This is a genomic window from Streptomyces sp. NBC_00984 (genome assembly GCF_045162475.1).
Lineage (GTDB): Bacteria > Actinomycetota > Actinomycetes > Streptomycetales > Streptomycetaceae > Streptomyces.
Genome location: NZ_CP108734.1, coordinates 8,075,589 through 8,302,662 on the forward strand (window position 1 = coordinate 8,075,589; position 227,074 = coordinate 8,302,662).

A 227,074-nucleotide genomic window follows, 5' to 3' on the forward strand; every position below is an offset into this window, starting at 1 on the left:
CCCGGTGGCGATCGGCGTCGAGCCGGACCACGACGAGGCGCAGCAGCGGCGGGTCGGCGATGTCGAACCGCACTCGCTCCAGCTCCGACTCCAGGTCGGCGAGGGCCGCCGCACGGCCGGTCTCGCCGTGGCCGGCGAGGTCGACGAACCGCCAGCCCGGCACGGCCGAGGCACAGACGATCTGGAGCGGCTCGGCGCCGTCCAGGCAGTCGAACGCGACCCGCAGCGCCGGGTGCCGCTCGACCAGCCGCCCGGCCGCCCGGCGAAGCCGCGGGGCGTCGAGCGGGCCGTCGAGGTCGAGCGTCAGCCGGGCGACGTACGCGTCCTCGGCGTCCTCGTCCAGCAGGGTCTGGGTGAGCAGCCCCTGTTGGAGGGGCGTCAGGGGCCAGATGTCGGTGAGGTCGGGGCGCTCGCGCTCCAGCCGCTCCAGGCGGTCGGTGTCCAGGGCCACCAGCGGGAAGTCCGACGGGGTACGCCCGCCGAAGCCCGGGGCGTCGGCAGCGGCCGCGAGCCGGCCGAGCGAGGCGAGCCAGGAGTCGGCCAGGCCGCGGATGTCGTCCTCGCCGAACAGCCCCTCCGGCCAGGAGAACACCGTCACCAGCCGCAGTCCGTCCGCGTCCTCGTGGGCGATCGAGTCGACCTCGATCTCGTGGCTGAACGGCATCGCGGGATCGGCGCCCGAGCCCGGCGTCCGCCGGTCCGGCTCGACGCCCCACGGCCGGCCCGCTTCCATGGCGAACCTGCCGAGGTAGTTGAAGCCGATGCGGGGGGTCGGCGCGTCGGGGAGGGCGGCCGTCAGGTACTTGGCCGGGCCGAAGCCGGTGCCCCGGCCCGGAACCGCACGCAGTTGCTCCTTCACCTGCTTGAGCGCGTGCCCGAGGTCCGCACCCGGGCCGGGGTCCACCCGGACCGGGTAGATCGCGGTGAACCAGCCGACGGTGCGTGAGAGGTCGGCCGAGGCCAGCGACTGCTCCCGGCCGTGGCCCTCCAGGTCGATCAGGACCTCGCTGCGGGACGGCCCGCCGCGCTGCTCCCGCCAGCGCGCGAGGGCGAGCGAGAACCCGGTCAGCAGGACGTCCTCGGGCCCGGCGCGGAAGGCCGCCGGTATGCCCACCAACAGGCGGCGGGTGACTTCGGCGGGCAGCTCGACACGCAGGTGCCGGGCGCGTCCGGCCAGGTCGACCGCCGGGTCCAGGGCCCGGCCGGCGATCCGCGGGTCGGGGGTCCGCAACACCTCCCGCCAGAAGTCAGCCTCGTCCGTCGTGTCGGCGATGGCCGCGTGGAGCCGGTGCGACCAGTTCCGCAGCGAGGTGGGGACCGGCGGCAGTCCGGGCCGCCGACCTGCGCGCACCGCGTCCCACGCGGACGCGAGGTCGGCGAGCAGGATGCGCCAGGACACCCCGTCGACCACCAGATGGTGAGCCATGAGCAGCAGCCTGCCGTCCTGCTCGCGGCCGTTGTCGAACCAGACCGCCCGAAGCATGTGGCCGTGCCAGGGGTCGAGCAGGTCGCGCGCGAGGACGGTCTGCTCGTCGAGGGCCCCCGGCGTCGCCGGCCCGGGGACGGTGGTCAACCAGTCGGTGACGTCGTGCCGGCCGGTCTCGTGGACCAGCAGCCGGGGCGTGTCGCGGTCGCCCGCGACCAGGACCGCCCGTAAGGCGTCGTGCCGGTCCACCACGGCCTGGAGCGCCGCCCGCAGCGAGGGCAGGTCGGCCTCCCGGGGCACCCGCACCACCACGGACTGGTTGAACCCGCGCACCCCGTGATTCCACCCGGTCACCTCGCCGAACCAGGCGAAGGCCGGGGTCGGCGGGACGTGCCCGGAGGGCTCGGCGACCGGCTCGGCCAGAGCTTCCTCGGTGTGGGCGACGGCCGCGAGCTCGCGCGGGGTCCGGTGGCGGAACACATCGGTGGGGGACAGGCCGACCCCCGCCTCCCGCGCCAGCGAGACGACCTGGAGGGCCATGATGGAGTCGCCACCGTGGTCGAAGAAGGACTCGTTCACGCCGAACCGCGCTACGCCCAGCACCTTGGCGAAGACCGCACAGAGCGCCGTCTCGGCCTCGGTGACCGGCTCTGCGCCCTCCGTCCCGGGGAGCGCGAAGTCGGGCTCGGGCAGCGCGGCGCGGTCCACCTTGCCGTTCGGGGTGAGCGGGAAGGCGTCCAGGACCACGATCGCGGCTGGGACCATGAAGTCCGGCAGCGAGCCGGCCGCCCGGCGCCGCAGGGCCGCCCGGTCCACGGTGGCGCCGGGCTCGGGCACCACGTAGGCGTGCAGCCGCGTCCCGCCGGCGGCGGCGACCACCAGTGCGTTGGCGACGGCTTTGTCGCGGGCGAGGACGGACTCGATCTCGCCCGGCTCGATGCGGAAACCGCGGAGCTTGATCTGGGCATCGACGCGGCCGAGGTACTCCAGGGTGCCGTCAGCGCGGCGGCGGGCCAGGTCGCCGGTCCGGTACATCCGGGTGCCGGCCGGGCCGATCGGGCAGGGCAGGAACTTCTCCGCCGTTGCCGCCGGGCGGTCTTGGTAGCCACGGGCCAGGCCGACACCCGCCACGTACAGCTCGCCCGGTACCCACGCGGGCAACGGCTGGAGCTCGTCGTCGAGCACAAACATCCGGGCGTTCTGGATCGGCCTGCCGATCGTCGGCTTCACCCGGCCGTCCAGCGGCACGCTGCACGAGGCCGTCACCGTCGCCTCTGTCGGGCCGTAGGCGTTGAACATTCGGCGCCCGGCCGACCAGCGCTCGGCCACCTCGGGCGCGCAGTCCGCGCCGCCCACCACCAGCACCCGCAGCTCGGGCAGCGGGACGTCGGGCAACGTCGCGACGACGACCGGCGGCAGCGCGGCGTGCGTGATCCGCTGCTCGCGCAGGAAGTCGTGCAGGTAGCCACCGGAGAGCGTGCGGCCCACCGGGGCCAGCACCAGGCAGGCGCCGGAGGCGAGCGCGGGCCAGATGTCGGCCACCGCGGCATCGAAGCTGGGGGAGACGAACTGCAGGGCCCGGCTGCCGCGTTCGAAGCCGAACCGGGTGATGTGGTCGTCGACGAGGTTCGACAGCCCGGCGTGCGAGACGACGACGCCCTTCGGCCTGCCCGTCGAACCAGAGGTGTAGATGACGTACGCCGGGTGCTCGGCCAGCACCTCGCGTTTGTCCGCCGCGCTGCCGCCGTGCCCGGACACCGCGCCGGTGCGGTCGATGACACAGGCCGGCCTGGAGTCGGCGACCAGCAGCTCCCGGCGCTGTTCCGGGTACTCCGGGTCCACCGGGACGTACGCGGCCCCGGCCTTCAGGACGGCCAGCATCGCCACCACGAGCTCTGGTGAGCGCGGCAGCATGATCGCGACACGGTCCTCCGGCCCGACCCCACGCTCTGCCAGCTCACGGGCCAGTACCCCGGCCCGCTCGTCGAGCTGTGCGTACGTCAGGGTCTCCGGGCCCGCGACAAGCGCGAGATCGTATGGGTGCGCGGCGGCCCGCTCCGCGACGGTCCGCGCGACGAACCGGATGCCCGGCTCCCGCGCGGTGTCCTTCCCCTCGCCGAGGACCACCCGTCGCTCCTCGTCGGACAGGAGCGGCAGTCGGCCGACCGCCAGGATGGGCCGGGCCGCGGCGGCCTCGGCGAACCGGAGGAAGCGGTCACGGTGCGCCCGCACCTCCTCCTCGGTGAAATAGTCCGGGCTGGCGTCGCAGGCGATCCCGACGCCGCCCTCGGCCGGGCTCCCGATCCCGAAGGTCAGGTCGGGCGCGGGACCGGCCGACAGGCTGTGCACGGTCACCGGGTGCCCGGCCCACGCGGTGGTGGGCAGCGGGGGCAGGAAGTTGACCATCGCGCCGAGCAGGCCGAACTCGTCCCCGGCGAGGCCGAGCGCTCGGGTGAGGTCCTCGTGCCGGAACCGCTGGTGGCGCAGCGCGGCCGTGAACTCCTCGCCCACCTGGACGAGCAGGTCGGCCAGGCTCGCCCCGGCCGGCACGGTGATCCGCAGCGGCACCGTGTTGCTGGCCATGCCCGGGGAGCGCCGTTCGCCCGGGGACGTCCGGGCCGCCACCGGCAGGCCCAGCACGACCTCTTCACGGGCGGTCATCCGGGCGAGGTAGGCCGCGGTGATCGCCGTGACCACCACGGGCCAGCCGGTGCGCCGCTCGCGGGCCAGGTCGCGCAGCGCGCGGACCGACTCGACGGCGAACACACCGGTGCAGCTGATCCGCTGGGGGTGGGCGTCGGCACCGGCCGGCTGACTGGTGCGCACGGTGAGCCGGCTCGGCAGCGGCCGGTCGGCGAAGTGCTCGGTCCAGTACGCGGAGTCCAGCGCGTACTGCTCGGACCCGCGGTACACCGCGTCCGCCGCGGCGAGCGCAGGGAACGGCTCGAAGCGCCCTGCGCCGGGAGCCTCCCCGGTGGCGAGCGCCGAATACAGTTCGCCGAGCCGGCCGAGGACCATCGCGTACGTGGTCGCGTCGGCCGCGCAGTGGTGGTATCGCTGGTAGAAGAAGTGCAGGTCGGGCGCCAGGCGCAGCAGCGCGGCGCGGGACAGCGGGCCCCGGTCGAGGTCGGTGGGCCGGCGCAGATCCGCCCGCATCCAGTCCGCCGCGGCCGCCCGGGGGTCGGCGGCCGCGGTGAGGTCCACCAGCGCGAAGCCGTCCGCTTCATCGGCCGGGGTGGTCACCCAGGTGCCGTCCTGCGCTACGGCGCGCAGCCGCAGCACACCGCACTCCTCGGCCAGCCGTCGCCACGCCCGCCGGAGCACCGCCTCATCGACCGGGCCGCCGACCTCGGCGTAGCCCGCGATCACGAAGCGGCGCCCGGTGGCGTCGAGGCGCTGCGCGGCCCAGGCACCGAGCTGTGCGGCCGACAGGCTCATCGCTGCTCCCCGGCCTCGATCGCGAACCCCTCCGAGGAGCCCTCCGCCGACTGCGCCGGGAAGACCTTGCGGAAGGTGAAGGAGTGCGGGGTCGGCCCGTGCTCGCGCAGGTGCAGGAGCCGAGCATGCGCCTCCTCGACGGTGGGCGCGGTCCAGGCCGGGACCCACCAGAGCACCTGGAAGGCCTCCGGCATGGAGACGAAGAACTCCTTGCGGCGCCGCATGAAGGCCGCGTGGTCCCCCTGGTAGACGAAGTCGCGCAGGTCGTCCAGCGTCTCCCAGACGGAGAGGTTGACGATGACCCGCGGGTCGTCGGGCCACACCGCGTCCACCACCCGGCGCCCGTCCGAGGACCCGCCGAAGAGCCGCCACACATAGCCCTTGCTGAACTGGGCCTGACGGTTGATCGGGTCGAAGTTCTCGATGAAGTCACGGAACCCGGGTGAGTCGACAGGTACCGCGGGCAGGCCGATGTTGACCTGGGCGATATGGAATTCGGCAGGCATGGGGACTCCACTTTCGGACGGGGCCGGCGGCTGCCACGCTGCCGACGTTCCGGTATTCGGCCTGTGCGGCTCAGGGCACTGTGCGGCTCAGGACACGCGGTGCTCGGCGGACGGACCTGAGGCCGCGCCGACGGGATCCATGTGGGCCGGCGCCGGCGGCGCCGCGGCGCCTTGGCCCGGCTGCCCGGACTTGCCGCCGAGCAGGGTGAGAGGCGGCCCGGTGGCGACGGTGGTCAGGAGCGCCATCACGACGGGCGGAGCCGGACAGCCGGGACGAGACCGTGGCCGGTCGGTTCCGGGGGCCGGCCGAGGCGCCAGGTCGTTGTTCATTCCTCTCCCATGGGCCAGGACGCGAACTGCCGCCTGCCGTAGAGCAGCGGCGCCCCGTCGAACAAGGTGATCGCCTCTACCTGGCCGAAGACCACGGCGTGGGTGCCGACCACCTGGACATCGCTCAGCTGGCACTCGGCCACCGCCAGCACGTCGTCGACGAGCCACGGCATACCGCAGTGCTGGGTGTGCTGCCAGCGCACCTGGGCGAAGCGGTCCACGTTCCGGGTTGAGAAGAGCCGGGCCGTGCCTGCCGCGCGGGCGTGCAGCAGGTTCACCGCGAACGCACCGCAGCGGGCCGCAACGGCCAGGGTCACGCTGGAGGCCTCCAGACAGACCAGCAGGGTCGGCGGGGAGAGGGTCACGCTCGTGAGGGACGAGCAGGTCAGCCCCTGCGGCGCGCCGTTCTCCAGCGAGGACGTGATCACGGCGACACCGGTCGGGAAACTGCTCATCAGCGACCGGTACTCGTCCACGAACGGCTCGGTGCCGGTCGCGCCGGGGTTGCCGACGTGATCGGGCCCGGTCACGGCGTCGGAGCGGAGCCGGGTGCCCGGTCCTGGCGCTCGCGCATGCCGGTCAGGTACTCACGAGTGCCGGGCAGCGCCTTGACCGGCTCGGCCGCCTCGGCCGGCAGGGAGCATTCCTTGTCGAAGCTCTTGGACTTGTCGCCGAACTGCAGCCACCAGTCGGCGAGGTGGAAGCCGTCGGAGACGCGCGGCCGCTCGAACGGGTGGTGAAGGCGCGTGCCGTCGCCGCGCCTGTTCTCGAAGCGGATGCCGTGCTTGGAGGCGTCGGAGGCCGCCGGTATCCACTCCGCCTCGTCCAGGCCCAGGAAGTCGAGGAAGTGCCGGATCGTACCGAAGGTCGCCTCGCCGACACCGATCGTCCCGACCCGGTTCGACTTGACCGGGGTGCCGTCCACCTTGTCGCCGAACGTGGCCTTGGGATACGACGCGCTCATCCATCCGGATGTGCCGCCCCCCACGATCAGGACTGGATGAACCATCCCGTGCCTCCTTGAGAACGCAGAGCGGTTCGAGTGCCGAACCGACCCGACCACCCTGGAGGCCGCGGCTATAGCCGACCCATCGATGACCATGCGCTCCGCACGCCGCCGGAGCCGCTGGCCGTTCCCCCAGTACTGCAACGGTGCTTGCCGTGGCAAGGCTCCCGGCTGGCCGCCTCGGTGCTGGAAACCTGCCCGCCGGTCCGCGGGCGAGGTTGCCCAGGTCTGCCCGGCCGGCGCTTTCCGCGCTCCCGACAGCCTGGCGATCACCCTCTCCCCGTCCGGCCCCGAAGCAGTCCGAGCCCGCAACAACCGCGGCACAACCCACTTCCAGCGGCATCCCCAACGAAGGCTTCATACGCACAACTTGAGGAATCCAGCACCAGGGGACTTCGCACAGGGGGGAAGTGGGTGAACAACTTCCGATCCGAGGCACTGCGGGCCTCAACGCGCACGAGTGCCGGGAGTGCGGCAAGCAGGGCGGTCAGCGCGCCAGTGAGGCGTACGTCGGCGGCGATGAGACCGTCGGCTTCCTCGACCGCGACGTAGAGCCGCCTGCTGTCCTGCCCGGTGAAGAGGAAGCCGCACAGCGCCGGGCGCGGGGGTGCCTCGACGGCCGGCCAGGCCGGTGTCCGCAGGACGCGCAGTACCTGGTCCGTACGTGCCGGTGGTGCTGGATCGACGACTGAGGTGTCCACCCGTACCAGTGCCATGCCCATCACGGACGCGTCCGGGGACGGTGGGCCGCCGGATGCGAGCGTGCGTGCCAGCCCAGTGCCAGCGGAGCGGTGACCGGCTCGTCTTCGTCGTCCACCAGCGGTACCTCGTAGGCGACCTGCGCGTTCGGCGTCACGGCGTCGGCGGCGCCGGTCACGATCCGGACAGCGTCCCGCGTCGGTAGAACACCGCTCAGAAAGGTCCGAGATTCGCACGCCACTGGCCCTGGACCGACGTGATCACCAACGTCCTGGCACGACTCGAAGCTCTCCCCAACCCAGGCTGACCAGCACGATCCCTTCCCTACGATCAGCACCACCCCGACCGGAGCCGTGGAACCCGGCGCCCACCCGACGCGACAGCCGGGCCATCAGCATGGCCACCACCAGCCCGAACAACCGAAACGGCCCGCGGAATTCGCCGAAACCGGCGGACCGTCACGAAAGATCGAGGTAGAAGCTGTATCCATACCGATCATCGAGCATGAGGATCGAACGGATTTCAGATCGGTGATCGGTGCGGTATGGATACGGCTTCCGGGAAATCATCACGCATGTGCGGGCATCGCCAGCCACAGCAAAGGCGCCCGGCCTTTCGCGTCCGGTTGCTCGGGGGGCCACAGGGCCCCTGGGGCGCGGCCCAGGGCCTGTGCCGCGTCCACGAAGTTGACCTGTGGCGAGGTCAGCCTGTCAGCTGCCTGTACCCAGATCCGGTTCTTGCCGGCCAGTGGCATCGCTGACCAATCCAGGTCACTGTCCGAGGACGTAGCAAGGACCGTGTCCGACGGGACAGCGCGCACAGTCTTGCGGGCCGCCTCGAGGATTGTGTCGCCCACCAGGTGGAGCGGCTGGGTATCCAGCCGCTCCAGGCCGGCAACCGGCTTCGTGTCGGGTGCGATGCGCAACGCGGCCCGCTGCTCCCGCTCGTCCCACTCCAGGTGCAAAAAGCCTCCCTCGGCCAGGACGGCCGGGTTCGGGGACAGAAAGACCACGTACAGGCCGAAGAGCGGCCATCGACCGGGCAGGTCGACAGGCAGTTCGTCGCCCCCTTCGCACTCTGCCTCGTGCGGCCAGGGGATGAGGTCGTCGTCCGGGTGGACCATGTGCCGCCCTGCGGCCCGCCATGCACCGATCGACGCCAGCCGCGCGGCATCGACGGACCTCTGTGCTGTCGGGAGGCGCCTTCGATGCCCGTCCTGTTACTGGTGTAGTGGTGCGCCAGTACCTCTTGGACCCGGGCCACCGGCAGCCAGCACCACGAGGGGACAGTGGCCCCGGCTGCCACGCGTTCCGTGTCCAGGCGCTCGAAGATCCCCGGATACCTCTGCTCTGCCTCCCGCTCCAGTTTCTCCAGCCGCGCCGCGGCGGCCCTGTACATCACAGGAAGCCACCGCAGCGTCTTCGGCGTCTCACCGTCACGGTGCTCGACGAAGCTCTCGGCATACATGGTCCGGTCCATCAGTGCTCTCCACAACACAACATCGGCAACGCAGCGGCTCCGGGCGGTAGGAGCTGCCACTCCGCCACTGTGCCCTTGTGCCCTATGTAACCGCCAGTGCAGGCACCCAGAGGCCGTATCGGGCCCGAGCCGAGGAAACCGCCCGCGCCCCTTCGATCTCGTCACCGTGTACGAGGAACGGGCCATCAGGCGTGCGGACAGGGCCTCCTGGCCCGGTGTGGGAGCTGCAAGACTTTGGAGTCTTTGTCGCCGTCACCAAGGGCGACCATGACAACACCTCGGACGAGGACCGCTTGTGCATACGCACAGCCGACCACGCCGAGGATGAGCGCATCACCATCCGCGACCGTACACAGGGCGGAATCCAGGAGAAAGCCGAGGACGGCGGTCATTTCGGCGGCCGACCACCATTCTGCTGGCGCATCGTGAACAAGGGAGTCAAGGGCGAGAGCCATCTCGCGCTCGACACCGACGGCGACGTCGACAGCGAGAAGCTGAGCCATGCCGCCCTTCGCGCGGGCTGGCGTTTCATCGTCAAGGAGCACAACAGCCGTAACAGGGCCGCGAGTCGGCTCGAAGCCCTCGGGTACGACTCGCCTACCGACGTGGGACGGTGCGGTGAGACGCTGTACCGCATCCTCACCAGCCCGCCCGTGCAGAGGGGCGTCCGGATCTTCCGGAACCCCACGGCGGTCGGGCGGGAACGGGGCACCCAGATCGTGTAAGGGGCAAGTTCACAGGAGGTTACCGGGGGATCGCGGGACCGGGACCGGACGTCCCCGACCCCTGTGACGGTCCGGGGGATTAGGTTGGCGGAGAAAAGTTTTCGGGCAGCCGGACTCGCGATGGGGGCGAGCATGACCATGCTAAAAGGAGCCAATGTTCCGGTGACGGCTCAGGCCGTGCGGGTCGAATTGGGGTGGCGCGCCTCCCCGGGGACACCGGATGTCGATGGCTCGGCGCTCCTTCTCGTGTCGGGAAAGGTGCGCAGCGACGCCGACTTCGTCTTTTACAACCAGCCCTCCCACGCATCCGGTGCGGTGCGCCACGAGGGCAAGCGGACCGCCGGTGGCGGGATGACGGACAACCTCGCGGTCGACCTGGCCCGCGTCGAGCCGGCCATCGACCGCGTGGTCCTGGCGGCCTCCGCGGACGGCGGCACCTTCGGCCGGGTGGCCGGGCTGTACGTACGGATCACGGACGCGGCGAGCGGCCGGGAGATCGCGCGCTTCGACAGCGCGGACGCGACGGTCGAGACCGCGTTCATTCTCGGGGAGCTCTACCGGCGCCAGGGCGCCTGGAAATTCCGCGCCGTCGGCCAGGGATACGACACCGGCCTCGAAGGCCTCGCGACCGACTTCGGTATTTCCGTCGATGAACCACAGCAGGCCCAGCGGACTCAGCCGTATCACCAGCCCCAGACGCCTCAACAGCCTGTGAGCGCAACGCGGGTCGACCGCCTGCCACCGGTTCCGCCCGCGCCGCCGACGGCACCGCCGGCACCTTCCGCACCCCCTGCCACCGCGCCCGTCCGCCTGTCCAAGGTGACACTCACCAAGGACGCGCCGTCGGTCTCCCTCGCCAAACAGGGCGGCACTTCGGGAGCGCTTCGGGTCAATCTCAACTGGGAAGTGCGCAAACAGTTCAAGGGCTGGGGAAGCAAACTTGGCAGAGCGGTAGCCAACCACTCGGACCTCGATCTCGATCTCTGTGCTCTCTACGAACTGACCGACGGCCGCAAGGGAGTCGTGCAGGCGCTGGGAAACGCGTTCGGCGCACTCCAGCACCCTCCTTATATCCATCTCGACGGGGACGACCGCACCGGCGCCGTCGCCACCGGCGAGAACCTCACCGTCAACCTCGACCACAAGAACAAGCTCCGACGCGTCCTGATCTTCGTCACCATCTATGAAGGCGCCCGGAGTTTCGCCGATCTCCACGCGACCGTCACTCTCCAGCCCCAGCACGGCGCGCCGATCGACTTCTCGCTCGACGAATGCACCGTCCCGTCCACCGTCTGCGCACTGGCGCTCCTGACCAACAACGGGGGAGACCTCATGGTGCAGCGCGAGGCCCGCTATCTCGTCCCCGAGCGCGGAGTGAGCCCGCAGCGCACCATCGACTACGCCTACGGGTGGGGCATGAACTGGACGCCCGGCCGTAAATGACCCCCCGGTGGTCCGGCCGGCCCTGCGGCCGCCGGCCCACCGCCGGCTCCGCTCACCGGTCCGGCGCGGCCTCGGGACGGGTGTAGGTACGCCCCTTCCAGGCCGCGCCGCGGCCCCGGTGGTGCTGCACCGCCGAATCGACCGTCATCAGCAGATAGAGCACCGCGGTGAACGGCAGCAGCGGCGCCTGCCACAGCGACTGCCGGTAGTAGCCCAGCATCGGCAGATACGTCCCGGTCATCACCGCCCACGCCGCGCCACCCGCCCAGCCGGCCACTGGATCACCGGTCAGCAGCCCGGTGACGAGCGCGACCGGCGGCACGAGATAGACGAGCGCGAGCCCCAGCACCATCCCCAGCAGTAGCGGCGGACTGTGCCGCAACTGGGCGTACGCGCTCCGCGACACCATCCGCCACAGATCCGCCAGCCGCGGATACGGCCGCACGCTGTCCACCCGCTCGGCGAGCCCCAGCCAGATCCGCCCGCCGCTGCGCTGCACCGCCCGCGCCAGCGACACGTCGTCGATCACCGCCTGCCGGATCGACTCCGGCACCCGCGCCCGCTCCGCCGCCCCGGTCCGCAGCAGCACGCAGCCACCGGCCGCCGCGGCCGTCCGCGCACCCGCCCGGTTCACCCACCGGAACGGATAGAGCTGCGAGAAGAAGTACACGAAGGCCGGGACGACCAGCCGCTCCCAGATACTCGACACCCGCAGCCGCGCCATCTGCGAGACCAGGTCGAAGCCGCCCGACACGGCGGCGGTGACCAGCTCCCGCAGACTGTCCGGCTCATGCGCGATGTCGGCGTCCGTCAGCAGCAGATAGTCCGGCTCCCGGGTCCGGGCCAGCGCGATCCCGTGCCGCACGGCCCAGAGCTTGCCCGTCCAGCCGGGCTCGGGCTCACCCGGCGACACCACCGTCACCGGCAGTCCTCCATGCCGTACGGACAGTGCACGGGCGACGTCCCCGGTCCCGTCCTTGCTGCAGTCGTCGACGAGGAAGATCTCCGCCCTCCCCGGATAGTCCTGCGCCAGCAGCGACGGCAGACTCACCGGCAGCATGTCGGCCTCGTCACGTGCGGGCACCACGATCGCGACGGACGGCCATCGGTCCGGGGCATCCCGGCTCGGCAGCCGCTGGCCGGTCCGCCAGAAGAACCCTTGTCCCAGCAGCAGCCACACCCATGCGGCCAGCGAACCCACGGCGATCCAGGCAACGGCACTCATTCGCCGCAGTCTGCCCCACCCGGACGGAACCGCAAGGGCGGTCGACTAAGGTGACCGGGTGAAGATCGCGCTCATGGACTCAGGAATCGGCCTGCTCGCGGCAGCCGCCGCAGTACGCCGGCTGAGGCCCGACGCCGATCTGGTGCTCTCCTCCGACCCCGACGGCATGCCCTGGGGACCGCGTACGCCCGAGTACGTGACCGCCCACGCGCTCGATGTGGCCCGCGCGGCCGCCGCCCACCGGCCGGACGCACTGATCGTCGCCTGCAACACGGCCTCCGTGCACGCCCTGCCGGCGCTCCGCGCCGAGCTCGAACCCACGCTGCCGGTCATCGGCACCGTCCCGGCCATCAAGCCGTCCGTCGCCGGTGGCGGACCCGTCGCGATCTGGGCCACGCCCGCCACCACGGGCAGCCCGTACCAGCGCGGACTCATCGGCGAATTCGCCCGCTCCGTCGACGTCACCGAGGTCCCCTGCCCCGGCCTCGCCGACGCCGTGCAGAACGCCGACGAGAGCGCGATCGACCTGGCCATCGCCGCAGCCGCCGCCCTGACCCCGCGCGATGTCCGGGCCGTGGTCCTGGGCTGCACTCATTACGAACTGGTCGGCGAGCGCATTCGTGCCGCCGTGCGGCAGCCCGGTCTGCCGCCCGTCGCGCTGCACGGATCCGCCGGTGCCGTCGCGGCCCAGGCGCTACGCCGGATCGGTGCCGAACCCGCTCCGTCGGCCGAACCGTCCGAGGGTCTCGCCGTGCTCCTCGGCGGACGCCCCGCCGACCTGCCGAAAGCCGCTCTGGCCTACGCCGAGGGGCAGCTGCTGGGGGCTGTCAGCCCGGTCCGCTGACCCGTCGGGGGCCGTTGGACCCATCCCCGGCGTGCGGAAATTTAAGTACGCTGCTGGCATGAGGGACCATCCCCGAGAACCCCGACACACCGGAGCCGAACCCCACTCCGCCGTCTGGATCGGCCGGGCCACCAACCGGGCCCAGTGGGTACTCGCGGCCGCGGGCGCGGCCTGTCTGGCGCTCGGTGTCCAGCTGGCCGTCAGCTCCAACTGGACCTCCGGGATCATCCCGCTGCTGATGTCCGTGATCGGCTGTGTCGCCGCCGGACTGCTCATGCTGTTCGGCACTCTCGCCTTCGTGAACGTGGCCGTCAGGATCGACGGGGACGCCCTGGAGGTGCGCTGCGGCCACATGGGCCTGCCGCGCCGCCGGATTCTGCTCACCCATGTGGTGGGCGCGGAGTTCGCACCCGAGGTCACCCCGCGCCAGTGGGGCGGCTGGGGCTACCGCTGGCGCCCCGAGCAGGGCACGGCCGTGGTGGTCCGCAGGGGCGAGGGCCTGGTGCTGCGGCTCGGCGACGGCAGGACGTTCACCATCACGGTCGACGACGCGGAGGCGGGCGTACGGTTCATCCGCGAGCGCCTGCACCTGCCCGCGACCGGCGCGACGGCCGGAGCCTGACGCCGGGACGACGGCGGGCCGGATCTGTGCGGGAAAGCGACGGAACGATCCGGTACGAAGGGTTCCACCACACGGGCGGGGCTGCCGGACCCACAGCCGGCCACCGTAGACTCCGCCGGGTGAGCGCCACCATCACCCCAGTCGAAGCCGCGCAGCCGGCCTCATCCCCCGTGTCCCGGAAGCGACGCCTGGTACGGCCCGTCGCCGCCGTGATCGCGGGTGCACTGTTGTATTTGAGCTTCCCGCCGCGCCCCCTGTGGTGGCTGGTCCTGCCCGGTTTCGCCCTGCTCGGCTGGGTGCTGCACCGGCAACGGCTCCGCGCCGGGTTCGGACTAGGCCTCCTCGCCGGACTGGGCTTCATGCTGCCGCTGCTGCACTGGACCGGCGAGGAGGTCGGCCCGGTGCCGTGGCTGGCCCTCGCCGCCGCCGAGGCCGTGTTCATCGCGGTTGGCTGCATCGGGATCGCCGCCGTCAGCCGCCTCGCCTGGTGGCCGGTGTGGGCCGCCGCGGTCTGGATACTCGACGAGGCGGTCCGGGCCAGGGTCCCGTTCGGCGGCTTCCCCTGGGGGAAGATCGCATTCGGACAGGCGGACAGCGTGTTCCTGCCGCTCGCAGCCGTGGGAGGCACACCGCTGCTCTCCTTCGCGGTGGTGCTGTGCGGCTTCGGTCTCTGCGAAGCGGTACGTCAGTTCCGTGCCTACCGCCGTACCGGCAGGCTGCCGCGGGCGGCCGTCGCCGCCGCGGCGGCGACCGTCCTGGTACCCGTCGCAGGCGCCCTCGCCGCGCTGCCCCTCGTCGACGACTCGGCCGAGGACGGCACCGCGACCGTCGCCGCGATCCAGGGCAACGTGCCGCGGCTCGGACTCGACTTCAACTCCCAGCGCCGTGCCGTCCTGGACAACCACGTGCGTCGCACGGAGCAGCTCGCCCGGGAGGTGAAGGAGGGCAAGGTCCCGCAGCCCGACTTCGTTCTGTGGCCCGAGAACTCCTCCGACCTCGACCCGTACCGGAACGCCGACGCCCGGATCGTGATCGACGACGCGGTGAAGGCGATCGGCGTGCCCACCGTGATCGGGGCGGTGGTCGAGCCCGACACCGGGAATCTGCGCAACACCCTCATCCAGTGGGACCCGAAGAAGGGCCCGGTCGACACGTACGACAAGCGCCACATCCAGCCGTTCGGCGAGTACATGCCGATGCGTTCCATCGCGCGGATCTTCAGCTCGGACGTGGACCGGGTGCAGCGTGACTTCGGCCCCGGGAAGAAGGTCGGCGTCTTCGACCTGGCGGGGACGAACGTGGGGCTCGTGACCTGTTACGAGGCCGCGTTCGACGACGCCGTACGGGACACCGTCATGCACGGCGGTCAGCTGATCGCCGTGCCCAGCAACAACGCCACCTTCGGGCGCAGCGAGATGACCTATCAGCAGCTGGCCATGTCCAGGGTGCGGGCGGTCGAGCACAGCAGGTCCGTCGTCGTCCCCGTCACCAGCGGGGTCAGCGCGGTCATCCGCCCGGACGGGACGGTCGTCCGGAAGTCGAAGCTGTTCACCCCGGACGCGCTCGTGGACGAGGTGCCGCTGAGGTCCTCGCTGACGCCCGCGACCCGGATGGGCACGCTCCCTGAAGGAGTGCTCGCGCTGATCGCCGTGGCAGGGCTCGGCCTGGTCACCGTCCGTTCGGTACGCAGCCGGCGCGGCCGGTGACCCGCCGGCCGCGCAACGTAGGGTCGCTCCATGGCTACTCCTGATTTCATCCGAGAGATCCGCGCAACCGCAGGCCAACAACTGCTCCTGCTGCCCGGGGTCACCGCCGTCGTCTTCGACGACGAGGGCAGAGTGCTGCTCGGCCGCCGTTCCGACACCGGCAAATGGTCGGTCATCGGCGGCATCTGCGAGCCGGGCGAGCAGCCGGCGGCGACGGCGGAGCGCGAGGTGTACGAAGAGACCGCCGTGCGCTGCGTGGCGGAGCGGGTGGTGCTCACACAGGCCCTGGAGCCCGTGCAGTACGCGAACGGCGACCGCTGCCAGTACCTCGACGTCACCTTCCGCTGCCGGGCGACCGGCGGCGCGGCACGCGTCAACGACGACGAGTCGCTGGACGTGGGCTGGTTCCCGGTGGACGCGCTGCCGCCGCTGAACGAGTTCGCGCTCTTCAGGATCAAGCAGTCCATGACCGATGAACCCACCTGGTTCGAACCCACCGCCCAGCAGTAAGGACCGTGGTCCGCCGGGCGGGCCCGGTTTCCCGGGCCGCCCGGCGGACGACGCTCAGACGGTACGGGCGTTTGCCGGCAGCGCCTCGGACGCGTCCGGGGCGGCCGAGCTTCCGTCGATGTCCGTGAGGTCCCGGTGCCTGGTCTCCTTGGCGCAGCCGACCGCCAGCAGGGTGATGAGCGCCGCTGCGATGACGTACAGCGAGATGGGCGTCGAGCTGTGGAAGTCCGCGAGCAGCGCGGTGGCGATGAGCGGCGCCGGAGCACCGGCCGCGACCGAGGAGAACTGCGCCCCGATCGACGCGCCCGAGTACCGCATCCGGGTCGCGAACATCTCCGAGAAGAAGGCCGCCTGCGGTGCGTACATCGCCCCGTGGAAGACGAGCCCGACGGTGACGGCGAGCAGCACGCTTCCGAAGTTCCGCGTGTCGATCAGCGCGAAGAACGGGAACGTCCACAGCCCGACACCGATCGCGCCCACCAGATAGACCGGCTTGCGACCGACCCGGTCCGACAGCGCGCCCCACATCGGGATGACCGCGAAGTGGACGGCCGAGGCGATGAGCACCGCGTTGAGCGCCGTCTGCTTGCTCAGGTCCGCCGCCGTGGTCGCGTAGACGAGCACGAACGCGGTGATGACGTAGTAGCTGATGTTCTCCGCCATCCTGGCGCCCATGGCGATCAGCACATCGCGCCAGTGATGCCGCAGCACGGCGACGAGCGGCATCTTCTCCGTCGTCCCGGCCGCGGACCTGCGCTCCTCGGCCTGCGCCAGCGCGGCCTTGAAGACCGGTGACTCGTCGACGGAGAGACGAATCCACAGACCGATGACCACCAGGACACCGGAGAGCAGGAAGGGGATGCGCCAGCCCCACGCCCCGAAGGCGGATTCCGACATCAGCGCGGTGAGCGCGGACAGCACCCCGGTGGCGAGCAACTGCCCGGCCGGCGCACCCGTCTGTGGCCAGGAGGCCCAGAAACCGCGCCGCTCGGCGTCCCCGTGCTCCGACACCAGCAGCACGGCCCCGCCCCACTCACCCCCGAGCGCGAAGCCCTGCACCAGCCGCAGGACGGTGAGCAGCACGGGGGCGGCGGCCCCGACCGTGGCATGCGTCGGCAGCAGTCCGATGGCGAACGTCGCTCCGCCCATCATCAGCAGACTGAGCACCAGCAGCTTCTTGCGGCCGAGCCGGTCGCCGTAGTGCCCGAACACCAGGGCACCGAGCGGCCGGGCGGCGAAGCCGACCGCGTACGTGAGGAAGGACAGCAGCGTGCCGACGAGCGGGTCGGACTCGGGGAAGAACAGCTTGTTGAAGACCAGCGCGGCGGCTGACCCGTACAGGAAGAAGTCGTACCACTCGATAGTGGTCCCGATGAGACTTGCGGCGACGATGCGCTTGAGCGAGCGGGTGGTCGGCGGGGCGGATGCCGAGGCAGCCATGAACACCACTTCCGGGCGGTTGGCGGGGACGGTTTCGTGTCGCCACACCGTAGGAATGGGCAGGTCAGAGGCACATGTGGCGGGACACCATAGTTCTCGGGCCGGGTGTGCGCGGGGCCACTATGACAGGCACGTCGAGACTGCTTCGAGGACCGTATTGAAGGCCGGCAGGCGCCTGTCAGGATTGCGCTATTAGGCATGGTTTATTGCCCTGGTGCTGACTCCCGTGCTGGTTTGGTGCTGACCTGAAACCGCATGTCAGCACCCCTGATCACCTGTCCCGTGCTGACTTGGTGCTGACTACGCAGCGTTGAACTTCGGCATTCGGGGCGGATCGGGCGGGTAGTGTTCTCCCCTTCCGCGCGCCTGCGGTCAGGCCTGGCGGGTTTCTGCGGAGCCGGCCATGGTTGGTGGCACGTGGTCCCGCACCGGCAGGCCCCCCGCACCGTGAAACCCATGCATAGGCGGCCGGATGAACCCACGCGACTACACCTATGCCCCGCCAACCGCCGCTTCACCACCATCGACCCGGAACCCTCCACGGCCGGAACGCCCAACTCCTCGCCGTACGCCTATGTCAACAAGCCCCCCAACCAGTCCGCCCCCCTCCAGCCGCTGCCTCCTGTGCTTCTCCGCAGTAATCGGCGAACCGTCGCCACGTGGTGTGAGACCAACGCGGCTGGTTACCGGAGCCACCAAGCAGCCGGGCAGCGGCAGCGCATCGGACAGGCCATCGACTACGCCGACGTCCCCCGCGACGACATCGCCCCCGTCCTCGCGGAACTCGTGCGACAACCCGGCATCCGCCGCCGCATCCTCGAACTCACCGCAGGACCCACCCCCATCGCGGACGCCGTTGCCTGCGCAGTTGCAGCTCCAGGTCGCAGGTTCCGTGGTGGCCGATGCCCGTCATGTCCCCCGTGAAGCCGGGGATGAGGCCGACCTCTTTCGGGGCGGCTTTGAGGTAGACGAGTGTGCGAAGCCGCGGCAGTGGCAGGCGGAGCGCAGGGATGGCTTCCATGTGCTGCGGCACACGTACACCTCGATCGTCCTTGAGGGTGGGGAGTCCGTGGTGACACTGGCCAGGTGGCTGGGGCACTCGTCTGCAACCATCACGCTGGACCACTATGCCCACTTCGTGCCGGAGGCGCGTTGCCCGATCGACAGTCTGCTCGATGGTCAGGCCAATGGAGACATGGTTCCAAACTCCGCAGATTTTCCCCCGGCTCGTCCGTGAGCGCGCTAGGCCCCTAGCGCAGGGCGCTGACCTGCTGATTCGTCGCCAAGGGTGGTGCTGACCTGCGGCGATTCATCTTTCGTCGCCTTTCAGTGTCGTATGCGTTTGTGCAGCTCAAACTCCTCACGAGCTCCCCGCCTCGCCCGGGGACTCCCCAGCCGCTCCCCAGGGGGAGCGGCTGGGGGCGACCGGCAGAGAGGCGCTCATCTGCGGCTTTTCCTGGCGGGGAGGGCTCTGGAGACCATGAGTTCGGGCTGCCTGGCGCGGCAGGCTGTCTGCTGCGGTTGGGCGGTTCCTGCCGGATGGGCGTCGTGGGCTGTGCCAATCGGTGGTGCTCCACTTGGTGTGGGTGTTCAGGAGCGTCGACATAGGCGCCGCCTGCAGATGACGCACGCCGATTGCAGTTGGGGCATCAAAGCGATGAAAGGTCCGTGGGCATACCGAAGCTCCGATACCGCGAGCACCTGCGCACCCGGCGCGCGGCCGAGCCCGCGGTGACCGTCACGCAACTGTTCCGCGAGATCAAAACCCAGGGCTGTACCGGCAGCCACAACCTCCTGGTCCGCTACCTCGCCCAGGACGAGCCGAGGGCAACCGGCTGGTGACCACTCCACGCCACGCGACCCGGCTCCTGCTCACTCACCCCGTACACCTGTTGACCAAGGACACCGCGCTCCTGTCGACCCTCACCACCGCATGCCCCGAGATGACCGAACTCTCCAGACTGGTCGCCGAGTTCGCCCAGTTGCTGACCCCGGCGAAGGGCAACGGCACCCGGCTCACCGAGTGGATCACCGCCGCCTGTGCGGCTGGCCTACCCCACCTGCACAGTTTCTGCAACGGCCTGGAACTCGACCGCGCAACCGTCAACGCCGGCCTGACCCTGCGCTTCCACAACGGCCGCACCGAAGGCGTCAACACCCGCACCAAGAGGATCACGCGCCAGATACACGGCCGAGCAGGATTCGACCTCCTCCGCCACCGCATCCTTCTGCCGTGACAACGGAACGTCACCACCGACTACGGAACAGAGTCGAACGTTTTGCAGTCCCTCGTCGGGCAGGGGCGCTCCTGCCGTCTGCGACTGCTCACGGACGCCCTGGCCGTCAGCAAGAGCCAGGGCCTCGCCCTTGTGGTTCAGGACCTGGTCGCCGTCGTAGTCGCCCTCGCAGTCGGCGAGTCCCTCTCGACGTGCCGCTCCCCGTCTCGACGTGCCGCTCCCCATCGTCGTACAGCAGCTCGATCAGCTGGTCCCGGTCCGCGCCCCGCGACGCCTCCAGAAGCACCTGCGCCTGCGGTCCCGACCAGCCTCTCCGACGCCTTCCCGTGGGCGACCGACGCCGACGGGAAGGTACGTGAGGTCGCCCACGTACCTGATGTTCGGCGGCCGTGCGGGGAAGCGCCGCTGGAGGAGGTCCGGCACCTGGGGCGTCATTTGACGACCTTACCGGGGCACCGAGCCCCGGCTCCGGCCCCCGATCAGACTGTCGGATTCCTGAACTCCCGATCGATGAAGTCAAGGATCTCGCCGGCGTCCGCGTCCGCGAGTGAAACAGCGGCCACACCTTCCGGCTGTGAAATCTGCTGCCATTTGTTGAGCGCGGAGGCCAGCCGATCCGCGACCGTAGATGCCTGCTTCTCATCGAAGGTGACAGAGTCGAACATCTGCTCTATTCGGTCGAGTTCGGCAAGCAGGGTCGTTGACGGAATCCGTGGATCGAGGAGGTCGTCGAGCCGGGCGGCCAGCGCGGCCGGGTTCGGGTAGTCGAACACCATCGTGGCCGGCAACTGTAGCCCTGTGCTTTTGCCCAGGCTGTTGCGCAGCTCTACGGCGGTCAGTGAATCCAGGCCCAGGTCCTTGAACGCGGCAGTCCCGGGAATCGAGTCAGTACCGGCGTGACCGAGCACCGCTGCCGCGCTGTCACGTACCACCTTGAGCAAGGCTTGCTTGCGCTCTTCGGGTGCCAGGCCGGCGAGCCACTGCACCGACGACGCGTCACCGGCGGCAGTGCGCCGTGTGGCCTTGGGGTACAGCGTGCGCAGCAGGGCGGGTACGTCGCCGTCGCCGTCCCGGACCGGGTTTATCGGGGCAGCGAGCACAAGCGACTCGCCAGAGCGTGTCGCGGTGTCGAAGAGCTGCATGCCGTGGTCGGCGGTAATGGTGCGCAGGCCACTGCGCCGAATCCGGTCCCGGTCGGTGTCGGTCAGCTTTGCGGTCAGGCCGCTGGTGTCTTCCCATAGGCCCCAGGCCAGGGAGAGTGCGGGCAGGCCTTCGGTGCGGCGTTGTTCGGCGAGGGCGTCGAGGAAGGCGTTGGCCGCCGCGTAGTTTCCCTGTCCGGCGGTGCCCGTGATGCCGGCGGCGGAGGAGTAGAGGATGAACGCGGCCAGATCCATGTTGCGGGTGAGTTCGTGCAGGTGCCAGGCGCCGTCGGTTTTGGGGCGCAGTACGGTGTCGAGTCGGTGTGGAGTCAGGGACTCCACCACGCCGTCGTCCAGTGCACCTGCGGTGTGGATCACTGCGGTGAGGGGCACATCGGCCAGTGCCTGGGCCAGTGCGGTCCGGTCTGAGACGTCGCAGGCCACGGTGTCGACCTGGGCGCCCAGCTCGGTCAGCTCCTTGGTCAGCTTCTCGTCCGGGGTACTGCGCGACAGCAGCAGCAGGCGCTGGGCTCGCTGGCTCGTTACCAGGTGGCGGGCGATGATGCCGGCCAGGACTCCCGAGCCGCCGGTGATGAGGACCGTGCCGTCGGGGTCCCAGACCGTCTCTTCCGCCGGAGCGGGTGCCGGGGGTGGTGGTGCGGGTCAGTCGTGGTGCTTCGTAGCGGTTGCCGTTGATGCGCAGGCGGGGTTCGTCGAGTCCGGCGGTCGCGGCGAGTTGCTCCGGGCTGAGGTCGGCGTCGTCGCTTTCCACGAGGATGAACCGGCCGGGGTGTTCGGACTGGGTGGAGCGCATCAGGCCCGACACCGCGGCCCCGGCCAGATCCGTACCCGTCCGCACGACCAGGGTGCTGTCGCTGAAGCGCTGCACGGCCAGCCACTGCTGGACGATCCGCAAGGTATGGGCGGTCAGCGTGCGGGTCTGGGCCAGCGGGTCAGCGTCCTCACCGGACAGGGCGCTGAACACGACCACGTCCGGCACTGGCATGTCGTCGTCTTCTGTGAGGTCTTCGAACCGGCCGATCGTCACATCGGTGTGCTCGGGTACCGGGATCTCGCTCCAGGTCAGAGCGAGCAGATCACTGGCGCCGGTGCCGAGTGTGTCGGCGGTTACGGGCCGGGTGGTCAGGGCGCCGATGGTGGCGACCGGTCGGCCGGTGGTGTCGGTGGCGCGTACGTTCCAGCCGTCAGCCGTCGGTGTCACCGCGACGCGCAGCATGGCAGCGCCGGTGGCGTGGAACTGAACTTGGCTCCAGGAGAAGGGCAGCTGTACTTCCTGTCCGGTGTCGCCCGCGTTCAGGACGCAGGTGTGCAGGGCGGCGTCCAGTAGTGCGGGGTGCAGGGTGAATCGTGCCGCGTCCTGGGCCTGGTCCTCGGCGAGAACAACCTCGGCGTAGACGGTGTCCTGGTCACGCCAGGCGGCTTGCAGGCCTTGGAATGAGGTTCCCCCGCTGTGCGGGAGTGGCTGACTAGCTGGTCAGGGCGGGTTGACGTGGTTTCAGGTTCACTTGTTCGGCTGCTGCCTGGTTGGCGTAGTGCTTCTCCTCGTACTCGATCGGGCTGAGGTAGCCCAGCCGTTTCTGGATGCGGCGGGGGTTGTAGAAGCCGTCGATGTACTCGAAGAGCGCGAGGTTCGCTTCGGCCCTGGTGGCGAAGACGCGGCCGCGGATGCACTCGGTCTTGATGACCATCCACAGGTTCTCCGCCAGGGCATTGTCGAACGAGTCGCCGACCGAGCCCATGGACGCCTGGATACCGGCCCTGACCAGGCGTGTCGTGAGCTTCACGGACGTGTATTGACAGCCGTGGTCGGCGTGGTGGATGAGCTCGCCGGGGGCGACTTCGCGGTTGGCCAGGGCGTATTCCAGCGAGGTGAGGACCAGGTCGGCGTCCGCGCGGGCGGAGGTCTCCCAGGCGACCACCCGGCGGGAGAACGCGTCGCGGATCGCGGACAGCCACAGCGGCCCCTCCCCGGTGGGGATCATGGTCAGGTCGGTGACCCACAGCCGGTTCGGCCCGTTCGCGGTGAAGTCGCGCCCGACCAGGTCAGGGGCGAGATCGGCGTCCGGGTCGCGCCGGGTGAAGCCCTTGCCCCGGCGGGGGCTAATCCCGGCCAGGCCGGCCTGGCGCATGAGCCGCTCGACGCGCTTTCTGCCGACGTGGACGCCCTCACGCCTGAGGACGGCGTGCACGCGGGGTGAGCCGTAGATCCCGCCGGACTCGGCGTGGACCTGGCGGATCCTGCTGGTCAGCTCGGCGTCCCGGCGGCTTCGTTCGCACGGCTCGGTCTCGGCCTGGCGCCACCGGTAGTAGGTGGAGGAGGGGATGGAAAGTTCCCGGAGTACGGGCTCGACCCCCAGATGCGGGTGCGCGTCGAGGAGCGCGGTCACCTGGGCCGGGTCGGGTCGAGCTGGGCCGCGAAAAAAGCCGAGGCCGTCCGCAGGACCTCGTTCGCCCGCTTGAGCTGGGCGTTCTCCTTGCGCAGGGCGGCAAGTTCCTCACGCTCGGCGGTGGTGAGCAGGTCGCCCCGCTCGCCGGCGTCGGCCTCGGCCTGGCGGATCCAGTTACGCAGGGCCTCGTGGTGCACGCCGAGCTCCTCGGCCATACGACGGATCACAGGCTTCGGCTCGGCAGTCCGGTACATCTGCACCGCACGCTCACGCAACTCCAGCGGGTATTTTCTCGGGGCAGGCATCGTCTGGGCTCCTCTCATGAGACCCATCTGACCCTCTGTCACCCATCCCCGCATCTCGGGGGAACCTCAGAAGGCGGGTCCGTATTCGTAGCCGGTGGCTGCCAGGTCGTCGTAGAAGGTGGTGACGTCGACCGGTTCCGTGTCTACCGGCGGCCACACGGGGAACCCGGGCTTCGGGAGGGTGTCGGCGGCGGGGCTGATGGTGGCGGTGACGTGCCGGGTCCAGGCGTCGCTGTGGTCTGTCTGGGAGTACACGGTTACCGGTCGATGTCCGTCGCTGTCGGCCTCACCGACGGTCACGGACAGTTGTACGCCGCCGGCCGGGTCCAGCAGCAGCGGGGTCTCGATCACCAGCTCGTCGACAACCTCGCAATCGGCCTCGGCGGCGGCTCGGGCCACAAGTTCCACGAAACCGGTACCGGGCAGGAGGACGGTGCCGCGCACGGCATGGTCGGCCAGCCAAGCATGGGTGCCCAGCGACACCCGGCCGGTCAGCACCACACCGTCGGAGCCCGGCAGGGCCACGACCGTACCCAGCAGCGGGTGGCCGTCGCGGGCAAGTTGGCTCGTGTTCCCTATGGTCCAGTAGCGCTGGTGTTGGAAGGCGTAGGTGGGCAGGTCCAGCACCCGCACTTCGGTAGCACCCACAACTGCTGGCCAGTGGATGTTCACGCCGTGGATGTGCAGTGTGGCGAGGGCGGTGGTGGCGGCTTGTGCTTCGTCGTCGCCGTGGAGCATGGCGATGCCGTCGATCAGGCGTGACAACGTGCGGTCCGGCCCGATTTCGACGAATACCGCGTTCTCGTGTGCGGCAACCTGGTCGCCGAATCGGACGGTGTCCCGGACCTGTCGCACCCAGTACTCCGGTGTGACAACCGCGTCTCCGGCAGCCATCGTGATCTGCGGTACTCGGTAGTCGAGTCCCTCGGCCACGGTTCGGAATTCGTCGAGGATGGGTTCCATTCGAGCTGAATGAAATGCGTGACTGGTCGTCAGGCGTGTCGACTTGCCCAGGGCCGCTGCTGCTTCCAGCACTGCGGTTTCGTCGCCGGTCAGTACCACGGAGGAGGGTCCGTTGACCGCGGCGATTTCCACGCCGTCCGTCAGTGCTGCCTGTGCTTGTTTCTCCGAGACCGGTACGGCGACCATTGCTCCGCCTGTGGGCAGGGTCTGCATCAGGCGGGCGCGTGCGGAGACCAGGGTGCATGCGTCTTGCAGCGACCACAGGCCGGCCACGTATCCGGCGGCGATCTCGCCCACCGAGTGGCCGATCACCGCTTGTGGCCGTACGCCCCATGATTCCAGCAGTCCGAAGAGGGCGACCTGCAAGGCGAACAGGGAGGGCTGTGCGTAACCGGTTTCGTCCGTATCCAAGCTTGAGTCCGGTACGTCGAGGAGATCCCACACCTGCTGGTGGATTTCCGCGAATACCGGGAACACCGCGGCCAGCCGCTCACCCATTCCCGCCCGCTGTGAACCCTGGCCCGGGAACACGAACACCACCCGAGGATCAGACAGCGCAGCGCCGGCGCCGGTGATCGTCTCCCCACCCAGCAGGACGGCACGGTGTTCGAACACCGACCGCGTCCCGGCGAGTGTCGATGCCACTGCCCGCATGTCCACCTCAGGCGTGGCGGTGAGGTAAGCGCGCAGCCGGCCCTCGAACTCGACCAACGCCGAAGGAGACTTCGCCGAGATCACCAGCGGCACCAGATCCGAGGCCACGGCCGGTGCCGGGGCCTCCTCGGTCTCCACCACCGGCAGGTCCGGTGCGCTTTCGAGGATGACGTGCGCGTTCGTGCCACTGATCCCGAACGACGACACACCCACCCGACGCACTCGGTCCATCACCGGCCACGGCTGGTTCTCCGTGACCAGCTCCACCGCGCCGGCGGTCCAGTCCACATGCCGCGACGGTGAATCCACGTGCAGTGTGCGCGGAACGACGCCGTGTTGCAGGGCCAGTACCATTTTGATGACGCCCGATACACCCGCAGCCGCCTGCGTATGACCGATGTTCGACTTCAATGAGCCGAGCAGCAGCGGCTGTTCACGGTCCTGACCGTAGGTGGCGATGAGGGCTTGGGCTTCGATCGGGTCACCGAGCGTCGTACCCGTGCCGTGCGCCTCGACCACATCCACATCAGCACTCGACAGACCGGCGTTGGCAAGCGCCTGCCGGATCACCCGCTGCTGCGACGGCCCGTTCGGCGCCGACAGACCGTTCGACGCGCCGTCCTGGTTGACCGCCGAACCCCGCACCACCGCCAATACCTGGTGGCCCTTGGCCCGAGCGTCCGACAGGCGCTCGACCACAAGCACGCCGACGCCTTCGGAGAACCCCGCACCGTCTGCGGTGTTGGAGAATGCCTTGCTGCGGCCGTCGGCCGCGAGGCCGCGCTGTCGTGCGAACTCGACGAACGTCTGCGGGGTAGGCATCACGGTCACGCTGCCGACCAGGGCGAGTGAGCACTCGCCCTGCCGCAGTGCGGAACTCGCCTGGTGCAGGGCGACGAGCGACGACGAACACGCCGTGTCCACCGTCATCGCCGGACCCTCAAGCCCGAACAGATACGACACTCGGCCCGACAGCACACTCACCGCACCGGCGGTAGCACCAAACCCACCAAGATCGGCACCGGCGCCGTACCCGCTGCCGAAGGCGCCCATGAACACACCGGTGTCACTGCCCCGGACGGATTCCGGGTCGATACCGGCTCGTTCGAACGCTTCCCACGATGTTTCCAGCACCAGACGCTGCTGGGGGTCCATGGCCTGCGCTTCGCGTGGGCTGATGCCGAAGAACGAGGCGTCGAACCCTGCGGCGTCCAGGAAGCCACCCTGCACGTTGTGTGCCTTGCCGGGTGCGTCGGGGTCCGGGTCGTACAGGTTGTCCAGGTCCCAGCCGCGGTCGGTGGGGAAGCCGGAGATCGCGTCCGTGCCTGACTCGACCAGCCGCCACAGGTCCTCCGGTGAGGACACTCCGCCGGGCAGGCGGCAGGCCATGCCGACGATCGCCAGGGGTTCGTCCGTGACTGCCCGCATTGGGGTTTTCACGTGACGTGATGTTGAGGAACTCGCTCCGACGAGGAGGTCGTCGAGGTGGGTGGCCAGTGCGGTCGGGTTGGGGTAGTCGAACACTGTTGTGGTCGGCAGGCGTAGTCCGGTGGCTTTTGCCAGGCTGTTGCGTACCTGCACGGCGGTCAGTGAGTCCAGGCCGAGATCCCGGAATGCGGTATTCACCGCGATGTCACGGGCATCGGAGTGGCCGAGGACCTTGGCCGCGCTGTCACGTACTACCTTGAGCAGGGCTTGCTTGCGCTCTTCGGGTGCCAGGCCGGCGAGCCACTGTGCCGACGACGTGCCACCGGCGGCAGTGCGTCGTGTGGCCTTGGGGTACATCGTGCGCTGCAGGGCGGGTACGTCGCCGTCCCGGACCGGGTTTATCGGGGCAGCGAGCACAAGCGACTCGCCAGAGCGTGTCGCGGTGTCGAAGAGCTGCATGCCGTGGTCGGCGGTAATGGTGCGCAGGCCACCACGGCGCATTCGGTCCCGGTCGGTGTCGGTCAGCTTCGCGGTCAGGCCGCTGACGTCGTCCCACAGGCCCCAGGCCAGGGAGAGTGCGGGCAGGTCCTCGGCACGGCGCTGAATGGCCAGGGCGTCGAGGAAGGCGTTGGCCGCCACGTAGTTGCCCTGTCCGGCGTTGCCGGTTATGCCGGCGGCGGAGGAGTAGAGGATGAACGCGGCCAGATCCATGTCACGGGTGAGTTCGTGCAGGTGCCAGGCAGCGTCGGCCTTGGGCCGCAGCACGGTGTCGAACCGTTGTGGAGTCAGGGACTCCACCACACCGTCATCAATCACACCTGCGGTGTGGATCACCGCTGTCAGCGGATGCTCCGGCGCCACACCCGCAAGGGCCTGCGCCACTGCGGCACGATCGGAGACATCACACGCCGCCACCGCGACCTGGGCACCCAGCCCGGTCAACTCACTGACCAGCGCTTCGCTCGGGGTACTGCGCGACACCAACAGCAGATGGCGGGCTCGCTGGCTCGTTACCAGGTGGCGGGCGATGATGCCGGCCAGGACTCCCGAGCCGCCGGTGATGAGGACCGTGCCGTCGGGGTCCCAGACCGTCTCTTCCGCCGGGGCGGGTGCCGGGGTGGTGGTGCGGGTCAGTCGCGGGACCTCGTAATGGCCCCCATCGATGCGCAGGCGGGGTTCGTCGAGCCCGGCGGTCGCGGCGAGTTGTTCCAAGGTGAGGTCGGCGTCGTCGCTTTCCACGAGGATGAACCGGCCGGGGTGTTCGGACTGGGTGGAGCGCATCAGGCCCGACACCGCGGCCCCGGCCAGATCCGTACCCGTGCGCACGACCAACGTGCTGTCGTTGAAGCGTTCCTCGGTGAGCCATTGCTGGACGGTCTGCAACACCTGGGCGGTCAGCGTGCGGGTGTGCGTCAGCGGGTCGTTGCTGGTGTCGGTGAGGGCGGTGCATACGACCACGTCCGGCACCGGCACGTCATCGGTGTCTGTGAGGTCTTCGAAGCGGGCTGTGGTGAGGCTGTTGTTCTGCTCTGGAGTGGGGAGTGGGGTCCAGGTGACGGAGAGCAGGCCGCTGGTGGCGGTGGCGGTGGGTTCGTGGACGGGGACGGGGCGCAGGGTCAGGGCGCGGGCGGACAGGACGGGAAGCCCCGTGGTGTCCGTAGCCCTGAGGGACAAGGTGCCGTCACCGTTCGGGGTGAGTTGTATGCGGAGTTGGGTGGCGTTGCCGGCGTGCAGGGCCACGTCGTTCCAGACGGCGGCGCTCTCACCGGCGAGGCTGAGAGCGGTACTCATCAGGGTGGGGTGCAGGGTGTATTTGTCGGTGTCCTGGAGGTCCTCCAGAACGGCTTCGGCGAACAGTTCACCGCCTCGGCGCCATGCCGGTATCGCCGCTTCCACGGGTACGGCACCGGCCGAGGCTGCTGAGGGGGCGCCCCGCGGTGGCGAGGCCGAGATGCTGCGCGATGTCGCGGGTGTGCATGGCCTGATTGGAGTTCGCAGCCAGGATCTGGCAGACCTGGCCCCAGCGGCCGGAGGGGGCCCGGCCTGGATCGTGCGCGCTGGGGAGGGCCGGTGGATGCACGGTGATCTCGATGGTGGTGATCGGCGTGCTGTCGCGAGGTCGTCCGTCGCGGTTCCAACTGTTGTAGTGGGAGGTGCCGCACTTGACGATGCGGGTGGACAGTCGCATCCGGCGCCCGGGAAGCAGCGCGTGCAGGACGCGGGCACCGATGTGTCCCACCAGGCCGGAGTTGGTTCTCGGCCCGGTGGCCGCAGTCGTGTCGACGAGGCTGACGACCGTGTCACGGGCGGCCTCCAGAGCGATGGTGAAGCCGGCCCGGTCGGGATCCCGGCACCGGCAACAACGGCCGGACCTCCGCCCAATCCGCGTCCGTCATGTCCGACGGATACCGGCGAACCCGATCGGGATGATCGGCCGCTTTGCCGTACACGTGCGCGAGGCAATCGCACGACACGGCGGGCGAGTTGAAGGCAGCGGGCTCGGGCGCGTACAACAACGACAACAGGGCCCGGGACAACTCAGCCTCCTGCGACAGCATGCCCGTGAGGGTCCCCCGGCCTCGAGTCTCGCCGCGACCTCGGCCAACTCCGCCCGCAGCCGCTCAACTCGCTCGCGGCAGGCCAGCTCCGTGGCCTCCAGACGCTCCACCCGTCCACCCCCCCGGGCAACACCGCGACCGTAGAGGCCAGCCACCCCCACCGCTGGCAGATCCCTCTACGCAACTACGCAGAGTGCTACCTCAAGACGGACCGCACCGAACAGGGTTCGCCTATCCAGCCAGGGCGAGGACGAGCGGGAGTACCTGGTCGGTCAGCGAGGTGCCGTCGCGACAGCGGTGACGATCAGTCCGTTTCCGACCAGCCAACGGCCGTTCATCAGGTCCGGGGCCGACTGCCGACCGTGACTCCGGACCGGGGGCTTCGTCAGTAGCCGAGCGGTGAAGGTACCGGCCATTGGGTCGAAGCGCAGTTCTGCGTCAGAGAACCCCAGCCGTTGCCCGGTGTATGGGTACCACGCCTTGTATACGGACTCCTTCGCGCTGAACAGCATCCTGTCCCAGTGCCTGCCGGGTGGTGCGGATCGTATCCAAGCCTGCTCGGCAGGGCGGGCGATGGCCTCCAGGACTCCGTCTGGAAGTGGCGCATGCGGTTCGGCATCGATGCCAAGCATCGTCAGCTCCGTTCGGTATGCGATTGCCGCAGCCCGGTATCCGTCGCAATGGGTGAGGCTACCGACAACTGCGGCGGGCCAGCGCGGGGCACCGTGCAGGTCGGGCAGCACCGGCCCCGGCGGCAGCCCCAACCGGCTGAGGGCCCGTCGGGCGCAGTACCGGACCGTCGTGAACTCCTGGCGTCGCTTCTCCACCGAGTTACGAACAAGAGCCGCCTCCTCCGGATAGAGCTTCGCCTCCGGCGGATCACAGAAGGACTCAACGACTTCAACGCCGTCGGGCAGCAGTCGCCTCAGCATCCGGACCTCCCTCACGCCAACGGGGCAGTCGGTAGGATACGGCAGGGTGGCGCGGTGCGCGGGTGGCCTAGAAGATTGCTGAAAATCTCGGGTTCTGGCCCCGGCTCGGTGGAGTCGGGGCCAATCTTGTAGGCATGCAGGGGGAATGGGCCGGGGAGATGGTCGGGCCGGATGTGTGGGAAACGTGCCGGGAGTTGATCCCGGCCGGCAGTGCGTTCGCGTTCCTGGCGGAACATCGCGAGGTGCTGTTCCCGCTGGGGATGTTCGCGGACATGTATCCGTCGTCCAACGGCCGTCCGAGTCTGCCGCCGCAGGTGCTGGCCGCGACGGTGGTGCTGCAGAGCCTTCAGGGGCTGTCGGACTTCGAGACGGTCCAGGAACTGCGGTGTGACCTGCGGTGGAAGGCCGCGTGCGGGCTCGGGCTGTACGACACCGCGTTTGATCCGTCGCTGCTGACGTACTTCCGGCGCCGCCTGCGTCATTCGGCCGACCCGATGCGGATCTTCACCAAGGTCAAGGAAGTCGTGGCCGCGACCGGCGTGCTCAAGGGCAAGCAGCGGCGCGCGCTGGACTCCACGGTGCTCGATGATGCGGTGGCCACCCAGGACACCGTCACCCAGATCATCTCCGCGGTCCGCCGGGTGATCCGCGAGGTCCCCGGCGCCGGGGAAGTGGCCGCGGAGCACTGCCAGGCGCATGACTACAGCGACCCGGGCAAACCGAGGATCGCCTGGGACGACGAGACGGCCCGCGCCGCGCTGGTCGACGCGCTGGTCACCGACGCCCTCAACCTGCTCGGACACCTGCCTGAGCAGAACCTGGGCGAGAAGGCGGCGAACGCGGTCGGCCTGCTGGCCCTGGTCGCCGGGCAGGACGTGGAACCCGCCGAGGACTCCGACGGGCGCGACGGACGCTGGCGCATCGCCAAGCGCACAGTGGCCGACCGGACGGTGTCCACCGTTGACCCCGACGCACGGCACATCCACAAGAACCGCAGCCGTCACCAGGACGGCTTCAAAGGGCATGCGTCTTTCGAGCCGGAGGCAGGCCTGTTCACCGCCGTCGCCCTGACCAGCGGCTATGGCCCCGACAACCACGAGGCCGCCGTCGCCTGCGGTCTGCTGGCCGACGAGGAAGAGGGCACGGCGTTAACCGTGCTCGGCGATTCTGCCTACGGAACCGGCGATCTGCGCGCACAACTGCAGGCCGACGGCCACACCCTGGTGATCAAGCCGCCGCCGCTGCGGCAGGCAGTCCCCGGCGGCTTCACCATCGACGACTTCCGGATCGAACTGGCCGCCGGCACCGCGACCTGCCCTGCGGGACACACCGCCGGCCTTGGCCAGATCAAGGCGGACGGCGCCCGCACCGCCCAGTTCAAGCGTGTCTGCACGGGCTGCCCTCTTCGGACGCGTTGCACCACCTCCAAAACCGGACGCACCCTCAACGTCCACCCCCAGTACGAACTGCTGGCCGCCGCCCGGGCCCAGGCCGCCACCGACACCGTCTGGCAGGACGAGTACCGCCGATGGCGGCCACCCGTCGAACGCGCCATCGCCTGGCTCGTCGCCAAGGGCAACCGCCGGGTCCCTTACCGGGGCGTCATCGCCAACAACATCTGGCTCCACCACCGCGCCGCCGCTCTCAACCTCCGCCGACTGATCACCCTCGGACTCACCCACACCAACAACATCTGGCATCTCGCCCCGGCCACCGCATAGCGAAAGGGGCCGTCCGGCCTGCGGCCGCACAACCCCTCGACAAGATTTTCAGCGGTCTCCTAGGGCCTGTCCGGCGGATCATGGCCGGGGTCGCGGCGGCTGACACGGCACCTCGCAGCGTTGCCGAAACGCCCGGACAGCTCCGCTATCAGGACGCTCCGGCGCCTTGCGATGCACCGCACCAGCCGCCGCGCCCTGTCCGACCCTGATCCGCCGGACAGGCCCTAGCCTGCGCCACTCACGCGGATAGCCGACCGACACCTCCTCGAAGCGGACCCCGTCGTGCACAGTAGTTTGGGGGATGTGCAGATGTCCGTAGACCATCGCCGCGACCGTGAACCGCCGATGCCAGTCAGCCGTCCTTTCCGTGCCGCACCAGAGAGCGCACTCGGGATGGTGCAACACACGCGTCGGATCACGCACCAACGGATAGTGGTTGACCATCATGATGGGGGTCGCCGGATCCAGTGCAGCCAGCCGCACCTCGGTTTCCTTCACCCTGGCCTCGCACCACGCCTGCCGGCTCTCGTACGGATCGGGGTGCAGCAGGAACTCATCGCTGCACACCACCTCCCTCTCGTAGGTGGCCGCGAGCGCCCCCTCCCGGCTGAGCCCGGGTGCAGTGCGGAACGTGTAGTCGTACAGCAGGAAGAGCGGGGCCACAGTCACCGGCCCCTGCGGGCCCTGCCAGGCCGGATACGGGCCCTCGGGCGTCACGCCCCCCAGACTGCGGCAGAGCTCCGCGATCCCGCTCACCGCGTCGAGGGCTGTATCGATGACCAGCCGCGCTTCCTCGGCATCGGTCAAGGTCCTCCCGTATCCAGCCAGTAGGCGGGGCCACGTCCAGGAGGGGCTGTTCGAGCTCCGGCGAGACCGGCGCTCGGTGGTCGAGTTGGCGCGGCAGGATCTGCCGACGCTCACGGACTCGGCCGAGCGGCTGCTACTGAAGTTGAATGTGTGATGTCGGTCAGCCATGTGTGATCAGGGGCGTCCTGGTCCCAGCTGCGATTCGGTCCATGACTACGCCGTCTACGTCGCGCCCAACGTCTGGGTCCGCACTACCTCTGACGGGTCAGCATCCTCGGTTGTAGATCGCCCGCAGCCACGGTTCCCTGACGGCGGGCATCCGCGCGAGCGTGTACCGGAACGCCTCCCTGGACGGCTGGAACGGGTACCACGGGTGCGGCGGCAGCGGGTCGTCCCGCTCCACGCCTGCTGGCAACCCGCCGAGCACCGGCAGCCGGGTCCGGTGTGGCGGGAAGGCGAGCTCGGCCCAGAGCGCGGCATCCATAGGTACCGGCACCGCCCCGGCGCGCGGCTGCCACATGTCTCCGGTCTGCGGATGGACCGGCACCAGCACCAAGTCAGTGGCCGGCTCGCCAAACCCCGGTCCCGCCAGGTCCAGCCTCTTCGCACCTTCCCCGGCGGGCAGCAGCGCGCCAAGTGCCCGGCCGAGGAGCTCCGCGACCGGCCCGCGCGCCACCTCGACCGGCGCGCCCCCGGCGGCCACCACCACCTGGGCGAGGGCCACGCCCGCCGGGATGTCCCGGTACTCGCTCAGCCGGTGCCACAGCGCGCCGGTGGCCAGCAGCTCCGCCCAATCCATGATCGGCCGCTCCGGCGGGCCGGGCAGCCGCACTACCGCCTGCGGGACGAGCCGGACGACCTGCCAGCACCCGCAGTCGTCCATCCTCGTTCCAACCGGCAGATCGCAGCCCAGGCAGGCAAGGTTCGGCCCGTCCCTCCCGTCGATCCCCATGCAGTAGCCCCCGGCCCGTTCGAGGATCAGCCCGGTGCCGCGCATGTCGCCGGGCGCGAGGAGGACGGTGTCCGACGGTCCGTCGGACAGCGCGCCGAACGGCGCGAAGCGCCCCCGCTCCGCCGCCTCGCGCGCCCTGACCTCGTCCCACTGCCGCCACGGCGGTCCGTACGGCGCGGGGTCGACGGCGTAGGACCCGGCCTCCAGCAGTGGCGGGTGCAGCGTCTCCCAGTGGGCGTCGGCCAGGTGGATCGGCAACGCCACCTCCGACACCGCCGCCGTCAGGACCGCACCGCAGCCCGCACACCCGAACACCGCCAAGCTGTCCCCTCCCGCCCTCGAAGCCCCTGCATCCCAGCAAGCAGGCGGACCGGGGAGCAAGGGGTTTTCAGACGACGCTGAACGCCCCACCGATAGGCAGAGCGGGCCTCGACGTCCCGGTCGCAGCCTCAGGAAGCCGGAAGCCGGAAGCCGGAAGCCGGAAGCCGGAAGCCGGAAGCCGGAAGCCGGAAGCCGGAAGCCGGAAGCCGCGCCGGACTGAGCCGCTGAACGTGATTCGTACCGTCGGTCAGCCGTCCATGATTAGGCCTGTGCCAGCGAGACAGCCGTCGACCAGGTCCGGGCGGTACTGGATCTGCTTGAATCCACGCTTCACGACCTGCGTGATCTGGTCCAGGTCGACTGCGGCGAGGTTGCCCACCGAGCCGAGAGGACTGAACGTCGAGCCGAGAGCACTCGACGTCGAGCTCAGCTTCTTCTCAGCCGGTGTCGCCCAGGCTTGAGACGACCGAGCACCTTTCGCACCGGATGAGGGGGAGTTCATGGTCTCCCGCACCGCCGCGCTGCCCGATGTCCTGATCGGTGACTGGACCGAATCGGGGAGAACGGGCGACGCGGACAGACTGAACCAATTCTTCGAGGCCGCCTGCGACCGCACACCGGCAGCCATCGCGCTCGAATGCGGTGCACACCGGTTGACCTACGCCGACCTCGACGTCCGGGCCAATCGAGTCGCCCACTACCTGCGTCGGATCGGAATCGGTCCGGGCAGGCTCGCGGCCCTGCTGCTGCCGCAGTCCGTGGAGACGTACGTGTGCCTGCTGGGTGTCTGCAAGGCGGGGGCGGCGTTCGTTCCGATCGACCCCGCGGCGCCGCCCGACCGGGTTGCCTTCATCCTGCGTGATGTGGGCGCCGACGTGGTGCTGACCACGTCCGCTCTCGCCTCCGGAGCCGTCTGGGCGGGGCCGCGCAAGGCGTGCCCGGTGGTCGAGGTCGACGCGCGCGCCGGGGATTTCGATCTGCTGCCGTCCTCGCGCCTGCCCGAGGACCGGCGCGCGGAGGACCCGCTGGCGTACGTCATCTACACGTCCGGGTCCAGCGGCAGGCCCAAGGGCGTGGAGATCGCCCAGTCGAGCATCTGCAACTTCCTGCGGGTCGTTTCCCCGATCTACGCTGTCCGGCCGCGGGACCGGGTGTACCAGGGCATGGCGATCTCGTTCGACTTCTCCATCGAGGAGATCTGGCCGACCTGGGCGGCCGGCGCGACGCTTGTCGCCGGACCGGCCGGCCCGGGACGCCTCGGTGCCGAGCTCGCCGATTTCCTCCAGGAACACGAGGTGACCGTCCTGTACTGCGTACCGACGCTGCTGGCGACGATCCCGCGCGACCTCCCGCGGATCCGCAGCGTCGTCGTGGGCGGTGAGGCGTGTCCCGCCGCACTCGTCGAGCGGTGGAGCAGGCCGGGACGGCGCATGCTCAACACGTACGGACCGACCGAAGCCACCGTGACGGCTACGTGGCAGGAGCTCCTTCCGGGCCGGCCGGTCACCATCGGCCGGCCCCTGCCCACGTACACGGTCGTGCTCCTCGACGAGCGGCGCCGCCCGGTCCCGCAGGGCGCCGTCGGCGAGATCTGCCTGGGTGGCCCCGGCCTCGCCCGTGGCTACGTGGGACGACCGGACCTGACCGCCGACCGCTTCGTCGAACACCCCCTGGCACCAGGGAACGGCCCTCTCTACCGCACCGGCGACCTCGGCAGGATGACCGCAGACGGGGAGATCGACTACCTCGGCCGGGCCGACGCGGAGGTGAAGATCCGCGGGTACCGCGTGTCACTGGAGGAGATCGACAGCGTACTGATGGAAGACACCGGTGTCGCCCAGGCAGGCACCGCCCTCATGGCTGCTGGCGACGGCGACAGTTTCCTCGCCGCCTACGTCGTGCGCACCGAGGACCGCGAAGGCTCCGATGACGATCTCACCGCTCGGTTGCATGAGCGCCTGCGCCGGTCACTGCCCGCCTACATGGTGCCCTCGACCCTGGACTTCCTCGGCCGGCTGCCGGTCATGCCCAGCGGCAAGACCGACCGCAGACGACTGCCGCCACCGGTCGGCCACCGGCTCGCCGGTACCGGACACGTGGTGCCGGTCCGCGGGGACCTGGAGACGAGAGTGCGTGACGCCTGGGCGCAGGTGCTCGGTATCGCCCCCGGGGAGTTGTCGGCGGAGGCCGACTTCTTCACGGGCCTCGGCGGACATTCCCTGCTCGCTGCCCGTGCCGTGTCATTGCTGCGTGACCAGGACGGCGCGGCAGGACCGACCCTGCGGGACCTGTACGAGCACCCCACCGTGCGGGCGCTCGCGGCACGCCTGAGTTCTTCGGCGGCCCGCCCCGCCCCGACGGCGCGGCCCCGTCCCGCCCCGCTCAGGCACGGCCGTGGGCGGATCGCGCGTGCCGGGCTGGCCCAGCTGGTGGCGATGTACGGGTTGCTCCTGCTGCTCACCGGGCCGGTGGCTCTCTCCTACTCGGTCCATCACGGCCAGGAGTCGGGCTGGGGTGCGGCGTGGTCCACCCTCACCGTGCTGGCCGGCTATGTCGCCGTGCGCTGGCTCGTTCCGGTCGCTCTCGCCCGGCCGTTGGCGGCGGGCATCAGGCCCGGCCGTTACCCGCTGTGGGGAGCGACCTATCTGCGGCTGTGGGTGCTGGACGTGCTCGTGCACGGCATCAGCCCCCTGCGGGTCCTCAGCGGATCCCCCCTGATGGGCCCCTACCTGCGGCTTCTGGGCGCACGCATCGGCCCTGACACCACCATCGCCACCGGTCTGATCGGCCTGCCCGCGCTGCTGCGCATCGACCGCGACGCCGCGATCGGCTACGGCGCCGTGCTGCGTCCCTGGCAGGTCGCCGACGGGTGGGTCACGATCGCCCCGATCACCATCGGCGAGCGGGCCTTCGTAGGTGCCAACGCGGTCTGTGAACCCGGCGCGTGCCTGGGACCCGGGTCCGCGCTCGGCGAGCAGTCCGTGGCGGGCCCGGACGATCCGGTACCCGCCGGGGCGCGCCGCGCCGGATCGCCCGCACGTCCTGTCACCTCGCTGTCGCCCTCTGTCGAGGCGATGCTGGGAACCCGCGGCGAGACGGACCGCTGGCAGCCGAGGCAGCTGCTCGCCGTCCTGCTCGGTCTGGTCCTGCTGGAGGCAGCCGCGGTCGCCGCGGTCCTGCCGAGTGTCTCCCTGCTCTGGTGGGCCTGGCTGCACGGCGGCCCGGCCGCCGGACTGGCCGCCGCCGTGCTCTCCGGCCCGGTCTTCGTGATCACGGTGTGCCTGACCGTCGCGGTCGGCAAGCGCATGGTCCTGCCGAGGACACCCCCGGGAACCCACCCGGCGCGTTCGGCACTCGGCGTACGCAAGTGGATCGCGGACAAGCTGCTGGAACACAGCCTCATATTCACCAACTCGCTGTACGCCACGCTCTACACGGCCCCGTGGCTGCGGCTGCTCGGCGCCCGCATCGGCCGCCGCGCCGAAGTGTCCACCGTGTCGCACATCGACCCGGACCTGCTCACCCTCGGCGACGGCAGCTTCGTCGCCGACCTGGCGGGCATCGGCGTCGCCTCCTTCGCGGCCGACCGCATGACCTTCGAACCGACCGAGGTCGGCGAACGTTCCTTCATCGGTAACGCGGCGCTCGTTCCGGCCGGAACACGGCTCGGCTCGGGCTGCCTGATCGGCGTGGGCACGGTCCCGCCCACGGACCGTGTGCCTGCCGACAGCACCTGGCTGGGCTCGCCCGCCCTGCGGCTTCCCGTACGCCAGGCCAGCGGGACGTATCCCGAGAGGCTGACGTTCTCGCCTTCCCGCAAGGCCGTGCTCGGCCGTCTGGCCATCGAGTTCTTCCGGACCACCATGCCCGCCTCGGTACTGGCCATCAGCGCCTGCCTGTACCTGCTGGCCCTGGCCGACGCCGCACACCGGACAGGGCCGCTCGTGCCCCTGCTGGTGTCCCCGCTGCTCGCCATGGGCGCCGCGCTGGCCGTCATCGCGTACTGCGTGCTGGCCAAGTGGGTGGTCGCCGGAAGGTACCGGCCGCGCATCGAGCCCCTGTGGAGCCTGTTCGTGCGCCGCACGGAGTTCGTCACCGGACTGTTCGAGGCGGCCGCGATCCCGATCGGTGTGGGCCTCCTGGTGGGGACACCGTTCCTGCCGCCGGTGCTGCGCCGGTTCGGAGCCCGCATCGGACGGCGCACCTGGATCGGTACCACGTTCCTCACCGAGTTCGACCTGGTGGAGGTGGGCGACGACGCCGAGATCGGCATGCACGTCTCGCTGCAGAGCCATCTCTTCGAGGACCGCGTGATGAAGATGTCGACGGTGACCGTCGGCCCCGGGGCGAGCATCGGCCCGCGGACGGTCGTGCTCTACGACACGGTGGTGGGCGCCGACGTCCGGCTCGGAGCGCTGTCGCTGGTCATGAAGGGCGAGCGGCTGACCTCGGGAACGAACTGGCAGGGGCTCCCGGCCGAAGGAACCGCCGTGGCATCCGTCGGTCCTGCATCCGTCGGTCCTGCGTCTGCCGGTCCTGCGTCCGTCTGTCCGGCCCGGTCCAGGCACTGGGGGAGACCGCCATGACACACACCGAGGCGTTCGCCGGGCACCGTCGCCTGGCCCTCGTCTACCGGGGGCCGGCCTCACAGCCCGGCTGCCCCGAGGCAGTCGCGGGGCTCCTCGCCTCGGCTCGATGGAATCTGGACGTCCGATTCACCGGGCCCGACGAGGCGCTTCCGCTGACGGCCCGGACCCTGTCCCACGCCGCGCTGTACGCCCAGCCCGGTGGCGGCACGCTCTCGTCCGCCTACCGGAGACTACGAAGGCAGCGCCGGGCAGTACGTGACTTCGTCCACCGAGGAGGGAGCTATCTGGGCTTCTGCCTCGGCGGCTACCTCGCCGGAGCCACCCCGGGCTTCGGCCTGCTGCCCGGCGACACCGACCAGTACATCTCCTCCCCGGGCGCCACGGTCCACGACGAGCGCGACACGGTGATCCAGGTGACATGGCGCGGCCGTCCGCGCACCGTGTTCTTCCAGGACGGCCCCCTCTTCGTCCTCGACGAGAACGCCGACGCGAGGATCCTCGCCACCTACGACAACGGTGCCGCCGCCGCCCTTGTGACCCGGTACGGCCATGGCCGCGTGGCGGTCACCGGACCGCACCCCGAGGCCACCGCGGACTGGTACACCGACCACGACCTGCCGATTCAGCACACCCTGGACCTGGCCGAGGAACTGGTGGAAGCCGTGATGCGGGAGTGACCCGGGAGCCCTCGTCCCCCGCGTGCTCGATGCCGCGCCGAAGAGCTTCGGCAGGGGACACGTACGGGAATCCGATGTCGCCGAGAAGTCCGATGTCGCCGAGAAGCGCACTCGGCCGACCCGAGGCACGGGCCGGCCAAGTGCGCTTCTCGATATCGGTAGTTGCTGTCTCCGTCATTCAGCCGAGTGGCTGATCGGTGACACGCGAGGCACGAGCCAGACGCTCGCGTTCCCCGGTGCCGGGCTCACGTCGTCCTTCGGGCCGCCTGTCGTCCCGCCGCTCGTCGGATTCCCGCCGGTCGCCGCTGTCGTCGTACCGCCTGCGCTCCGGGGCGTCCTCGTCCCTGCCTCGGCGTCCTTCCCTGAGGTCGCTCATCGTTCCTCTCCTCGACTGACCATTTCCGATTGACGACTCCAGCCTGTGGCCGCGGCACTGAGAAGAGACTGAGAACCGGCTCGCCCCTCAGCGTCCTTTCAGGAAACAGCGACTTCGGCCCGGGGCTATGGTGGACGGAGAGGCCACCATGCGGATGCTGATCACCGAGGACGAGCCCGCGCTCGCCGATGCCATCGCCGACGGACTGGCTGCAGAAGGGTTCGTCGCCGACATCGCGTACGACGGAGCGGACGGACTGTGGCGGGCCCTGCACGAGCCCTACGACGTCATCGTGCTGGACATCATGTTGCCCGAACTGTCCGGATACGAAGTCCTGAAACGGCTGCGGGCAGCCAGGATCTGGACGCCGGTGCTGATGCTCACGGCGAAGGACGGCGAGTACGACGAGGCGGACGCCCTCGACCTCGGCGCCGACGACTATCTGAGCAAGCCGTTCTCCTACGTGGTGCTCGTCGCCCACCTGAGAGCCCTGTTGCGCCGCGGCGCACCCGCCCGGCCCGCCGTGCTCACCGCCGACGACCTCACCGTGGACCCCGCCTGCCACCGCTGCTGCCGTGGGGAACGGGACATCAACCTGACAGCAAGGGAATTCGCTCTTCTGGAATACCTGCTCAGGCACGCCGACGAGGTGATCAGCAAGACCGACATCCTCACCCACGTCTGGGACGAGAACTTCGACGGCGACACCAACATCGTCGAGGTGTACGTCGGCTATCTCAGGCGTAAGATCGACGCCCCGTTCGGCCGCCGGACCATCGAAACCGTCCGCGGTGCCGGCTACCGACTCCACAGCACTGCGAGATGACCGATGGCCGCCGACGTCCGCTCCTGGTGGGCCCGCCGGTCGCTGCGACTGAGGCTGACCGCCGCCGCGGCCCTGGTCATAGCAGCCGGACTGGCCGGAGCGGCCCTGCTGCTCGTCGTCTGGTTGCACGCCAGTCTGATCAACGGCCTCGATCAGACCGTACTGCAACGCGCCCAAGTAGTGGCCGCTGACGTGGACAGCAATCAGATCGGCGCAGAAGTACCAGCCACCTCCCACGCGGAAGCCGCCGTGCAGATCGTCGACGGGAAGGGAGACGTACTCTCCAGCTCGGCCAACCTGCGCGGTCTGCCACGGCTGTTCACCTTCCCGGCAAGCCGGTCCGGGACCCCGCACGCCCACACCGTCCACGACATCCCCGAGCACGGGAACGGAACCTGGCGCGCCGTCGGCGTACCCGCAGGCACGCCCCACAACCCCGTGACCGTGTACGTGGCCGCGCCCACCGAGAGCGTCGACCACGGATTGGCACAGCTCTCCGCAGGCCTGGCCACCGGCGTACCGGCAGTCGTCGCCCTGCTCACCGGAATTGTCTGGCTGCTCACCGGACGCGCGCTGCGACCCGTGGACGCCATGCGCGCCCAGACGGCCGAGATCACCGGGTCCGACCTGAGCCGCCGTCTCGACGTGCCACCCGCCAACGACGCGCTCGGCCGACTGGCCACGACCTTCAACGACCTGCTCGGCCGCCTGGACGCCGCGACCCGGCGACAGCGGAGGTTCATCGCGGACGCCGCCCATGAACTGCGCAGCCCCCTCAGCACCCTGCACACCCGCCTCGAAGTCGCCGACCACCACCCGGAATCCGCCCACTGGCAGACCCTCGCGCCCGACCTGCTCCGGGAGACCGAACGGCTCAACCGTCTCGTCGACGACCTCCTCCGGATCGCACGACTCGACGCCCGGCCCCGGCTGCGGACCCGGCCCGTGGACCTGGACGAGATCGTCTTCGCCGAGGTACGCGAGGCCCGCAGCCGCACCCGCCTCGTCATCGACCAGCACGCCGTCGGCGCCGCACGCCTGACAGGCGACGAGGACGCCCTCGCCCGCGTCGTACGCAACCTCCTCGACAACGCGCTGCGCTACGCCGCGACCCGCATCGACATCAGCCTCCATACGCTGCACAACACCGCACACCTGGTCGTCGCCGACGACGGCCCCGGCATTCCTGAGGCCGACCGTGAGCGCGTCTTCGGCCGATTCACCCGCCTGGACGACGCCCGTGCACGGGGCACCGGCGGCAGCGGGCTCGGCCTCGCCATCGTCCGCGACATCGTCACGGCCCACCACGGCAGTACCCACATCGAGGACAACCATCCCGGTACACGGCTGGTCGTCCAACTGCCGACAGGAGAACCGTAGTCGCCACGCCGGGACGGACCCGGCAGAAGTCCGCGGGGCATGCGGGTCATCAGGCTGCTCATCGCGGGACGGACGACCGATGACGGCCGTGCCGCTGTACCCCGCGCGTCCTCAGACGGGGTACGCGTGGGTCTGCGTCGCCTTCACCGTCGCCCAGACCTCCGCCCCCGGGTGCAGGTCGAGTTCGGCGGCGGCGACCGTGGTGAGATCGGCGGCGAGGGGGAGGTCGCCGGTGAGGGCGGCGCGGATCTGGTCGCCGTGTGTCTCCAGACCGGCGACCTCACAGCGCCAGACGTTGCGGGCGCTGGAGCCGGCGGGGCGGCTGCCGTGGAGGGTGATGGCGCTCGGGGGGAACGCCACGAAGACCGGTCCGGACAGGACCTCCGCGACGGTGATGGCGGGGCCGGTGCCGAGGCGGACCGTATGGCCGTCCGCGTGACCCCGGTGGAGGTTGAGGCCGACGAGCTGCGCGATGTAGTCCGTACGCGGATGGCGGGCGATGTCGGACGGGCTGCCCTCCTGGACGACTTCGCCGTGCTCGACGACGACCAGGCGGTCGGCGAGGACCATGGCGTCGAGCGGGTCGTGCGTGACGAGTACGGCGACCGCTTCGAACTCGGCCAGATGGCGCCGGAGTTGGGTGCGGACCTCCAGGCGGGTACGGGCGTCGAGGGCGGCGAGGGGCTCGTCGAGGAGGAGCAGGCGCGGGCGGGTGGCGAGGGCGCGGGCGAGGGCGACGCGCTGCGCCTGGCCGCCGGAGAGCCGCCGGGGCCTGGCGCCGGTGTGCTCCGCGAGACCCAGGCGGTCGAGCCACTCGGCGGCCTGCGCACGTGCCTCCGCCTTGGTCGCCCCCTGACAGCGCGGCCCGAACGCCACGTTGTCCAGGGCGGTCAGGTGGGGAAAGAGCAGGTAGTCCTGGAAGACGACGCCGACGGGGCGGGCCTCCGGCGGCGTACGCTCCAGCGTCGCGCCGTCCAGCCGCAGATGACCTCCGGTGAGCGGTGTCAGGCCGGCGAGCGCGCGCAGGGCCGTGGTCTTGCCGGCGCCGTTCGGGCCGAGCAGGGCGACCACCTCGCCGGGCTCGACGGTCAGCGCCACGTCGAGGCGGAAGGTGCCGCGTTCCACCACGAGGCGGGCGTCGAGCCCGTCCGGGGCGGGGTTGGTGCGGTCGTCGTGGGTCTCGGTCATCCGGCGGTCATCCAACGGTCACGCAGCCCGGCCAGCACCGCGATGGACACGGCCAGCAACACCAGGCTGAGGGCGATCGCCGCCTCCGGATCGCTCTGCAGGGCGAGGTAGACAGCGAGGGGCATGGTCTGGGTACGGCCGGGGAAGTTGCCGGCGAAGGTGATGGTCGCGCCGAACTCGCCGAGCGCGCGGGCCCACGCCAGGACCGCGCCGGCCGCGATGCCCGGCGCGATCAGCGGGAGCGTGACCCGGCGGAACGCGGTGAAGCGGGACGCGCCCAGGGTGGTGGCCGCCTCCTCGTAGCGCGGGTCGGCGGCCCGCAGGGTGCCCTCGACGCTGATGACGAGGAACGGCATCGCCACGAAAGCCTCCGCGACCACGACCCCCGCCGTGGTGAACGGCAAGGTGACGCCGAACCAGGAGTCCAGCCACTTTCCGACGATGCCGTTGCGGCCGAGCGCCGTCAGCAGCGCCACACCGCCCACGACCGGCGGCAGGACGAGCGGGAGCGTGACGAGAGCGCGGACGAGGCCGCGCCCGGGGAACTCGACCCGGGCCAGCAGCCAGGCCAGCGGCACCCCGATGACCAGGCTCACCGCGGTGGCGGCGGTGGCGCAGATCAGGGACAGCTGGAGCGCCTGCCATACCTCGGCGCTGGTCAGCTGCTCGGGCATGCTGCGCCACGGGGCCCGTACCAGCAGGGCGACCAGGGGCACGACCAGGAATGCCAGGCCGATCAGCGCGGGCACGAGCAGCGGCAGCGGTACGCCGCGGACGCCACCCGCCCGGACACGCCGACGCCGCGGCCCGCCCCGGGGGGCTCCGGTCGCGGCGCCGGACTTCGCGGTCGAGGTCACGGCTTCAGGAACCCGGCCCCGGTCAGGACCTTCTGGCCCTCGGCGGACTGCACCAGTGCGATGAACGCCTTGGAGGCATCGGCGTTGGGGGCGTCCTTGAGCAGTGCGATCGGGTAGTCGTTGACGGCCTTGGCCGACTCGGGGAACTCCACGCCCTCCACCTTGTCACCGGCCGCCTTCACATCGGTCTTGTACACGACCGCCGCGTCGGCCTCCTTCAGCTCGACCTTGGTCAGGGCGCTCTTGACGTCCTGCTCGTACGACACCGGGGTGAGCTTGAGTCCGCTGGCGTCGAGGGCCTTCTGGGCGGCGGCGCCGCACGGTACCTCCTTGTCGCAGAGCACGACCTTCAGGCTCGACCCGGTGAGGTCATTGAGGGAGGAGATCTTGTCGGGGTTGCCCGGCAGAGTGGCGATCTCCAACTGGTTGCGAACGAAGGTGGCGGGCGTGCCGGAGGCGTCGCCCGCGTCGGTGACGATCTTCATCGTCTTGGGACTGGCCGCGGCGAAGACATCGGCCGGCGCACCGCCGGTGATGCTCGCGGCGAGAGAGTCGCTGCCGCCGAAGCTGAAGGTCACCTTCGTACCCGGATGCTGCTTCTCGAACTCCTTGCCCAGGGTGGTGAAGCTCTCCTTCAGCGAGGCCGCGGCGAACACGGTCACCGTGCCGGACAGCTTGTCCGACGAGGAGGCCGGGGTGGAGGAGTCCGACTTCACCGACGAGGAGTCGTCGGACGAGGAGCAGGCGCTCAGGGCCAGCAGCGCGGCGGCGCCGGCACCTGCCGCCTGCAGGGTCCGGCGGGTCCTGCGCGCAGTACGGGTTATCACGGGTCCACTCCCTCTGGTCCTGACGGACACATCTACGGTCTGTCGACGACCACGTTGGTCGACTTGATCACGGCAATCGCCGGAACACCGGGCTCCAGCCTCAGTTCCTCAGCCGACTCGCGGCTGACCATCGCCACCACCCGGAACGGCCCGGCCTGGATCTCCACCTGCGCCGAAACGTCCCCGAGGATCACGTCGGTGACGATGCCGGAGAGGCGGTTGCGGGCCGAGGATCCGGTGGAATCCCGCTCCGTTCGCCGCGACTGCCTGGCGTAGGCCGCGAGGGCCGGCCCGGGGATGATCCGGCGGCCGGTCCCGTCGCGTTCGGCGGTGATCTTCCCGCCGTCGACCAGACGCCTCACGGTGTCGGCGCTGACGCCGAGCAAGGCGGCAGCGTCCCCGATCCGGTAGGTGTGCATGCGCTGATGATACTGCCGCAGATGCGAGGGAAAAGTCTTCTGTGGCTTTGCATGAGCCGGATCATGGATCTGCCCGGATCGCATGTGCGTTTGTACAGGATGGCTGTCCGGGTAGGGGTATCCGGGAGGTGGTAGCCCGTGAGTCAGTCCCCCGCAGCGGCGGACCCGGTGGCGGAATTCGCCCTCGCCGGCGATCTGACCCGTCCGGTCCGCCTGACGGTGCCCGACCTGCTCGTCTGGCCGCAGCACGAGGCCGACGTCAGTTTCGAGTGCGCCACCAGCGGCATCCAGCACCACCGCTTCACCGGGCCGCTCCTGCACGACGTCCTGTCGGCGGCCGGTCCCGTCTTCGACCCCGCACGCCGCAAGGACCGCCTGCGTTTCCTGATCGCGGTGTCCGGCGCGGACGGCCACCACGCCCTGCTGTCCTGGGCGGAGATCGACCCCGACTTCGGCCGCGCGCCCGTACTGCTCGCCGCCACGATCGACGGCACCGCGCTCGACCGCGCCGGTGCCCAGCTCGTCCTGCCCCAGGATCGCTGCGGGGCCCGGCACATCAGCGGCATCAACGCGATTCGGGTGGACGGCGGCTACGTCTCCTGGGCGTGACACCGGGCCGTACCCGTACGGCATGGACGGAGGGCGAGCTGTGAGCCGGGCGGAACCGAGGGCGTCCTGACCGTCCGGCATGTGCCGCGCGGCCGACACCGGCGGCGGTGGACGGCGTGGCCCGCCCCGGCGATGCCCGGCAGATCGGCGGATCGCCGCTCCCGGCGGAGGGCCGGTGGAAGCCACCCGCACAGGAATCGCGTTGCCGGAGGTGAGCGGCATGGCTACGGTCGGTTCCATGGCGGATGACGAACCCACGCGCTCGGCACGACTGCTGGACGCCCAGGCGAAGGCGGAGCGGCTCTTCGCGGAGATCGAGGAACGCGGGCTGGTCGCGCCCGGCGAAGGGGAACGGGCGGTCAGCGACCGGATCCGGGACCTCGCGAACGAGCTGTTCGGCACGACCCGGCACTGGCACAAGCGCATCGTGCGCTCCGGGCCGAACACGCTGATGCCGTACCGGGAGAATCCGCCGGACCGGCTGATCGGCGCGGACGACATCGTGTTCGCCGATTTCGGGCCGATCTTCGAGGAGTACGAGGCCGACTTCGGGCGGACCTTCGTCCTCGGCGACGACCCCGTCAAGCACCGGCTCCACGACGACCTGCCGAAGGTCTTCGCGGCGGGCCGGCGCTTCTTCGAGGCCGACCCGGAGATCACGGGCGCGCGGCTGTACGCCGAAGTCGAACGGCTGGCGGCGCAGGCCGGTTGGGAGCTGGGCTGCTGGCACGCCGGGCACCTGGTCGGGGAGTTTCCGCACGAGCGGATCGACGGCGCGGACATGGAGTCGTACATCACCCCCGCCAACGACACCCCGATGCGGCGCACCGACAAGGCCGGGCGCCGCTGCCACTGGATCCTGGAGATCCATCTCGTCGACCGGGAGCGGGAGTTCGGCGGCTTCTACGAGGAGCTGCTCACGCTCTGATCCGACAACGCCGTCCACACCCGGTCGCGGGTGAGGGGGAGCCGGGTGAACCGGATGCCCGTCGCGTCCCGGAGAGCGTTGGCGAAGGCGGGGGCGACCGGGTTGAAGGGGCTCTCGCTCATCGACTTGGCGCCGAGGGGCCCGATGGCGTCGGCCGTCTCCACGAAGTGGACCTCGGTGCGCGGGACGTCGGCGTACTGGGGGAGCCGGTAGCGGCGGAAGGCAGCCGTCTCGACCTCGCCCCGCTCGTCGATGCGGACGTTCTCGAAGAGGGTCGCGCCCAGCGCCTGGGCGACACCGCCCTCGACTGCAGGCACGCGAGGAGCACGCTCGTCGACTTCACGCGTGCGGTGACCCCGACGACGACCACGGGACCGGGTGTTCGGAGCGGTGACGATGCCGGTGAATGCGGTACGCACGGGGAGGCCGGCGCTTCTCGGTCAGACGCGGTCGATATGTACGTTCGTCGACTTCACCCGGGCCGTGGCCTCCATCCCGACCTCCAGCCCCAACTCCTCCACGGCCTCCCGTGTCAGCAGCGACACCAGCCGGTGCGGGCCGGCCTGGATCTCCACCTGGGCGGCGACGTCACCGAGCTTCACCGCGGTGACGATCCCGGGGAAGGCATTGCGGACCGAGGTGTACGAAGCGTCCTCCTCACCGCCACCGCCCTTGGCCAGCTCCACGGAGAAGGCGGCAAGATCCTTCCCCTCGATGAGCCGCCGTCCGCCCTCGTCCCGATGGGTGGCCACCCGGCCTGCGTCGGCCCAGCGCCGCGCGGTGTCGGGGCTCACACCAAGGAGCCGGGCGGCCTGGCCGATTGTGTAGAACTGCATATGCGCCAAGATAGGCCCATCCGCGGATGCCCTGCCCACCGCACTGGTCCGGTCAGGTCGGAAGCGGTCCGGGCGGGCGGCGGTATCCGGCATCGGGTGCGGTCACCGGCGCTGGCTCGTCGCCGTTGGCCGGCCGGATATCATCCGTTGATGATCAAACTTCGCGCCCGCACACTGGTTTTCGACATCGACGGCACGCTCTGCTTCGACGGACGAACGATCGATGATCGGATTCTCACGGCGATCGGCGAGTGCGAGCGCGTCGGCCATCATGTGGTGTTCGCTTCCGCCCGGCCTGTCCGGGACCTGCTGCCCGTCCTCGACGGAGCCTTCGCGTCCGCCGAACTCATCGGCGGGAACGGGAGCCTCGTCTCGGTCGACAGCGAGGTTCGGGCTCGGGCCGCCTTCGATCCCGCCGGACTCGGCGCGCTGCTGGAAGCGGTCGGGCAGTACGAGGCGACGTACCTCGCCGACGGCCCCTGGGACTACGCCTACACCGGACCTGCGGACCATCCGATCCGGGGCCGTGTCGATCAGGGCAACCTCGCGAGAATGGTGGACATCGCCGAGCTTCCCGAGGTCGTGAAGTTCCTCGTCGTCGGTGCGTCGGACATGGCGGCACTCGCCGAGGTCGGCCGTGGGCTGGGGATGACGGTCAATCACCACCTCGACGAGGCGATCATCGACTTTGCGCCGGGTTCGACGACGAAGTGGGAAGCCCTCCGGTGGATGGGGATCGGCGAGTACGTCGCATTCGGCAACGACATCAATGACGTCGATCTGCTGCGGAACGCGGAGCGGGCAGTGCGCGTCGGCTCGTACCCGGGTCTGGACGAGGTCGCCCACGTCACCGTCGCGGCCGACCCGGAGGCGGTCGCGGCCGAGATCTCACTGCTGGCCGAGGCGGCCCAGGACATTGTCCGGGCGGTGTGATCGCGGGCGTCACGCGTGCCTGACGGCCTCGGCCCGTCTCGCGATGAGTCCATCCCGTGCCGGCAGGTACGGAGCCCGTGGTCAGGCGCCCGAAGGTCCGTCGCGCGGGCCGTCGCCCTCGGATCCGCCCCGGCATCGCCCCCCCCGCGACCCGGTGCGGCCGACGCACCGATGAGGCGGGGCGACCCTGCGCAAGGGCCACGCCTACGAGCTGACGGGCGTGCAGAGCGGCAAGGACCTGACCGTCGCCGCCGACGGCAGCGGGCTCGTCATCAAGGCTGGCGCCTCCGCCGCGGACCGGCAGTGGCAGTTCCGGCAGATCAGCGGAGACGGGGCGGACAACCGCAAGCAGTACGTGTTCAACAGCGCGGCGAGCGGCAAGCGTCTTGCCGTACGCGACGGTGTACGGCCGGCGGATCTGCGCACGCTTCTGCTGCCGCACGCCGTGTGTCGCGCCGGGGCCGGGGCGCTCGTGGGCGCCCCGGCCCCGGCGGGCGCCGTCAGGACGGGGGCAGCTCCCCGCGTACCGTGCCGGCCGCGGCGACCAGGTTCTCCAGGGATGCCTTGGTCTCGGGCCAGCCGCGTGTCTTCAGACCGCAGTCGGGGTTGACCCACAGCCGTTCGGCGGGAATGGCCTTCAGCCCCTTGCGGAGCAGGGCGGCGGCCTCGTCCGCATCGGGCACGCGCGGGGAGTGGATGTCGTAGACACCGGGTCCGGCCTCGCGCAGGTAGCCGTGTGCGGCGAGTTCGCGGGCGACCTGCATGTGGGAGCGGGCGGCCTCCAGGCTGATGACGTCGGCGTCGAGGTCGTCGATGGCCTGGACGATGTCGCCGAACTCGGCGTAGCACATGTGGGTGTGGATCTGGGTGTCCGGACGCACGCCGCTGGTGGTGAGACGGAACGACTCGGTGGCCCACTCCAGGTATGCGGCGTGGTCCGCCGCTCGCAGGGGGAGGGTCTCGCGCAGGGCGGGTTCGTCGACCTGGATGACCGATGTGCCACTGGCTTCCAGGTCGTCGACCTCGTCGCGCAGGGCGAGGGCGACCTGCCGGGCGGTGTCGCCGAGCGGTTGGTCGTCGCGGACGAAGGACCAGGCCAGCATGGTGACGGGCCCGGTCAGCATGCCCTTGACCGGACGGTCGGTGAGCGACTGGGCGTACGAGGTCCAGCGCACCGTCATGGGTTCGGGGCGGGAGATGTCGCCCGCGAGCACCGGTGGCCGGACGTAGCGGGTGCCGTAGGACTGGACCCAGCCGTGCTGCGTGGCGAGGTAGCCGGTGAGCTGTTCGGCGAAGTACTGGACCATGTCGTTGCGTTCGGGTTCGCCGTGCACCAGGACGTCGATGCCGGCCTTTTCCTGGAAGGCGACGACCTCGCCGATCTCGGCCCTGATCCGCTCCTCGTAACCGGCCGTGTCGATCCGGCCCGCGCGCAGGTCGGCGCGGGCCGTGCGCAGTTCGGCGGTCTGGGGGAAGGAACCGATGGTGGTCGTGGGCAGCAACGGCAGCCCGAGGTGGGCCCGTTGGGCGGCGGCGCGCTCGGTGTACGGCTGGGAGCGGCGGCCGTCGAGGTCGGTGACGGCCGCGGTCCTGGCGCGTACGGCGGGGTCGCGGGTGAGGGGGGAGTGCGCGCGTGAGGCGAGGTCGGCCCGGTTGGCGGCGATCTCCGTGGCGATGGCGCCGGTGCCCTGGGCCAGCCCCTTGGCCAGAGTGACGATCTCGGCGGTCTTCTGCCGGGCGAAGGCGAGCCAGCGAAGGACCTGGGGGTCGATGTCCCGTTCGGGTGCCGTGTCGAGGGGGACGTGCAGCAGGGAGCAGGAGCCGGCCACGTCGACCCGGCCGGCGAGGCCGAGGAGTGTGGCGAGGGTGGCCAGCGACTTCTCGTAGTCGTTGATCCAGATGTTGCGGCCGTCGACCACGCCCGCGACGAGCCGTTTGCCGGGCAGCCCGCCGGCGGCGGCGAGGTCCGCGAGGTTGGCGGCGGCGTCGTCGGTGAAGTCCAGTGCCAGTCCGTCCACCGGGGCCTTCGCCAGTACGGGGAGCGCCTCGCCGAGCCGGTCGAAGTACGAGGCGACGAGCAGCTTGGGCCGGTCGGTCAGGCCGCCGAGTTCACGGTACGTACGGGCAGCGGCGTTCAGCTCGGCCGGCGTCCGGTCCTGGACCAGTGCGGGCTCGTCGAGCTGGACCCATTCCGCGCCGGTGGCGCGCAGATCGGCGAGTACCTCCGCGTAGACCGGCAGCAGACGGTCCAGCAGGGTGAGCGGTTCGAAGCCGGCCGCCACCCCGGGGGCGGGCTTGGCGAGCAGCAGGTACGTGACGGGGCCGACGAGCACCGGCCGGGCGGTGTGTCCGAGCGCGAGGGCTTCCCTCAGTTCGGCGACCTGCTTGGTGGAGTCGGAGGTGAAGACGGTGTCCGGGCCGAGTTCGGGGACGAGGTAGTGGTAGTTGGTGTCGAACCACTTGGTCATCTCCAGCGGCGCCACGTCCTGGGTGCCGCGGGCCATCGCGAAGTAGCCGTCGAGCGCGTCGGATTCGACGGCCTCACGGTGCCGGCGGGGGACCGCGCCGACCATGACGCTGGTGTCCAGGACGTGGTCGTAGTAGGAGAAGTCGCCGGTGGGTACCTCGTGGACACCGGCGTCCGCCAGTTGCCGCCAGTTGGACCGGCGCAGGCCGGCCGCCGTTTCCCGGAGGGCGTCGGCGGTGACCCGGCCCTTCCAGTAACCCTCGATGGCCTTTTTCAGTTCCCGGTCCGGTCCCTGGCGGGGGTAGCCGTACACGGTGGCGTGTGCTGCCGCGGCTGCGGGCTGTGCTGTCACGGAAATCTCCTTCGCGAGATGACTCCTTGAGATCCCGGGGACGGGACATGGACGCGAAGGGATGACGAACCGGACGGATCCTGCGCACGCCATGGGTGCGGTCTTCCGTCTGGTGTGTACGCCGACCCGCCCACGAGGTCACCGGGATATCCGCACACGAGGGGTCGCGTGCGGGCAACGGGCAGGTCTTCGGACTCGCGGGCACATCTGCCGAGGGCAGACACCTACTGGCCGTCGCTTCCCGGATCCGACCGGATCCAGTGCGTATGACGGCGGTCGTTCCCGCTCACCGCTGCGGGGCAGTCCCGGATTCCCACCGGGTTCCCTCTTACGACGCGCCTGCCTGGCGGACAGGGCGAACCAGCTGCACCGGCCAGACTAGAGGGCGGATCGCTCTCGGGGCACCGCTGTTCACATTCCGGAACGTGACATGAGACACGGGATCGGTCCGGCCGGGCAGGCTGAAGGGCGCGCGACGGGCCACCGTCCGCCACACGCCCCTCCGGCGTCGCACCTTCCCCGACGTGGCGCGACACCGCCGCCTCGGTGATCTTCGACCCGATGGCTGGTTCTCAGCCGCGCCGCGCCCTTGGGCGCGCTTTCGAAGTGCTCGTCCGCTCTCTACCGTGGGAGGAGCAACTTCACACACGCGCAGCGCGACGGCGACACAACGGGGGAATCGTGGAAGCGGAGTTGGCGGCGCTGGCGGAGACCGGGGCGACGACCTTGGTGGGGCTCATGGTCTCGGACGCCTGGACGCAGACACGGGCACGAGTGGCACGTTTCCTCGCACGGGGCGGGGAAACCGGTGGCGTGGACGAAGAGCTCGAAGCGTCCCGGGAGGAACTCATCTCGGCCCGCGACGGTGAGGCGCCGGATGTCGCGGAGGACATCGAGGACGAGTGGCGGCTCAGGCTGCGTCGAGCGCTGCGGGCGGACCCGGCGGCAGCACAGGAGCTGCGACTGCTGCTGGATGAACTCGCCCCCGCAGCGGCGGGTGTGCCGGCCGTGACAGTTCACAACAGCGTCAGAGAGGGCGCCCGGACCGGCCCGGTCATCCAGGGGCAGCAGCAGAATTTCTCCGACACGACTTTCAACTGACGGGCGCACGCACGCCCGTGAGGGACCGGAGACGGCGTGAACGGCGCGGGATGCGGTACCGGCGCCGAGCGCACGTACGTCGGCAACGATGTCGGTCCAGGACGCGCGTCGTCCGGGAGTCGCCGTGGCAGGTCCCGGTCCGTCCGGCTCGGGCCGTGGGGCACGGCCGATGTCTCCGGGGGCACGGTGGTCCGGTTCGAACCGGACCTGCCCCGGGGCGCGGGCGCCCGCGGGACCGCCCCGGCCGATGGGGACGTCCCGGGCCGACCCACGCCCCGGAGCGCGCTTCAGGACTTGGGGGAGAAGCGCAGCCGCGTGGCCGCCAGTGCGCCGAGGGCCAGCAGGACGATGGACACCCACAGGCCGGACAGGTGGTTGCCGGTGGCGTCCTCGGCGTAGCCCATGATGTACGGGCCGACGAAGCCGCCGGTGATGCCGATGGTGTTGAGCAGTGCCAGGCCGCCGGCGAGGGTCTTGCCCGAGAGCCGGGTGGCGGGGAAGTTGAACAGCAGGGGCTGGACGACGAAGAACGCCAGGCCGGTGAAGCAGAAGCCGAGCAGGGCGATCACGGGACCGGCGACGGCGGCGACGATGAGGCCGGTGAACATCATCAGCAGACCGACCACCACGAAGTTGCGGGAGCGCCGGGGTGTCGTCGCGCGCGGCGGCACCAGTACGGCACCGACGGCCGCGGTGAGCCAGGGCAGTCCGGTCAGCAGGCCGATGGTGAACGGCGAGAGGTCGCCCCAGCCGCCGATGATGCCGGGCAGGAAGTAGACGACGGAGTACAGGGCGACCTGGTGGGTCCAGTTGGCGAAGATGGCCAGCAGCATCTGCTTGTCGCGCAGCACCGTCAGCAGGAAGCCGGATCCGGAGCCGTTTCCGGCCGCCTCGGCGCCCTCGGTCTGTTCGCGGGTGACCGCGTCCTGGACCAGCCGGGCCTCCTCCGCCGTCAGCCAGGGTGCCTTGGCCGGGCCGTCGGGCAGGAACCGGAAGATGGCGAACGCCAGGAAGAGGCAGGGGACCCCCTCGATGACGAACATCCACTGCCAGCCGTGCCAGCCGCCGAGCCCGTCCATCTCCATGAGCAGTCCGCCGAGCGGGTTCCCGACGACGCTGGCGATGGAGGCGCCGAGCAGGAGCAGTCCGATGGCCCTGCCGCGGATCTCGGAGCGGAACCAGTAGGTGAAGTAGAGCAGGATGCCCGGCAGCAGCCCGGCCTCGGCGGCGCCGAGCAGCAGCCGCATGGCGTAGAAGGACTTCTCACCCTGTACGAAGGCCATGCAGGCGGAGACGACGCCCCAGGTCAGCATGATCCGGGTGATCCACCAGCGGGCGCCCACGCGGTACATGATCAGGTTGCTGGGCACCTCGGAGATCGCGTAGGTGAGGAAGAACAGCCCCGCGCCCAGCCCGTAGGCCGCGGCGGAGATGCCCAGGTCGACCTCCAGGCGTTCCTTGGCCAGGCCGATGTTGGTCCGGTCCAGGAACGACATGATGTAGGCGGCCAGCAGCAGCGGCATCAGCCGCCGCAGATTGCGCTGGTCCAGTTCGCCGAGCGCATCGCGCGGGGTTTCGTTCGGTATGGCCGCACCGGGCGTGCGGGAACCGCGGATCAAAGACATCGGTGTCCTCTTGGAGTGCTCTGGCAGCCGTCGGGCGCGGACTGCGGCCTAGGGGGGCGGGCGGCCTGCGACGTTGACGCCGCGGGCCGCCCGGCCGCCGGGGTGGGTTCAGACGACGAGCCGGACCGGGTTCTCCACGGCCTCGGTGAAGGCCGCGAGCCAGCGCGCCGCCACGGCGCCGTCCACCGGACGGTGGTCCACGGACAGGACCACGCCGAGCACCTTGGCCGCGATGACCGCACCGTCGCGGACCACCGCCTCGTCGCGTGCGGCGCCGATGGCCAGGATCGCGGCCTGCGGCGGGTTGATGATGGCGGTGAACTCCTCGACCCCGTACATGCCGAGGTTCGAAACGGTGATCGATCCGCCTTCGAGGTCGGCGGGCCGAAGCCCCCCGGAGCGCGCCTGCTCCGCGTACGCGCGGGTCCGCGTGGCGATCGCCGACACCGACAGGTTCTCGATCCCGCGCAGCACCGGGGTCACCAGGCCCGTCCCGGTGGCGATGGCGACCGAGACGTCGACGGTACGGAATCGGCGGACGGCATCCGGCTGCCACACCGCGTTCATCTCCGGCACCTGTGTGTGTGCCGTGGCGACGGCCTTGATCAACAGGTCGTTGACCGAGACCTTGACCGGGCTGACGGCGTTGATCCGCTGCCGCAGGGCGAGCAGCTCGTCCACGGCGCAGGTCGCCCGCAGATAGAAGTGCGGGGTGTGCTGCTTGCTCTCCGTCAGGCGCCTGGCGATGGCCCGGCGCATCCGGCTGTGCGGGATGTCCTCGTGGTCGCCGGTGTCGGCGGAGGCGGTGGCCTGCGGCACGGTGGTGGCTGCCGGGGGGACCGGGACCGGGGCCGGGGCCACGGCCGACTCCGGCGCCGGTGCCGGCCGGGCCGCGACCGCGGCATCGACGTCCCGCCTGACGATGCGGCCGCCGGGCCCGGTGCCGGTGAGGGCCTCGATGTCGAGGCCCGCCTCCCGGGCCAGCCTGCGGGCCAGCGGACTGCTGAAGACGCGCCCGCCGCGCTCCGGCTCACCGGCGGAGGGGGACGCCGAGGGCGCCGGAGCGGCCGGGCTCGCTGCGGCCGGTTCCTCCGGGACGTCCCGGCGCACCGCCTTCGGGGCCGCGACGGGTGCGCCGACGCCGAGCTCCGCCAGTAGCGTGTCGAGGTCGCCGGCCTGCTCGCCGACGGCGCCGAGCACGGCGATCGGGTCGCCGACCTCGATCTCGACACCGGCCTCGTACAACGTCTTGAGCAGTACGCCGTCCTGCTCGGCGGCGACATCCACCTCGGCCTTGTCGGTCTCGATGGAGACCAGCGCGTCGTCCTTCGTGAACGACGCCCCCTCCGCCACCTGCCAGGCGGACAGCACGGCCGTTGCCGCGTCGGCGGCCACGGCGGGCATTCGGAACAGTTCTGCCATGATCAACCCTCCTGGGTGTTCTCTCGTACGGGGAGGGTCAGTTCCCGGTGACCCGCTGGAGCGCGGCCACGACCTCTTCGGTCCGTGCGATGGCCGCCCGCTCCAGCACCTTGCTGATGCTGGGCGAGGACTCGCCGGCCTGGACGCGCTCCACCGGCTGGTCGAGCCAGTCGAAGTAGCGGCGCTGGATCTCGTCGGACAGCCAGCCGCCGTAGGAGGTGCCGATGGGGCCCTGCTCGGCGATGAGCACGTTGTTGGTCTTGCGGATGCTCGCGCCGAGGGTGTCCCAGTCGAGACTGGCGCGGTCCAGCCAGCGCAGGTCGATGACCTCGGCGTCCAGGCCCAGCTGCTCGACGGCCTCCAGGACGTAGTTGGTCATCGCGAGGTACGACACGACGGTGATCCGCGATCCGGTGCGGCGCACGGCCGCCCTGCCCACGGGCAGGCAGTAGTCGAAGTCGTCCACCGGGCCCGGACCGACCGAGTTGTACAGGTCGGTGTGCTCCAGTACGACGACCGGGTCCTTGCAGGTCAGCGCGGAGTTCATCAGGCCCACGTAGTCGAAGGGCGTGGACGGGGCGACGATCCGCCAGCCGGGGGCCGTGGCGAGGATTCCCGCCGGGTCCATGGAGTGCTGGGAGCCGTAGCCGGTGCCCATGGCGACCTTGCTGCGCAGGACGAGCGGGACGCCGGACCCCTGTCCGTCGCCGCCGAACATGTGCCGGGCCTTGCCGATCTGGTTGAAGATCTGGTCCGCCGCGACCCACATGAAGTCGGCGTACATGAACTCCACCACCGGCTTGTACCGGCCGTCGAGCGCGATGCCGCCGGCGAGCCCGGCGAAGGCGTTCTCGCTGATCGGCGTGCCCAGGACACGGTCCGGGTGGGCCTCGGCCAGGCCCTTGGTCGCACCGTTGGTGCCGCCCTTGAGCCGGTGCACGTCCTCGCCCATGACGACGACCGACGCGTCCTCGGCCATGCGCCGGCTCATCACCTCGGCCACGACGTCGATGAACTTCCGCTGTTCCAGGCGTCCTTGGAAGGCATCCGGTCCGGTGCCGGTGCCGGTGCCGGTGTCGGCGAGGCGTACGTCGTCGAACTCGCTGAGGTCGCCCCGCACACCGACATCGCGGAAGGACGGGTCGGGCCATTCGGAGGGCCTGATGCGGCGGGTGCCCGGCTTGCCGCCGGGGTCGGGCTCCAGCAGTTCGTCGCCGATGGCGGCCATGACCGCCTTGGCCCGCGCGGTGCACTCCTCGATCTCGTCGGCGCTCAGGACGCCGTTCTCGACGAGCTGCCGCGAGACGAGGGCCAGCGGGTCGCGGGCCCGCCACTCCTTCTCCTCGTCCTTGGTGCGGTAGCCGAAGGCGCTGCCCGGGAACGGGCCGTTCTGGTGGAAGAAGCGGTAGACCTCGGCCTCGACGACGGTCGGTCCCTGACCGGCCCGCATGTGGTCCACGGCCTCGCTCATGGCGAGGTACACGGCGAGCGGATCCATGCCGTCCACGCGCCAGCTGGGGATGTTGAAGCCCAGGCCGCGCGCCGAGAGCCGGGGCTCGGCCGTCGCCTCGTCCACGTGGGTGGAGACGGCGTACTTGTTGTTCTCGATGAAGAAGCAGACCGGAAGTTTCCAGGCGGCGGCGAGGTTCATCGTCTCCAGCACGGAGCCGATGTTGACCGCGCCGTCCCCGAAGTAGGTCACCGAGACGGCATCGGTGCCGGCCTGCCGCGCCGACCAGGCGAACCCGGCCGCCTGCGGCACGCCGCCGCCGACGATCGCATTGGTGCCCATGGCGCCGGCCTCGCGCCACTGCAGGTGCATGGATCCGCCCCGCCCCCGGCAGAAGCCCCTCGCCAGGCCGCAGATCTCGGCCAGGCTGCGCTGCAGGACGGTGCGCACCTCCGCGTCGACGGGGCGTCGCAGGTCGATGCCGCCGGGCGCGACGTATCCCAACGCCTTGGCCAGGAACTGGTGATGTCCCCGGTGCGAGCCGCCGACGAAGTCCGCGCCGGTCAGCGGGAGCACGGAGCCGACGGCGCCGCCCTCCTGGCCGATGCTGGAGTGCGCCGGCCCATGGACCAGCCCCTGGCCCGCGAGGTCGAGGACGTACTCCTCGAAGGTCCTGATCAGCAGGGTCTGGGTGAACATCGAGGTCAGCAGCCGCGGGTCCGCGCCGTGCCAGTCCTTCTTCGTCGCCGTCACCTCGGTCCACGGTGAGGCGGGGGCCAGTTTCCGGTGTGTGGGCATGAGCACTCTCCTGTGTGATTCGGTGAGCACTGTCGCAGTGAATGGATCCATAGCCAATACCTCGTTACCGGAACGTTACGTTCAGATTTCGGGAATTTCCATTGACTACGGCACCTATGGCGGCGCAATGTGAGATGCATGGCGGATAGATGGATCCATTCCACGGGTGGGCCGGAGCAGGGACTTCCCGGACTGGCCGGTGTCGAACACATCGGCTTCACCGTTCCCGACCTCGAAGAGGCGACCCGGTTCTTCGTCGAGGTGATCGGCTGCGAGCACGTCTACTCGCTTGGCCCGTTCGGCTCCGACGGCACCTGGATGAGCGACCACCTCGGCGTCCACCCGCGCGCAGTGATGCGCGAGCTGCGCTTCTTCCGGTGCGCCGGCGGTCCGAACTTCGAGATCTTCGAGTACGAGGCCCCCGGACAGGAGACGCGACCGCCGCGCAACAGTGACGTCGGCGGCCACCACCTCGCCTTCTACGTCACCGACCTCGACGCCGCCGTGGCGCACCTGCGGCGGCACGGCGTACGGATCCTCGGCGAACCCACGGCCAGCTCCGGCCCGAGCGAGGGACAGCGCTGGGTCTACTTCCTCGCTCCCTGGGGGATGCAGCTGGAGCTGGTCTCCTACCCGGACGGCAAGCGGTACGAAGCCGACTCACCGGTACGGCTGTGGCAGCCTTCCGTCTGAACACGCTGCCGCCGCGACACCGCACCAGGGAGAGCCATGTCACGCAAGCCGACCACCGGATCCGACCCGTCCGGGTCCAGCACGTCCGGATCCAGTGCCGCCGTCGCCAGCCAGCGCGTCGCGGACCATCTGCGTGCCGCCATCCTGAGCGGTGAACTGCGCCCCGGCGCACGGATCATGCAGGAGCAGGTCGCCGCGCAGCTCGGCGCCAGCCGGCTGCCCGTACGCGAGGCCCTGCGGATACTGGCGGCCGAGGGCCTGACCGTCGTGAAGTCCAACAGCGGCGCCTGGGTCTCCAGAATGGACATGGCGGAGTGCGAGGGCGTCTACAAGATCCGCGAACGCCTGGAACCGCTCGCCCTCGGCGAGAGCATTCCGCACCTGTCCGCCGAGCAGGTCGCCGAACTGGAGACGATCGCGCGGCAGATCGAGCTCACCACCGACGTGGACCGTTTCCTGGCCCTCGACGGCCGTCTGCACCTGCTCACCTACGCCGGATGCCGCGTCGCCCAGATCACCGCCATGGTCGACCGGTTCTGGAACACCACACAGCACTACCGCCGCGCCTTCGCCCGGCTCGCGGGCGACAGCGGCTGGGAACTGATCCACGCCGAGCACCGCCTGATCATCGACGCGATCAAGCGGGCCGACACCGTCGACGCCGAACGTTTTCTCACCGGCCACATCCGCCGCACGCGGCTGGAACTGGCCCGACATCCCGAACTGTTCACAGAGGACGACCATGACAGCGACCACACAGCAGACGCAGCAGACACCGCGGACTGACGCCCGCCCCTTCGAGGGCCGCACCCTCCTCCTGTCCGGCGCGGGCGGTGGCATCGCCCGCGAGGTGGCCCGCCAGTTCCACGCGGCCGGCGCCAACCTGGTGCTCGGCGACCTGAACGCCGCGGCACTGGAGGAGTTCGCCGCGACGCTCGACCCCACGGGTGCGACCGTGATCACCCGCACCCTGGACGCGGCCTCGCCGGAGAGCAACAACGCGTTCGTCGCCGCCGCGGTCGAGACGTTCGGCTCGGTCGACTTCCTCGTACCCGCGGCCGGGATCTATCCGGAGCAGGCCGTCGCCGACATGACCGACGAGCAGTGGCACACCGTCATCTCGGTCAACCTCGACGGCGTCTTCTACCTCACCCGCGCCGTCCTGCCCCACCTCAACGAGGGCGGCAGCATCGTCAATCTGACCTCCATGGCCGGTCACCGCGGCAGCGTCCGGCACGCCCACTACGCGGCGACCAAGGGCGCGCTGCTCGCCTTCTCCCGCAGCCTCGCCTGGGAACTCGGCTCCAGGGCACGGATCAACATGGTCTCGCCCGGAATCATCGAGACCTCCATGACCCGCGACTACGTCACCGCCCGCGGCGACACCGCACTCGCCACCACCCCCCTCGGCCGCCTGGGCAGGCCGGAGGAAGTGGCCTCCGTCGTCACCTTCCTGTGCTCACCCGCGGCGAGCTTCGTGCAGGGCGAGGTGATCCATGTGAACGGCGGAATGCACATGATCTGAGCAGGCCCGAACACACCGGTGGAGAACGCGGCGGAGCGAGTGGGAACGGAACGGAACATGACGACGGAAGCGGCGATCTACCCCGACCTGAGGGGCAGGTCCGTATGCGTCACCGGTGCCGCGCGCGGCCTGGGCCTGGCGATGGCCGACGCGTTCGCGCGCGCCGGCTGCCATGTGCTGCTGCTCGACATCGACGGCGACGAACTGGACCGGGTGCGGCCCGCACTGGCGGCGGGCCGCCCCGACCAGGTGATCGGGACGGCCACCGCCCCGGTGAGCGACCAGGACGCCGTGACGGCGGCGCTCACCGCGTTCACCGCCCGGACGGGAAAGCTGTCCGTCATGGTCGCCAATGCCGGTGTGTCCGCCAACGCGCCCTCCCTCGACCTCGAACTGGACCGCTGGAACACCGCGTTGGACGTCAACCTCACCGGGGTCTTCGTCTGCGCACGCGCCGCCGCCCGCATCATGCGCGAGGCCGACGGAGGTGTCGTCCTCACCACCTCGTCGATGTACGGGGTGACCGCCGGGCCCGAGCGCGCCGCGTACTGCGCGACCAAGGCCGCCGTCGCGGCCCTCACCAAGGTCCTGGCCGTCGAGTGGGCCCCGTTCGGCATCCGGGTCAACGCGCTCGCACCCGGGTACGTCGAGACCGACCTGCTGACCCGGCTCTCCGACACCGGGCGGCTCGACACACGGGCGCTGCGCCGCCGCACCCCGCGCGGCCGCCTCGGCAGCCCGGAGGACATCGCGCATCTCGCCCTCTTCCTGTCCTCCGGGGTCTCCGCGAACATCACCGGCCAGGTCATGGTCAGCGACGGCGGCTGGACCGCAGACGGCTACGCGGTGGCGCCGGGCTGACCGGTCCCCGGGCCGGACGCCCTCGACCACTGCCTCACCGGTCCTCCCGGAGCAGCACCCGGAACCTGTCGTCGTAGCTGTTGTCCTTCAGCCGCAATGTCAGCGTGGTTCGTTCACCGGTGAAACGGACATCGACGGAGGCCTCCTTCTCCCCCGGAAGGAAGTCCGCGGTGACCGGGTGCTGAGCGGCGCCGCCCCAACGGGTCACCCAGCGCCGCGCGTCCTCCTCTGTGCCGCCGTCTTTCGCGGCGAGCCCGGCCAGACCCTCGGCATCACGGGCCTTCAGACGGGCCAGGACGTGTTCGGCGGTGGCGAGGGTGCCGGGGGTGGGGCGTCCGGTGACGGTCAGGTCGAGCTCGGCGGTGCCGTCCTTGATGCGCTCGGGCGTCTTGTCCGTGTTGAGGACGTCGCACCCGCCGACCAGCAGCACGGCGGCTCCCGCCAGGCCGACCGCGCCGTGCGCCCGCCTCCGCCTCGCGTCCCCGGGCACCGGACTTGTCGTTCCGTGGCCTCCACCGCTTCGCCTCATCCGCCCATTCTGAGCCACTCGGTCCCGGGGTGATGACCAGTTGATCTAAAGTGCTCAGGCCAGATCCCAGCCCGCGGACCTGAGAAGGAATCACGGATTATGCCCACTGAGACGTTCGAGTTTCAGGTGGAAGCGCGACAGCTTCTGCAGATGATGATCCACTCGATCTACTCGAACAAGGACGTGTTCTTGCGTGAACTCGTCTCCAACGCATCCGACGCGCTCGACAAGTTGCGACTCGAAGCACTGCGCGACGACTCGCTCGACGCGGACGTGTCCGATCTCCACATCGCCATCGAGACCGACCGGCAGGCCCGCACGCTGACCGTGCGGGACAACGGCATCGGGATGTCTCACGACGAAGTGGTCCAGCTCATCGGGACCATTGCGAACTCGGGCACCGCGAAGTTCCTGCGGGAACTCAAGGAGGCCGAGGAGACCGCCGCGGCCGAAGGACTGATCGGCCAGTTCGGTGTCGGGTTCTACTCCAGCTTCATGGTGGCCGACGAGGTCGCGCTGCTGACCCGGCGCGCGGGCGAGAGCCGGGGCACCCGGTGGACGTCGGCCGGCGAGGGCACGTACACGATCGAGACCGTCGACGACGCTCCCCAGGGGACCGCGGTCACGCTCCGGCTCAAGCCGGAGGACACCGATGACCAGCTCCACGACTACATCTCCCCGTGGAAGATCAGGGAGATCGTCAAGCGGTACTCGGACTTCATCACCTGGCCCGTCCGGATGGCCCCCGAGGCGGCGGACGGCGCGGACGACGCGGAGGGGACCGACGACGCCCCGCGCGAGCCCGAGACGCTCAACTCGATGAAGGCCCTGTGGGCGCGTTCGCGCGACGAGGTCGGCGACGACGAGTACCACGAGCTGTACAAGCACATCAGCCACGACTGGAGTGCCCCTCTGGAGACCATCCGCCTGCAGGCGGAAGGCACGTTCGAGTACCAGGCGCTGCTCTTCATCCCGTCGCACGCACCCCAGGACCTGTTCATGCAGGGGTACCAGCGCGGCATCCAGCTCTATGTGAAGCGCGTCTTCATCATGGACGACTGCGAAGCGCTGATGCCGCCGTACCTGCGCTTCGTCAAGGGCGTCGTCGACGCGCAGGACCTGTCGCTCAACGTGTCGCGCGAGATTCTCCAGCAGGACCGCCAGATCCAGTTGATGCACCGGCGTCTGGCGAAGAAGGTGCTGTCGACGGTCAAGGACATGATGTCCGCCGAACCGGAGCGGTACGCCACGTTCTGGCGGGAGTTCGGCCGCGTCCTCAAGGAAGGCCTGCTCAGCGACTTCGAGAACCGCGAGGCGATCCTCGGTGTCTCGTCCTTCGCCACGACCCACGACAAGGACGAGCCGACCACTCTGCGGCAGTACGTGGAGCGGATGAAGGACGGCCAGGAGCACATCTTCTACCTGACGGGCGAGTCCCGGCAGGCCATCGAGAACTCCCCGCACATGGAGGCGTTCCGTGCCAAGGGCGTCGAGGTTCTGCTGCTGACCGACCCCGTCGACGAGGTGTGGGTCGAGGCGGAGCCCGAGTTCGACGGCAAGAAGCTGCGGTCCGTGGCCAAGGGTGAGGTCGACCTCGGCACCGAGGAGGAGAAGAAGGAGGCCGCGACCGAGCGCGAGGGCAGGCAGCAGGAGTACGCGGATCTGCTCGGCTGGATGACGGACCGGCTGAGCGGGACCGTCAAGGAGGTGCGGCTCTCCTCGCGCCTCACCGTCTCGCCCGCCTGCATCGTCTCGGACATGCACGACGCGACGCCCGCCCTGGAGAACATGTACCGCGCCATGGGCCAGGCCGTACCCCAGGTCAAGCGCATCCTGGAACTCAACCCGGAGCACCCGCTGGTCAGCGGCCTCAACCGGGCACACGCCGAACGCGGCGAGGACGTCGGCACCGGTCTCCAGGAGACGGCCGAACTGCTCCACGATCTGGCGCTGCTGGCCGAGGGTGGCGAACTGGGCGATCCCTCGCGCTTCGTCAGGCTGATGGCCGACCGGCTCGAACGCACCCTGTGAACACGAACGCTCCCGCACGATCGGGGCGGCGCCTCGCCGTCCCCGGGGCAGTGACCGGCCTTGGCGCAGGAGTCGGCGGCTTCGGCCGCTGTCGGTGAATCGGCACCGGCAGCGGCAGGACGGCGACCCCTCGCGGTGGGCCACGCCTCGCGCAGGCGAGGCGTGGCCCACCGGCCGGACCGGTCACGCCGGACCGGTCACGCCGGGGCGGCGGGAGGGGCCGCCGGTGGGGGTGGGCCGATCCGGATGCGAACCACGCGGTCCGGAGCGAGGATCGAGGTACGGGCAGTGGCCCGGTTGCGCCCCGGCTCCCTGAGGGCCGGCCCCTTCCCCGGTGCTCCGGTCCGCTTCCCGGCCGCCGTCCCACCTGACCACGCGCCGTCCCGCCTGACCACGCGTGCCTTTCCGGCTCACACGCGGTGGGCGCTCACGGCGCGGTCCGCGGGGCGATCTCGGCGATCAGGCCCTCGACCAGGGTCCTGATCCCGTCGCGGATGGGGCGGACGGCCGCCACGCCCTGTCCGGCCGGGTCGTCGAGCTTCCAGTCGAGGTAGCGCTTGCCGGGGAAGACCGGGCAGGTGTCGCCGCAGCCCATGGTGACGCACACGTCGGACTCGCGGACCGCGTCCACGGTGAGGATCTTCGGGCTCTCGGCGGAGATGTCGATGCCGACCTCGGCCATCGCCTCGACGGCGGCGGGATTGACGGCCCCGCCGGGGTCGGAGCCCGCGGAACGGACCTCGACGCGGTCCCCGGCCAGATGGGTCAGCCAGGCGGCGGCCATCTGGGAACGGCCGGCGTTGTGGACGCAGACGAACAGGACGGACGGCTTGCGCGCGGTCTCGGGCATGGACAACTCTCTCGTCGCACGGCGGCACCAGCCGCCAGTGGCATCAGCCCCCGCTGATATCAGCGAGTGGTGATGTGAAAGTATCAGTCCATGCTGACTTCAGTCGATCCTGATCTGATCCGGGCGCTGGGCGATCCGCTCCGCCTCCGGATCGTGACCCTGCTGGCGCGCGAGACGCTCTGCACGACGCACCTGGTCGAGGAGACCGGAGCGAAGCAGACCAATCTGTCCAACCACTTGAAGGTGCTGCGCGAGGCCGGAGTGGTGGACACCGAGCCGTGCGGCCGGTTCACCTACTACAGGCTGCGTCCCGAGGCCCTGGCCGGCCTCTCCGAGCAGTTCGCCGCGCTCGCCGAGTCCGCCCGCACCGCCGCCGGGAACAAGCGGGCCTGCCCGTGAACACCACCGGACCCGCCACCGTCGCCCCGGTGGGCGACGACGATTCGATCGTCGGGAAGCTCTCCGCTCTCGACCGCTGCATCGCGGTGTGGATCCTGCTCGCCATGACCGTCGGTCTGGGACTGGGGAGGCTGGTCCCGGGGATGGGCGACGTGCTGGCGAAGATCGAGGTCGGCGGGATCTCCCTGCCGATCGCGCTCGGTCTGCTCGTCATGATGTACCCGGTGCTGGCCAAGGTCCGTTACGACAAGCTCGACACCGTGACCGGCGACCGCAAGCTGATGGTGTCCTCGCTGGTCATCAACTGGATCGTCGGCCCGGCCGTCATGTTCGCGCTGGCGTGGCTCTTCCTGCCGGACCTGCCCGAGTACCGCACCGGCCTGATCATCGTCGGCCTGGCCCGCTGCATCGCCATGGTCATCATCTGGAACGACCTCGCCTGCGGCGACCGCGAAGCAGCCGCCGTGCTCGTCGCGCTCAACTCCGTGTTCCAGGTAATCGCGTTCGGCCTGCTCGGCTGGTTCTACCTCGACCTGCTGCCCCGGTGGCTGGGTCTGGGCGACGGCCAGGGACTGGACGTACCGGTGTGGCGCATCGCCCTCAACGTCATCGTGTTCCTCGGCATCCCCCTGCTGGCCGGCTTCCTCACCCGCCGCATCGGTGAGCGGAGGGCGGGCCGTGAGTCCTACGAGGCGACGTTCCTGCCGAGGATCGGCCCGTGGGCGTTGTACGGGCTGCTCTTCACGATCGTCGTCCTCTTCGCCCTGCAAGGGAGGACGATCACCTCGCGGCCACTGGACGTCGTACGGATCGCCGCTCCGCTGCTCGTCTATTTCGCGGTCATGTTCTTCGGCACCTTCCTGCTCGGCAAGGCTCTCGGACTGGCCTACGACCGCACGGCCACACTGGCGTTCACCGCCGCGGGCAACAACTTCGAACTCGCCATCGCCGTCGCCATCGCGACCTTCGGCGTCACCTCCGGCCAGGCGCTCTCCGGCGTCGTCGGCCCGCTCATCGAAGTTCCGGTCCTGATCGGTCTCGTGTACATGTCACTGGCCTGGCGCAGAAGCTTCCCGGCCACGGCCCCGGCGGCCCAGGCCCCGTGACGTGGTGACCCGGCGGGGCAGGGAGGTGAACCGGCCGGTCAGGAGGCTGCCGGCTGCCTCGTCCGGGCCCGACGGCCGGCGGCCCGCGTCCGGGGCGGGGCCGGCCGCGCGGAAAACCTGTGGCACGGGGGCGTGCGGCCCGCATAGCTTGTGCGTCCGTGACTGATGCCCCCAAGAGCACATCGCCCGACGCATCCGTGACGTCCACGGAACCGGCCACGACGAAACGCGGTGAGTGGGCGACCGCGGCCGGGCCTCCGCCCGTAGGGTCCGAGGCCGCGGACGGACTGTTCTCCCGAACGTACGCGGCGGCCACCTCCAGCTTCGCCGCGGTGATGTTCCTGACCGGGCTCGCCGCGCTGGCCGTGGTACCCACACTGCCGACGGCCGCACAGGATCTGGACGGCGTGTCGCTCTTCCCGCTGGTGGCGGGCTGCTTCGTGGCCGCGAGTCTGCTGGGCGGGGTGCTGGGCGGTCACTGGGCGGACCGTGCGGGGGCGCACCGCCCGCTGGCGGCGGGCATGGTGCTGGCGGTGGTCACCCTGCTGGTCTCGGCCGCCAGCACCTCGATCTGGCAACTGGCCGCCGGGCGCTTCGTGGACGGAGTGGCGGGCGGGATGGTCGCGGTGTCGATCAACGCCGCGATCGGCCAGGCGTATCCCGACCGTCTCCAGCCGCGTGCCCTGGCGTTGATGAGTGCCTGCTGGATCATTCCGTCACTCGTCGGTCCTCCGCTGGCCGGGCTGGTGGCCGACTGGTGGTCCTGGCGTGTGGTGTTCTACGGCCTGGCGGCTCTGACCGCCCTTCCGGCACTGGCGGTCGTGGCCGTGCTGCGCGGCCGTTCCTGGCAGTCCGTGCCCGCGCCCTCGGAGGACAGCACACCGCGCCCCGCACTGATGGTCGCGGTGGCGGTGAGCGTGGGCGCGGCGCTGGGCCAGTACGGCGCATCGGGCTGGGACACGCGTCATCTGCTGTTCGCGGCGGGCGGACTCGCCCTGCTGGTGCTGTTCGCCTCACGGCTGTTGCCGGCGGGCACCTGGCGTGCCGCGCGCGGCCTGCCGGCCACGGTGCTGCTGCGCGGGCTGAGTTCGGGTGTGTTCTTCACGCTGGAGGCCCTGGTGCCGCTGATGCTCGTCACCGACCGGGACGTGGCCCCCGTCGTGACGGGGCTGGCCTTCACGGGCGCCGCCGTGGCCTGGGCAGCCTCGTCCTGGGTGCAGGGCCGGCTTCCGGAACGGACCCCGCGCCACCGCCTGGTGGTGATCGGTGCGCTGGTGCAGGCGGGGGCGGTCGTGATCGCGGCCGTCGGGTCGCTGCCCGGGGCGCCGGCGATCACTGCCGCGTCGTCGATGGTCGTCGCCGCGATCGGCATGGGCCTGCTCGCCCCGTCCCTCACCGTGCTGTCGCTCTCCCACGCCCCGGCCGGCCGGCAGGGCTATGCCAGCAGCGCGATGCAGACCAATCAGAATCTGGGCCAGATCCTGATCCTGGGAGTCGCCTCCGCCGTTTTCAACGCCTTCCTGGGTGCCGGTTCGAACGACCACGTCGGCTACGCCGCCGCCTTCGGGCTGCTGCTCGTGCCGGGCGTCCTGGCCGCCCTGCTCGCCACCCGGGCCCGCAGCGCGTGAGCCCGAGCGCGGCTCAGGCTCCGAGCAGCCGGGCGACGATGCCCGCGCGGCCGGCGAGGTGTGTGTCCGGTTCGCCGGCACGGCCCCGACGGCCGTCGGGGAACAAACACCGGGAACGCGCCGAAATCAGGCGGAAAGTGGTCCTGTGGGCGGAGGGCGAAGATCCCTAGGCTCGGCCCCATGCGTGTACTTTTCGCCTCGACCCGAGGCTCGGGCCACTTCCAACCACTCGTCCCCTTCATCGACGCGTGCACGGCAAGAGGTGACGACGTCCTCGTCGTCGCCCCGCCGGCACTCGAAGCGTTACTGGCGGCCCGGAAACAGCCGTACCGCATCGGCGGGGAACCGCCCCAGGAGGAACTCGCGCGGGTCATGGCGCGCGGGCTGGCACTGTCCCCGGAGGACGGCGTCGCCATGATGGTCGGGGAGGTGTTCGGCCGGCTCGGGACCGCGGCGATGCTTCCCGCCCTGGAGGAGGCCTGCCGCGACTGGCGCCCCGACCTCGTCCTGCACGAGGCGTTCGAGTTCGCCTCGGTGGTGGCCGCCGAGCGTCATGGAATCCCGCATGCCCGGGTCGCGGTCTCCGCCGCGCGGTTCACCGGGGCCACCGACCCTCTCCTCGGCCCGGTGCTCGACCCGTACGGACCCGGCATCGCGCAGCGGCTCCTCGCGTCCCCGTATCTGACCCGGCTGCCGGCCTCCCTGGACCCCTCGCCGTACGCCGTGACCCACCGCTACCACGAAGCCCTTCGGCCGCAGGCACTGCCGGACTGGTGGGGCGGAGCGGAGGAACCGCTCGTCAACGTCACCCTCGGCACCGAGGCGGGCGCCCTGCCGACCGCGATCGGCCTGTACCGGGCGGTTCTGGAGGCGGTCAGCGTACTGCCGGTACGCGTACTGCTCACGACCGGGCACCACATCGATGTGCGGGACCTCGGACCGCTGCCGCCCCACGTCCATGCGGAGCCGTGGGTGCCGCAGGCGGACGTCCTGCGCAGTGCCTCCCTCGTGGTCTGCCACGGCGGCTCGGGAACGGTCTACGGCGCCCTGGCGGCCGGCGTCCCGCTGGTCTGCGTCCCCCTCTTCGCCGACCAGCCGGAGAACGCCCGACTGGTGGCCGCGGCGGGGGCGGGGACGGCCGTCACCCCGATCGGCGGCCCGGTGGACGAGCCGCCGAAGCTGGGCCCCGACGACGTACGGAGCATCCGCGCGGCTGCCGAACGGGTCCTGGAGGAACCGTCGTACCGTGCGCGGGCCCAGTCCCTGGCCGACGAGATGCGGACCACCGCCCAGGCCGCGGAGCTGCTCGGCACCCTCGAACCGTGATCCCGGACCACGACGGGGCCGGCGGTCCGCACGTCCGTACGGAGGGAGTCGCCGGGCCGGGGCACTGCCGTGGCACACGGGCGGGCATGGGAAGGAGATGGCACGAGTATCCGCACCCGTGATCGAGCTCGTCCGGCGTACGACGGAGCCGGTCGGGGCGCAGACCCTGCGTTCCACGGCGGCTGCCGTCATCGCCTACGTCGTGGCGGTGTGGGCCCTGCCCCATCCCGCACCGCTCACGGCCCCGCTCACCGCGCTCCTCGTCGTGCAGGTCACCCTCTACGCGACCCTCACCACGGGAATCCGCCGGGTGAACTCGGTCGTGGTCGGGGTGCTCATCGCCACTGCGCTCAGCGCACTGGTGGGCCTCAACTGGTGGAGCCTCGGGCTGACGATCTTCGCCTCGCTGATCATCGGGCGGCTGGTGCGCGTCGGCGAGTTCGTACCCGAGGTGGCGATCAGCGCGATGCTCGTGCTGGGCGTCTCGCAGGTCGCGTCGACCGCCTGGGACCGGGTGCTGGAGACCCTCATCGGCGCCGGTGTGGGGCTGCTGTTCAACCTGCTCCTCGCGCCGCCCGTGTGGGTGCAGCCCGCGGGCGCCTCCATCGACGGCCTGGCCCGCGAGATGGGACAGATGCTCCGTGCCATGGGAGAGGACGTGCGCGGTCACATCTCCGTCGAGCGGGCGGCCGACCGGCTCCACGCGGCCCGCCGTCTCGACCACGACATCGTGGAGGTCGATGCCTCGCTGCGGCAGGCGGAGGACAGCCTCACCCTCAATCCGCGCGTCCGGCAGGGACTGCTGTACCGGGTCGTGCTGCGCACCGGTCTGGACACCCTGGAGATCTGCGCCGTGGTGCTTCGGGTACTGTCGCGCACCCTGACCGACCTGGCCAAGGTCCGTACCGACGAGACGCTGTTCCCCGCCGATGTGGCCGAGTCCCTGACCGAGCTGTTCGGGCAGATGGCCGGTGCCGTCGAGAGCTTCTCGGAGCTGATCACCACTCCGCTCGCGCAGAACGCCGAGGAGGCGGAGACCCGGCTGGCACACGCACTCGCCGTCAGCCGTACGACCAGGGACCGGGTGGCCGATCTGCTCCTCGAAGACGTCCAGGAACACCCCAGGCAGTGGCAGTTGCACGGCGCGCTGCTCGCCGAGGTCGACCGGATCCTGGACGAGCTCGACATCGACAAGCGCACGGAACGCCTGGGCAAGGAGCTCGACCGGCGCTCCGCGCAGCTCCACGAACGCCACCCCTGGCTTCGCGCCGTGTCACGCCGGCTGGGCGCCGGGCAGAGCTGAGGGCGGGGCACGCGGCAGCGCCGAGGACGGTGCCGGTGCGGCGTCATCCGGAGGCCGGCAGGCGCTCGATGGCGACGAGTGCGGCGTCGTCCCCGAGATGGCCGCCCGCGTGGCGCAACAGGTCGGCGCACAGGGACTCCAGCAGGGCGTCGGGACCCGCTCCGTACCGCGAAGCGGCGCGTTCCCGCAGCGGATAGAAATTCCCCGACCGGTCCCGGGACTCGATGACTCCGTCGGTGTAGAGGAGCAGGGTGTCACCGGCCTCGAAGCCGAACGTCTCCGCCGTGTGCTCCGTGATCACCAGGCGCGCCAGTCCGAGCGGCGGGGCCGGCGTCCGCACACCGAGCGGGATCACCTCACCCGCGCGCAGGAGGAGCGGCGGCGGATGACCGCAGCTGACCAGGTGGATCTCCGCAGCGTCGTCGGGGATGTCGAGAACGGCCGCGGTGACGAAGGACTCCGTGAGGTCCGGGTCGTTCTCCCCGTGCTCGTCCTCCCCGTCGCATGCGGTGCTGTCCGGGTCCGGGGCGATGCTCGTCTCCAGCTGGGCCACCAGTTCGGGCAGCCGCCACCGCTGGCGGGAAAGGGCGTGGAAGGCACCCAGGACGCTGGCCGCCTCACCGATCGCGGCGAGCCCCTTGCCGCGCACGTCGCCGATGATCAGACGGGTGCCTCCCACGGTGCGGGCGGCGGCGTACAGGTCGCCGCCGATCTGCGCCTCCGCCTCCGCGGCCAGATAGACCGAGGCGATGCGCAGGGGGCCGCTCCGTGCGGGGAGCGGCCGCAGCACCACGTGCTGTGCCGCCTCGGCCACCGAGCGCAGCTGGGCCACGGCCTGCTCGTTGCGGACCCTCAGGTGGGCGAAGAAGGTGACGAAGACGGAGATGAGAACGAGCGCGATGATCTGGTAGGTGTGGTTGAGGTCGTTGAGACTGGTGCGCGCGACGGCCACCAGGGACTGCGCCAGCACGGCGACCGCACCGACGAAGGCGGTCATGCGCGGCCCGGTGAACGAGGCGGCCACCGCGGGCGCCGCCACCAGGAACGGACCGAGATGGACATCCGGCGGCGCGGAGACATCGACCGCCGTGACGACGCCGATCAGCGCGAACGGCATCGCCACGAGCGCGTTCCTGCGCCGCCGGGACTCACGGATCGACTGCAGGAACCGCCGGGAAGCCATGCTTCCGGGATACCTCACCCGGTCCGTCTCCGCTTCTCGTACGGCCGAGCGCCCGGCCGGCCTCCCGCATGGCGTCCTCGGGCTCGGCCGAGCCGACCAGCACCGCCCGCACCTGCCCGGCGACCGCCTCATCGATCCGGGCGTTCTGCGCGAACCGCGGGAAGGCGCTGCCGGTCGCCGTCCCGGTGATCTTCTCGGTCCATCCGGTGGTGCAGGCATCGCCTCGGACCTTCGGGTCGGCCGGCCCGGCGGCGGTGGTCGGCGGTAGCGCGAGCTTCTCGAAGTGCTCGGTGACCTTCTCCTTGTCCGACGAGGTGTGCGGCGCGAACTCGGTGGCCGCGTCTCGCCAACTGGCCGCGCGCGACGGCGATGCCCTGCCCCCACGGCAGGGCCCGCGGGATGTCGCCCGCCTTCGGCAACGGCCGGACCACCGGCTGCATCACGCCGACGCGCGTCCTGTCCTTCGTGCCTACACGGGCGCAGCCGGCCGCGGGTTGCTTGTGCGGCCGGCTGCGGTCGTCCCGGGGCGGGGGCCGGGACGCCTACGGAACCAGCAGGGAGTCCGACAGGCGGGGCGACGGCGGCGCGGCGCCGTCCAGCGTCGCGGAGTGCAGTGCGGTGTGCTCCTCGCGGGAGACGACCGCCCGGCCGCCGCGCACCGTGAGCCGGTTCCCCCGCGGGGTCGTCCAGTGGACCTCGGCGTGGTCACCGGCCACGGCCACCTCCGGATCCGGCGTGGGCCGTGCCCCCCGCTCCGTCCCGGACGGCACGAGGGACAGGGTTCCCGCGGCGAAGGTGTCGCCGAGCTCCGCCCAGTCCAGCTCGACCGGGGCCGCGCTCTCGAAGAGCACCACCTCGATCCGCACCCCGTCGGCGCGCGGGACCAGCCGGGCCGTCGGCGTACGGCCGCCGAAGGCGCCTCCGGCCAGCCGGAAGTCCAGCCGCGCCGTCCCCAGGTCGAGTTCGACGCCACCGTCGATCGCGGTTGTCCCCGCCACGGGGGGCGCACCGATCAGGTCCACCACCAGACGCAGCGACCGGGCCCGGAACCGGTCTCCCGGCTCGATCATGTCGAGGTGGTGGTGCCGGTCGCCCGCCGGGCAGGCGAAGCCCGTCAGCCAGGCCACATGGGGACCGCTCTGCACGGTGGAGAGCACACCCGAGGCGAAGTCGAAGTCCTCCGCCCCGTCGTCCTTCATCAGATGGACGTGCAGATGCCCGGAGGTCCCGTCCGGGCGCACCCAGTGGCCGAACAGCGGCCGTCGCTGCAACCAGGTGTCCTGGTGGTTCACGCTGCCCAGGGTGGTGACCGGGTCCAGCCAGGTGGTGCCCGTCTCCGGGGCCGGGCTCTCGGCGAACAGCTCCCGGTGCTCGTGCTCGTTCTCCAGCTCCAGCAGCCGGGGCAGGACCCAGTCGGGCATCCGGTAGTCCACGCAGGAGTCCAGACCGGTCGACATCTCGCCCCGGACCGGTCGGGGCTCCGGCGCGCCGAGCACCCCCCGGACCGCCTTCGCCAGGAACGGCGGCACGCCCAGGTCGTTGCTGTAGCAGCGGGCCATCGGGCCGGAGAGCTGGCGGGTCGGCGGGTGCCAGCGGGCCAGGAAGTGCAGCCAGAGGCGGTCGTGCAGCCGGTCGTTGAGCTCCAGCACCTCCGCGTCGTCGACGTGCTCCCTGATCAGGGTCAGGGTCTGGAGCACGACGCCCCAGTAGGAGGGGCTGTTGAACTCGGTGAAGCTGCCGGTGCCGTCGATGGCCCGCGAGAGCCGCACCATGCGGTCCTTGCCGTAGGCGAACAGCTCCTCGTCGTCGAGGAGTTTCCCGGCGGCGAGCGTCACGAACGTACCCATGACGGCGACGTTCGTGTACGTCAAGTGCACGTTCCTGCGGACGATCGAGGCGGCCGCGTGCCGTACCGACTCCCTCAGCTCGTGCCGCACCCCGGCCGGCAGGTCGTCGCCGTGGCGGGCGTGCACCAGCAGCAGGGCGATGCCGAGGAAGTCCGCCCAGTTCCAGTCGGCCGGGTCCATCTCCGCGGCCGGTTCCTCGGCGTAGTAGCCCCAGATGCCGTAGGTGGCGTTCTCCGGCGAGCGGTCCTGGAGCCCGGCGATCCGCAGGATCACGGCATGGGCGCGCTCGGCGTCGCCCTCGCCGCCGCGTTCCAGCAGCAGGAGGGCGTAGTGCAGGGAGTTGCGGGTGGGGTGCGCGGGGCCGCCCTTGATGTTGGTGTGGATGGGGTTGTACGGGGCTTCGACCTGCAGCAGGTTCGCCTCGGCGTCCCAGCAGCGGTCGCCCTCGTCGAGGGCCGCTCGCAGCAGGGTGCGGTCGTACGAGGCGGCCGACCAGGCAGGGTGCACGGGATGTCCTCCAGCTCGCGATCGTCGGTCCGACGATCTTCGACAACGCTTGGGAAGCGTTTTCCAGAGGCTAAGCCGACGTCAACGTTCCGGCAAGGGGCATACGTTGGACTCCGGGGCAGAAGCCCGCACCTAACCCATTGACGCGGCGATATCGGGCGGTGCAAGGTGACCCCGGCTGGAAAACGCTTTCCGGCCGGTTTTCGGCCCGTCCTTGAATGGAGTCCCCGATGAGACCCTCCCTGCGCATCGCCCTGACGGGCGTCACCGCGGGTGCGCTCGTCTGCGTGCTTGCCTCGTGTTCCGGTTCCGGCAGCGACGAGGCTGCCGACGGCACGGTGACGATCACCGTCTCCGGGCGCCCGCCCGCCACCAACGCGGCCGCGCTCAAGACATTCGACGCGCGGGTGGCGGAGTTCGAGAAGGCGAACCCCAAGATCAAGATCAAGACGAACGAGTACCAGTACGACCAGCAGAGCTTCCAGACCAAGGTGGGCGGCGGCAGCCTGGAGACGATCGTACGGGTACCGCTCACCGAGATGTCGGGCCTGATCAAGCGCAGGCAGATCGCCGACCTCACCGCGGACTTCAAGGGACTGAAGCACAGCGAGGACTTCAACGACGTCGCGCTCGGGGCCGCGAAGGGCCTGGACGGCAAGCTCTACGGCATTCCCACCGAGGAGTACGCCCTCGGCCTGGTCTACAACCGGGACCTCTTCGAGAAGGCCGGACTCGACCCGGACAAGCCGCCGACCACCTGGTCCGAGGTCCGCACGGCGGCCAAGGCGATCTCCGGGAAGACCGACGCCACCGGATACGCGCAGATGACCAAGGAGAACACGGGCGGCTGGATGCTGACCGCGATGGCGTACTCCTTCGGCGACAGCATGCAGGAGCAGTCCGGCGGCAAGTGGGCCAACACCTTCGACCGTCCCGGCAGCGGCGCGGAGAAGTCGCTCAAGGCGCTGAAGGACATGCGCTGGACGGACGATTCGATGGGCAAGAACCAGCTGCGCAACATCACCGACACGGAGAAGGACTTCTCCGCCGGGAAGATCGGCATGACGATCGCCGGACCGAGCATGGTCGGCCACTACATCCAGCAGTACAAGGGCGACCCGAAGACCATCGGCCTCGGCGCCATGCCCGTCGACGGCGGCAACAAGCGGACCCTGGCCGGCGGCACCATCGCGGTGATCAGCCCCAGGGCCACCGCGCAGCAGCGCGAGGCCGCGACGAAGTTCATCGACTTCTACTACCTCTCCACCAAGTACGACGTCGCACTCGCCGAGAAGGACGCGGCGGCCAAGAAGAAGGACGGAGCCGTCATCGGCGTGCCGTCCGTCCCGTTCTACAAGCCGGCCATCGCCGACCCGGTCGACGCCGCCGTCAACAAGCAGGCCAATGTGCCGGTCGAGCACTTCGCCCCGTACAGCAAGACGCTCGGCGACTACGAACTGCGCATCGAGCCGTCCGTCGAGGCACAGAACGTCTACAAGGCCCTCGACAGCGCCGTGCAGGCCGTACTGACCCGCCAGGACGCCGACCCGGCGGAGCAGCTGAAGAAGGCCGCGGCACAGGTCAAGTCCCAGGTGGAGCGGGCGCAGAACTAGGGCGTGTTTGAGAGTCCCGTCTGTCTCGTGGGGTCTGACACGCACGCTCGCCGCGTTGCCGAAATGCCCTGGTAGCTCCGCTACGAGGGCACCCCGGCGCCTTGCGATCGCACGCGCCGGACCCGGCGAGACCCGCCCTCCGGGCGGACGACGCTACTTCTCAAACACGCCCTGGAACCACCTCCCGGCAGCCGGAGCATGTCCGGTACATCAGGCAGTGAGCACAGCACGAGGAGAGGCGAGGAGACGTCAATGAGCAGGTCGCAAGCGCCTGCGGCGCCCGCCGGGAACCGCACCCAGAAGGACCGGACGAAGAAACAACGTTCCGCCGACCCGTCCGCGGCACGTCCGCGGACCCCCGACGGGCCGCCGCGCACCGCCTCCCCGCACCGCGGCGGCCCGGTGGAACGCTTCGTCCGCTGGGTCAGGCAAGGAGGTGTCACCACCATCCTGTTCGGCCTGCCGATGGTGCTGTGCTTCGCCTACTTCTCTTGGTGGCCGATCGTCCAGAGCGTGCAGCTCAGCTTCCAGCAGACCAATCTGGTCGACCCAGCCACCTGGGTGGGGCTGGACAACTTCCGCCATGTGCTGGAAGACCCGCTGCTGTGGAAGGCCGTCAAGAACACCGCGCTGTTCGCCGCGCTCGCCCTGGTGATCGGCTTCCCGGTGCCGCTCTTCCTCGCGGTGCTCATCGCCGAACTGCGCCGCGGCGGCACGCTGTTCCGCATCCTCGCCTACCTGCCGGTGGCGATTCCCCCGGTGGTGTCGGTCCTGTTGTGGAAGGTGTTCTACGACCCGGACGCCGGCCTGTTCAATCAGCTGCTGGCCCATGTGGGCCTCGGCCCGTACCCCTGGCTGCAGTCCACCGACACCGCGATGCTGTCGATCGTCCTGGAAGCCACCTGGGCGGGCTTCGGCTCCACGGTGATCATCTACCTGGCGGCGCTCGGCTCCGTACCGGGCGAACTGTACGAGGCCGCCGAGATCGACGCCGCGGGCATCTGGCGCCGGGTCTGGCACATCACCCTGCCGTCGCTGCGCGGGGTCATCCTGATCATGCTGCTGCTCCAGATCATCGGCACCCTGCAGATCTTCACCGAACCCTTCGTGATGACGGACGGCGGCCCGGAGGACTCCACTCTCACCATCCTGATGCTGATCTACAACTACGCCTTCCAGAACGGCGACTTCGGAGCCGCGACCGCACTCAGCGTCATGCTGGCCCTCGTGCTCGGTGTGCTCTCGGCGATCTATCTGCGGGCGACGAGGAGCTGGAGCAACTGATGGCCGTACAGATCCCCCTTCGCACCCGCCGCAGGAACCGCTCCGAGGAGAGCGGACGCGGACTGATATCCAACGCCGACCGGCGGCGGACCTCCGTACGCTTCTCGCTCCGCTCCGTTCAGACGCTCTCGCTCCTGCTGCTGCTCGCCTTCGGGGCGGCGCCCCTCTACTGGACGTTCAAGGGCGCCGTCTCACCGACCCAGGAGCTGCTGCGCGACCCGCTGGCGCTCTGGCCCGGCCACGCGCAATGGGACAACCTCTCCCGCGCCTGGAACGAACTCCAGGTCGGCCAGTACCTCTGGAACACCGTGGTCCTGGTCACCGGCTCGGTCGTCGCCCACCTCGTCGTCGCCACCACCGGCGGCTACGTCCTGTCCGTGCTGCGCCCCAAGTGGGCGACGCCCGTGCGGTGGATGGTGCTCGCCACCCTCTTCATCCCCGGCTCCATCTCCCTGGTGGCGCTCTACCTCACCGTGCTCGATCTGCCGGGCCTCGGCATCTCGCTCGCCAACAGCCCGTGGGGCGTCTGGCTGCCGCACGCGGCCAGCGCCTTCACCGTACTGATCGTGATGAAGTTCTTCGACGGCATCCCGCGCGAACTCTTCGAGGCCGCCAAGGTCGACGGTGCGGGGCCGTTCGTCATCTTCCGCCGGATTGTGCTCCCCATGTCGCGGCCGATCCTCGCGGTGGTGACCCTGCTGACGGTCATGAACTCCTGGAAGGACTTCCTCTGGCCACTGATCGTCATCCCGGACACCGAGAAGCAGCCCATCTCCGCCGCACTGCCGCGCCTCGCGGAAACGGCGGAACAGTCGCTGCTCATCGCCGGGATGCTGCTCGCCATCCTGCCCCCGGTCGTGCTGTTCCTGATCTTCCAGCGGCAGATCGTACGCGGCGGGGGAGGCTTCACCGGCCTCAAGGGATGAGGACCACCCGGGAACCGGTGCGGACCCGTCCGCGCCGGCCGGCGGCGGCAGCGGTGCGCGCCGACGGAACACGGGCCGGTGTGCTCCGCCGGGGTACAGCCGACGGAGCACACCCCCACCCGGGAACCACCGATACGCACCGCGCCGATCCGATCGAGAGGAAGCCTCGATGGAACAGAACGGCACGATCCGGCCAGGTCCTCTGGCTCCGGCCAGAGTAATGGGTCGCTCCGGACGGCCCGCCGCATGGGGCGGCGCGGCCGCGCTGCTCGGCTGCCTGCTGGTGGCGGCGCCGTTGCCCGGCACGGCACCGGCCGCCCACGCGGCCGGTGCCCTCACCGTCACCTCGCCCGACCTGATCTTCATCAAGGGACAGGCGAAGATCACCCTGGCCTCCGACGAGGCCTCGGTGGCCTGGAAGGCCATCGACGACCAGGGCCTGACCGTCGCGTCGGGCACCGCACCGGTCTCGGGCGGAACGGCCACCGCCGACGTCACCAAGCTCGGCAGCGGCTACTACACGCTCACGGCCACCGCCGGCGCCACCACCCGTACCGCCAACTTCGGTGTGCTGACCGCGCTGACCGGCAAGGAACAGCAGGACACCCGCTTCGGCACCGGCATCCACTACGGGTGGAACGACGGCGACGACCAGAAGCTGCTGCGCTCGGTCAAGCTGATGGGCATGCACGGGATCCGCTCCGACATCAACTGGGGCGCCATCGAGAAGACGCCCGGCGCGTACTCCTGGAGCAGCTACTCCACCGACCAGCACATCCCGTACGCCAAGTCGCAGGGGCTGACCGCCCTGCCCATCTCCGGCTACCGGAACCCCAACTACGACGCCAACCGGACACCGGCCTCCGACGCGGCGCTGGAGGCCTACGGAAAGTTCACGGCCGCCACCGTGGAGAAGTACCAGCAGTCCTCGAAGGAAATCGAGATCTACAACGAGTACAACTCGACCGGCTTCAACAACGGCACCTGCGGCATCACCGCGGACTGCTATGTCAAGCTGCTCCAGGCGAGCTACGGCAAGGTGCACGCCAAGGTCCCGGACGCCACCGTCGTCGGCGGCGGCCTGGCCGGGCTCCAGACCGACTGGCTCAAGCGGCTGTACGCGATCGGCGGCCTGAACTACATGGACGCGCTCAGCGTTCACCAATACGGCTACCCGAGCCCGCCCGAGACCGCGCTGGAGAAGCTGCCGCAGGTACGCGCCGACCTGGACGCGGCAGGCGGCAAGGACCTCCCGCTCTGGATGACCGAGAACGGCTACCCGACCCACAGCGACGGCGTCACCCCCGCTCAGCAGGCCGCGTACGTGCCGCGCGCCCAGATCTTCTCGTTCGCCTCGGGCGTCGACCGCTACTACTGGTACGACCTCACCAACGACGGCACCGACGCCACCAACAAGGAACACAACTTCGGCGCCTTCAAGCGACCCACCGCCGAGGTCAAGGCCTGGCAGCCCAAGCCGTCCGTGGTCACCGAGGGCGTGCTGATCCGGCAGCTCGCGGGCCGCGCCTACGCAGGCCGTGACGACGCCGGTTCCGCCGACGTCCGCTCGTACCGCTTCGGCACCGGGACCGACACGGTCCGGGCCCTCTACACCACCGCCGCGACGCCGGGAACGGCGGAGCTCTCGGCCACCGGCCCGGTCACCGTCACCGACCAGCTGGGCCACGAGAAGACGTACATCCCGGTCGGCGGCAAGGTGCAGCTCGGCATCGACGGCAAGGTGCTGTACGTCAAGGGCGCGGTGACCGCGGTCAAGACCGTGAGCGGCCCCGTGTTCTCCCTCCGGCTGCCGCAGCACTCCAACACGGAGGAGACCGTCGACGCGGTGCTCCAGGTGGACGGCACCAAGGACCGGAAGCCGTTGCCGGTGCGCTACGACTTCCGGATCGCCGGGGAGAAGTACCGGGTGACCGCGCGGCCCGGCAAGGTCGTCCGCCAGACCGTGCAGCTGCCCACCTCGGCCCTCACCGGCCCGCGTACCGTCAGCGGGACGGTCGGGCTCGGGCCGCTGAGCCTGGCCCGCCTCACCTCCGACACCGAAGTGGTGCCGCCGACCCAGGTCACCTTCGATCCGGTGGTGAAGAAGGCGGCCCCGTTCGCCGCCGCGCTGAAGGTCACCGTCACCAACAACCGCGTCCACAGCCCGCTCGAACTCACCAAGCTGGACTGGCAGGTGAACGCGGGCACCACCTACCTGGACCGGGGCACCATCGACGGTCCGATCAAGGTCGGCACCGATTCCAGCGCCTCGTACACCGTGGACGCGCGCAACATCAAGCAGTGGCAGCGCTACTGGACCGCCGCCTACATCAACACCCCCGACGGCGCCAGGACCGCCGTGGGTGCCTGGAACGGCTGGGGCTCCGTCCAGCCGGCCGGCACCGACACCACCACGCCCATCGACGTCATCGGCGACGGCTCCGTGAGCTACAAGGGCGGCTACAACGGCGCGGCCGACCTGTCAGGCGCCGTCCGGCCCCAGTACACCGACGCCGGACTCGTGCTCAAGGGCGCGATCATGGACAACGTCCTGGCACAGCCCGCCACCACCGCCGAGAACATGTGGCAGGGCGACAGCGTCCAGTTCGCCGTCACCCCCCAGGTGCCGGGCCGCAGCAAGCAGTACGTCGAGTTCGGCGCCTCGCTCGTGGGCGGCAAGCCGCAGGTCTACACCTGGCGGGCGCCGTCCGGCCAGTCCGCCGGGCCGACCCCGGGCGCCACCGCGCAGATCACCCGTGACGGCACCACCACCCGCTACACGGTGACGGTTCCGTGGGCCTCGCTCGGTCTGTCCGGCAAGCCCACCGAATCCATCGGACTCGGCTTCGTCGTCAACGACAGCGACAACGACGGCCGGGCGCGCGGCTGGTCGGAGTGGGGCGCCTCCATCGCCAACAACTCCAAGAGCGCCACCGGCCTGCGGGCCGTCCAGCTGACCGACTGAACCACCCCACGACGGGCGGGGCCGGGTGCACCTGACAGCACCCGGCCCCGCCGCTCCATGCCGTACCACCGCACGGCACACTGTTCGCCATCCCACCGTGAGGAGACCAGCCCCATGGCCCTGTTCGACATGCCGCTGCCCGAACTCCGCGCCTACCGGCCGCAGATCGACGAACCGGACGACTTCGACGCCTTCTGGGCGAAGACCCTCGCCGAGACCCGTGCCCACGACCCCGCGGTCTCCTTCGAACCCGTCGAGACCGGACTGACCGGCATGCGCACCTGGGACGTCACGTTCGCCGGCTTCGGCGGCCACCCCATCAAGGGCTGGTTCAGCGCCCCCGCGAACGCCGAGGGCCCGCTCCCGCTCGTCGTCCAGTTCCACGGCTACAACGGCGGCCGCAGCCTGCCGCACTGCTGGGGCATGTGGCCGCTGGCCGGATTCGCCCACTTCATCATGGACGTGCGCGGCCAGGGCAGCGGCGGCAACGTCGGCGACACCCCCGACCCGGTCGGCTCCGGCCCCTCCCACGCGGGCTTCATGACCCGGGGCATCGAGGACCCGGAGAGCTACTACTACCGCCGGGTCTACGCCGATGCCGTACGCGCCGTGGAAGCGGCCCGGTCCCATCCGCTCGCCGACCCCGCCCGCACCGTCGCGCTCGGCGGCAGCCAGGGCGGCGGCATCACCCTCGCGGTCGGCGGACTCGTCCCCGACCTGGCCGCCATCGCCGTCGACGTCCCGTTCCTCTGCCACTTCGGACGGGCCGTCACACTCACCGACTCCAATCCGTACGCGGAGATAGCCCGCTACCTCAAGATCCACCGCGGCAAGGAGGAAACCGTCCTGCGCACCCTGTCGTACGTCGACGGGGTGTCCTTCGCCGCACGGGGCAGCGCCCCCGCGCTCTTCTCCGTCGCCCTGATGGACCAGGTCTGCCCGCCGTCCACGGTCTTCGCCGCCCACAACGCGTACCCGGGCGAGAAGGAGATCGAGGTCTACCCGTTCAACGGGCACGAAGGCGGTGCCATGTTCCAGGAGACCGCCCAGCTCCGCTGGGTGCCGAAGGCGCTGAACCGGACGGCCTGAGCCCTGCCGCGCTCCGGCCGGCGTGGTGTGGATCACGGACAGAGTGTGGACAGCACCTATATCGTCCGCCGGGGCACGTCAATGCCCGTGATGTGGCGAGGACAAGGGCGGACAGTGCGGCAGAAAGCCTATGCGCAGGCGATGCGTGTCATCGCCTGCGCGCTGATGGTGTGGCAGGTCTGGATGATGTGGTACATCGCCAGCCACGAGGCGGCGGGCGTGCAATGGGCCTGCGACGGAACCGGGGGCTGCGCCAGCGACCAGCTCGCATCCATGTCCCCGATGCTCGGCGTAGCCTTCGCGGTCGCCCTCGGTGTGCTCTGCGCCCGGTACCTGCACCGAGCCGCGCCCGGCGCGATGATCGCACTCTCCGCCGTCGCAGCCGCGGCCGGTTGGTACGACGCGCTGGCGGAGGGTCAGGTCGAGCGGAGCACCGTCACCAGTTTCCACATCTTCCTTCCGCTGGGCGATTTCTCCGTCTCCCAATGGCTCACCTTCCTGTGGTCGGTCGCGGGCGTGGGCTGCCTCGCCGCCTGGTGGGGCGCGGCCGTCAGCCTGCGGCGCACCGCGGGACTGCGCAGGCTGTCCCGCCGCTACACCACGGCCGACGCGGTGCTGGAGGGCTGGCGGCCGGTGGGCCGCAGGTACGGCGAGGTCACCGTGGTGTTCGACGACGGGGCCGGGGTGCGCCATGAGGTCCCGGCCGTCGTGGAACGCATCGCCCTCAGACGGGACGTCCTCGCCGTGTACGACGCCGACCGCCCCGGCGACCCCGCTCTCACCCGGGTCGCGGTTCCCCACCGAAAGCTGCTGCGCATCTCATGAACGCATCGACATCGTCCCTGCGCAGGCTCTTCAACGCGTTCAGACTGCTGGCCGCGCTCCTCATCGGACTCGCCTTCGCCGCGCTGGTCCAGGGCGCCGTCGACGGCCCCCGCTGGCTGCTGATCACCGGCATCCCCGCAACGGCCCTGGTCCTGACGATCCTCGGTGATGTCGCCGAGCCGATGCGGGCGGGCATGGCGATGACGGGGCTGCGCTCCGGCGGGCCGCGGGCCTTCGCGCCCGCCGTGGTCAACGGGGTGCGGACCGTCGACAAGAAGACCGGCCGGCCGGTCCTCGACGGACGGTCGGTGAACTCCGTGTTCGCCTTCGACCTGACCGTGATGCCCGATGAACTCCCCGCGTACCGGATCCAGGTCTGTCACCCGCTCGATGTGCAGGGGCTGACGCACCGCTCCAGGGCCGTCGTCGAGTACGACCCCGAGCAGCCCTGGCGGGTCGTCATCCCCAACAACCCGCCCCGCGAATGGCTGGCCCGAGCGAACAGCGCCTCCCCGCCGGCCGAGGTCAAGGACCGGACCGGCGGGCTCCCGGCCGGTTTCTGGACGCTGGTGATGGGCGTGGCCTGCGCGGCCGTGCTGCTGGTACTGGTGCGGCTGCTCGGCTGACCCCCGCCGGGCTCAGCCGTTGCGCGGATACTTCTTGAGCACCTTGCCGTTGATGTCGGCCCGCAGATAGGCGCCGCCGTACTCGTCCGAGACGTAGACGCTCAGCGTCGGCTGGAAGCCGTCGAACGGGGAGGCCGGGTCGATGTTCACGTAGTGGCTGGTGGGCTCGGCGACACCGAGCTCCTTGTCCGCCCGGCGGATCAGCCCCGGCAGGGCGTTCCAGTCGAACTTCTCCAGGTCCACGGACTTGGCGTCCGGCTGGAGGGTGCCGCCCGCGCGTTCGCGGACGGCCTTGCCGTCCCGGTAGGTGTAGACGTCGTACAGGCCCTTGTTCTTCGCGACCGGGGCCTCGACGCTCGCGTGCTCGTCGAACAGCGAGAACGACGTGACCCTGGTGCCGCCCATCACCGGCTTGAGCGCCGCGATGACGGCCCGTGCGGCGGTGGGCGTCAGGAGATTCTTGGTCGGTGCCGCGGCCTTCGGCGCGCTTTCCTTCTTCTCGGCGGCTGAGGACGCGCCCGAGGCGGACGGGGGGCTGCCGGCCGCCTCCGGGGGCGAGTCGGGCACCAGCGACCACACCAGGACGCCGGTGAGGGCGGTTCCGGCGAGCGCGGTGCCGACCGCGACGGCACGGCCCCGCCGGACCCGGCGGCGGATCTCCTGGGTGCCCAGCGTCGCGGGCTGGGGGCGCGGGGGAGCGACGACGGGTGGACGTCGCACGGGGGCGGTGGGCAGGACGGTGGTCGGGCCGGCCTGGCCGAAGCCGGGCGGCACCGCGTCCCGCCGGGTGGGCGGGTCCTGGCGAGGAGGTACGGCATCCCGCGGTTCCGCACGGCTCGGTCCGGCCGCCGCGGCCGGTTCGCCCGTCGAGGCGACCACCGACGCCAGCATTCGGTCGAGCTCCTCGGGACCGGGCCTCGCGGCCGTGTCCCGGGTCAGCAGCGCGTCCAGCACCGGAGTCAGCGGACCGGCCTGCCGGGGCGGCGGGATCTCCTCGTCCAGCACGGCCGCCAGCGTCGCCAGTGTGGTGGCCTTGCGCAGCGGATGCCGGCCCTCCACGGCGACGTACAGCATCATGCCGAGCGACCACAGGTCCGACGTCGGGTCGCCCTCCTCGCCGCGGATGCGCTCGGGCGCCATGTAGTCGGGGGAGCCGATGATGGAGCCGGTCGCCGTCAGGCTGGTGGACTCGCGGATCGCCGCGATGCCGAAGTCGGTGAGCACCGGACTCCCGTCGGCCCGCAGCAGTACGTTGGCGGGCTTGACGTCGCGGTGCAGGATTCCGGCGGCATGGGCGGCGCGCAGCGCGGACAGCACCCCGCGACCCAGCCCGGCGGCCTCGACCGGGGAGAGCGTGCCCTCGGCCAGGCGCTCCGCGAGCGAGGCGCCGGGCACCAGCTCCATCACGATCCACGGGTACGTGCCGTCGCCGCCGTCCACGATGTGGTGGACCGTGACGACACCCGGGTGGTCGAGCCGGGCCAGCGCACGGGCCTCACGCAGCACCCGCTCGCGCAGCAGCCTGGCCGACTCGGGGTCGCTCTCGGCGAGCGCCGGGTCCGGGGGCCGCACCTCCTTGAGCGCCACATCGCGGTGCAGGGCCAGGTCGTGGGCCCGCCACACCATGCCCATACCGCCACTGCCGAGCCTGTCCACCAGCTCGAAACGGTCGTCGATCACACGGCGCACAGGCCCCCCAGCGTTCATGGAAAAAAAGAGTACGGGGCGGGTGCGCGGCCGTAGGCACCCACCCCGAACGCCTCACACGTCGTTGTTCGGTGTGAGCCTGAGCGTCACGATCTGGAAGGGCCGCAGCGCCAGTCGTACCGCATCGCCGTCCACCTCGGCGGTCTCGTCGGCGAGCGGACGCTCCAGCAGATCGGTGACGCTCGCCCCGGCCAGTGCGAAGCCCGCCGTCAGACGGGCCGAGGCCCGTCCGCCGTGGGCTTCGTGGAGCCGGACCACCACATCGCCACTGCCGTCGTCGGCGAGCTTCACGGCGGTCACGACCACCGCGTCGTCGTCGACCGAGACCAGCGGGGCGACCTCGCCACTGCCCGGCACCCGGCGCTCGGGAAGGCTGAAGCACCAGCCCTCACGGACCGCGTCACCGATCGTCGCCCCCGGCAGCAGCGCGTACCGCAGCCGGTGCACGCCCTGGTCGGTCGCCGGGTCGGGATAGCGGGGCGCCCGCAGCAGCGACAGCCGCACCGTGGTCGTGGTCGAGCCGTCCTCGCGGACCGTACGCGTCACATCGTGCCCGTACGTCGAATCGTTGATCAGCGCCGCACCCCAGCCCGACTCGCCGACGTGCAGGAAGCGGTGGGCGCAGATCTCGAACTTGGCCGCCTCCCAACTGGTGTTGGTGTGCGTCGGCCGCTGGACGTGCCCGAACTGGGTCTCCGCCGTGGAGTGATCGGCGCGCACATCGATCGGGAACGCCACCTTGAGGAACTTCTCCTGCTCGTGCCAGTCGACCTCGGTGTCGATGTCCAGACGCCGGGCACCCGGCCGCAGCGTCAGCAGCTGGGTGACCCGGGACGAGCCGAAGGTACGCACCACCTCGACCCCGTCGCCGCTGCGGCGCACCACGTCCGCCTCGGTCAGATCGGTCACCGTGTTGCGGTAGAAGGCATCGACGTCCCACGCGTCCCAGCGGTTGGGCAGGTCCGGGTGGACCTGGAGCAGATTCGCCGCGCAGCCCGGGGCGACCGTCTCGCGCCCGGCCACCAGGTCGACGACCGAGACCACCAGCCCCCGCTCGTCCACGGCCACCCGCAGCAGTCCGTTGTCCAGCCGGAAGCCGGAGTCGAGCTCCTCGACCTCCACCGCCGGCTCCGGGTCCTGCGGAGCGAGTGCCGCGCCCCCCGCCGCGATGCCGGCCCGGCCGTGCGGAGCGGCGTTGAACACGACCGTGCCGCCCTCCTCCGGAGCGCCGGCCAGCGCCCGCTGCGCCGCCCCGATCACCGCTTCGAGCTCACCGGCGATCCGGGCGTACGTCGCCTCGGCCTCATGGTGCACCCAGGCAATGGACGAACCCGGCAGGATGTCGTGGAACTGGTGCAGCAGCACGCTCTTCCAGATCCGGTCCAACTCCTCGTGCGGATACGGGAATCCGGTCCGGACGGCGGCGGTGGCCGCCCACAGCTCCGCCTCCCGCAGCAGATGCTCGCTGCGCCGGTTGCCCTGCTTGGTCCGCGCCTGCGAGGTGTACGTACCGCGGTGCAGCTCCAGATACAGCTCGCCCAGCCACACCGGCGGCCGGTCGTACTCCGCCTCGGCGGCGGCGAAGAAGTCCGCGGGCCTCTCGATCGCCACCCGGGGCGAACCCTCCAGATCCGCGAGCCGCTCGGCGCGCGCCAGCATCTCGCGGGTGGGGCCGCCACCGCCGTCGCCCCAGCCGAACGGCACGAGCGAGCGCGTGGCGTGGCCCTTGTCCCGGAAGTTCTCCTCGGCGTGCGCGAGCTCCTCGCCGGACAGCTCGGCCACATAGGTGTCCACCGGCGGGAAGTGCGTGAAGACCCGGGTGCCGTCCAGCCCCTCCCACAGGAAGGAATGGTGCGGGAACGGGTTCGTCGTGTTCCACGAGATCTTCTGGGTGAGGAACCAGCGCGAACCGGAGAGCTTCACCAGCTGCGGCAGCGCCGCCGAGTAGCCGAACGAGTCGGGCAGCCACACCTCCTCGGTCTCGACCCCGAACTCCTCCAGGAAGAACCGCTTGCCGTACACGAACTGCCGGGCCAGTGCCTCCGACCCGGGCATGTTGGTGTCGGACTCCACCCACATCCCGCCCACCGGCACGAACTGACCGGCGGCGACCTTCTCCTTCACCCGGGCGTACAGCGCGGGCTGATGCTCCCGCAGCCAGTCCAGCTGCTGCGCCTGCGACATCGCGAAGACGAACTCCGGACGGTCGTCCATCAGCGCCAGCACATTGGAGGTGGTGCGGGCGACCTTGCGCACCGTCTCCCGCAGCGGCCACAGCCACGCCGAGTCGATGTGCGCGTGACCCACCGCCGACAGCCGGTGGGCGGAGGCGTGCGCGGGGGAGGAGAGCACGTCGCGCAGCCGCTCCCGGGCGGCGGGCGCGCTCGCGCCCACGGCGTCCAGGTCCAGGGCGTCCAGGCAGCGCTCCACCGCGCGCAGGATCTCCCAGCGGCGCGCCGAGCCGAGCGGCAGCTGCCGCATCAGCTGATCGAGCACCTCCAGGTCCTGGACCAGCTCCCACACCTGCCGGTCGAAGACCGCGAGGTCCATCCGCTCGACGCGGTACAGCGGCTCGCTGCCCGCGGTCTCCCGGTCGCCCAGCGCACTGACGCCGTCCAGGATCTCCGGATTGGCGGCGGCTTCGAGGACGTAGGTGACCTCCTCGCCGCCCGCCACCGGTTCGCCGACCCGCAGCCAGGTGTTGCGCGGGTTGAGGGCCTTGACGACACTGCCGTCCGGCCGGTGGGCCAGCGCCTCCGCGGAGAACCCGGGCCGGTCCTTGGCGAAACCGAGGTCGATCACCGCTTCCACGGTCTCACCGGCCCAGTCCGCCGGGACGCGGCCGGTCACCTTGAACCAGCTGGTGCCCCAGGCCGGCCCCCAGCCGTCGCCGATGGCGCCGGGCTTGAAGGGGGCGGCCATCGCCTCGCTGAAGGGCACCGGTTCGCCGGGGGCGTGCCAGACCTCGAACTCCAGGGGCGCGGTACGGGGGTGGACGGCGGGGCGGATGCGCTCGCGCAGCGCGCGGTCGAGCCGTTCCTCGGTCAGTGTGCGGTCGTCATGCATGAGTGAAGGGCCCCTCTGAATGAAATGTGTGCGACGCGGTAGTGGTTCACGGGAGCTCGTCGAAGCCCACGCAGGGCAGTGACATCCCGTCGGCCACGGCCAGGAGCTTCTCCAGCCGGGCCGGGGTCACATGGTTGGCCTCGTGGGCGTCGGCGACGCAGTGGGCGTAGAGCGTGGTCACGCCGCCCTGGTCGGCGGTCCGGCGCAGCGCCGCCTCGACGCCGCTCAGATCGTCCCCGTACGCGAGGCTCCCGCGCCCGGAGTCCACCGAACAGCCCGGCAGGACCCGCCGGGCGGGGAGATCGCCGGCCGGGACGTGCAGGTCGTCCGCGAGTGACGGATCGGCGCGGCGGCCGACGGGCACTCCGCCGCGCAGCCGCTCGAAGAGCGTGAGCAGCAGCCGGTCGGTGTCCTCGTCGCGGGCGCTGCACGGGTAGGCGAAGCTGCGGGACGGAAAGCCGAGGCGACGCAGCCCGTCCAGGGCGGGCACCACCTCCCGGTCGAGATAGGCGGCCGGACCGTGCGCGGCGACGAACTCGGGTGCGCGCTCGTGCCGCAGGCCGTGGCAGCCGATGGTGTGGCCGTCGTCCGCGAGCCGGCGCAGCAACCGCACCTCGTCCCGGTCGAGCCGGTCCGGCTCACAGACGAAGAAGGTGACACGCGCGCCGTAGGACGTGAACAGCGGTGCGGCGGCGGCCCATTCGCGTACGTGCCGGTCGTCGAAGGTGAGCAGGAGGGCGCGGTCGGCGCGGGGCTGCGGACGGTCGGTCATCGCCCGGACCCCTGCGGTGCCCAGCCGGGTACCGAGCCGTGCAGCGCCGAGTAGAAGGGGTCGCCCGGGACGATCTCGCCGGCCAGCACCGGTCGGCCGGTGAGCGCCGCCTTGTACATCGAGGTGATCAGCTCCAGGGAGCGGCGGCCGTCCCCGGCGCTCGCCCTGGGCCGCCGGCCCGCCCGCATGTCGGCCAGCAGGGAACGGAGCTGGGCGCTGTGCGAGCTCGGGACGTCCTCGGCCGGGGAGCTCCAGCCGTCGGCCCGGCCGGGGGCGACACCGGGCGCCGGGGTGTAGGTCCAGTCGCCGTTCCCGTATCCGTAGAGATGGTTCAGCTCGATCGTGGCGTCGCGCAGATCGATCCGTAGATGACTCAGCTGGCGCGGCGAGAGGGCGCTGTTGACCACGGTGGCCAGCGCGCCCGAGGCGAAGCGCACGGTGGCGGTGGTGACGTCGTCGGTCTCCACGTCACGGGCCAGCCGGCCCGCCATGGCCCGGATCTCCGCCCAGTCGCCGAGCAGTTCGAGCAGCAGATCGATCTGGTGGATGCCGAGCCCCATGGCGGGGCCCGCGCCCTCGGTCGCCCACTTCCCGCGCCAGGGGACCGCGTAATAGGCGTCGTCGCGGTACCAGGTGGTCTGGCAGTGGGCGACCAGCGGCGCCCCCAGCTCCCCGGAGGCGATGAGCGCCTTTGCGTGCTCGGCCCCCGAGCCGAACCGGTGCTGGAAGACGATCGGCGCGTACGGACCGTGCTCGCCCTCGGCTGCGGCCATGGCGTCGTACTCCGCCAGGCTGAGCGCGGGCGGCTTCTCGCACCAGACCCAGGCCCCGGCCGCCAGGGCCGCGACGACCTGTTCCCGGTGGGCGACGGGTGGCGAGGCGATGACGACGAGATCGGGACGGAGCTCGCTCAGCGACGCGGCGAGATCGGTGGAGTGGTGGGGGAGCGCGAAATCGGTGGCGAAGGAGCGGGCGGCCACGGGATCGGCATCGACGGCGCCCACCACCGCGAAGTCCGAGGGGAGTTCGAGGAACGCCGGCATATGGACGGCACGGGCGATGTTGCCCGCGCCGACGAGCAGTACACGATAAGGAGTCACAGTCACAGAGGGCCGTCCAGGCTGAGGGCGTGAGCCGCCGGGATTGGTAAGCGTTTTCCAGCAGGTCGGGAAGGTGCCCTTCCCGAAGGAAGGGCAGTGGGTTTCAGAGGGTGGCGTAGAACGCCCCGGCACTGGTCACGGGTCCGGTGCGGAGCCGGTCCGGCCAGTCGAGGGCGAGACCGAGAGAAGTGCTCAACCGGTCCTGGAAGGAGGTGAGCCGGTACTCGCTCCCGCGGACCGCACGCGGCGGCAGCCGGTGCTCCAGGCAGTACGAGACCAGCGCGCCGACGGCCTCACCGATGCTCCACTGGCCCGCGTGCCCGCCGAGCGCGGGTGCGCTGAGATGGGTGGCGCCGATGTTCCGCCCGGCCGGAAGCAGATTCTCCACCCGTACCGGCAGCAGGGCGCCCAGCGGCAGCTGGAACGGCAGGCACTCCAGATCCAGCCCCGCAACGCCACCGGTCCCGGGGTGCAGTGTGATCCGGGAGCGCAGGGTGCCCACACTGTCCGTGAAGGTCTCGGCGCCCGGCGCCCCGGCCCGTGCCGCGGCGGTCAGATGCTGTTCCAGCAGGGTGAACTCGGCCCGGATGCGCCGGGATTCGCGTACGTGCGGGGCCTTGGCGAACCCGTCGACCGTGCCCGTGACATCGGGCCTCAGCCGCAGCTCGGGATGGCCGTGACCGCCGTCGTGCCGGGGCGCGCTCGTCTGCATCCAGTACAGGAACGACAGGGCCTGCTCGCGTGCCTCCTGCTCCGCCCCGGCCCGCACCTCGTCCCCGGACCCGGTGAGCGGGAGCCGGGTGTAGGCGGTCTGCTCCCAGTCGACCAGGGTGATGTCGCTGTCGAACGTACCGGGCAGATACCGGCTCCGGGCGAGCGCCCGCAGCTGGTGCCAGCGGTCGTTGGGCGGTGCGGCCCAGTGCGGGACGTCGTCCGGCTCGTGCAGGAAGAGCGGTACGGAGCGGGCCGGGCCGCCACCCGGTTCCGCGGTGTCCCAGGAGAAGGCCTCGGACCACCGGGCGTAGCCGGCCGGCCGGTCGATGGTGTGGTCCTCGCCGGGGCGGTGGTCCAGGGCGAAGACCCAGGAGACCGGCTGCTGGTCCAGCGGATCGGCGAGCGCGGGCGCGTGCGGCTCGCCGGTCTCCTCGCGGGACTCGGCGCCGGTGACGTGCTCGACACCCGCGAGGCCGAGCAGTTCGCCCAGGTCCGTCGCGTCGACGACGTAGGAGGCGCTGACCGTCAGCGGCTCGCCGCCCGCCGCCTCCAGGGTGACCGCGGCCACCCGGTCCCCGTCGGCCTGGGCCGCGACCGGGCGGTGGCCGAGCAGCAGGGTGAGCCTGCCGGAGGCGAGGTGCGGGGTGAGGAGCTCCTGGACGACCGCGAGTGCGGCGCGCGGTTCGTGGCTGAGATGGCCGGTGGTACTGAGGCCGGGGTCGAGCAGAGGATCGGCGAACGGCTCGGGGCACAGCGGGTAGTTGCGCCGGTAGAATTCGCGTATCCGCTCGCGCAGATCGCGGTAGCCGGGGGAGACGGGGTCCAGTTCGATGCGGTGGCCGTCCGCGAGCGGCACGGCCTGCGCGGTGAACAGGCCACCGGGCCAGTCGGTCGCCTCGGTGAGCACGACGCGGTGTCCGAACCTGACGGCGGTCAGCGCGGCGGCGAGACCACCGAGACCGGCACCGACCACCAGGACATCGGTCCCGAGTTCGCGGGTACGGGGGGTGGGGGCGGCGAACACAGGAGTCTCCTCCCTCAGGGCCGGCGGGCGGCGACGGTACGGAGCCGGACCGGCACGGACTCGCGCGTCCTGATCCGGACGGGAAGCACGATCTGCTCGGCGCTGCGGTACGGGTCCTCGCCCGCCGTGCGCTCCGCGATCCGGGTGACCAGCTGCTCGACCGCCCGGCCGCCGATCTCCCTGGCGGGCAGCCGGGCGGCGAAGCTGGTGAGCGGCAGCAGATCGTAGGGGCCGGCGTCGTCCATGCCGGCCAGTACGATCTCGTCGGGTACGGCGATGCCGAGCGAGGCCAGATCGGCGGCGGCGGTGGCGACCGCGAAACCATGGGCGCACAGCAGTGCGGTCGGCGGCTCGGGCGAGCCGAGCAGGTCGGTCAGCAACTGCTTGCGGTCGTCCTCGGGCAGGGCCGTGTACGAGCGCAGGGCGGTCAACTGGGGGAGCAGGGGCTGGCCATGGGCGCGCAGCGCCTGTTTGTGCCCGGTCATCCGGTCGTGGACGCTGGTGCAGTGCGTCTCGCCCCAGAGCGTCGCGATCCGCTCGTGGCCGTCGGCCAGCAGATGTTCGGTGAGCCGGTAGCCGACGTGGTAGTTGTCGGCGGTCACCGCGTCGATGGCGTGGCCCGGAAAGTACCGGTCGACCAGGACCATCGGGATGCGCAGGCGTCTGATCTCGTCGAGGACGTCGGCGTCGGGCGCGTCCTGGACGGGGTACAGGATGATGCCGTCGACCCGGTCCTCGACGGCCTGGAGCAGCGCCTGGTTCTGGCGGGCCAGCGACGCGCCGTGGTCGGCGTGCCCGGTGTCGGTCATATGGACGGCTGAGTCCGAGAAGAACAGCCGCATCCCGCGTTCCGAACAGCCGGACTCGATGCCGCGCAGCACCTCCGACTGGTACGGCCCCTGGCCGCTGATGATGCAGGCGATCACACCGGACCTGTGGGACGGAACCGGCTCCGCGGCCCGGTCCCCGGGGTCGGCGACAAAGGTCCCCCGGCCACGGCGGCGCACCAACAGGCCCTCCGCGACAAGGTCGTTGAGCGCACGGACCGCAGTGGTGGAGCTGACGCCGAAGCGCTCGCGCAGCTGGTTCTGCGTGATGAACGGAGCACCGGCCTCGTACTCGTCACGCGCCACCTCGGCCCGCAACTCATCCTTGATGCGCTGGTACTTGGGCCCGGACGTACCCATCCAGCCACCACCCTCCCGGATTTGACGCGTCAATCGACGCTGAACTCAGTGTGGTGGTGGTTAACGCATTATTTCAAGAGGGTTGCAGCGAAAGGATCGGCAATTTAGCGCGTCAAGCCGAGGCCGTTTCGCTTTAATGCGTTATTTCGGTGCCCCGGGCCGGCTCCGGGGCCGGTCGGCTCTCAGCCGGTCACGCGGGGCGGCGGTGCCGTGCTGGCCCGCACCACCAGACGCGAGGGCACGGCGAGGGTGCGCGGCGAAGCCGTCGCGTCGCCGAGGGCCAGCAGCAGCGCCCGGCGGCCGATCTCCTCGAGCGGCAGCCGTACGGTGGTCAGCGCGGGCGTGACGTCACAGGCCACCGGGAGATCGTCGAAGCCGACGACGGAGACATCGGTGGGTACGCTCCGGCCGAGGTCGTCCCGGAGCGCCGCGAGCGCACCCAGCGCCATGGCGTCGTTGAGCGCGAACAGCGCGGTGATCCCCGGCGACCTGCGGAACAGCCGCACCGCCGCGGCCCGCCCGCCGTCCCGGGTGAAGTCGGCCTCGACGCGGTGGTGTTCCTGTACGACGACGCCCAGTTCGGCGGCCCGCTCCAGGAAGCCGTGCAGCCGGTCCTGCACGGAGACCAGTGCCAGGGGGCCGCAGATGACGCCGATCTCGGTGTGGCCCAGCCCGGCGAGGTGCTCGGCGACGGCCCGGCCGCCCTCGCGGTTCCCCGGCATGATCGTGTCCACCGGGAGATCCTGATGCGCGACCGCGGTCACCCGGCCGCCCTGTGCCGCGAAGGCCTCCAGCTCCTGGGCGAGCGCGGGGCTCCCGTCGGTGAAGCCCGATCCGGCGAGGACCACGGCGCGGGCCCGCTGCGCACGCAGCCGGGCCACGTACTCCGCCTGGAGCGCCGGTTCGTGGAACGTCCCGGCCAGCATCACCAGGAGCTTGTGGTCGCGGGCGACCTCCATGACACCGGCTGCGATGGCGGAGTAGTAGGCGTCGTTCACATCGTGCACGACCAGGCCGACGATGGAGGTCGTGGACTGCACGAGCGCGCGGGCCGGCGCGTTGGACACGTAACGGAGCCGGGCCGCCGCCTCCAGCACGCGCTCCTGCAGCTCCTGGGTGACGTTGCGGTCGCTGTCGCTGAGGACGCGTGAAGCCGTGGCGAGAGAGACCCCGGCGTCCTGCGCGACCTGCTGGAGCGTCACGGCGGACGACGGGCGGGGACGGGCGGAACGTCGATTGACCTGGCTCTGCATAGGGCCACGATAGCCGCACTGAAAGCGTTTTCCCATTGCGCACGCCATAGGAAACCCGTCACCGGGACCGTCCTCCCGTCCGCAGGGTCAGCCCGTGCGCCACCGGCCCGGTTCGGCCGGCGGCATCGCGGTCGCACAGCGGTAGACGGCATCGTCCCGGAATGCGTACCGCCGTTCCGTCTCCGGCGTGAGCCGTACTCCGAGCCCCGGGGCCCGCGGAGCGAGCAGACATCCGTCCTCCAGACGGAACGGCTCGACCAGCAGTTCCGACCGCAGCGGATACCGGGGCATCGGCCATTCGGCCAGCCGCCCGCCGCCGGCGAAGGCGGCGTGGTAGTTGGCCGCCTGGCACACGGCGCTGCCCCAGCAATGCACGACCGCTTCCACGCCGTGCTCCGCCGCGCCCGCGAAGACAGCCAGCGTCTGGCGCATACCGCCGACGACCGTGGCGTCCGGCTGCACCAGGTCGTAGTACCCCGATGCCATGCGCGCCAGCAGTTCCTGCGCGGTGGTGACGGTCTCGCCGCCTGCCACCGGACAGCCGGCCGCCCGCCGCAGAGCGGGGTACGCGGTGGTCCGGGCAGGCCCGAGCGGCTCCTCCAGAAAGCGCACCGGCCACCGGGTGCCGGTCCTGACCGTGTCGAGGAACGCCAGGGTGTCCGTCACCGACTGGCCGGGGTCCTCGAGATTCTGCGCCATGTCGATGGCGATGCCGATGCCGTGCGCGGCCGCGTGCTCCAGCGTCCACACCGCCTTGTCCGCTTCGTGGCCCCGCGCCCTGATCTTGAAGGTGTCGATGCCGAGTGCCGCCACGGCGGCGATCTCGGCGCCCATCGCCGACGGGGAGGCCGAGTCGCCCCCGCTGGCATAGAGCCGGATCCGGTCCGTGCGACGGCCGCCCAGCAGCTCGTACGCCGGTACGCCCGCCCGCTTTCCGAGGGCGTCGACCAGGGCCGCCTCCACGGCGGAGACGACATGGCGGGCCGCCCCCTGAAGACTCCAGTAGCCCGTCACGAGCACCATGTCCCGGTACCGCCCTGCCAGGTCCCCGGCCGGACGGCCTACCAGGTAGGGGGCGATCAGCTCGACCGTCGAGACGAATACCTGCGGCGCGAAGACGGCGAGATAGCCCTCGCCGAGCCCGGTCGTGCCGTCGTCCAGGGTGACCTCCACCAGACCGGTCGTGCGCCACCCCGTCGGCAGTGCCAGGCGCACCTCCAGATTCTCCGGATCCGCGTAGGGAGCGCTGAGCAGCACCGGTCGGATCGCCGCGATGCGCACCCCGTCGCGGGTCTGTGCGCCGATGTGTGCGGGAGGGGGTTCGGACATGATGTCGCGTCCTCAGAATCCTCTGGACCACTGCACGGGATTGCGCAGCGGTGAACCGGTGTGGAAACGGCGCCAGTTGTCGGTGAACAGGTCGACGACCCGGGTGCTCTCGTCCGTCGAACCACCCGCGGTGTGCTGGGTGAGGACGACCCCGGGGCAGCTCCACAGGGGGTGACCGGCGGGCAGCGGCTCCTCAGCGGTGACATCCAGCACCGCTCCGCCGAGTCGCCCGGAGGCCAGCTCGGACACCAGGGCCTCCTCGTCCACCAGCGATCCCCGGCCGGCGTTCACCAGAACGGCCCCCGGCCGCAGCAGGGCCAGCCGCCGCGCATCGAGCAGTCCGCTCGTTTCGGGCGTCCCGGGCAACAGCCCCACCACCACGTCGAAGCACGGCAGTTGCTCATCGAGCTCGGCCAGGGTGCGGATGTCGCCGGAGCCGCGTGCGAAGTGCGATACGGGGCAGCCGAACGGGCCGAGCAGCTCGGCGAACCGCCGGGCGATGGACCCCCGGCCCAGCACGAGGACCCGGGCCCCGGTCAGCAGACGCAGCCGGGGCCGCACGGCGGACTTCGCCCAACTGGCCTCGGCGCGCAGCCCGGAGAGTCGGTCGATACCGCGATGGAGCGCGAGGATGCCCGCCAGGCACGACTGCGCGACCGGATCGGCGAAGACATCACCCAGGTTGGTGACGGTCAGCCGGCGGCCGAGGGCGGGCCAGTCGAGACCGAGATAGCCGTCGATCCCGACCGAGGCGAGCTGCAGCCACCTCAGCCGGGGTGCGTTCGCCACCCAGGCCGCCCTGGGGTTGCCGAGTGCTGTGCCGGCATCGGCGAGGGCACGGGCGTCCGCCTCCGACGCGGTCCCCGGCTCGGCGAACCACACGGGCCCGGGGCCGAGTTCACGCAGGCGGGCGCGATCGGCCTCGGTGAGCGACAGTTCCACGTACAGGCCGGTGCCGTCCGTGTCCGGGTTCACCACGGGTGATCCGCGAGGTACTCGGTGATCCGCTCCCGGTCCCACTCCCCGTCCGCCACGGTGACCCGGTAGCGGCAGGCCAGGGTGTCGCCCGGGGCGAGCTCCAGCTCCTCGTGGAACGCGAAGGAGGGGGCGACCGCGGCGAAGGGCTCGTCGCGGACGAACCAGTGGGCCGGGTGGGTGCCGCCCGCTCCCGTGTGATCGTTCTCCGGGGCGTGCTGGAAGATCAGTGTGGCGTGACCGTCGGTGCCGTCGTGTTCGCCGCTGTAGGCCAGCCAGGGTGCCTGCGTCCCCATCAGCTCCGGACCTTTCCCGTCCGGGCCGAGGATCCGGCCGCCCCGGAAGGCGCGCGGCCCGCGCCAGAAGAGGCCGGTGTAGCCGGCCGCCTTCCGGCCGTGGGTCGTCGGGCTGCCGAACCGCAGTGGCTCGGTACGCCGGTTGGTGATCGCACTGGACCAGGTCAGCGTCCAACTGCCGCCGGTGTCCGCGCCGGTGGCGCCGGAGCCGGCTCCGGCGTGCTCGACGTCGTGCAGTTCGACGCGGCGCAGTTCGTCCGCCCAGTGCGTGCCGTCGTTGTGGCGCCAGCTCAGCCGCTCCGCGATGACCGCGCGGCCGGCGTCCGCCGTGATCTCGTCGAATCCGATGTGCGCCATCGACCCGACCCGTTCGGGCAGCGGCTGGTAGTCCTGGCCGTGCACATAGGTGTTGCCTCCCCAGAGGTTCTGCCCGGAGAGGTGGGAGGCCGTCATCTGGAGGCCCTTGTGCCAGCGGTGATCGTTGGGCCGATAGTCGGTGACAACGTTATCGGCCAGTGTGCGCATGGGGTGGATGTACGGCTTGGGGGCCTCCCACGCCGCTTCCGGACAGTAGACGTAGCTGATCAGGTCGATGCCGCCGCGCTCCTCCGTGACCGTGATCCGGTCCCCGTGGGCGTGCGTGATGCGCAGTGGACTGCTCATGTCCCGAGTCTCCTGGGTGCGGCTGGAAAGCGCTTACCGCAACCTAGGGCCTTCGCCTGAGGCACGTCAACAACAACCACCGGGCCGGGGGATGGCCGGGGCCGGGGGCGGGTCGCTGAGCCGTCCCGGCACAGCGGCCGACGGCTTGCCGCACACTCATGGAAGAGCGGCAAGACGTCGGCCGTTGGCGTGAGGCGGGTGCTACTTGGGCGGACGGGCGCTTCCGCCGCCCATGTTGCCCTGCTGGTCGCACTGCTCCTGGAGCTTCCGGGCCTTCTCCTGGAGCCGCTGGCGCTGCTCAGGGTCGGTGGTGCGCTCGGCGGCCTCGGTCATGTGCCGGGCCTTCTCGCGCAGCTGCTGCGCACGGTCACCGGATTCACGTGCAACGCTCATCATCGCTCCTTGTGCGGTTGGGAAGAGCGGGCTCCATCAGAGAACCAGCGCCGTCGGGCCACCGCACCTCGAATCGTCACGCAGAGTCACGGCCTGCAGAGGGGGTGCCGCGACGCTGGCATGATCAAGGGCATGAACGAAAGCATCATCGCCGCGTGTGACGGGGCATCCAAGGGCAATCCGGGACCTGCGGCCTGGGCATGGGTCGTGGCCGACGCGCAGGGGCGGCCCGAGCGCTGGGAAGCGGGTCCGCTGGGGACCGCCACCAACAATGTCGCCGAACTCACCGCGCTGCGGGAGCTGTTGGAGTCGACGGACCCCTCCGTGGCGATCGAGGTGCGGATGGACTCGCAGTACGCGATGAACGCCGTGACGAAGTGGCTGCCGGGATGGAAGCGCAACGGCTGGAAGACCTCGGCCGGCAAGCCGGTGGCCAACCGTGACCTCGTGGCCGGGATCGACGCCCAGCTGACCGGCCGGACCGTGCGCTTCACCTATGTTCCCGCCCACCAGGTGGACGGCGACCCGCTCAACGCACTCGCCGACCAGGCAGCCAGCGAGGCCGCCGTGGCGCAGCGTCCGGCCGGAACCGCGCACGGCGCCTCGCAGTTGCCGACACCCGCTCCCGCCCGCGCGACCGAGGGCCGGCGCGGCGGCACGGCGACGAAGAAGGCGGGGAGCGCGTCACGCCCCGCCCGTTCCGGCGGAACCATCCGGGCCAGGTTCGCCGGCCGCTGCCACTGCGGAAAGCCTTACGCGGCACAGGACATGATCGCCAAGAACCCCAACGGCTGGGGCCACCCGGAGTGCCGCACCGCGCCCGCCTGAGACGCGCCGCCGGCCGGAGCGGGCGATGGGCCGCGCGGGACCGGGTCCGCGTGCCATGATGCGGCTCCGGCGGCGGCGTCCTCGCATCCTGTGCCGATGCCGACGCCGCTCACGACGGCGGCACGCTGGGGGGCGGATGGGAAACACGGGCACGGTTCTGCGCGAACTGCGCGGTGCGCAGAAGACGGCCAAGGGGGTGTCGCTGTACTCACGGTACGTGAACCGGCCGGCCGGCCGGGTGTTCGCGGCCGGTGCGTACCGGATCGGATTGACGCCCAACCAGGTCACCTCGGCCAGTGCGGCCTTCACCTTCGCCGCCATCGCCTCGGTGGCGCTCGTCCGGCCGTCCGTCGGGCTCGCGGTCGCGGTGTACGCCGGTCTCGCCATCGGCTTCGCCCTCGACTCGGCCGACGGGCAACTGGCCAGACTCACCGGCCGGGGCGGCCCGGACGGCGAATGGCTGGACCATGTCGTGGACTGCGCCAAGATGATCCTCGTCCACACCGCGGTGCTGATCTCGTTCCAGCGGTTCTCCGGGGTGCCCGGCGAGGGCTGGCTGCTCCTGCCGCTCGGCTTCCTGTTCACGGCCGTGCTGACCTTCTGCGCGGGGCTGCTGCGCGAACAGCTGGGAAAGGCGGCGACCGCCCGGTCCGGTGCGGGACCCGGTGCCGCAGCCCCGGTCTCACGGCTGCGGGCCGTCGCACTGCTGCCCGCCGACTACGGAGTGTTCTGCCTGGTGTTCCTGCTCCTCGGCGACCGCACCGCGTTCCGCATCGGCTACGCGGTGCTCGCCGTCGTGCACGCGCTGTTCCTGGTGGCCTTCCTCACCAAGTGGTTCAAGGAGCTCAGAGCGCTCCGGACCGCGGACTGACGAGCATGTCCAGCGCCCGGCGCAGCTGGGTGCTGGACGTGTGCACGGTGTACGGGAAGTAGACGACCTCCACACCGACCTCGGCGAAGTCGCGTTCCAGCCGTTTTCCCCTCTCCGTGTCCCGCCAGTCGTCCCCCTTGAAGATCACGTCGAACCTCACCTGCTGCCAGGTCTCGACCTTGTCGGGCACCGTCTCGACGAACGCCGCGTCCACGTGGCGCACGCTGCGCACGATCTCCAGGCGCTCCGGCAGCGGAATCACCGGCCGGTGGCCCTTGGCGAGCGCGGCCATCTCGTCCGAGACAACCCCGGCGACGAGGTAGTCGCATTGACTGCGGGCATGCCGCAGGATGTTGAGGTGCCCCACATGGAACAGGTCGTAGACCCCCGGCGCGTAGCCGACCCTGTGCGCCATCCGCTCTCTCCCCCCACGGTGAACGCGATGTCCGTGTCCCGCGGCAGTTGTCCGGACATGGCATCCGGTGCGGTGGGATATCGGTATCGGTGTTGATGGTGCAACGACCTTACTGTGAAGGCCACTTGCGCATCACGTGAACGGATAAGCTCGCTTTTGGGGCTGTTCCTTGGGGGAACACGGATTGTTCCGGGGGGAAGGCGAGCGTCCATGTCCGATGCCGAGCAGCACAAGCCGTTCGAGGGCCGCACCCTGCTGGTCGTCTCGACGAACTACGCACCGGAGCTGACGGGCATCGGCCCGTACGCCGCACAGCTCGCCGAGCACTGGGCCGCGGCCGGGGCCGACACGCACGTACTGACCGGGATGCCGCACTACCCGTCCTGGCGGACCGACCCGGAGTACCGGGGTGTGTGGCGGGTCGCCGAGAAGCGGGCCGGGGTTGCCGTGCACCGGCGAAGACACTATGTGCCGACCCGTCAGACCGCCCTGCGCAGAGCCGCGTTCGAGGCGACGGTGCTCGGTCACGGGCTGCTGTCGCCGCCCGCCTCGCGCCCGCCGGACGCGGTGGTCTCCCAGATGCCCAGTCTCGCCGGCGGTGTCATCGGTGCCCGGCTGGCCGCCCGCCACCGCGTTCCGTACATACCGGTCGTGCAGGACCTGATGGGCGCCGCCGCCGCGCAGAGCGGCATCCGCGGCGGGGACAGGGCGGCAGCCGTCGCCTCGGCAGCCGAACGGTACGCGCTGCGCTCCGCGGCCCTCGTCGGCGTGATCCACGAGAGCTTCGTGCCCCGCGTCACCGCGTACGGAGTGGACCCGGGGCGCATCCGTACCGTGCCCAACTGGTCGCATGTGCGGGCGCCCTCCGCCGACCGGGCCGGCACCCGGGCGCGACTGGGCTGGAGCGAGGGCACCCCGGTGGTCCTGCACTCCGGGAACATGGGGCTCAAGCAGGGTCTGGAGGTCCTCGTCGACGCGGCCCGGCTCGCCCCGGAGATACGCGTGGTGCTCATGGGGGACGGGAATCAGCGCCAGGCGCTGCTGGGGCGCGCCGCGGGCCTGCGCAACCTCGACATCCTGCCCCCGGCCGACGCGGCCGAGTTCACGGACGTCCTCGCCGCCGCCGACGTGCTCGCGGTGACGCAGCGGGCATCCGTCCTCGACATGAGCGTCCCGTCCAAACTCACCTCCTACTTCGTCTCGGGCCGGCCCGTCGTGGCCTCGGTCGCCGACGGGGGAGGCACCGCACAGGAGGTCCAGCGGTCCGGCGCCGGGCTCCTCGTCGCCCCGGAGGACCCCGCGGCCCTGCTGTCGGCCGTGCGGAAGCTCGTCGAGGCGCCGGCCGGGGCGGACGCGCTCGGGGCCAACGGACCGCAGTACGTCGCACGTCACCTGAGCCGCGAGGCGGGCCTGGCCCGCTTCGACGCCCTGCTCACCGAGGTCCTCGCGGACGCACAAGGGAGACCACGTCGATGAACCAGCCGATCCGCGCCCTGGAGGACCAGGACGAACCCGCGCTGCTGAGGGACCAGTTCCGCCAGCTCCTGCGCTACCGGGCCCTGCTCGCCTCCGGCGTGGTCGTCGGGCTCCTCGGCGGCGGCTGGCTCGCCCTGAGCGGCGAGGAGAGCTACACGTCGACGGGCGAGGTCGTCGTGCGCTCCGCCACCTCGGACCCCTTCGCCGCCGGTGCCTCCGCCGACAAGGGCATCAACATCGGCTCGGAGAGGCAGACCGCCGTCAGCGACACCGTGGGCACCCTGGCCGTCGCCACCCTGGCCAGACAGGGGGACCGGGTGGAGCTCCGGCCGCTGCTGTCCGGCCTCCAGGTCACCAACCCGCCGAACACCCTCGTACTCCGCTTCTCCTACACCGGCCGCACCCCCGCGCTGGCGAAGGACCGGGCCCAGGCACTCGCCGACGCCTATCTGGAGATCCGCAGACAGCGCACCGAGAACAGCATCGCCAACATGGTCGAGGGCTACCGCGCCCAGCTGAATCCGCTCACCACGCAGCGCGACCAGCTGGCGCAGCAGGCCACCGGGAGCGACGACGTGACCAGCGCACGGGCCAACCTCGTGGTCGCGATCTCCGAACTCAGCCGGAAGATCTCCGAGTTGCACGCGCTGGACACCACGCCCGGATACCTGACGAAGAAACCCGTCACCCCCAGCGGGCCCACCGGCGCCGGACTGCCCCTGCTGCTGGGGCTCGGCGGTGCCGTCGGCCTCGCACTGGGACTGCTTCTGTCCTGGGTGCGCCTGGTCTTCGACCCGGCCGTGCGCTCGACCCGGGAACTGGTCCGTTCACTCGGCGCGCCCCTGCTCGGCACCCTGCCCAGGGAGCGCGCGTCCGCCGGGACGCTGCTGGCCATCGGGCGGAGCGGCAGCCGGCTCGCCGAGGAGTACCGCGCGGTGGCCTTCCGGCTCGCCTACGATCCGTCGTTCGCCCAGCGCCGCAGACTCCTGGTCACGGCCCCGCGCGGGGACGGCGCCGGGGCGGCCGCCGCCGCGGCCAACCTGGCCGCGGCCTTCGCCGAGATGGGACGTGACGTCATCCTGGTCGAGGCCGATCTGCGTACCCCCGCACTGGCCAGGGACCTGGGCCCGGCGGTGCAGGGTTACCGGCCCCGCTGGGCGACCCGGGGCGAACGGGCCTGGCCGTCCGAGAGCCGGATGAACGTGGACGTACCCGGGTCGGGTGCCTTCACCCTGATAGCGGGCCGGCGCACGGACAATGTGCCGCGTGCCCTGACGTCGGCGCCCGTCGGCGTGATCGTCGCCGAGGGCGACCGGCCCGGCGCCGTCGTCATCGTGCTGGCCCCGCCCGTGCTGTCGTACGCCGACGCCGTCGCACTGATCGACCGGGTGGAGGGCGTCGTGGTGGTCTGCGACCCGCGCGAGGTGCACCGCAGCGACCTGGAGCGGATCCGGGAGATCATCGGTGCGGCGGGCGGCACCGTACTCGGCGCCCTGCTGCACCCCGGCCGGAGCCGCCACGAGCGCCGGGCCCTCAGGAAGGCCGCCAAGCGCCACACGGGCAGTGGACGTCCGGGCCGGGGGAGCGGAGCGGTCAGCGGACCGGAGCACACCGGTGACCCCGCCGAGACGCTGGGACTGCGCCCCTACGACTCCATCGCCGGACACAGATGAGGGCACGGACCGCGATCGGCTGCTCGGTCGCGGACCAGGGGGTGGCCGCGCTCACCAACATCCTGGTGCTGGTGACGGCCGCCCGGCTCTCCACCGTCGCCGACTTCGCCCGCTTCTCGGCGGTCTACCTCGTCTTCACGGTGCTTCTGGGTGTGTCCGGCGCCTACACCGGGCAGCCGCTCGTGCTGCGGCGCGGCGGGAGCGACGAGGTGCGCGGCGCCTGCCGGTCGGCGGTCGTCTTCACCTTGCTCGCGGCGGCGGTGCTCGGCGCCCTGCTGGCCGGAACCTGTCTGCCGCTGCCGGGAGCCACCGCGCATGCCCTGATGGCGCTGGGACTCGTTCTGCCCGTCGTCCTGGGCCAGGACACCATGCGGTACGTCTTCTCCACCCTGCACCTGCCGCATCTGGCGCTGGCGGGTGACGTGCTCAGACTGGTCTGTGTGCTGGGCGCGCTGGCCGTCCAGCCGCACGGCGCCCCGGCCGCCCGGCTCGTCCTCGTCTGGGGTCTCTCCACACTGCCGGCCCTGCTGCTGTCGGCCGCCCTGCTGCACCGCAGGGCGGCCGGAACGCCCCTGCGGCTGAGGGTCCTGTTGCGGCGAGGCCATCTGGGGCGACGCTTCGTGGTGGAGTTCGCGGTGGGCAATGCCACCGGACAGCTCTCCGTGCTCGGTCTCGGCGCGGTCGGCAACCCCTTGGTGGTCGGTGCCCTGCGCGGCGCGACCACCCTCTTCGGACCGCTGAACGTGCTGTTCACCTCGGCCACCGGCTTCGGACCGCCCCTGCTGGGAAGGCTCGCCGACGAACGGCGCAGGGTACGGGCCGCGGCGACGCTCGCGGGCGTCCTGGCGGCCACCGCCGCCGCCTGGGCCACCGCACTGGCCCTGCTGCCCGGCGGAGTCGGCCGTCACCTGCTCGGCGACACCTGGCCCACGGCGGCCGCCCTCCTCCCGGCGACCGGCAGCCAGTACGCGGCGATGGCCGTCGGCACCTGCGGACTGCTGGCCCTGCGCATGCTCGACCCGCGTACCACCCTCTCCATCCAGGTGGTCTTCTCGCTCGCCGCCGTCGCCTTCCTCACCGGCGGCTATCTGCTCGGCGGGGTGCCGGGCGCTGCCTGGGGCCTGTGCCTGGGCTCCGTGTGCAAGGCGGTGGCCACCTGGACCAGAGTGGCCGGGCTGACGCGCCGCACCGCCTTCGAACGGGCACCGCTCAGCGCGGACGCCGCCCGTCCTGGCTCCGGAAGCTTGTGACCAGCAGCAGACAGAGCGCCGCGACGGCCGGCTTCCCCGCCGCCTGCAACAGCGGCCCGCGCAACAGAATGAAGGTGTACCCGGCGATCAGCGGCGCGGTGACGGCCAGCACACTGCCGGGTCCCGGACCGTCGCGGGAGACCGCCCGCGCATACCGCCGGTCGGTACGGGCGGCGACGTACCCGATCAGCGCGAAGGCACCGGCCATGCCCGGCGCACCGAAGTCGACCCAGAGTTCGGTCCACAGCGGTGCCGACAGGTTGGTCATGCTCATCCCCATCCACTGACCGACGCGCACCCCCGTGTCCTCCGGCTTGCCGCTCCACACCGAACGGGGCACGAAGAAGAGGGCGGAGCCCGCCAGTTGACGCCCGTAGGTGTGGCCGCGGGTGTCGACCCAGGTGATGGTGTTGGCGAACATCACCGTCTGGTCGTAGTCCTTGGTGGCCAGCGGCTCGAACACCGACGAAGAATCCACCGGCCGGTACCCGGCGCCGTCGTAGCGGAAGCGGTCCGCGTACGGGAACAGCACCAGGGCCCCGACCACCCCCATGGCCAGCACCGAGCGGTACATCGCCGCGCTGCTCGGGAACGCGGTGAACAGCAGCGAGACCAGTACCGTCAGGAACCAGTAACGGGCGTTGGAGACCGGGTTGTTGACAATCGCGTTGAGCCCGATCAGCCCGGCCCAGAGCAGCACCGTCGACGGGGAGCGCCGGGCCCTGCGCGAGGTCACGAGGCGACGGGTGAAGAAGAGCAGCGCGAGCAGCGCCGGCACCGTACCGAAGCCCTTGAGGAAGGCCGATCCTACATTGGACCGACCCGACACCACCCCGCTCGCCGCGACCGACGCACTGATCTCCTGGCGGCTGGTGAAGAAGACGGCGGGCCCGCCGAGCTTCAGGACGTAGTAGCCGCTCGCCGCGAACGCCAGCAGCACCAGCAGCCCGAGCCGCCCCCGGTGGGCGACGGCCGGACCGCTCCCGGAGCGCGCGGCGACCCGTCGGCGCAGCGGTCGCCGGGACGCCAGCAGAGCCCCCAGGTCGAACGCGGCGCAGCCCACCAGGATCAGCGCGACGGCCGTCACCAGATCCGACCGCGGCCCGACCAGCGGCGTCGGTGTCTGCCCGGTGACGGCCTGGGCGAACGGCGCCACCCCCATCGCGATGTAGACGAACATCCAGAAGATGCCCTGGAGCAGCCGCCGCCGGGTGGAGAGGATCATGGTCGCGAGCCGGGCCCCCGCATAACAGGTCAGCACGAGCTGGAGCCAGTACGCGGTGTCCCGGACGCCCGTGCCCGGCTGCGCGGCGATCACCGCGGGCAGGAAGCAGACCAGGGCGAGGACGAGGGGTACGGCCAGGGCGCGCGAGAGCATCGCCCACGACATGGGCTTCGCCGGCGAATGGACCGGCTCTCGCGGGCCGTGCTCCGGTACGGGCGCGGACGACACCGCCTCGTGCACGGACGTCATGTGCTCCCCGTTTCCGTGGACCTGTGAACACTCTAACGAATCAACCCACTTGGGGTGATTGGATGACTAGTCTGTGGGGGTCGGCCGAGGTCGAGGGGAACCCTGGTGAAGATCCTGCACGTGGTCACGCTGCACACCCCGGACCATGCGTTCGGTGGCCCGACAAGGGTGGCGCTCAACCTGTCGAAGGTCCAGCGGGCCGCCGGTGACGACGCCAGGATCATGGCGCTGGGCGACGGCTTCGAGGGGCCCCTCCCGCGCGAGGTCGAGGGAGTGCCGGCGCATCTCTTCCGGGCCCGCCATCTGCTCCCCGCGTTCGAGGTCAGCGGAATCACCTCCGGTGCGCTCCTGCACACCGCGCGCCGCATGATGCGCGGCGCCGACCTCGTCCACGTCCATCTGATGCGCGACCTGGTGACACTGCCCGCCGCGCTGCTCGCACTGGCCTCCGGCACACCCCTGGTCGTCCAGACGCACGGCATGGTGGACCCCACCGAGAACCGGATCGCCCGGCTGACCGATCTGCTGGGGGTGCGCAAGGTACTGCGCGGGGCCGATGCCGTACTGCACCTCACCGAGACGGAACGCCTCGATGTGAACGCCGTCGCCGCGCCGGTACCGCTGACCCGCACGGTTCGGCTGGTCAACGGCGTACGTCCGCAGGAGATCAAGCCCACCCGGGAGCCGGGGCGGCCGCCGACGGTCCTCTTCTTGGCCCGGATCCAGGAGCGCAAGCGCCCGGAGGACTTCGTCGCCGCGATGCCGGCGGTCCTGGCCGAGCACCCGGACGCCCGCTTCGTGCTGGCCGGTCCCGACACCGGCGCGCTGCCCGCGACCCTCGAACTCGCCCGCAGGCTCGGGGTGATGGGATCGCTCGACCATGTGGGGCCGCTCGGGCACGAAGAGGTCCTGGCAGTGGGACGGCGCGCCGACGTGTACGTACTGCCGTCGATCGAGGAGCCCCTGGGCGTGTCCGTCCTCGAAGCGATGTCGGTCGGCACCCCCGTGGTCATCACCCGCACCTGCGGACTCGGCCCCGATGTGGCGCGCGCGGGCGCGGGCCGGGTGATCGACAGCCGGGTCGGCGAGGACGGGAAGAACGCACTCAAGGTCGCCGCCGCCGTCCTGGAACTCCTCGAACCGGAGGCCAACACCCGGGCGGGCAGGGCGGCTTGGCGCCTGGTCCATGAGGACTTCACCATCGGGGCCGTGACCGCGACCCTCCGGCGGACCTACGAGGACGTGGTCCGCCGGAGCGGCCGGCAGGTCAAACGGTTCTTCCCTCACGGGACTTGAGCGCGATCTGCCAGCGGTAGAAGCTCATCGCCAGCGCGAAGTCGAACCCCGCCCGCCCGTCGAGGAAACCCCGCCGGTACACATACATGTAGGCGAACGACACCAGGGGCTTGAACGGTGCCTTGTGGAACAGCTGCCCCTGGCGCGATTTCACCCTGCGCACCTGCTCCTTGACCTCGGGGTGGTGCTCCAGCCACGCCTCCCAGTCCGAGTAGCGGTTGTGCCGCTCGAACCAGGCGGTGACCGGGTCGAGATCCTGGTGCTCGATCGGATTGCGGAGCGATCCGGCCGATGCGGCGACCGGCTGGTAGTGGCCCTCGACCTCGCCGATTCCCGGCGCGTCGAGATCCCCCACCTCCGGGTACCGGCAGCGGGTGCGGTCGGTCAGCGACCGCTTGCGGATGGTGTAGCCGTGCCGCAGCCGCTTTCCGCAGAACCAGTAGCCGAGCGGAATGTCGTACGCGGCGGGCTTCGGCGCGCCGGGGTCGGCGAAGATCCGGCGCAGTTCGGCCAGCAGACCGGGACCGATCCGCTCGTCCCCGTCGAGCAGCAGAATCCAGTCCAGGTCCGTGCGGACATGGTCCAGACACCACTGTTTCTTGCGCGGATGACCGCCGTCCCAGGTGTACGTGATCACCTCGGCCCCGCAGTCCTCGGCGATCTTCGCCGTGTCGTCGGTGCTGTGCGAGTCGACGACGACCACCGCCTCGAAATGGCCGAGCACCGACTTCACCGCCTCGGCGATGTTGAGCCCCTCGTTCTTCGTGGGGATCACCACGGCTATCGGCAGCTTGCTCATCCGAGGTCTCCTTCGGGCAGCCAGGCGTAGCAGCCTGTGGAGGTGAAGGCGCGGGCCTCCCGGGGGACGGTGATCGCGGCCCGCTTCCCGGCGGGGGCGGAGCCGGAGACCAGGGCCCTGCCGTCCGCCCCGGTGATCTGCCAGGTGCAGCTCCCGGTGGGGGAGACGTCGTGGTAGCGGCCCGGCCGGAGCCGACCGTCCGTGTGCGTGCCGTCCGCGTAACCCCGGGCGGCCTCCCGCAGCAGGTCCCTGTGCTGGGTGCAGAGGTGCTCGACGGCGGGCTCCGCATCGGCGATCTCGCCGGTCACGATCGCGCCGACCGCCACGTCCCGGTCGGCCTTCACCAGGAATCCCAGCCTGTCGCAGGTCTCCTGACCGGTCTGGAGCACGGCCGCGGGGTCCATGCCCCTGGGCACCCGGTCGACCAGATAGTCCTTCTGCTTCTTGGTGAACGAGCCAGTGGCCGGAGTGAGTTCATCGGAGGGAAGCTTCGGCGGCTCGCTCGTGCGCGGAGCCGAGGGACCACCGGACGCGGTGGTGCCGGGCCCGGCCGACGGGGCGGTGAGCGGGGCCCGTACCGCCGGCGGCCCGGCGCCGCTCGCCCCCTTGTCCCCTTCGGAGGACGAGCCGCAGGCGGCCAGCGCCGCCGTCAGTGCGACGACGGCGGCGCCGGCCCGGAACGAATGCCTCATCCAGTTGTCCTCAGCGCGTAGTGGGCACTGACCTGCGAGCTGCTCAGCGCGGTCGGGTAGACGGCGGTCTCGTCGATCTGCCCGGCGAAGAAGTCGCTCGTCGGCCTGCTGGGCCAGCCGTTCAGGTTGTCCCCGCCCACTCGCCAGTAGCCGTCGTACTTCTCGTTGCCGCTGTACAGGGCGGTCGAGGCGCGGAGCTTCCCGTCGACGTACAGCGCCATGCCGCCGGAGCCCTGCGTGGCGACGACGTGGTGCCAGGCGCCGTTGTTGTAGGCGGCGGGTGTGGTGATGGTCCGGGCGCTGCCGCTCTTCACGCCGAAGACCAGCCGGCCGTCGTCGCGCATGTACACGTGCTTGTCGTACTGCGTGCTGTTCTGCATGGTCAGACTGCCGAAGCCGATGATCTTCCCGCCCTTGGCGGTCGTCGTCCTGATCCAGGTCTCCACCGAGAATTTGGCCGGCTGCGGATGGCGCTTGTTGCTGTGGACGTACTGGTTCGAACCGTTCAGGCCGACCGCGGTCGAGGCTCCGGTGACAGCGGCCGGGGTCACCCGCCGGGCGGGGGAGTTGCGCGCGAAGCCGTTGTCCCGCCCGGCGCCGGTGTCTCCCGTGAAGGTCGAGGCGTCGTCGTACCGCCAGTAGAGCGAAGCACCGTCCGCGAGGACCTTGGCGGGATACTTCTCGGCCGCGGATGCCACCGTCGCGGAGACGGCGGTCGACTTGGCGCTGGTGTTGGTGCCGTCGCTCGCACTGATCCGGTACGAGTGGGTCTCGCCCGCGGCCACGTCCGTGTCGGTCCACCTCAGCTGCGGCCGGTCCCAGAACATTGAGCGACCCGTAGTGGTGTGCACCGGGGTGCTCGCACCGTCCCGGTAGATCCGGTAGGTGAGTTCACCGTCGTCGGTGTCGAAGCTCGCCTGCCAGTTGACCTCCACCTTGCCCGGGGCGACCGTGGACAGGCTGACATTCGGCACCCACGGAGCCCCGGTGTCGGGACCGTCGGCGAACCGGGTCAGGCCTTGCTGGGCGGCGCCGTTGACGGTGGTGAACTCGCCGCCGACCCACAGATAGTGGTGACCGCCCTTGTCGGCCTGGGTCATCACCCGCGGCCCGACCGGCTCTCCGATCCCGTCGTTGGTGTCCGGGAACCAGGGGAGCAGTTTCGGATCGTCGACGGACTGGGCCAGCAGATGCTTGCGCGGCTGGTTCGGGAATTCGCCCATGGTGGCGCAGTCATGGGCGTGGCTGCCGCTGTACAGCACGCCGTTGTGCACGAGCACGGCCTGGGTGGCGCCGAGGCAGGTGTCCCGCCAGCGCTGCTCGAAGTTGCTCAGGTTCAGTGCGATCCGGCCGTCGAAGACACCCCCTCCGGTGCCCTCGTTGGCGGTGTAGAAGCCGGTGGCGTCCGTGGTCAGGTCCTTCACCGTGGAGGTGTTGGGAATGAACCCGGCCGGATAGCTCTTGGCCACAGCCCCCGTGGTGGCGTCCACGACCGCCAGGGCGTGCGACGTGGTGCCGTTGACCTTGAAGAAGTCACCGCCGATCAGTACGTGCTTGCGGTCGGGCGTCAGCTCGACGGCCCGGCCCACCTCGTCCGTGTTGGCCTTCCACGGCTTCAGCGCGGCGCCCGTGGTGACGGCGGCGAACTTGTTCCTGGTCTGTCCGGCCACCGAGTTGAAGTCACCGCCCAGGTACACGGTGTCGGCGGTGACGGCGAGCGCCCGTACCGTCGCGGAGACGGCGACCTTGAAGTTCTGGCGAGGGGTGCAGGTGGCGGTGTCGATCGCGGCGAAATTGCTCACCCCGACGCCGCTCACCGAACCGAAATTCCCTCCGACGTACAGGGTCTTCTGGTCGGGAGAGAGTGCCAGGGCCCGCACGGTCGCCGTGCCGGACGAGAGTGTGAACGACAGGCTGCAGCCGGTCGGCGCACCGGTCGCGGCGTCGAAGGCGGCGAAGTTCACCGCCGGCCGTTCCGAGGTGCCGGCTGCCGCGTCCGGCGGCCGGACGGTGGAGAAGGTGCCACCGGTGTAGACGACGCCGGCGTCCGAACCGGCCATCGACCAGACGATGCCGTTGGTCTGCCAGGTGGTGAGGTCGTCCGCGGTCAGGGAGACCGGCGGGGTGAGGGCCGTGGCCGGGGAGCCCCCGGACGCGGCGGCGGTCAGCGCTCCGGCGAGCAGGCAGAGCGCGGCGGCAGTGGCACGTAGCCGGCCGCGGCCGGAGCGCCTGCGCCCCGTGGTTCCGTTCATCATTCAGCTCCGAAGGTGAGAACGAGCTGCGGCCGGCAGGCCGCGGCGCCCGGCTCCACCGGGGTTGCGGTGGAGCCGGTTGTCGTATTCGGTCCCGGGCGATCTCATCGGTCCACCCGCACGGCCGCTCCGGCGAGTTGGTCGGACAGCTGGCGGATGTCCGCCTCGACCATGATCCTGGCGAGCTCCCGCGACCGCACGACCGGTTTCCAGCCGAGCAGTTCCTCGGCCTTGGTGGCGTCCCCGATCAAGGCGTCGACCTCGCTGGGGCGTTCGTACTTGGCGTCGTGGCGGACATGTTCGCGCCAGTCCAGGCCCGCGTGGGCGAAGGCGTACTCCAGGAACTGCCGGACGCTGACGCCCTCGCCGGTGGCCACCACGTAGTCGTCCGGGTCATCGCACTGGAGCATCCGCCACATCGCGTCGACGTACTCGGGGGCGTACCCCCAGTCGCGTACGGCATCGAGGTTGCCCAGGTGGAGATGGGTCTGCAGGCCCGCCTTGATCCTGGCCACCCCGCGAGTGATCTTCCGGGTCACGAAGGTCTCGCCGCGGCGCGGGGACTCGTGGTTGAAGAGGATCCCGTTGACCGCGAACATGCCGTAGGCCTCGCGGTAGTTGACGGTGGACCAGTACGAGTAGACCTTGGCGACGCTGTACGGGCTCCGCGGATGGAACGGGGTCCGCTCGTTCTGCGGCGGCGGGGTGGCGCCGAACATCTCGGACGACGACGCCTGGTAGACACGGGTGTCGATGCCGCTCGCGCGGACCGCCTCCAGCAGCCGGATGGTGCCGAGACCGGTGATGTCACCCGTGTACAGCGGGGCGTCGAACGAGACGCGGACGTGCGACTGCGCGCCCAGGTTGTAGACCTCGTCCGGCCGGATGTCGCGCAGCAGATTCACCAGCGCGACACCGTCGGCGAGGTCGGCATGGTGCAGCAGAAACGAACGGTTCTCCTCCTCCGGCCCCTGGTATATGTGGTCTATGCGCTCGGTGTTGAAGCTCGACGAGCGGCGTATCAGTCCATGGACCGTGTACCCCTTGTCGAGCAGCAGCTCGGACAGGTACGAACCGTCCTGTCCGGTCACGCCGGTGATGAGCGCGGTCTTCGCCACGACTCCCCCTTCCCTGGTCACCTGAGTGGCCGTTGTTCCGCACCGAATACTTCCCGCCGGAATATCTGAATTGAGCTGTCTGCGGCAAGACATCACCGCGGGCTGCGGGTGCTGGCAGAATCCGGCCCATGACGACTGATCTCCCCGGCCCTTCCCAGGAATCCGTCCGCCCCCTCCTGCGATCCGGTGCGCGCATCTTCGTCGCGGGCCACCGCGGCCTGGTCGGATCGGCGGTGGTGCGCCTCCTCGCCGCCGAGGGGCACGAGGTGATCACCCGTGATCGAGGCCATCTCGATCTGCGCGACGCCGCGCGGACCGAGGCGTTTCTCCGTGAGGTCCGTCCGGACGCCGTGGTGCTGGCCGCCGCCAAGGTCGGCGGGATCATGGCCAACCACACGTATCCGGTGCAGTTCCTCGAAGACAATCTGCGCATCCAGCTGAGCGTCGTCGCCGGGGCGCACGCGGCCGGGGTCGAGCGGTTGCTCTTCCTCGGCTCGTCCTGCATCTACCCCAGGCTCGCCCCGCAGCCGATCCCCGAAAGCGCCCTGCTCACCGGCCCGTTGGAGCCGACCAACGAGGCGTACGCGCTGGCCAAGATCGCCGGAATCGTGCAGATCCGGTCCTACCGCCGGCAGTACGGCGCCTCGTACATCAGCGCCATGCCCACCAACCTCTACGGCCCGGGGGACAACTTCGACCCGGAGACCTCGCACGTACTGCCCGCGCTGATCCGCCGCTTCCACGAGGCGCGCCGGGACGGCTCGTCCACGGTCACGCTCTGGGGTTCCGGGAGCCCCCGCCGGGAATTCCTGCACGTCGACGATCTCGCCGCCGCGTGCCTTTTGCTGCTGGAGCGATACGACGGTGACGAGCCGGTCAACATCGGCTGCGGGAGTGATCTGACGATCCGTGAACTGGCCGCCAAGGTCCAGCATGTGACGGAGTTTCAGGGAACCGTCGAATGGGACACGACGAAGCCCGACGGCACCCCGCGCAAACTGCTCGACGTCTCCCGGCTCACCGCTCTCGGCTTCGTGCCGCGGATCGCGCTGCGTGACGGGATCGCCCGGACCTACGCGTGGTGGCTGGAGCGGCAGACCGCGCAGGTCTGAGCGGGCCCGGCGGGCCGACCGGTACGGGCCGGCCGCGCACAGCCGGAGCGTTCGCGCTCCTCCCATCGACGGCCGCCGCTCTCAGTACGCCCCGCGGCCGTCGGTGACGGCGCGCAGCGTACGGGCCATGAGTCCCACGTCCGTGGCGACCGACCAGTTGTCGACGTACCACAGGTCGAGCGAGACCGTCTCCTGCCAGGACAGGTCCGAGCGGCCGCTGACCTGCCACAGGCCGGTCAGTCCCGGTTTCACCGTGAGCCGCCGTAGCTCGCGCTCGTCGTAGCGGGACACCTCCTCCGGCAGCGGAGGGCGTGGACCGACCAGTGACATGTCGCCGCGGAGCACATTGAGCAGTTGCGGGAGCTCGTCGAGCGAGGACCGGCGCAGCAGACGGCCGATTCCGGTCACCCGGGGATCGCGGCGCATCTTGAACATCGGGCCGTCGATCTCGTTCGCGGCGACGAGCCGCTGCTTGTGGCTCTCCGCGTCGGCCACCATGGTGCGGAACTTCCACATCGTGAATGGCCGGTTGTGCTGCCCGTGGCGGATCTGGCGGTGGAACACCGGCCCGGCGGAGCCGAGCCGTACCGCCGCGCCGATCAGGATCAGCAGGGGTGCCAGGACCAGCAGGCCGAGGGCGGCGCCGACGCGGTCCACGACCGCCTTCAGGGCGGGCTGCGGCCCCCGGCGCAGGGGTGGTGCGATGTGCAGCAGGGTGAGCCCGGCCGCCGCGGTGGGCCGCACCCGGTCGGCCGCTATGCCCGAGAGCCCCGGCAGCACGGACAGCGAGAGCCCGCCGTCGTGCAGCCCCCGGGTGAGCCGGCACAGCCGCTCCTCGGAGAGCCGGGGCCCGGGAACCACCAGCGCCAGGTCCGCCTCCTGGGCGAAGGCCCCGCCCAGCACGGTCGACACGTCGTCGTCGGCCGGAGCCGGTGCGAGCCGGCCCGGCACCGGAACCCCGCACTCCAGCGGTGCGGTCCCCACCGGGACCGCGGCCACGACCGCGTACGGATGGTCCGCACGGGACGCGAGCGTCCGGACGGCGCGGTCCACCCCCGGCGCCTCGCCGACCACCAGCACCCGCCGGACGGCCCGCAGTCGGCGCCCCGGCCACGGCAGCCGCCGCAGTGCCTGCGCCGCGATGCCCGCCGGCAGGCCGGGCAGCAGTGCCACGACCGCCTCCGCGGGATCGGCCGATCCGCCGGTGATGGTGCTCAGCACGGCGAGCACACCTATGAGGAGCAGCCAGTCCCCGGTCGTGCCCAGTACCCCCGGCGATCCGCCCGGGGGCCGGTCCGCGTACCGGCCGCGCATGGCCCGCAGGCCGGACCACGCCAGTGCGGCCACGGCCACGGACGCGGCCACCGCGGGCCGCGACTGCTCGCCGACGCGCAGGACGAGCCATGCCGGAACCCCGAGACCGAGGAGCTCGGCGCCGACGACGACCGGTATGCACCGGGCCGTCCTTCTCCTCGCGACGGCCGGCCCGGAACGTTCGCGCTGTGTGCTCGGCGCCCTCCACAATGCGTCGAGTTCGTTGCTGCGAGGCCGATCCGCAACAGACCGCGGACGCGGCGCTCCCGCCAGTCCCACCGGTGCTGATCTGTCCGAATCGGGTAGCTCGACATGCCCCATGAACCCCCCAGTCACAGTTGCATCGTCACAAACGGGGCGCATCCGCCGATCTCATGGACTGACGGATGCGCCCTCGCTCGGTGCACGATATCCACACACGTGCCATTTCGCTGGAGTTCTCGTGAAGTTCAGACATGCACACTGACTTGGATCTCGTCCCGTTCCGCGCCGGATCTCTGGGTCTGCGGCCAATTGTTGGCATTTGAAATGCACCTGAATCGGGTTGTGTGCGGACATGTGCGCCGGCAACTGCTCGGCCTGTCCACCAGGTTCGTCCGCGATGACATGCTGTCGGGAGACCTTCCCCGGCCAACAAACGAGCAAGTGGGCAGTTGGTGACGGCCGTTGGCCGAATCGTTTCGGTGTGTTGTGCCGACGCGGGAGTGCGCCCGCGGCGGTGACAGAGGGGCGCGTGGTGCTCAGCCGCCGTCGAGTTCATCCTCGGGCCGGGGCGGCCATGCGGCCGCCCTTCCCGGCGCCAGATGATCCACCACTTCGGCCAGTTCCTCGCAGGCGCGTTCGATCCTGTGCCGGATATTGCTCTGCTCGGTCACGAGCGCCGCGAGCAGCAGCGCGATCAGGGCCACGCAGCCGTTGAGCACGGTGAGGTTGACCATCACATGAAGGATGGTGTGGCCCTCGAACGGACCCACCCCCTGCGTTCCCGCGATGGCTGCCAGGACCGACACCAGGAGGGCGCAGGGCGCGCTCCCCGCCAGCCGGAATCGCAGGGCGGCCCAGACGACCAGGGGGAACACCAGGTAGAGCATCGCCAATGAGCTGCGGGTCGCCACCAGCGAGACCGCGACGGAGACGATCAGCAGCGCGCTCGCCTCGATCCACCGGTCGGTGGTCCGCGGCATCCGCAGCCTGCGCAGCACGAGCAGCAGCGGGGTGACCACGAGCACCCCCATCGCGTCCCCCGACCACCATGCCGCCCAGACCGGCCAGAACCCGCTCAGGGGCAGTTTGCCGTCCAACAGCAGCATGCCCGTGCCCACGGTCGCGCTGATGACCATCCCGGCCAGCGCGCCGAGGAAGACCAGCATGACCCCGTCGCGCAGCCGGTCCAGCTCCCTGCGGAAACCGGCTCTGCGGAGTATGAGATACGAGCAGACGGGCGCCACGGTGTTGCCCGCCACGACGGCGAAGGTGGAGGGCGTGACCGAGCCGCTGAGCGTGGCGACGACGAGCAGGGAGCCCAGCGCGATACCGGGCCAGGCGCCCAGGCCCAGGTAGAGCAGGGCGCCCAGCGCGATGCCCGTCGGCGGCCAGAGCGGTGTGACGACCGCGCCGTGGACGGACACCTCCCGGACGAGGCCGAGCCCTCCGGCCGCGTAGTAGGCAGCGGCGACGGCCAGGACACGCAGTACGGCCACGGCCGTACGTATGGTTCTCTCGCTGCGGATCACGCATCTCATCAGACACCGCCCGGACGGGTGGCGGCTGTTTGACACGCCTACGGCCTGTCCGGCGGATCAGGGTCGGCCGGGGGCGGCCCCGTGGCGTACCACGAGGACGGCGGCGTCGTCCTGGTGCCCGGTCTGCTCCGCCGCCCGCAGCACCGCGTCGGCCAGCTCGCCGGCGTCGGCGCCGACCTGTGCGAGCACCAGCCGCGTCACCGCGTCCAGACCCCGGTCGATCGGGAACGAAGGACCCTCGACCACTCCGTCCGTGACCAGGACGAACGCGCCCGGAGCCGTCAGCTGCCGCCGGGTGACCGGATACCGCTCGCCCGCCTGGATCCCCAGGGGCAGCCCGCCCTCGTCACTGGTCACGCCGGAACGGCCGTCGGCCGTGGCCCACACCGCGGCAACATGCCCGGCGCGGGCACTGTGCAGTTCCCGGGTGTGCGGGTCGAGGCGGACGAACGTACAGGTCGCGAAGAGGCCGGAGCCCACCGAGACCAGCAGGTCGTTGGTCCGGCCCACGACCTCGCCGGGGTCCGTGGCGGTGGCGGCGATCGCCCGCATGGCGATGCGGATCTGGCCCATGAACGCGGCGGCCTCGACGTCGTGGCCCTGTACGTCCCCGATGGCGAAGGCCAGCGCACCGTCCGGCAGTACGAATCCGTCGTACCAGTCGCCGCCGATGTCCAGCCCGCTGCGGGCCGGTGTGTACCGGGCGGCGGTCTGGAGGCCGGGACGGGCGGGCAGCGCCGCGGGGAGCATCTCGCGCTGGAGCACCTCGGCCAGTTCCACCCGCGCCTGATGGAGCTCCACCTCGCGGCGGGCCCGGGAAGTGAGCTGTTGCAGCGTGGTGAGCAACTCCTCGGCGCTCGCCGAACGGGGAGGACGACGCCGGTTCATGGGCCGCTCCGCACTGCGTTCGTCCGGGCGGCGCAACACAGGGACTGCCGCGGCGGCGCCGACGGACCGGATCCCGGTGCGACGGCCGGCCGTCGCCCGCCTTCGGTGGAATTCGACATCCCGCATCCTATTTCGGCGGTGTGATCTCCGCAGGACGAGCCGGAACGCGCGAACCCGCCGAAGCGGGGGGATCCTGGTGGCAGGACCGCGTCGAGGCGGCGCATCGCGACCGGACGCGGTCGCAGGAGGTGCGCGATGGCCCGCACGCTGGAGTGGAGGCTCCGTCTCGGTCTGACCGAGGACGACGGGACGACCAGGGCGGAGGCGGTGCTGGACACCGGTTCCGCACAGCTCACCGGACACGGGGTCGCCCGTTGCAACCCGCAGGACGTGGACGTACCCGTCATCGGCGACGAACTCGCGGCGAGCCGGGCCATGAAGGACGTCGCCGCACAGCTGATGAAGGCCGCCGACGAGGAACTGGAGACCGTGGGCGCCGGACCCGCGAGCGGCCCCGTGGCCCCGCCCTACGCATGGTCCGACACCACGGCCTGATCCCCGGGAGCGCAGATGACCCGCATATCGACGACGGTGGACGGCACACGGTACGAGGACGAGGTCGAGCCCCGACTGCTGCTGGTCCACTACCTCAGGGACCACCTGGGCCTCACCGGCACCCCGGTCGGCTGCGACACCAGCAACTGCGGGGCAGGCACCGTCGAACTCGACGGCGACAGCGTCAAGAGCTGCTCCGTGCTGGCCGTACAGGCCGACGGCGGGGAGGCGACGACCGTCCAGGGACTCGCTTCCGGCGGCGAGTGGACACCGCTGCAGACCGCGTTCCACGCACAGCACGCGTTGCAGTGCGGCTACTGCACGCCCGGCATGTTCATGGCGGCCCGCGACCTGCTCAAGGAGAACCCCGATCCCACGCCCGAGGAGATCCGCCACGGGCTGGAGGGCAACCTCTGCCGCTGCACCGGCTACCAGAACATCGTGCGCGCCGTCCTGGCCGCCGCCGCCGAGGGGCGTCGCCGCCGGGCCCCCACGCCCCGGCCCACGGAAGCCGCCCGGCCGGACGGGCAACGACCCGCGGCCCCGGTCGCCGTCCGGCAGGAGGCACGGACATGACCGGTCCGGTCACCACCGGGAAGCCACGCCCCGAGGTCGGCCGCTCCCGGACCCGCAAGGAGGACGCCCGGCTCGTCACCGGCCGCACCACCTGGACCGACAACATCACCGTGCCGGGCCTGCTGCACCTGGCGATCCTGCGCAGCCCCATGGCCCACGCCAGGATCGACCGCGTCGACGTGTCGCGCGCGCTGGAACGGCCGGGCGTGATCGCCGCCCTCACCGGCCGTGACCTGGCCGGCGAACTCGGCCCCGTGCCGTGCGTATGGCCGGTGACCGAGGACATCGTCATGCCCGACCACCCCGCCGTCGCCGTCGACGAGGTGCGGTACGCCGGAGAACCCGTCGCCCTGGTCGTCGCCCGCGGCCGGTACGCCGCCGCGGACGCGCTGGAGGCCGTGGAGGTCGACTACGCGCCCCTGCCGCCCGTGCTCGGCCTGGAGGACGCGCTGGCCGACGACGCCCCGCTCGTCCACGCGGACAAGGGCACCAACCGCTGCTACACCTGGCCGCTGGCCACGGGGGGACTACGCGGCGCAGAAGGCCCCGGAGAGTCGCCGCGCACCTGCTGGAGGCGAACGAGGCGGACCTGGACTTCTCCGCCGGAACCTTCTCGGTGAAGGGATCACCGGAGGCGACGAAGACCATCCAGGACGTGGCCTTCGCGACGTTCTCGTCCCACGACCTGCCCGACGGAATGGAACCGATCAACGCCGGGCATCTGGTCGACTGGACGCGGCCGGGACGGAGTGACAGGTGACCGGACCGGCGGCCGGGGCGAACGGAACGGGCGGGCCGCAGGGCGGACCGGCGGAGCTGCGCGCCCGCCTGGAGCGAACGGGCTGCCTCGTCGACGAAGGGCTCGCCATCGCCTGCTTCCTGGCGCTCCGGCTGCACCGGCCGCTCCTCTGCGAGGGCGACGCGGGCGTGGGCAGGACGGCCCTCGCCCCGGCCCTCGCGGACGTTCTCGGCGCACCTCTGATCCGCCTCCAGTGCTACGAGGGCATCGACGCCTCCCAGGCCCTGTACGACTGGGACTTCCCGCGCCGGCTGCTCCATCTCCTGGCCGCCGAAGCCACCGGGATCACCGAGGCCGACCGGCTGGAGAGCGAGCTGTACAGCAGACGCTTCCTCATCGCGCGCCCCTTGCGCCAGGCGGTGGGGACCCAGCCATCCGTCCTGCTCGTCGACGAAGTCGACCGGGCGGACGACGAGTTCGAGGCGTTCCTCGACCGCTGGGGGCAGCGCTCCTGCGCTCGGGGAGCGGTGGTGGTCGTCCTCTCCGACGGCTGGGAGCGCGCGGACCCCGCTCTGCTCGCCGCCCAGATGTGCCGGCTGCACCGGCTGGCGCATCGCGTGGTCTGGCCCAACCCCCGCAAGGCGCAAACCGGTTACGCACCGCTCGCGGTGGGCACGGCGGCGGCGCTGCCGCACGTGGACGCGTTCGTCGAAGGGCACAGTCCGGCGGCCATGGAACATCTGGCCTCGGCGGTGCGGGGGGTGGCTTCGGATGCGTGAGATCCTGCCGGTGCTCGGCCGCTGGTACGCCGCCGGGGAGCCGTTCGGGCTCGCCACCGTCGTCGCGGTCAGCCGCAGCGCGCCGCGCGGCCCCGGCGCGGCGATGGCCGTGGGCCCCGACGACGAGGTCGTGGGCAGCGTCTCCGGCGGCTGCGTCGAGGGCGCGGTCTTCGAACTGGCCAAGGAAGCCGTGGAGACCGGCCGGGCCCGGCTGGAGACCTTCGGATACAGCGACGAGGACGCCTTCGCCGTCGGACTCACCTGCGGTGGCGAGATCACCCTCCTGGTACGCGCGGTGACGCCGGCGAGCGACCCCGCCTTCGGCGAGGTCGCCGCATCGGTCGCCGGGCACCGCCCGGTGGTGGTCGCCACCGTGACCGACGGACCCGCCCCGCGCGGCGCCGCCCTCGTGGTCCGGCCGGACACCGTCTCGGGGTCCCTGGGCGCGAGCGGCCTCGACGCCGCGGTGACCGCCGACGCACGCGGGGAACTCGCCCGAGGGGCAACGGGACTGCGGCACTACGGCCCGAACGGCGAACGGCGCGAGGACGACGTCGCCGTGTTCCTCCAGTCGTTCGCCCCGCCGCCCCGGATGCTGGTCTTCGGCGCGATCGACTTCGCGGCGGCGGTGGCCGGGATCGGCGCGTTCCTCGGATACCGGGTCACCGTCTGCGACGCCCGCCCCGCCTTCGCCGACCCCCGCCGCTTCCCCGACGGCACGGAGGTCGTCGTCGACTGGCCGCACCGGTATCTGCGCGACACGGAGACCGACGGGCGGACCGTGATGTGCGTACTCACCCACGACCCCAAGTTCGACGTCCCGCTGCTGGAGGTGGCGTTGCGCACCCCGGCCGCGTACATCGGTGTGATGGGCAGCCGCCGGACCCACGAGGACCGCATGGCCCAGCTGCGCGAGACGGGGCTCGGCGAAGCGGAACTGGCGCGGCTGCGATCCCCCATCGGCCTTGACCTCGGGGCACGCACCCCCGAGGAGGTGGCCGTCTCCATCGCCGCGGAGATCGTGGCCCTGCGCTGGGGCGGCACGGGCAGCCCGCTCACGGAGACGGCCGGGGCGATCCACCGCCCGCGGCTCGGATCCGGGTGACCGCGCCGGCCCCATGACCCCGCGGTCTTCGTGACCGCTGTGATTCGTGAGAGGAGCGGACCATGCAGCTGCAGAACTCATTCACCGTGCCGGTTCCGGTCGACGAGGCCTGGCGGGCACTGCTCGACATCGAACACGTCTCGCAGTGCATGCCGGGCGCGACCGTGGAGGAGTTCGACGGTGACACCGTCAAGGGCTCCGTGAAGGTGCGGGTGGGACCGATCACCGTGACGTACCGGGGCACGGCGACCTTCCTGGAGAAGGACGACGCGGCCCATCGCATGGTCCTGTCCGCCCGGGGCGGCGAAGTACGCGGCCAGGGCACGGCGAGCGCGACGGTGACCGCCGCACTGACCGGCCACGACGGCGGGACGGCCGTCTCGGTGACCACCGACCTCACCGTCACCGGACGGCCGGCCCAGTTCGGCCGCGGGGTCATGAGCGATGTGAGCGACGGACTCGTCGGCCGGTTCGCCGACTGCCTCGCGCAACGGCTCTCGGCCGCGCAACCGTCCGCATCGGCACAGTCCGCCGACGACGCGGCGGACACCTCACCGACGGGCGGGGCCGAACCGATCGATCTGCTGCGCACGGTGGACGGACCGGTGGCCGGGCGCGCCGCGGGGGCGGTGGCCGTGGCCGCACTCGCCGTGCTGGCCGTGCTGCTCGCCCGGCGCTGCTGCTGCCGCTGCGGCGGTGCGTGCCGCATGTGTCACACCGGGTGACCGCCGCCGGAGCCGTAGCGTTGCGTGCGGAAGTTACCGATTCCGTGCTGCCGGGCCCGCGGGGGACACCATGCCCTGGTGCGCCTTCGCGGCGGTGTGCTCGGTGATCCTGTTGTGCCGGTCCCGCCCGGACCCTGCGACCGGCTTCTAGGCCATTTCGGCAACGCCGCGTGCGTGCGTGCCGGACGCCGCACGACAGACGGCAGATTGACGACAGGGCCTAGACCGGCCGGGGCAGGCCGATCGGGTTGGGGAACGGCAGCAGCTTCGCCCCCAGCACCTGCCGGGTCGGCAGCTCCAGGGCGGCGAGCAGTTCGTCCGCCGCGCTCTCGGCGAGGGGGCACAGCAGCCGGGCGGCCAGCCGGTCGGTGGTGTCCTCGACGAGCTCCCGTTCCCGGTGGCCGCGTGGCGTGGCATCCGACTCCGCGTCGATCAGGCCGCGGGAGCGAAGCCGTTCCTCGGCGTCCGCCCACTCCGCCTCGCTCCAGCCGCGGTCGAGCCGGATGCCCTCGCGCGGGACACGGTCCGTGGCGGCGGCGAGAACGAGCGCCTCGGGCGCGTCGAGACCGTGGTCGGCGAGCGCGGCGATGTGCGCATCGCCCCGGAACTCCCGCAGCGTGGTGGTGAGTTGCCACAGGCTCTCCACCGGATCGGTGCGGTCGCACAGCGGGCGGTTCGCGGCGAACAGCGGTCGGGCGAGCGGCGAGGCGGCCGCCACCATCGCGGCGAGCGGCGGAACGAGCCGGCCGGCGAGGGAGTCGACTCCGGGGACCAGGCGCCGCAGCGCACGGGCGGCGAGCCGGGCGCGCAGATCGATGAGCTTCTCGGGGGTGACGACCCGCCACGCGTCGGGCAGCGCACGGGCCACCATGCCGGGTGCGAAGACGCCCAGCGCGGCGGTGGCGGCCTCGGGGCGGATCCGCCCCATGGGGGCCGTACGGGTGGCGAAGTACCCCATCCAGAAGCCCTTGAGGCCGACGGACTTCCCGATGCCCCGGCACTCCTCGTCGAAGTAGATCACTGCGTGGAGGGGCTCGGTGCGCAGCCACAGGGTGCGGGGTCTCGACTCCATGGAGCCAACCTAACGCGCGACGGGCCGGCCACGCCCGGCGACGACGGGCGGGCGGGAGCCGCCGCACGGCCCGAGCCCGCCCGGCACAGGCAACGGGGGAGCGGAGGTGGTGACGGCTCAGCCGCCGGTGCCGAAGTGCCGCTCCACGATCGCCGCGGCATCGGTGCCGCGCGGCAGGATGCCGTACTGGTGGCCACGGGCCTCGCCGAGCCGGGCGGCCACGAACGCCTCGGCCGACGCCGAGGGAGCGTGACGGAGCATCAGCGAGGCCTGCAGGGCCAGTGCCATGCCCTCGACCGACGCTCGGGCGCGGGTCTGCGCCGCCAGCGGGTCGCGCAGGTCCTCGGCGAGCTCCTGGCGGACCCGGCGGACGTGTGCGTCCAGTACGGAACTGGCACCGGCCGTGGTCTCCAGCTCGACCCAGAAGGCGTCCAGCGACTGCGGTGTTCTTCCGATGCCCCGCAGCACATCGAGGGCGATGACGTTGCCGGACCCCTCCCACACCGCCATCACCGGCTGCTCGCGGTAGCGCCGGGCCAGCGGCCAGTCCTCGGTGTAGCCGTTGCCGCCCAGGCACTCCAGCGCCTCGTAGGCGTGGTGCGGGCCGCGCTTGCAGATCCAGTACTTGGACACCGCGGTGGCCAGCCGGCGGAACATCTCCTCGGACTCGCCGCTGCCGCTCTCGTACGCGTGGGCCAGGCGCAGCGAGGTCCAGGTCGCGGCCTCCGTCTCCAGCGCCAGGTCGGCGAGGACCGCCGTCATCGCAGGCTGGTCGGCCAGCCGGGCACCGAAGGCGCTGCGGTGCCGGGCGTGCCAGATCGCCTCCGACACCGACTGGCGCATGCCCGCGGTGGTACCGAGCACACAGTCGAGCCGGGTGTGGTTGACCATCTCGATGATGGTCGGGACACCGCGGCCGGGCTCGCCGACCCGTACCGCCCAGGTGCCGTCGAACTCCACCTCGGAGGAGGCGTTCGACTTGTTGCCGAGCTTGTTCTTCAGTCGCTGGATACGGACGGTGTTGCGGGTGCCGTCGGCCAGTACCCGCGGCACGAGGAAGCAGGTGAGTCCGGCCTCGGCCTGAGCCAGCACCAGGAAGGCGTCCGACTGCGGGGCGGAGAAGAACCACTTGTGGCCGGTCAGCAGATGGGCCCGGCCGTCGGGGTCGGAACCCAGCGGGACGGCCCGCGTGGTGTTGGCGCGCACGTCGGAGCCGCCCTGCTTCTCCGTCATCCCCATGCCGAAGGTGAGCCCGGACTTCTCGCCCGGGGCGATCAACCGGGGGTCGTACGCGCGGCTGAGCAGGCCCGGCAGCCAGTCCCGGCCCACCTCCGGATCGTGCTGCAGGACCGGGACCACGGCATGCGACATGGACATCGGGCAGGCGTGGCCGGGCTCGATCTGGGCGAACAGCATGAACGACGCCGCCCGTGCCACCGCCGCTCCGGGCTTCGGGTCGGCCCAGCCCGCGGTGTGCGTGCCGTGGTACACGGCCCCGCCGATGATCTCGTGGTACGCGGGGTGGAAGTCGATCTCGTCGACGCGGTTGCCGTACCGGTCGTGGGTGCGCAGGACGGGCGGCGAGTTGTGGGCGAGCTCCGCGGAGGTCTGGAAGCGCTCGGCGCCGACCAGGGTGCCGATCTCGTGCAGCTCCGGTTCGTGCCAGGCCGCGTCGAAGGTACGGACGGCCTCGGCGAGCGGCAGGTTGGTGCCGTACTCGTCGAGGTCCTTCCGGGGCGGTGCCTGGTTGGTGACCTCGTGGGTGGGGTGCGGCGCGGGGGCTGCGGGCGGCAGGCCGGTCCGGTGCTGGGTGACGGTCATGGCGGGTGGTCCTGTCCTGGGTCGGCGGTCGGCGGTCGGGGCGGCGGGGAAGCGGCGGGGCGGGCGGTTCGTGTTCAGGCGCCTTCGGCGCCGACCGCTCTGAGGCACAGCGCGGTGATGCTCTCCACGACCGGTTCCGGGTCGGTCCGCGCGCCGACCGGGGAGAGCGGTCCGAGCAGTGCCTCGCCGACCGCCCCGATCACGGCGGCGGCCGACAACTGGGCGTTCTGCGGGGGCAGTTCACCTGCGGAGATACCGGCGACGATGACCGTCTCGGCGAGGACGTGGTAGCCGCGCCGGTAGGTGAGCCGCTCCTCCTCGACGAGCGGATCGACCGGTTCGGCCAGCAGCGCCCAGGCCGTACGGGGACTGCGCAGCGCGCGGTACGAGAAGACCTCGACCAGCGCGCGCAGCTGCTCGGTGACGCCGCTGTGCGCCTGCACCGCCTCCCGCACCGCGCTGAGCTCATGGCCCGCGACATGCCGGAAGACCGCGGCGAGCAGCTCCTGCTTGGAGGCGAAGTGGTTGTACACGCTGCCGGTGGCGACGCCGGCCCGCCGGGCGAGCGCGGAGATGCTGGCCGCCGGGTACCCGCCCTCGGCGAGCAGCTGCCGTGCCGCGTCGAGCAGCCGTTCACGGTGGGCGATCCGGGTCGCTTCCGTACGGGCGGTGGCTCGGTAGGCCATGATCTGAACCCCGATTCATATCTTCTGTTGTCCAGCCAACCACTGTTGTTCTCCGGGTGCAATGGCCCGTCACGGAAGCGTCCGGCCCCGGTCAGGAATCGTCCGTGGCGGGACCGAGCTCCTGCTCGGTCCACAGGGTCTTGCCGTCGGCGCTGTAGCGGGTGCCCCAGTGGGTGGCGAGCTGGGAGACGATGAACAGTCCGCGTCCGCCCTCGTCGACCGTGCGGGCATGGCGCAGATGGGGTGAGACCGGGCTGCTGTCGTGCACTTCGCAAGTGAGCGTGCGGTCCAGGATCAGCCGCAGCCGCAGGGGAGGGGTGCCGTAGCGGACCGCGTTGGTGACGAGCTCGCTCACGATGAGTTCGGTCGCCTCGATCGTCTCCTCGTCGACGTGCCAGCCGTCGAGCCGGTCGCGCACGAGCGTGCGGGCCATGCCCGGCGTGGTCCGGTCCTGGAGCAGCTCCCAGGCCGCGACCCGGTCCGGCGGGACCACGCCGGTCCGGGCGAGGAGCAGGGCGGCGCCCCCGGGGTGTGCGTCGGCCGGAAGGTTGTAGACCACGTCGTCGCACAGGTCCTGCAGGCTGCGGCCGGGGTCCGCGAAGGCCTCGCGCAGGCCCGCCGACTGCCGGCCCTCGGGCATGGGGGTGCCGGAGAAGAACGCCAGAACGCTGCCTTCGTCGGGTGCGAAGGTGGCCGTGGCGAAGGGGGCGCTGTCGCCGGAGAAGAGCCGGGGACCCTCGGGCACGTCCAGGGGCTTCGTGGTGCCGTCGGGGGCGACGAGGCCCGCTGTCGCGTCCCCCGCCCGCGCGATGGTGCAGGTGCCGGCGAACGGGTCGTGGACGGCGTACATGCAGGTCGCCGACAGGGACTGCCCGAGCAGCCGGTCCCCCGGCGGCAGCGCCGCCCGTTCCCCGGCGAGGCGGTCGGCGGTGTCGGCCAGCCGGGCGAGCACCTCGTCGGGTTCCAGGTCGAGTCCGGCCAGCGCGTGGATGGCGGTCCGCAACTGGCCCATGGTGATGGCCGTCTGGAGCCCCGGCCCCTCGACGGCACCGACGATCAGGGCGGTGCGGGCGCCGGAGAGGCCGATGGTGTCGAACCAGGAGCCGCTGTTGCGTCCGGGCAGCAGGACATGGGCGGTCTCCACGGCGACGTGGTCGCTGTCGTGCTGCGGAAGGAGCCGGCGCTGGACCGTCGAAGCGATCACGTGGTCGCGCTCGTACTGCCGCGCGTTGTCGATGCTGAGGGCGACATGGGCGGCGGCCGTCAGCGTCAGCGGGAGGTCGTTCTCCTCGAAGGGCTCCGACTCCCGGCACCGGTAGAGACTCACCAGTCCGAGGACCGCGCCGTGCAGTTTCAGCGGGACCACGATCATGGAGTGGGCCCCGATCGCCTCGATCAGCCGCGTGCTGGCGGGGGCCGAGGCCAGCCAGGGCGTCCGCGCGGTGATCCGGACCAGCCGGGGCCGCAGGTCCGAAACGGCCAACGCGTAGGGCGTACGGGCGGGCAGCCGGCGCATCTCGCCGACCAGGCCGTCCCGGTGACCGTCGGCACCGAGACCCCGGAGGGCCGCGCGGCGCAGCGGGACATCGTGTCCCAGCGGCCCCATCGGCGGATCCGATCCCCGCAGGACCTCGTCCACCACCTCGACGACGGCGAAGTCGGCGAGCACCGGCACCACGGATTCGACGAGCCCCTCGCAGGTGGCCGCCACATCGAGCGACCTGCCCACCCGGGTGCGCACCGCGGTCAGACACGCCGCCCGGGTGCGCGCCTTCTCCTCCTCGTCCACATCGACGACCGTGGCCAGCAGCCCGAGCGTCCGCCCCCGGGCGTCGTCCAGCCGGTGGACGGACACCTTGAGGCTGCGATCGGGGCCGGGCATGTCCATGAGCCGGCCGCGGACCACGAGATCGCGCACGGCCACACCGCTCTCCAGCACTCCGCGCAGCACCCGCTCCGCCTCGTGCGGCCTCTCCAGCCGGTACGCGTCGGTGAAGTACTGCCCCGCGAGGCGCTCGGCGGGAACGGTGTCGGACAGGACGTTCGCCCGTATCACCCGCAACCGCGTGTCCAGTACATGCAGTCCCACGGCGGACTGGGCGAACAGGGTGTGCAGAATCGCCGCCGCCATAGCGTCGGCCCCTGCCGGCTCGGGGACCGGTGCACCGGCGTCCGACACGGATTCACCCCCATCAGGCTCCGCCCGCCCGCCCGGATCGGCAGGTTAGGGACAAGCGTCGGCGCACCGCGCGTACTCCGCCACCCGGGGAGCGGCGGACGGGGGAGCGCCGTCCGGCCGGTGCGCGCGACCGCACCGACGTGCCACGGGCGCGACTCCCGCATTTCGTCCCGGGTTCACCGGCCGGTTCCGGAATGAAGAAATCCTCCTGGTGGCGGCCCTGCGGTCCGGCCCCGGACCGCCGCCGCCCCGCACGAAGGAGAACGACGCGTCATGTCCCACCCCGTGCCCGAATGGGCCGACCCCCAGGTTCCCGCGGAGTCGCTCGACCCCCAGGGCCTCAGTCGCCGAGGGCTGATGCGCCGCGCCGGTCTGTTCGGCGCGGCCTTCGCCGCCGCCTCGCTGCCGCTGCCCGCCCTGGCCGACAGCCGGGGAGGCCGGTCCCACGGGCACGGTCACGGACACGCCCCGGACCTGGTCTATCTGGTCGGCGACCATCACAACCACTCCGTGTACAGCCACGACGCCAAGTACACCTTCTCCCAACTTGCCTCGGCAGGACAGAAGTTCGGCCTCGACTGGATGGTCTTCACGGAGCACAGCAACATCGGCCACGCCGAGTTCGGCGCCGCGCAGGAGCACCGGGAGATCCTGAAGGCCCGCGCCGACAACAAGCGCATGCTGATCTTCCAGGGGCTGGAGTGGTACATCCCCGGAGCCGAGCACTGCACCGTCTTCTCGCCCCCCGGACGGCACGAGGTCGACCTCCTCACCCGCTTCGAGGAGGCCTTCGACGGCAAGCTGCTCGGCTACACGGCCGGCGCCCCGACGCACCCCGACACCCCGCGCAACGAGGCGCACGCGCTCAAGGCCCTCAAGTGGCTGGCCGAACAGCGCCGCACCCGGTACGTCGACGACGTGCTCGTCCTCGCCAACCACCCCATGCGCCTCGGCATCGACTCCCCGCACGAGATGCGCGGCTGGCGCGACGCCGCCCCCGAGATCATGATCGGCATGGAGGGCGCCCCCGGCGCCCAGGCCGGTGCGATCCCGGGCTGGCACCCGGACAGCAACATCCGCGGCGAGTACACCAACTCACCGTCCGCCGACTCCTGGCCGGGCTACCCGCGCGAGGCCTACGTCACCTACGGCGGATTCGACTGGGCCACCGCGACCGTCGGCGGCCTGTGGGACGCCATGCTGGCGGAGGGCAAGCTCTTCACGATCACCTCCAACTCCGACGTCCACCGCGTGGCCCAGGACACCTGGGTCAACGGCGACTGGCCGCCCGGCCGGGACTTCGACAACACCGGCCACCTCCCCGACCCGTACAACACCACTGAACCGCAGCCCGGCGGCGACTTCTGGCCCGGCCAGTTCAGCCGTACGCACGTCGGCGTCACCCGGTACGGCTACCGGAACGTGATGGAGGGGCTGCGGGCCGGCCGGGTCTGGGTCGACCACGGCCATCTCGTCGACGGCATCGACGTCAAGGTGCGCGGCGAGCACGGCAACAGCGCCACGCTCGGCGGCCGGCTGCGCGCCCGGCGCGGCGAGCGGCTCACCCTCACCGTCACGGTGACCGCCGCGTCCCGCCGCAACCCCTACGGTGTGCTGCCGCGTCTGGAACATGTCGACGTCATCCGCGGCGCGGTCCGCGGACCGGCCGCCGACCGCGACGACTGGCGTGCCCCCGACACCCGGCTCGCCCACACCGCCGATGTCTCGGGCCGCCGCGGCACGTACACCCTGCGCATCCCGGTCGGCCGCGCGGACGAGCCGTTCTACCTGCGGCTGCGCGGCAGCGACGGCAAGCGCCACGGCAAGGGGTTCCTCGGCGCGGCGATCGACCCGCACGGCCCGCTGCCGCACGAGCCGGGCCGGGGCAACCCGTGGCTGGACACCTGGTTCTACACCAACCCGGTCTTCGTGGACGTCGTCCGCTGAGCCCGCCGCACGGCCGGGGCCGCCCGAGGGCGGCCCCGGCCGGACTCAGGCCTCCAGGGCCGCGGAGACCACGGCCCTGGCCTCCTCCTGCACCCGGCCGAGATGGTCGGCGCCCAGGAAGGACTCCGCGTAGATCTTGTACACGTCCTCGGTGCCCGAGGGGCGGGCGGCGAACCAGGCGTTCTCGGTGGTCACCTTGATGCCGCCGATCGGCGCGCCGTTGCCGGGCGCCCGGGTCAGTACGGCCGTGACCGGTTCACCGGCCAGGGTGTCGGCCGTGACCTGCTCGGGTGAGAGCCGCGCGAGCACCGCCTTCTGCTCGCGGTCGGCGGGGGCGTCGATCCGGGCGTACGCCGGCTCGCCGAACCGGGCGGTGAGCGCGGCGTAGTGCTCGGACGGGGACTTGCCCGTCACCGCGAGGATCTCCGAGGCGAGCAGCGCCAGGAGGATGCCGTCCTTGTCGGTCGTCCACACCGATCCGTCGCGGCGCAGGAACGAGGCTCCGGCGGACTCCTCGCCGCCGAACCCGAGCGAGCCGTCGGCCAGGCCGTCCACGAACCACTTGAAGCCGACCGGCACTTCGACCAGCTCACGGCCCAGACCGGCGGCGACCCGGTCGATCATCCCCGACGAGACCAGCGTCTTGCCGACCCCCGCGGAGGCCGGCCACTGCTCGCGGTGCGCGTACAGGTAGTCGATGGCGACGGCGAGGTAGTGGTTCGGGTTCATCAGCCCGGCGTCCGGTGTCACGATGCCGTGCCGGTCGGCGTCGGCGTCGTTCCCGGTCGCGATCTGATAGCGGTCGCGCTGCCCGATCAGCGAGGCCATCGCGTACGGCGACGAGCAGTCCATCCGGATCTTTCCGTCCCAGTCCAGCGTCATGAACCGCCAGGTGGGGTCGGTCAGCGGATTGACCACCGTCAGATCGAGCCGGTGCTGTTCGGCGATCCGGCCCCAGTACGCGACCGACGCGCCGCCCAACGGGTCGGCGCCGATACGCACTCCGGCCGTGCGGACCGCGTCCAGGTCGAGCACGGACGGCAGGTCGGCCACATAGGTGCCGAGGAAGTCGTACGTCCCGGTGGTCGACGCCGCCCGTGCGCGGGCGTACGGCAGCCGGCGTACGTCCTTCATCCCGGCGGCGATGATCTCGTTGGCCCGCTCCTGGATCCAGCCGGTGGCATCGGACCCGGCGGGGCCGCCGTTCGGCGGGTTGTACTTGAACCCGCCGTCGCCGGGCGGGTTGTGGGAGGGCGTGACCACCACACCGTCGGCGAGCCGCGCCATCCGGCCCCGGTTGTGGCCGAGGACGGCGTGCGAGACCGCCGGCGTCGGGGTGTAGCCGTCGGCCGGATCGATGAGCACGGTCACGTCGTTGGCGGCGAACACCTCGACGGCGGTGATCCGGGCCGGCTCCGACAACGCATGGGTGTCGGCACCGAGGAAGAGCGGCCCGTCCGTGCCCTGGCGCGCCCGGTACTCGCTGATCGCCTGGCTGGTGGCGGCGATGTGGTCCTCGTTGAACGCGGTGGCCGTGGACGACCCGCGGTGACCGGAGGTACCGAACGCCACCCGCTGGTCCGGCTCGGCCGGGTCCGGGTGCAGCGCGTAATACGCCGTCACCAGCCGGGCCACATCGATGAGATCCTCCGGCCGGGCCGGCTGTCCAGCTCGTTCGTGCGGCATCTGCCCACTCCTCCGTATCGGTCGGTCGCTTCGGTCTTCCCGCCACATTTTCGCGGGTGGCCCGCACCGCCCCGCGACTGCCCCGCCCGGACGGACGGGCCGAAACCCGCTGGCGGCCGCGACGGGACCGGGCATAGGTTCGTCCACGATCATGAGCAGTCCACCGCGGACTGCGCGAAGCGGCGGGTTTCCGGCCGGACCAGGAGGGACGAGATGGCACCGAACGATCTTGCGCCGGACAGCCGGGTGGAGCTGCGCGGGGCCACCGCCGAGGACGCCGGGCCGCTGACCCGGCTCTTCCTCGACTCGCGCGCCGCGTCCATGCCGTACCTGCCCAAGGTGCACAGCGACGAGGACACGCTCGCCTGGATGACCCATGTCGTCCTGCCCGGAACGACGGTGCGGATCGCCGAGACCGGTGCCGGGGAACCGCTGGGCTTCGCCTCCCTCGACGGAACCGAGCTGGAACACCTCTACCTGCGCCCCGACGCACGGCGCCGGGGCATCGGCTCACTGCTCCTGGCCGAGGTGCGCGAGCTCTCGCCCGAGGAGCTCACGCTGTACGTCTTCCAGCGCAACACGGACGCCCGTGCCTTCTACGAGCGGCACGGGTTCACCGCGGTCGGGTTCGACGACGGCAGTCGCAACGAGGAGCGGGAACCGGACGTCAGATACCGGTGGACGGCGCACGGCTGACACGGTCCGCCGTCCGGGACGAGGATCCGGCCGGAGGCCGAGGTGTTGATCTCCTCCGTGTGCGGTGGTTGAGTGTGCCGCGTCCCGGCGGAGCCCCTGCCGAGGGCGCTGTGTCAGCTCCCCGCGAGAGGAACATGTACGTGGCAGTCGGCCCCGCGCCCCGGGACACCGCGGACTGGTGGCGAGACGCCGCCATCTATCAGATCTACGTACGCAGCTTCGCCGACGGCGACGGGGACGGAACCGGCGATCTCGCCGGCGTGCGCGCCAAGCTGCCGCACCTCGTCGAACTGGGCGTGGACGCGATCTGGTTCACGCCCTGGTATCTGTCGCCGCTCGCCGACGGCGGGTACGACGTGGCCGACTACCGCACCATCGACCCCGCGTTCGGCAGTCTCACCGAGGCCGAGGGACTGATCGCGGACGCCCGTGGACTGGGCATCCGCACGATCGTCGACATCGTCCCCAACCACGTCTCCGACCAGCACGCGTGGTTCCGCGCCGCCCTGGCCGCCGGGCCGGGCAGCCCCGAGCGGGAACTCTTCCACTTCCGGCCCGGTCGCGGCCCGGACGGCGAACTCCCGCCCAACGACTGGGTCTCCGAATTCGGCGGCGTCCCCTGGACCCGGCTCGCGGACGGCGAGTGGTACCTGCACCTGTTCGCCGCCCAGCAGCCCGACCTCAACTGGGCACATCCGGCGGTCCGCCAGGAGCACGAGGACGTGCTCCGCTTCTGGTTCGACCGGGGTGTGTCGGGCATCCGGATCGACTCGGCGGCCCTGCTCGCGAAGGATCCCGCACTGCCCGACTTCGTCGCGGGCCGCGACCCCCACCCGTTCAGCGACCGCGACGAACTCCATGACATCTACCGCTCATGGCGGGCCATCGCGGACGAGTACGGGGGCGTCTTCGTCGGTGAGGTCTGGCTCCCGGACAGCGAGCGCTTCGCCCGCTATCTGCGCCCCGACGAACTGCACACCGCCTTCAACCTCAACTTCCTGGCCTGCCCCTGGGACGCCGGGCGGCTGCGCGCCACGATCGACGACACGCTCGCCGAGCACGCCGCGGTCGGCGCCCCCGCCACCTGGGTCCTGTGCAACCACGACGTGACCCGGACCGCCACCAGGTACGGCCGCGAGGACACCGGATTCGCCTTCGGCGCCAAGACCTTCGGCACGCCGACGGACCTGGCACTGGGCAGCCGACGGGCCCGCGCCGCGGCCCTGCTGTCGCTCGCCCTGCCCGGCGCGGTCTACCTCTACCAGGGCGAGGAACTGGGACTTCCGGAAGCCGATGTCCCGCGCGACCGGATCCAGGACCCGATGCACCTGCGCTCGGGCGGCACCGACCCGGGACGCGACGGCTGCCGGGTACCGCTTCCGTGGTCGGCGCAGGCACCGTACGCCGGATTCGGCTCCACCACGGAGCCATGGCTTCCGCAGCCGGCCGGCTGGTCCTCGTACGCCGCCGACCGGCAGAGCACCGACCCGGAGTCGATGCTCAGCCTCTACCGCGAGGCGCTGCGGCTGCGCCGGACCGAGCCCGGCTTCCGCGCGGCGGGGGCCGGTGGCCGGCAGCTGACCTGGCTGCCCTCCGCACCCGGCGTCCTCGCCTTCACCCGCACCGGCGGACCGGCCTGTGTGGTCAATCTGGGGGAGGATCCCGTGGAACTGCCCGAGGACACGGACACCCTCCTCCTCAGCGGCCCGCTGGACGAGCAGGGGTGGCTCCCGCGAGACACCGCGGCCTGGCTGCGGCCGTACGACCGCCCCTCCGGGCAGGCGGACGGATGATCCGCGCGGCCGGGCGGGCGGCAGGATCGCGGGGGGACGGGCACTGCGGCAGAGTGGGCACATGGACGATCTCAATGCCCTCGCCGACGAGCATCTGACCGCGGCCCGAGCCTCCGCGCACGGCCGCAGCGCCCACCGCCTGCTGCATGAGGAACCCCTGAGACAGACCGTCATCGCCCTCACCTCGGGTTCCGCCCTCGACGAGCACAACGCCCCCGCCGCGGCCTCCCTCCAGGTGCTCCGCGGCAGGGTCCGTCTCACGGCGGCCTCCGGCGATGTGGAGCTGAGCGCCGGATGGCTCCAGCCGATCCCGCAGGAACGGCACGGGCTGCTGGCACTGGAGGACGCCGTGGTGCTGCTGACCGCTGTCAACGACTGACGGTGACGGCGCCGGGACGTGCGGCGGAGGCCGCCCGTACGCGCTCCAGGATCCACAGCACCAGGCTGCCCGCGGCGAGCGCACCGCCCAGGAGGCAGATGCCGCTCCAGCCCGCCCTGGACCAGACCACCGAGGCGAGTGCCGCTCCGGCCGCCCCGCCCATGAAGAAGAGCGTCATGAACGCGGAGTTGATCCGGTTGCGGGCCTCCGGGCGGAGCGCGTAGATCACGTTCTGGCTGCTGTTGAGTCCTGCCTGCTGGGCGATGTTCAGCAGGATCACGCCGACCGTCAGCCACAGCAGGGACGACTCACCGGCCAGCAGCGGCAGCCAGGCGAGCGTGAGGAGCGCGGCCGCCGTTCCCGATACGGCCTGCACCCGGCCGCGGTCGCTCAACCGGGCCGCGATGTTCATGCCCACCACACCGATGACGCCCACCAGACCGAAGAGCCCGATGGCGGCCGCGTTCCAGTGGAAGGGCGGCCGGGTCAGCAGGAACGTCAGCGCGGTCAGCTGCACGCTGTACGAGGCCATGGAGAACGCGCCGATGGCCGCCCGTCGGCGCAGCAGGGGCTCCTCCCGCAGCAGGGCCAGGGTGGAGCGCAGAAGCCCGGTGTACGACATCGTGGACGTGGAGCGTGGCCGGGGCAGGCGGGGGAGCCGGTTGTGCAGAAGTATCGCCATGGCGGCCATCAGCAGCGCGTTCACCCAGTACACGGTCCGCCAGCCGCCGAGCTCGGACAGCGCGCCGGCGGCCAGCCGTCCGAACAGCCCGCCGAGCAGCACGCCGGACATGACGACGCCGACGATCCTGCCGCGCTCGGCCGGAGCCGCGAGGGCCGCCGCGAACGGCACCACGACCTGGGCACCGACGGAGGCCAGCGCGGTCAGCAGCGTGCCCGCGATCAGCCACGGGCCGGTGGGAGCGGCGGCCGTGACCAGGAGGAAGAATGCGGTGAGCCCGAACAGGCCCACGGCGAGCCGTCGTCGGTCCATGACGTCGCCGAGCGGGACGAGCAGAATCAGCCCCAGCGCGTATCCGGCCTGGGCAGCGGTGACGATCAGCCCCGCCGCGGTGACACCGATGTGCAGATTCACCTCGATGATGTCGAGGAGCGGCTGCGCGAAGTAGTTCCCGGCGCAGGAGAGGGCGGCGGCGAGAGCCATCAGCAGAACCAGACCGCGCCCGAGCGACGGCGGTTCGGAAAGTGCGGCGCGGGGCACGGCCCGGCTGCGGGTTTCGTGAGTGGAGTGAGCCATGTGCCCCAGCGTCCGGGATCGACCATCCATGAGTCCAACACATGTTTTTCATTCCATCGATCGTGGTTCACGATGGATGGATGGAACTTCAGCAGATGCGGTACGTCGTCGCGGTGGCGGAACTGGGCAGCTTCACGCGCGCCGCGAAGCGGTGCCTGGTCGTCCAGTCGGCCCTGAGTCATCAGATCGCCCGGCTGGAGAAGGACCTGGGGGCCAGGCTCTTCGACCGCACCAGCCGTCAGGTACGGCTCACCGCGGCGGGCGAGGCCTTCCTGCCGGAGGCCCGGCAGGCGCTGGACGCGGCGGAGCGGGCCCGCGCCGAGGTCGCCGCGACGGCGGGGGAGGTCCGCGGGCGCCTCGCGGTGGGCGCCATTCCGACCGTGGCCTCGGTCGACATCCCGGCGGCGCTGCGGGTGTTCCACCTCCGCTATCCGAAGGTGCACATCGTCCTGCGGGACGGGGCGAGCAAGGACCTCGTCCAGGAGGTGCGGGACGGGACGCTCGACGTGGCGTTCCTGGGCGTGCTGCCCAGCTACCGGCCGAAGGGCGTGAGCGATCACGAGCTCGCCACGGGCGAACTGGTCGCCGTCGTGGCGCCCACCCACTCCCTGGCCGGGCAGGCGGAGGTGGGTCTCGACCGGCTGGCGCAGGAGATGTTCGTCGACTACCCCGACGGCACCGCGGCACGGGCGCAGTCGGAGGAGGCGTTCGCGGCGGTGGGCCTCACCCGCGAGGTGGCGTTCGAGGTCAGCGGCACCGACTTCATCGTCCGGCTGGTACGCAGCGGGCTCGGCATCGCCATGCTGCCGGCCGCCTTCGCGGCGGAACTGACCGGCGTGCACGTGCTGCCCGTCCGCGACGCCCCCGCACGCACGGAGCGCCTGGTCTGGAGCCGCTTCCGCCCCACCCCGGCCGCCGCGGCGTTCCTGACCGGACTCGGTGTCGGCCCCGATGCCGGGACCGGCTGACGGGCCCTGTCCCGGTGCCCGGAGCACGGCTCAGTGGCAGGGAGCCGCCGGATGCGGGAGCAGGCGCAGGAGGGCCGATACGGCGACGGCCGCTGCGAGGTCGAGGGCCAGCGCAGCGGTCAGGGCGTGCCCGTAGGCCGCGACACCCGTGTGGACGCCCTCGCCCAGCGTGCCGTAGAAGACCACGCCGAGGACGGCCACCCCGACCGAACCGCCGATCTGCTGTCCGGTCGACAGCACGCCCGAGGCCATGCCGAAGCAGTACCGCGCCGGTGCGGACCGGCACACCGGCGACCCTGCATTCGAGCGCCTGAGCGCCGACCTGTACCGGAAGAGCGAGGCGTTCCGCATGTGGTGGGACACGCACGATGTCGCCGACTTCCGTCCCGCGCGCAGGACGTTCGACCATCCCCGGCTGGGAAGGCTGACGTTCGACTACGTGAAGCTGGCGGCGGTGGACGCACCGGGAGTCACCCTGGTCTCCTGTTTGCCGTCCGACGACGAAACGGCCGCGAAACTACCGGAGTTGAGCGGATGCGCGGAGTACCTGCCCACCTCGTCCCCCGGTCCCGGCGACCGCTGAGCGCGTCACCCTCCACGCTCCAGCCCGCCACCTCAACTCTGAACTGGGCACCGACTTCTGGGCCGGAATGCATCTCGGGCCCGGTGCGTGCGCTCACAAGGCGATCTTCCGTCGCGCGGCTGAGCCACCGGTGCTCAGCCGCGGAGTCGTACGGGACCGGACTATCCCCGGAGCGCCGCGCGCAAGCGCTCGCCCATTGCCGCGGCTTCCTCGTCCGTGGGGGACAGCACGCCGTTCTCGGCCATCAGAGCGTGAAACTGCTGTCGCCGGTACGGAGTTCCCGCAGGGAGGCCGGCGATGTGCCAATGGAGATGCGAGTTTCCCTGCTGGCTTCCGAGGGACAGCAGGTATGTGCGCTCGGGCTTCACCACCGCTTCCACCGCCAGGGCCACCTTCCGGACCACGGACATCAGCCGCAGGTATGCGGACTCGTCCAGATCGCGGACGGCGTGCTCGATGTGGGCCTTCGGGGCCACGAGCACCTTGCCCGGCACCGTCGGATACCGGTCGAGGAACGCGATGTGCTCGTCGTCCTCGTACACCGTGACGTGCGCGGCACCAGGGGCACCCGCCACGAACTCGCAGACGAAGCAAGGGCCGTTGCGCACCCGGGCCTCATAGGCTTCGAGGTCATGGGATCGCTGTTCCGGTGACACGCTCTTCCTCTTTGTCGGTCCGCCGGCACCGCAAGGTGCAGTTGGCCAAGCATAGGTTCCACGGGCGACGTCACCGTGCCCGACGCGATCGGGCCCGGCATGCGCCGGGGTGCCTGCCGGGCCAACAGGTGGGGTGTGGCCGGAGTTTGGTGGGCAGGTACTGGTGTACGACCCCGGAGCGCGGGGCGCAGTGACCGGTGGCGAGAGGCGTGTGACGTGAGCGAGCGGACCGTGTGGCAGTTCTCCGACGATCGTGGACAGTTGTCGACCGCCGGGCGGCGCCCGGAGCGGGTGCTCGCCTATGTCCAGGCCGGAGCGACCCTGTGGGACCACGGGATTCGCCCGAGCGCGATATTCGGCTCCGATCACGACGACCGGGCCGTACCGGACGCGGCGAAGACCGGTTCGCTTCCGTTGGCCGAGGTCGGCTACCTCGGTGCGGGCAGCACCCTGGACGTGGAAACCCTGCTGAGCGGTGAGCCGGATCTCGTCGTGGCGGTCAGCTACGGCGGCGGCCATGTCTACGGGATCGCCGCGGAGACCGCCAAGCATCTGGAGGAGCACGTCCCGGTCGTCGTCATCGACGTGGGGCAGGCGCGCACCCTCGCCGAGATCGGTGACCGGTTCGCCCTGCTCGCCCGCTCGCTCGGTGCCGAGGAGCCCGAGACGGCGACACAGGACCTGGACGCCGCTCGGCACCGGCTGCGCACGCTCGTGGCCGGTGGGGACGGGCCCCGGGTCGTCGCCCTCTCCCCGGCCGGGCAGGAACAGACACATCTCGCCCGCCCCCGGATGTGGCCCGAGCTGCGCGTGCTGGCCGAGCTGGGTGTCGGCATCGTCGAGCCGGCCGAGGGGCCCGGCCTGAACTGGTCCACGGTCGGCTGGGCGGAAGCGGTGGCCCTGCGCCCCGCGGTGGTCCTCGCCGACGTCCGGGCCAACGCCACGCCGCTCGGCGAGCTGCGGACGAACGCGGACTGGTCGGCGATCGAGGAGGCCGCCCGGGTGGTGCCGTGGAACCCGGAGCCGGTGTGCAGTTCGCGGGCCCACGCACGGTTCCTGACGCTCGTGGCCGAGGCGCTGGAGGCGGCCGGGCGCTGAGCCGGAAGGTCGGCGTACGCCCGTACGCGTGCCCGGCGACGCCCCCCGTACGGACGTGTCCGATCGCGCGGGCCGTACGGGTTCGCGAGGCTGGACACGACCGCCCCGCGCCGACCCCCGTACGTCCCCAGGAGCAGGCATGCAGCAGGACAAGCACCCTTCCTACCGTCCCGTCGTCTTCCGTGACCGTTCGGCGGGCTACGCCTTTCTGACCCGGTCCACCGCGTCGAGCGAGCAGACGATCGACTGGGACGACGGCAACAGCTACCCCGTCATCGACGTGGAGATCTCCGCCGAGAGCCACCCCTTCTTCACCGGGAAGGCGCGCGTCGTCGACTCGGAGGGGCAGGTCGCCAAGTTCGAGCGCCGGTACGGGGGCAAGGACGCCTCCTGACCTGCTTGCGGACCCGTGTCCCCCGCCCCCGTCGAGGGGGCGGGGGACACGGGTCTGTCACAGCTCCTACTGCGTGTTCAGCGCCCCGACCGGCGAATGGAACGGCCGGAGCGTGGCCTTCTGCGCCGCCGGAGGCGCGGCCCGCATCGTCACGCTGACCGTCCACCGGCTCCGCGATGTCTTCCGGGTGACGGACACCGACCCCGAACCGCCCCCGGGCCCGCGGGGCGGCGCGTTCCGCGGCGGCGGACTCGGCGACCTCACCGTCGTGCCGGCCGGGCGCTGGACGACCACCGGCGCCGGCCGCCGAGGCACCCCTGCTGGGCCGCGCGGGGGTGAGCCTCCCGCTGCTGATCAGGGCCCGCGGCGCGCGGACCGAGGCGTTCGTCGACGGCCGGCAGGTCATCGATGCGACCGACACCCACCACACACGCGGCAGGATCGGGCTCAATGTGTTCGGGGGCCGCGCCGCCCACCAGGACACGTTCGTCACCGCACTGTAGGAGACTCCGTTCCCATGCCCGAAAGACTCGACCTGCTGGTCATCGGTGAATGCGTCGCCGACATCGTCCGGCTGCCGGATGCGGCCGATCAGGTCCACCCGGGCGGCAGCCCGGCCAACGTGGCGTACGGTCTGGCCCGGCTCGGGCACGGCGCCACCCTGCTCACCCAACTCGGCCCCGACGACAACGGCCGGCTGATCAGGGACCATCTCGCCGGCGCCGGCGTCGAGGTCCGCACGGACGAGGCCACGGCCCCCACCCCGTCCGCCGCTGTCACCCTGGACGGCGCCGGCCGGGCCGCGTACACCTTCGAGATCGGCTGGACGCTCGGCCCGGTCGCCCTGGACCGGCCACCGCACCACGTCCACACCGGCTCGATCGCGGCGGTGATGGAGCCGGGGGCGGCCACCGTCCTCGGCGCCGTCGAATCGCTGCGGACGGCCGCAACCGTCAGCTACGACCCCAATGTGCGGCCGGAGCTGATGGGGGACCACGCGTCCGCCGTCCGCCGGGTCGAGCGGTGCGTCGCGCTCAGCGATGTGGTGAAGGCCAGCGACGAGGACCTGGAATGGCTGTATCCGGGCCAGGAGCCGGAACAGGTCGCCGAGCGCTGGCTGGCCACCGGTCCGGCGGTCGTCCTCGTCACCCGGGGCGGCGACGGCGCGCTGGCCGTGCTGCCCGGCGGGCGGGTGACGGTCGACGCGCTGCCCACCGAGGTGGTCGACACGGTGGGGGCGGGCGACGCCTTCATGTCGGGCACCCTGCATGCCCTCGCCGCGCACGGGCTGCTCGGCGCGGACGGCCGGGAGCGGCTGCGCTCGCTGGACCGGGTCCGGACGGCCGACGTCCTGCGTCACGCGGCGGCCTCCGCCGCGGTCACCGTCGCACGGGCAGGCGCCAACCCGCCGGACGAGGCGGAGTTGGAGGCGGCACTCGCCCGGAGCTGAACACGTCCTGGTCGGGGGAGGGGCGCCCGGGAGCCCTTGCTCACCCGGGCACCACCAGGTGCGGGCGGCTGTCGTCGTCGAGGAACTCGACGACGGCGAGAACGAACAGCGCGCACAGCGCGATCCACACGGTGACCAGACCGGTCGGCCGGTCCCACACCACCAGGACCGCGGCGGCCACCACGACCACCGTCCAGTTCAGCGGGCGCCTGGCGCGGTGCACCCACCGGCCGACCGGGCCGCCGGTGAAACCGGCCGCGTCCCGTACCGCACCGATGCCGCCGCTCCACATCGCCGTCACCCGGGTGGCGGCGCGGCCGTCACCGGTGAGCCACGCGGCGAGGGCCACCACGATGCCGAGCGTGACGACCATACGGACCAGGGCACGCATCCGGCCGACCAGAGCGTCGAAGACCGAACCGGCCGCCGGCTGCGACACCCCGGACGGCAGGCTGTCCAGATAGAACCCGCGGCCCACCCACAGGGCCAGGCCGAGCACCGCGGCACCGGCCGCGACCGCGAGCGCCGTCGTGATCAGGGCGCGGCGGCGGCGCACCGCGAGGAGGACCCCGCCCGCGGCCAGCACCAGAGTGACCAACGGCAGCCAGAACCCGATGATCTGGAGGGCCCGGAACCACTTCTTGGCCTTGCCCACCGAGTCGGAGGTCAGCACCGTGAAATCGGTGTGGATCTCGGGGAGTTTCGCCGCGACGCCCAGCCCTCGGTCGACGAGGCGTTGCTTCACCCGGTCGATGACCGGTGCGAGGTCGATGGTGACGGTGTCGTCGGTGAGCTTCACCGCCCCGCCGCCGCTTCCGGACAGCGCCTTCACCGCGGCGGACTGGGCGGTCCGGTTGAGGTCGGTCCAGATCCTCGCGAAGGCGTCGCCGGCGAGGAACTTCTCCACGGTCCCGTGCACGAAGTTCGAAATGCCCGTGGTGAGGGGACCGTTCAGCTTCGACAGCGCCTTGTCGAGAACCGGCCGGTCGGCGGGGGAGACATCGGCCAGCAGGGTCTTCACATCCAGGTGCTGCATGACGGCACCGGTGACGCGATCGGTCACCGCGGTCTGCACATCGTGGTCGGAGGCGAGCGGCGCCATCATCGCCACATAGTTGTCGGTGTCGCCGATCTGGTTCTTCGCCCAGGTGGAGACGATGCTCAGTGGCGTGAGGACGGCCGCGACGAGGACGAGCAGCACGGCGAGGAAGGAACGGGCCCGCGGCCGGTGCCGCGTCGGGGCACGGGCCTCCAGCACGGCCACCCTGGCGCGCAGCGCCTCCAGCTCGGCACTTTCCTCCGGGGGCTTCGGCTGATCACGGTCCGCTTCCATCCCTCCAGGGGATGGCCTGCTGCCGCGCACGGCACGGCGGACTGCTGTGGACGGGTGAACCCGGTCACCGTGACGTGCGGCACCGTTCGGTCCGCCGGAGGTATCGATGACCCTTTCGGCTCATTGGCCGCATCCTCGCCGGGGCTACTGCCGTTCGACAACCGGTAGGCGTGATCGATTACGGAGGAGGGGGCGGACATGACGCGGGTCGACAAGGACGTCGCGGTGACGGGACTGGGCATGGTGACTGCCGCGGGCGCGGACGAGCACTCCTTCTGGGAGGGGCTGTGCGCCGGTGTGTCCATGGCCCGCAGCTGCGAGGAACTGGCCGGACTGCCGGTCGACTTCGGCTGTCCGGTGGACGGGATCGACCTGGACGAGGCGGTCGGCGGGCGTGCGGTGTGGCGGATGGCGCGGTTCGTGAAGATGGCGCTGGTCGCCGCCCGCCGGGCGGTGGCGGACGCCGGTCTGTCGCCGGAGCGGTGGGACGGCGACCGGGTCGCGGTGGTGCTCGGCGTCGGGGTGGGCGGGGTGTCCGTGCTCGTCGACAACGTACGCAGGCTCGACGACGGCGGAGCGGACGCGGTGTCGCCGCTCCTGGTCCCGATGATGATGCCCAACGCGGCGGCCGGGGAGGTGGCCATCGCCCTGCGGGCCCACGGCCCCAGCCTGGCCCCGGCGACCGCCTGCGCGTCCGGGGCGACGGCCCTCGCCGTCGCCCGCGACCTGCTGCTGAGCGGCCGGTGCGATGTGGTGGTGGCGGGCGGTGCGGAGGCCGTACTGACCCCGCTGGTGGTGAGCGCCTTCGCCGGAATGGGCGCGCTCTCGCCGCGCACCGGAGATCCGTCGGGGGCGTCGCGGCCGTTCGCCGCGGACCGGGACGGGTTCGTGATCGGCGAGGGCGCCGCCGTGCTCGTACTGGAACGGACGGCCGATGCGCTCGCCCGGGGCGGACGGCCGCGCGCCCTGCTGACCGGTGCGGGTTCCGCCACCGATGCCCATCACCCCACGGCCCCGGACCCGGACGGCGGCGGCGCGCGCAAGGCCGTCGAGGCCGCGCTGCGCGAGGCGGGCTGGGCGGCCCACGAGGTCGACCACATCAACGCGCACGGCACGTCGACCCCGCTGAACGACGCGATGGAGACCGCGCTGATCTCCGGGCTCTTCCCCCACCGGCCGTCGGTGACCGCCCCGAAGGGCGTGCTCGGGCACACCCTCGCGGCGTCCGGGGCGATCGAGGCGGTCGCCACCGTTCTGACCCTGGAGCACGGCCTCGTCCCGCCGATCGCCAACCTGGACTCGCTGGCGGACGGGTTCGATCTCGACTGCGTGGTCAAGGAGCCCCGGATCCAGCAGGTCGAGCGGGCGCTGAGCCACTCCTTCGGCTTCGGCGGACACAATGTCGTACTCGCTTTCCAACGCGTCGACGCGGACGGCCCGCCACCCGCGGAGCCGGGTGTCCTAGCCGTTGCTTGATCGTTATATTTTTATGACCGCAACGATCGACGGCCCTTCCACGGAACGGTCCACGGACCTCCTCACCGGTGTGCTCCTCGGCGACAACTTCCGCCGGGAGCACGGTTTCTGGCAGCGGCTGATCAGCACCGAACCCTTCCGCCGCCCGGACCGCAGCACGACCGAGGAACGCCTGGCTCTCACGTACGAGCGGCTGCGCGTCCTCAACGACTGCCTGGACAGCGGCGCCCGGCTGGCCGCCGACCACCGCGCCCTCGCGGCCCTGCACGAATGGCTGGGCCCGGTGGACCCGGCGCTGACCACGGTGGCGGGCATCCACTACAACCTCTTTCTCGGCAGCCTCCTCGACCACGGCGGCGACCGCGATCTGTCGGACTTCCTGAGGCTGCGGCGCATCGGCACCTTTCTCTGTACGGAGGTGGCACACGGCAACGACGCCGCGGCCGTCGAGACCACGGCCGAGTACGACCGCGAGCGCGACGGATTCGTGCTCCGCACACCGCACGCCGGAGCCCAGAAATTCATGCCCAACACCAGTCCGGCGGGCGGCCCCAAGACCGGGCTCGTGGCCGCGCGGCTGCTCGTCGACGGCGCCGATCAGGGGGTCTTCCTCTTTCTCGTACCGCTCACCGACGGTGTACAGGCTCTGCCCGGCGTACGGATCCGCAGGCTCCCCACCCGCACCGGCAGCCCGGTGGACCACTGCCTGACCTCCTTCGGCCAGGTCTTCGTGGAACGCGCCGCGCTGCTCGGCGGGGACCACGGACGGATCGGTGCGGACGGCGAGTTCAGCAGCACCCTCGACAACCGAAGGCGTCGTTTCCTCGCATCGATCGGGCGGGTCACCTCCGGCAAGATCTCGATGACGGCCTGCGCGGTCGGCTGCGCGCGGGCCACACTCGCCGTCGCCGTCCGCTACGGCGGCCACCGGTACGTCTCGGGCCCCCGGGGCTCGCGGCAGGTGCCGGTGATCGCCCACCGCAGCCACCACGGACCGCTCGCGTCCGCCACGGCCACCGTCTTCGCGATGAGCCTGCTGCACCGCAGGGCCCTGGACCGCTGGGAAGGGGGCGGGCAGCGGGAGGAGGCGGAGCGCCTGGTCGCCGTCGCCAAGGGGTGGGTCACCTGGCAGGCCAGGTCCGTGATCGTCGAATGCCGTGAACGCTGCGGCGCCCAGGCGCTCCTGGAGAACAACGGCATGAGCGAACTCCTCACCGGAGTGGAGGGCGCCATCACCGCCGAGGGCGACAATATGGCCATCCACGCCAAGGCGGCCGCGGAGATGCTCTTCGCCACCGCACCGGGCGGGCCCGAGGCTTCCTCCGGCGGCGGACCCGGCGAACTCGACGACCCCCGGTTCCTCGGGAGACTGCTCGCGGAACTGGAGCGGATCTGGTTCGGCCGGGCCCGGGAGCGGATGCGCCTCGCACCGCACGGTGACCCGCTCGCGCGGTGGAACGTGGCGTCCGGGCCCGCCCTGCGCGGCGTCGAGGCCCACGCCCAATGGCAGGCGGCCGAGGCGTACGAGGAAGCGGTGGCCGCGCTGCCCGAGGGGCCCGCCCGCGAACGGCTCGGCGAGCTGCAACGGCTCTTCGCGCTCGACCGGATCGCCCGCAACAGCGGTGATCTGCTGGCAGCGGGCCTGTTGACCGCCGACCAGGTCAATGAACTGCCGGACCGGGTGGAAGAGCTCATCACCATGGTCGCCGCCCAACTGCCCGACCTCGTCGAGTCCTTCGCGCTGCCGCCGGAGCTGCTCGCCGACTGGCCCATCGCCGGAGCCGACTACATGGCTGCCTACGACGATCCGGGAGCCGCCTGGCGGACGGGCGGGGACCGGGCGACGGTTGAGGACGAGCGGTGAGGGCCATGACGAGGAGGGGAACAGCTGTACGGGGTCACCGGATCAGGGAGGCGGCCGGGGCTCTCGGAGTCCGGGTTGTCCTGCTGGCCTACTGGGGTACGACGTCCGTCCTGGCCCGGTGGTGCGGGGAGCGCGGGGAGGACGGTGCCGAATCGGTTCGGCACAAGGCGTAACTGGAGGCACTCCACCCAGTTGATTCGGCGTCGGGACGGTGTCACCGGCGGCCCGACAGCCGGACCGAATGATGGAGAGAAAGCTCATGAGTACGATTCATCCCAAGATCACCGAGGTTCTGACACACACCTTCAAAGTGCCCGTTGCCGAGATCCACCCGGGCTCCACGATGGACAGCCTGGAGATGGACTCCCTCGCCGTCGCCGAGTTCGCCGTCCTCATCAGGGAGACGGCCGGCGGCAACCGGGACTTCGACCAGCTCCCCAAGGACGCGACGCTGGCCGACATCACACGGTTCATCGACCCGGCAGCCGGCCGCGGCGCGCGGGTGGGCGGCGGGACCGCGATGAGTAACGCCCGATGAACAGGCCGGCCGTCGCCGTCACCGGCCTGGGCATGATCACCCCGGTCGGCAACGACACCGAATCCACCTGGCGGGGCGTGTGCGCGGGCGTGTCACCGGCCCGTACCGTCGCCGAGCTCGAAGGGTGCGCGATCGACTTCGCGTGCATGGTCGACGGCATCGACCTGGACGCCGCGATCGGCGGCCGTGCGTCCTTCCGCATGGGGAAGTACGTGAAACTCGCCGTGCTCGCCGCCCGGGAGGCGGTCGCCGACGCGGGGCTGGACCCGGCCCGGTGGGAGGGCGCCCGGGTCGCGGTGGTCGTCGGCACCAGCAGCGGGGGTTCCGCCTCGCTGACCGAGCAGGCCGTCGTGCTCGACCGGTTCGGAGCAGGGGCCACCTCGCCCTCGGGCATCCTGCTCACCATTCCCAACATGCCCGCCGCCGAGATCGCGATCCAGCTGCGGGCCACCGGACCCAGCATGGCCCCGTGCACCGCCTGTTCGTCCGGCGTCACCGCGCTGTCCGTCGCCCGCGACCTCCTGGTCACCGATCAGTGCGACATCGCTGTCGCCGGAGCCACCGAGTCGATCGTCTACCCGGCCGCCATGGCCGGGTTCGCCAGGTCCGGAGCCGGGGCCCGGACGGACGGCGACCCGGCCACGCTGTGCCGTCCCTTCGCGGCCGACCGGGCCGGTCTGGTCATGGGCGAGGGCGCGGCCGTCATGGTGCTGGAACGGGTGGAAGACGCCGATGCCCGGGGCGCGGCCCCACGGGCGCTGCTCGCCGGTACCGGCGCCACCACCGACGCCTACCACCCCATCAGTCCGCATCCGTCCGGCACGGTCGCCCAGGCGGCGGTGGAGGCCGCGCTGCGCGATGCGGGCTGGGCGGCCGAGGACGTCGAGCACGTCAACGCACACGGCACGGCGACCCCGGTCAACGATGCCACCGAGGCCGCCCTCATCGCCCGGGTCTACCCGCACCGGCCGCCCGTCACCGCCCCCAAGGGTGTACTGGGGCACTGCATGGGGGCGGCCGGAGCGATCGAGGCCGGACTCACGGTCCTCACGCTCCAACGCGGAGTCGTACCACCGATCGCCAACCTGGACGCCCCGGCGCCCGAGTTCGACATCGACTGCGTCACCGAACAACCGCTGCGGCAGCCCATCCGGCGCGCCGTCAGCCATTCCTTCGGCTTCGGCGGACACAACGCCGTCATCGCCCTTCAGCGTCCGTAGGCATCCGGCAGGTGGTGCGACGGGACACACAGCCCGGCGTACCACCGGCCACACCCCCCATGAGCTGCGCAGAGCCTCGTGATAGCTTGCCGGAGCCAGTCGAACTCCACGTCATGGGGTCAGGGAATCCGGTGAGAATCCGGAACTGACGCGCAGCGGTGAGGGGGACGGGCGGGGCCACGGCCACTGGGACCACCCTCGGGTGTCCTGGGAAGGCGTCCCGTCCGAAGGAACCCGAGTCCGAAGACCTGCTGGCGCCCGCGACCCGGCACCGGGCCGCGGAACTCCGTACAGCGGGCTCCGCGCATGAGCCCAGAGACGCAGAGGGACTCCGTGCCGTCCATAGCCAGCCCCGTCCGCATCATGGCCCTGCTCTCGGCGGGACTCGTCCTGCTGACCGCCTGCGGAGGCGGAACCGACGACTCCGCCGCGAAGCCGGACTCCGCGGACGGATACCCGGTGACGCTGAAGAACTGTGGACGCACCGTCACCGTCGAAGCCGCGCCACGGCACGCCGTCTCGGTGGACCAGGGATCGACGGAGATCCTGCTCTCCCTCGGCCTCGCCGACCGGATGGCCGCCACCGCGACCTGGACCGACCCGGTGATGAAGGGCCTGGAGAAGGCCAACGCCGAAGTGCCCAGGATCGCGGACAACCGGCCGTCGTCGGAGAAGGTCCTCGACCGCGAGCCCGACTTCGTCAGCGCGTCGTTCGAATCGACGCTCGCCAAGGGCGGCGTCGCACCGCGCGAACAGTTCGAATCGCTCGGCGTCCCCACCTATGTCTCGCCCGCCGACTGCACCGGCAAGGACAACAGTGGCGGCGGCGACGGCGCCCGTACCGCCCCGCTGACCATGGACAGCGTCTACGGCGAAGTGCACGAACTGGCCGAGGTGTTCGGCGTACCGAAGCGCGGTGACGCGCTCGTGGCGCAGCTGCGGGCCCAGGTGACGAAGGCGACCGAGGGCATCGACGCCTCCGACGCGACCCTCCTGTACTGGTTCTCCGACTCCAAGGCCCCGTACCTGGCCGGCTGCTGCGGAGCACCCGGGATCATCACCGAAGAGCTCGGCGCGAAGAACGTCTTCGACGACACCCATGAGGAATGGCCCCAGATCAGCTGGGAGACCGTCGCCGACCGCAACCCCGACGTCCTGGTCGTCGGCGACCTGACCCGCAAGGCCCAGACCGCCGAGAGCGCCGCGAAGAAGATCGAATTCCTGGAGTCCAACCCCGTCACGAAGAACATGGACGCCGTCAGGCACAAGCGGTACGTGCTGCTGAGCGGCCAGTCCATGAACCCGTCCATCCGGACGGTCGAGGGCATCGAACGCGTGGCAGCCGGACTGCGCAGGTTCGGGCTCGCCGGGTGACGGGGACCGTACGGGGCACGGCGGTGGCCGCGCCGCCCGCCCCCGCCACCCCCCTCCGCGCCACGACGGGCGTACGGAGACTGCGCGGCGGGGCCCTGTGGGTCTGCGGCGCCGCGTTGCTCGTCATCTCCGTCGCGGTCGCCGTCACCATCGGCCCCGCCCGGATCTCCGTGGCCGACGTCTGGTCCGCGGTGGCCTCCCACCTCGGCTGGGGCCGTTCACGGCTCTCCCCGATCCGGGACGGCATCATCTGGAACCTGCGGATGCCGCGCACCCTGCTCGCCGCGGTGTGCGGTGCCGGGCTCGCGGTGTGCGGCACCGTCATGCAGTCGCTGCTCCGCAATCCGCTCGCCGACCCGTTCGTCCTCGGTGTCTCCTCCGGAGCGTCCACCGGCGCGGTCGTGGTCGTCGTCCTCGGCGTCGGCGGGGGAGCGGTGTCGATCTCGACCGGCGCGTTCGTCGGAGCGCTGTGCTCGTTCGCCCTCGTGCTGCTGCTCAGCCACATTCTGGGCGGCACGACCGACCGGGTCGTGCTCTCCGGTGTCGCGGCCATGCAGCTGTTCTCCGCGCTCACCTCCTTCGTCGTGATGACCGCCGCCGACGCCGAGCAGACCCGCGGGGTGCTGTTCTGGCTGCTCGGCTCGCTCAGCGGGGTCGGCTGGACCGATGTGTGGATCTGCTCCGCCGTCCTCGTCGTGACCCTGCTGATCTGCCTGGCTCACGCCCGTACGCTCGACGCCTTCGCGTTCGGGCAGGACGCCGCAGCCACGCTCGGCGTCCATGTCGCGCGCACCCGGATCGTGCTGCTGTGCACGACCGCACTGCTGACCGCCGCACTCGTCAGCTCGGCCGGTGCCATCGGCTTCGTCGGTCTGGTGCTGCCGCACGCCGCCCGCGCCCTCGCGGGTTCCGGGCACCGGCGGCTGCTGCCGGTCACGGCCCTGGCCGGGGCGGTGTTCCTGGTCTGGGTCGACACCCTCGCCAGGACGGTCCTCGACCCGCAGGAGGTGCCCGTGGGCGTGGTCACCGCGCTGATCGGCGTACCCGCGTTCGTCCTGGTCCTGTACCGCACCCGGAGGACCGCATGACGGGGGCGGCCACCTCGGGACTGCGTGCCGAACGGGTCGGCCGGGCGGCGGGCGGCCGCCTCATCCTCGACGGGGTCGACCTCGCCCCGCCGCCCGACGCCACCGTGGGGCTGATCGGACCGAACGGATCCGGTAAAACGACTCTGCTGCGGGTGCTGGCGGGCATCCTCGCCCCGGAGACCGGCGTGGTCACCCTCGACGGACAGCGGCTCGCCGGGATCGGCCGCCGCACCGTGGCCCAGCGGATCGCCGTGGTCGACCAGCACGCCGTCACCCAGGTCGAGCTGAGCGTGCTGGACGTCGTACGGCTCGGGCGCATCCCGCACCGCAGGGCCTGGTCGGCACCGACTGCGGAGGACGACGAAGCGGTGTGCGAAGCACTCGCGCGGACCGGCCTCGCCGACCGCGGCGACCAGTCCTGGCACACCCTTTCCGGCGGCGAGCGCCAACGCGTCCAGATCGCGCGGGCGCTGGCCCAGCAGCCGCGCGAGCTGCTGCTCGACGAACCGACGAACCACCTCGACATCCAGCACCAGCTGGAACTCCTCGCGCTGATCGCCTCCCTGCCGCTGACCGGTGTGATCGCCCTGCACGACCTCAATCTGGCCGCGATGTTCTGCGACCGGATCGTCGTGCTGAAGGAGGGGCGGGTGGTGGCCGCCGGCACCCCCTCGGAGGTGATCACCGAGGAGCTGATCGCCGACGTCTACCGGGTCACGGCACGCGTCACGCCGGACGGGCCGGACGGGAGGCCCTCGGTGCGTTTCCTGCCGGAGCGTCCTGCGGGGACGTAGGGCCTTTCGTTCTGGATCATGGATCATGCCGGGCGCGTGGGCCGTGCCGGGCTGGTGGAGCATGCCGGGACCGCCGCCGTGGCGGGGCCCCGACAGCGAGAGGGCGGACCCCGGCACGACACGGGTCCGCCCTCATTCTCCGGGCGCGGCTGTCCGCCGCGGTGCGCGGGACGGGGTCAGCGGCGGCGTCCCTGGCCGAATTCGCCGCCGATGTCCTTGCCGCCGATGTCCGCGCCGTCCGTGTAGTCGATCTGCTCCTTGCGGAGTTCGGCGGAGACCTCCTTCTGCTCGGTCACCTTCTTGGTCTCCATCCGCACCCGCTCGACGGGCACGGTCTCCTTGCGCGTGGTCGCACGTTCCGCGTGCAGGGTGACCTCGACGTCCTGCTCGCGGATGGCGGCACGTTCCGCGGCCTGGTCGCCGGGCTTCAGCGGCTCGCGGATCAGGCGCACCTCTTCGTGCGTCACGGGTACGGTCCTGGTGACGTTCTCGGTGACGACGTACTTGTGCAGCCGTGCCGTCCCGCTCTCGTACTCCTCGGTGCCGACGAGCAGCTGTTCCTCGGAACGGATCATCTCCTCCTTGCCGCCCAGGTCGGCGGCGGACCGCTCGGAGCCCGCCCCGGCGCCGACGAGGGGACGCGAGGCGCCGGCCGCCCCGGTGTCTCGGTGCTTGCCCTGGCCCGTGCCGGTCCCGCCTGCTGCCATCCCGGACGAGGTGGTGCGGGCCGTGCCCGTACCGGAGGCGGTGGTGCCGGTCATGGCCGTCTTGTCGGACCCGGTGGTGCGTCCGGCGCCGGCCGCCCCCATGGCCCCGGCTCCGGCGGCTCCCGCCGCCCCCATGGCCGTGGTGCCCTTCCCGGACGCTGTCGTGGTTCCCGTGTCCGTACGGCCGCCGAGCTTGGCGGTGGTGTTCCTGGCGAGGCCGTAGTGCTTGTAGAGCTCTTCCTCCTCCGCCACGGACAGATGCGCGTCCGCGTCCACCCGAGGGGCTTCCTTGACCCGGTCCTTCGGATGCGAGATGTGCAGATCGGATCCCACGCGGCGGGCTCCGGCAAGCGGAACGAAACTCTCCTTCATGCCGAACAGGCCGGTCTTCACCGTGATCCAGTCCGGTCGGCCGGTGTTGTCGTCGACATACACCCGGCCCACACTGCCGACCTTCTCGCCGTCGGTGTCGTACACCGTCAGACCGTCGAGCTCTCCGGAATCCGTGAAACCGTCAGCGGCTCCCATGACCGATTCCTCCTCGTCCGGGCGCGTCCTGTGGCTGGGGCCATCAGAGGAGGCGCGTCCGCATTCCATCGCGCCTCACCCGGATGGACGCTGCAACCTCCCGGGCCGCGGCGGCCGGCTGCCGCATGCTCGACGGTTGGGCGGTGACCGCCTGCCACGGCGCTGTGCGCCCCGTTCCCGTGTTACGCCATTCGGGTGAGGTGCGGAGGCTGCGCGCCGGGCCTTCGGGCCTGGGGCGGGACCGGGGCCGGGCGGGCGGGGTGGCGCGGGGCCGGTCCTTCCCGGAGGTGCCGGAACGGCAGGGTGCCGGAACGGCAGGGTGCCGCCGGGCAGGCCGCCGCGCCACGAAACCGGGGGATCCGCCCGGCGTTGTACCCGGCGTGAACACGCTGCGCCTGGATCGGCGGCGAACCGTGGGTGGCCGCGGCGCACACCGACGGCAGCGTCCTCGGCCCGTCCATCTGCCTGGACGGCGTGGCCATCGAGGAGAACGGGCGCTACGTGCACCCGGAGCTCGTCGAGATCTGCCGAGAGCTCGGCGTCGCCGGCTACTGGCCCGGTACGAGCGGGCGGACCCGGCCCGCCCGCGGCCTGTCCGGAGCACCATCCGGGCTCCGGGCCCCGATCCTTCCGGACGGTCCCGGGCCCGGGACCGTCCGGAACCCGGACCAGTGGCGGGCGGGCCCGCACCACCCCCGGTGCGGGCCCGCCCGCCACCCGTGAAACCGTTCTGCGACCAGGCCCTGATCCGCCGGACAGGCCCCTGCCCCGCGCAACGTGAAAGGAGCGCCCATGTCCACCCCCGCCCCCGTCTCCTACCGCCACGGCGGCCTGGTCTGCACCGACCACACCCTCGACGTGCCGCTCGACCACCACACCCCCGACGGTCCCACCATCGGCCTGTTCGCCCGCGAAGTGGTCGCCGCGGGCCGGGAACACGAGAACCTGCCCCGCCTGCTCTGGCTCCAGGGCGGACCCGGCGGCCGCGCCGAGCGTCCCAACGCGGCGGGCGCCTGGCTGCGCCGCGCCCTCGCCGACCACCGCGTCGTCCTGCTGGACCAGCGCGGCACCGGCCGCTCCACCCCCGCGGACGCCCACGACGGGGTGCGTGCCGACGCCGCCGTGCTGGACCGGCTGATCGCCATGGCCCGCGGTCAGGGCCTCTCGTCCGGACCGGGCCGGGGCACGCGAGCCCGGCATGATCCGGACGAGAGACCCGATGTCCGACCTTCCGTGCCGGGGCGGAGCACCTGCGGGAGCGCCCCGCCCCGCCACATATGATCGACGGGCCACGTGCCGACCGTCGTCCTGCCGCGCCACCGGGGGTGCCCATCCGTTCCGTACGCAGCCGGCTGCCCGAACAGCGCGGTGAACTGCTGGCCCGTCACGAGGACGGTGCGGACCTGCACCATCTGGTGTGGCGGCTCGGGCCGGGGTGGCGGGTCTGCGGCAGCGCCGTGCTCGGCGGCGGCATCGGTCCGCGCGACTGGATCCTCAACGCCCAGGTGCCCGGTGGCTATCCGCGCCTGGACCCCGACCGCCACCTCGCCGAGATCGCCGCCGCCGAACACCTCACCGGACCCGGTGCCGGGCTGATGACGGCCGCCGACGTGACCGCGTACACGGTCGCGGCCGACGAGGGCGTGACGGCGACCGCCACCTGCGGACTCGGCGTACGCGGCTGGGCCGCCGCCCCGGCGGAGGGCACCGGGGGGCCGCCGCGTCCGGGCACGATCAACATCGTCGTCACCCTCCCCGTGCCGCTCTCCGACGCCGCGCTCGTCAATGCCGTCGCCACGGCCACCGAGGCCAAGGTCCAGGCGCTCCTGGACGCGGGTCTCGACTGCTCGGGCACCCCCACGGACGCCGTCTGCATCGCCGCGCCCTCCCCGGGACCCGCCTCCGCCGAGCCCTTCGCGGGACCGCGCTCCCGCTGGGGCGCGCGACTCGCCAGGGCCGTGCACGCTGCCGTCCTCGAAGGCGCGCTCCGGCAATCCTGAGAACTCACAGCGCCGCGGGCCGGCCCGGGGCGCGGCCGACGCAAGGGAGTCCCCTCATGACATCGAGTGCTGCCGACACCACCCCGAAGCGGCCGGTCGTCGCCGTTCTCGGCACCGGAATCATGGGATCGGGAATGGCCCGGAGCCTCCTCCGGGCCGGACTCGTGGTCCGTGCCTGGAACCGTACGCGGTCCAAGGCGGACCCGCTCGCCGCCGACGGCGCCACCGTCACGGAGACGGCGGAGGAGGCGGTACGCGGTGCGGATGTCGTCCTCACCATGCTCAACGACGGCCCCTCCGTCGCCGCCGCGCTCGCCGCCGCGTCCGGGGGACTGCACGCCGGCCAGGTCCTGCTCCAGAGCACGACGGTCGGGCCCGACGCCACCGCCGATCTCGCCCAGCGCGCCGCGGAACTGGGCCCGGTCTATCTCGACGCACCGGTCTCCGGTACCAGACAGCCCGCGGAACAAGGCGCGTTGACAGTCCTCGTCGCCGGTCCCTCCGCCGTCCGCGCGACGGTCGAACCCGTGCTGGACGCGATCGGGCAGCGCACGGTCTGGGTCGGTGAGGCCCCGGGAGCGGCCTCGCGACTGAAGCTCGTGGTCAACACCTGGGTGATCACCATGGTCAACAACATCGCGGAATGCCTCAACCTCGCGGAAGGGCTGGGCATCGATCCGCAGATCTTCCTCGACGTCATGAAGGGCGGCCCGCTGGACTCGGCGTATCTGCAGGGCAAGTCCGCCGCGGTCCTGTCCGGCGATCTCACCCCGAGCTTCGCCCTGTCCACCGCGCTCAAGGACACCCGCCTCATCCTGGACGCCGCGCAGTCCTCGGGGGTGCGGCTGGACCTGGTCGCGGCGTCGGCCGACCGTTTCCTGCGCGCCGAGGCGGCGGGGCACGGCGGCGAGGACATGATCGCCACCTACTACGCGGGACGCGCCCCGGAGAAGGACGGCGGCTGAGCTTCCCCACCGGTCGGCCCGAGGACGCCGGGGCGAACCGCTCCGGGCCTGCGTGACGGGCCGGCCCGGTGGCCGCGGGCCGGGACGGCCGGGGTCACTCCTCGACGAGCATTCCGCTGCGGAGCTTCCGCAGGATTCTGCTGATCAGCCGCGACACATGCATCTGCGAGATGCCGAGTTCCGCGCCGATCCGGGACTGTGTCATCTCCTGGCCGAAACGCAGGTCGATGATGCGCCGCTCGCGAGCGTCGAGACAGCCCAGCAGCGGCGCGAGCGCATGCAGATTCTCGACCGTCTCCAGGGCGGGATCCGGACCACCCAGGACATCGGCGAAGGTGCGCCCCGGCGCGTGGCGCCGCCCCGCCTCCGAGGGATCGGCCGGCATGTCCAGCGAACCCGCCGCGTACCCGTTGGCCGCCACGATGCCCTCGGTGACCTCGTCCTCGCTCAGCCCCAGCTGCTCGGCCAGCTCCGGGACCGTGGGGTCACGGTCGAGCTCCGTGACGAGCGACTCCTTGGTCCTGGCGATGTCGACCCGCAACTCCTGCAGCCGGCGCGGGACATGCACGGCCCAGGTGGTGTCGCGGAAGAATCGTTTGATCTCCCCGGTGATGTACGGGACCGCGAAGGAGGTGAACTCGACCTCGCGGGACAGTTCGAACCGGTCGATGGCCTTGATCAGCCCGATGGTGCCGACCTGGACGATGTCCTCCATGTCGCCGCCGCCCCGGTTGCGGAACCGTCCCGCGGCGAACCGTACGAGAGAGAGGTTCATCTCGATGAGGGTGTTCCGCGCGTACTGATGGGCGGGGGTCCCCTCCTCCAGGACCTGGAGGCGGCCGAAGAACAGCCTGGACAGCTCGCGCGCGTCACAAGGAGCGATCTTCCCCGCGTCCTCGATCCACGGCAGGCCGCCGATGTCCCCGACCGGCACGTCCGCCGGTGCCGGGCGGGCACTCTCCGCTCGCTCCGCACCGGCGGTCCGCGCAGTGTGCGCCGTCATCTCGTCACGCTCCCCTGGTCGTAGCCCATGAGGTGTATGCACCTGCCCCCGGACGGAAATCCCATGCGGAAAAGCGGAAGTTGATCAGGTCACACGGCATCTATGGCCGGGAAACGTCGTGACTGCCCGTCATATCCCCACGGCTCGGGGGCGGGACAGCAGAACCGCCCCACCGGTACGGGGGAGCCCGGTGGGGCGGTCGCCCAACAGACTGCCACAGCCGACGGGGCAATGGGGACCGACCGGCGCATATCCAGCGGTAGTTGAGTCGAAATCGACGGTGTTCCGACTTCGGTGGTGCAGGTTCGGGAGAAAGACGGCAACTTCGGCCGGCGGACCGTCGCCGTCGCTCCGCCGCCTCACACCGGGTCCGCGGTACCGAGGCGCGCGGCCGCGATGGAACGGCTGCGCGCCGCTGTGACGGCACCCACCACGGGCATGGCCAGTACGGTCAGGACGACGGGTCCGTAGCCGCCCTCGGACGACACGTCCATCACCACCACCTCGCCCGCGGACAGTGTGGTCCCCACCATGAAACAGGCCAGGCCGCGCAGGGGAGCGGAGGCGAGCACGCGCGACGGCACGACAGCCAGCACCACACCCGTCGCCAGGCCCAGCCCCGCCCCCACGGCGAGGGAACCCAGCACGGCGACGGAGCCCGCCACAGGCTTCTCGAACGTGCTTCCCACCGGTCCTCCGAACAGCCCCGCCAGCGCGATCACCGCCCACAGCGCGGCGCACATCCCGGCCGGGACCGCCCCTGCCCGGATGCCGAACAACAGCCCACGCCGCACCACGGCACCCGACGCTCCCATGCGTGTCCCCCTGCCCGTGCACCGCGCGTCCGCTGTCTCCCGAAGCCCGGCCCCAGGCGATGCGTTTCAGTGGGGCCGCGACATCTTCGCAGGTCCACCGGTCCCGTGGTCATCGCGTGGGCCATCATGTGGTGGACGGATGGCGTGGCCGAGGGGGGCACAGGTGATCTCCGAGCCGGAGATGGTGGGCGAGTTCGGTGCGGTCGGGGCGGTCGAGGTGGTGGGCGACTTCGACCGGAAGCCCACGGGAGGTCCCCGGACGCGTCGCCCGTGGTTGTGGGCGCTGGGCGGAGCCGTCGTGGCTTCGGCCGTGTGGGCAGGCGCGGTGTACCTGCATCCCTTCGGGGCCCGGAAGCCGGACATGCACGGGTACCGGCTGGAGGAGGACCCGTGTCCGACCGTGCGGCTGAGGGCGATAGGCGCGGCGATAGCGCCGAAGGACGAGACGCCCAGGCTCAAGCCGGAGCTCCTGAACGACCCGGCCCTGGACCGGGCGGAGTGCTTCATCTCCCTTCGGTCACCGGCCGCGAAGAAGTCGCTCGGGAACCGCTGGTACACCGACTACTCCGTCGGGATCACGGTGGCACTGCACAAGAGGTCCGACCCCAAAGCCGAATTCGAGGCGATGCGCGGGGTGACCGATGCCGGCGTCGATGCCGATGTGAAGGTGGAGAAGGTCCCGAACCTCGGCGACAGCGCGTACGCGCTGACGCAGGACGACGGCACTGCGGAACTGCGGGTACTGGAGGGCGGCGCGGTCCTCTCGCTGAGTCTCGCCTCCTACACGCAGTACAACAGTGACGGGGGCGAAGTCCCGTCCGACGAGGGGCCGGACATCTCGGACCTGTCCCCGTACCAGTCCGCGATGATCAGCGACATGCGTGACCTGATGAGGAGCCTCAAGCGCTGACCCCGGCTTCCGGTGCCGGTACCGGCACCGGTCCGGCGAGCTCGTGGACCCGTTCGCGGGCGGCCTGTGCCGAATCACTGCGGCCCGGTGAACACTCCGCCGAGAGGGAATACGTGCCCGGACGAGGGCCTTCCTGCTGCTGTGGTGATCGGTGACCGGCCCGGCCGCCGGTGCCGTGAACAGGAGAGAGGAAGCTCATGCCCAAGGCGTACGTGTTCACCCGCAACGGCGGACCGGAGATGGAGGCCCTCATCGAGCAGGACGTGCCGGTGCCGGGCCCAGGTGAGCTGCTCGTCGCGGTCCGGGCGGCCGGGGTCAACCCGGTCGACTGGAAGCTGCGCACGGGGTACATCAGGCCCGGCAGCGCGTCGCAGACCTTTCCCACCGTCTTCGGCAGCGAGGCCGCCGGGGTAGTCGCGGGGATCGGCCCGGACGTCGAAGGGTTTGCGATCGGGGACGAGGTCTTCGGCAACCCGGTGACCGGCGGGTACGCCGAGTACACGCTGCTGCCCGTCGCCGTGACCGCCCACAAGCCGGCCGGGCTGTCGTTCACCGACGCGGCGGTACTGCCGGTCGCGGCCGCCACCGCGTACGACGGTATCCGTCAGCTGGGCCTCGCCCCCGGCTCGACCCTGCTGATCACCGGGGCCGGGGGCGGTGTGGGAACCGCGGCCGTACAGCTCGCCCGGCACGGCGGCGTCCATGTCATCGGCGCCGCGAGCGCGGCCAAGAAGGACTTCGTCGAGTCGCTCGGCGCGGTGCACGTCGAGGCCGGCCCCGGACTCGCCGACCGGGTGCGGGCGGCGGCCCCCGACGGCGTGGACGCGGTCTTCGACCTGGTCGGCGGCGACGCCCTCAGGGCCGCGGCCGCACTGCTCGCGGACCCTGCCGCACTGATCAGCGCCGGGGGCAAGCCGCTGGCCGTGGAGCTCGGCGGGGCGGCCGTCGAGCGGGCCCGCACCGCGGCGGTCCTCGACGAGGTGGCGAACCTCGTCGTCACCGGTGCCCTGCACACCCATGTGAACCGGGCCTTCCCGCTCGCCGGGGCGGGGGACGCGCTGCGCGCCGTGGAGAACGGACACACGCTCGGCAAGATCGTGATCGAGGTGGTCGCGTGAGCACGGCCCATGCCGCTGCCGGCACCGTGCACCCGCTGGACAACCCGGTCCGCTCCGCGCTGACCGGCCCGCACGCCCACTTCGCCGAGCGCCGCGGCCGAATCCTGCGCTACCGGGCGGACGTGGCCCCGTGGGTCGCGATCCCGGACGCCCCGGAGGCCGGGGACTGGGACGACGCGGCAGCGCTGGCCGGACCCGGCGGCGCCGTCACCATCACCGCCTTCCGCGAGCCGCCGCCGGACGACTGGGAGATCGTCTTCCGGGCCGAGGGCGTCCAGCTCGTCGACGCCGGGGTCGCGACGGCACCCTTCCCCGAGGCCGTACGGCTCGGCCCCGCCGATGTGCCCGACATGCTCGCCCTGGTCGAGCGCACCCGGCCGGGCCCGTTCCTGCCCCGCACCGTCGAGCTCGGCACCTACCTCGGGGTACGGCGCGAGGGGGTGCTCGTCGCCATGGCCGGCGAACGGCTGCACCTGCCGGGCTGGTCCGAGATCAGCGCCGTCTGCACCGACGAGTCCGTACGCGGTCAGGGACTCGGCACCGGACTCGTGCGCGCCGTCGCCCACGAGATCGGGCAGCGCGGCGAAACCTCGTTCCTGCATGCCGCCGCCTCCAACACCAACGCCGTCCGGCTCTACGAATCCCTGGGATTCGTGCTCCGCCGCCGGACGTCCTTCCTCTCGGCGCTCGTCCCGCAACCGCTGCCGACGCGCCTGCCCGCTCCCGTCGGCGGTGAGCGCGAGGCCCGCACGACAGCCGTGCGCTGACCCGCGATTCGGGACCTTCGGCCCACCGGTGGAGGGCCGAAGGTCACTGCCGCCTCCCGTCTCGGGACCTTCGGCGCGGCCAGAGAGGCCGTAAGCCTCGTGTGCCACCCCCCGGAGCCGGGTGAACTGGGACGGAACGCCGGCGCCGGGCCGGCAGATCCCGGGAGGAGCCGGCCGTGATGATCGGGCTTCAGCGCCTGCTTGCCCCACGTGGAGAGACGCTCCCGGGGGCGGATGCGGGGGAGGCGGCCGTTCACGCGCCACGGGTCGGGAACCCCGCGCTGTTCGGCGGCCTGGCCCTGCTGACGGCCCTGGTCGTCCTGCTGGACACCCGGACCGGTGAGGACCTGCGCCTCGTACCGCTGCTGGTGGTCGTGCCCGCACTCGTGTCGGTCTTCGGAACGATCCGGCAGACCGTGGGCGTCTCCACCCTGATCATGATCGTCGCCGTCGGCTCGCTCCTGGTGTCCGGCGGCACGTTCTGGGACATCGCCACCGGCGTGATCGTCACCGTGCTGGCCTGCTGCCTGGGCGTCGGCGCCTGCGCGCTGCGGATCCGCCACGCCACGCAGATCGCCCGGCTGCGCTCCGCCGCCGTCGCGCTCCAGCGCCAGATCCTGCGCCCGTTGCCCATCCTGACCGACCAGGTCCTCGCCCACGGCATCTATACGCCGATCGAGGAGGACCGCCTGGTCGGCGGCGACATCTACGAGGTCGTCCAGTCGCCCTACGGAACCCGGGTGATCATCGGGGATGTCCAGGGCAAGGGCCTCGCTGCGATCGGGGCGGGCTTCGCCGTGCTCGGAGCGTTCCGGGAAGCCGCCATTCGCGAGCCCGCCCTGACGGGTGTGGTCGATGCCCTGGAGGACGCGGTCGCCCGGCACAACGTGTTCTCCGCCCAGACCGGGGAGACCGAACGCTTCGTCACCGCGCTGGTGCTCGGCTTCGACGGGAGCGACCGGGTCCAGGCCGTCAACTGCGGCCATCTGCCGCCCCGGCTGCTGCACGACGGCGTGGCCGGTGCAGTTCCGCTGCGCCACACCTCCGTCCCGCTGGGCATGGCGGAACTCAGCCGCGAGGCGAGGGCCGCCGAGTGGCTGGACTTCCCGCCGGGTGCCACGTTGCTGCTCTGCACGGACGGGGTCACCGAGGCGCGCGACGCGTCCGGCGCCTTCTATCCGCTGGATGCCCGGCTGGGCCGCTGGGCGGAACGGGCGCCGTACGAGGTGCTGGAGGCGCTCGACGCGGACCTCGCGGCCTTCTCCGGAGGCGTGCGGCGCGACGACATCGCCGCACTCGCCCTGCACCGGACAGCGGCCGACAGCGTCGACCGGCCCATGGACGCCGACCACGGCGCCCGCCGGGCGGCCGCGGTGTTCAGCGGCCGGTAGCGAGGCACGGAAGGCACCCCTCACACCGATGGAATGTCCCGACGGGACTCATGTCTCGGCGGGACATTTTTGGGTGTACGGTGCACTTATGAATCCGGAACGGAAGACCCCGGAGCGGCGGAGCCGCAAGGCCCGCAGGACCCGGGACACACTGGCGCAGGCCGCGTTCGAGCTCGTACTCGACCGGGGCCTGAAGAATGTGACGGTCGAGGAGATCGCGGAACGCGCGGACGTCGACCGGCGCACCTTCAGCCGGTACTTCACGAGCAAGGAAGCCGCGGTCCTGGACTCGCTCCGGGGCGACGGCGAACGGATCAACGACGCCCTGCGGGCCCGCCCCGCCGACGAGCCCCCGCTCACCGCCTACCGCAGGGCCGTCCACGACTGGCTCGAAGACCCCGGCACGCAGGCCTGGCACCGGCGCGAGCGGATCTTCGACCTGCTGGTCCTCGCCGAACAGGAGCCGACTCTCTACGCGGCCTTCCACCACATCCGGGTGGACGCCCAGGAGGACTCGGTCGCCATCGTCGCGGACCGGCTCGGGGTCGACCCGCGACGGGACATCCGCCCCGCCGTCACGGTCGCCGCGGGCGCCGGAGCACTCCTCGCGGCCCAGGCCGCCTGGGCACGCGCCGGGCAACCGGACGACCTGCCCCGACTCATCGGGCAGGCCTTCGACGCCCTCGCCGGGGAACTGCTCGCGCAGCCTCCCGCCGGGCAGGCGCCGCACAGCACCACGGAAGGAAGCACAGACTCATGAGCACCACCCCCACCTCCGCCGACCAGGAGTTCGCCGGCAGGACCGCCCTCATCACCGGCGGAGCCTCCGGCATCGGACTGGCCCTCGCCCACCGACTGGCCGCGGGTGGCGCGTCCGTCGTCGTCGCCGACTACGACGAGGCCAGTGCCCGCAAGGCGGTCGCCGGACTGGAGAGCGCCGGCGCCAAGGCCGCCGCCGTGGCCATGGACGTGACCGACCCCGGCTCCGTCGAAGCGGGTGTGCGCTTCGCCGTCGACACCTTCGGTGCCCTGCACCTCGCCGTCAACAACGCGGGGATCGGCGGCCCCAGCAGCCCCACCGGCGAGTACGGGATCGAGGACTGGAACCGGGTCGTCGCCACCAACCTCAGCGGTGTCTTCTACTCGATGCGCTACGAGCTTCCGGCCATCGTCGAGGCGGGCGGCGGCGCCGTCGTCAACATGTCGTCGATCCTCGGCACCAACGGCTTCGCCGGATCGCCCGCCTACGTGGCCGCCAAGCACGGTGTCGTCGGCCTCACCAAGACGGCGGCTCTCGAGTACGCGGCCCGGAACGTCCGGGTCAACGCCGTCGGCCCCGGCTTCATCGACACGCCGCTGCTGCGCAACACCGACAGCGTGGCCCGCGACCACCTGATCTCGCTGCACCCGGCCGGCCGCCTCGGCAAGGCGGAGGAAGTCGCCGAACTCACCGCCTTCCTGCTCTCCGACCGCGCCTCCTTCATCCACGGCAGCTACCACCTGGTGGACGGCGGCTACTCCGCCTCCTGAGTGGTGAACGGGGGAACGGGGGCGAGCAATGGAACAAAGAACGTGAGGAGAATTCCATGAAGGCCGTTCAGTACCGCACCGTGGGCGCAGCACCCGAGGTCGTCACCGTGCCCGACCCGGAGCCCGGCCCCGGCCAGGTGATGCTGAAGGTCACCGCCGCGGGTGTCTGCCACTCCGACATCGCCGTGATGAGCCGGCCCGCGGAGCAGATCCCGTTCCGGCTGCCGCTCACCCTCGGCCATGAGGGTGTCGGCACCGTCGCCGCCCTCGGCGACGGAGTGAGCGGGCTCTCGGTCGGCGATGCCGTCGCGGTCTACGGCCCCTGGGGCTGCGGCACGTGCGTCAAGTGCGCCGAGGGCAAGGAGAACTACTGCCTGCGCGCCAAGGAGCTCGGCATCACGCCGCCCGGACTCGGCTCGCCCGGCGCCATGGCCGAGTACATGATCGTCGACGACCCGCGCCACCTGGTACCGCTGGGCGGCCTCGACCCGGTCCAGGCCGTGCCGCTCACCGACGCGGGCCTGACCCCGTACCACGCGATCAAGCGGTCGCTGCCCAAGCTGGTACCGGGCGCCACCGCCGTGGTCATCGGCACCGGTGGTCTGGGCCATGTCGCGATCCAGCTGCTGCGCGCCATGACGGCCGTCCGGGTCATCGCCCTCGACGTCGCCGAGGACAAGCTCGCCCTCGCCCGCGCCGTCGGCGCCCATGAGACCGTCCTGTCCGACAAGGACGCCGCGGCGAAGGTCCGGGAACTCACCGGCGGGATCGGCGCGCAGGTCGTCCTCGACTTCGTCGGAGCGCCGCCGACCGTCGCCACCGCCGGGGCCGCGGCCGCCATCGACTCCGACGTCACGATCGTCGGCCTCGGCGGGGGTGCCCTGCCGGTGGGCTTCGGCTCCCTGCCGTACAACACGACGGTGACCTCCCCGTACTGGGGATCGCGCTCCGAGCTCGCCGAGGTGCTCGACCTGGCCCGTACCGGAGCGGTCGAGGTCCATGTGGAGACGTACACCCTGGACGAGGCGCCGCTGGCGTACGAGCGGCTGCACCACGGCAAGATCAACGGCCGCGCGGTCATCCTTCCCAACGGCTGACCGGAACCTCGACGGCCGATCGGATCCCAACGGCTGACCGGCCGGGAGCTCCTTCTCACGGCCCTGCGGGCCGTCGCACGGTGCGACGGCCCGCAGGGCCATACCCGCGACCGATGCGCACCGTGCCGCCCGAGGAGAGACTGGGCGGATGGAATTCGTCGCGCTGATGACATTGCCCGGACTGGTGATCGGGCTGACCGCGGTCGCCTTTCTCGATCAGCTGATGCTGCGCGCGGGGCGGGCCGGTCTGCTGCCCTGGCGCAACAGCGCGCGGCAGGGGCAGGTGTCTGCGACGGGGTTCGAGCAGCTGCACGCGAGCTTCTCGCCCGGCAAGCAGAGCGAGCTCAAGGAGCGCCAGAGCGCCCTGCTGATGCGCGACGACGAGGAGGACGGCGCGCCGCCCCACCGCTCCACCGTCGACCTCGACGGCGGCCGGGCCGTCATCCGCCTGCCCGGCAGCGCCACCCGGTAGGGCTCCGATCCTTGTGCACCGCTCGCGGCCTCGCGGCGAGGCCGCGAGCGGAGGGCCCGGTCATGGGCCCGGCCGCCCGAGCCCTCTGGTCACCGCGTCGCGACCAGGGGGCGCAGCGGGGTGTCGCGCAGCCGGATCACCGCCGGGGCGCAGCGCCGTGCCGCGAGCGTCAGCAGCCAGGCGACGAGCGCGCCGGTCACCAGCCCGATCAGCACATCGTGCGGGTAGTGCACACCGATCCACACCCGGGACGCGGCCATCAGCACGGCGGCGGGCACCGCGATGGCGCCGAGCCGGCGGTCGGTCAGCCAGATCGCCGTCGCCGCGGCCGCCGCGATGGCGGCGTGGTTGCTGGGGAAGGACCAGTCGCCCAGTGCCGGGCACGCCTCCACCGTCACGACATGGAGGGTCTGGCACGGCCGCTGCTCGTGGAAGACCGATTTCACCAGGTCGTTGGCGAGATACGCGGCCACCACGACGAGCGGGGTGCAGAGCGCCATCGCGGTGCGAGCGGGATCGGTGGAGCGGGAGCGCCACCAGGAGGCGAGCATCAGCAGGGCGAACAGGGCGAGCCCGTAGTCCGACCAGATACGGATGACGGAATCCAGGGCGGTGGGGGAGCGCTGGGCCAGCTCGGTGATCCAGGTGTACAGGCCACCGTCGAGCGAGGTGGCGGTGGAGGCGAGCGGCATCAGCTGTTTTCCCCTTCGGCGGTGCGCCGGCCCCGGGAGCGGAGCAGTTCGGCGGCGAGCGGGACGAGGGAGATCACGACCACGAGGGCGACGATCGGCAGCAGATAGCGGTCGACGTTCGGCACCGAGGACCCCAGTGCGTAGCCCGCCAGGACCAGCCCGACGGTCCAGATCACCCCGCCGACGGCCTGCCACAGGGTGAACAGCCGGGCCGGGACGTTGAGCGCTCCGGCCAGCGGGTTGAGCACCGTGCGTACGACGGGTACGAAGCGGGCCAGCACGATCGCCCGCGCGTGGCCGTATCTGCCGAGGAGCTCCTCGGCGCGGGCGGCGCCCTCGTGCAGCCGTTTGGCGCGGCTGCGGGCGAGCAGGGCCCGGCCGCCCCGTCGGCCGATCCAGTAGCCCACCTGGGCGCCCAGCAGCGCACCGGCCACGGCGGCGATCAGGACCTGCGGCAACGACAGCCGCACCGGACCGTGGGCGCCGGACACGCAGAGAAGGCCCGCCGTGAACAGGAGGGAATCGCCGGGCAGGAAGAAGCCGACGAGCAGTCCCGTCTCGGCGAAGAGCACGACGGCGATGCCGAGCGCACCGAACGCTCCGAGCAGTGACCCCGCGTCCAGCAGGTTCACCGCCTGTGGCGCGGACGCCAGTGAGAATACGGACACGGTGGAGGGTCTCCCATAATGGTGAGCGGGCGGACCGGCGGAACGCCCGGACTGACTACAGTGATGTAGACGGTCTACATCACTGTAGACGCCCGAAGAGGGAGGAGAGTTCCCATGTCCCAGGTGAAGGGGATATCGAGCGGAGAGCCCCGCCCCCGCCCGCACGGCGAACCGGCTTCCGGACCGGCGCCGGAAGTCGCCCCGCAGCATCCGTCACCGCCGCCCGCCGCATCGGAACGCCGACCCGCCGGCGAGCTGGAGTCCACGATCCTGGCGGCGCTGTGGGCAGCCGGAGCCCCGCTCACCCCCGGTCAGGTCCAGGGCGCGATCGGTGCGGCACTCGCCCGCACCACCGTCGCGACGATCCTGTCGCGCCTGTACGAGAAGGGCACGGTCGCCCGCACCAGGGCCGGTCGAGGATTCGCCTACACCCCCACCGAGGACGCGCCCGGCCTGACCGCCCGCCGGATGCACAGCGAGCTGCGGAAGCAGGAGGACCGCAGCACCGTCCTGGCCCGGTTCGTCTCACAGCTCACCGACGAGGACGAGCAGCTGCTCCGGGACCTGCTCGACGGAGAAGCCCCATGATCTACGCCGTGTGGGTTCCGCTGCTGATGCCGTTCCTGGCGGTGCCCGCGGCCCGCCGTCTGGCGGACGCGCTGTCGCCGGTGCGTGCCGTACGGCTGCTCGCCGCGACGGGCGTCGGCCTCGCCCTGTGCAGCGTCCTCGCCCTGGTCCTGCTCGTGGTGCCCGGCGCGACCTGGTTCTCCGCGGTCTCCGCCGTGGGTGAACTCGTCAGACCGCTCTCCGACTCCGCCCCGGCCGTCACCGTGTCCCTGGCGGCCGCCGCACTGGCTGTCCTCGTGGGCTGCGCCGCCGCCGTCGCCCGCGCCGCCCGCCGCCACTGGGCCGAGCTGTGCCGGGCCGGACGGTTCGACGGGCGCGCCGCCGGCGAGCTGGCCGTCCTGCGCGACAGCCGCCCCGACGCCTACGCGCTGCCGGGCCGCCCCGGGACTCCCGGCCGGATCGTCGTCACCACGGGAATGCTGCGCGCACTCGACCCCGCCGAACGCGACGCCCTGCTGGCACACGAACGCGCCCATCTCGTGGGCCGCCACCACCTCTTCATCGCCGCAGCCGAAGCCGCCGCGCTCTGCCACCCCGCGCTGCGCTCCCTGCGTGCCCCCATGGGCTATGCCCTGGAGCGCTGTGCCGACGAGGCGGCCGCCTCCGCCGTCGGCGACCGACGGATCGCCGCCCGCGCCATCGGCCGGGCCGCCCTCGCCGCCCGCGCCGCCGAAGGCGCTCCGCAGCCCCGCCCACGGGTGGCGCTGGCCGCCGCGGCCGGTCCCGTACCGCGCCGCGTCGCCGCGCTGCTCGGCCGGAATACGGCACGGCCCCGCGTCGGCCGTGCCGCGGCGGCGGCGCTGCTGGCCTGCCTGGTCGTCTCCGGAGCCGCCGCGCTCGACGCGACGAGCGACCTGCACAGCAGCATCGAGGCGGCACAGGGCGAGAGCGCGCACCACTGACGCGTCCGCCCCCGTCCGTCCGGTCGTCGAACGGCCCGGTCAGCAACGGCCCTGATCGGGCGTCACCCGCCCGTCCGCCAGATGCTCCCGCAGCCGGTCGAGGAAGACCCGCTGTCCCGTGACGAGCCGCTCCGCCGCGTCCCGGGGCGTGCACCAGGCGAACCGGTCGACCTCCGGGAACTCCCGCAGCACGCCCGACCCCCTCGGCCACTCCATGGTGAACGTCCCCGGGACCGCCGTCGCGGCATCGAGATCCGCCTCCAGCGCCCACACCGTCACCGTCTTGCCGCCGGACTGACGCGCCTCACCCAGCGCCACCCACTCACCGTCCGGCGCCGGACGGCCGAACTCCTCCTCGAACTCCCGGCGGGCGGCGGCCTCGGGTTCCTCCGCGGGGCCGTACTCCCCCTTGGGGATCGACCAGGCCGCGCTCTCGCGGCCCGCCCAGAACGGGCCGCCCATGTGCCCGATGAGCACCTCGAACCCGGCGCCGTCGTCCACGGCCGTGACGTCCACGGTCGCTTCGTCCACCGCCGTATCGTCCATGGTCGCTTCGTCCCCGGCCCCGTTCGGCCGGCGGAACAGGAGAAGGCCCGCACTGCGCCTGACGCGCTTCTGGGTTGGCATGCCGTCAAGTCTGCGTCCCGGCCGGGGCACACCGCCGCGGACGACACCCCTTTCCCGGTGATCACTGCCGTCATCGAGCCGACGCGTCCTGTTCGCCGCGAGGTTCCCGACGCCCCCTGGTGCGCGGTTGCGCGCGCGGCCATGCTGTCCGCCGACAGCGCCTTTGCCCGGACCGGGCCGCGCAACCATCGGGATTCCAGGAGGACTTGTGGGCCTTGGCATAGTCGGCAGGACAACCGGAGCGCGCGGGAGGACGGCGCGAGGACACGGGACGGTCGCGCGCCCGCTCGTGCTGCTCGTGACGGTATCCGCCATGACCATCGGCGCGATCTCTCCCGCACTCGCCGATTCGAACCCCGACCCGCGTCCCCGCACCCCCGCCGAGATCCTCAGACCGGTCGCTCCGCCACCCGCGAGCAACGCGGCCGGGGCGCTCCGATCGGTCGCGGACGGCGACGGCATCGAGACCGCGCGTACGTCCCGCCCGATCGCCCCGGGGGTCCGCCTCAGTTCGTACGACCGGCTCGAGTCCGACAAGTGGCTGCGGGTCGACAACCTCTCCGTCGACCTCACCGGCAGCGGCGTACGCGCCGACTACCTCTCCTCCGGCAGGGTCTCCGAGCGGCACACCGTCTCCGAACTGGCCGCCGGACACGACGCGGGCCGCGGCCGTCGCACCGTCGCCGCGATCAACGCCGATTTCTTCGACATCAACCAGACCGGCGCGCCCGAGGGGATCGGCATCGAGGACGGGGCCACCGTCCAGTCGCCCGCCCCCGGGATCAACCGGGCCGTCGGCATCGGTCCCGACAGCGCGGGCCGCATCCTGAACCTGTACTTCGAGGGGACACTCACCCTGCCCGCCGGGCAGCGGCCGCTCGCCGCGTACAACGCCGCCAACGTGCCGGTCGGCGGAGTCGGCGCGTACACCTCGGCCTGGGGAACCGCCGACCGTGCCCTGACCGTTGACAACGCGACCCCGGTCGCCGAAGCGGTCGTACGGGACGGCAAGGTCGTCTCCGTCTCGCACGCACCCGGATCGGGGGCCGTCCCCGACGGCACCACCGTCCTGGTCGGCCGCGAAGCCGGCGCCGGCGCACTCGACGCCCTGGAGCCCGGCGACCCGGTGTCCCTGACCTACCGGGCACGCACCGACGGCGGGGCCGTGCCGCGCACCGCCGTCGGCGGCCGGGAACTCCTCGTCGTCGACGGAGTCGCGCAGAACCACGACGGCGAAGGCAACAACACCGCCGCACCCCGCACCGCCGTCGGCTTCTCCAAGGACGGCCGGACCATGCAGATCCTCACCGTCGACGGGCGGCAGGCCGACAGCGGCGGCGTCACCCTCACCGAACTCGCCCTGATGATGCGGCGCGCCGGCTCGTACAGCGCACTCAACCTGGACGGCGGCGGATCGTCGACCCTCGTCGCCCGCGCGCCCGGCAGCGACGCGCTCCAGGTGGAGAACAGCCCCTCCGACGGCAGCGAACGCACCGTCCCCAACGGCCTCGCCCTCACCGCCCCCGACGGCAGCGGACGACTGAAGGGCTACTGGGTCCAGACCCGTACCCCCGCCGGCTCCGCCCCGGGCGTCGACCCCGTCAAGGGCGGCCACCCCGACCGGGTCTTCCCCGGCCTCACCCGGCGCCTCACCGCGACCGGGTACGACGAGACGTACGGCCCCGCGCAAGGGACCCCGCGCTGGCACACCGCACGCGGCTCCGTCGGCACGGTCGACGGCAACGGGCTCTTCACCGCACGCCGCAGCGGCACCACCGACGTACGGGCCGAACGCGGGCCGGCGCACGGCAGTACCTCCCTGACCGTCCTCGACGAGCTGGCCCGGATCCAGCCCACCACCCAGCGGGTGGGCCTCGCCGACGCCGGGGCCACCGGCACCTTCGGCATCGTCGGGCTCGACGCCCACGGCACCAGCGCCCCCGTCGAGCCGCGCGACATCGCGCTCGAGTACGACCGCGCCCTCTTCGACATCCGTGACGACGGACAGGGCTCCTTCACCGTCGCCTCGCGCACCGGATCCGGCGCCGGACAGATCAAGGCGACCGTCGCGGGCACCACCACCGTCCTCGCCGTCAGCGTCGGCCTCACCGAACAGGCCGTCTCCTCCTTCGACGACGCCGGGTCCTGGAAGTTCAGCCAGGCCCGCGCGGACGGATCGCTGGCGGCCACACCCGACGGCCACACCGGCACCGGACTGAAGCTCGGCTACGACTTCACCCTGTCCACCGCGACCCGTGCCGCCTACGCCGCCCCGCCCCAGCCGGTCACCGTGCCCGGCCAGCCCCAGTCGTTCAAGCTGTGGATCAAGGGCGACGGCCAGGGCGCCTGGCCGACCCTGCACCTCAAGGACGCGGCGGGTTCCGACCAACTGCTGCGCGGACCGTACGTCACCTGGAACGGCTGGCGGCAGGTCACCTTCGCCGTGCCGCCGGGAGCCGCCATGCCGCTCTCCGTCTCCCGCTTCTACCTCGCGGAGACCGGGGCGGTCAAGCAGTACACGGGTGAGATCGTGATCGACGACCTCACCGCCCAGGTGCCCCCCACCGTCGACCTGCCCGAACAGGCCGCTCCCGCCGACCCGCTGATCGACCCGGCGGCCGTGACCGGGCGCAGGGACTGGCAGTTCGCGGTGATGTCCGACGCCCAGTTCGTCGCCCGCGACCCGGACAGCGCGATCGTCGCCCAGGCACGGCGGACCCTGCGCGAGATCAAGGCGGCGGCCCCGGACTTCCTGGTCGTCAACGGGGACCTCGTCGACGAAGGATCGCCCGCGGACCTGGCCTTCGCCCGCCGCATCCTCACCGAGGAACTCGGCGACTCGCTGCCCTGGTACTACGTACCGGGCAACCACGAGGTGATGGGCGGCAGGATCGACAACTTCGTCACCGAATTCGGGCCCGCCCAGCGGACGTTCGACCACAAGGGCACCCGCTTCGTCACGCTCGACACATCCAGCCTCAGCCTGCGCGGCGGGGGCTTCGCCCAGATCGAGCAGCTCCGCGCCCAGCTGGACGCGGCGGCGAAGGACCGTGACGTCGATTCGCTCATGCTGATCGAGCACGTGCCGCCGCGCGATCCGACCGTGCAGAAGGGCAGCCGGCTCGGGGACCGCAAGGAGGCGGCCCTGGTCGAACAGTGGCTCGCCGACTTCCGCCGTACGACGGGCAAGGGCGCGGCCTTCATCGGCAGCCACGTGGGGGTCTTCCACGCCTCGCACGTCGACGGCGTGCCGTACCTCATCAATGGGAACTCCGGCAAGGCACCGGCCGGGCCCGCGGACGACGGCGGTTTCACCGGCTGGTCGCTGGTCGGCGCCGACCGCGTCAGCCACGGAGCACAGGCCGCCGCGCGGCAACGGCCGTGGCAGGGCGGGCCGGACTGGGTCTCCGTACAGACCCGCGCGCACGTGGACGCGCTGAGGATCGACGCGCCCGCGGTGCTCGGCACCGGAAGCCGTACGAAGGTCACCGCGACCGTCACCCAGGGGACCCGGAGCGTCCCGGTCGGTTTCCCGCTGGCCGCGGACTGGACCGGCTCCCCGAACGTCCACATCGGCGACCGGAGCGGCGCCCGTCACCGCCACACGGCGGTACTCGACCCGTCGACCGGCACCCTCACCGCGCTGCGGCCGGGGACGATCACGCTCGCCGTGACGGTCAACGGCACGACAGAGAAGGCGCAGATCAGGATCGCGGCAGCCGGGTCCGCCTCGGCGGCCTGACGGACCGAAGGCCGGTCCGCCCCGCACCTCGACACGGTGCAGGGCGGGGTGGCCCCGCCGACCCCAGGGCGTGTTTGAGAAGTCCCGTCTGTCTCGCGGGGTCTGACACGCACGCTCGCCGCGTTGCCGAAATGCCCTGGTAGCTCCGCTACGAGGGCACCCCGGCGCCTTGCGATCGCACGCGCCAGACCCCGCGAGACCCGCCCTCCGGGCGGACGACGCTACTTCAAACACGCCCTAGAGCTTGCGGTACCCGTAGGCCTCCGACGCCGCAGCCGCCACCGCCGCGATGTCGCCGCCCGCCGACGCCGTGACCACGGCCGCCACGGCGCCCTCCACGAACGGCGCGTCCACCAGTCGGGAGCCGTCCGGCAGCTCGTCGCCCTCGGCCAGCATCGACTTGACCGTGAGCACCGCGCTCCCCAGATCGACCAGCAGCGCGACGCCCGCGCCGCGGTCCACCGACCTGGCGGCCTCGGCGATCAGTTCCGCACTCGTCCCGAGACCGCCCGCCGGGGTGCCGCCGGCGGCGGCCACCGGAGCCGTGGCGCCACCCGCGGCAAGGCCCTTGGCCAGCTCGGCGACCGACTCGGCCACCGGGCCGCTGTGCGAGACCAGCACGATCCCGACCTGCTTCCCGTCACTCATGCGTCGCTCCCGTCCGCCGCCCCGGTATCGGCCAGCGCGGCGATCAGCAGGGCCGAGGACGTCGCCCCGGGATCCTGATGACCGATGCTGCGCTCACCCAGGTAGCTCGCCCTGCCCTTGCGGGCCTGCATCGGCACCGTCGCCAGCGCCCCCGCCTCGGCCGCGTCCCGGGCCGCCACGAACGACATGCCGAGCGCCTCGGCGGCCGGCAGCAGCGCATCGAGCATCGTCTTGTCCCCGGCCTGCGCCCCACCGAGCTGCGCCACGGCCGCGACGCCCACCCCGAGCGCCTCCGCCAACTGCTGCGGTGTCACGGCGGGGGCGTCGCCCAGGGCCTTTCCGGTACGCCGCAGCAGCGTCCCGTACAACGGGCCCGAAGCACCGCCGACCGTCGAGATCAACTGCCTGCCGGCCAGTATCAGTACGGCCCCCGGGGTCTGCGGCGGCTCCTTGTCCAGGACCGAGGTCACCGCGGCGAACCCGCGCTGCATATTGCTGCCGTGATCAGCGTCCCCGATCGCGGAGTCGAGGTCGGTGAGGTGGTCCGCCTCACGGCTCACCAGAGCCGCGGCCGCGGCCATCCAATGGTGGAAGAAGTCGGCGTCGAGCACATGATCTCCTTGTCGCTCCAGCAGGACGGGGTGCGGTACCGGCGGATCAACGGCCCCAGCGCAGCGCAGGCGTCTCCACCGGCGCGTCCCAGAGCCGCAGCAGCTCCTCGTCCACCTGGCAGAGCGTCACCGAACAGCCCGCCATGTCGAGCGAGGTCACATAGTTCCCCACGAGCGTACGAGCTGCCACGACGCCTCGCTCGGACAGCACCCGCTGGACCTCGGCATTGAACCCGTACAGCTCCAGCAGCGGCGTCGCGCCCATCCCGTTGACCAGCACGATCACCGGTCCGGTCGGCCGCAGGTCGTCCAGTACCGCGTCCACCGCGAAGTCCGCGATCTCCCGCGAGGTCATCATCGGCCGCCGCTCCCGCCCCGGCTCGCCGTGAATGCCGATGCCGAGCTCCAGCTCACCCGGCGGCAGATCGAACGTGGGGGAGCCCTTGGCCGGCGTGGTGACGGCGCCGAGCGCCACCCCGAAACTCCGCGACGCCTCGTTCACCTGCCGGGCGACGGCCGCCACCCGCTCCAGCGGTGCACCCTCGTCGGCCGCCGCCCCGGCGATCTTCTCGACGAACAGGGTGGCGCCCGTACCCCGGCGCCCCGCCGTGAAGAGACTGTCGGTCACCGCCACGTCGTCATTGACCAGTACCTGGGTGACCTGTACGCCCTCGTCCTCGGCGAGCTCCGCGGCCATCTCGAAGTTCAGCACGTCACCCGTGTAGTTCTTGACGACGAACAGCACCCCCGCCCCGCTGTCGACCGCGGCGGCGGCCCGCACCATCTGATCCGGCACGGGCGAGGTGAACACCTCTCCGGGACAGGCCGCGGACAGCATCCCGGGCCCGACGAACCCCGCATGCAACGGCTCGTGCCCGGAACCGCCGCCGGAGACCAGCGCCACCTTCCCGGCCACGGGGGCGTCGCGTCGTACGACGACACGGTTCTCGGCATCCACGGTCAGCTCAGGGTGGGCGGCGGCCATACCGCGCAGTGCGTCCGCGACAACGGTTTCGGGGACGTTGATCAGCATCCTCACGGGTACCTCCTGGTGGGCTTAGCAGGCAAGTTGTTGAGCACGGTTTTCACAGGTCAGGATGGGTGGGGCGGATTATTGATCTTGGCGGTTCATGGCGTCTCGAAGCGGTTCCGCGCGGTATTGATGCTGACTCTTTGCTGAGTTTCCTGATGGAGCGTCAAGTGGGGTTAGCGGGTGGCGACCTTTGCGAATGTGCATCATGGCGTAATTATCGACGCGAGGGTGCGGGCGCGCGCCAGTGTGCCATCGGTCGGATGCAGGTGATCCCGCTTTTGGCATGACCGGTGTGCCAGGGAGGTCGCTGGTCCGCCCGTTCATCCCCCGAGGATGCCGGGTCGGTGCTGCTCGGACCGGGGGAGGCCACTTCGACGGAGTCCTCATCATCGACGACACCGGGTTCATCAAGAAGGGCACCACCTCCGCCGGGGTCCAGCTCCGGGACCGCAGGTCGCACCGAGAGCTGCTGTCCTCGCCGAGCTTGTGGGCGACGTATTCCTGCAGTTCACCGCGGATGTCGTCGGGCTCCCACTTCGCGCCGGCAAGCAGATGCTGTAGACCGTTGGGGGTGGCGTGGCCTGCCTGCTCAGCCAGGGGATCGAGGGGCGGCCACCGTGAAGCCACCCCTGGCCACTCCACAGCCCGCCACACTCCAGCCGCCCAGCGAAACTCGCAGGTCAGACTGCAAAATCCTGCTGGAGTGCTCATACTCCAGCTGTAGATCGTGATCTTGCCGCTTGGCAGGCGTCAGTTGCGGTCACCCATCCGATCGAGTCGAGACCGAGGGCTTGATCACGCCCAGTTCGACGAGCGGGGTCAAGCCGGTGGTCGGAGTGCACGCTGTTCCGCGAAGCCCGGTGGCGCCGGAGCGTCTCCGCCGGCAGGCCATCGCGTCCGTATCCCCGGATCCCCGCATTCCGCCAGGGTCGGCGGGAACGGGCCGCAGCCGATCGAACGCTCGCCACCACGGTTCCAACGACAAGGTGCACAGCTTCTCGGCCTGAGAGGTTGCCAGACTGACCGGCGAGCCGCTCGCTTGTCGGCATTCGGGCAGCCGAAGATTGAGGCCTGTCATGTTCAGGATCAGGGGGGCGAGATGGCGGGCACATGGGCGGCGAGCGTCTCAACGAACAGCGTCAGCGCGCGCGGCGGCTTCGAATGGTGGTCGTCGATGGTCGCCGAAGCGGTCATTCCCGTGTCGATCACGTGCGAACGCGTCGACTCCTTCGTGGGAGAGGCGGCCTCGCTGCAGCTGCCCCGGACCCAGGTGTCAGCATTCCGCTTCTCCCCGATGTCAGCCTGCCGCACCTCGATCCACATCCGGCGGGCGGATCCCGAGTCCTACTTCCTCTTCCTGGTCCACGGCGGCCCGGTCGGGCTGGAGCAACGACGCAACAACATCCTGCTCAGGGCGGGCGACATGGCCCTGTTCGACACCTCGGTCCCTCTGGCTTGTGAGTTCCGGGACGGCAGACAGCCCCCTCGGCTCACCATGATCCGGCTGCCCAGAACCGCGATCCCGCTCCCCCTCGGTCGGACGGACGAACTGGTCGCTACACTTCTCCCCGCCCGGACCGGGTCGGGAGCGCTCCTCACGTCCTATCTCACCGGGCTGCGCGACCAGGCCGCGCACTGCGACGAGGCGGAACTGCTCCGCCTGGGGAGCGTGGGATTCGACCTGGCCACCGCGTTTCTGGCCACGCGGCTCGATGCCGCATCGGGGCTACCCGCAGACACCCGCCGCCAAGTCCTGCTGGCCCGCATCCACGCCTTCATCGACCACAACCTCAGCAATCCCCAACTCACGCCGGCACACATCGCAGCACACCACCACATTTCCGTCCGCGCCCTGCACCAACTGTTCCGTACGGAGGCGAGTACCGTCGCGGCCACAATCCGCCGGCGGCGCCTGGAGCGCTGCCAGGCCGACCTCACCGACCCCCGGCAACGCAGCCAGTCGATCAGTGCGCTGGCAGCGCGGTGGGGCTTCCTGGTGCCGGCCGAGTTCAGCAGGGCATTTCGGGCAGCCCATGGCATGACTCCCACGGAATTCCGCCACGAGGCCACACGGCAGGCCCGGACTGCGCCAGGACACAAGTGACGCTGCGCTGATTCCCAATTGCCCGCGCGCCTCCCGTGTCACGGTGAGATCGCACGGTTCAGCCCATGGCATGAGCATGCCTGTCCCGTGCATTGCGCGGTGCTCCCGCGCGAATTCCTGCTCCCATGGAGGGAAAATGAAACGCTATTCGGTACCAGCGGCTGGACTGCTGCTCGTCCTGGTCGGAGCCTCCGCTGCCGTAGCCGCACCGGCGAGTGCCATGCCCGTCGAGTCCACGGCCTCGGCAACTACGGCGCAGCCGCGACAGGTGCCTGACGGGCCGGTACTGGTGACTCAGGGCGGCAACGGAGCGCCTTCGATCAAGCACTCGAACTACTGCAACAACTTCGTCAACTACGGCACGTCGTGGAGAGCGGACTGCAACGTCGACTACGGAAGTTCCGGATCGTGGACCCAGTGCTCGGACGGCACCGAAATCTGGGGTCCGCTGGTCGGCCCGGGCTACTGGGTCTTCAGCGGTGACTGCTCCGGTCACGGCAGCGTGCGGGACTGGGGGGTTTACGACGGTTAGAGTTCCCGCGTGGGAACTCCTCCCGTTCCTGCCCGTCACGGCTGCACCGTAGGAATCGCGGCAGGCCTGCGCAACTGCGGCGAACGCGGACCCTTGTCGATATCGGCGTAGCCGAAGATCTCGCGGCGCCTGCCGACCAGCCGGAGTCTTCTTCACGGCCGGTCGAGGGATCCGACGAAGGCGCCGGCGACCGGAATGCGGCGGTGCCCTCAGCCACGCGTGGCTGAGGGCACCGCCGGCCGAGCTCGGAGTGGACCGATCCGCAAGAGCAGCTCAGCAAGTCCGTTTTCCCACAGGTCCGTTGGTGTATCACTCATGCGAGCGGGCTGCCCGGAACGTTGCCACTACAAGCAGCGCGGCCACACGTTCGTGGGACGACCCCCGCAAAGACCGCCCCACCCCCCTCCCAGCCCGTTACACTCTCCACACCCAAGCCGTTGACCAGCGCTAATGAAGAAGTCCGGCTGGAGTACTAGCCCCCTCGACGCCCGCCCGGTTGCGGCGGTGGCCGCGCAGCCTGGCCGGAGGCTTCGCTGATCGCGAAAACCCTCATGGGGCAAGCGGGTCCGCCTCGTACGTGATCCGGATGACGCCGTCCGGATGCCGTTCGGCGCGGGCGCGGACCCCGAAGACCTCGTGAAGGAGGCGCGGGGTGAGGGCGTCGAGGACTGGGCCCGCGGCGACTGCACGGCCGTGGTGGAGGACGACGAGTCGGTCGCAGAATCGGGCGGCCAGGTCGAGATCGTGCAGCACGGCGAGAGTCGTGACGCCGGTCTTCCGGATCAGTCCGAGGAGTTCGAACCGGGCGCGGATGTCGAGATGGTTGGTCAGTTCGTCCAGCACGAGGAGCTCCGGGGTCTGGGCGAGGGCTCGGGCGAGCAGGACGCGCTGGCGCTCACCGCCGGAGAGCGAGGAGAGGTCGCGGTCGGCGAGCGGCGCGATGCCGCAGTTCTCCATCGCCTCGGCGACGGCGCGCCGGTCGCCCTCGCCGTCGCGGCCCAGTACCCCGTGGTGCGGGGTACGGCCGAGCGCGACCGTCTCGGCGACGGTGAGGCCGCCCGCGCCCGCCCCGTCCTGGAGAACGGCGGCGGTGTGCCGGGCGGCGGCCCGGGAGGAGAGCCGCCACACGTCCCGTCCGCCGACCTCGACGACCCCTGCGGCGGGGCGCAGGGAACGGTAGACGGCCCGCAGCAGGGTGGACTTGCCGCTTCCGTTGGGGCCGACGAGGCCCACGATCTGGCCCGGTGACACGTCGAGTCCGACGTTGTGCAGGACCGGTTTTGCGCCGAGGGTGATGTCGAGTCCGTCCACGGTCAGTCTCATGCGGCGTCGAGCCCCTTGTTGCGGCGCAGCAGCCAGAGGAAGAACGGTGCGCCGAGGAGTGCGGTGAGGATGCCCAAGGGCAGTTCGTTGGGCCGGTTGACGGTACGGGAGAGCAGGTCGACCAGTACGAGGTAGACGGCCCCGAGGAGTGCGCTCAGAGGAAGCAGCCTGCGGTGGTCCGCGCCAAGGGCGAGCCGTACCAGGTGCGGAATCATCAGGCCGACGAAGCCGATGCCGCCCGCGACGGCGATGACGGTCCCGGTGAGAAGTGCGGCCACCACCAGCAGCACCGCACGGGTGCGGTGCACGTCCACACCGAGAGACGTCGCCGACTCGTCCCCGGCGAGCAGTGCGTTCATGCGCCGCCCGAAGGAGGCGAGTAGCGCCGTCCCGATGGCTACCACTGCGGTGACAGCAGGCAGTTGGCTCCAGCGGGCCCCGGAGACGCTGCCCAGCATCCAGAACATGACGCCGCGCAACTCCGTCGGTGTGGACCGCAGTTGCACGAAACTCGTTGCCGAGAGCAGCACATAGCCGACCGCTACCCCGGCGAGGACGAGCCGCGTGGGCGCGAGCCGCCCCCTGCGTTGTCCGAGCGCGAAGACCAGCAGCCCCGCCAGGAGGGCGCCCACGAACGCCGCTCCGGAAACGCCGAGTCCGCCGAGTCCCGCCCCGCCGAGTGTGATCACGAGGACCGCGCCCAGCGACGCCCCGTGCGAGAAGCCGAGCACCGTGGGATCGGCGAGCGGGTTGGAGACCAGGGTCTGGAGGACGGCGCCGGCGACGGCGAGTCCCGCCCCCACGACCGCGGCGAGGACCACACGCGGGGTGCGGAACTGCCAGACGATCTGGTCGAGAGCGATGTCGTCCACGGCCCCCCGGCCGGTGGCGTGGTGGACGAGGACCGTCCACACGTCACCGGCCGGCACGTTGACCGCGCCGATGCCGACGGCGAGGACCATCGAGACCAGCAGTGCGACGGTGAGCACGAGGGCGCAGACATAGAGCGGGAGTCGGCTCAGAAGGCGTCGGGGTGCAGCATCCTGGCGATCTTCTCGACCGCCATGTCGTTGCTGGGGCCGAGGTACATCGAGTCGGACAGCACCACGAACTTGTTCTTCTTGGCTGCGGGCCACTGGGGGAACTCCTTGAGCAGCTTCTTCGCGTACGCGGTCGGGTCGGGGTCGTTGTAGCTGACGACCACGAGGGCGTCCACGTCGGTGGCGGCGACCTTCTCCTTGCTGAGGTCGGCGAAGGAGGTCTTCGACGCGCTCGCGAAGGCGTTGCTGCCGCCGGCCTTGGCGAGGATGTCGTTGTAGATGCCGTGTGCGGCGACGGAGCTGAAGTCGTTGCCGCCCATGGTCATGTTGGAGAAGATGACCATGACCTTGGGTCTCTTCGCGTCGCCGACCTTGTTCGCCACGTCGGCGATATTCTGTCTTTCGGCGGCGACGAGCTTCTCCGCCTTCTCCTCGACGCCGAAGACCCTGCCCATGTCGCGCAGCAGCGTGTAGCTGTCGTCGATCGTCATGTTCAGGTTGTCCTGTCCGCAGCCCTCGGGCGAGATGTAGGTGCGCGCCCCGACCGCCTTGAGCTGCTCGCGGGTGGCGAAGCCGTTCTTGGCGTCGAAACCATAGGAGGTGGTGGAGAGTACGAAGTCGGGCCGCAGGCTGATCATGGCCTCGCGCGGGATGTCGAAGGCGTCGTTCGGCTTCACCCCGCCCGTGGGCAGGTCCTTGATCTCCTCGGCGCGACCGGGGACTTCGGACATGCCGTACGTCTGCTGGTTGGAGACGATCCGGCCGCCCTGGCCGAGGGCGAGCAGCGTGGACACCTCGGCGACCGAGGCCCCGTTCATCACGACGACCCGGCCGGGGGCCTTGTCGAACGTCTGATCGCGTCCGCAGTTCTTGAGAGTGACGGGGTACGTGCCCTGCGCGGCGGGAGGCGCCTTGTCGGCGGAGCCCGCTTTCCCGCCGTCCGTGCCGGAGCCGGAGTCCGCTTCGGAACAGCCGGCGGCGGCCAGGCACAGGAGGGTGGCGAGGGCGATGGCTGCCGGCCTGGGTGTCGGCATGGGAGTTCTCCTCGGTGATCAAGTGAGGCACCTTGAGGCGCTGTTGCAGGAGTCGGGCGCAGGGGCGGAGAAGTTCCCGGCGATCGGGACGTGCCATGCGGTGACGGCGATGGCCAGGCCCGTCCGGGCGCGCAGCGGCACCCCACACCCTCTGTGACCTATATGACGCCATGCGTGCGGGAACTCACGCCCCTCTCGCTCCGACTCCTGTACGTGCACCTCACCGTCCCCACCGGTCCACGCATGAGGAAGAGTCGATGACCGAGACCACGCCTGCCGCGCCACCACCGCTCCGGCAACACCAGACCGAGGAGGCCACCCCGCCCGAGGACTTCGCCACGCCCACGCCGAGAAACGGCGGCGGCACCTGGAGCGGGCTGCGGCCCCTCCTACTGCGCCTGCACTTCTACGCGGGCGTCCTCATCGGCCCATTCCTGCTCGTCGCAGCCGTGACCGGACTGCTCTACACGGCGACCCCACAGATCGAGTCCGTCGTCTACCGCCACGAGTTGAAGGTCACCCCGCACGGCGAGCCGAAACCGCTCGCAGTTCAGGTGGAATCCGCCCGCGAGGCGATACCCAGCGGGCGGCTCGTCTCCGTCACCAAGGGCGCGGGCGACAGCGATACGACCCGGGTCACCTTCAACGTCAAGGGACTGCCCGACGGCTACACACAGACCGCCTTCGTCAATCCGTACGACGCGGAGGTGCGCGGCACACTGCGCACCTTCGGCGAGTGGCTGCCCGTGCGGGCCTGGTTCGACAGCCTGCACCGCACCCTGCACCTCGGCGAATTCGGCCGCAACTACAGCGAGATCGCCGCGAGCTGGCTGTGGGTCGAGGTACTGGGCGGGCTCGCCCTGTGGCTCGCGGCGCCGCGCGGCCGGGAGCGGTTGCGCAAGCTGTTCGTGCCGCGCCGGGGCCCGAAGGGACGCAAGCGCACGCTGTCATGGCACGGGGCCGCGGGGCTGTGGGTGTCGGCCGGTTTCCTCGCGCTCTCGGCAACCGGACTGACCTGGTCGGCGCACGCGGGCGTGAACATCGGCAAGATCCAGGACTCGTTGGGCGGGGCGACGCCTTCCGTCTCCTCGGCCCTCGGCCAGGGCGGGCGGGGCAGCGGCTCCGCGGGGGCGGACGCGGGGGAATCCTCCGCGGGGACCTCCGCCACGCGGATCGATCTCGACGAGGCCGTCCGCATCGCCCGTTCCGAGGGTCTGCGCGGCAAGCTCGTCATCAGCCCGCCCGCGGACAACAAGAGCGCGTACATCGTCAAGGAGAACACGCGGCACTGGCCGGAGCAGCAGGACTCGGTCGCGATCGACCCGGCCACCGGCAAGGTCATGGACAAGCTGGTCTTCGACGACTTCCCCGTCCTCGCCAAGCTCACACGCTGGGGCATCGACGCCCACATGGGACTGCTCTTCGGTCTCGCCAACCAGATCGCTCTCGCGGTCATCGCCCTCGCACTCATCGGAATGCTCTTCTGGGGCTACCGCATGTGGTGGCTGCGCAGGCCCACCCGGGCGGGCGGGACGCGGTTCGGCCGCCCGCCGGCGCGGGGAGCCTGGCGCCGAGTGCCGGGCAGGGTCATGGCACCGCTCGCCGTCGTGAGCGCCTTACTCGCCTACTACCTGCCGCTGTTCGGACTTCCCCTGGCCTGCTTCCTCCTCGGAGACCTGGCAGTCGCGCAGGTACGCCGACGCCGACGCACGCGCACCGAGGCGCGAGCCGAGACACCGAAGGAGATGGCCCGATGATCGCCGCCACCGGGCTGCGCTGGATTCTGACGCTGCTCTTCTGCGCACTCGCCGCCTACGGTCTGTGGCGCGCCTTCGCGGCCCGCTCCCACCCGTGGACCGCACGGCTCGCGCACGGTCTGCACGCGGTGATGGCCCTCGCCATGTTCGCGATGGCCTGGTCCTGGGGCATGGACCTGCCCGGCACGCCACAGGTGATCTTCTTCTCCGCCGCCGCGGCCTGGTTCGTGCTGGCCGCCCTCGCGCTGCCGAACGGCCCCAAACCTCGGCTGCGAGCCCTAGCGAGCACACTGCCGCACACCGTGATGACCGGCGCCATGGCGTGGATGGTCGCCGCGATGTCGTCAGGCATGTCCATGGGAGCGATGGACGCGGGCCAAGCGCACGACATGCCCGGGATGGACATGTCGGCCCCGGGAGCACTCGCGACGATGACGCTCAGCGGCACCGGCGACCGCTGGACCGCGGGCCTGCTCGCGCTCGTGCTGCTGGCCCTCGCACTGTGGTGGCTCGCGAAGGGCTTCGACACGGGCCGCCTCGCGCCATGCACAACGGGCGGCGCGGCCTCGGGCGGCGCGGTACACGCCGCTCGGGACGTGGGCTGTCACGGGCTGATGGCGCTGGGGATGGCGGTGATGTTCGTCGTGATGGTGTGAGTCGTTGGGTTCGACGGCGACTGCACGGCCCTCGGGCTCGTCGGGTCCCCGCGTCGGGCGTGCCCCGGAACCATGATTCCTCTGGGGCACGCGTGACACATGCCCGATATGTGACGCACACCACCCGGGCCCGGGGGAACTCGCGGCCCGGGGCGGCCGACCTCTGGTGCGTACGACTCGCACTCTCGCCCGGAGCCTGCCTCATGGACCACTCGGTGACGACTTACACCCAACGGCGTTCCGCCCCTGCCCCGTACGCACTGCTCGGGGGGTTCCTGCTTCTGCTCGCCGCGCTCTTCGCCGTCTCGTACGGAGTGGGGCATCTCGCCGGGCCCGCCGCCCCCGACATGCGCGGGGTCCCGCACCCGGACGAAGAAGGCTCGCACGACATGGGTGGCATGAGTGGGATGGGCCACTGATGAGCCGGGAAACGGCCCCGCGCACCCTCGCCACGACGGATCTGATCGTCGGCGGCATGACGTGCGCGGCCTGCGTGCGCAGGGTCGAGAAGAAGCTCGGCGCACTGGAAGGTGTCCGCGCCACCGTCAATCTCGCGACCGGTACCGCCCATGTCGAGCATCCGGCGGACCTTGGCACGGACGCGCTCGTCGCCGCCGTCGAACGAGGCGGGTACACCGCCCGTCTCCCCTCGCCGCCCGCGTCCGGCGAGGACCGGGAGGCCACGGCGACCGAGCCCGGTGTCCCGCAGCGGCTCCTGGTGACCGCGCTCCTCGCCCTCCCCGTCCTTGTCCTGTCGATGGCGCCCTCGCTCCAGTTCCGCAACTGGCAGTGGCTGTGCTTCGTACTCGCCGCACCCGTCGCCTGCTGGAGCGCGTGGCCCTTCCACGAGCGGGCCTGGCGCGGGGCGCGGCACGGCGCGGCGACGATGGACACGCTCGTCTCGCTGGGCGTCCTCGCCTCCTTCGGCTGGTCCTCGTACGCGCTCTTCCTCGGGGGCGCCGGCGCCCCCGGCATGCGGATGCCCTTCGCACTGCTGCCCACGGCGTCGGACGGGATGGCGCACGTCTATCTCGAAGCGGCGGTCGGTGTCCCGCTCTTCGTCCTCCTCGGCCGCCATCTGGAGTCCCGCGCCCGGCGCGGCACCTCGGCCGCCCTGCGTGCGCTCGCCGAGCTCGGCGTGAAGGAAGTGACGGTGCGGGACGGAGCCGTGGAGCGGACCATTCCGGCCGCGCGTCTCGCCGCGGGCCAGGTCTTCCTCGTACGGCCCGGGGAGCGCGTCGCGACGGACGGCGAGGTCGTGGAGGGCACGTCCGCCGTGGATCTGTCTCTCGTCACCGGTGAGACCCGGCCCATGGAGGTCGCGGCCGGCTCCGCCGTCACGGGTGGCTCGGTCAACGCGGGCGGGCTCCTGCTCGTACGCGCGACGGCCGTCGGCGCCGACACTCAGCTCGCCCGCATCACGGCCCTCGTCACCGAGGCCCAGGCCGGGAAGGCTCGCGCCCAGCGGCTCGCCGACACCGTGGCCGGGGTCTTCGTGCCTGTCGTGCTCGCCCTCGCCGTCACCGTGCTCGGCTTCTGGCTCGGCGCGGACGCGGATCCGCAGCCCGCCTTCACCGCCTGTGTTGCCGTCCTTGTCGTCGCCTGCCCCTGCGCACTCGGGCTCGCGACCCCCACCGCCCTCATGGCCGCCACCGGCCGAGGTGCCCAACTGGGCATCCTGATCAAGGGACCCCAGGCACTCGAAGCCCTCCGGCAGATCGACACCGTCGTGCTCGACAAGACCGGCACCCTCACCTCCGGCCACCTCACCGTCGCCGCCCTCACCACACGTACGGAAGGCCCCGGCGCGAAGGAGGTACTGCGGCTCGCGGCAACCGTCGAGACCGGCTCCGAGCATCCGCTCGGCCGGGCCCTCGTACGCCACGCCGAGCGCTCCCTCGGGGAAGGCGCCGTACGGCCGGGCGCACTCAGCGGCTTCGCCGCGACACCCGGAAACGGCGTACGCGGACACGTGGACGGGCGGCTCGTCGAGATCGGTGTCCCCGAGGACGAACTGCCCGAGGAACTGGGCGCGGCCCTCACCACCGCCCTGCAAGCCGCCCACACCCCTGTCCTGGTCCGTGTCGACGGGCGGCCCGCCGCCGTCCTCGCGCTCGGCGACGTCGTACGCCCCGGCAGCTACCACGCCGTGGACCGGCTCCGCCGCCTCGGCGTGCGCCCCGTCCTCGCCACCGGCGACCAGGAGGAGTCCGCGCGAGCCGTCGCCACCGCACTCGGCATCGACGAGACGTACGCCCGTTGCACCCCCGAGCGCAAAGCGGAGCTCGTCCGTACGCTGCGCGCCGAAGGGAAGAGGGTCGCGGTCGTCGGGGACGGCGTCAACGACGCGGCGGCGCTCGCCGGGGCCGACCTCGGCATCGCCATGGGCACCGGCACGGACGTCGCCATCGGCGCCGCCGATGTCACCCTCGTCCGCGACGACATCGAAGCCCTCGCCGACGCCGTACGCCTTGCCCGCCGCACTCTCGCCACCATTCGCGGCAACCTGCTGTGGGCCTTCGGCTACAACGTCGTCACCCTCCCACTCGCCATGGTGGGCCTGCTCAACCCGATGCTCGCCGCCGCCGCGATGTCCCTCAGTTCGGTCCTCGTCGTCCTCGGCAGCCTCCGCCTGCGCCACTGGCAGCCGACTCCTGCAGCAGCCGCCGCACGGCGCCGGCGCCCCTCACCGAGGGCGGCCTTCTGATGTCCGCTCTCTCCGCACTTCTGCGCACATCGTTCACCGCCGTCGGCGTTCCCGTCCTCGCCTGCGGCATCGCGCTCGCCGGGCTCGGTGCCTGGACGGCGAGCGGACGCGCCGGGAGCCCGCCTCACGTGGCCGTCACGAAGGCGTACGTCTACCAGTCGTTCGGCTCGACGCCGGAGACCGCCGCCTTCTTCACCCTCACCAACGACGGGGGCTCCGCCGACCGGCTCGTGCACATCGCCTCGACCGATACGGTCGCACCGCCCAGGCTGAGCGAACACCACATGACGTCTTCCGGGGGCGCCTACCGGCAGCCGGTGGACTCCGTCACGGTCCCGGCAGAGGACGGGCTCACCATGACCCCGCACGGAATCGACGTGACGGTACGGCCGAAGGGAACATGGCGGCCCGGCGAAGAGGTCTCCTTCACGCTCCGCTTCGCGCAGGGAAAGCCCCTGAAGATCCGGGCGGTGGTCGTGCGGCCCGGCGCGCAGACCGACCGCCTGCCTCGCCCGTAGCGCCGTGCACCGCACCATCGCCTTCTCCAGTCGCGTATGCCAGAACTCCGCCGCCGCATCCGCTTTTCCGATATGGGCGACAAGCCGGACACCCTGTCATGTTGCTTGGCTTCCCGCGATGGGAGGATGAGGCGCCATGGATGCGGGGCCGGTCGGACGCGCGGTGAGGGCGGCGATGTTCGCCGTCGTCTCGGTCACGCTCGCCGCGACCGGGCACGTCCTCATGTCCGAGGCCCCGATTCCCTTCTGGGTGCTCGCCGCCGGCTTCTTCGCGCTCGCGGTTCCCGGCTGGTGGTTCGCCGCCCGCGAGCGCGGCCCCTGGCTGGTCACGGTCCTCGCCGTCGCAACCCAGGGCGCGCTGCACAACGCCTTCGCCGCCGCGCAGCCCGCGCTCGGAGCCACCGGAGGCGCGGCTGCCGAGGCCGTCACCGGGGCGGGCACAGCGTCCGCGGGCTCCATGAGCGGCATGGAGCACATGGCGGGCATGCACCACTCGCCCGCGAACGGCGCGATGGCGGGCATGGAGCACATGGCCGGTATGAGTCATGCGTCCTCCACGAGCCACATGGGCCACATGGGCATGAGCTCGATGACCCACGCCGGCCACGACATGGCCGGGATGTCGTCCACGGGCATGCTCGTCGCACACCTTCTCGCCGCCGTCATCTGCGGCGTGTGGCTGGCCCGAGGCGAACGCGCCGCCTTCCAGGTTCTGCGCGCGGTCGCAGGCTGGCTGCTCGCGCCTCTCCACCCCCCTCTCACAGCGCCGTTGCCCGTCCCGCGCCGCCGCTTGCGAGCTCGCCGGGGTCTGAGCGACCGGCCGACGCCGGGCCTGCGGTGTGCCCGAGCGCGGGACCGGCGCGGGCCGCCTGGGGTGTCCGCCGCGTTCTGAGGATGCGGCAGGCATTCCGGAGGACATAGACCCCTGACCCACGACCGGTCGCCGACCGGCGCGCAGCCATACCCGCGTGCAGGGGGAGTCCTCCGGCACACTCGGCCCCGAAAGGCCCGGGTGCCCCATTCACCGGAAACCCGGACCGTTCCGTACGCCGTCCCGCGCGCCGTAACCGCAGTCGCTGCACGCGCGATTCCGCGCCGTGACCGGACTCCCGGGTGCCGGACCGATCCGTGAAGGACACCCTTGGCGATGAACACCACCCTGCCCGCTCCGCGCGGGCCACAGCACGCCACCGCCGTCCCGCGAGACAGGATGGCCGAGGACACCGCCTCGACCGGCTGGGCGCTCGCCGCCCGTACCGGGGACCGTGAGGCCGCCGATGCCTTCGTCCGGGCCCTGCACCGCGACGTCGTGCGGTACGTGGCCCACCTGTCCGCCGATCCGCAGTCGGCCGAGGACCTCGCGCAGGACACGTTTCTGCGGGCGCTGCGCACGCTGCACCGCTTCGAGGGCCGCTCCTCGGCCCGCACCTGGCTCCTCACCATCGCCCGCCGCGCCGTCGTCGACGACTTCCGCAGGGCCGCCGCGCGCCCCCTGCTCGCCGACACCCACGACTGGCGTGCGAGCGTCGAACGCGCCCAACCGACCGGGCTGCCCGGCTTCGAGGACGGGGTGGCGCTACAGGAGCTCCTGGCCGCGCTTCCCCACGACCGCCGCCAGGCGTTCGTGCTCACCCAGTTGCTCGGGTTCTCCTATGCGGAGGCCGCCCATGTGACGGGCTGCCCGATCGGCACCGTCCGCTCCCGGGTGGCCCGTGCGCGTACCGCCCTGACCGCGGAACTGGAGCGCGGCGAAGCGGAGGCCGTGCCTCAGGCCGCGTGACGTATGCCGGGGCCGCACCTGTCCGGTGCGGCCCCGGCTCATACGCGCGCGAGGCGCGCCCCCTTGGGTAGTCGGCTCCGAACCGTCCGCAGTTCCCTGGTTACGCGGAGAGATGACGCACGCGTCGCGTCGGTCTGACAGCGCGCGTACGCGGGTATATCGGCCCTGTTCAAGGCCGCCGTGGAGAAGGCGGCCCCGGTGGAAGGTGCCCTGATGACCCTCGACGCACAAGTCCCCGACCTCACCTCCCTCGAACCCGTCGCCACGTTCTGCGGGAACTGCGACTGCGGCTGCCCCCAGCTCTTCGTGGATCCCTCCGCGAGCGAGGACCGCCGCATCGTCCTCACCGACGACTTCGGCCAGCGCGTCCAGATGAGCGCGACCCAGTTCGCCGACCTCGTCACCGAGGCGAAGGCCGGCAGGCTGGACGCGGTGACTCCCGCCTGAAGACCGACGCCGGGACCGACCGCCCGCGCGATCCGGCGGTATTTGTGCCACTTGGGGCGGCGAACGGCGGTCAACATGGGTCGCAGGTGCCGGGCCGACGTCGCCGCGGACCGCAGCGCCATTTGTGCGTGAGCGATGTGTGAGCGGACGTTCCGGCGCAGCCCGGTTTTGTCGGGAACACGCCGCACTGCTTGGGCTGTCCGAAGAGGCTGTTCCGGATGAAGTAACAGGGTCCGGCACCACTCACCCCCACTGCCCAGGACTTGTAATGCGTGGGTTGTCGGTTCGAAACGGGAGATCAGGCGCGGCAGTTCCGCCCACGCTGACCTCTCCGAGGAGCGGCTCACCTCCGCTCGCGCGGAGAGCACCCTGAACCTCGCGGCAGCCGTCACAAACAGCAGAGCGCCGGGTCCGGATCCGGGTCCGGGAGGATGCCGAATCTGATCACCGACGTGCACACCACCGACGCGACCGTGCCCGACGTGAAGGCGACCGCTCCCATCCAGCAGAGCCTCGCGGAGCACGGCGTGAAACCGGCCGAGCACTACCTCGACTCCGGCTACCCGTCGGCCGACCTGATCACCAAGGCCACGCAGGACGGTATCCGCATGGTCACTCCGGTCCTTCTGGACCACTCCGCGCAGGCCAAGGCGGCCGAAGGCTTCGACAAGAACGCCTTCACCATCAACTGGAAGACCCGCCAGGTCCGCTGCCCCGCCGGGAGGATCAGCTCCCACTGGAACCCCGTCCAGCAACACGGCACAGACGCCATCGTGGTCACCTTCAGCGTCCTGACCTGCCGCGACTGCCCCTTCCAGAAGCAGTGCACCACCTCGAAGACCGGCCGTCGCATGCTCACCCTCAGGCCCGAAGAACTCCACGACAACCTCGCCAGAGCCCGCGCCGAGCGGAAGACCGACACCTGGAAGAACAAGTACGCCCTCCGGGCCGGCGTCGAGGGCACCATCAACCAGGCCCTCGACATCACCGGCATCCGCCGGGCCCGCTACCGCGGCCTACCGAAAGTCCGCCTCCAACACGCCTTCTCCGCCACCGCGCTCAACGTGATCCGGCTCGACGCCCATTGGACCACCGGGCCACTCGACCGCGCCCGCCACAGCAGGCTCGAACGACTCAGCTACCAACTCTCCGCCTGACGAATTACGCAGCAGAGTCGAGACCGTCTTCAAAGACTGATCTTGGTGTCCCCACGGGTGAGCCAGGCTTCGAAGAGAGCGTCAGCAAGCCAGTGCCTGTTGACGAAGGCCAGGTGATGGGCAGACACTCCGGTCCCACCGTGTGAACGACGTGTGGGATCTGCACCTTGGGACAGCAGGAAGCACGTGGCATCCACGTGGAGGGGATCCCCGGTCTGGACGTGTCCGTCAATCTCTCCGTCGACGGCCCGGTGCAGGAGGGTGAATCCGTTGTACTCCTCGTGGATGTCAGCTCCTGCCGCCAAGAGGTCGCGCAGTTCCTCCAGCCGGTCCTTTTCGACAGCCAGGTGCGTCGGTGGCATCTCCATTACTGCACCTCCCCTTCAGCGGAGATCATCTCAGGTCATGGCCTTGGAACGAGATGAGAGTAACCGGCCACTTCCGCGGACCTGCCGCGCTCTCAGGCAGAGGAACCTGGGGAATTACGTGACTTACCCCTGGGGAATTACGCGATCGTCCACAGGCCCGTCTCCGCCGGCACCTCGTCCACAAGCGACTGAGGAAACGCCTGCGTCAGCACCCCGACCGCGACCCGGTCCGACAACCGCTCACCAAATGACTTCAGCTGACCCGCTCTTGGCATACCAACAACAACGACCGAATTCCCCTAAGTTACCGGTATTGAGGTTAGGCCGCGGTTTCTGCGATGAGGACGGCGGCGGTTACCGGGCCCGAGGTGTCACTAGTGGCTGCGTCGGCTACCGCCGCCCGGACGGCGAGGGCTACTTCCAGCGGATGGTACCCGGGAGCGACCGCAAGCTGGACCTCGATGTGCCGGCCTGGTGGATGGTCATGTTGCTCCACTTTGACCGGGCGGCTTCCCAGTACGGCGGTGAGGCGGGCCACGCCCGGAACAGCCGCTGCGACATCGGCCAGCTCCGCGATGGGGCCCCGCATGGGTCCCGTTCCGGTCGTTGGGAGCGAGCTTTGCGCAGCTGCAGCCTCCGGCGGGGGCCCCATGGCGTTCTCTGCGGTCTGGGGCCTGACGCCTCTCTGCGGGCCCTCTTGGAGATCCGTGACGCGCAGATCAACTGTCTCAGTGGCTAGGCCGAGCCTTTCAATGGCCACGTTGAGCAATGCGCTCCTCAACTGCTCCGCGCTGCGGGGCAGTGGCTGTCCCATGAATGCGGTGAATGTGGCCTCGATCCTGAGCGGGCCAGGTGGCAGCGCGCTGGCCGGCGGACGGACGGACGGCTCGGACACGGGGCCGAGCGATGCCGGTCCGATGCGCAGGCTTTCCAGCCAAACGCCGGGAATCTCGGCGGCCCTGCGCCCAAGGGCCCGGACGGCCGCTTGCTCGGTGATCCACGTCCCGTCGTCAGGCCCGCCGAGAGGGAGCAGCCGACCCAGGTCCAGATGGCGCCGTACTGCCTGCATCCATGCCTCGGTTTTCACCGGACTCTCACCCGCTTCCATGGCCGCGGTTCTCTTCCTCCCGCGTTGCGCCCCGATTCCGCAGGAGCTCTGGGGAGGGGCACTTCCTACCACTCGTTGAACCGCTCCGTCTCATGGCTCACACTCTGATAGATACCACTAAAACGAATATAATCCTGTTAAAGAGTGCCTTGGTGATCTCCTTCAGGGAGGAATAGCCCGATGACTGAGAACACCGGCGGAAAGCACGGCCGTGCGCCCGGCTCTCGCGGTCGGACGACCATTGCCGACGTGGTGGTAGAGAAGCTCGCCGGAATGGCGGCACGCGATGTGCTCGGCGTCCATGCTCTGGGTAGTGGATTCGCACGCTCGATGGGATCCATGCGGGAGCGGGTGCCCGGCGCAGGTAGCGGCAAGTCCGTCACGCGCGGGGTCAGTGTCGAGGTGGGAGAGGTGCAGGCGGCCATTGATCTGGAGATCGTCGTCGACTATGGCGTCTCCATCACGGACGTGGCCAGTGACGTGCGCGAGAACGTGATCTCCGCAGTGGAGCGGATGGCGGGCCTGGAAGTCGTGGAAGTCAACATCGCGGTCAGCGATGTGAAGCTGCCCGACGAGGAGGACGAAGGGGAGCAGCAGCGGGTCCAGTAGCCAAGGGGGAGCAGCCCGCTTGAGTGAAGGAGCGCGTGATGAGCAAGGCTGTGGTCGGCTTGATTGCCGGAATGGCACTGGGCTTCGCCGGGTACTTCGGTGGCTTCTGGGCCTTCTTGCTGGTGCTGGTACTGGGCGCCGTCGGACTTGTCGCCGGGCGCTTGATGGAAGGTGATCTCGAGCCCGGTGACTTCATCCGTCGCCGCCGTGACGACCACCAGCGGGCGCGCGACAGCCGGTGACAGGCTCAGGGAGACTGACGGCAGTGACCAGTGACGTCGATCGTCGTCCGGGCGTTCCTCGCAGAGAGCGGGGTGCGACCACCGTCTCCGACCATGTCGTCGCGAAGATCGCATCCCACGTGGCCCGCGAGGCGCTGAGCCGGTTCACCGATTCGGCCCGCCGTGTACCGCCCGGCCGCCGGACGCCACGCGTGACGACGTCTGTGCGGCGGGCATCGGAGCGGAATGAGCATGCCGCAGGACGAGGCGGCGATCCCACCAATGACCGTCCGGACATGCTCGGCGAAGTACGGATGCGCATCGCCGTGGAGCTGGGCTACCCGTCCGACATCGGGGCTCAGTGCTCTGCGGTGCGCCGCGAGGTCATCGAGCAGCTCAGGACATGGGCCGGCATGGACGTGTCCGAACTCACGGTGTCGGTCGAGAGGCTGCACTCGGTGCACTCGCGGCATAGAGACCGGGAGAGAGTGAGATGAGCGCGAACACCTGGCGGCAGCCGACCGGCGATGGCGACATTCCCTCCGGTACGGGACAGGCATCATCCGCAGGTACCCCCACTGGGGGCGCGACAGTAGCGGTCCACGAATCGCGCCGGTCGGCGCGCCGCTTCTGGTCCGCGCGACGGATTCCCGCAGCCATTGTGGCGCTGCTGTCCGTCGCAGGCATTGGGCTGCTCCTGTACGACGTGGTCTCGGTCTGGGCAGACCGGCCCGGGATGAGCTGGCGACGGCGGCTCGCCGAGGAACTGGCCACACGACCGCTGCATGACATCTGGATGACCGTCGGGGCCGCAGTCGCGATGGCCCTTGGCCTGTGGTTTTTCCTGCTGGCGGTGACGCCGGGACTGCGCAGAGTGATACCCATGCGGCAGCCCACCGGAATCCCCAGAACAGAGGAGGTCCACGCCGGGCTCGACCGCCACGCAGCCGCACTGAATCTGCGCGACCGGGCCGTACGGGTGTCCGGTGTGCAATCGGCACGGGTCGATTTCGGCCGCCGGAAAGTCAAAGCCCGGGCACAGGCACATTTCCGCGATCTCAACGAGGTCCACGCGGATCTGGACGCCGCGCTGAGCGAAGCCGTAACGAACTTGGGTCTCGCCCGGAAGCCCACGCTGGACGTGCGCGTCCGGCGCCCGAAGAAAGGGTGAGGTGTCCCATGCTCAAGGCAGTGAACCGGGTGTTGCTGGGACTGCTAGGCCTTGGACTGTTCGCCCTGGGCGGCGGCGTGCTGCTCGGTGGGCTGGATCTGCAGCGCCACTGGGGGTTCCACATGCCGGGCTGGTGGCCCTTCCGAGGCCCGGAGGATGTCGTGCTGGGCACCTGGGGACGCGCCCGGTGGCGGGAGGAGGACTGGTGGTGGCCGGCCGTCATCGCGGTGCTCGTCGTGCTTCTCGCGCTGCTGCTTTGGTGGCTTCTGGCGCAGCTGCGCAGACACCGGCTGGGCCAGGTCCTCATCGAGAGCGAAGGCGACGCGGCGGCCCGACTCAATGGCCGTGCGCTGGAGGACGCAATCGAGGAAGAGGCGCAGGTGCTGGATGGGATCTCGCAGGCTCATGTGCGGCTGACGGGTCGGCGTGCTGCTCCGGCCGCACGAGTACGGCTGTTGCTCAAGCCTCACGCAGAACCGGCGCGGACTCTGGAGCAACTGAGCGGGGAAACGCTCGCACACGCACGGGACTCGGCAGGCCTGGACCGCCTCCCGTCGGAGGTCCGGCTCCGGGAAGTCCGCCACCGCGCCCGCCGCGTCGACTAGGTGTTCTGTCCACGGGGGTTGGTGAGGGCTATCGCACGGGTGTGGTGATCTTGAACGAGTGAGGGCCTTCTGGTTCGGTGTGGATTGCGATATCTCCACCTGCAGGACGCTCTCGTGCTCTCATGCGGGGCTGCCAAACGAGCGGTGTAGCTCACATAGTTGAGGTTTCTGGCGGGCTGCTGAGAGACGGCCTGCCTTCGAGGGTCATGTCGAAGGCGTTCATTGCGCGCTTCAGTGCGGCCTTCGTTGGGGAAGGACCGCGGGCCTTGACCGCCCGGCAGAGGCTTCTGCCGCTGGCGCACGGTCTTCGGCTCGAACGCCGCTTTCACGGTCCCCGGGCACCGTGGTCTTCATGGGGCCGAAATGTCGGTCAGTACCGTCTTGGAGCGGGTTCCGCTACGAGAGATGCCGCCATAGAGCTTCGTGCAGACGGGGCCATACCCCTCGATTTGAGCCGCGCCTTCAGGATGATTGTCGGAAGCTGATGAGTCGCGTCATGGCGTCGCTGGTGACGAGCGCTCGGGCGATGACGGCCATGCGGAAGCACGGGATGCGCCTGTCCTCGTGACATAGCCTTTTCCTTGGTCTGGTGGACGAGCGCCTCGCGCGGTCTGCATCGCCGTGCATACGTGTGAGGCGCATACTAAAAAGACCTGGGAGAACGGAGGATGCCCTGATCATCCTCGGCGTCATTCTGCTGGTCATCGGTCTGGTGGCCGGCATATCGATCCTGTGGACCGTCGGTATCGTGCTCGTCGCGATCGGTATCGTCCTTTGGATCCTGGGTGTCGTCGGGCATGCGGTGGGCGGTAAACGGCACTACTGGTAGTGCCGTTTACTCCGGATCCCCGTGCACGCGGCCACTGTGATGTCCAGCGGCGGCTGTGATCCCGACGTGCTCCGATGCCGCGTGCTATTCAGCGTCCCGGATGGGAGCACACATGGCTGTACGTCATCAGCTCATCGCCCGGGAACCGTCCGTGCTCTGGGCGGTTCTGGAGGACGAGAGCCGTTACGCGGACTGGGTGGTGGGGACCTTGGACTCCGCCCCGGGCAACGGGTGTTGGCCGGAAGTCGGATCGTCGATCAAATACACGGCGCGTGTGGGGCCGAAGGAGTTCCACGGAAACACGACGGTCCGTCGTCTCGACGCTCCGCGCGCACTGGAACTCGAAGTGCACGGCGGGCCGTTGGGCACGGCACGGATCGCTTTCGATATCCGGCCGTGGGGCGAAAAGACCTTGGTCATTCTCGACGAGCATCCGCTGCGCGGCCTGGGAGGGAGTCTCCACAACACAGTTGTCGACGCCTTTGCACAGATCCGGCACCGCAGCATGCTGCGACGACTTGCGGAAGTCGTCGAAGGGATGCCCCAGGGCACGGGGTGAGCGACAGGCTGAGAGGACCAGCCCCAACTGCTGGTCAGCTGACTGGGGCCCGTAGCTCAGCGAGATGCTCGGCTGGGGTTGACCAGTCGAGCGTCCTTCGTGGACGGCTGTTGAGTTCGCAGACCAACACCTCCAGGTGCTTAGGAGTGTGGGACGAGAGGTCAATGTCCCTGGGGAAATGCTGTCGCAGCAGGCCGTTGGTGTTCTTCTTCGAGCCGCCGCCCGGGTCTAGCCGTATAGCGGAAGTAGACCGAATATCTGTGGACTTGGTGCACGGCTGGTGGGCCGCCATCTCTATGCCCTGGTCACAGGGCAGGGAACGCCAAAGACGCGGCGGAAGAGATTGGACGGTCGAGGCGAAAGCGTTACGTGTGGCCAGGAAACCGTGGTCACGCGGCAGATGAAGGATGGGCTCGTGCCGTCGTCCGCTACACCCCTAAATCATCGATCCCCACAGCAGCCACCCTCCCCGGCTGATGCGCCCGCTAGCTCCGCTCAAGGTGCGAGGCGCCCGATACCGATCAGACTTGAATGCATGGCAGAAGAACGACAGCCCCGCGGCGAAGGCCACGATTTCGGAAACGCGGCGGAGCGATTTGGAAGTGCGCACCGCGAACACGTCAAGCGGCGTATCGCGGGCCTGCTGCCTTGTTGCAACTTCGTTGCCGCTGCAGGCACTCACGTTGAGGCCGCCGGAGTCTGGCCATGGGACTGATCACGGGACTGCTCACGCTCCCCATCTCGCCGGTCCGCGGTCTGGTCGGGGCGGCGGAAGCTCAGCGACGCTGCCGAGCCGCGAACTGCACGACTCGGGAGTACTCCGTGCCCAGCTGGCTGTACTGAACCGGGAAACTGAAGGCGGACATATCGGCACGGAGGGATTTCGAATCGGGAAGAGGAAAGGCTACTCGACCGGCTAGGTCGGCCCCGCACCGAACGATCGAAGGTGACGCACTCATGGATGACACAGCCAAGGTGACCCTCGCGGCCGCAGTAGTGGGCGGCTATCTGCTGGGCCGGACGAAAAAGGGCCGGCTGGCCCTGACCGTTGCAACGTACCTGGCAGGGAGGCGATTCGGCCTAGAACCCCGACAGCTTGCCGCCGAAGGGATGCGCAGACTAGGAGAGATTCCCCAGTTCGCCGAGCTGCAGGAGCAGCTGAAAGGGGAAGTCTTCGACGCAGGCCGTAAGGCAGTGGCCGCCGCCGCCGACCGGGGCATGAGTTCGCTGGCCGACGCCATCAGCGACCGTACGGCCCGGCTCGGTGAGAAGCAGGATGAGGGGGAGGAAGAGGGGGACGAGGAGGAGTACGAGCTGGAAGAGGGAGGCGCGGAGTACGAGGGAGAGGAGGAACCGGAAGAGGAAGGGGAAGAGGAAGAGGGAGAGGAAGAGCCGGAGGACGAGTACGAAGAGGGCCAGGCTGAGGAAGAGGAGGAGCAGCCAGAAGAGGAATACGAGGAGGAAGAGGAAGAGCCGGAGGCGAGGCAGCCGAAGCAGCGCCGCAGTTCTCGCCCATCAGCCCAGCCCAGAGGAGGCGCGGCACGCAAGAAGGCCGCTCCTGCCCATGGAGAGAAGCCTCGGACGGCCAAGAAGTCTGCCGCCCGGAAGGCGGCCCCGGCAAAGAAGACGGCTGCGAAGAAGACTGCTCCGGCCAAGAAGTCCGCCGCCCGGAAGACGACGTCGTCGAAGCGAGCAGCGTCCAAGCGCGCCGATCGTCGGAGGTAGCCAGTCATGACCAGGACGGAAACAGACCAGCCCACGGCACAAATGTCGGGTGCGGACCGACTTCGCGAAGAGGCGTCCAACTTCCTCAGTGCACAGGTGGAGAGGCTCGCCGAGAAGGCGGGCGACAAATTGACCGATGTCACTGGGCAGCTCACCGATGTGGCCGAGAGCGGATCGCTTCCTGCGATCGGCTCCCGTATTCTCCAGGGCGATTCCCCGCTGAAGGCATTCGTCGGAGAGAAAGCCAAGGGCGTCAAGGACAATGTCGTGGGGAAGGTCAAGGAAGCGTTCGGCGGCGGAAAGGGGAAACGCAAGTCGAGCGGCGGCAAGGTCATGAACATTATCGAGGTTCTCGATGTGGGAGTGCCCCTGCGTGTCGCGTACGACCACTGGACGCAGTATGACCAGTTCAGCAGCTTCGCGAAGGGCGTTCGCGACGTCTCGAAGAGCGATGAGATGTCCAGTGACTGGAAGGTCAAAGTCGGCCCTTCCTCGCGCGGCTTCAAAGCGACTGTCCAGGAACAGATTCCCGACGACCGCATCGTTTGGACGTCCGAGGGAGCCAAGGGAACTACCCGTGGTGCGGTCAGTTTCCATGAGCTGGCACCCAGCCTGACTCGAATCGTCCTGGTCGTGGAGTACTACCCGTCCGGGTTCTTCGAGAAGACGGGCAACCTGTGGCGTGCCCAAGGGCGCCGAATGCGACTCGACTTCAAGCACTTCCAGCGATACGTCACCCTCGCCCAGGAAGAGCCCGAGGGCTGGCGCGGTGAAATCCGGGACGGTGAGGTCGTCGTTTCCCACGAAGACGCCATGGAAGAAGAGGCCGCAGAGCAGGAGGACGCACAAGGCGAGGAGCCCGAGGACGAGGACTACGAGGAGGAGCCCGAGGACGAAGACTACGAGCCCGAGGACGAAGACTACGAGCCCGAGGACGAAGACTACGAGGACGAGGACGAGGACGAGGACGAAGAAGAAGGCGAAGAAGAAGGCGAATACGAAGAAGAAGGGGAAGAAGGAGAGGACGAGGACGTAACCCCCTCAGGGGGGCGGGGACGACAGAGGTGACGCCGTGACTGGTGTCAGGTAGGGGCCTAGCCGTTTCGGGGCCGCAGACCACCAAGCTTGTCGGGCCGCGGCCTATCCAGATGGGTCGTGATCCGCCGCAGGACTTTGCGCGGCTTGGGCATCGGCCGGTGCGGCGGGGCGGGACTGCGGGCTGCCGGAGCAGACGGATGTGCCGGCTGACGGCACTGAGACCGCCTCGAAATCCCTGGTCGCGGACTTCACGTTTGGCTGGCTGGCGTTGTGACAGCCCCCAGCGAACCTCTTGTAGATGTACGGCTTGAAGTCGTCCAGCAGAGTCCGGCGGGAGGTGACCTTGACCAGCAGATCGTCGGCATCTGAAATTCTGGCATGGCGTCGGACTGCGTAGTCGAGATGCAAATCCCGGCTGATTCCACGCAACGAGCATCCCTGGGTGAGGAGTTCGTACACGGCCTGGTGCCGTTCGCGGATACCAGGGACGATGCGGCGCGGACGACCGTCGACGTCCGTGGTTCCGTCCGAGGCCCGGTCAGGAAGGATGCGTCGAGCCCTGCCTGCCGTGCGGCCTCTGCCTCGTCCCTGACCGCATCAATGTGCTGCGGATCCCGTGTGTAGGTGTAGGCGCGTGAGTGCTCCAGGTCAGCGTCGGTGTTCAGTTCGGCGCAGAGAGTGACCGTCCGGTCGAGCGCGTCCTGTTCTCATAGCGCGTACAGCCGGCGCCGCTGGTGCCGTGCTTCGCTTCCAACTGCGCGTTCACCAAGCCATGCGCAGCCGCCAGCATGGCGGTGATGTATCCGGTCACGCCTGCGGTGATCCGGTCCGCCTCCAGGACAACAACGTCCACACCGGCCCGGACCAGCTCCCATGAGGTGCAGAGGCCGGCGCTGCTGCCGCCGATGACTGCGACGTCTGCGGCCAGGTCGGTGCTGGGGGGCGGATAGTCGGTACGCGGCGTGGTGGCGATCCAGTACGCCTCGTCATGAACCGTTCCGGGTTCGATAGAGACTCGATTCCGTGAAAGGATTGAGTCATGGCACGTCCCTCCTCCTATCCCGTTGAGCTGCGCAAACGAGCGGTCCGTATGGTCGCCGAGGTCCGTGGTGACTACCCAAACGAGTCGGCCGCTCTGCGGGCGGTCGCCCAGAAGCTGGGCATCGGTTCGGCCGAGACCCTGCGGAACTGGGTGAAGCGCGACGAGGTCGACTCCGGGAAGCGTCCGGGGACGACCACGGAGGAGTCCGCGCAGATCAAGGCGATGAAGAAGGAGATCGCCGAGCTGAAGCGGGCGAACGACATCTTGAAGGCGGCGGCGTCTTTCTTCGCGGCCGAGCTCGACCGGCCACACACACGCTCGTAGCGTTCATCGACGAGCACCCGGCCCGCTTCGGCGGTGTCGAGCCGATCTGCCGCGTGCTCACCGAGCACGATTGCAAGATCGCCCCTTCCACCTATTACGCCCACCGCAAGCGCCTCCAGGCCCCGTCCGCCCGCACTGTCCGCGACGCCGAGCTGAAGCCGCTCATCCAGCAGATCTTCGAGGGCAACTACCGTGTCTACGGGGCCAGGAAGGTCTGGCGTGAGCTGCACCGCCAGGGCCACGTCGTGGCCCGGTGCACCGTCGAGCGCCTCATGCGCGAGCTCGGCGTCACCGGTGCCGTCCGCGGAAAGAAGATCATCACCACGATCCCGGACAGTTCCGTCGAGCGGGCACCGGACCTGCTGGACCGCAACTTCGTCGCGCCGGCCCCGAACCGCTGCTGGGTTGCCGACTTCACCCACATCAGCACCTGGTCAGGAGTGGTATACGTCGCCTTCGTCGTGGACACCTTCTCCCGCCGGATCGTCGGCTGGTCCGCCGCCACGTCGAAGCAGACCACGCTCGTCCTGGACGCCCTGGACATGGCTCTGTGGCAACGCGACCGCGACGAACACCCGCACCGAGCAGGCGAGTTGATACATCACTCCGATGCCGGGTCGCAATATACGAGTTTCCGGCTCGCCGAGCACCTGGACGCCGCCGGCATCGCGGCCTCGATCGGCTCGGTCGGTGACGCCTACGACAACGCCCTCATGGAGTCCACGATCGGCCTGTTCAAGACCGAACTGATCAAGCCCGGACGGCCCTGGCGAACGCTTTCCCAGGTTGAACTCGCCACCGCCGAGTGGATCGACTGGTACTGCCACCGTCGGCTCCACGGTGAAATAGGGCACATCCCCCCCGCCGAATACGAGACCAACTACTACCGCGCAACCACCAAACCCCAGGTCACAACCACAATCTGAAGTCTCTATCGAACCCGGAACGGTTCAGAGTGGCGAGACTCTGCCGGGCTACCAGTAGTGCCTTCGACCAGCGACCGCGTGCCCCAGCGACCCCAAGATCCACAAGACAACCCCGATAGCCGCGAGAACTATCCCGATTGTCCACAGTATGGAGATCCCGGTCACGAAGCCGACGACAAGCAAAATGATTCCGAGAATGATCACAGCGTTCTCCGATCTCGGACATGCCCTCTCTTTTTTACTGTGATCCCTGCGCACCGCAGGGGCAACTGCTCAGGGAATGGGCACATGCGCCTGCCATGGCCTGTTCTTCAACGGTGGGCCGTCGGAAAACAGGTCAACAAGAGTGAACACCGGCGTTCCATCACTTGCGAAACGCGCATGATACTGATCGCCGTATGCGTGCGTCATCAGCGCCCAGGGCCTCAGTGGAAGCGATTCCTTCCTTGGGGGATGGCGTGCCCACCACCCCACCACTCACGGCGTTTCTTATGCGGCAGCGATGGCGCTATGCAGCCAGTGGGGAGGCTACGGAACGCGGTTAGTAGGAGGCTGCGCCCGGCGCTGAAGCAATGTGCGGGCTCCGAGATGCGGTCAGCCCAGGCCGTATATCATGGAACGGCGTCTTGTGAAGGTGACGCGGGCATCATGTCGTCTCCGATTCCGGAGCGGGAACATGGCCGTAGGTGAAGAGGATGAGACAGGGCGCGTCCGGCGTCCGTCCAGCAAAAAGCCCGTCAAGAAGACCGCCAGGAAAACCAGCACCGGACGGGCCGGCAGCCGCACGAGCGAAACGAAGCGTGCGGCCCGTCGGGTTTCGGCCCCGCGGGCCATGCGGTATGCGGCTGAGCAGCTCCAGGAGCTTTTGGGGCGAGCACCCGAGTCCGTCTCGGCGGTGAAGCCGACGGAAGGCGGCTGGCAGGCGGACGTGGAAGTTTTGGAGCTGGAGCGTATCCCCGGCACTACCAGCGTGATGGCGAGTTACCGGGTGACGCTGGACGAGGAAGGCGAACTGTTGGCGTACGAGCGCACCCGCCGCTACACCCGAGCCCAGATCGACCCGCGTGGCTAGGGCCGGAATGCCACTGCTGCACCGCTCGACGGACGAACGGAAGCGGCCTCGTCCGGAGCCACGTGTGAGCTGCTGAAAGGAGGCACCATGACTATGGTGCCGCAGGGCGGAGGAACCATTTCCAGGGCCGGCGGAGGAGGGTCGGGGAACCTTTACGACATCCTCGAGCTGATTCTGGACCGCGGCCTGGTGATCGATGTCTTTGTGCGTGTGTCCTTGGTGGGCATCGAGATCCTCAAGATCGATGCTCGCATCGTCGTGGCGAGCGTGGATACCTACCTGCGCTTCGCGGAGGCCTGCAACCGCCTCGACCTGGAGGAGGGCCGCAAGGCTCCGTCTCAGCTGACCGACCTGGTCGGTGAGGTGACCGAGGGCGGAGCGCATGGCAAAGCCAAGGGTGCGCTGAGCGGGGCCGCTGACGTGCTGACCGACGCCTTGAAGGGAGGGCATGACGACGACGAGGAGGTCGAGCAGTCCGAAAAGAGGCGCAAGGAGCCCGAGGAGAGGCGGGAGCGGCCGCGGCGTCGGCCTGCCGCCCGACGCCGCGAGGAGTGAACCATGGCCGTATACGTGTATTCCATTGTCCTGGCCACCCATCCGCAGCGCTTGGACGGCCTCCACGGGGTGGGGGACCCGCCTGCGACCCTCCGCACGGTGCGCACCGAAATGCTGTCCGCGGTCGTCAGCGACGCGCCCGAGGAGCTGCGTCCCAAACGCCGAGACCTCGGCGCGCACCAGGCCGTCCAGGAACAGCTGATGGCCGGCGGCACCGTTTTGCCACTGCAGTTCGGCTTCACCAGCGTGGACGACGACGCTGTGCGAGCGGTTCTGGAGGACGGTACGGATAATTTCAGCGAACGCTTGCGGGCGCTGGAGGGCTGCGTGGAGTACCACCTGAAGGCCGCCCAGGACGAGGATGCGCTGTTGCGTCAAATCCTTCGGGAGTCCGACGAGGCGCGCGAGCTCAACGAGGAGATCAGAAGCGGCCGCAGCAGCCCGGAACTGCCGCTCGCCCTCGGGGAGCTGGTCTCCCAAGAGGTGCAAGCGCGGCAGGATCGGCTCGCCGTCGCAGTCCTTGATGCGCTGCGCGGACTCGCGCGGGAAGAACGCTCGTCGCGGCCGACCGGGAACGACTTCTTGAATGTGTCCTTCCTTGTGGAGCGGGACAACGAGAAGACCTTCCTCGGCGCGGAACAGGACATCGCCAAGGAACTGGGCGAGGACTTCGACCTGCGACTGGTCGGCCCGCTGCCCGCCTACAGCTTCGTCTAAGGAGTCCTCATGGGACTGCTGACTCAACTCGCGACTCTTCCGCTGGCGCCGGTGCGTGGCGTGGCCTGGGTCATGGAGCGCGTCGTCGAGGCCGCGGAGAACGAGTACTACGACCCAACCCCCGTCGAACGGGAACTTGCCGCACTTGAGCGAGCGCTCGTGGCGGGAGACATCGACGAGGAAACCTTCGACCGGCGCGAGGACGAGTTGCTGGACCGGCTGGACGAGATCAGGGCCCATGTCCAGGGCGTCGATACCTGATTGCGACAGCCGGTGGAACAGGCGCATTGCCACGCGCTCCCGTCGAAGCTCCGGGACACCAGGGAATTGAGGTGCAGCGGCCGTGACCGAACCCGTCGCCAGGAGGCTGGGCGACCTCCCGTCCAGGTCCGCCCCATACGGCCAGGGCTCCTCGGCCAATCTCGCCGACATCCTGGAGCGCGTCCTGGACAAAGGCATCGTCATCGCAGGCGATATCCAGATCAACCTCCTGGACATCGAACTGCTCACCATCAAGCTGCGCCTGCTGATCGCTTCGGTGGACAAAGCGAAGGAAATGGGCATCGACTGGTGGGAGCACGATCCCTCACTGTCGTCACGCGCCAACGACGGCCACCGCTCACTCGCCGAGGAGAACAAACGGCTGCAGGCTGAAATCACGGCGCTGCGCGAGGACCGTGAGCTGCCACGGGTCAAGGACGAGGAGAGCCGCGCTGCGGCTCCCAGGCGCACCTCACGCACCTCACACACCAAACGAGCAGAGCCCAGCCCCCGCAGCGAGAGGCGGGACGAGCCATGACCGCCACGATCTCCTACGCGTACGCCATAGCACGGGACGCCGACGGATCGCTGGAAAGATCCCTGTCCGGGCTCCCTGGAGTGGCGGAGGCGCCGGTGCATCTAGTGCGTGTAGAACACAGCGACACTGTGGTGGTCGCCGTGAGCCCGGTACCCGAGCGAGACTTCCAAGAAACCGCGCTGCGAGCGCATCTTGAGGACTTGGACTGGCTGGAGTCAGTCGCCCGCGCCCATCACCGGGTGATCGAGGCCTTGGCCGCCCGCACTGCCGTCCTGCCACTGCGTCTGGCAACGGTTTACCTCGACGACGAGCGGGTGCGACTCATGCTCCGGGCCCGCCACGAGGCGTTTGCCGGCAGACTGACCGACCTGGCAGCGCAGGTGGAGTGGGGCGTCAAGATCTATGTCGAAGCGGCCGCCGAGGCCGAGAGGCCAGCAGACCCACCCCCAGATTCCGGTCTGAGCCCAGGGCGGGCCTACCTCAGCCAGCGCAGAGCACAGCGACACGCCCGCGAAGACGCCTACCGGGACGCCGAACAGGCAGCCGAGCGGGTCGAGGCCGCTGCCCGCGCTTATGCGGTTGATCGCGTCCAGCACCGGCCGCAGCAGGGCGAACTCGCCCACGGTCCGGGAGAGAACGTCATCAACGACGCCTACCTTGTGCCGTTGCAACAGGCCGAGGATTTCCGTGCTGATGTCATGCAGGCCGCAGAAGGACTACCCGGGGCACGCGTCGAAGTCACCGGGCCGTGGGCTCCGTACTCCTTCGCCACCCTCGCCGAAGCCGAACCGCTGAAGAGGGGCACGCCGTGAGGGCGGCAGGCAGGCCGGAGGCCACGCCGGAGGAGCCGCTGCCGCAACGGCAGATCGCACTGATCGACCTGCTGGACCGGTTGCTCAGCGGAGGCGTGGTCCTCACCGGTGACGTCGTACTCTCCATCGCCGATATCGACCTCGTACGCATATCGCTGCGCGCGCTGATCGTCTCCATCAGCGAACAGAATCCTTCCCCATGGCATGCCATCTCAGCACCCATAGGAGACGACCATGTCAGGTGAGGAGCGTCCGCCCGGAAATCGCCTGGACGAGATCGCCGATGCCGCCGCCCGCGCCTTCCGCATGCTGCCCGCAGTGCCGCAGGACATCCTGCCCCGGGGCGGTACGGAGGCGCGAAGGCCGGCCCATCGGATCACTACCGCCCCGGACACGGTGGAACGGGACCTGATCAAACTCGTACTCACACTCGTCGAGCTGCTACGACAGCTCATGGAGCGCCAAGCCCTTCAGCGGGTCGACGCAGGAGACCTCACTGAGGAACAGGAGGAGCGGCTCGGAGAAACTTTGATGATTCTGCACAGTCGTATGATTGAACTCTGCTCTCGGTACGACCTTTCCATGCAAGATCTCAACTTGGATCTCGGACCTCTCGGAACTCTGCTGCCACCACCCGAATGACCTCAGGGAGAACGAAATGGGTATCGGAAAGAAGTCCAAGAACATTGGCAAAATCGCGGAGGGGAAAACAAAGGAATCGGTCGGGCGGGCCGTGGGTAACGAAAGGTTGGAGGGAAAGGGGAGGGCTCAAAAGATGAAGGGTAAAGTGAAGCAGGTCGTCGAGAAGGGCAAGGACACCTTCAGGCACTGAAGGTGAGACACGCCGCACTGGCCTGCTGCCACTCCGAACACGGGCGGGCTGGCGTTCAGCGGAGCAAGTGTCGGCTGGCTGCAATCGACGCAGCTGGCGGCGGGACAGTGTGCGCGCTTGGTGTACGAGGCGCTGAGGAGGGGGTTTGTCTGCGCTTACTTCATGTCTATCCGGGTGGACCTGACATGCAACGGGCCGCTGAAGCGAATGTGCCCGGCGAACGTCTTTGCAACCACCGGCCGCCCGTTTCTCCCCGACGGGTATGGGAAATCACGCGCCCGTCAGAGTCCCCGTTGTGGGCTGCTCCGAGTCCGAAGCCCTGGCGAAGCGCTCCGCCCTCTACTCGATGCGGAAATCCTGGTTGTGCGCGATCCTGACTCCGATGTGGACGAGGTGGAACGCGAAGCCGGAGACCCGTCGCAAGCGATGGAGACAAATGCCAAGGAAGGGAAGCGCCGTGAGGCTCCCGGAAACCCGAGGCGAGGTGTCTGCCGCTCTGATCGAGGCGCTCGGCCGGGAACCGGGTCGGCGCAGCCTGCCCGGCATACACCTGGTAGCGGGTACCGACCCGTACGACGACGACCTCCAACTCGCCCTGTACCTCTGTTACGAGTTGCACTATCGCGGCTTCGACGGTGTGGACGGTGCCTGGGAGTGGGATCCGGAACTGCTCAAGGTGCGTGCCGCGCTGGAGCGGGAGTTCATGGCAGCTTTGCGCGCTGACGTGCCGGTGGCCGAGGACGTCGGCAGCGCGCTGGACGAACTCGTTCTGGAGCCGTCGGACGGCGACGGCGTGTCGTACTTCCTGCGGGACGAGGGCGAGCTGTGGCATCTGCGCGAGTACGCCGCCCACCGTTCGCTTTACCACCTCAAGGAGGCCGATCCGCACGTGTGGGTGATCCCGCGACTGACGGGCCGGGCCAGGGCAGGAATGGCTGCTGTGGAGTACGACGAATTCGGAGCGGGACGGGCAGAACAGGTCCACTCGAAGCTGTTCGCCGATCTGATGGCGGACCTCAACCTGGACACCTCTTATGGGCGCTACCTCGACGCCGGCTCTCGGCAGATGCTCGCGACCGTCAACCTCATGTCACTCTTTGGACTCCACCGCTCACACCGTGGTGCGCTGGTCGGCCACTTCGCCTCAGTGGAGACCACATCGCCACAGGGTCGCGGCGCCTCGCTCAGGCATTGAAGCGGGCCGGTGCCGGGCCTGCCGCCATCCACTTCTACGCGGAGCATGTGGAGGCCGACGCCGTGCATGAGCAGCTCGTACGGCATGAGGTCGTCGCCGGCCTGCTTCAGGAGGAGCCGGATCTGGCACCGGACGTCGCCTTCGGTATCGCAGCCACGGGATGGCTGGAAGACCGGTTCGGGGAGCAGTTGCTCGGCGCATGGCGGGGCGGCGAGTCCTCAGTCTGTGTGCCGCTCTGAGGCCGGCGGTGGGGCTTTCGGCCTCTTCCGGCCGCGGTGGCTCGTGTCGCACCAAGGGAAGATGAGGCTCCGTCGGCAGGTACACAGTGCGACGACAGGCCGGTCCGAGCGTGCAATGCGGCCATTCTCCTGGACCACTTCGACCGGACCCTCCACGAGCATGGGCCCGCCCGGCTCCTGCATGACGCGCCGTGCAGCTGCCCGAGGTGCGGTCTCCGGTTCAGTACGGCCGTTCTGCACGGATCACCACCAGCTCCTCTGCCTCCTGGCCGCGCTCAATCAGGCCCTGGGTCTCCAGCCAGCTGGCCCGTTCTCGCAGGACAGGCCCGAAGGGAACGAACCGGCGGTCGGTCACAGCCACGTCCAATCCGGCTTCAGCCAGCCGCGCCAGGGTCATCGCTGGGTTGCTCAGCACGGAGTGGACCGCGAGCAGCACACCTCCGGGGCGCAGCAGAGCGGGGCCCTTGGCGCAGAGCCGGTCGAGCACCGCCCGGCCGTCGAGCCCCGCCTCCCAGGCCCGAGCAATACCGCGGCGCGGCATGCGGACGTTCGCGGATGGTACGTACGGCGGGTTCGCCAGCACGAGGTCGAACCTCAGGTCGGCCGCAGCCTCCGTCAGATCACCGCGGCTGGCCCGGATGGCCCGCGCGTGCCCCGACAGCAGTGCGTTCAGTCGTGTCGTGAGCACCGCCGCGGCCGACGTGTCGATGGCGATCACGTGGGCAGCGCCGTGGCGGGCGGCGGCGATCGCCACGGCGCCGGTACCGGTACCCACGTCAAGGACCTCCGCTCCGGGTGACAGATGCTCGCGCCGTAGAGCGGATATCAGCATGGCTGTGTCTTCCTGGGGCATGTAGACACCCGGAGGCTGGAGGAGTTTCACTGTCGCGTCCGGCTCTCAGAGATCACGCAGGGCGGGCGACATCGCGGACTCCATCCCATGCAGTGACGACGTCGGCACCTTCGTCGAGGCAGTGCGTCATCATTGTGTATCCGACCAGCACCATGGAACACTCCTTGGCGAGTCTTGGGTTCCAAACACGAGCTGTCCGACTCCGGGGCGACCGGGTCATTTGACGAGGCCGCTCGCCTCGGGCCCGCGGGGACTCACGAGGCTGAATTTCCGCCGTCCCGCGACCTCACAACGGCAGCTGGCACCACCGATCGCGCCCACCCGAGGTAGAACTCGGCTTCGGAAATCGCATCGCGGGTGGTCCGCTGCCCCATGAGCACACACAACGTGTACGCGACATCCTCGAGGTGTCGGCGGCTAGCCAGGTCGTGCGGCTCTGCCAGGACGACAACCTCCCACGCGCGATAGCGCCGCAGCAGCGAAACGACCAGGGATTTGTCCGGGAGCAACATCGCGGCTCCTTAGGCTGGGTGACGGCCCACGCGGGCTGGGTGACGGCCCACGCGCGTGAGGTCGCCGACACCACTCGTAACCCCGAGTCGAGACCGGCGCTTTCCTCAATGGGAGACATGATGAAAACAGGGTGGCAATCAGCCTCGTCGACCCGGCGTTGCAATAGCCGTGACCGCCGAACGTCAGCGAACTTTCACCGAACAACGAAACCTGACGCCTGGTGCCGGCCGCGCGGCCGACACCAGGCCGCCCCTCGGGGGCCGTGAACCCGGATGCGGTCGCCCTGGGTGCGCGGCCCACAATGCAGGTACTACCGTCCGGACTTCTTCAGCCGCTCAGCCGCCTTTGCCGCGGTCTCCTGGGCCTTGCCTGCCATTTGCTCGCCGCGGCCCTCAGCCTGCATGTCCTTGTCGTCCGTGGCACCGCCGACGGTTTCCTTCAGCTTGCCCTTGACCTGCTTGGCCTTCGCCTTTGCCTTTCCCATGACGATTCTGTCCTTCACTGTGGGGGATGACGTAATCCACCTTGCGTCGACCACTCCGAGGCCGCAATCGGTGAGGTGTCGCGCTCACGAGCAACCGGAAGGAAGAGCCGCGGGAGCGGCACTATCCGATCAGTCGGGCGGCTCGGGGACCGGGCGGGAACCGGGACCCGGCGCCGGGGGCGGCTCCGAGTCTGGCTGGGGCTCGGGTTCGCTGGGACCTGGCTCGGACGGCGGCTGCGGGTCGTGCGGCACCGGATCCGGCCGACTGGGGACTGGCCCGGGACCCTCGGGGGAAGGTTCTGTGGTCATCGCTCTCGTCCTTTCTCGCGTCGCTGCTTCGCGACATCCCAGCGGACCAAGCGCGAGTTGAGCGAGGTCGCCTCGGAAATGGTCCGTGGCAACGTGGCAGGGTCCTGGCTCCACAGTCGGCATCTCACACGGGGACAGAGACCGTCAGCAAAGGAATTGGGCCGCGATCTACACATCGGACACGAGGCCCGCGTATGACCGCGGCCCGGTCCCTCGCCCGCAGCGCGGCCGGGGGATGCACCGTGGCAAGGGACACCGGTGACGATCCTCGCTGCTCGCCCCTTCGTTCTGTGCAGTGGCGAGGATGTCCCAGTCGGCAGCGAGAGCAGGGCGTCGCGGGATTGCGTCACTTTGAAGGAGCTGCCCATAGACGACTGCATGCGTCGGTCTTCGCCACGGGCGTCGAACGCGCCCTCCCCCACCATGCTTCCACCGTGCCCCTAAGCCTCGATCCGCCGACGTGGTCTGGAAGTGATCTTCTGACGGGCTTCTGAGCCGGTTTTGGGTCGACCGATGGGCATGGGCGTGCTGCATCCGCTGGTCTGCCCAGCTTTTCCACGGTTTTGGTTCCGGTCGGGCCCTGGCGGGCGGGGTGGGCAGAGACTGTCAGGCGGGTTCGGGTGGGCGGTGGACGGTGTCGAACAGGTGCGTCCAGGCTTTTTGCCAGGGCCAGTTGTGCGGTAGGTGCAGGGTGACGCGCCGTGCGGAGCGGGCGATCCGGGCCGGGACCTGGACCAGGTGGGCGCGGAGGGTGGCGGTGGTGGCCTTGGCGTGGAAGGCGGAGGTCAGTGCCCCGGCGGCCCGCAGCAGGTTGTAGGCCATCGCCCACTGGATCAGCCAGGCGGCATTGGCGTGGAAGTGTCCCGACGGCAGGTGGGCCAGGGCGGAGGCTTTGCTGTCGGCGATGACCTGCTCGACGACGGCGTGGTGGCGGTGCTCCCGCTCGGCCTCGAGCGTCGGCGCGGGGGTGTCGGTGAAGAACGGGTGGTGGCGCCAGACCGGGAACAACTCGCCCTGCTCGCCGACGACGGCGGGTTTGGCCAGGTCACGGACCCGGCGCACGATCAGCCGGGCCGTGACCCGCTCGCCTTTCTTGCGGCTGGCGAAGGCGGTGTAGGCGGGCATCTCGGCAACCTCGGCGTCCGAGATGAGCTCGCCGGTCTCAGGGTCGGGCACCGCGGTCGGGTAGGTGATCTGCTGCCACGCGGTGTCGGGGATGCTGTGGATGGCTCGTTCGATGGAGGGGTTCATCCCGGTGGTGAGGGAGAAGCGGGCGCCGGACCGGCGGCAGGCGGCGATGACACCGGCGTTGTAGAACTGCGAGTCCGCGCGCAAGATGCGCATGCCGGTGCAGCCGGCCTCGACGGCGGTGGCCAGCGCCTCGCTGACGAATTTCGGGGCGCCCCGGGAGTCGGCTGCTTTGCCGCGGCGCATCCGCACGGTGGCGATCACCGGGCGGGAGGTGGGGGTGCAGATCGTGGAGAGCAGAGGGTGCAGGGTGCGGATGCCCTTGAACCGGCCGTACTCGCCACCCTGCTTGGTGCGGCCGTAGACGCGTTTGTGGGTGGAGTCGACGTCGATGAACGCCTTCTCGCCGGAGCCGGGCAGCAACGGGGTGTGCGCGGCCAGTTCGCCGAGGAACCTGCGGTGTACCGCGTGCAGTTGGAGGGCGTGACCGTGGGTGAAGGAGCGGAGGAAGGTGCCCAGGGTGGACGGGGCACGGACCCCTTCGAACACGGCCGACATCGCACCGTGGCGCAGAACGTCGAGGTCGTCGATGCTGTCCGCCCCTGCGGCCATGCCGCCCACGATGCCGGTGACCTTGGCGTCCGCCGAGGCACCCGCGCCGTTCTTCGTCCCGGTCAGCCTCACCTTCTCCCTCACCAGCCGGGGCAGACCGCACCGCTCGGCCAGCCGCATCACCGGAACCAGCCCGGCATGCGCGATCAGGTTCGCGTCATCGAAGGCAGCGGAGACCGCCGCCCGCGTGTGGGAAACTTGCATCTCGGAAGTGCCTTGCTGATTGTGCGTGATGGAGCCTGAAGAACTCCCATCATCGCAGGTCACAAGGCACTTCTTCGTTTTCCGAGACGTTATCCACAAGGCACGGGTCGGTGGATCGAGGCTAAGTTCGCCCGGTGCGCGCGGCTGTGTCCACTCAAGCTGCCGTGCGACGCACGTTCCGAGCATGCCTTCGACGAGGCCGCACGAGCTCCCGGCTCCTCGCGTCGTCAGGCCAGGCCGGCCTGCCCCAGTGATGGTGTTCGGCAACCACTACGGCTAACGCATCACTGGATGCTTTGTTGCCGTTGGCCGCAGTCACCACTCCGTGCCGAGCGGCGGTTCGCCTCCCGCCGCATCCGGATCGGTGACCCCAGCGGGCAGGGGATTGCCCAGGGCGGCCTCCGTCTTCACCGGTAACCAACGATGAGCTAGCCGTGCCGCACGCGTCGCGGACAAACCTCCTGACCTGATCGTCAGTGAAACGCCCCCGTGGGACAGCACCACCGCGTCGTGCAGGACAGCGGCGCCGTAGCAGCGCGCGGTCGACCTGATTGGTGTCTCTTTGACTGGTACTGACCGAGCCGTCCTGCGGAGCGACCCGTCTCCCCGATTGCTTTCGAAGCTCAAGGCGGGAGACGGCGTCGGAGTAGGAGTGCCGGCCTCGGCACGGAGCGCACGCAGCGTTCTCTCAAGGTCTCATATGTCTGCTCAGCGCATGGACGGAGGAACAGCACAGTAGCTTCCCGCTTCAGCTGCCGCTGTCCGCTCGCCGCCGGAGGGCCAAACGTGCATGCTGACAAAGGGGTCGTGTCCGCCTCGTAAGGTACGCCATGGTTTCCACACCCAGCCCGCCCCGGTCACACAGACCACCGGCAGAGGTCACGGAACTGGCCGGATGCACTGTCGGTGCACCTTGCTGGGCAAGCCTCGCCACGCCGGACCCCCGAGCCGCCGAAGACTTCTACGGCGCCGTACTCGGGTGGGAGTTCCGGCGCACCTCCCTGGGTGAGGACTTCAGGATGGCGCTCTGGGCGGGCGTGCCCACTGCGAGCCTGGGGTGCACAACACCGGCCTTGCAGGTGGCCCTGGACTGGACACCCTACTTCTGTATCACAAACGCCGACGAGGCCGCGGCCCGCATCGTGGAACGTACCGGCACTATCGCAGTGGGTCCGGTTCGCCTTCCCCTCGGTCGCGGGGTGCTGGCTGCCGACCGTGAGGGCAATCGTTTCGGAATCTGGGAAGGGCAGCTAATCGGCGACTGGGAGTCCTGGCGCGCACACCGGCCGTGGCGACTGGAACTGCGCGCGGGAGACATGTTCGAGGCCGCCATCTTCTATGGCGAGGTGCTCGAGTGGGCCTGCGCCCGGCACAGTTGCTGCGAGGTCCGCTACGAGCACGGCGGTGTAGCGCTCCGGGACGTCGGAAACGTGGCAGCCCGGATCGTACCGGCCGGTACGGCGCTGAGCGGCGAGCGGACCAGTCCGCGCTGGAACGTCTACTTCCCCGTACCGAATGCTGACGCAGCAGCGGAGGCGGTCTCCCAGCACGGTGGCGGAACCATCGGCCGGGCCGTAGCGGGTGATCACCGCACGGCCCTGTTGCACGACCCGCACGGCGCGGTCTTCGGTGTCGAGTCTCCACGCGGCTCCGTGATCATCAGCGCGGCGTTTGGGCTCCGGCCCGGCGCAGATTTCGATCGGTCTTCGCAGGCCGGGAGGCCTGGCGAGGCCGCATAAGCGCAAAGATTCGGGGGAACCCACGACTCCAAACCAATCCCGGCGGACCGTTCCAACCCGAAAGGACCTGGGAATGTCTGACAACGACGTGAGCATGCGGAAGGTGCTGGCCATCGTCACGAACTACGGCGTCGAGCAGGACGAACTGCTGGTGCCCCTCGAACACCTGCGGGGCTGGGGCGCCGATGTGGACGTCGCTGCTGTGTCGGCTGACGACGTTCAGACCCTGGTCAGCGACAAAGCTCCCGGAAAAACCATCCGACCCGAACTCACTCTGAGCGACGTTGACCCGGCCGATTACGACCTCCTGCTCGTGCCGGGTGGCACATTGAATGCCGATGCACTGCGTCTGCAGAATTCGGCGACGGAGATCGTCCGCTCTTTCACGTCGTCGGGGCGCCCCGTAGCGGCCATCTGCCACGGACCTTGGGCCTTGGTCGAGGCGGGTGTCGCCGAAGGAAAGAGGCTCACCTCCTACCCCTCGCTGAGGACAGACATCGGCAATGCCGGTGGCGAATGGGCCGACGAGCCGGTCGTCAAGGATGACTCCTGCGGCTGGACCCTCATCACCTCGCGCAACCCAGGTGATCTGGAGCCGTTCCTCCAAGAGATCGATGCAGCGCTCGCCGTAGACGCTCACTGAACGTGACCGATCCTGCCGCTACGCGGCTCCGGCTAAAGGACTCGTTCATGCCACGGCGCAGTACCCCGTAGCTGCTCTCCCACTTCGTTCCGAACCGCGGGCAGCTCCCCGCCAACGCCCCACAGACCATCGGACGGGTCTCGTCGGGTACCCCGGCAACAGCTCCGGGTCGGGGTGAAGTGCCCGTATGAGACCCGAGTGTCCGTGTTCATGGCGGTACTGATTAGGCAGTCGACAACGTTGCGACCGAGCCGGTCCACTGCAGCGGCGACGAGGCCGTCGTAGGGACCCCTCGCGACGCGGAGCCCAGGGGCCAAGCTTCGGGCGCGTCATCGGATTGGCGGCGCCCGAAACCTCCCAGGCGTCGGCCCGGCCGATGATGCGGACGCCGACGGAGGCGGCGGCCGTCAGCACGTTCTCCCGCTGGCGCTCGGGGGATAACGTGGCCAGCTACCGAGCAGGCACTTGCCGCATCCGTCGTAAGGTCGTTCGATCACCTTCAGGTCCGTACCGTGCAAGTTGCTCTCGTTCGAGTGTGCCCCACCGCCGGAGTACGGGGTGTCGGTGAGGAACACCTGGTGTCGCAGGCCCTCGGCCTGGTCGAAGAGGGACAGTTGTGCGCCGGGGTGCGGTCGTTCGCGACGGACGATGATGTGGGTGCTGGCCGGGTGGCTGGCAAGGTCGACCATGCCGGTCAGCTCCGCGACCTCGGCTCCCTCTGGCACGAGCGCCGACGGTGCGCCACACCGCCGCGGTGGACTGTCACGGTGTCGGTTCACAGGCAAGACATCCTCGCTAGGTTCTGTCGTCAAATGTCAGGCCCACATCAGGAGCGATGCGAGAGCGACTGCTGCTTGGTAGGACTCGGCGGTCTTGTCGTAGCGGGTGGCGATGCCGGGCCATTGCTTCAAGCGGTTGAAGCAGCGTTCGACGACGTTGCGCTGTTTGTAGAGCTGCTTGTCGAAGGCCGGCGGGCGTCCGCCGCGGCTTCCTCGCCGCGTCGCAGGCCAGGTGGATCTTGCTGGTCAGGCCACCCCGGGAGCGTCCGAGCGCGGGGCTGCGGAGCCCCCTTTTCGAGCCCCGGCGGCGTGCTGGTGGGCCCGGACGGCCGTGGAGTCGACCGACACAAGCCAGTCGATGCCTCCGGCCGCGTCCGCCTTCGCCTGGGCGGCCTGGAGCATCCGCTCAAACGTGCCGTCCAGGGCCCACCGGCGAAATCGGGTGTGCAGCGTGGCCCACGGGCCGTACCGCTCAGGCACGTCCCGCCAGGCCACCCCGGTGCGGAACTTCCACACGATGCCGTTGAGCACGGTGCGGTCGTCCAACCGCTTCCGCCCCCGCAGCGACGCGGGCAGCAGCGGCCGGACGAACTCCCACTCGGCGTCCGACAGTTCATGGCGACGTATCACCCGACCATGATCCACCAAGCAAGACCATTTGAAGACACTGCCTAGCGAGGTGGGAAGGTCCGGCACCGAGCAGGGTGCACACGGGCCGGGCTGGATTCGCCTGGTCGCTGCCGACTCTACTGATGGGGTATCACGTTGTGCCGGAGGAGGCTGAACGGATGTGCGGCGGGCAGCGCCGGGACCGGGGGAGGCTCTACCGCTCTTCGATCTCCACGAGCGGCGCGTGCTGGTACCAGGTGCAGAAGACCGAGATCTCGCGGTCGTCCCGGGTGAAGGCCACCCGGATCCACTGCGGGGTCTTCCACACCTGCATCTGCCAGCCCGATTCGGGGGTCGCCGAGACCAGGTCCGCCGAGGACCGCTTGATGCCGAAGACGACGCGGCCCCCGTCGACGGTGTAGCCCTTCACGTTCACGGCCCCGCCCGACGGCTTGCCGCTCGGGCTCGGCAGGGAAGTCGGAGCAGAGCTCCGCGGGGCGCAGGCCGACGGCCTGCGGACCGTGTCGTCCTTGCCGCCCCCGTCGCTGCCGGGCGGGGACTCGCTCGGCCCCGGGGACTTCTCGGGGCGGTACGTGAAGTAGGGCTGCGGCTTCGCTTCTTCGTCCGCGGTGCGTGCCGCGTCCGCGATCGGCAGGGCGCGGGGCGGGTCGTACGCGGTCCCCGACAGCACCGTGTGGACGCTCCACCAGGACAGCGTGACCGCAGCCCCCGTGGAGAGCGCCCAAGCCTTGCCGTGCATCAGTCCTCGTCGCATTGCGGACCGTAGTGCACCATGTGCGCCCACGGTATGCCTGGCGGTGCGCCCGCCCCGGCCCGCCGCCGGGGCGCGGCCCGACGCGGATGACGCGCGGCCTCCGCCGCCGCTCCGCGCAGCCCGTCGCCCCGTACCCGTTCCGTCGCCCTGCTGTCAGACGCCCGCCGCCCGCGCCGCCCCGTACACCTCGGCCGCCACGTCGATCAGCTCCGAGGCGTCGCGTGTCGTGCCCTGGAGATCCAGCAGGATCTCCGGAACGCCCGTCGCGGCATGGGCCACGAGGTCCTCGACGATCTGGGCCACATCGCCGTGGAAGGGGGCGCGGTCCGCACCACCGACCGGTTCGGCGCTGTACCTGGCGTTGGCACGGGCGCAGACGCCGACCGGACGCTCCCGGCCGCGCTCGGCCGCCAGGTCCTGGACCCGCTTCCACTGCTCGGTCAGCTGGGCGGCGCCCATGGCCACGGGCATCCAGCCGTCCGCCCGGTCGACCAGCCGGCGGGTGGCCCGGGGGCTGTTCGCCGGCAGATAGACCGGGATGGGGCGCACCGGCTTGGGGCCGACCTCGGACGGGGCGATGGTGGTCAGCTCGCCCTCGTACGCGACCGGATCCGGGCCCCAGACCGCCGCGCACACGTCCAGCAGCTCGTCCAGGACCGCACCACGCTTCTCGAAGGGGGCGACCGAGGCGGCCGCGTACTCGTCCAGGGACCAGCCCGTGCCGATGCCCGCGATCACCCGGCCGCCGCTCGCGACATCGAGCGAGGCGAGCGAACGGGCCAGCTGGAACGGTACGTGCAGCGGCGCGACCAGGACGCTGGTGCCGAGCCTGGCCCGGCTCGTGGCCCCGGCGGCCAGCGCGAGCGTGATCAGCGGGTCGGCGACACTGCGGTACTGCTCGGGCCAGGGCAGCCCCGGAACGCCGTACAGCCCCTGCGTGGCGGGCTCGGGAAAGATGATCCGCTCGAAGACCCACAGGCTCTCGTAGCCGACCTCCTCCGCCGCGCGTGCCACGGCGGCCACATCGCGGCCGATGTCGTACTGCTTCATCTGCGGAAGACCGAGACCCAGCGAGACCGGCATGTGCGCACTCCTTCTGGCGGGCAGTGGGGCAACCACCGTATGACACTTGTCTGTTGCCCGCCGAGCTTCCTGCCGGGGGTGCCGTCGGGTGCGATCACGATCCGGGGCGGGTGTGCGCCGCGCGACCGGGGTGACACGCTTCGCCGTCGATGAGAGCAGGGCCCTGTCGAGGCCGGGGCGATCACGAGATATCTTGATGTCAAGCAATGTTGCAGACGTGGAGCGGAGCACAGGGTGACTGACTCGACCATCATCTATACACACACCGACGAGGCCCCGGCCCTGGCGACGTATTCGTTCTTGCCGGTTGTCCAGGCGTACGCCTCGACGGCCGGGGTCAATGTCGAGAGCCGTGACATCTCGCTGGCCGGACGCATCATCGCCGGCTTCCCCGAGCGTCTGGAGGAGGGCCAGCGCATCGACGACGCGCTCGCCGAGCTCGGTGAGCTGGCCAAGCGGCCCGAGGCCAACATCATCAAGCTGCCGAACATCTCGGCCTCGATCCCGCAGCTGAAGGCTGCCATCGCCGAGCTCCAGGCGCAGGGCTACGCGCTCCCGGACTACCCGGACGACCCGCAGACCGACGAGGACAAGGACGTCCGCGCGCGCTACGACAAGGTCAAGGGCAGCGCGGTGAACCCCGTGCTGCGCGAGGGCAACTCCGACCGCCGTGCCCCCGCCTCGGTCAAGAACTACGCCAAGGCGCACCCGCACCGCATGGGCAAGTGGTCCGCCGACTCGAAGACGAACGTCGCCACCATGGGTGTCGACGACTTCCGCTCCACCGAGAAGTCCACGGTCATCGCCGAGGCCGGTTCGCTGCGCATCGAGCTCGCCGGTGACGACGGCAGCACCACCGTGCTGCGCGAGTCGGTGCCGGTGCTCGCGGGCGAGGTCGTCGACGTGGCGGTCATGCGCGTCGCGGCGCTGCGCGAGTTCTTCACCGCGCAGGTCGCCCGCGCCAAGGCCGAGGGCGTGCTGTTCTCCGTCCACCTCAAGGCCACCATGATGAAGGTCTCCGACCCGATCATCTTCGGCCACGTGGTCCGCGCCTTCTTCCCGAACACCTTCGCCAAGTACGGCGAGGCGCTCGTCGCGGCCGGTCTGTCCCCGAACGACGGCCTCGGCGCCATCCTCAAGGGCCTGGACTCGGTGCCGCACGTGGGCGCCGAGATCAAGGCGTCCTTCGAGGCCGAGCTGTCCGAGGGTCCCGCGCTGGCCATGGTCGACTCGGACAAGGGCATCACCAACCTGCACGTACCGAGCGATGTCATCGTCGACGCCTCCATGCCGGCCATGATCCGCACCTCCGGTCACATGTGGGGCCCGGACGGCGAGGAGGCCGACACCCTCGCCGTGCTGCCGGACAGCAGCTACGCGGGTGTCTACCAGGTCGTCATCGACGACTGCCGCGCCAACGGCGCCTTCGACCCGTCGACCATGGGCTCGGTGCCGAACGTCGGTCTGATGGCCCAGAAGGCCGAGGAGTACGGCAGCCACGACAAGACCTTCGAGATCCCCGCCACCGGCACGGTGCGGGTCCTCGACGGTAGCGGCGACGTCGTGCTGGAGCAGGCCGTGGGCGCCGGCGACATCTTCCGCATGTGCCAGGCCAAGGACCTGCCGATCCAGGACTGGGTCAAGCTCGCCGTCACCCGCGCCCGCGCCACCGGCGTCCCGGCCGTGTTCTGGCTCGACGAGGACCGCGCCCACGACGCGCAGCTGATCGCCAAGGTCAAGACGTACCTCGCCGACCACGACACCGACGGTCTGCAGATCGAGATCATGTCGCCGGTGAAGGCCACCGCGTTCTCGCTGGAGCGCATCCGCCGCGGCGAGGACACCATCTCGGTCACCGGCAACGTGCTGCGTGACTACCTGACCGACCTGTTCCCGATCCTGGAGCTGGGCACGAGCGCGAAGATGCTCTCCGTCGTCCCGCTCATGAACGGCGGCGGTCTGTTCGAGACGGGCGCCGGCGGCTCCGCGCCCAAGCACGTCCAGCAGCTCGTCAAGGAGAACTACCTGCGCTGGGACAGCCTGGGCGAGTTCTTCGCGCTCGCGGCCAGCTTCGAGCACCTGGCGGCCACCACGGGCAACGCGCGCGCCCAGATCCTCGCCGACACCCTCGACCGCGCGACCGGCACCTTCCTCAACGAGGACAAGTCGCCGAGCCGCAAGCTGGGCGGGATCGACAACCGCGGCAGCCACTTCTACCTGGCGCTCTACTGGGCCCAGGAGCTGGCGCAGCAGACCGACGACGCACAGCTCGCGCAGGCGTTCGCCGCGCTCGCGAAGACGCTGGGCGAGCAGGAGCAGACCATCGTCGACGAGCTGATCGCGGTGCAGGGCTCGCCGGTCGACATCGGTGGCTACTACCAGCCCGACCCGGCCAAGGCCTCGGCCGTCATGCGTCCGTCGGAGACGTTCGTCCAGGCCATCGCCGCCATCGGCTGACGAGACGCCTGAGACGGTCTGACGAAACACCTGGGGAGAAGGGGCGCGTCCGGTCGCCCCCATCCCTCCCGCCCCGGTCGGTACCATGCCCGGCCGGGGCGGTTCCATGTCCCGGACCGGCACCGCGGCCGGGCCGCCGACCCGGAGACTTTCCGCGCAGCCAGAGCCACAGGGAGCCGTTCCGGCGATAGGTTCGGACGCCCGGACCAACCGTGCTGTGGAGGAGGAGGGGCTGTGCTGACAGGCAGGAACGCCGTGGTCACCGGTGGATCACGGGGCATCGGCCGCGCGATCGTCGAGCGCCTGTGCCGCGACGGGGCACACGTGGTCTTCAACTACGCGACCAGCGCCGACGCCGCGGCCGACGTCGTCCGTACGGTGCGGGGCAACGGCGGCAAGGTGCGGGCCGTCCGACTGGATCTCGCGGACCCGGACGGCCCGGAGCGCCTGATGTCGGTCGCCGAGGAAGAGCTCGACGGGCTGGACATCCTGGTGAACAACGCCGCTCTCTGCCCCACCCCGTCCCTGATCACGGACACCGATCCGGTGGTCTTCGACAAGGTCATGGCAGTCAACACCAGAGCGGTCTTCACGACGATCCGCCACGCGGCGCTGCGGATGCGCGACGGCGGCCGCATCGTGAACATCTCCACGGCCAACACCGTGCGTCCGGGCCCCGGCATCTCCGCCTACGTGGCGAGCAAGGGCGCGGTCGAGCAGCTCACCGTCGTCGCCGCCCATGAACTCGGGGCCCGCGGGATCACGGTCAACACCGTCTCGCCCGGCGCCACCGACACCGAACTGCTGCGCGGCACCAACCAGCCGCAGGCACTGGAGGCAGTCACCGGCATGACCCCGCTGCGCCGACTGGGGGAACCCGCGGACGTGGCCGATGCGGTCGCCTTCCTCGCCGGCCACGACGGCCGATGGATCACGGGGCAGAACATCCGCGCGACCGGCGGACTGGCCTGAGCGCCGCCGGGGGACCCCGCCGGTCCCCGGTGTTCACCGGATCGATCGCCAACGGCAGCGGACCGTAAAGGAGTTCGGCCGTCAGCTCCCCGGCCCCCGGTGGACCGACGGCATGAAACGACCTGCCACCGCCGCCGGTTGACCGCACGGAAGGCCCGCGTTCCGTGTCCCGCGCGCACGACCGTCACAGTGTCCGTCGCGCTGCCGTGGACCGCCACGGCACCGGCCCGCACCAGCAATCGACACGCCCCTGCCCATGGACGCCCTGACGGGTGAATGTCACGCGGCGGCAGGCGGCGGGCCACGCATAGCGGCCCCGCGGCTGATTTGCTGCACCTGGAATCTGGCGTGACGCGCGCGGGACCGGTCTGTCGGCCGTCCCGGTGGAAACGGCGCCCCTGCCGGGTGCTCGGTCCACCCGCGAACGACAATCGAAGGAGCGTCCCAGTGACGACGACGGGCACAACAGGGGCAGCCGACGAAGAGGAGGCGTACGCGAACGAGCTTCCGGTCCGTGCCAAGGAACCGGGAAACGTCGTCATCAAGTGGCTGACCACCACCGACCACAAGACGATCGGCACGCTCTACCTCGTCACCTCGTTCGCCTTCTTCCTCGTCGGCGGTGTGCTGGCCCTGGTCATGCGCGCCGAGCTGGCGCGTCCGGGGATCCAGATCGTCTCGCCCGAGCAGTTCAACCAGGCGTTCACGATCCACGGCACGATCATGCTGCTGATGTTCGCGACGCCGCTGTTCGCCGGATTCACCAACTGGATCATGCCGCTGCAGATCGGCGCGCCCGACGTGGCGTTCCCGCGGCTGAACATGTTCGCGTACTGGCTGTACCTCTTCGGCTCGATCGTCGTGGTCGCCGGCTTCCTCACCCCGAACGGCGCGGCGGACTTCGGCTGGTTCGCCTACTCCCCGCTGACCGACGCGGTCCGCTCGCCGGGCATCGGCAGCGACATGTGGATCATGGGTCTGGCCTTCTCCGGCTTCGGCACGATCCTCGGTTCGGTCAACTTCATCACCACGATCATCGGCATGCGCGCTCCCGGCATGACGATGTTCCGCATGCCGATCTTCGTCTGGAACGTCCTGCTGACCGCTGTGCTGGTCCTGCTGGCCTTCCCGGTCCTCGCGGCGGCCCTCCTGGTGCTGGAGGCGGACCGCAAGTTCGGCGCGCACGTCTTCGACCCGGCCAACGGAGGCGCCCTGCTCTGGCAGCACCTCTTCTGGTTCTTCGGCCACCCGGAGGTGTACATCATCGCCCTGCCGTTCTTCGGCATCGTCAGCGAGGTCATCCCGGTCTTCAGCCGGAAACCGATCTTCGGCTACATCGGCCTGATCAGCGCGACGATCGCCATCGCGGGCCTCTCCGTGACCGTGTGGGCGCACCACATGTACGTCACGGGCGGTGTGCTGCTGCCGTTCTTCTCGTTCATGACCTTCCTCATCGCGGTACCGACCGGTGTGAAGTTCTTCAACTGGATCGGCACGATGTGGAAGGGATCGCTGTCCTTCGAGACACCGATGCTCTGGTCGATCGGCTTCCTGGTGACCTTCCTCTTCGGCGGCCTGACCGGTGTCATCCTCGCGTCGCCCCCGATGGACTTCCACGTGTCGGACTCGTACTTCGTCGTCGCGCACTTCCACTACGTCGTCTTCGGCACCGTGGTCTTCGCGATGTTCTCCGGATTCCACTTCTGGTGGCCGAAGTTCACCGGCAAGATGCTGGACGAGCGGCTCGGCAAGATCACGTTCTGGACGCTGTTCGTGGGCTTCCACGGCACGTTCCTGGTGCAGCACTGGCTCGGTGCCGAGGGAATGCCGCGCCGCTACGCGGACTACCTCGCCGTCGACGGCTTCACCGCGCTGAACACGATCTCGACGATCTCCTCGTTCCTGCTCGGCCTGTCGATGCTGCCGTTCCTCTACAACGTGTGGAAGACCGCCAAGTACGGCAAGAACGTCGGGGTCGACGACCCGTGGGGCTACGGCCGTTCGCTGGAGTGGGCGACCTCCTGCCCGCCGCCGCGGCACAACTTCCACACCCTGCCGCGGATCCGTTCCGAATCCCCGGCCTTCGACCTGCACCACCCCACGGTCCGCGCGCTCGACGAAGCCCTCAACCGTCCGCAGACGGAGCTCCCCCGGGCCCCGGGGGACGAGCGGGCGTGACCACGACGGACCGGGGAGAGGAGGAGCGAGTGGACCCCGACAAGGACAGCGCCCGCGGCCTGGCACAGCTGCAGGGCTACCTGCTGTGGAGCGCCGAGATCGAGGAGGCCCGCCGCATGGCGGGCCGCTTCACCGACGAGCTGCCCTGGCTCACCACGGCACAGCGCGAGGACGTGGAACGCGTCTACACCGCCGACCGTCTCGCCGCATCACGAGCGACGCTCTGCCGCATCTCCGCCCGCGCCACCGCGCTGCACGGCGAGTACGAGGCGCGCTACCGCGTGCTCAGGGCGCGCTGCGTGGCCACCGGCGTCGTGCTCGTCGGCGCGGTCGGCGGCACCTGTACCGCACTGACCCTGCTGACCCGCTGACCGGGTGGCGTCGTCCTTCCGCCGCCCCCAGCAGGCGAACTCGCCCGAGGCTCGTGAAGATGGGACGACGGGCGCGTGCGACGGGGCAGGCGAACGGATGACCGGTACAGGCCCGAGAAGGGACGAACACTGTGGCACGACCCAGGATCCTCGTTGTCGGAGCCGGATTCGCCGGAGTGGAATGCGTACGCCGTCTGGAGCGCGGGCTCATCCCCGGCGAGGCGGAGATCGCGCTCGTCGCCCCGTTCTCGTACCAGCTCTACCTCCCCCTGCTGCCACAGGTGGCGGCGGGCGTGCTCACTCCGCAGTCGGTCGCCGTCTCGCTGCGCCGCAGCCGCAAGCACCGCACCCGGATCATTCCGGGTGGGGCCATCGGCGTGGACCCCAAGGCGAAGATCTGCGTCATCCGCAAGATCACCGACGAGATCGTCTACGAGCCCTACGACTACATCGTGCTCAGTGCCGGGAGCATCACCCGTACCTTCGACATCCCCGGCCTGCTGGACAACGCACGGGGCATGAAGACACTGGCCGAGGCCGCTTATGTACGGGACCACGTGATCGCCCAGCTCGACCTCGCGGACGCCAGCCACGACGAGAACGAACGGGCCTCGCGCCTGCAGTTCGTGGTGGTCGGCGGTGGATACGCGGGCACCGAGACGGCAGCCTGTCTGCAGCGCCTCACCAGCAGCGCGGTGAGGCATTACCCGAGGCTCGACCCGAAGCTGATCAAGTGGCACCTCATCGACATCGCCCCGAAGCTGATGCCCGAACTGGGGGACAAGCTGGGCCGCAGCGCCCTGGAGGTGCTGCGCGCCCGTGGCATCGAGGTGTCGCTCGGCGTCTCGATCGCCGAGGCCGCCCCGGAGAAGGTGACCTTCACCGACGGCCGGGTACTGCCCTGCCGAACCCTGATCTGGACGGCGGGCGTCACCGCGAGCCCGCTGGTCAACACGCTCGACGCGGAGACGGTACGCGGACGGCTGGCCGTCACCCCCGAGATGAGGCTGCCGGGCTTCGACGGCGTCTTCGCCCTCGGCGACTGCGCGGCCGTGCCGGACCTGAGCAAGGGCGACGGAGCAGTCTGCCCGCCCACCGCACAGCACGCCACGCGCCAGGGCCGCAGGCTCGCCGACAACCTCATCGCGACACTGCGGCACCAGCCGCTGAAGCCGTACGTCCACAAGGACCTCGGTCTCGTCGTGGACCTCGGCGGCAAGGACGCGGTCTCCAAGCCGCTCGGAGTCGAGATGCACGGAATCCCCGCGCAGGCCGTCGCCCGCGGGTACCACTGGTCGGCGCTGCGCACCAATGTCGCCAAGGCGCGGGTCATGACCAACTGGGTACTCAACGCGGTCGCGGGCGACGACTTCGTACGCACCGGCTTCCTGTCCCGTCAGCCGGCGAAACTGCGCGACTTCGAGTACATCAACTCCTACCTCACACCGGCGCAGGTCCGCGAGCACACCGCCGCGCTGCACACCGGCACCTGATCACGCAGTGCACCGCCCCGGCCCCCGCTAGGGCCGGGGCCGGGGCGGAGGCCGGCCGGATCAGCTGTTGCCCGTGTGCCCGGCCGTCAGCGCGGGATCCCGCTCGACCACCGGGTCCAGGATGTCGTCGATCCCCTTCAGCAGCTCCGCGTCGAGTGTCACACCGGCCGCCCGGACGTTCTCCGTCACCTGCTCGGGCCGGGAGGCGCCGATGATCGCGGCGGAGACGTTCGAGTTCTGCAGCACCCACGCGACCGCGAGCTGGGCCAGACTGAGACCGGCGCCGTCGGCGAGCGGCCGCAAGCGCTGGACGCGCTCCAGCACGTCGTCGCGCAGCCAGCCGGCGACCATGTTCGCGCCGCCCTTGTCGTCCGTCGCCCGCGAACCGGCCGGGAGCGGCGCACCGGGCTTGTACTTGCCCGTGAGAGCGCCCTGGGCGATCGGGGACCAGACGATCTGGCCGATGCCCAGCTCCTCGGAGGCGGGCACCACATCGCTTTCGATGACCCGCCACAGGGCCGAGTACTGCGGCTGGTTGGAGATCAGCGGCACCTGCAGCTCGCGGGCCAGTCCATGGGCTGCGCGCAGCTGGTCGGCCGTCCACTCCGAAACGCCGATGTAGAGGGCCTTGCCGGAGCGGACGACGTCGGCGAACGCCTCCATGGTCTCCTCCAGCGGTGTCGAGTGGTCGTAGCGGTGGGCCTGGTACAGGTCCACGTAATCCGTCTGCAGGCGGCGCAGCGAATTGTCGATGGACTCCATGATGTGCTTGCGGCCGAGCCCCCGGTCGTTGTGTCCGGGACCGGTCGGGAAGTAGACCTTGGTGAACACCTCCAGACCCTCACGGCGTTCGTTCCTGAGCGCCCGGCCCAGGACGGCCTCGGCCCGGGTCTCGGCGTAGACGTCCGCGGTGTCGAAGGTGGTGATTCCGGCGTCCAGGGCGGCGCGGATGCAGGCGACCGCCGCGTCCTCCTCCACCTGGGAGCCGTGGGTGAGCCAGTTTCCGTAGGCGATCTCACTGATGGTCAGACCGCTGCGGCCGAGTCGGCGGAACTCCATGTGGCTGCTCTCCCTGTGCTCGTGAGCGCGGATCATGCATGGCCCGGCCATGCTATTGCGCCGGGCCGGCGCCGCGCGGACAGGCTCAGGCGTCCGGGACGGTGCGGTGGACGGCACGGAGGAAGGCCGCGTTGTCCGGGGTGCGGCGGATCCGGTCCAGCAGCGTCTCCAGCGCGGTCTGCGGGTCCCTGGCGTGCAGCGCGCGCCGAAGTCCCCGTACCACGCGCAACTCGCCCTCCGGCAGAAGGAGTTCCTCGCGCCGGGTGCCGGACGCCGGGATGTTCACGGCCGGGTGGATGCGCCTGTCCGCGAGTTGGCGGTCGAGCCGGAGCTCCATGTTGCCGGTGCTCTTCAGCTCTTCGAAGAAGTAGTCGTCGGCGCGGGAGCCGGTCTCCACCAGCGCCGTGGCCAGGATGGTGAGGGAGCCGCCCTCCTCGGCGAGTCGGGCGGCGCCGAAGAGCTGCTTGGGGCCGAGCAGGGCGGCCGCGTCGACGCCGCCGCTGAGAGTGCGTCCGCCCGCGGCGGAGGCGTTGTTGTGGGCGCGGCACAGACGGGTGAGGGAGTCGAGCAGGATGACGACGTCCTGGCCCTGTTCGACCAGTCGCTTGGCACGTTCGACCGCGAGTTCGGCGAGTGCGATATGCTCCTTTGCAGGCCGGTCGAACGTCGAGGCGAGCACCTCGCCCCGTACGGACCGGCGCATGTCGGTGACCTCTTCGGGGCGTTCGTCGACCAGCACCACCATCAGGTGGCACTCGGGGTGGTTGGCGGCGACGGCGGCGGCGACCTGCTGGAGCAGCACCGTCTTTCCGGTCCTGGGCGGCGCGACGACGAGCCCGCGCTGCCCCTTGCCGATCGGTGTGATCAGGTCGACGACACGCATCGCGGCACCGCCGGACGGTGTCTCCAGCCGCAGCCGGTGCCCGGGGTGGAGCGGGGTGAGGTCGCGGAAGTGCGGCCGGCCGCGAAGCGCCCGCGGGGAGCGGCCGTTGACCTGCTCCACGGCGGAGAGCGTACGGGGGCGGTCGCACAGCCCCTCGACGGCATCGCCCCGGCGCAGGCCGTGGCGGCGGATCAGGGCGGCAGGGACCACCACGTCGCCGGGGGAGGGGCGGCCGTCCTGGACGCGCAGCGCGCCGTTCCCCTGGTGTGTGATGTCGAGGACGCCGGCGGTCCTGGTCGCTGTCGTGGTGTCGGTGGTCAACTCCTGTCGGAGCAGCGGGTGTTCGAGAGTGCTGGTCATGGTGGGCGGTCCTTTCGCGGACATGGCGAATGAAGGGGCCGGACGGCGCGGGCGGAAGTGATCACGCCCCGCACGACGGGCGGGAAAGCCCGGACGGAGAAGAATCCGGTCCGAACTGGATGATGTGATGTGCGAAAGCTGGATCGCCGGTCGGAAAAGGACGGGCGCGGCAGCTTCGGAGAGGTGACTCGGCACCGGCGCCTCGAAGCGAGGCCGACACAAGTACCAAAGGCACCGTACCACGGCCCTGGGGAACCGGGGTCGGGCCGAAGGTCACCGCACTGTCCGACCCCGATCGGGCCAGTGGCAGCCACCGTCTGGTCTGGCTCGCCTCCGACCCCGAGGGCAGCCCCGTCGGATCGGCGTTCCTGCGCGTCTTCACCCGCGAGGGCCAGGACCACCTCGCGGAACTGGAGCTCCACGTCCACCCGGCGGAGCGCCGCAAGGGCATCGGCTCGCGGCTGTTCGACACGGCGGTCGCCGCCGCCTGCGAGGAGGGCCGGCGCAGCGTCATCGCGCAGGTCGGGGCCGGGACCCCGGGGGATCGATTCCTGCGGGCCAAGGGGCTGCGCAAGGTGCTGACCCTGACGTACGTCCGGCTTCCGCTGGCGAAGGCCGACACCGAGGCCCTGCGCCGGACCGTCGGGCAGCCGCATCCGGGCTACCGGCTCATCTCCTGGGACGGCACCGTCCCGGACGACCTCGCGCCGACGTTCGCCGCGTCCCGCCGGGCCATGGACGACATGCCCATGGACGACACCGACTTCGGCACGGTCGTCTGGGACGTGGACCGGCTCCGGTCCGCGGCGGCGGCCGTCGCCGCTCGCGGCGACCTGCTCCACACGGTCGCGGTGGTCGACGAGTCCGACGCCACGATCGTGGGCTTCACGGAACTCGTCGTCCCGGGCGACGGGACGGGCGACGGCCAGCACTACGGCACCGGAGTCCTTCCCGAGCACCGGGGACGCGGCCTCGGCCGGTGGATGAAGACGCGGTCCATCCTCCAGGCCCGCGAAAGCCACCCGGGCCTGGAAGGGCTGCTGACGGACACCGCCGACAGCAATACGCACATGCGGAGCATCAACGACGCGCTCGGCTACGAGCCGACACACAAGTCGGTGGAGTACCAGCTCGATCTGTAGGAGCCTGCTGTCCGGTGGTCGGGGTGAGGCCCCGACCACCGGCCTTCTTCCGGATCAGGCCGTGCCCCGGAACGCGGCCAGGATCCGCTCGGCCGCCAGCGTGGCCGTCAACTCGCCTTCCCGCACCAGCTGTTCCAGCCCCGGAGCGAGCGCGCGCACCTCCGGATGACCGCGCAGACTCTCCAGCAGCTCGTCCCGCACCATCGTCCATGTCCAGTCGACCTGCTGGTCACGACGCTTCGCGGCGAGCCGGCCGGTCGACTCCAGCAGCGCACGGTGCTGCTCCAGCCGCTCCCACAGCGTGTCGAGACCGGCCGACTCACGGGCGCTGCACGTGAGGACCGGCGGGGTCCATGCCGCGTCCGCCGGGTGCATCAGCCGCAGCGCACCCGCCAGTTCACGGGCGGCCGCGCGGGCGTCGCGCTCGTGCGGGCCGTCCGCCTTGTTGACCGTGATCGCGTCCGCCAGCTCCAGCACACCCTTCTTGATCCCCTGGAGCTGATCGCCGGTCCGGGCCAGCGTCAGCAGCAGAAACGTGTCGACCATGTTGGCCACCGCCGTCTCCGACTGTCCGACGCCCACCGTCTCCACCAGCACCACGTCGTACCCCGCGGCCTCCATCACCACGATGGACTCCCGGGTCGCCTTGGCCACCCCGCCGAGCGTCCCGGCGGTCGGGGACGGGCGTACGAACGCCGCCGGGTCCACCGCGAGCCGCTCCATCCTCGTCTTGTCGCCCAGGATGGAGCCGCCGGTACGGCTGGAGGACGGATCGACGGCCAGTACCGCGACCCGGTGCCCGAGCCCGGTGAGCATCGTGCCGAGGGCGTCGATGAAGGTGGACTTTCCGACCCCCGGGACGCCGCTGATGCCGATCCGCCGCGCGGAGCCGGAGTGCGGCAGCAACTCGCGCAGCAACTGCTGGGCCAGCGCCCGGTGATCGGGGCGGGTGGACTCGACGAGAGTGATGGCGCGCGCGATCTGCGCCCGCTTCCCGTCGAGCACCCCCTTCACATAGCTGTCGATATCGATCTTCGGAGCCATCGGGTCAGCGGCTCACAGCTCGTGACCGAGCGCGGCACCGAGCCGCGTCACCAGGTCGTACGCGGCATCCGGAATGACCGTGCCGGGCGGGAACACGGCCGTCGCGCCCGCCTCGTGCAGCGCCTCGACGTCCTGCGGCGGAATCACCCCGCCCACCACGATCATGATGTCCTCGCGCCCTTCGGCCGCCAGCTCCTCGCGGAGCGCCGGCACCAGCGTGAGGTGCCCGGCGGCCAGCGAGGAGACGCCCACGATGTGCACGTCCGCCTCGACCGCCTGCCGTGCCACCTCGGCCGGCGTCTGGAACAGCGGGCCGACGTCGACGTCGAAGCCCAGGTCGGCGAAGGCCGTCGAGATCACCTTCTGGCCGCGGTCGTGGCCGTCCTGTCCCATCTTGGCGACCAGGATGCGCGGACGGCGCCCCTCGGCCTCCTCGAACCTGTCCACCAACGCCCGGGTCCGGTCCACGGAAGGGGATTCACCTGCCTCGTTGCGATACACACCGGAGATCGTACGGATCTGGCCCGCATGCCTCCCGTACACCTTCTCCAGTGCGTCCGAGATCTCGCCCACGGTCGCCATCGCGCGTGCCGCGTCGACGGCGAGGGCCAGCAGATTGCCTTCGAGGCCGGGGCCGGGATCGCGCCCGGCCGCGGCCGTGAGCGCGTCCAGCGCGGCCCGGCAGGCCGACTCGTCGCGCTCCTCGCGCAGCCGGCGCAGCTTCTCGATCTGCTGGGTGCGCACCGACGAGTTGTCGACCTTGAGCACATCGATCTGCTCATCGGTCTCCACCCGGTACTTGTTCACCCCGATCACCGGCTGGCGTCCGGAGTCGATCCGCGCCTGGGTGCGGGCCGCGGCCTCCTCCACCCGGAGCTTGGGGATGCCCGCGTCGATGGCCTGCGCCATGCCGCCCGCCGCCTCGACCTCCTCGATGTGCTGCCAGGCCCGGCGCGCCAGGTCGTACGTCAGCTTCTCCACGTACGCGCTGCCGCCCCACGGGTCGATCACCCGGCCGGTGCCCGACTCCTGCTGGAGCAGCAGCTGGGTGTTCCGGGCGATCCGGGCGGAGAAGTCCGTCGGCAGGGCGAGCGCCTCGTCGAGCGCGTTGGTGTGCAGTGACTGGGTGTGCCCCTGGGTGGCGGCCATCGCCTCCACACAGGTCCGGGTGACGTTGTTGAACACGTCCTGCGCGGTCAGCGACCACCCCGACGTCTGCGAATGGGTGCGCAGCGACAGCGACTTGGCGTTCTTCGGCTCGAACTCCTTGACCAGCTTGGCCCAGAGCAGCCGGGCCGCCCGCAGCTTCGCGATCTCCATGAAGAAGTTCATGCCGATCGCCCAGAAGAACGACAGCCGGGGCGCGAACGCGTCCACGTCGAGACCGGCGTCCCGTCCGGCCCGCAGATATTCCACCCCGTCCGCGAGGGTGTACGCCAGCTCCAGATCGGCCGTCGCACCCGCCTCCTGGATGTGATAGCCGGAGATGGAGATCGAGTTGTAGCGCGGCATCTTCTGCGAGGTGTACGCGAAGATGTCGGAGATGATCCGCATCGAGG

At 70.7% G+C, this 227,074-nt stretch carries 203 protein-coding genes, 9 pseudogenes and 2 riboswitches (2 of these 214 only partly in view); of the genes and pseudogenes, 120 read left to right on the forward strand and 92 right to left on the reverse strand.

What is annotated here, in order from left to right:
• The 5 genes from OG520_RS35905 to OG520_RS35925 form a co-directional block, all read right to left on the reverse strand.
• Window positions 1-4,864, reverse strand: the 5' portion of a protein-coding gene (locus OG520_RS35905) for an amino acid adenylation domain-containing protein (RefSeq protein WP_406015883.1). It extends 962 nt beyond the left edge of the window; 4,864 of the gene's 5,826 nt are visible here — the first part of the coding sequence; its start codon is at window positions 4,862-4,864; its stop codon lies beyond the left edge, outside the window.
• On the reverse strand, window positions 4,861-5,370 hold the full coding sequence (locus tag OG520_RS35910; RefSeq protein WP_399334105.1) for a DUF3291 domain-containing protein: 510 nt from the start codon (window positions 5,368-5,370) through the stop codon (window positions 4,861-4,863). Before OG520_RS35910 ends, OG520_RS35905 begins: the two co-directional genes overlap by 4 nt.
• An 87-nt stretch (window positions 5,371-5,457) precedes the next feature.
• Window positions 5,458-5,616, reverse strand: a complete 159-nt coding sequence (locus tag OG520_RS35915; RefSeq protein WP_406015884.1) for a hypothetical protein — start codon at window positions 5,614-5,616, stop codon at window positions 5,458-5,460.
• An 80-nt stretch (window positions 5,617-5,696) separates the two neighbouring features.
• Complete coding sequence (locus tag OG520_RS35920) at window positions 5,697-6,230, reverse strand: flavin reductase family protein (RefSeq protein ID WP_406015885.1); 534 nt, start codon at window positions 6,228-6,230, stop codon at window positions 5,697-5,699.
• On the reverse strand, window positions 6,227-6,709 hold the full coding sequence (locus tag OG520_RS35925; RefSeq protein WP_406015886.1) for a tryptophan 7-halogenase: 483 nt from the start codon (window positions 6,707-6,709) through the stop codon (window positions 6,227-6,229). Before OG520_RS35925 ends, OG520_RS35920 begins: the two co-directional genes overlap by 4 nt.
• A gap of 407 nt (window positions 6,710-7,116) precedes the next feature.
• Here OG520_RS35925 and OG520_RS35930 point away from each other — a divergent pair, with 407 nt between their 5' ends.
• Window positions 7,117-7,398 carry a hypothetical protein gene (locus OG520_RS35930; protein ID WP_406015887.1) on the forward strand — a complete coding sequence of 94 codons (282 nt, stop codon included), beginning with the start codon at window positions 7,117-7,119 and terminating at the stop codon, window positions 7,396-7,398.
• Between the two features lie 29 nt (window positions 7,399-7,427).
• Here OG520_RS35930 and OG520_RS35935 read toward each other — a convergent pair whose 3' ends face one another.
• Together OG520_RS35935 and OG520_RS35940 are read right to left on the reverse strand one after the other, a co-directional pair.
• Window positions 7,428-7,583: a hypothetical protein gene (locus tag OG520_RS35935; RefSeq protein WP_406015888.1), complete on the reverse strand. Its 156-nt coding sequence runs from the start codon at window positions 7,581-7,583 to the stop codon at window positions 7,428-7,430.
• Window positions 7,584-7,973: 390 nt separating this feature from the next.
• Window positions 7,974-8,528, reverse strand: coding sequence for a hypothetical protein (locus tag OG520_RS35940; RefSeq protein ID WP_406015889.1), 555 nt, complete (start codon window positions 8,526-8,528; stop codon window positions 7,974-7,976).
• A 571-nt stretch (window positions 8,529-9,099) separates the two neighbouring features.
• Here OG520_RS35940 and OG520_RS35945 point away from each other — a divergent pair.
• Window positions 9,100-9,609, forward strand: a complete 510-nt coding sequence (locus OG520_RS35945) for a hypothetical protein (RefSeq protein ID WP_406015890.1) — start codon at window positions 9,100-9,102, stop codon at window positions 9,607-9,609.
• Window positions 9,610-9,729: 120 nt separating this feature from the next.
• Window positions 9,730-11,052: a TerD family protein gene (locus tag OG520_RS35950; RefSeq protein WP_406015891.1), complete on the forward strand. Its 1,323-nt coding sequence runs from the start codon at window positions 9,730-9,732 to the stop codon at window positions 11,050-11,052.
• A 52-nt stretch (window positions 11,053-11,104) separates the two neighbouring features.
• Here OG520_RS35950 and OG520_RS35955 read toward each other — a convergent pair whose 3' ends face one another.
• Window positions 11,105-12,277, reverse strand: coding sequence for a glycosyltransferase (locus tag OG520_RS35955; protein ID WP_406015892.1), 1,173 nt, complete (start codon window positions 12,275-12,277; stop codon window positions 11,105-11,107).
• A 58-nt stretch (window positions 12,278-12,335) separates the two neighbouring features.
• On the opposite strand from OG520_RS35955, the gene OG520_RS35960 reads away from it, so the two are divergent.
• The 4 genes from OG520_RS35960 to OG520_RS35975 all read left to right on the forward strand — a co-directional run bounded on the left by OG520_RS35960 (window position 12,336) and on the right by OG520_RS35975 (window position 15,959).
• Window positions 12,336-13,121 carry a glutamate racemase gene (locus OG520_RS35960; RefSeq protein WP_406015893.1) on the forward strand — a complete coding sequence of 262 codons (786 nt, stop codon included), beginning with the start codon at window positions 12,336-12,338 and terminating at the stop codon, window positions 13,119-13,121.
• 58 nt (window positions 13,122-13,179) lie between these two features.
• Window positions 13,180-13,743, forward strand: coding sequence for a hypothetical protein (locus OG520_RS35965; protein WP_385333987.1), 564 nt, complete (start codon window positions 13,180-13,182; stop codon window positions 13,741-13,743).
• Window positions 13,744-13,862: 119 nt separating this feature from the next.
• Window positions 13,863-15,449: an apolipoprotein N-acyltransferase gene (lnt, locus tag OG520_RS35970; RefSeq protein ID WP_406015894.1), complete on the forward strand. Its 1,587-nt coding sequence runs from the start codon at window positions 13,863-13,865 to the stop codon at window positions 15,447-15,449.
• A gap of 30 nt (window positions 15,450-15,479) precedes the next feature.
• Entirely contained in the window at window positions 15,480-15,959 is a 480-nt protein-coding gene (locus OG520_RS35975; RefSeq protein WP_399334121.1) for an NUDIX hydrolase, read from the forward strand.
• Window positions 15,960-16,013: 54 nt separating this feature from the next.
• Here the strand turns inward: OG520_RS35975 and OG520_RS35980 are convergent, their stop codons facing one another.
• Both OG520_RS35980 and OG520_RS35985 read right to left on the reverse strand, forming a co-directional pair.
• Window positions 16,014-17,399 carry an MFS transporter gene (locus OG520_RS35980; RefSeq protein ID WP_406015895.1) on the reverse strand — a complete coding sequence of 462 codons (1,386 nt, stop codon included), beginning with the start codon at window positions 17,397-17,399 and terminating at the stop codon, window positions 16,014-16,016.
• 823 nt (window positions 17,400-18,222) lie between these two features.
• Window positions 18,223-18,432 carry a hypothetical protein gene (locus OG520_RS35985; protein ID WP_406016686.1) on the reverse strand — a complete coding sequence of 70 codons (210 nt, stop codon included), beginning with the start codon at window positions 18,430-18,432 and terminating at the stop codon, window positions 18,223-18,225.
• Between OG520_RS35985 and OG520_RS35990 the strand changes: the two are divergent.
• Window positions 18,379-18,636: pseudogene (locus OG520_RS35990) on the forward strand (site-specific integrase); the annotation flags it as partial. The gene OG520_RS35985 and the pseudogene OG520_RS35990 sit on opposite strands and share 54 nt — an antisense overlap.
• A 452-nt stretch (window positions 18,637-19,088) precedes the next feature.
• Window positions 19,089-19,636 (forward strand): annotated as a pseudogene (locus OG520_RS35995) (transposase); the annotation flags it as partial.
• A gap of 479 nt (window positions 19,637-20,115) precedes the next feature.
• On the opposite strand, the gene OG520_RS36000 reads toward OG520_RS35995, so the two are convergent.
• The 7 genes and pseudogenes from OG520_RS36000 to OG520_RS36030 all read right to left on the reverse strand — a co-directional run bounded on the left by OG520_RS36000 (window position 20,116) and on the right by OG520_RS36030 (window position 30,023).
• Window positions 20,116-21,369, reverse strand: coding sequence for a type I polyketide synthase (locus OG520_RS36000; RefSeq protein ID WP_406016644.1), 1,254 nt, complete (start codon window positions 21,367-21,369; stop codon window positions 20,116-20,118).
• A 133-nt stretch (window positions 21,370-21,502) separates the two neighbouring features.
• A pseudogene (locus OG520_RS36005) lies at window positions 21,503-22,222 on the reverse strand (polyketide synthase dehydratase domain-containing protein); the annotation flags it as partial.
• Between the two features lie 40 nt (window positions 22,223-22,262).
• Complete coding sequence (locus tag OG520_RS36010) at window positions 22,263-23,183, reverse strand: IS3 family transposase (RefSeq protein WP_331747561.1); 921 nt, start codon at window positions 23,181-23,183, stop codon at window positions 22,263-22,265.
• Window positions 23,180-23,488 carry a transposase gene (locus OG520_RS36015; RefSeq protein ID WP_329196993.1) on the reverse strand — a complete coding sequence of 103 codons (309 nt, stop codon included), beginning with the start codon at window positions 23,486-23,488 and terminating at the stop codon, window positions 23,180-23,182. The genes OG520_RS36010 and OG520_RS36015 overlap by 4 nt, the downstream gene beginning before the upstream one ends.
• Before the next feature lie 66 nt (window positions 23,489-23,554).
• Complete coding sequence (locus tag OG520_RS36020) at window positions 23,555-28,429, reverse strand: type I polyketide synthase (protein WP_406015896.1); 4,875 nt, start codon at window positions 28,427-28,429, stop codon at window positions 23,555-23,557.
• Window positions 28,392-28,772, reverse strand: a complete 381-nt coding sequence (locus OG520_RS36025) for a hypothetical protein (protein WP_406015897.1) — start codon at window positions 28,770-28,772, stop codon at window positions 28,392-28,394. Before OG520_RS36025 ends, OG520_RS36020 begins: the two co-directional genes overlap by 38 nt.
• Window positions 28,773-29,363: 591 nt before the next feature.
• Window positions 29,364-30,023: a 4'-phosphopantetheinyl transferase gene (locus tag OG520_RS36030; RefSeq protein ID WP_406015898.1), complete on the reverse strand. Its 660-nt coding sequence runs from the start codon at window positions 30,021-30,023 to the stop codon at window positions 29,364-29,366.
• 134 nt (window positions 30,024-30,157) lie between these two features.
• Here OG520_RS36030 and OG520_RS36035 point away from each other — a divergent pair, with 134 nt between their 5' ends.
• A complete protein-coding gene (locus OG520_RS36035; protein ID WP_266815641.1) occupies window positions 30,158-31,744 on the forward strand; it encodes an IS1182 family transposase in 1,587 nt (528 codons plus the stop codon).
• 78 nt (window positions 31,745-31,822) lie between these two features.
• On the opposite strand, the gene OG520_RS36040 is transcribed toward OG520_RS36035, so the two are convergent.
• The 3 genes from OG520_RS36040 to OG520_RS36050 all read right to left on the reverse strand — a co-directional run bounded on the left by OG520_RS36040 (window position 31,823) and on the right by OG520_RS36050 (window position 34,326).
• Window positions 31,823-32,551, reverse strand: a complete 729-nt coding sequence (locus tag OG520_RS36040; protein WP_406015899.1) for a hypothetical protein — start codon at window positions 32,549-32,551, stop codon at window positions 31,823-31,825.
• Window positions 32,552-32,816: 265 nt separating this feature from the next.
• A complete protein-coding gene (locus OG520_RS36045) occupies window positions 32,817-33,824 on the reverse strand; it encodes a hypothetical protein (RefSeq protein ID WP_406015900.1) in 1,008 nt (335 codons plus the stop codon).
• Between the two features lie 247 nt (window positions 33,825-34,071).
• Window positions 34,072-34,326, reverse strand: coding sequence for a hypothetical protein (locus OG520_RS36050; RefSeq protein ID WP_406015901.1), 255 nt, complete (start codon window positions 34,324-34,326; stop codon window positions 34,072-34,074).
• Between OG520_RS36050 and OG520_RS36055 the strand changes: the two genes are divergently transcribed.
• Together OG520_RS36055 and OG520_RS36060 are read left to right on the forward strand one after the other, a co-directional pair.
• The gene (locus OG520_RS36055) at window positions 34,325-38,410 is read left to right on the forward strand and encodes a Pls/PosA family non-ribosomal peptide synthetase (protein WP_406015902.1); all 4,086 of its coding nucleotides are present in this window, start codon (window positions 34,325-34,327) and stop codon (window positions 38,408-38,410) included. The two genes, OG520_RS36050 and OG520_RS36055, sit on opposite strands and share 2 nt — an antisense overlap.
• Window positions 38,407-39,090 carry a BPL-N domain-containing protein gene (locus OG520_RS36060; protein WP_406015903.1) on the forward strand — a complete coding sequence of 228 codons (684 nt, stop codon included), beginning with the start codon at window positions 38,407-38,409 and terminating at the stop codon, window positions 39,088-39,090. Before OG520_RS36055 ends, OG520_RS36060 begins: the two co-directional genes overlap by 4 nt.
• Window positions 39,091-39,268: 178 nt before the next feature.
• On the opposite strand, the gene OG520_RS36065 is transcribed toward OG520_RS36060, so the two are convergent.
• On the reverse strand, window positions 39,269-39,466 hold the full coding sequence (locus tag OG520_RS36065; RefSeq protein ID WP_399333587.1) for a hypothetical protein: 198 nt from the start codon (window positions 39,464-39,466) through the stop codon (window positions 39,269-39,271).
• 148 nt (window positions 39,467-39,614) lie between these two features.
• On the opposite strand from OG520_RS36065, the gene OG520_RS36070 reads away from it, so the two are divergent.
• A complete protein-coding gene (locus OG520_RS36070; RefSeq protein WP_385333868.1) occupies window positions 39,615-40,292 on the forward strand; it encodes a winged helix-turn-helix domain-containing protein in 678 nt (225 codons plus the stop codon).
• Window positions 40,293-40,295: 3 nt separating this feature from the next.
• A complete protein-coding gene (locus OG520_RS36075) occupies window positions 40,296-41,672 on the forward strand; it encodes an ATP-binding protein (RefSeq protein WP_406015904.1) in 1,377 nt (458 codons plus the stop codon).
• 111 nt (window positions 41,673-41,783) lie between these two features.
• On the opposite strand, the gene OG520_RS36080 is transcribed toward OG520_RS36075, so the two are convergent.
• Genes OG520_RS36080 through OG520_RS36095 form a run of 4 tightly spaced genes read right to left on the reverse strand, consistent with a single transcriptional unit; the run spans window position 41,784 to window position 44,963 of the window.
• Complete coding sequence (locus tag OG520_RS36080) at window positions 41,784-42,860, reverse strand: ABC transporter ATP-binding protein (protein WP_406015905.1); 1,077 nt, start codon at window positions 42,858-42,860, stop codon at window positions 41,784-41,786.
• Entirely contained in the window at window positions 42,857-43,717 is an 861-nt protein-coding gene (modB, locus tag OG520_RS36085) for a molybdate ABC transporter permease subunit (protein ID WP_266423560.1), read from the reverse strand. The genes OG520_RS36080 and modB overlap by 4 nt, the downstream gene beginning before the upstream one ends.
• Entirely contained in the window at window positions 43,714-44,541 is an 828-nt protein-coding gene (gene modA, locus OG520_RS36090; RefSeq protein ID WP_406016645.1) for a molybdate ABC transporter substrate-binding protein, read from the reverse strand. The genes modB and modA overlap by 4 nt, the downstream gene beginning before the upstream one ends.
• A 35-nt stretch (window positions 44,542-44,576) precedes the next feature.
• Window positions 44,577-44,963, reverse strand: coding sequence for a molybdopterin-binding protein (locus OG520_RS36095; protein WP_399333593.1), 387 nt, complete (start codon window positions 44,961-44,963; stop codon window positions 44,577-44,579).
• Window positions 44,964-45,101: 138 nt separating this feature from the next.
• Between OG520_RS36095 and OG520_RS36100 the strand changes: the two genes are divergently transcribed.
• Window positions 45,102-45,572: a molybdopterin-dependent oxidoreductase gene (locus OG520_RS36100; RefSeq protein ID WP_406015906.1), complete on the forward strand. Its 471-nt coding sequence runs from the start codon at window positions 45,102-45,104 to the stop codon at window positions 45,570-45,572.
• A gap of 238 nt (window positions 45,573-45,810) precedes the next feature.
• Window positions 45,811-46,500 carry a M24 family metallopeptidase gene (locus OG520_RS36105; protein ID WP_399333597.1) on the forward strand — a complete coding sequence of 230 codons (690 nt, stop codon included), beginning with the start codon at window positions 45,811-45,813 and terminating at the stop codon, window positions 46,498-46,500.
• Here the strand turns inward: OG520_RS36105 and OG520_RS36110 are convergent.
• A pseudogene (locus tag OG520_RS36110) lies at window positions 46,476-46,808 on the reverse strand (molybdopterin cofactor-binding domain-containing protein); the annotation flags it as partial. The gene OG520_RS36105 and the pseudogene OG520_RS36110 overlap by 25 nt on opposite strands.
• 132 nt (window positions 46,809-46,940) lie before the next feature.
• Entirely contained in the window at window positions 46,941-47,336 is a 396-nt protein-coding gene (locus tag OG520_RS36115; RefSeq protein WP_385333844.1) for a molybdopterin-binding protein, read from the reverse strand.
• 150 nt (window positions 47,337-47,486) lie between these two features.
• Between OG520_RS36115 and OG520_RS36120 the strand changes: the two genes are divergently transcribed.
• Entirely contained in the window at window positions 47,487-48,269 is a 783-nt protein-coding gene (locus tag OG520_RS36120) for an HAD hydrolase family protein (RefSeq protein ID WP_406015907.1), read from the forward strand.
• Between the two features lie 500 nt (window positions 48,270-48,769).
• Here OG520_RS36120 and metE read toward each other — a convergent pair whose 3' ends face one another.
• Entirely contained in the window at window positions 48,770-51,088 is a 2,319-nt protein-coding gene (metE, locus tag OG520_RS36125) for a 5-methyltetrahydropteroyltriglutamate--homocysteine S-methyltransferase (RefSeq protein ID WP_406015908.1), read from the reverse strand.
• Window positions 51,089-51,250: 162 nt separating this feature from the next.
• Window positions 51,251-51,468, reverse strand: a riboswitch (cobalamin riboswitch).
• Window positions 51,469-51,769: 301 nt separating this feature from the next.
• Between metE and OG520_RS36130 the strand changes: the two genes are divergently transcribed.
• On the forward strand, window positions 51,770-52,189 hold the full coding sequence (locus tag OG520_RS36130; RefSeq protein WP_406015909.1) for a hypothetical protein: 420 nt from the start codon (window positions 51,770-51,772) through the stop codon (window positions 52,187-52,189).
• A 287-nt stretch (window positions 52,190-52,476) separates the two neighbouring features.
• On the opposite strand, the gene OG520_RS36135 is transcribed toward OG520_RS36130, so the two are convergent.
• The 3 genes from OG520_RS36135 to OG520_RS36145 form a co-directional block, all read right to left on the reverse strand.
• Entirely contained in the window at window positions 52,477-53,814 is a 1,338-nt protein-coding gene (locus tag OG520_RS36135; protein ID WP_406015910.1) for an MFS transporter, read from the reverse strand.
• A gap of 108 nt (window positions 53,815-53,922) precedes the next feature.
• On the reverse strand, window positions 53,923-55,236 hold the full coding sequence (locus OG520_RS36140; RefSeq protein ID WP_406015911.1) for a 2-oxo acid dehydrogenase subunit E2: 1,314 nt from the start codon (window positions 55,234-55,236) through the stop codon (window positions 53,923-53,925).
• Between the two features lie 37 nt (window positions 55,237-55,273).
• A complete protein-coding gene (locus OG520_RS36145; RefSeq protein WP_406015912.1) occupies window positions 55,274-57,484 on the reverse strand; it encodes a thiamine pyrophosphate-dependent enzyme in 2,211 nt (736 codons plus the stop codon).
• A 138-nt stretch (window positions 57,485-57,622) separates the two neighbouring features.
• Here OG520_RS36145 and OG520_RS36150 point away from each other — a divergent pair, with 138 nt between their 5' ends.
• Genes OG520_RS36150 through OG520_RS36165 form a run of 4 tightly spaced genes read left to right on the forward strand, consistent with a single transcriptional unit; the run spans window position 57,623 to window position 60,563 of the window.
• Window positions 57,623-58,177, forward strand: coding sequence for a VOC family protein (locus tag OG520_RS36150; RefSeq protein WP_406015913.1), 555 nt, complete (start codon window positions 57,623-57,625; stop codon window positions 58,175-58,177).
• Between the two features lie 36 nt (window positions 58,178-58,213).
• Complete coding sequence (locus OG520_RS36155) at window positions 58,214-58,963, forward strand: GntR family transcriptional regulator (protein ID WP_399333613.1); 750 nt, start codon at window positions 58,214-58,216, stop codon at window positions 58,961-58,963.
• A complete protein-coding gene (locus OG520_RS36160; RefSeq protein ID WP_399333615.1) occupies window positions 58,920-59,702 on the forward strand; it encodes an SDR family NAD(P)-dependent oxidoreductase in 783 nt (260 codons plus the stop codon). The genes OG520_RS36155 and OG520_RS36160 overlap by 44 nt, the downstream gene beginning before the upstream one ends.
• Before the next feature lie 57 nt (window positions 59,703-59,759).
• Window positions 59,760-60,563 carry an SDR family NAD(P)-dependent oxidoreductase gene (locus OG520_RS36165; protein WP_406015914.1) on the forward strand — a complete coding sequence of 268 codons (804 nt, stop codon included), beginning with the start codon at window positions 59,760-59,762 and terminating at the stop codon, window positions 60,561-60,563.
• Between the two features lie 34 nt (window positions 60,564-60,597).
• Here OG520_RS36165 and OG520_RS36170 read toward each other — a convergent pair whose 3' ends face one another.
• Window positions 60,598-61,053 (reverse strand): hypothetical protein, encoded by a 456-nt coding sequence (locus OG520_RS36170; protein WP_406015915.1) that lies wholly within the window; start codon window positions 61,051-61,053, stop codon window positions 60,598-60,600.
• Window positions 61,054-61,191: 138 nt separating this feature from the next.
• On the opposite strand from OG520_RS36170, the gene htpG reads away from it, so the two are divergent.
• On the forward strand, window positions 61,192-63,123 hold the full coding sequence (htpG, locus tag OG520_RS36175; RefSeq protein ID WP_406015916.1) for a molecular chaperone HtpG: 1,932 nt from the start codon (window positions 61,192-61,194) through the stop codon (window positions 63,121-63,123).
• Between the two features lie 427 nt (window positions 63,124-63,550).
• Here the strand turns inward: htpG and OG520_RS36180 are convergent, their stop codons facing one another.
• Entirely contained in the window at window positions 63,551-63,973 is a 423-nt protein-coding gene (locus tag OG520_RS36180) for an arsenate reductase ArsC (protein ID WP_406015917.1), read from the reverse strand.
• A gap of 90 nt (window positions 63,974-64,063) precedes the next feature.
• Between OG520_RS36180 and OG520_RS36185 the strand changes: the two genes are divergently transcribed.
• The 5 genes from OG520_RS36185 to OG520_RS36205 all read left to right on the forward strand — a co-directional run bounded on the left by OG520_RS36185 (window position 64,064) and on the right by OG520_RS36205 (window position 69,735).
• Window positions 64,064-64,372, forward strand: a complete 309-nt coding sequence (locus OG520_RS36185) for an ArsR/SmtB family transcription factor (RefSeq protein ID WP_406015918.1) — start codon at window positions 64,064-64,066, stop codon at window positions 64,370-64,372.
• Entirely contained in the window at window positions 64,369-65,478 is a 1,110-nt protein-coding gene (gene arsB / locus OG520_RS36190; RefSeq protein ID WP_406015919.1) for an ACR3 family arsenite efflux transporter, read from the forward strand. The genes OG520_RS36185 and arsB overlap by 4 nt, the downstream gene beginning before the upstream one ends.
• Before the next feature lie 287 nt (window positions 65,479-65,765).
• A complete protein-coding gene (locus tag OG520_RS36195; RefSeq protein ID WP_406016646.1) occupies window positions 65,766-67,106 on the forward strand; it encodes an MFS transporter in 1,341 nt (446 codons plus the stop codon).
• A gap of 180 nt (window positions 67,107-67,286) precedes the next feature.
• Window positions 67,287-68,432, forward strand: a complete 1,146-nt coding sequence (locus OG520_RS36200; protein ID WP_406015920.1) for a glycosyltransferase — start codon at window positions 67,287-67,289, stop codon at window positions 68,430-68,432.
• A gap of 97 nt (window positions 68,433-68,529) precedes the next feature.
• A complete protein-coding gene (locus OG520_RS36205) occupies window positions 68,530-69,735 on the forward strand; it encodes an FUSC family protein (RefSeq protein ID WP_406015921.1) in 1,206 nt (401 codons plus the stop codon).
• 43 nt (window positions 69,736-69,778) lie between these two features.
• Here the strand turns inward: OG520_RS36205 and OG520_RS36210 are convergent, their stop codons facing one another.
• Together OG520_RS36210 and OG520_RS36215 are read right to left on the reverse strand one after the other, a co-directional pair.
• Complete coding sequence (locus OG520_RS36210; protein ID WP_406015922.1) at window positions 69,779-70,918, reverse strand: PP2C family protein-serine/threonine phosphatase; 1,140 nt, start codon at window positions 70,916-70,918, stop codon at window positions 69,779-69,781.
• 542 nt (window positions 70,919-71,460) lie between these two features.
• Window positions 71,461-73,272: a hypothetical protein gene (locus OG520_RS36215; RefSeq protein ID WP_406015923.1), complete on the reverse strand. Its 1,812-nt coding sequence runs from the start codon at window positions 73,270-73,272 to the stop codon at window positions 71,461-71,463.
• 230 nt (window positions 73,273-73,502) lie between these two features.
• On the opposite strand from OG520_RS36215, the gene OG520_RS36220 reads away from it, so the two are divergent.
• From OG520_RS36220 to OG520_RS36250, 7 genes are all read left to right on the forward strand, one after another.
• The gene (locus OG520_RS36220) at window positions 73,503-74,885 is read left to right on the forward strand and encodes an extracellular solute-binding protein (RefSeq protein WP_406015924.1); all 1,383 of its coding nucleotides are present in this window, start codon (window positions 73,503-73,505) and stop codon (window positions 74,883-74,885) included.
• Window positions 74,886-75,137: 252 nt separating this feature from the next.
• A complete protein-coding gene (locus OG520_RS36225) occupies window positions 75,138-76,169 on the forward strand; it encodes a carbohydrate ABC transporter permease (protein ID WP_389979787.1) in 1,032 nt (343 codons plus the stop codon).
• Window positions 76,169-77,095 (forward strand): carbohydrate ABC transporter permease, encoded by a 927-nt coding sequence (locus OG520_RS36230; RefSeq protein WP_399333641.1) that lies wholly within the window; start codon window positions 76,169-76,171, stop codon window positions 77,093-77,095. Before OG520_RS36225 ends, OG520_RS36230 begins: the two co-directional genes overlap by 1 nt.
• 220 nt (window positions 77,096-77,315) lie before the next feature.
• On the forward strand, window positions 77,316-80,060 hold the full coding sequence (locus OG520_RS36235) for a hypothetical protein (RefSeq protein WP_406015925.1): 2,745 nt from the start codon (window positions 77,316-77,318) through the stop codon (window positions 80,058-80,060).
• A 114-nt stretch (window positions 80,061-80,174) separates the two neighbouring features.
• Complete coding sequence (locus OG520_RS36240; protein ID WP_406015926.1) at window positions 80,175-81,149, forward strand: acetylxylan esterase; 975 nt, start codon at window positions 80,175-80,177, stop codon at window positions 81,147-81,149.
• Between the two features lie 114 nt (window positions 81,150-81,263).
• A complete protein-coding gene (locus OG520_RS36245) occupies window positions 81,264-81,974 on the forward strand; it encodes a hypothetical protein (protein WP_406015927.1) in 711 nt (236 codons plus the stop codon).
• Window positions 81,971-82,600 carry a hypothetical protein gene (locus OG520_RS36250; RefSeq protein WP_406015928.1) on the forward strand — a complete coding sequence of 210 codons (630 nt, stop codon included), beginning with the start codon at window positions 81,971-81,973 and terminating at the stop codon, window positions 82,598-82,600. Before OG520_RS36245 ends, OG520_RS36250 begins: the two co-directional genes overlap by 4 nt.
• A gap of 12 nt (window positions 82,601-82,612) precedes the next feature.
• Here the strand turns inward: OG520_RS36250 and OG520_RS36255 are convergent, their stop codons facing one another.
• From OG520_RS36255 to OG520_RS36305, 11 genes are all read right to left on the reverse strand, one after another.
• Window positions 82,613-84,307 (reverse strand): serine/threonine-protein kinase, encoded by a 1,695-nt coding sequence (locus tag OG520_RS36255; RefSeq protein ID WP_406015929.1) that lies wholly within the window; start codon window positions 84,305-84,307, stop codon window positions 82,613-82,615.
• A gap of 54 nt (window positions 84,308-84,361) precedes the next feature.
• Window positions 84,362-87,373, reverse strand: coding sequence for an alpha-mannosidase (locus OG520_RS36260; protein ID WP_406015930.1), 3,012 nt, complete (start codon window positions 87,371-87,373; stop codon window positions 84,362-84,364).
• Window positions 87,374-87,419: 46 nt separating this feature from the next.
• Window positions 87,420-88,145 (reverse strand): polysaccharide deacetylase family protein, encoded by a 726-nt coding sequence (locus OG520_RS36265; RefSeq protein WP_399333654.1) that lies wholly within the window; start codon window positions 88,143-88,145, stop codon window positions 87,420-87,422.
• Entirely contained in the window at window positions 88,142-89,245 is a 1,104-nt protein-coding gene (locus tag OG520_RS36270) for a Gfo/Idh/MocA family protein (RefSeq protein ID WP_406015931.1), read from the reverse strand. The genes OG520_RS36265 and OG520_RS36270 overlap by 4 nt, the downstream gene beginning before the upstream one ends.
• Window positions 89,246-89,348: 103 nt before the next feature.
• The gene (locus OG520_RS36275; protein ID WP_406015932.1) at window positions 89,349-90,983 is read right to left on the reverse strand and encodes an FAD-dependent oxidoreductase; all 1,635 of its coding nucleotides are present in this window, start codon (window positions 90,981-90,983) and stop codon (window positions 89,349-89,351) included.
• A gap of 14 nt (window positions 90,984-90,997) precedes the next feature.
• The gene (locus OG520_RS36280) at window positions 90,998-92,170 is read right to left on the reverse strand and encodes a LacI family DNA-binding transcriptional regulator (RefSeq protein ID WP_406015933.1); all 1,173 of its coding nucleotides are present in this window, start codon (window positions 92,168-92,170) and stop codon (window positions 90,998-91,000) included.
• A 182-nt stretch (window positions 92,171-92,352) separates the two neighbouring features.
• Window positions 92,353-93,423, reverse strand: a complete 1,071-nt coding sequence (locus OG520_RS36285) for a LacI family DNA-binding transcriptional regulator (RefSeq protein ID WP_266423658.1) — start codon at window positions 93,421-93,423, stop codon at window positions 92,353-92,355.
• An 87-nt stretch (window positions 93,424-93,510) separates the two neighbouring features.
• On the reverse strand, window positions 93,511-94,752 hold the full coding sequence (locus tag OG520_RS36290) for a mandelate racemase/muconate lactonizing enzyme family protein (RefSeq protein ID WP_406015934.1): 1,242 nt from the start codon (window positions 94,750-94,752) through the stop codon (window positions 93,511-93,513).
• Between the two features lie 12 nt (window positions 94,753-94,764).
• Window positions 94,765-95,730, reverse strand: a complete 966-nt coding sequence (locus tag OG520_RS36295; protein WP_406015935.1) for a D-2-hydroxyacid dehydrogenase — start codon at window positions 95,728-95,730, stop codon at window positions 94,765-94,767.
• Window positions 95,724-96,686, reverse strand: a complete 963-nt coding sequence (locus tag OG520_RS36300; protein ID WP_406015936.1) for a PmoA family protein — start codon at window positions 96,684-96,686, stop codon at window positions 95,724-95,726. The genes OG520_RS36295 and OG520_RS36300 overlap by 7 nt, the downstream gene beginning before the upstream one ends.
• Window positions 96,687-96,887: 201 nt before the next feature.
• On the reverse strand, window positions 96,888-97,079 hold the full coding sequence (locus OG520_RS36305; RefSeq protein WP_406015937.1) for a DUF6381 family protein: 192 nt from the start codon (window positions 97,077-97,079) through the stop codon (window positions 96,888-96,890).
• 132 nt (window positions 97,080-97,211) lie between these two features.
• Between OG520_RS36305 and OG520_RS36310 the strand changes: the two genes are divergently transcribed.
• Both OG520_RS36310 and OG520_RS36315 read left to right on the forward strand, forming a co-directional pair.
• Entirely contained in the window at window positions 97,212-97,907 is a 696-nt protein-coding gene (locus tag OG520_RS36310) for a ribonuclease H (RefSeq protein ID WP_406015938.1), read from the forward strand.
• A 136-nt stretch (window positions 97,908-98,043) separates the two neighbouring features.
• Entirely contained in the window at window positions 98,044-98,778 is a 735-nt protein-coding gene (locus OG520_RS36315; protein ID WP_399333670.1) for a CDP-alcohol phosphatidyltransferase family protein, read from the forward strand.
• Here the strand turns inward: OG520_RS36315 and OG520_RS36320 are convergent.
• Entirely contained in the window at window positions 98,753-99,193 is a 441-nt protein-coding gene (locus OG520_RS36320; protein ID WP_266423670.1) for an adenylyltransferase/cytidyltransferase family protein, read from the reverse strand. The two genes, OG520_RS36315 and OG520_RS36320, sit on opposite strands and share 26 nt — an antisense overlap.
• A 210-nt stretch (window positions 99,194-99,403) precedes the next feature.
• On the opposite strand from OG520_RS36320, the gene OG520_RS36325 reads away from it, so the two are divergent.
• The 3 genes from OG520_RS36325 to OG520_RS36335 are packed head-to-tail and all read left to right on the forward strand — an operon-like array spanning window position 99,404 to window position 103,592.
• Window positions 99,404-100,669, forward strand: coding sequence for a glycosyltransferase (locus tag OG520_RS36325; RefSeq protein WP_406015939.1), 1,266 nt, complete (start codon window positions 99,404-99,406; stop codon window positions 100,667-100,669).
• A complete protein-coding gene (locus OG520_RS36330) occupies window positions 100,666-102,342 on the forward strand; it encodes a lipopolysaccharide biosynthesis protein (protein ID WP_406015940.1) in 1,677 nt (558 codons plus the stop codon). The genes OG520_RS36325 and OG520_RS36330 overlap by 4 nt, the downstream gene beginning before the upstream one ends.
• Complete coding sequence (locus OG520_RS36335; RefSeq protein WP_406015941.1) at window positions 102,339-103,592, forward strand: hypothetical protein; 1,254 nt, start codon at window positions 102,339-102,341, stop codon at window positions 103,590-103,592. The genes OG520_RS36330 and OG520_RS36335 overlap by 4 nt, the downstream gene beginning before the upstream one ends.
• On the opposite strand, the gene OG520_RS36340 is transcribed toward OG520_RS36335, so the two are convergent.
• A complete protein-coding gene (locus OG520_RS36340) occupies window positions 103,552-105,066 on the reverse strand; it encodes a hypothetical protein (RefSeq protein WP_406015942.1) in 1,515 nt (504 codons plus the stop codon). The genes OG520_RS36335 and OG520_RS36340 overlap by 41 nt on opposite strands.
• 105 nt (window positions 105,067-105,171) lie before the next feature.
• Here OG520_RS36340 and OG520_RS36345 point away from each other — a divergent pair, with 105 nt between their 5' ends.
• Window positions 105,172-106,362 (forward strand): glycosyltransferase, encoded by a 1,191-nt coding sequence (locus OG520_RS36345; RefSeq protein ID WP_406015943.1) that lies wholly within the window; start codon window positions 105,172-105,174, stop codon window positions 106,360-106,362.
• Here OG520_RS36345 and OG520_RS36350 read toward each other — a convergent pair.
• From OG520_RS36350 to gmd, 4 genes are all read right to left on the reverse strand, one after another.
• A complete protein-coding gene (locus OG520_RS36350) occupies window positions 106,334-107,161 on the reverse strand; it encodes a glycosyltransferase family 2 protein (protein WP_406015944.1) in 828 nt (275 codons plus the stop codon). The genes OG520_RS36345 and OG520_RS36350 overlap by 29 nt on opposite strands.
• The gene (locus OG520_RS36355) at window positions 107,158-107,853 is read right to left on the reverse strand and encodes a hypothetical protein (RefSeq protein ID WP_406015945.1); all 696 of its coding nucleotides are present in this window, start codon (window positions 107,851-107,853) and stop codon (window positions 107,158-107,160) included. The genes OG520_RS36350 and OG520_RS36355 overlap by 4 nt, the downstream gene beginning before the upstream one ends.
• Complete coding sequence (locus tag OG520_RS36360) at window positions 107,850-110,108, reverse strand: LamG-like jellyroll fold domain-containing protein (protein WP_406015946.1); 2,259 nt, start codon at window positions 110,106-110,108, stop codon at window positions 107,850-107,852. Before OG520_RS36360 ends, OG520_RS36355 begins: the two co-directional genes overlap by 4 nt.
• A 101-nt stretch (window positions 110,109-110,209) precedes the next feature.
• Window positions 110,210-111,223 (reverse strand): GDP-mannose 4,6-dehydratase, encoded by a 1,014-nt coding sequence (gmd, locus tag OG520_RS36365; protein WP_266423691.1) that lies wholly within the window; start codon window positions 111,221-111,223, stop codon window positions 110,210-110,212.
• Between the two features lie 128 nt (window positions 111,224-111,351).
• Here gmd and OG520_RS36370 point away from each other — a divergent pair, with 128 nt between their 5' ends.
• Window positions 111,352-112,335, forward strand: a complete 984-nt coding sequence (locus OG520_RS36370) for a GDP-L-fucose synthase family protein (protein ID WP_406015947.1) — start codon at window positions 111,352-111,354, stop codon at window positions 112,333-112,335.
• An 81-nt stretch (window positions 112,336-112,416) separates the two neighbouring features.
• Here OG520_RS36370 and OG520_RS36375 read toward each other — a convergent pair whose 3' ends face one another.
• From OG520_RS36375 to OG520_RS36385, 3 genes are all read right to left on the reverse strand, one after another.
• Complete coding sequence (locus OG520_RS36375) at window positions 112,417-113,970, reverse strand: exopolysaccharide biosynthesis polyprenyl glycosylphosphotransferase (protein ID WP_406016647.1); 1,554 nt, start codon at window positions 113,968-113,970, stop codon at window positions 112,417-112,419.
• 419 nt (window positions 113,971-114,389) lie between these two features.
• Window positions 114,390-115,382 carry an MASE1 domain-containing protein gene (locus tag OG520_RS36380; protein ID WP_406015948.1) on the reverse strand — a complete coding sequence of 331 codons (993 nt, stop codon included), beginning with the start codon at window positions 115,380-115,382 and terminating at the stop codon, window positions 114,390-114,392.
• A gap of 66 nt (window positions 115,383-115,448) precedes the next feature.
• The gene (locus tag OG520_RS36385) at window positions 115,449-116,279 is read right to left on the reverse strand and encodes a PP2C family protein-serine/threonine phosphatase (protein ID WP_399333691.1); all 831 of its coding nucleotides are present in this window, start codon (window positions 116,277-116,279) and stop codon (window positions 115,449-115,451) included.
• A gap of 255 nt (window positions 116,280-116,534) precedes the next feature.
• Here OG520_RS36385 and OG520_RS36390 point away from each other — a divergent pair, with 255 nt between their 5' ends.
• The 7 genes and pseudogenes from OG520_RS36390 to OG520_RS36420 all read left to right on the forward strand — a co-directional run bounded on the left by OG520_RS36390 (window position 116,535) and on the right by OG520_RS36420 (window position 120,758).
• On the forward strand, window positions 116,535-116,834 hold the full coding sequence (locus tag OG520_RS36390; RefSeq protein ID WP_399333693.1) for a DUF1876 domain-containing protein: 300 nt from the start codon (window positions 116,535-116,537) through the stop codon (window positions 116,832-116,834).
• Window positions 116,835-116,849: 15 nt separating this feature from the next.
• On the forward strand, window positions 116,850-117,410 hold the full coding sequence (locus tag OG520_RS36395) for a (2Fe-2S)-binding protein (RefSeq protein ID WP_406015949.1): 561 nt from the start codon (window positions 116,850-116,852) through the stop codon (window positions 117,408-117,410).
• A pseudogene (locus OG520_RS36400) lies at window positions 117,407-117,934 on the forward strand (xanthine dehydrogenase family protein molybdopterin-binding subunit); the annotation flags it as partial. The gene OG520_RS36395 and the pseudogene OG520_RS36400, both read left to right, overlap by 4 nt.
• Before the next feature lie 92 nt (window positions 117,935-118,026).
• Window positions 118,027-118,170 carry a hypothetical protein gene (locus OG520_RS36405; RefSeq protein ID WP_406015950.1) on the forward strand — a complete coding sequence of 48 codons (144 nt, stop codon included), beginning with the start codon at window positions 118,027-118,029 and terminating at the stop codon, window positions 118,168-118,170.
• The gene (locus tag OG520_RS36410; RefSeq protein ID WP_406015951.1) at window positions 118,167-118,928 is read left to right on the forward strand and encodes a VWA domain-containing protein; all 762 of its coding nucleotides are present in this window, start codon (window positions 118,167-118,169) and stop codon (window positions 118,926-118,928) included. The genes OG520_RS36405 and OG520_RS36410 overlap by 4 nt, the downstream gene beginning before the upstream one ends.
• A complete protein-coding gene (locus tag OG520_RS36415; RefSeq protein WP_406015952.1) occupies window positions 118,921-120,033 on the forward strand; it encodes an XdhC family protein in 1,113 nt (370 codons plus the stop codon). Before OG520_RS36410 ends, OG520_RS36415 begins: the two co-directional genes overlap by 8 nt.
• Before the next feature lie 62 nt (window positions 120,034-120,095).
• Entirely contained in the window at window positions 120,096-120,758 is a 663-nt protein-coding gene (locus OG520_RS36420; RefSeq protein ID WP_406015953.1) for an SRPBCC family protein, read from the forward strand.
• Between the two features lie 220 nt (window positions 120,759-120,978).
• Here OG520_RS36420 and OG520_RS36425 read toward each other — a convergent pair whose 3' ends face one another.
• The 4 genes from OG520_RS36425 to OG520_RS36440 all read right to left on the reverse strand — a co-directional run bounded on the left by OG520_RS36425 (window position 120,979) and on the right by OG520_RS36440 (window position 126,468).
• Entirely contained in the window at window positions 120,979-121,830 is an 852-nt protein-coding gene (locus OG520_RS36425; protein WP_406015954.1) for an SCO6745 family protein, read from the reverse strand.
• 117 nt (window positions 121,831-121,947) lie between these two features.
• Complete coding sequence (locus OG520_RS36430) at window positions 121,948-123,651, reverse strand: acyl-CoA dehydrogenase family protein (RefSeq protein WP_406015955.1); 1,704 nt, start codon at window positions 123,649-123,651, stop codon at window positions 121,948-121,950.
• Window positions 123,652-123,725: 74 nt separating this feature from the next.
• The gene (locus tag OG520_RS36435) at window positions 123,726-124,337 is read right to left on the reverse strand and encodes a TetR/AcrR family transcriptional regulator (RefSeq protein WP_406015956.1); all 612 of its coding nucleotides are present in this window, start codon (window positions 124,335-124,337) and stop codon (window positions 123,726-123,728) included.
• 91 nt (window positions 124,338-124,428) lie between these two features.
• On the reverse strand, window positions 124,429-126,468 hold the full coding sequence (locus OG520_RS36440) for a SpoIIE family protein phosphatase (protein WP_406015957.1): 2,040 nt from the start codon (window positions 126,466-126,468) through the stop codon (window positions 124,429-124,431).
• Window positions 126,469-126,789: 321 nt separating this feature from the next.
• On the opposite strand from OG520_RS36440, the gene OG520_RS36445 reads away from it, so the two are divergent.
• A complete protein-coding gene (locus OG520_RS36445) occupies window positions 126,790-128,463 on the forward strand; it encodes a PHP domain-containing protein (protein ID WP_399335737.1) in 1,674 nt (557 codons plus the stop codon).
• Between the two features lie 45 nt (window positions 128,464-128,508).
• Here the strand turns inward: OG520_RS36445 and pgm are convergent, their stop codons facing one another.
• Window positions 128,509-130,149 (reverse strand): phosphoglucomutase (alpha-D-glucose-1,6-bisphosphate-dependent), encoded by a 1,641-nt coding sequence (pgm, locus tag OG520_RS36450; protein WP_406015958.1) that lies wholly within the window; start codon window positions 130,147-130,149, stop codon window positions 128,509-128,511.
• Window positions 130,150-130,362: 213 nt separating this feature from the next.
• Between pgm and OG520_RS36455 the strand changes: the two genes are divergently transcribed.
• The 3 genes from OG520_RS36455 to OG520_RS36465 all read left to right on the forward strand — a co-directional run bounded on the left by OG520_RS36455 (window position 130,363) and on the right by OG520_RS36465 (window position 133,017).
• On the forward strand, window positions 130,363-130,845 hold the full coding sequence (locus OG520_RS36455; protein ID WP_406015959.1) for a GNAT family N-acetyltransferase: 483 nt from the start codon (window positions 130,363-130,365) through the stop codon (window positions 130,843-130,845).
• A 134-nt stretch (window positions 130,846-130,979) separates the two neighbouring features.
• Window positions 130,980-132,638: a glycoside hydrolase family 13 protein gene (locus OG520_RS36460; RefSeq protein ID WP_406015960.1), complete on the forward strand. Its 1,659-nt coding sequence runs from the start codon at window positions 130,980-130,982 to the stop codon at window positions 132,636-132,638.
• A 61-nt stretch (window positions 132,639-132,699) separates the two neighbouring features.
• On the forward strand, window positions 132,700-133,017 hold the full coding sequence (locus tag OG520_RS36465) for a cupin (protein ID WP_266423729.1): 318 nt from the start codon (window positions 132,700-132,702) through the stop codon (window positions 133,015-133,017).
• Here OG520_RS36465 and OG520_RS36470 read toward each other — a convergent pair.
• Window positions 133,007-134,275 carry an MFS transporter gene (locus OG520_RS36470; RefSeq protein WP_399335728.1) on the reverse strand — a complete coding sequence of 423 codons (1,269 nt, stop codon included), beginning with the start codon at window positions 134,273-134,275 and terminating at the stop codon, window positions 133,007-133,009. The genes OG520_RS36465 and OG520_RS36470 overlap by 11 nt on opposite strands.
• 80 nt (window positions 134,276-134,355) lie before the next feature.
• On the opposite strand from OG520_RS36470, the gene OG520_RS36475 reads away from it, so the two are divergent.
• Window positions 134,356-135,243 carry a LysR family transcriptional regulator gene (locus OG520_RS36475; RefSeq protein WP_399335726.1) on the forward strand — a complete coding sequence of 296 codons (888 nt, stop codon included), beginning with the start codon at window positions 134,356-134,358 and terminating at the stop codon, window positions 135,241-135,243.
• 30 nt (window positions 135,244-135,273) lie between these two features.
• On the opposite strand, the gene OG520_RS36480 is transcribed toward OG520_RS36475, so the two are convergent.
• Complete coding sequence (locus OG520_RS36480; RefSeq protein ID WP_406015961.1) at window positions 135,274-135,495, reverse strand: hypothetical protein; 222 nt, start codon at window positions 135,493-135,495, stop codon at window positions 135,274-135,276.
• Between OG520_RS36480 and OG520_RS36485 the strand changes: the two genes are divergently transcribed.
• Window positions 135,494-135,826, forward strand: coding sequence for a hypothetical protein (locus OG520_RS36485; RefSeq protein WP_406015962.1), 333 nt, complete (start codon window positions 135,494-135,496; stop codon window positions 135,824-135,826). The two genes, OG520_RS36480 and OG520_RS36485, sit on opposite strands and share 2 nt — an antisense overlap.
• 161 nt (window positions 135,827-135,987) lie before the next feature.
• Here OG520_RS36485 and OG520_RS36490 read toward each other — a convergent pair whose 3' ends face one another.
• Window positions 135,988-136,434 carry an HIT family protein gene (locus OG520_RS36490; RefSeq protein ID WP_406015963.1) on the reverse strand — a complete coding sequence of 149 codons (447 nt, stop codon included), beginning with the start codon at window positions 136,432-136,434 and terminating at the stop codon, window positions 135,988-135,990.
• Between the two features lie 264 nt (window positions 136,435-136,698).
• Between OG520_RS36490 and OG520_RS36495 the strand changes: the two genes are divergently transcribed.
• The 4 genes from OG520_RS36495 (at window position 136,699) to OG520_RS36510 (ending at window position 139,424) form a co-directional block, all read left to right on the forward strand.
• On the forward strand, window positions 136,699-137,580 hold the full coding sequence (locus tag OG520_RS36495; RefSeq protein ID WP_406015964.1) for an ABC transporter substrate-binding protein: 882 nt from the start codon (window positions 136,699-136,701) through the stop codon (window positions 137,578-137,580).
• A 139-nt stretch (window positions 137,581-137,719) separates the two neighbouring features.
• Window positions 137,720-137,974: a type B 50S ribosomal protein L31 gene (locus OG520_RS36500; RefSeq protein ID WP_399335717.1), complete on the forward strand. Its 255-nt coding sequence runs from the start codon at window positions 137,720-137,722 to the stop codon at window positions 137,972-137,974.
• Window positions 137,975-138,309: 335 nt separating this feature from the next.
• Window positions 138,310-138,477: a hypothetical protein gene (locus tag OG520_RS36505; protein ID WP_406015965.1), complete on the forward strand. Its 168-nt coding sequence runs from the start codon at window positions 138,310-138,312 to the stop codon at window positions 138,475-138,477.
• Window positions 138,478-138,491: 14 nt separating this feature from the next.
• Complete coding sequence (locus tag OG520_RS36510) at window positions 138,492-139,424, forward strand: carbohydrate kinase (RefSeq protein WP_406015966.1); 933 nt, start codon at window positions 138,492-138,494, stop codon at window positions 139,422-139,424.
• A 40-nt stretch (window positions 139,425-139,464) separates the two neighbouring features.
• On the opposite strand, the gene OG520_RS36515 is transcribed toward OG520_RS36510, so the two are convergent.
• A complete protein-coding gene (locus OG520_RS36515) occupies window positions 139,465-140,757 on the reverse strand; it encodes a hypothetical protein (protein ID WP_406015967.1) in 1,293 nt (430 codons plus the stop codon).
• Between the two features lie 198 nt (window positions 140,758-140,955).
• Here OG520_RS36515 and OG520_RS36520 point away from each other — a divergent pair, with 198 nt between their 5' ends.
• The 7 genes from OG520_RS36520 to OG520_RS36550 all read left to right on the forward strand — a co-directional run bounded on the left by OG520_RS36520 (window position 140,956) and on the right by OG520_RS36550 (window position 149,111).
• Complete coding sequence (locus tag OG520_RS36520) at window positions 140,956-142,233, forward strand: beta-ketoacyl-[acyl-carrier-protein] synthase family protein (protein WP_406015968.1); 1,278 nt, start codon at window positions 140,956-140,958, stop codon at window positions 142,231-142,233.
• Between the two features lie 13 nt (window positions 142,234-142,246).
• Window positions 142,247-144,097: an acyl-CoA dehydrogenase gene (locus tag OG520_RS36525; protein ID WP_406015969.1), complete on the forward strand. Its 1,851-nt coding sequence runs from the start codon at window positions 142,247-142,249 to the stop codon at window positions 144,095-144,097.
• Between the two features lie 259 nt (window positions 144,098-144,356).
• Window positions 144,357-144,635, forward strand: a complete 279-nt coding sequence (locus tag OG520_RS36530; protein WP_399335704.1) for an acyl carrier protein — start codon at window positions 144,357-144,359, stop codon at window positions 144,633-144,635.
• Window positions 144,632-145,855, forward strand: coding sequence for a beta-ketoacyl-[acyl-carrier-protein] synthase family protein (locus tag OG520_RS36535; protein ID WP_406015970.1), 1,224 nt, complete (start codon window positions 144,632-144,634; stop codon window positions 145,853-145,855). The genes OG520_RS36530 and OG520_RS36535 overlap by 4 nt, the downstream gene beginning before the upstream one ends.
• Window positions 145,856-145,934: 79 nt before the next feature.
• Window positions 145,935-146,126, forward strand: a riboswitch (cobalamin riboswitch).
• 35 nt (window positions 146,127-146,161) lie between these two features.
• Complete coding sequence (locus tag OG520_RS36540; RefSeq protein ID WP_406015971.1) at window positions 146,162-147,229, forward strand: ABC transporter substrate-binding protein; 1,068 nt, start codon at window positions 146,162-146,164, stop codon at window positions 147,227-147,229.
• A 23-nt stretch (window positions 147,230-147,252) separates the two neighbouring features.
• A complete protein-coding gene (locus OG520_RS36545; RefSeq protein ID WP_406016648.1) occupies window positions 147,253-148,317 on the forward strand; it encodes a FecCD family ABC transporter permease in 1,065 nt (354 codons plus the stop codon).
• Window positions 148,314-149,111 (forward strand): ABC transporter ATP-binding protein, encoded by a 798-nt coding sequence (locus tag OG520_RS36550; protein WP_406015972.1) that lies wholly within the window; start codon window positions 148,314-148,316, stop codon window positions 149,109-149,111. The genes OG520_RS36545 and OG520_RS36550 overlap by 4 nt, the downstream gene beginning before the upstream one ends.
• Before the next feature lie 176 nt (window positions 149,112-149,287).
• Here the strand turns inward: OG520_RS36550 and OG520_RS36555 are convergent, their stop codons facing one another.
• On the reverse strand, window positions 149,288-150,346 hold the full coding sequence (locus OG520_RS36555) for a PRC and DUF2382 domain-containing protein (RefSeq protein ID WP_406015973.1): 1,059 nt from the start codon (window positions 150,344-150,346) through the stop codon (window positions 149,288-149,290).
• A gap of 417 nt (window positions 150,347-150,763) precedes the next feature.
• On the opposite strand from OG520_RS36555, the gene OG520_RS36560 reads away from it, so the two are divergent.
• The 4 genes and pseudogenes from OG520_RS36560 to OG520_RS36575 all read left to right on the forward strand — a co-directional run bounded on the left by OG520_RS36560 (window position 150,764) and on the right by OG520_RS36575 (window position 153,311).
• The gene (locus tag OG520_RS36560; protein WP_406015974.1) at window positions 150,764-151,069 is read left to right on the forward strand and encodes a hypothetical protein; all 306 of its coding nucleotides are present in this window, start codon (window positions 150,764-150,766) and stop codon (window positions 151,067-151,069) included.
• 69 nt (window positions 151,070-151,138) lie between these two features.
• Window positions 151,139-151,468 (forward strand): annotated as a pseudogene (locus OG520_RS36565) (alpha/beta hydrolase); the annotation flags it as partial.
• A 155-nt stretch (window positions 151,469-151,623) separates the two neighbouring features.
• Window positions 151,624-152,346, forward strand: a complete 723-nt coding sequence (locus OG520_RS36570) for an adenosylcobinamide amidohydrolase (RefSeq protein WP_399335686.1) — start codon at window positions 151,624-151,626, stop codon at window positions 152,344-152,346.
• 56 nt (window positions 152,347-152,402) lie between these two features.
• Window positions 152,403-153,311: an NAD(P)-dependent oxidoreductase gene (locus OG520_RS36575; protein ID WP_406015975.1), complete on the forward strand. Its 909-nt coding sequence runs from the start codon at window positions 152,403-152,405 to the stop codon at window positions 153,309-153,311.
• Between the two features lie 94 nt (window positions 153,312-153,405).
• Here the strand turns inward: OG520_RS36575 and OG520_RS36580 are convergent, their stop codons facing one another.
• Entirely contained in the window at window positions 153,406-154,314 is a 909-nt protein-coding gene (locus tag OG520_RS36580) for an RNA polymerase sigma factor SigF (RefSeq protein ID WP_406015976.1), read from the reverse strand.
• A 359-nt stretch (window positions 154,315-154,673) separates the two neighbouring features.
• A complete protein-coding gene (locus OG520_RS36585) occupies window positions 154,674-155,129 on the reverse strand; it encodes a hypothetical protein (protein ID WP_406015977.1) in 456 nt (151 codons plus the stop codon).
• A 163-nt stretch (window positions 155,130-155,292) separates the two neighbouring features.
• Between OG520_RS36585 and OG520_RS36590 the strand changes: the two genes are divergently transcribed.
• The 8 genes from OG520_RS36590 to OG520_RS36625 all read left to right on the forward strand — a co-directional run bounded on the left by OG520_RS36590 (window position 155,293) and on the right by OG520_RS36625 (window position 162,414).
• Window positions 155,293-156,039 carry a hypothetical protein gene (locus OG520_RS36590; protein WP_406015978.1) on the forward strand — a complete coding sequence of 249 codons (747 nt, stop codon included), beginning with the start codon at window positions 155,293-155,295 and terminating at the stop codon, window positions 156,037-156,039.
• Between the two features lie 197 nt (window positions 156,040-156,236).
• Complete coding sequence (locus tag OG520_RS36595; protein WP_406015979.1) at window positions 156,237-157,157, forward strand: NADP-dependent oxidoreductase; 921 nt, start codon at window positions 156,237-156,239, stop codon at window positions 157,155-157,157.
• Window positions 157,154-157,924: a GNAT family N-acetyltransferase gene (locus tag OG520_RS36600; protein WP_406015980.1), complete on the forward strand. Its 771-nt coding sequence runs from the start codon at window positions 157,154-157,156 to the stop codon at window positions 157,922-157,924. Before OG520_RS36595 ends, OG520_RS36600 begins: the two co-directional genes overlap by 4 nt.
• 176 nt (window positions 157,925-158,100) lie before the next feature.
• Window positions 158,101-159,315 (forward strand): PP2C family protein-serine/threonine phosphatase, encoded by a 1,215-nt coding sequence (locus OG520_RS36605; RefSeq protein WP_406015981.1) that lies wholly within the window; start codon window positions 158,101-158,103, stop codon window positions 159,313-159,315.
• Between the two features lie 88 nt (window positions 159,316-159,403).
• On the forward strand, window positions 159,404-160,075 hold the full coding sequence (locus tag OG520_RS36610) for a TetR family transcriptional regulator (protein ID WP_399335670.1): 672 nt from the start codon (window positions 159,404-159,406) through the stop codon (window positions 160,073-160,075).
• Window positions 160,072-160,845, forward strand: coding sequence for an SDR family NAD(P)-dependent oxidoreductase (locus tag OG520_RS36615; protein WP_406015982.1), 774 nt, complete (start codon window positions 160,072-160,074; stop codon window positions 160,843-160,845). Before OG520_RS36610 ends, OG520_RS36615 begins: the two co-directional genes overlap by 4 nt.
• 56 nt (window positions 160,846-160,901) lie before the next feature.
• The gene (locus tag OG520_RS36620) at window positions 160,902-161,942 is read left to right on the forward strand and encodes an NAD(P)-dependent alcohol dehydrogenase (RefSeq protein ID WP_406015983.1); all 1,041 of its coding nucleotides are present in this window, start codon (window positions 160,902-160,904) and stop codon (window positions 161,940-161,942) included.
• Window positions 161,943-162,090: 148 nt separating this feature from the next.
• Window positions 162,091-162,414, forward strand: coding sequence for a DUF6191 domain-containing protein (locus tag OG520_RS36625; protein WP_399335663.1), 324 nt, complete (start codon window positions 162,091-162,093; stop codon window positions 162,412-162,414).
• Window positions 162,415-162,503: 89 nt separating this feature from the next.
• On the opposite strand, the gene OG520_RS36630 is transcribed toward OG520_RS36625, so the two are convergent.
• Both OG520_RS36630 and OG520_RS36635 read right to left on the reverse strand, forming a co-directional pair.
• Window positions 162,504-163,106 (reverse strand): phosphatase PAP2 family protein, encoded by a 603-nt coding sequence (locus OG520_RS36630; protein ID WP_406015984.1) that lies wholly within the window; start codon window positions 163,104-163,106, stop codon window positions 162,504-162,506.
• Window positions 163,106-163,774 carry a DedA family protein gene (locus OG520_RS36635; protein ID WP_406015985.1) on the reverse strand — a complete coding sequence of 223 codons (669 nt, stop codon included), beginning with the start codon at window positions 163,772-163,774 and terminating at the stop codon, window positions 163,106-163,108. The genes OG520_RS36630 and OG520_RS36635 overlap by 1 nt, the downstream gene beginning before the upstream one ends.
• Window positions 163,775-164,029: 255 nt before the next feature.
• Between OG520_RS36635 and OG520_RS36640 the strand changes: the two genes are divergently transcribed.
• Both OG520_RS36640 and OG520_RS36645 read left to right on the forward strand, forming a co-directional pair.
• The gene (locus OG520_RS36640; RefSeq protein WP_399335747.1) at window positions 164,030-164,362 is read left to right on the forward strand and encodes a BlaI/MecI/CopY family transcriptional regulator; all 333 of its coding nucleotides are present in this window, start codon (window positions 164,030-164,032) and stop codon (window positions 164,360-164,362) included.
• Entirely contained in the window at window positions 164,359-165,303 is a 945-nt protein-coding gene (locus OG520_RS36645; protein ID WP_406015986.1) for a M48 family metalloprotease, read from the forward strand. Before OG520_RS36640 ends, OG520_RS36645 begins: the two co-directional genes overlap by 4 nt.
• Before the next feature lie 39 nt (window positions 165,304-165,342).
• Here the strand turns inward: OG520_RS36645 and OG520_RS36650 are convergent, their stop codons facing one another.
• Window positions 165,343-165,930, reverse strand: coding sequence for an NUDIX domain-containing protein (locus OG520_RS36650; RefSeq protein WP_406015987.1), 588 nt, complete (start codon window positions 165,928-165,930; stop codon window positions 165,343-165,345).
• A 313-nt stretch (window positions 165,931-166,243) separates the two neighbouring features.
• On the opposite strand from OG520_RS36650, the gene OG520_RS36655 reads away from it, so the two are divergent.
• Window positions 166,244-169,672 (forward strand): phosphodiester glycosidase family protein, encoded by a 3,429-nt coding sequence (locus tag OG520_RS36655; protein WP_406015988.1) that lies wholly within the window; start codon window positions 166,244-166,246, stop codon window positions 169,670-169,672.
• A 237-nt stretch (window positions 169,673-169,909) separates the two neighbouring features.
• On the opposite strand, the gene OG520_RS36660 is transcribed toward OG520_RS36655, so the two are convergent.
• Genes OG520_RS36660 through dhaK form a run of 3 tightly spaced genes read right to left on the reverse strand, consistent with a single transcriptional unit; the run spans window position 169,910 to window position 171,970 of the window.
• Window positions 169,910-170,320, reverse strand: a complete 411-nt coding sequence (locus OG520_RS36660) for a PTS-dependent dihydroxyacetone kinase phosphotransferase subunit DhaM (protein ID WP_399335651.1) — start codon at window positions 170,318-170,320, stop codon at window positions 169,910-169,912.
• Window positions 170,317-170,931, reverse strand: coding sequence for a dihydroxyacetone kinase subunit DhaL (gene dhaL, locus OG520_RS36665; RefSeq protein WP_406015989.1), 615 nt, complete (start codon window positions 170,929-170,931; stop codon window positions 170,317-170,319). The genes OG520_RS36660 and dhaL overlap by 4 nt, the downstream gene beginning before the upstream one ends.
• Window positions 170,932-170,977: 46 nt before the next feature.
• Complete coding sequence (gene dhaK / locus OG520_RS36670) at window positions 170,978-171,970, reverse strand: dihydroxyacetone kinase subunit DhaK (protein ID WP_406015990.1); 993 nt, start codon at window positions 171,968-171,970, stop codon at window positions 170,978-170,980.
• Between the two features lie 1,093 nt (window positions 171,971-173,063).
• Between dhaK and OG520_RS36675 the strand changes: the two genes are divergently transcribed.
• Complete coding sequence (locus OG520_RS36675; protein ID WP_406015991.1) at window positions 173,064-174,068, forward strand: helix-turn-helix domain-containing protein; 1,005 nt, start codon at window positions 173,064-173,066, stop codon at window positions 174,066-174,068.
• A 136-nt stretch (window positions 174,069-174,204) separates the two neighbouring features.
• A complete protein-coding gene (locus tag OG520_RS36680) occupies window positions 174,205-174,600 on the forward strand; it encodes a hypothetical protein (RefSeq protein ID WP_406015992.1) in 396 nt (131 codons plus the stop codon).
• A 549-nt stretch (window positions 174,601-175,149) separates the two neighbouring features.
• Here the strand turns inward: OG520_RS36680 and OG520_RS36685 are convergent.
• From OG520_RS36685 to OG520_RS36695, 3 genes are read right to left on the reverse strand one after another with little or no spacing between them, the layout of a single operon-like run.
• Window positions 175,150-175,923 carry an ABC transporter ATP-binding protein gene (locus OG520_RS36685; protein WP_406015993.1) on the reverse strand — a complete coding sequence of 258 codons (774 nt, stop codon included), beginning with the start codon at window positions 175,921-175,923 and terminating at the stop codon, window positions 175,150-175,152.
• Entirely contained in the window at window positions 175,920-176,885 is a 966-nt protein-coding gene (locus OG520_RS36690; RefSeq protein WP_124722043.1) for an iron ABC transporter permease, read from the reverse strand. Before OG520_RS36690 ends, OG520_RS36685 begins: the two co-directional genes overlap by 4 nt.
• A gap of 56 nt (window positions 176,886-176,941) precedes the next feature.
• Window positions 176,942-177,997, reverse strand: a complete 1,056-nt coding sequence (locus tag OG520_RS36695) for an ABC transporter substrate-binding protein (protein ID WP_406015994.1) — start codon at window positions 177,995-177,997, stop codon at window positions 176,942-176,944.
• 257 nt (window positions 177,998-178,254) lie between these two features.
• Here OG520_RS36695 and OG520_RS36700 point away from each other — a divergent pair, with 257 nt between their 5' ends.
• The 9 genes from OG520_RS36700 (at window position 178,255) to OG520_RS36740 (ending at window position 187,019) form a co-directional block, all read left to right on the forward strand.
• On the forward strand, window positions 178,255-179,754 hold the full coding sequence (locus OG520_RS36700; protein WP_406015995.1) for a PepSY-associated TM helix domain-containing protein: 1,500 nt from the start codon (window positions 178,255-178,257) through the stop codon (window positions 179,752-179,754).
• Window positions 179,751-180,410 carry a DUF5134 domain-containing protein gene (locus tag OG520_RS36705; protein ID WP_406015996.1) on the forward strand — a complete coding sequence of 220 codons (660 nt, stop codon included), beginning with the start codon at window positions 179,751-179,753 and terminating at the stop codon, window positions 180,408-180,410. The genes OG520_RS36700 and OG520_RS36705 overlap by 4 nt, the downstream gene beginning before the upstream one ends.
• Window positions 180,411-180,625: 215 nt before the next feature.
• Window positions 180,626-180,829 carry a hypothetical protein gene (locus OG520_RS36710; RefSeq protein WP_371800486.1) on the forward strand — a complete coding sequence of 68 codons (204 nt, stop codon included), beginning with the start codon at window positions 180,626-180,628 and terminating at the stop codon, window positions 180,827-180,829.
• Window positions 180,829-183,117 (forward strand): heavy metal translocating P-type ATPase, encoded by a 2,289-nt coding sequence (locus tag OG520_RS36715; RefSeq protein ID WP_406015997.1) that lies wholly within the window; start codon window positions 180,829-180,831, stop codon window positions 183,115-183,117. The genes OG520_RS36710 and OG520_RS36715 overlap by 1 nt, the downstream gene beginning before the upstream one ends.
• Window positions 183,117-183,635: a copper chaperone PCu(A)C gene (locus OG520_RS36720; RefSeq protein WP_406015998.1), complete on the forward strand. Its 519-nt coding sequence runs from the start codon at window positions 183,117-183,119 to the stop codon at window positions 183,633-183,635. The genes OG520_RS36715 and OG520_RS36720 overlap by 1 nt, the downstream gene beginning before the upstream one ends.
• Before the next feature lie 136 nt (window positions 183,636-183,771).
• Entirely contained in the window at window positions 183,772-184,527 is a 756-nt protein-coding gene (locus OG520_RS36725) for a hypothetical protein (protein ID WP_399337648.1), read from the forward strand.
• 255 nt (window positions 184,528-184,782) lie between these two features.
• Window positions 184,783-185,415: a sigma-70 family RNA polymerase sigma factor gene (locus OG520_RS36730; RefSeq protein ID WP_406015999.1), complete on the forward strand. Its 633-nt coding sequence runs from the start codon at window positions 184,783-184,785 to the stop codon at window positions 185,413-185,415.
• A gap of 213 nt (window positions 185,416-185,628) precedes the next feature.
• Window positions 185,629-185,862, forward strand: a complete 234-nt coding sequence (locus tag OG520_RS36735; RefSeq protein ID WP_406016000.1) for a hypothetical protein — start codon at window positions 185,629-185,631, stop codon at window positions 185,860-185,862.
• A 431-nt stretch (window positions 185,863-186,293) separates the two neighbouring features.
• A complete protein-coding gene (locus OG520_RS36740; protein WP_406016001.1) occupies window positions 186,294-187,019 on the forward strand; it encodes a transposase in 726 nt (241 codons plus the stop codon).
• Window positions 187,020-187,048: 29 nt separating this feature from the next.
• Here the strand turns inward: OG520_RS36740 and OG520_RS36745 are convergent, their stop codons facing one another.
• Window positions 187,049-187,387 (reverse strand): ankyrin repeat domain-containing protein, encoded by a 339-nt coding sequence (locus tag OG520_RS36745; protein WP_406016002.1) that lies wholly within the window; start codon window positions 187,385-187,387, stop codon window positions 187,049-187,051.
• 1,288 nt (window positions 187,388-188,675) lie between these two features.
• Here OG520_RS36745 and OG520_RS36750 point away from each other — a divergent pair.
• From OG520_RS36750 to OG520_RS36790, 9 genes are all read left to right on the forward strand, one after another.
• Entirely contained in the window at window positions 188,676-189,104 is a 429-nt protein-coding gene (locus OG520_RS36750; protein ID WP_406016003.1) for an Asp23/Gls24 family envelope stress response protein, read from the forward strand.
• Window positions 189,105-189,142: 38 nt separating this feature from the next.
• Window positions 189,143-189,346, forward strand: coding sequence for a hypothetical protein (locus OG520_RS36755; RefSeq protein WP_406016004.1), 204 nt, complete (start codon window positions 189,143-189,145; stop codon window positions 189,344-189,346).
• A gap of 275 nt (window positions 189,347-189,621) precedes the next feature.
• A complete protein-coding gene (locus tag OG520_RS36760) occupies window positions 189,622-189,822 on the forward strand; it encodes a hypothetical protein (RefSeq protein WP_399331414.1) in 201 nt (66 codons plus the stop codon).
• Window positions 189,819-190,496, forward strand: coding sequence for a DUF6286 domain-containing protein (locus OG520_RS36765; RefSeq protein ID WP_406016005.1), 678 nt, complete (start codon window positions 189,819-189,821; stop codon window positions 190,494-190,496). The genes OG520_RS36760 and OG520_RS36765 overlap by 4 nt, the downstream gene beginning before the upstream one ends.
• A gap of 8 nt (window positions 190,497-190,504) precedes the next feature.
• Window positions 190,505-191,101: an alkaline shock response membrane anchor protein AmaP gene (gene amaP / locus OG520_RS36770; RefSeq protein WP_399331419.1), complete on the forward strand. Its 597-nt coding sequence runs from the start codon at window positions 190,505-190,507 to the stop codon at window positions 191,099-191,101.
• A gap of 673 nt (window positions 191,102-191,774) precedes the next feature.
• Complete coding sequence (locus tag OG520_RS36775) at window positions 191,775-191,930, forward strand: DUF6131 family protein (protein WP_406016649.1); 156 nt, start codon at window positions 191,775-191,777, stop codon at window positions 191,928-191,930.
• A 112-nt stretch (window positions 191,931-192,042) separates the two neighbouring features.
• Window positions 192,043-192,489 carry an SRPBCC family protein gene (locus tag OG520_RS36780; RefSeq protein ID WP_406016006.1) on the forward strand — a complete coding sequence of 149 codons (447 nt, stop codon included), beginning with the start codon at window positions 192,043-192,045 and terminating at the stop codon, window positions 192,487-192,489.
• A gap of 957 nt (window positions 192,490-193,446) precedes the next feature.
• Window positions 193,447-194,214: a histone protein gene (locus OG520_RS36785; protein ID WP_406016007.1), complete on the forward strand. Its 768-nt coding sequence runs from the start codon at window positions 193,447-193,449 to the stop codon at window positions 194,212-194,214.
• Window positions 194,215-194,220: 6 nt separating this feature from the next.
• Window positions 194,221-195,282 (forward strand): SRPBCC family protein, encoded by a 1,062-nt coding sequence (locus tag OG520_RS36790; RefSeq protein ID WP_406016008.1) that lies wholly within the window; start codon window positions 194,221-194,223, stop codon window positions 195,280-195,282.
• Between the two features lie 631 nt (window positions 195,283-195,913).
• Here the strand turns inward: OG520_RS36790 and OG520_RS36795 are convergent.
• Complete coding sequence (locus tag OG520_RS36795) at window positions 195,914-196,405, reverse strand: FAD-dependent oxidoreductase (RefSeq protein ID WP_406016650.1); 492 nt, start codon at window positions 196,403-196,405, stop codon at window positions 195,914-195,916.
• On the opposite strand from OG520_RS36795, the gene OG520_RS36800 reads away from it, so the two are divergent.
• Window positions 196,292-197,544, forward strand: a protein-coding gene (locus OG520_RS36800; protein WP_406016009.1) for an IS3 family transposase whose coding sequence is annotated in 2 segments (ribosomal slippage) — window positions 196,292-196,574 and window positions 196,574-197,544 — 1,254 coding nt in all. Because the reading frame shifts where the segments join, the coding sequence is not laid out codon by codon here. The genes OG520_RS36795 and OG520_RS36800 overlap by 114 nt on opposite strands.
• 48 nt (window positions 197,545-197,592) lie before the next feature.
• Here OG520_RS36800 and OG520_RS36805 read toward each other — a convergent pair.
• Window positions 197,593-197,748 (reverse strand): DUF6131 family protein, encoded by a 156-nt coding sequence (locus OG520_RS36805; RefSeq protein ID WP_356478460.1) that lies wholly within the window; start codon window positions 197,746-197,748, stop codon window positions 197,593-197,595.
• A 472-nt stretch (window positions 197,749-198,220) separates the two neighbouring features.
• Between OG520_RS36805 and OG520_RS36810 the strand changes: the two genes are divergently transcribed.
• The 10 genes and pseudogenes from OG520_RS36810 (at window position 198,221) to OG520_RS36855 (ending at window position 203,765) form a co-directional block, all read left to right on the forward strand.
• Entirely contained in the window at window positions 198,221-198,616 is a 396-nt protein-coding gene (locus tag OG520_RS36810) for a gas vesicle protein (protein ID WP_399331431.1), read from the forward strand.
• A gap of 87 nt (window positions 198,617-198,703) precedes the next feature.
• A complete protein-coding gene (locus OG520_RS36815) occupies window positions 198,704-199,171 on the forward strand; it encodes a gas vesicle structural protein GvpA (protein WP_406016010.1) in 468 nt (155 codons plus the stop codon).
• A gap of 3 nt (window positions 199,172-199,174) precedes the next feature.
• Window positions 199,175-199,888, forward strand: coding sequence for a GvpL/GvpF family gas vesicle protein (locus tag OG520_RS36820; RefSeq protein WP_406016011.1), 714 nt, complete (start codon window positions 199,175-199,177; stop codon window positions 199,886-199,888).
• A gap of 9 nt (window positions 199,889-199,897) precedes the next feature.
• On the forward strand, window positions 199,898-200,149 hold the full coding sequence (locus OG520_RS36825; protein WP_406016012.1) for a gas vesicle protein GvpG: 252 nt from the start codon (window positions 199,898-199,900) through the stop codon (window positions 200,147-200,149).
• An 82-nt stretch (window positions 200,150-200,231) separates the two neighbouring features.
• Complete coding sequence (locus tag OG520_RS36830; RefSeq protein ID WP_399331439.1) at window positions 200,232-200,687, forward strand: gas vesicle protein; 456 nt, start codon at window positions 200,232-200,234, stop codon at window positions 200,685-200,687.
• Window positions 200,684-201,499, forward strand: a complete 816-nt coding sequence (locus tag OG520_RS36835) for a GvpL/GvpF family gas vesicle protein (RefSeq protein WP_406016013.1) — start codon at window positions 200,684-200,686, stop codon at window positions 201,497-201,499. The genes OG520_RS36830 and OG520_RS36835 overlap by 4 nt, the downstream gene beginning before the upstream one ends.
• Window positions 201,496-201,744 carry a gas vesicle protein gene (locus tag OG520_RS36840; protein ID WP_358952096.1) on the forward strand — a complete coding sequence of 83 codons (249 nt, stop codon included), beginning with the start codon at window positions 201,496-201,498 and terminating at the stop codon, window positions 201,742-201,744. Before OG520_RS36835 ends, OG520_RS36840 begins: the two co-directional genes overlap by 4 nt.
• Window positions 201,734-202,141 (forward strand): gas vesicle protein K, encoded by a 408-nt coding sequence (locus OG520_RS36845; protein ID WP_406016014.1) that lies wholly within the window; start codon window positions 201,734-201,736, stop codon window positions 202,139-202,141. Before OG520_RS36840 ends, OG520_RS36845 begins: the two co-directional genes overlap by 11 nt.
• 16 nt (window positions 202,142-202,157) lie before the next feature.
• Window positions 202,158-202,331 (forward strand): CsbD family protein, encoded by a 174-nt coding sequence (locus tag OG520_RS36850; RefSeq protein ID WP_399331445.1) that lies wholly within the window; start codon window positions 202,158-202,160, stop codon window positions 202,329-202,331.
• A gap of 436 nt (window positions 202,332-202,767) precedes the next feature.
• Window positions 202,768-203,765, forward strand: a pseudogene (locus tag OG520_RS36855) (iron-containing redox enzyme family protein).
• Here OG520_RS36855 and OG520_RS36860 read toward each other — a convergent pair.
• From OG520_RS36860 to OG520_RS36880, 5 genes are all read right to left on the reverse strand, one after another.
• Window positions 203,745-203,948 (reverse strand): CDGSH iron-sulfur domain-containing protein, encoded by a 204-nt coding sequence (locus OG520_RS36860; protein WP_406016015.1) that lies wholly within the window; start codon window positions 203,946-203,948, stop codon window positions 203,745-203,747. The pseudogene OG520_RS36855 and the gene OG520_RS36860 sit on opposite strands and share 21 nt — an antisense overlap.
• A gap of 37 nt (window positions 203,949-203,985) precedes the next feature.
• On the reverse strand, window positions 203,986-204,648 hold the full coding sequence (locus tag OG520_RS36865) for a HemK2/MTQ2 family protein methyltransferase (protein ID WP_406016016.1): 663 nt from the start codon (window positions 204,646-204,648) through the stop codon (window positions 203,986-203,988).
• Between the two features lie 224 nt (window positions 204,649-204,872).
• Window positions 204,873-205,130, reverse strand: coding sequence for a DUF5133 domain-containing protein (locus OG520_RS36870; protein WP_399331453.1), 258 nt, complete (start codon window positions 205,128-205,130; stop codon window positions 204,873-204,875).
• A 311-nt stretch (window positions 205,131-205,441) separates the two neighbouring features.
• Window positions 205,442-205,615, reverse strand: a complete 174-nt coding sequence (locus OG520_RS36875) for a CsbD family protein (protein WP_399331454.1) — start codon at window positions 205,613-205,615, stop codon at window positions 205,442-205,444.
• Window positions 205,616-206,530: 915 nt separating this feature from the next.
• On the reverse strand, window positions 206,531-207,928 hold the full coding sequence (locus OG520_RS36880; RefSeq protein ID WP_406015851.1) for an IS1380 family transposase: 1,398 nt from the start codon (window positions 207,926-207,928) through the stop codon (window positions 206,531-206,533).
• Between the two features lie 1,019 nt (window positions 207,929-208,947).
• Here OG520_RS36880 and OG520_RS36885 point away from each other — a divergent pair.
• Both OG520_RS36885 and OG520_RS36890 read left to right on the forward strand, forming a co-directional pair.
• A complete protein-coding gene (locus OG520_RS36885; protein ID WP_406016017.1) occupies window positions 208,948-209,667 on the forward strand; it encodes a VOC family protein in 720 nt (239 codons plus the stop codon).
• Between the two features lie 73 nt (window positions 209,668-209,740).
• Entirely contained in the window at window positions 209,741-210,310 is a 570-nt protein-coding gene (locus OG520_RS36890; protein ID WP_399331458.1) for a DJ-1/PfpI/YhbO family deglycase/protease, read from the forward strand.
• 557 nt (window positions 210,311-210,867) lie between these two features.
• Here the strand turns inward: OG520_RS36890 and OG520_RS36895 are convergent.
• The 4 genes and pseudogenes from OG520_RS36895 to OG520_RS36910 all read right to left on the reverse strand — a co-directional run.
• Window positions 210,868-211,029, reverse strand: a pseudogene (locus OG520_RS36895) (IS1380 family transposase); the annotation flags it as partial.
• A 96-nt stretch (window positions 211,030-211,125) separates the two neighbouring features.
• Window positions 211,126-211,719, reverse strand: a pseudogene (locus OG520_RS36900) (IS5 family transposase).
• 193 nt (window positions 211,720-211,912) lie between these two features.
• Window positions 211,913-212,458 carry a hypothetical protein gene (locus OG520_RS36905; RefSeq protein WP_406016018.1) on the reverse strand — a complete coding sequence of 182 codons (546 nt, stop codon included), beginning with the start codon at window positions 212,456-212,458 and terminating at the stop codon, window positions 211,913-211,915.
• A gap of 168 nt (window positions 212,459-212,626) precedes the next feature.
• The gene (locus OG520_RS36910) at window positions 212,627-213,556 is read right to left on the reverse strand and encodes an LLM class F420-dependent oxidoreductase (RefSeq protein WP_266423829.1); all 930 of its coding nucleotides are present in this window, start codon (window positions 213,554-213,556) and stop codon (window positions 212,627-212,629) included.
• 234 nt (window positions 213,557-213,790) lie between these two features.
• Between OG520_RS36910 and OG520_RS36915 the strand changes: the two genes are divergently transcribed.
• From OG520_RS36915 to OG520_RS36935, 5 genes are all read left to right on the forward strand, one after another.
• Window positions 213,791-216,013, forward strand: a complete 2,223-nt coding sequence (locus OG520_RS36915; protein ID WP_406016019.1) for an NADP-dependent isocitrate dehydrogenase — start codon at window positions 213,791-213,793, stop codon at window positions 216,011-216,013.
• 234 nt (window positions 216,014-216,247) lie between these two features.
• Window positions 216,248-216,985: an SDR family oxidoreductase gene (locus OG520_RS36920; RefSeq protein ID WP_406016020.1), complete on the forward strand. Its 738-nt coding sequence runs from the start codon at window positions 216,248-216,250 to the stop codon at window positions 216,983-216,985.
• A 447-nt stretch (window positions 216,986-217,432) separates the two neighbouring features.
• A complete protein-coding gene (gene ctaD, locus OG520_RS36925) occupies window positions 217,433-219,163 on the forward strand; it encodes a cytochrome c oxidase subunit I (RefSeq protein WP_399331466.1) in 1,731 nt (576 codons plus the stop codon).
• 29 nt (window positions 219,164-219,192) lie between these two features.
• Window positions 219,193-219,534, forward strand: a complete 342-nt coding sequence (locus OG520_RS36930) for a hypothetical protein (RefSeq protein ID WP_399331679.1) — start codon at window positions 219,193-219,195, stop codon at window positions 219,532-219,534.
• A 131-nt stretch (window positions 219,535-219,665) separates the two neighbouring features.
• Window positions 219,666-221,027, forward strand: coding sequence for an NAD(P)/FAD-dependent oxidoreductase (locus tag OG520_RS36935; protein WP_399331468.1), 1,362 nt, complete (start codon window positions 219,666-219,668; stop codon window positions 221,025-221,027).
• A gap of 60 nt (window positions 221,028-221,087) precedes the next feature.
• On the opposite strand, the gene OG520_RS36940 is transcribed toward OG520_RS36935, so the two are convergent.
• Together OG520_RS36940 and rho are read right to left on the reverse strand one after the other, a co-directional pair.
• Window positions 221,088-222,086, reverse strand: coding sequence for an aldo/keto reductase family protein (locus OG520_RS36940; protein WP_406016651.1), 999 nt, complete (start codon window positions 222,084-222,086; stop codon window positions 221,088-221,090).
• Between the two features lie 85 nt (window positions 222,087-222,171).
• Window positions 222,172-223,329 carry a transcription termination factor Rho gene (gene rho, locus OG520_RS36945; RefSeq protein WP_406016021.1) on the reverse strand — a complete coding sequence of 386 codons (1,158 nt, stop codon included), beginning with the start codon at window positions 223,327-223,329 and terminating at the stop codon, window positions 222,172-222,174.
• 281 nt (window positions 223,330-223,610) lie between these two features.
• On the opposite strand from rho, the gene OG520_RS36950 reads away from it, so the two are divergent.
• Window positions 223,611-224,471, forward strand: coding sequence for a GNAT family N-acetyltransferase (locus tag OG520_RS36950; protein ID WP_406016652.1), 861 nt, complete (start codon window positions 223,611-223,613; stop codon window positions 224,469-224,471).
• Window positions 224,472-224,525: 54 nt separating this feature from the next.
• Here the strand turns inward: OG520_RS36950 and meaB are convergent, their stop codons facing one another.
• Entirely contained in the window at window positions 224,526-225,515 is a 990-nt protein-coding gene (gene meaB, locus OG520_RS36955; protein WP_406016022.1) for a methylmalonyl Co-A mutase-associated GTPase MeaB, read from the reverse strand.
• Between the two features lie 12 nt (window positions 225,516-225,527).
• Window positions 225,528-227,074: the 3' portion of a methylmalonyl-CoA mutase gene (gene scpA, locus OG520_RS36960; protein WP_406016023.1), read on the reverse strand. It continues 655 nt past the right edge of the window; 1,547 of the gene's 2,202 nt are visible here — the last part of the coding sequence; its start codon lies beyond the right edge, outside the window; it ends in the stop codon at window positions 225,528-225,530.

What these genes read in the sequence shown, in the direction of transcription:
- OG520_RS35910 (WP_399334105.1), bottom strand. Translation starts at nt 5,370, where the DNA reads ATGCCTGCCGAATTCCATATCGCCCAGGTCAACATCGGCCTGCCCGCG.
- OG520_RS35915 (WP_406015884.1), bottom strand. Translation starts at nt 5,616, where the DNA reads ATGGCGCTCCTGACCACCGTCGCCACCGGGCCGCCTCTCACCCTGCTC.
- OG520_RS35925 (WP_406015886.1), bottom strand. Translation starts at nt 6,709, where the DNA reads ATGGTTCATCCAGTCCTGATCGTGGGGGGCGGCACATCCGGATGGATG.
- OG520_RS35940 (WP_406015889.1), bottom strand. Translation starts at nt 8,528, where the DNA reads ATGGTCCACCCGGACGACGACCTCATCCCCTGGCCGCACGAGGCAGAG.
- OG520_RS35950 (WP_406015891.1), top strand. Translation starts at nt 9,730, where the DNA reads ATGGGGGCGAGCATGACCATGCTAAAAGGAGCCAATGTTCCGGTGACG.
- OG520_RS35955 (WP_406015892.1), bottom strand. Translation starts at nt 12,277, where the DNA reads ATGAGTGCCGTTGCCTGGATCGCCGTGGGTTCGCTGGCCGCATGGGTG.
- OG520_RS35965 (WP_385333987.1), top strand. Translation starts at nt 13,180, where the DNA reads ATGAGGGACCATCCCCGAGAACCCCGACACACCGGAGCCGAACCCCAC.
- OG520_RS35975 (WP_399334121.1), top strand. Translation starts at nt 15,480, where the DNA reads ATGGCTACTCCTGATTTCATCCGAGAGATCCGCGCAACCGCAGGCCAA.
- OG520_RS35980 (WP_406015895.1), bottom strand. Translation starts at nt 17,399, where the DNA reads ATGGCTGCCTCGGCATCCGCCCCGCCGACCACCCGCTCGCTCAAGCGC.
- OG520_RS36015 (WP_329196993.1), bottom strand. Translation starts at nt 23,488, where the DNA reads ATGCCTGCCCCGAGAAAATACCCGCTGGAGTTGCGTGAGCGTGCGGTG.
- OG520_RS36030 (WP_406015898.1), bottom strand. Translation starts at nt 30,023, where the DNA reads ATGCTGAGGCGACTGCTGCCCGACGGCGTTGAAGTCGTTGAGTCCTTC.
- OG520_RS36035 (WP_266815641.1), top strand. Translation starts at nt 30,158, where the DNA reads ATGCAGGGGGAATGGGCCGGGGAGATGGTCGGGCCGGATGTGTGGGAA.
- OG520_RS36055 (WP_406015902.1), top strand. Translation starts at nt 34,325, where the DNA reads ATGGTCTCCCGCACCGCCGCGCTGCCCGATGTCCTGATCGGTGACTGG.
- OG520_RS36050 (WP_406015901.1), bottom strand. Translation starts at nt 34,326, where the DNA reads ATGAACTCCCCCTCATCCGGTGCGAAAGGTGCTCGGTCGTCTCAAGCC.
- OG520_RS36060 (WP_406015903.1), top strand. Translation starts at nt 38,407, where the DNA reads ATGACACACACCGAGGCGTTCGCCGGGCACCGTCGCCTGGCCCTCGTC.
- OG520_RS36065 (WP_399333587.1), bottom strand. Translation starts at nt 39,466, where the DNA reads ATGAGCGACCTCAGGGAAGGACGCCGAGGCAGGGACGAGGACGCCCCG.
- OG520_RS36070 (WP_385333868.1), top strand. Translation starts at nt 39,615, where the DNA reads ATGCGGATGCTGATCACCGAGGACGAGCCCGCGCTCGCCGATGCCATC.
- OG520_RS36075 (WP_406015904.1), top strand. Translation starts at nt 40,296, where the DNA reads ATGGCCGCCGACGTCCGCTCCTGGTGGGCCCGCCGGTCGCTGCGACTG.
- OG520_RS36080 (WP_406015905.1), bottom strand. Translation starts at nt 42,860, where the DNA reads ATGACCGAGACCCACGACGACCGCACCAACCCCGCCCCGGACGGGCTC.
- OG520_RS36095 (WP_399333593.1), bottom strand. Translation starts at nt 44,963, where the DNA reads ATGCACACCTACCGGATCGGGGACGCTGCCGCCTTGCTCGGCGTCAGC.
- OG520_RS36105 (WP_399333597.1), top strand. Translation starts at nt 45,811, where the DNA reads ATGGCGGATGACGAACCCACGCGCTCGGCACGACTGCTGGACGCCCAG.
- OG520_RS36115 (WP_385333844.1), bottom strand. Translation starts at nt 47,336, where the DNA reads ATGCAGTTCTACACAATCGGCCAGGCCGCCCGGCTCCTTGGTGTGAGC.
- OG520_RS36120 (WP_406015907.1), top strand. Translation starts at nt 47,487, where the DNA reads ATGATCAAACTTCGCGCCCGCACACTGGTTTTCGACATCGACGGCACG.
- OG520_RS36135 (WP_406015910.1), bottom strand. Translation starts at nt 53,814, where the DNA reads ATGTCTTTGATCCGCGGTTCCCGCACGCCCGGTGCGGCCATACCGAAC.
- OG520_RS36140 (WP_406015911.1), bottom strand. Translation starts at nt 55,236, where the DNA reads ATGGCAGAACTGTTCCGAATGCCCGCCGTGGCCGCCGACGCGGCAACG.
- OG520_RS36145 (WP_406015912.1), bottom strand. Translation starts at nt 57,484, where the DNA reads ATGCCCACACACCGGAAACTGGCCCCCGCCTCACCGTGGACCGAGGTG.
- OG520_RS36150 (WP_406015913.1), top strand. Translation starts at nt 57,623, where the DNA reads ATGGCGGATAGATGGATCCATTCCACGGGTGGGCCGGAGCAGGGACTT.
- OG520_RS36155 (WP_399333613.1), top strand. Translation starts at nt 58,214, where the DNA reads ATGTCACGCAAGCCGACCACCGGATCCGACCCGTCCGGGTCCAGCACG.
- OG520_RS36160 (WP_399333615.1), top strand. Translation starts at nt 58,920, where the DNA reads ATGACAGCGACCACACAGCAGACGCAGCAGACACCGCGGACTGACGCC.
- OG520_RS36165 (WP_406015914.1), top strand. Translation starts at nt 59,760, where the DNA reads ATGACGACGGAAGCGGCGATCTACCCCGACCTGAGGGGCAGGTCCGTA.
- htpG (WP_406015916.1), top strand. Translation starts at nt 61,192, where the DNA reads ATGCCCACTGAGACGTTCGAGTTTCAGGTGGAAGCGCGACAGCTTCTG.
- OG520_RS36180 (WP_406015917.1), bottom strand. Translation starts at nt 63,973, where the DNA reads ATGCCCGAGACCGCGCGCAAGCCGTCCGTCCTGTTCGTCTGCGTCCAC.
- OG520_RS36185 (WP_406015918.1), top strand. Translation starts at nt 64,064, where the DNA reads ATGCTGACTTCAGTCGATCCTGATCTGATCCGGGCGCTGGGCGATCCG.
- OG520_RS36200 (WP_406015920.1), top strand. Translation starts at nt 67,287, where the DNA reads ATGCGTGTACTTTTCGCCTCGACCCGAGGCTCGGGCCACTTCCAACCA.
- OG520_RS36205 (WP_406015921.1), top strand. Translation starts at nt 68,530, where the DNA reads ATGGCACGAGTATCCGCACCCGTGATCGAGCTCGTCCGGCGTACGACG.
- OG520_RS36210 (WP_406015922.1), bottom strand. Translation starts at nt 70,918, where the DNA reads ATGGCTTCCCGGCGGTTCCTGCAGTCGATCCGTGAGTCCCGGCGGCGC.
- OG520_RS36220 (WP_406015924.1), top strand. Translation starts at nt 73,503, where the DNA reads ATGAGACCCTCCCTGCGCATCGCCCTGACGGGCGTCACCGCGGGTGCG.
- OG520_RS36225 (WP_389979787.1), top strand. Translation starts at nt 75,138, where the DNA reads ATGAGCAGGTCGCAAGCGCCTGCGGCGCCCGCCGGGAACCGCACCCAG.
- OG520_RS36230 (WP_399333641.1), top strand. Translation starts at nt 76,169, where the DNA reads ATGGCCGTACAGATCCCCCTTCGCACCCGCCGCAGGAACCGCTCCGAG.
- OG520_RS36235 (WP_406015925.1), top strand. Translation starts at nt 77,316, where the DNA reads ATGGGTCGCTCCGGACGGCCCGCCGCATGGGGCGGCGCGGCCGCGCTG.
- OG520_RS36240 (WP_406015926.1), top strand. Translation starts at nt 80,175, where the DNA reads ATGGCCCTGTTCGACATGCCGCTGCCCGAACTCCGCGCCTACCGGCCG.
- OG520_RS36250 (WP_406015928.1), top strand. Translation starts at nt 81,971, where the DNA reads ATGAACGCATCGACATCGTCCCTGCGCAGGCTCTTCAACGCGTTCAGA.
- OG520_RS36255 (WP_406015929.1), bottom strand. Translation starts at nt 84,307, where the DNA reads ATGAACGCTGGGGGGCCTGTGCGCCGTGTGATCGACGACCGTTTCGAG.
- OG520_RS36260 (WP_406015930.1), bottom strand. Translation starts at nt 87,373, where the DNA reads ATGCATGACGACCGCACACTGACCGAGGAACGGCTCGACCGCGCGCTG.
- OG520_RS36265 (WP_399333654.1), bottom strand. Translation starts at nt 88,145, where the DNA reads ATGACCGACCGTCCGCAGCCCCGCGCCGACCGCGCCCTCCTGCTCACC.
- OG520_RS36280 (WP_406015933.1), bottom strand. Translation starts at nt 92,170, where the DNA reads ATGGGTACGTCCGGGCCCAAGTACCAGCGCATCAAGGATGAGTTGCGG.
- OG520_RS36285 (WP_266423658.1), bottom strand. Translation starts at nt 93,423, where the DNA reads ATGCAGAGCCAGGTCAATCGACGTTCCGCCCGTCCCCGCCCGTCGTCC.
- OG520_RS36290 (WP_406015934.1), bottom strand. Translation starts at nt 94,752, where the DNA reads ATGTCCGAACCCCCTCCCGCACACATCGGCGCACAGACCCGCGACGGG.
- OG520_RS36300 (WP_406015936.1), bottom strand. Translation starts at nt 96,686, where the DNA reads ATGAGCAGTCCACTGCGCATCACGCACGCCCACGGGGACCGGATCACG.
- OG520_RS36305 (WP_406015937.1), bottom strand. Translation starts at nt 97,079, where the DNA reads ATGAGCGTTGCACGTGAATCCGGTGACCGTGCGCAGCAGCTGCGCGAG.
- OG520_RS36310 (WP_406015938.1), top strand. Translation starts at nt 97,212, where the DNA reads ATGAACGAAAGCATCATCGCCGCGTGTGACGGGGCATCCAAGGGCAAT.
- OG520_RS36315 (WP_399333670.1), top strand. Translation starts at nt 98,044, where the DNA reads ATGGGAAACACGGGCACGGTTCTGCGCGAACTGCGCGGTGCGCAGAAG.
- OG520_RS36320 (WP_266423670.1), bottom strand. Translation starts at nt 99,193, where the DNA reads ATGGCGCACAGGGTCGGCTACGCGCCGGGGGTCTACGACCTGTTCCAT.
- OG520_RS36325 (WP_406015939.1), top strand. Translation starts at nt 99,404, where the DNA reads ATGTCCGATGCCGAGCAGCACAAGCCGTTCGAGGGCCGCACCCTGCTG.
- OG520_RS36330 (WP_406015940.1), top strand. Translation starts at nt 100,666, where the DNA reads ATGAACCAGCCGATCCGCGCCCTGGAGGACCAGGACGAACCCGCGCTG.
- OG520_RS36335 (WP_406015941.1), top strand. Translation starts at nt 102,339, where the DNA reads ATGAGGGCACGGACCGCGATCGGCTGCTCGGTCGCGGACCAGGGGGTG.
- OG520_RS36340 (WP_406015942.1), bottom strand. Translation starts at nt 105,066, where the DNA reads ATGACGTCCGTGCACGAGGCGGTGTCGTCCGCGCCCGTACCGGAGCAC.
- OG520_RS36350 (WP_406015944.1), bottom strand. Translation starts at nt 107,161, where the DNA reads ATGAGCAAGCTGCCGATAGCCGTGGTGATCCCCACGAAGAACGAGGGG.
- OG520_RS36355 (WP_406015945.1), bottom strand. Translation starts at nt 107,853, where the DNA reads ATGAGGCATTCGTTCCGGGCCGGCGCCGCCGTCGTCGCACTGACGGCG.
- OG520_RS36360 (WP_406015946.1), bottom strand. Translation starts at nt 110,108, where the DNA reads ATGATGAACGGAACCACGGGGCGCAGGCGCTCCGGCCGCGGCCGGCTA.
- OG520_RS36370 (WP_406015947.1), top strand. Translation starts at nt 111,352, where the DNA reads ATGACGACTGATCTCCCCGGCCCTTCCCAGGAATCCGTCCGCCCCCTC.
- OG520_RS36375 (WP_406016647.1), bottom strand. Translation starts at nt 113,970, where the DNA reads ATGGGGCATGTCGAGCTACCCGATTCGGACAGATCAGCACCGGTGGGA.
- OG520_RS36385 (WP_399333691.1), bottom strand. Translation starts at nt 116,279, where the DNA reads ATGAACCGGCGTCGTCCTCCCCGTTCGGCGAGCGCCGAGGAGTTGCTC.
- OG520_RS36390 (WP_399333693.1), top strand. Translation starts at nt 116,535, where the DNA reads ATGGCCCGCACGCTGGAGTGGAGGCTCCGTCTCGGTCTGACCGAGGAC.
- OG520_RS36395 (WP_406015949.1), top strand. Translation starts at nt 116,850, where the DNA reads ATGACCCGCATATCGACGACGGTGGACGGCACACGGTACGAGGACGAG.
- OG520_RS36415 (WP_406015952.1), top strand. Translation starts at nt 118,921, where the DNA reads ATGCGTGAGATCCTGCCGGTGCTCGGCCGCTGGTACGCCGCCGGGGAG.
- OG520_RS36420 (WP_406015953.1), top strand. Translation starts at nt 120,096, where the DNA reads ATGCAGCTGCAGAACTCATTCACCGTGCCGGTTCCGGTCGACGAGGCC.
- OG520_RS36425 (WP_406015954.1), bottom strand. Translation starts at nt 121,830, where the DNA reads ATGGAGTCGAGACCCCGCACCCTGTGGCTGCGCACCGAGCCCCTCCAC.
- OG520_RS36430 (WP_406015955.1), bottom strand. Translation starts at nt 123,651, where the DNA reads ATGACCGTCACCCAGCACCGGACCGGCCTGCCGCCCGCAGCCCCCGCG.
- OG520_RS36435 (WP_406015956.1), bottom strand. Translation starts at nt 124,337, where the DNA reads ATGGCCTACCGAGCCACCGCCCGTACGGAAGCGACCCGGATCGCCCAC.
- OG520_RS36440 (WP_406015957.1), bottom strand. Translation starts at nt 126,468, where the DNA reads ATGGCGGCGGCGATTCTGCACACCCTGTTCGCCCAGTCCGCCGTGGGA.
- OG520_RS36445 (WP_399335737.1), top strand. Translation starts at nt 126,790, where the DNA reads ATGTCCCACCCCGTGCCCGAATGGGCCGACCCCCAGGTTCCCGCGGAG.
- pgm (WP_406015958.1), bottom strand. Translation starts at nt 130,149, where the DNA reads ATGCCGCACGAACGAGCTGGACAGCCGGCCCGGCCGGAGGATCTCATC.
- OG520_RS36455 (WP_406015959.1), top strand. Translation starts at nt 130,363, where the DNA reads ATGGCACCGAACGATCTTGCGCCGGACAGCCGGGTGGAGCTGCGCGGG.
- OG520_RS36460 (WP_406015960.1), top strand. Translation starts at nt 130,980, where the DNA reads ATGTACGTGGCAGTCGGCCCCGCGCCCCGGGACACCGCGGACTGGTGG.
- OG520_RS36465 (WP_266423729.1), top strand. Translation starts at nt 132,700, where the DNA reads ATGGACGATCTCAATGCCCTCGCCGACGAGCATCTGACCGCGGCCCGA.
- OG520_RS36470 (WP_399335728.1), bottom strand. Translation starts at nt 134,275, where the DNA reads ATGGCTCACTCCACTCACGAAACCCGCAGCCGGGCCGTGCCCCGCGCC.
- OG520_RS36475 (WP_399335726.1), top strand. Translation starts at nt 134,356, where the DNA reads ATGGAACTTCAGCAGATGCGGTACGTCGTCGCGGTGGCGGAACTGGGC.
- OG520_RS36485 (WP_406015962.1), top strand. Translation starts at nt 135,494, where the DNA reads ATGCCGAAGCAGTACCGCGCCGGTGCGGACCGGCACACCGGCGACCCT.
- OG520_RS36480 (WP_406015961.1), bottom strand. Translation starts at nt 135,495, where the DNA reads ATGGCCTCGGGCGTGCTGTCGACCGGACAGCAGATCGGCGGTTCGGTC.
- OG520_RS36500 (WP_399335717.1), top strand. Translation starts at nt 137,720, where the DNA reads ATGCAGCAGGACAAGCACCCTTCCTACCGTCCCGTCGTCTTCCGTGAC.
- OG520_RS36510 (WP_406015966.1), top strand. Translation starts at nt 138,492, where the DNA reads ATGCCCGAAAGACTCGACCTGCTGGTCATCGGTGAATGCGTCGCCGAC.
- OG520_RS36515 (WP_406015967.1), bottom strand. Translation starts at nt 140,757, where the DNA reads ATGGAAGCGGACCGTGATCAGCCGAAGCCCCCGGAGGAAAGTGCCGAG.
- OG520_RS36520 (WP_406015968.1), top strand. Translation starts at nt 140,956, where the DNA reads ATGACGCGGGTCGACAAGGACGTCGCGGTGACGGGACTGGGCATGGTG.
- OG520_RS36525 (WP_406015969.1), top strand. Translation starts at nt 142,247, where the DNA reads ATGACCGCAACGATCGACGGCCCTTCCACGGAACGGTCCACGGACCTC.
- OG520_RS36530 (WP_399335704.1), top strand. Translation starts at nt 144,357, where the DNA reads ATGAGTACGATTCATCCCAAGATCACCGAGGTTCTGACACACACCTTC.
- OG520_RS36535 (WP_406015970.1), top strand. Translation starts at nt 144,632, where the DNA reads ATGAACAGGCCGGCCGTCGCCGTCACCGGCCTGGGCATGATCACCCCG.
- OG520_RS36540 (WP_406015971.1), top strand. Translation starts at nt 146,162, where the DNA reads ATGAGCCCAGAGACGCAGAGGGACTCCGTGCCGTCCATAGCCAGCCCC.
- OG520_RS36550 (WP_406015972.1), top strand. Translation starts at nt 148,314, where the DNA reads ATGACGGGGGCGGCCACCTCGGGACTGCGTGCCGAACGGGTCGGCCGG.
- OG520_RS36555 (WP_406015973.1), bottom strand. Translation starts at nt 150,346, where the DNA reads ATGGGAGCCGCTGACGGTTTCACGGATTCCGGAGAGCTCGACGGTCTG.
- OG520_RS36570 (WP_399335686.1), top strand. Translation starts at nt 151,624, where the DNA reads ATGATCGACGGGCCACGTGCCGACCGTCGTCCTGCCGCGCCACCGGGG.
- OG520_RS36575 (WP_406015975.1), top strand. Translation starts at nt 152,403, where the DNA reads ATGACATCGAGTGCTGCCGACACCACCCCGAAGCGGCCGGTCGTCGCC.
- OG520_RS36580 (WP_406015976.1), bottom strand. Translation starts at nt 154,314, where the DNA reads ATGACGGCGCACACTGCGCGGACCGCCGGTGCGGAGCGAGCGGAGAGT.
- OG520_RS36585 (WP_406015977.1), bottom strand. Translation starts at nt 155,129, where the DNA reads ATGGGAGCGTCGGGTGCCGTGGTGCGGCGTGGGCTGTTGTTCGGCATC.
- OG520_RS36595 (WP_406015979.1), top strand. Translation starts at nt 156,237, where the DNA reads ATGCCCAAGGCGTACGTGTTCACCCGCAACGGCGGACCGGAGATGGAG.
- OG520_RS36610 (WP_399335670.1), top strand. Translation starts at nt 159,404, where the DNA reads ATGAATCCGGAACGGAAGACCCCGGAGCGGCGGAGCCGCAAGGCCCGC.
- OG520_RS36615 (WP_406015982.1), top strand. Translation starts at nt 160,072, where the DNA reads ATGAGCACCACCCCCACCTCCGCCGACCAGGAGTTCGCCGGCAGGACC.
- OG520_RS36620 (WP_406015983.1), top strand. Translation starts at nt 160,902, where the DNA reads ATGAAGGCCGTTCAGTACCGCACCGTGGGCGCAGCACCCGAGGTCGTC.
- OG520_RS36625 (WP_399335663.1), top strand. Translation starts at nt 162,091, where the DNA reads ATGGAATTCGTCGCGCTGATGACATTGCCCGGACTGGTGATCGGGCTG.
- OG520_RS36630 (WP_406015984.1), bottom strand. Translation starts at nt 163,106, where the DNA reads ATGCCGCTCGCCTCCACCGCCACCTCGCTCGACGGTGGCCTGTACACC.
- OG520_RS36645 (WP_406015986.1), top strand. Translation starts at nt 164,359, where the DNA reads ATGATCTACGCCGTGTGGGTTCCGCTGCTGATGCCGTTCCTGGCGGTG.
- OG520_RS36650 (WP_406015987.1), bottom strand. Translation starts at nt 165,930, where the DNA reads ATGCCAACCCAGAAGCGCGTCAGGCGCAGTGCGGGCCTTCTCCTGTTC.
- OG520_RS36655 (WP_406015988.1), top strand. Translation starts at nt 166,244, where the DNA reads ATGACCATCGGCGCGATCTCTCCCGCACTCGCCGATTCGAACCCCGAC.
- OG520_RS36660 (WP_399335651.1), bottom strand. Translation starts at nt 170,320, where the DNA reads ATGAGTGACGGGAAGCAGGTCGGGATCGTGCTGGTCTCGCACAGCGGC.
- OG520_RS36675 (WP_406015991.1), top strand. Translation starts at nt 173,064, where the DNA reads ATGGCGGGCACATGGGCGGCGAGCGTCTCAACGAACAGCGTCAGCGCG.
- OG520_RS36680 (WP_406015992.1), top strand. Translation starts at nt 174,205, where the DNA reads ATGAAACGCTATTCGGTACCAGCGGCTGGACTGCTGCTCGTCCTGGTC.
- OG520_RS36685 (WP_406015993.1), bottom strand. Translation starts at nt 175,923, where the DNA reads ATGAGACTGACCGTGGACGGACTCGACATCACCCTCGGCGCAAAACCG.
- OG520_RS36690 (WP_124722043.1), bottom strand. Translation starts at nt 176,885, where the DNA reads ATGGTCCTCGCCGTCGGCATCGGCGCGGTCAACGTGCCGGCCGGTGAC.
- OG520_RS36695 (WP_406015994.1), bottom strand. Translation starts at nt 177,997, where the DNA reads ATGCCGACACCCAGGCCGGCAGCCATCGCCCTCGCCACCCTCCTGTGC.
- OG520_RS36700 (WP_406015995.1), top strand. Translation starts at nt 178,255, where the DNA reads ATGACCGAGACCACGCCTGCCGCGCCACCACCGCTCCGGCAACACCAG.
- OG520_RS36705 (WP_406015996.1), top strand. Translation starts at nt 179,751, where the DNA reads ATGATCGCCGCCACCGGGCTGCGCTGGATTCTGACGCTGCTCTTCTGC.
- OG520_RS36715 (WP_406015997.1), top strand. Translation starts at nt 180,829, where the DNA reads ATGAGCCGGGAAACGGCCCCGCGCACCCTCGCCACGACGGATCTGATC.
- OG520_RS36720 (WP_406015998.1), top strand. Translation starts at nt 183,117, where the DNA reads ATGTCCGCTCTCTCCGCACTTCTGCGCACATCGTTCACCGCCGTCGGC.
- OG520_RS36725 (WP_399337648.1), top strand. Translation starts at nt 183,772, where the DNA reads ATGGATGCGGGGCCGGTCGGACGCGCGGTGAGGGCGGCGATGTTCGCC.
- OG520_RS36730 (WP_406015999.1), top strand. Translation starts at nt 184,783, where the DNA reads ATGAACACCACCCTGCCCGCTCCGCGCGGGCCACAGCACGCCACCGCC.
- OG520_RS36735 (WP_406016000.1), top strand. Translation starts at nt 185,629, where the DNA reads ATGACCCTCGACGCACAAGTCCCCGACCTCACCTCCCTCGAACCCGTC.
- OG520_RS36740 (WP_406016001.1), top strand. Translation starts at nt 186,294, where the DNA reads ATGCCGAATCTGATCACCGACGTGCACACCACCGACGCGACCGTGCCC.
- OG520_RS36745 (WP_406016002.1), bottom strand. Translation starts at nt 187,387, where the DNA reads ATGGAGATGCCACCGACGCACCTGGCTGTCGAAAAGGACCGGCTGGAG.
- OG520_RS36750 (WP_406016003.1), top strand. Translation starts at nt 188,676, where the DNA reads ATGACTGAGAACACCGGCGGAAAGCACGGCCGTGCGCCCGGCTCTCGC.
- OG520_RS36755 (WP_406016004.1), top strand. Translation starts at nt 189,143, where the DNA reads ATGAGCAAGGCTGTGGTCGGCTTGATTGCCGGAATGGCACTGGGCTTC.
- OG520_RS36760 (WP_399331414.1), top strand. Translation starts at nt 189,622, where the DNA reads ATGCTCGGCGAAGTACGGATGCGCATCGCCGTGGAGCTGGGCTACCCG.
- OG520_RS36765 (WP_406016005.1), top strand. Translation starts at nt 189,819, where the DNA reads ATGAGCGCGAACACCTGGCGGCAGCCGACCGGCGATGGCGACATTCCC.
- amaP (WP_399331419.1), top strand. Translation starts at nt 190,505, where the DNA reads ATGCTCAAGGCAGTGAACCGGGTGTTGCTGGGACTGCTAGGCCTTGGA.
- OG520_RS36780 (WP_406016006.1), top strand. Translation starts at nt 192,043, where the DNA reads ATGGCTGTACGTCATCAGCTCATCGCCCGGGAACCGTCCGTGCTCTGG.
- OG520_RS36785 (WP_406016007.1), top strand. Translation starts at nt 193,447, where the DNA reads ATGGATGACACAGCCAAGGTGACCCTCGCGGCCGCAGTAGTGGGCGGC.
- OG520_RS36790 (WP_406016008.1), top strand. Translation starts at nt 194,221, where the DNA reads ATGACCAGGACGGAAACAGACCAGCCCACGGCACAAATGTCGGGTGCG.
- OG520_RS36810 (WP_399331431.1), top strand. Translation starts at nt 198,221, where the DNA reads ATGGCCGTAGGTGAAGAGGATGAGACAGGGCGCGTCCGGCGTCCGTCC.
- OG520_RS36815 (WP_406016010.1), top strand. Translation starts at nt 198,704, where the DNA reads ATGACTATGGTGCCGCAGGGCGGAGGAACCATTTCCAGGGCCGGCGGA.
- OG520_RS36820 (WP_406016011.1), top strand. Translation starts at nt 199,175, where the DNA reads ATGGCCGTATACGTGTATTCCATTGTCCTGGCCACCCATCCGCAGCGC.
- OG520_RS36825 (WP_406016012.1), top strand. Translation starts at nt 199,898, where the DNA reads ATGGGACTGCTGACTCAACTCGCGACTCTTCCGCTGGCGCCGGTGCGT.
- OG520_RS36835 (WP_406016013.1), top strand. Translation starts at nt 200,684, where the DNA reads ATGACCGCCACGATCTCCTACGCGTACGCCATAGCACGGGACGCCGAC.
- OG520_RS36845 (WP_406016014.1), top strand. Translation starts at nt 201,734, where the DNA reads ATGTCAGGTGAGGAGCGTCCGCCCGGAAATCGCCTGGACGAGATCGCC.
- OG520_RS36850 (WP_399331445.1), top strand. Translation starts at nt 202,158, where the DNA reads ATGGGTATCGGAAAGAAGTCCAAGAACATTGGCAAAATCGCGGAGGGG.
- OG520_RS36860 (WP_406016015.1), bottom strand. Translation starts at nt 203,948, where the DNA reads ATGCAGGAGCCGGGCGGGCCCATGCTCGTGGAGGGTCCGGTCGAAGTG.
- OG520_RS36870 (WP_399331453.1), bottom strand. Translation starts at nt 205,130, where the DNA reads ATGTTGCTCCCGGACAAATCCCTGGTCGTTTCGCTGCTGCGGCGCTAT.
- OG520_RS36875 (WP_399331454.1), bottom strand. Translation starts at nt 205,615, where the DNA reads ATGGGAAAGGCAAAGGCGAAGGCCAAGCAGGTCAAGGGCAAGCTGAAG.
- OG520_RS36880 (WP_406015851.1), bottom strand. Translation starts at nt 207,928, where the DNA reads ATGCAAGTTTCCCACACGCGGGCGGCGGTCTCCGCTGCCTTCGATGAC.
- OG520_RS36885 (WP_406016017.1), top strand. Translation starts at nt 208,948, where the DNA reads ATGGCGCTCTGGGCGGGCGTGCCCACTGCGAGCCTGGGGTGCACAACA.
- OG520_RS36890 (WP_399331458.1), top strand. Translation starts at nt 209,741, where the DNA reads ATGTCTGACAACGACGTGAGCATGCGGAAGGTGCTGGCCATCGTCACG.
- OG520_RS36905 (WP_406016018.1), bottom strand. Translation starts at nt 212,458, where the DNA reads ATGCACGGCAAGGCTTGGGCGCTCTCCACGGGGGCTGCGGTCACGCTG.
- OG520_RS36910 (WP_266423829.1), bottom strand. Translation starts at nt 213,556, where the DNA reads ATGCCGGTCTCGCTGGGTCTCGGTCTTCCGCAGATGAAGCAGTACGAC.
- OG520_RS36940 (WP_406016651.1), bottom strand. Translation starts at nt 222,086, where the DNA reads ATGGAGTTCCGCCGACTCGGCCGCAGCGGTCTGACCATCAGTGAGATC.
- rho (WP_406016021.1), bottom strand. Translation starts at nt 223,329, where the DNA reads ATGACCAGCACTCTCGAACACCCGCTGCTCCGACAGGAGTTGACCACC.
- meaB (WP_406016022.1), bottom strand. Translation starts at nt 225,515, where the DNA reads ATGGCTCCGAAGATCGATATCGACAGCTATGTGAAGGGGGTGCTCGAC.